We start from the raw sequence: 178,191 nt of genomic DNA, 5'->3' as shown, positions 1-178,191 counted from the left end.
ACGACGGCCGGCTGAAGGAGGCGACGGCATGAGCGATCTCCTCGTCGGCAGCGGCGCGATCAACCTCGTCGTCGCGGTCCTTCTCGCCGCGTGGCACCGCGCGCGCGTCGCGCCCCTCCCGGCCCCCGCCGCCGCGGCCGCTCCACCTCCGGGCCGTCCGCGCGGGAGCGCCCCGCGGGGGATGAGCGCGGAGGAGATCGAGACGCAGCGCCTCGAGCGCGAGCTGTCCGAGTCGTTCTCGCGCTTCTCGGACCCGGCAGGATCTTCCGCACGCGGCAGGGATTTCCGCGACGGCGCGCGCCGCGCGGCCGCCTCGTCCATGAGACCCTCCGTGGCACGCCCCTCGCAGCCCGCGTCTCACTTCGTCTCGCCGGGAGGGTCTCGATGAACAGCTCGATCTACACGCTCGCCTCCGCCCTCATCGCGCAGGAGGAGCGCGTCGCCGCGACGTCGCAGAACCTCGCGAACGTCACCACCGATGGATACAAGTCGGTCGCAAGGTCCATCGTCGAGGCGAGGGCGCCGGGCGCCGCCTCGGCGGCGGCGGATCCTCTTCTCGGCGCGATCAACGCCTCGGTGCGGCTCAAGCCGGCCGGGGTCGAGATGGAGCAGGGGCGCCTCGCCGACACGCACGAGCCCTTCGACGTCGCGATCGAGGGGCCGGGGCTCCTCGCGGTGCAGACCCCCGCGGGGGTCGCGTACACGCGCGCGGGGCACCTCGCCGAGCGCGAGGGGTTCCTCGTGACGCGCGACGAGGGGTACCAGGTCCTCGGCGCCGCCGGCCCGATCCGGCTCACCGCCGGTCCGCTGACGATCGCGACGGACGGGACGGTCGGCTCGAACGGGGAGACGGCCGGGAAGATCCGCATCGAGACCTTCGAGCCGACGGCTCTCTCGCCGCTGGGCGGCGCGCTCTTCACGGCGTCGGGGGCTGGGAAGGCCGCCGGATCCGCGACGCGCATGTACCAGGGGCGCGCCGAGGAGTCGACCGTGAGGCCGCTCCAGGAAGTCACGTCGCTCATCGAGACGCAGCGCGGGTTCGAGCTCTACGAGAAGGCGCTCAACCTCACGCTCAACGAAGTCAACCGCCAGGCCGTCACCGAGCTCGGCTCGGTCACCTGATCCGGGACGGCAGAGAGGGAAGGAGACATCCATGCAGCGGGCACTCTGGATCGCCGCGTCGGGGATGGAGTCGCAGCAGGTCAACGTCGACACCATCGCCAACAACCTGGCGAACGTGAACACCACCGCGTTCAAGAAGAGCCGGGCCGAGTTCCAGGATCTTCTCTACACCACGCTCGTCAGCCCGGGGGCGTCGTCGTCGACGTCGACCCGTTTCCCGACCGGAGCGCAGGTCGGCCACGGCTCGAAGGTCTCGGCGGTGAAGAAGGTCTTCTCGCAGGGGGACTTCCAGAGCACGGGGAACCCTCTGGACCTGATCATCCAGGGGCAGGGGTTCTTCAAGGTGCTCATGCCGGACGGGACCACGGCGTACTCGCGGGACGGCGCGCTCAGCCAGAACCAGGACGGGGTCCTCGTGAACTCCCAGGGGTTCGCGCTCGATCCTCCCGTGACGATCCCCCCCGACACGCTCCGCGTGACGGTCGGGGCCGACGGCACCGTCTCGGTGGATCAGCCGGGGCAGACCGCCCCGAACCAGGTCGGCACGATCGAGCTGGCGCGCTTCGCGAACGAGGCGGGGCTCAACGCGCTGGGCGGCAACCTCTTCAACCCCACGGCGGCGTCGGGGGAGCCGAACCTCGGCACCCCCGGGGCGCAGGGGTTCGGGACGATCGGCCAGGGGTTCATTGAAATGTCGAACGTGAGCGTCGTTCAGGAGCTCGTCTCCCTGATCGCGGCGCAGAGGGCGTACGAGCTGAACTCGCGCGCCGTGAGGACCTCCGATGAGATGCTCTCGAGCCTCAACACGCTGGCCCGCTGACGCCGCGGCGCTTCTCCTGGCGATCCTCCTCCCGGCGGCCGCGTCCGCCGCGGAAAGCGCTCCCGGCGCCGCGCCCCCGGAGGGGGGCATCGTGCGGCTCGGATGCGACTTCGTCCGCGAGCGGGCCCGGGAGCTTGGCCTCGGCGTGCGCGCCGTGTCGCTCGCGCTCCCGGCGGGGATCACTCCCCCGAACCCCGAGGGCTCCATCCGGTTCCGCCTGGGCCGCCCACCCGTCACCGGCGCGCTCGCGGTGACGGCGATCGTCGAGCAGGACGGGCGTCCCGTGCGCGCGCTCGTCCTCACGGGGACGCTGATCGTCGAAGCCGACGTGAGCGTCGCGGCGCGGGATCTCGCGCGCGGAACAACCCTCGAGGAGGGGGACGTGCGCGTGGAGACGCGGGCGCTTCCGGAAGGGCTCGATCCGAAGGACGCCCGCGCGAGGGTGGTCGGGCGCGAGACGCGATCGGCCGTCGCCGCGGGGACGCTCCTGGTCGAGCCGCTCCTCGCCTCACCGCGCGAGGTGCTCCGCGGCCAGTCCGTCACGCTCGTGGCCGAGGGGCGCGGCTTCACCGCGCGCGTCTCGGCGACCGCCGCGCGGGACGGAGTCCACGGCGAGAGGATCCCGGTCGTCAACTCGACGTCCGGCCAGACCGTCCTCGCGCGCGTGGTGGGGCGAGGCCTCGTGCGCCTCGAGGAGCCGGCGCTGGAGCTGGGGAGGCTCGACCGATGAGAGCTTCACACACTCTCCGGCGCGCGCTGGTCGCCGTGACCACGGCGGCGCTCCTCGCACCGGCCTGCTCCGCGCACCGGAAGCTCGACGCCGATCCGTACCTCATCGGGGGCGCGCTGAACCGGAAGCTCGCCGCGATGCAATCCCCCCCGGCCGCAACCCCCGGCTCCCTCTGGAGCGAGAGCAGCCCGCGCGGCGCCCTCGCGGCCGACAACCGCTCGTTCAAGCCCGGCGACATCGTCCGGGTGCTGATCACCGAGCAGACCGACGCGAAGCAGGGGGCCAGCACCGACACGAGCAAGAAGGGGGCGGGGGCGTACGGGATCCCGAGCCTCTTCGGCCTCGAGGCCCAGATGAACGGGCGCGTGAACTCGGGGTTCAACATGTCGAACCTCCTGAACTACTCGCGCGACAAGAGCTTCAAGGGGGAGGGAACGACCGCCCGCTCCAACGACGTGACCGCGGTCGTCTCCTCGCGCGTCTTCGCGGTGCTGCCGAACGGCGACCTCGTCATCGTCGGCTCGAAGGACGTGACCGTGAACCGCGAGACGCAGGTGCTGTGGCTGGCGGGGGTGGCGCGCCCGATCGATCTGTCGAGCGCGAACAGCGTGGCCTCGTCGAACCTCTCGGATCTCGAGTTCCACCTCGGCGGGCGCGGCGACATCGACTCCGCGCTCCGCGATGGCTGGCTGGCGAAGTTCTTCGACCGCGTGTGGCCGTTCTGATCCGGCCGGAGGCGCTCTTGAGAGACATGGCTCGACTCACCGGAACGTGGCTGGCGGCGCTCGCCCTCTTTGCGGCGCCTGCGCTCTTCGGGGAGCCTGCGTTCTTCGCTGAGCCTGCCTTTGCGGCGACGCGGATCAAGGACATCGCGCGCGTGGACGGGGTGCGCGATCAGCAGCTCATCGGCTACGGGATCGTCGTGGGCCTGGCGGGGACGGGGGACGGCACGCAGGCCCGGTTCACGACCGTCAGCATCGCGAACATGCTCAACAAGCTCGGGATCTCGATCGATCCGTCGCTCATCAGGGTGCGGAACGCCGCGGCCGTCATCGTCACCGCGAGCTACCCGCCCTTCGCGCGCCTCGGAAACCATCTCGACGTCACCGTCTCGAGCCTCGGGGACGCGATCAGCCTGCAGGGTGGAACGCTCCTCCAGGCCCCCCTGGCCGGAGGGAACGGCGTCGTCTACGCCGTGGCGCAGGGGTCCGTCTCTCTCGGCGGAGGAGGGGGTGCGGCGAAAGGGGGGACGGCGGTCGCGAAGAACCATCTCACCGCGGGGAGGATCCCGGGGGGGGCGCTCGTCGAGCGCGAGCTCGATCAGCCGCTCCCTCAGGAAGGGGTGGTCCGCGTCGTCCTCGATCAGCCCGACTTCACCACCGCCGCGCGGGCGGCGGGGGCGGTCAACGCCGCGCTGGGCGGCGCCGTGGCGAAGGCGGAGGACGGGACGACCGTGGCGATCATGATCCCGGAGGGATCGAAGGGGAACATCGTCCCCTTCCTCTCGAGGCTCGAGGAGATCGAGCTCGAGCCCGACATGCGCGCGCGCATCGTCTTCAACGAGCGGACCGGCACGGTCGTGCTCGGAGGGAACGTCGTCATCACGCCGGTCGCGGTGGCGCAGGGAAATCTGACCGTGGAGATCCACACCGAGCCGATCGTCAGCCAGCCCGGGCCGCTGTCGAAGGGGACCACGACCACGGTGGAGCACGACCAGGTGAGCGTCACCGAGTCGCCGGGCGGGTTCATCGAGATGAAGGGAGGGCCGTCGGTCGCCGAGCTGGTCACCGCGCTGAACGGCCTGGGCGTCACGGCGCGCGACATCATCGGGATATTGCAGGCGGTGAAGGACTCCGGGGCGCTGCGCGCCGAGCTGGTGATCCAGTGATCGGCCGCGCAGCCGAGTGGGGCGGCGCAGCGGGGGCGGCGGAGGCCACCGTCGAAGCCGGGGTCGCCGGGGCGCGCACCCCGCGCGAGGGGGGCGACGTCATGAAGGCGGCGCGCGCTTTCGAGGAGATCCTCGTTCAGTCACTGATTCAGTCGATGCGCCAGACCCTCCCCGGCGAGAACGGCGGGATCTTCGGCTCCGGGCCGGGGGCGGGGATCTACGAGGGGTTCTTCGATCAGGGGGTCTCTCAGGCGATCGCCCCGAAGCTCGGGCTGGGCCTGCGGGATGCGCTCGTGAGGCAATTGACGCCGAAGGCGAAGGCGGAGTCGGCTTCGTCGGGTTTGTCTCATCCCGCGTCGCACACTGAGGGTTCGAACCCCGCACAAATCACGCTCTCCCCTCAAGTTCCGCGCGTTTCCGCCGAGTCACGAGGCATCGGGGTGCCCACGGAACCACCCCGGAGGAGAGAGTGATGAAGATTCAGGGTCCGGGATACGGGAACGAGGCGCCGCGCGCGGAGCGAGGGAACAAGTCCGACGCCCCCGAGTCGTCCTCCCAGTCCGCCGCTGCGAAGCCGGCGGCGCCCGAAGCTCCGGCCGATGCCGTCGAGATCTCCGTCGCGGCGCTCGAGATCGACAGGCTCCTCGAGAGCGCGAAGGCCTCCCCCGACGTCCGGGCGACGGTCGTCGAGCGGCTCCGCGAGGCGGTCCGCTCCGGCAACTACCAGGTCAACGATCGATCGCTCGCCACGCGCATCGTCGAGGAGTACCTCGCGAGATGACGCAACGCTCCGCTCCGCCGGCCGGCGCGCTCACCGCCCTCCTCGACGAGGAGGCGCGCGTCGTCCTGCGGCTCGCGGAGGTCTGCGAGGGATGGCGCGCCGGCCTCGCGGCCGGGGCGCCGCGGCCCGACGGGGCCGCGGTCAACGCGATCGACACGCTCTGCATGAGGTTCTCGGCGCAGGAGGGGGAGGTCGCGCGCCTCCTCGAGGCGCACGGATGGAGCCGCGGCGATCTGAAGCCCGCCCTCGGGGCCTCGGGCGACGAGGCGGCCGCGCGCGCGCACGCGGGGCTGCTGGCCGCCGTCCGCGAGCTGAATCGCGTGAATTTGATCAATGCCTGTCTACTCGATCGGTGGGCGGAGCTGAACACGGGGCTCTTCCACGCCATCCTCGCCGCCGTGAGCCCGACGTACGTGCCGTCGGCGGCGCCGTCGCTCCCGAAGGGGGCGCAGCTTTCGTTGGAGGCCTGATTGGATCTTCTGGGAGCGTTGCAGCTCGGCCGCCGGAGCCTCGAGACGTTTCAGGTCGCCCTCGACGTGACCGGGCAGAACATCGCCAACGTCGCGACCGAGGGGTACACGCGGCGGCGGATCGCGCTCACGCCGGGGGTCTCCCTCCAGATCCCGCAGGGGTTCCTCGGCACCGGCGTGGACGTCGGGACCATCACCTCCGTCCGCGACGCCGTCATCGAGCGCCAGCTCCGCGACGAGACCTCGCGGCAGGGATACCTCGAGACGCGGCAGGAGGCGCTCGCGGGATCGCTCCAGGCGATCGACGAGTCGTCGGCGCCCGGGATCGGGGCCGCCCTCTCCGGCCTCTTCGACGCCTTCTCGTCGCTTTCGACGAACCCCGAGAACCTCGCGCTGAGGCAGAACGTCGTCCAGGCGGCGGACCGCGTCGCCCGGACGCTGAACACGGCATCCAGCCGCTTGCAGGCCCAGCGCGCGGATCTCGACGGACAGATCAAGACGAACGTCACGCAGATCAACGGGCTGACGACGCGCATCGCGTCGCTCAACAACCAGATCGCGCAGCTCGAGTCCGGCGGCCGCGAGGCCTCCGACCTCAGGGACGCGCGGCAGGCCGCGGTGACGGAGCTGGGGAAGCTCGTCGACGTGGGCGTGTACGAGGATCGCCGCGGAAATCTCCAGATTTCGCTCTCGGCGACGGGGGATTCCCTCGTCTCCGACAGCACCGCGTACCAGCTCACCGCGTCGCCGGATCCGGCCCGGGGCGGGCTCGCGGCCGTGACGCTTGCACGCGGGGGGGTTACGGTCGATCTCACCGACCGGGTTCGCGGCGGCCGGCTGGGCGCCACGCTCTCGGTGCGCGACGATTCGATCCAGGGGACGCAGTCCGCCCTCGACACGCTGACGACCGAGCTCGTGAACAAGGTCAACTCGGTTCATCGCGCCGGCTTCACGCAGGCGGGCGCCGCCGGCGGCGACTTCTTCGTCATCTCGCCGGCCGGCCAGGCCGCGGCGGCGGGGATCTCGGTGAACGCCGCGATCGTCGCCGACCCGACGCTCATCGCGGCCGCCGGGAGCCCCTCGCCCGGGGACAACGCGAACGCGATCGCCCTCTCGGAGATCCGCGCCACGCAGCTCGCGGGCCTCTCCGCGGCGACGCCGACGGAGTTCCTCGGCGCGCTCGTCGCGCGGCTCGGGACGGAGGTGGCGGGGAACGACGCCTCCCTCACCGCGCAGCAGGACATCGTCTCCGAGCTCCAGTCGCGCCGCGACGCGGTCTCGGGGGTCTCGCTCGACGAGGAGGCGGTCCGCCTCTCGCAGTTCCAGACGGGGTACGCGGCCGCGGCGAAGTTCATCAACACCATCGACGAGCTGACCAAGGTGGCCCTGTCGCTCGGGGCCGCGCCCTGATGCGCATCTCCTTCGGCGGCAGCCAGCGCGCCCTCCTCGATCGCCTCTCGCGGATCGGGAAGGCGCTCGCCCGATCGACGACTCACGTCGCGTCCGGGAAGCGCGTGACGACGGCCTCCGAGGATCCGGGCGCCGAGTCCCGCATCGCCTCCGCGCGCGAGACGCTCGCGCGCCTCGCCTCCCGCCGCGCCACCATCTCGACGGTGCGCGGCCAGGTCGAGGCCGCCGACGCGGCTCTCGCGACGGCCGGCGACGTGATCATCTCGGCCACGGGATCCGCGATCCAGGGGTACTCGGAGACGAACGCCGGCGCGCGAAGCCTCATCGCCGACCAGGTCGACGGCCTCAGACAGCAGCTCCTGAAGGCCGCGAACACGCAGTTCGCGGGCCGGTACGTCTTCGGCGGGACCGAGACGCTCGCTCCTCCCTTCGACGCCGCGGGGAGCTATCTCGGCAACTCCGGGACGGTGTCGGCCCGGATCGAGGACCAGGTCACGATCCAGGTGAACGTCGCGGGCGACGCCGTCTTCAAGACGCCGGTCGACATCCCGAAGGCGCTCGCGGATCTGTCCGCGGCCCTCCGCGCCGGCAACACCGCCGCCATCGGCGCCCTCGAGCCGAAGCTTCAGGCCGCCGGCGCGCAGATCTCGGCTGTCCGGCCGCCGCTCGGCTTCCGGCTCCAGGCGCTCGACGCGTCGGACCTGAGCCTGGCGACGCGCGCGCTCGAGGTCACGAAGTCGGTTGCAGGGATCGAGGACACAGACCTGGCCGCGGAGGTGACGAACGCGGCGCGGCTGCAGACGGGGTCGCAGGCGACGATCACGGTGATCGCCAGGACCCGGAACCAGAGCCTGTTCGACTACATCGCCTGAGGGCCCGCGCATGAAGCGCATCGACATCGGGACCATACTCGGCCTCATCGTGGGGTTCGCCGGCATCCTCGTCGGCAACGCGCTCGAGGGCGGCCACATCGGCACGATCATCCAGCCGACGGCCGCGCTCATCGTCTTCGGGGGCACGCTCGGCGCGACGCTCATCTCGTTCCCCTTCGGCACCTGCGTGAAGGCGGCGAAGTCCTTCATGAACATGTTCCTGAACCCGCCGAACGATCCGGCGGCGCTCATCGAGGAGATCGTCGGCTACGCCCAGAAGGCGAGGAAGGACGGCATCATCGCCCTCGAGAAGGACGCGTCGACCGCGTCGAACCCCTTCCTCGGGCGGGCCCTGCTCCTCGCCGTCGACGGCACCGACGCGCACACGATGCGCGAGCACCTCGAGCTCGAGCTCGGGCAGACCGAGGAGCGCGGCGAGGTGGAGGCGAAGGTCTTCGAGTCGGCGGGGGCCTACGCCCCCACGATCGGCATCATCGGAGCCGTCCTCGGCCTCATCCACGTCATGGCGAACCTCTCCGACGTGAGCAAGGTCGGCGCGGGGATCGCGGTGGCGTTCGTCGCGACGATCTACGGCGTCGGCTCGGCCAACCTGTGCTTCCTCCCGGCGGGCGGCAAGCTGAAGCTCAAGCATCGGAGCGCGATCGTGCTCCACGAGCTGATCATCGAGGGGGCGCTCGGCATCCAGGAGGGGCTCAACCCGAACGTGCTGCGCGCCAAGCTCCAGGGGTTCCTGGCGCACGAGGCGAAGAAGGCCGGCGTGCCCGTCGAGGCCAAGCCGGCCAAGGCCGCCTGATCGGGGGGACCGCGTGGCGAGGAAGAAGAGACATCCGGAGCACGAGAACCACGAGCGGTGGCTCGTCTCCTACGCCGACTTCATCACGCTCCTCTTCGCCTTCTTCGTCGTCATGTTCGCGACGTCGCAGGTCGACTCGCAGAAGCTCGGGCGCTTCGTCGAGTCGGTCAACAACGCGCTGGAGCTGAAGGGCCCCTTCTCGGCGAGCGGCCCCGATCCCATCGGCGGGGAGGGGGCAACCTCCGTCGAGCCCCCGAGCGTCGCCAGCCTGACCACGAGCCTCTCCGAGGTGAAGGGGGAGCGCCGCGCGAAGCGGAGCGACAATCTGCAGCTCCAGACCCTTCGCAGCGCGCTCACGCGGTACCTCTCGCGCCCGGAGATCCGCGGGCGCGTCCGCGCGATCCGCGATCGCCGCGGCCTCACGCTCAGCCTCGCCGAGACGGGGCTCTTCGCCCCCGGCGGGGACGTTCTCGCGGACGAGGCGCTGCCGAGGCTCGCGCGCCTCTCGGAGCTGCTGTACGGGCTCAACGTCCAGATCCTGGTCGAGGGGCACACCGACGATCAGCAGGTGAGCTCCCCGAGGTTCCCGACCAACTGGGACCTCTCGGCGGCGCGATCGGTCGCGGTGATCCGGTATCTCGTCGAGACCGGCCATCTGCCCGCCTACCGCTTCGCGGCCGTGGGGTACGGCCCCTACCGCCCGATCACCCCCAACGACACGCCGGAGGGGCGCGCGCGCAACCGGCGGGTCGATCTCGTGCTCGTGGGCGTCGACCCCGTCGTCATGAAGCCGGGGGTCCTGGCGCCGTCGACGGGGGAGGACGAGGGGGACGGATCCCCGGAGCCTCCCATCTCGAACGCCGAGCCCACCGAGGCTCCCGCCCCCGCGTGACGGCGGTTTCGCCGTCCCACCCCCTCAAGTTCACCGGCGCCCGTCCGACTCGGAACGTGAGCACGAGCCGTTGGAGGACGCGTCGATGGACATCACCGTCGGGAAGGTCACGGAGCCGCAGGGCGGAGCGGGAGCCGCCGCGCCGTCGGGGGCCGTCACGGGCCTCGTCGTCGCGGTGCGTTCGCCCCGGCGCAGCGCCCCGGCCGCCCCGCCCGTCTCGGGCGAGAGGCGCCGCGAGAAGGGGCGCCCCGATCCGGCCCGCTCGATCGTGCTGACCATCCTGCTCGACGACGCCGCGGCGCTCCCGTTCAGGATCATCGCAGGGACGACGCGGATGATCCTGCGGCAGCAGCCGAGGAGCCGCTGATGCCGAAACCGAGGCTGCTCCGGACGATCGAGTCCGAGTTCTACGAGCCGAGCCCGCTGCTGCGCGAGCTCCAGGTCCTCTCCATCCTCGCGAACAATCCCGAGGCCTCGCAGAAGGAGATCGCCCTCGAGGTCGGCCTCGCCCCCTCGATGATCCACAACTACATCCACGCGCTGGCCGAGGCCGGCCTCGTCGAGTTCCACGGGCCGACGCGCCGCCGCCTCCGGTACGTCGTGACCGATTCGGGGCGCGCCCGGATCGACAGCCTCGCCGCGCGGCATCTCACGGCCGCCGGCAGCATCCTCGAGCGCGTCACCGTGCTCGTGCGGCGCGAGATCGAGCGCGTCGTGCGGGACGGCGTGAAGAGCCTCGGCGTGATCGCCGCCCCCGATCTCGCAGGGACGCTCTCCCGCATGGCCGCCGAGTCGGGGCTCACGACGCGCGCGCTGGGCCACTCCCAGACCCTCGCGGGGCTCGACGCGGTCTTCATCGCGGTCGATCCGACCAGCGGCGAGGGGGCCGCCGCGGTGCGCCGCTGCCGCGAGCAGGGGCTGCCGGTCTACTGCGTCGCCTGACGCGCCGCCGCCCCAAGCGCGCCGATTGAAGTCCCTTTCAGCCGGTTCCTCTTTACACAATCGCCCCTTCCCGGTATCCTGATTGCGCGAGTCGCGGCTGCCCCCTGCGCCGACAAGGAGGCCTTCGCGCGCTCGAACCAGGAGGGCCGTTCTTGATCCCGCAGGATGGCTCCAAGGATCCATCGCCCCGTGCTCCCTCGCCTCCCGCCGATGCGGACCCGGACCGCGGCGCGGTCCTCGTCGTCGAGGACGACGCCGAAATCCGTGACATCGAGCGCGAGATCCTGGTCCGCGGAGGGTTCCGCGCCGAGTGCGTCGGCGCCGCCGACGAGGCGCTCGTCCTCGCCGCCCACCGAGACTACGAGGCCGTGCTCCTCGATCTCCACCTTCCCGGCGCGATGGAGGGGCTCCAGCTCCTCGAGGCGCTCCAGGAGAGAGGCCACGGCGCCCCCATCGTGGTCGTCACGGGCGACTCCGACCTCCGCACCGCCATCGAGTGCATCCGGCGCGGCGCCTACGATTTCCTGACCAAGCCCCTCGACCCCGAGCTCCTCTTCGTCACGGTCGAGAAGGCGGCGGAGCATGGCGCGATGGCCGTCCGGCTCGCCGCGCTGGAGCACGCGCTCGGCGAGCCCGCCGGCCTCGGCGCCCTCCTCGGCCGGAGCCCGGCCATGAAGAAGGTCTTCATGCTCATCCGGCGCGCCGCCCCGCACGACAGCCCGGTGCTGATCCTCGGCGAGTCCGGATGCGGGAAGGAGGTCGCCGCGCGCGAGATCCATCGCCTGAGCTCGCGGAGCCGCGGACCGCTCGTGCCGGTCTCGTGCGCCAACATCAGCCGCGACATCCAGGAGTCGGAGTTCTTCGGCCACGAGCGCGGCGCCTTCACCGGCGCCGATCGCAAGCGGATCGGCCTCTTCGAGACGGCGGCCGGCGGGACGATTTTCCTCGACGAGATCGCCGAGTGCGCGCCGGCCACTCAGGCGGCGCTGCTGCGCGTCCTCCAGGAGGGGGAGATCCGGCCGGCGGGGTCGAGCGTGCCGCTCAAGGTGGACGTGCGCGTCATCGCCGCGACGAACGTCGATCTCGAGAAGGCGGCGGCCGCGGGGACGTTCCGCAGCGATCTGTACTACCGGCTCAGCCGCCTCGTCGTCGAGATGCCCCCCCTGAGGGAGCGCCCGGAGGACATCGTGGTTCTCGCCGAGCGGATCCTGGCGGAGACGTGCGAGAGGCTCAAGCGCCCCGCGCGGCAGTACTCCCCCCGCGCGCTCGAGATGCTCCTCTCCTACCCGTGGCCCGGCAACGTCCGCGAGCTCCAGAACCTGTCGGAGAAGGTGGCCCTCTTCACCCCGAGGCCGATCGTGCGCCCGGCCGACCTCCAGGATCTCGACGGCTGGGACTGGTCGCAGGCGGCAACGGTTGCGACGCTCGACGAGATGGAGCGGCGGCACATTCAGGACGTGCTGGCGAAGACGGAGGGGAACTACAAGCAGGCGGCGATCCTGCTGGCGATCCCGCGGTCGACGCTCTACCGGAAGGTCCGGAGGTTTCAGCTCGGCGCCGCCGCGGAGACGCCCTCCTACTGAACCAGGAACTCCGTGATGTAGACCTCCTGGATCTTTCCCTTCTTCAGGAGCGGGTTCACCCGGGCCTGCACCTCGCGCTTGAGAAGATCCTTCCCCTGCGAGGTCATCAGCGATTCGGCGGTCCGGCTCGACAGGAGCGCGAGGATCCGATCGCGGATTTTCGGGATCCCGACCTCGTCCGCCTGCATCGCCTCCAGCGCGGGCCTGTCCGACACCTCGAGCTTGAACGTGCACTTGACGTAGCGGCCGCCGCCCGGATCGGCGAGGTTGACGACGAAGGGCTCGAGGTTGAGGAGCGAGCCGGGCTTGCCGGCGCTCTCGCCCCCTCCTTCGCCGGCCCCGGCCTTTTCCACGGTTCCGCCTTCGGCGCCCCCTTCCGCCTCCTTCTTGCCGCAGGCCAGGAATGGGAGAGCGATCAGCGCGGCCGCGAGCGGCCACGCGAGGAGTCCATTCAGCTTCGAGCGTCTCGTCTTCACGTTCGGCATCTCCGTTGAATTGGCGGCCCGCAGGCCGGCGTCAGATCTCCCGGGTGACGGCGGGGAGCGCCTCCTCCAGATCGACGAGGAGCGAGGCGATGGTCAGGTCGTTCAGGCCGAGGATGTGGGCCGAGGGCTCGGCGAGGAGCGACGCCTCGGGGGTCGGGTCCTGGGCGTAACCGAGCTTGCCGCACGCGAGATCGGCGAACTGGAGGATCGCGGGGGCGACCCCCGACGACGCGGTGAGCTCGCGATGATGATGGAGGACCATCTCGCAGAGCTCGGCGGGGATCTTCCAGCGTCTCAGCAGCTCCGAGCCGACGGTCGCGTGCGTCTCGCGGATGAACTCCATCGCGACGGCCCGCGGCCACTGGATGTCGCCCCGCGACTTCAGGTGCGCGAGGCTCGCGAGCGACGCCACCTTGCCGATGTCGTGGACCAGCCCGACCATGAACGCCTGCTCCGGCTCGGGATACCGGACGAGCCTCGCCACGCGTCGCGACGTCTCGCCGCACGCGACCGCGTGCCGCCAGAGCGTCATGAAGAGCTCGCTGTCCTCGGGATCCTGGAACCGGTAGAGCGATCGGCTCAGCTCGGCCATCATCGCCGCCATGACCATCTTGATCCCGAGGCGGGCGACGGCCGTGTGCAGATCGGTGACGGGCCTCAGCCCCCGGTACATCGCCGAGTTCGCGTACCTCAGGAGCGAGGCCGCGAGGATCGGATCCTGGCCGACCGCGCCTCCCAGCTCGCGCGCGCCCGCCTGATCGCTGCCGGCCATCTGTCGGATGCGGGCGGCCGCCGCGGGGACCGAGGGGATGCCGGGGCCCCCCTCGCGGACGTGCTTGAGGACGCTCTCGAGCACCGACGTCTCGGCGGTCACGGCATTCACGAGGCTCTCTCCATGAGCTGGCGCGCGGGCCGGATGTGGGCGCGCGGGGTGCGGTGGATCACTTCCGACAGCGTGGTCAGGCCCTGGAGCGCCTTGATCACCGCGTCCTCGGTCAACGTGAGGTATCCGGGAACGTCGAGGCAGAGGCGCTCGATCTCCCGGAGCGGCGCGCGCTCGAGGATCGCGTCGCGGAGGGCGTCGCCGACCACGACCAGCTCGAAGACGCCCATCCGCCCGCGGTAGCCGGTCATGTGGCACCCGGGGCATCCGCGTCCCTGCCGCAGCGGGTAGGCGGCCGCGTCGCGCGGGGAGATTCCCAGGAGGCGCAGCTCCGAGGCGGGCGGGGACGCCTCCTCCGCGCACTCGGGGCAGATGCGCCGCACCAGCCTCTGCGCGAGCACGGCGCGGGCGGTCGAGCCGACGAGGAACGGCTCCATCCCCATGTCGAGGAGGCGCACGACGGCCCCCGCGGCGCTCTCCGTCCGGAAGGTGGCGAACACGCGGTGGCCGCGGAGCGCCGCTTCGACGGCGAGCGCCGCCGTCTCCGCGTCGAGGATCTCGCCGATGACGACCACGTCCGGATCCTGGTTGAGGCTGGCGCGGATCGATTCGGCGACCGTGGGGCCGCCGGCCGGGCGGCGGGACCACTGGATCATTCCCTGGAGGGAGAACTCGGCCGGATCCTCGGCGGAGATGATCTTGAGCGAGACGTCGTTGCAGTAGTCGATGGCGTTGAAGAGCGTCGTCGTGCGCCCGCTCCCCCTCGGCCCGGTCACGAGGAAGAGCCCCTCGGGGCTCGACAGCCCCTGGTCGACGAGCTCGCGGAGCATGATCGGCGAGAGGCCGAGCCGCTCGAGCCCGACCAGCCCCACCTTCCGGGCCAGGATCCGGAGGACGAGATCCTCTCCGTGCCCCGAGACGAAGGTCGAGACGGTGACGTCGACGCTCTCGTTGTCGACGCCCACGGAGAAGCGGCCGCACTGGTGGCGCGTGCGATCGGTGAAATCGCACCCGGCGAGGATCTTGAGCCGCTCCGTCACGGCGCGTCCCTGCTCGGCGCCGAGCTCGGCGATCGGCACGAGCCGCCCGTCGATCCGGAGCCTCACGCGGGACTTCGTCTCGCCGGGCTCGATGTGGATGTCGCTCGCGCGCTCGCGCCGCGCCGTGCGGATGAGGCGATCGACGATCTCGGCGGTGCTGCCGTCGCGCGGCGCCTCGACGGCAGGGGGGGCGCCCGCCGGCGGCCGGGGCGGCGTCTCGAGCGCCTTGAGCGTCGCGCTCATCGCCGTCGCGCTGCAGAGCCTCGTGACCGGATTCCTTCCCACGGCGTCGCGGATCTCGAGGATGGCGTCGGCGTCGACCCGGGGCATCGCGAGGCCGCAGCTTCCGCTCGGGAGCGCGATCGGGAGGACCTGGAGCCGGCGCCACGTGGAGGCCGGAACCCGGCGGTAAGGGCCCAGGTCGATCATCTCCGGCTCGAGCGCGATCACCTCGAGGCCGTGCTTGGCGGCGCGCGCCTCGAGCAGCGACTCCTCGGTCGTCGCCCCGGAGGCGACGAGCTCAGACTCGACGGGAGCGCCGGCGCGGTGCGCGGCCGCGTCCGCGCGGGCGAGGGCCTCGGGGGTGAGGCGCCCCATCTCGACGAGGATCTCCGCGGGGGAGAGCGACTCCCGGATCGCCGACTGCGCCGCCTCGAGCTGCTCGCGGGTGACGAGGCCCAGGGCCACGAGATGCGCGCCGAACGGCCCCTTCTGCTCCAGTCGATCCCAGACGCGGCGGGCCCGCTGCAGCTCCTCGGCGGTGACGAGGCCCTTCTCCTCCAGCACCTTCTGTAACGTGGCACCGGCGGCCCGGCCGACCGAAACGCTCACGCCGCTCATGATCTCGCTCCCAGGCGGGGCGGTTTCCCAAGGCGCGTGCCGTGCCGTCGAGCGCACGGCGGGCGGGGCTCCGTCCTTCCGTCTTTGAGTGAATCGGCCGATTTCCGCCCCGCTTGAGGGCTGGGGGTGGTGGTCGACATTGGGGCGTGGGGGTCGGCCTCCGCGCGGGAAGTAATCGCGCTCGGCCTCGGGTTCGCTCGCCCACCCACGCGGGCGGCGCCGTCTTGTTTGATGACGGGTGGCGCCGACGCCCGCGCGGGTACCCGGGCTCGTCCCACACGCCCCCACGCCCCAATGTCGACCACCACACGGGCGCGGCGCGCGTTGACGCTTCCGGCGGGGGGTTCCTATAATCGCCGCCGTCCCATCCCACCCCCGTGCCGGAGGCCCCCATCGCGTCACCCACGCTTCGCGTCGCCATCCTCTGGCACTTTCACCAACCTCTTTATGTGAACCCCATCCGCGCGACCGCGTCCCTCCCGTGGGTCCGGCTCCACGCGCTCAAGGACTACCACGACATGGCGGCGCTGGCCGTGGCGCACCCGGGGCTCGAGCTGACATTCAATCTCGTCCCCTCCCTCGTCGATCAGCTCGACGATCTCGCGAACGGCCGGACGGCTGACCCGGCGCTCGAGCTCGCCTCGCGGGACGCCGGCGCGCTGACGGAGGAGGAGCATCTCGCGATCCTGGGCCTCTTCTTCTCGGTCCCCTACAGGACCCTCATCGCCCCCTTCCCCCGTTACGTGAACCTCTTCCACAAGCGGGGCGGGCGGGGGTCCGACGGCACGTACCGGGACGCCGCGCGCCGGTTCAAGCCGCACGACTTCCGCGACCTGATCGTCTGGTTCCACCTCGCGTGGTCGGGGGAGACGCTGAAGCGTCACGAGGTCGTGCGCGGGCTCCTCGCCAAGGGGGAGGGGTTCACCGAGGACGACAAGGCGGCGCTCCTCGCGACGCAGCACGAGTTCCTGGGGGGAGTTCTCCCCGCGCTCCGGGAGATCGCGCGCGGGGGCGCCCTCGAGTTCAGCACCTCCCCCTACTATCACCCGATCCTCCCCCTGCTGTGCGATTCCGAGAGCGCCCTCGAGGCGGCGCCGGCGCTCTTCGTGCCGAGGCCGCCGTTCCGGCGCCCGGCGGACGCCGCCGAGCAGATCCGATCCGCGGTGAGCCGCCACGAGGCGGTCTTCGGCGTGCGCCCGAGGGGGGTCTGGCCCTCGGAGGGATCGCTGAGCGAGGAGACGATCGACATCCTCGGCGCGAACGGCGTCTCCTGGGCGGCGAGCGACGAGGGGATCCTCGCGGCGGCTCTCGCCCTCTCCGGCGGCGGATGGCGCCCCCGTCCGACGACGTCGGATCTCTCCGCGGCGTGGAGGCTCAGGGACTCCCCGCCGGCGCTCTTCTTCCGGGATCGCGAGATCTCCGATCTCGTCGGGTTCACGTACTCGTCGTGGCGGGGGGAGGACGCGGCCGCGGACCTCGTCGGGCGCCTGCAGCGGATTCGCGACCACCTCGGATCGGGAGCGGAGGACGCGGTCGTTCCCATCATCCTCGACGGTGAGAACGCCTGGGAGCACTACGCGGAGAACGGCGTTCCCTTCCTCTCGGCGCTGTATCGTGCGCTCACGAGCACTGCGGGGCTGGCGACGACGTCGTTCTCGCGCTACCTCGAGGCCTCACCGGCGCCGCGGCGACTCGAGCGGCTGCGCGCCGGCTCGTGGATCCGCTCGGACTTCACGACGTGGATCGGCCACCCCGAGAAGAACCGTGGGTGGGATCTCCTGCGCGACGCGCGCGACGCCTTCGAGCGGAGAGCGCCCTCGATCGACGGCGCCGATCGCGACATGGCGTGGAAGTGCCTGCAGGCGGCCGAGGGAAGCGACTGGTTCTGGTGGTATGGCGACGAGCATTCCTCGGAGGAGGACTCGATCTTCGACGCGACGTTCCGGAGCCTGCTCGCGGAGACGTGGCGCCTTCTCGGAGAGGCTTCCCCTCCGGCGCTCGGCGAGCCGATCATGGGGCGGAGGCGCGCCCCCTTCGAGCCGCCGAGCGGCGCGGTGAGGGTCACCCTCGACGGGCGGCGAAGCGATTACTTCGAGTGGCTCCTCGCGGGGGTGTGCGACCGCGCCTCGGGGCTCGGCTCGATGAGCCCGGGCGCCGTGAGAATCGAGCGCGTGGCCTTCGGCTGGAGCCCGGGGCATCTCTTCATCCGCGTGGATCCGTCCGGTCCCACCGCGGCGGCGCTGCTCGACGACGCGGCGATCGTCGTGGCGATCACGAGCCCCGCGAGCCTGAGGGTCGCGATCCGGCGGGGTGCGGGGGGCGAGCCTTCGGCCGACGTCGCGGGCGTGGCCTGCGCGCTCGACACGATCGTCGAGATCGACGTCCCGCTCGCAGCCGTTCCGGCCCGGGACGGGGATCGCGTCGCCTTCTCCGTCTCGCTCCTGGCCGCGGCGGGCCCCGGTGAGAGGCTCCCCCGCGAAGGGGAGATCTCCTTCGACGCGGCGCCTTCATTCGACTGGAGCGTCTGATGCAGCCCGAGGGGACGGTCCGCTTCATCTTCGGGATCCACAATCATCAGCCGGTCGGCAATTTTCCGGAGGTGATCGCGAAGGCCGCGGAGCGGGCGTACGATCCGCTGTTGGCCGCGTTCGAGAGGCACCCGAAGGTCCGGGCGGTGGCTCACTACTCGGGGTGCCTCCTCGAGTGGCTCGAGGCCGAGCGCCCCGCTCATCTCGACGCGCTCCGGCGCCTCGCCGCGCGCGGCCAGATCGAGATCCTCTCCGGAGGATTCTACGAGCCGATCCTGACGCTGATCCCGCCGGCGGATCGCGAGGGGCAGATCCGCTGCCTCACCCGCTGGATCGACGAGAAGCTCGGCGCGAAGGCGCGGGGCATGTGGCTCGCCGAGCGCGTCTGGGAGCCGGGCCTCGCGGCCGATCTCAAGCGCGCCGGGGTCGAGTACACGCTCCTCGACGACTACCACTTCCTGGGATCGGTCGACGAGGATCCCGTGGGCGGCTACTACACCACCGAGCAGGACGGGGAGTCGATCGGCCTCTTCCCGATCAGCGAGGAGCTGCGCTACCTGATCCCGTTCCGCGAGCCCGAGGAGACGGTGAGGGCCCTCTTCGAGCGCCGGGGGCGCGGCGACGTCGTCGTGATGATGGACGACGGCGAGAAGTACGGCCTGTGGCCCGACACCTGGGAGTGGGTGCACGGCGGCGGCTGGCTCGATCGCTTCCTCTCCGCGCTCGAGAAGGCGCAGGAGGAAGGCTGGCTGCTGACGACGACCTTCGCCGAGGCGCGCGACGCGCTGCCGTCGCGAGGCCGGATCTACCTCCCCGAGAGCTCCTACTTCGAGATGGGGGAGTGGTCGCTTCCTCCCGGGAAGCGGCGCCGGTTCGAGGAGATGGCCCACCGCCTCCGGGACAAGGGGGAGTGGGAGCCGATGCGGTCGTTCGTGAAGGGGGGCTTCTTCCGCTCGTACCTGGCGCGCTACCCCGAGTCGCGCCGCAGCGTCGCGCGCGGTCGCGCCCTCAGCCGCCGCCTCGACGCTCTCGACGGCGAGGCGGCGCGCCGCGGCGTCCCCTCGCCCGCGAGGCGGCACCTGTGGCGATCGCAGTGCAACTGCGGCTACTGGCACGGCCTCTTCGGCGGCCTCTACCTGCCTCACATCCGGCGCGCCATCCAGGACGAGCTCGCCCGCGCGGCCGCCGCCGCGTGGGACGCGGCCCCCGACGCGACGGGGGTGCGGGTGGAGCTCGCCAGCGTGGATGACGCGGACGCCCCCGAGATCTCGATCGAGACGTCGCGGATGGGCCTCCTCATCGAGCCGGCCGGCGGCGGCGCGGTGTCGGTCCTCGATTTCACGCGGCGGCCGCTCACGCTCGGCTGCACGCTCACGCGCCGGACCGAGGCGTACCACGAGGAGGCCCGGGAGGCGTCGCGCGCCTCCGCGGCCGCGGGGCACGCGGCCGCCGCGCCCGAATTCGGGCGCATCAACATCCACGAGCGGCGCCCCGAGGCGCCGCCGGATCTTCCCGAGCACCTCGTGGCCGATTCCGCGGAGCGGCGCAGCTTCCTCGAGAGGTTCCTCCCGGCCGACGCGACGCCCGCGCAGCTCATGACGGTCGCGATCGCGGACCTCGGGCGCGCCGACGGGGCTCCGACGGTGGAGATCTCCCGTGGGGATCGGGCGGTGAGCGTCACGCTGCGCCGGCGCGTCGCCCTGAGAATCCCCTCCTCGCCCGCGGTCGAGACATCGATCGAGGTGATCAAGAGGTTCGACATCTTCGCCGACAGGGAGGCGGTGCGGGCGTCCTTCTCCCTCGCGTCTCCGGAGGCCGCCGGCGCCGCGCGGGGCGTTCTCTTCGGCGTGGAGCTGAACCTGTCGCTCGTGGAGTCGATGACGCGCGTCGCCGCCGGAGCGGGCGCCCCCCGCGATCTCGCCGGTCCCTGGGCGGAATCCTCCGTTACGGTCGCGAGGATCGAGGAGACCTACCGGCGCTTCCGGGCGACGCTGCGCCTCTCTCCCGCGGCCGCGCTCTGGCACCATCCGGTGAGATCAGTCTCGCGCTGCGAGTCCGGCTTCGAGCTGATCTACCAGGGATCCGCCTTCCTCGCGCTCTGGCCTCTGGCGTCGCTCGCGCGGGGGGAAACGACGCTCGAAATCGCGATCGAGGACCTCGTTCCCGGCCCGGCGGGGAGTAGCCGACCGGACGGAAAAGCACTAGCTTAGGGCGCTCCGAACCGCGCATCGCCGCGGCGGCCATGCCGCCGCACTCCACACCCAACGAGAGGCTTCCGAGATGACCGAGCTGAGACACGACCCGATCCAGCGGCGATGGGTGATCATCGCCACGGATCGGAGCAAGCGTCCCACCGACTTCCTCCAGGAGACGGCCGAGATGGGCGGCGGGGGCTTCTGCCCCTTCTGCACCGGGCACGAGGACAAGACGCCTCCCGAGATCTTCGCCCTTCGCCGGAACGGCGGGGCCGCGAACGGTCCCGGCTGGGACGTGCGCGTCATCCCCAACAAGTTTCCCGCCCTCATGATCGAGGGGGGGCTCGAGAAGAAGGCGATCGGCATCTACGACCGGATGCGCGGGGTCGGCGCCCACGAGGTCATCGTCGAGACGCCGGACCACGCGATGGATCTCGCCGAGATGCCCGTCGAGCAGCTCGCGACCGTCGTGGGCATCTACCGCGATCGGCTGGGCGACCTCCTGAAGGATCGTCGCTTCAAGTACATCCTCATCTTCCGGAACCACGGCGCCATCGCGGGGGCCTCCCTCGCGCACCCGCACACGCAGATCATCGCGACGCCGGTGACGCCGCTCCAGGTCGCGGTCGAGCTGGATTCGGCGAAGCAGCATCATCAGATCAAGGAGCGCTGCCTCTTCTGCGACATCATCGCGCAGGAGATCGACGAGGGGAAGCGCATCGTCTACCTCGACGATCAGTTCATCGCTTTCGCGCCCTACGCCTCCCGGTTCCCGTTCGAGATCCAGCTCGCGCCGAGGCAGCACCTCCACAACTTCGCGGACGCGAGCGACGCCGACGTCGTCGGCCTTGCGCGCGCCATGCGCGACGTTCTGGGGCGGCTCCGCAAGGCGCTCAAGGATCCGCCGTACAACTTCGTCTTCCACACCTCCCCCAACACCGAGACGACGCACAAGCGGGCCCACTACTGGCAGAGCCTGCAGTTCGACTTCCACTGGCACGTGGAGATCCTGCCGCGCCTCACCCGGGTGGCGGGATTCGAGTGGGGGACCGGCTTCTACATCAACCCGACGGCGCCCGAGGACGCCGCGAAGTTCCTGAAGGAGGTCCAGCCCTGAAGATCGCCTGCATCGCAGCCGAGATGGCCCCGATCGCGAAGGTCGGCGGCCTCGGAGACGTGACACAGAGCCTCGCGGACGAGCTGCGGCGGCGGGGGCACGACGTCCGCGTCTTCCTCCCGCGCTATGCCGCAATCAAGGCCGATCGGCACCCCGCGTACCCCGTGGCGGGGGCCTCGTCGATCGACGTGCCGGTCTCAGGGAGGATCGTGAGGGCGGCGCTCTCGGCCTCCGAGCCGGCCGGGATCCCCTCAATCTACTACATCGAGAACGACGCCTACTTCGGGCGGAAGGGGATCTACGACGACCCGGACACGCGCGAGGGGTATCCCGACAGCGCGGAGCGGTTCATCTTCTTCCAGCGGGCCGCGCTCGAGGCGCTGCGCACGGTGGGCTTCCGCCCGGACGTCATCCACTGCCACGATCAGCACACGGCGCTCGTCCCCGCCTACCTCAAGCGCACCCTCGCGCAGGATCCGTTCTTCGCGGGGGTGGGGACGGTCTTCACGATCCACAACCTCGGGTACCAGGGGATCTACCCCCCGGGGACGATGGCGCTCGCTGGGTTCCCCATGGAAGCTTTCTACCCGATGAGCCCGTTCGAGTTCTTCGACAGGATGAACTTCATGAAGACGGGGATCACCCTCGCCGACGTCGTGACCACCGTGTCGCCGACGTACGCCCGGGAGATCTGCACCGCCGAGCGCGGGGAGGGGCTCGACGGCGTGCTGCGCGAGAAGGGAGCCGACCTCGTCGGCATCCTCAACGGCATCGATCCCGACGTCTGGAACCCCGCGAAGGACCCCGCGCTTCCGGTCCATTACACCGCGGCCAGCCCCGCGGGCAAGTCGACGTGCCGCGAGGAGCTGCTGAAGCGGATGTCGCTCGCGCCGATCGGGGGGGCGATGCTGATCGGGATCGTGACGAGGCTCGCCGAGCAGAAGGGGCTCGACCTCATCGAGGCCGCCATGGAGCGGCTGATGGGCCTCCACGTCCAGCTCGCGGTGCTCGGGACGGGCCAGGAGAGGTTTCACAGGATGCTCACCGAGGCCGCGGCCCGGTGGCCCGCGAAGGTCACCGTGAAGTTCGGGTTCAGCGAGGATCTCGCGCACCTGATCGAGGCGGGGGCCGACTCGTTCCTCATGCCCTCGAGGTACGAGCCGTGCGGCCTGAACCAGATGTACTCGCTCCGCTACGGCACCGTGCCGGTCGTGCGGGCGACGGGGGGCCTCGCCGACAGCGTGGTGGACGCGGACGCGAAGGGCGCGGCGGGGGACGGCTTCTCGTTCACCGACTACACGCCTGAGGCGATGCTCGACGCCGTGACGCGCTCGGTCAGGGCGTTCAAGGATCGATCGCGCTGGGCCGCGATCGTGAAGCGGGGCATGGAGCGTGATTTCACCTGGGCGCGATCGGCTTCGGCTTACGAGCAGGTCTACCAGCGCGCCGTGGCCCGGGCGGCGACGAGGGCGCTGGTCTAGCGGGTAGCGGGACCTCCGGACGGCGGGCGTGAGCGTGAGCGAGGCGAGTCGGGCTTCCGAGGTCGAGGCGATCGGCGAGAGTCTCGCCGCCGCCGGCATCGCGCTGTTCGTCGCCGGCCGGCGCGGCGAGCTGCAGTTCGTCAACGCGGCGCTCGCCGAGGCGCTCCACGCGATCCCGGCCCGCACCCTCGACGACATCTTCGCCGGAGGGTGGGGGACCCGCGGCGCGCCGGGACGTCCGGGGTGGCCGCGGCCCGGGGTCGAGAGGCTCGTCCGGCTCAACGGCGAGCCGCCAAGGTTCTTCAGCCTCGTCACGGCCCCCTGGCCGGGGGACCGCCGACTCGGCATCCTCGTCGAGTGCACGGAGCGCGTCAGGAAGGACGCGGCGCGCCTCGAGCGCGACCTGTACCTGACCCGCGCCGCGGAGGACTCCGCCGACGCGTTCGTGAGCCTCGACAACGACGGGACGATAAGGCAGTGGAACGACGGCGCACGGCTGATGTTCGGGTACCTCGCCGCCGAGGCCCTGGGAAAGCCGTACGACGCGCTGCTCGTCCCCCAGGACGTCCGCGAGCGCGGGGACATCGCGCGCATCGATCACCTGATGGCGCGCGACGGATTCGTGCGCGGGTACGAGACGGTCCGGATGGCGAAGGGAGGCAAGCCGATCCCCGTGGAGCTGACCGTCACCCCGCTGGCCGACGAGTCGGGGCGGGCCGCCGGCCGCTCCGTCATCTACCGGGACATCTCGGAGCGGATGCGCCTCGAGGCCGCGCTGCGCAAGACGGTGGACGAGCTCAAGGAGGCCAACGGAAACATCCGCCGGAACCAGGAGCGGCTCATCGCGCTCGAGAAGCTCTCGGCGATCGGCGAGATGTCGGCGCGCGTGGCGCACGAGATCCGCACGCCTCTCGTCACGATCGGCGGCTTCGCCAACACGCTGATGCGCGAGACGCCGCCCGAGTCGCCCCAGCGGCAGTACCTCGAGATCATCCGCGAGGAGGTCCGGCGGCTCGAGGCGATCGTCTCGGAGATCCTCGAGTACGTCCGGCCGCCGCGCACCGACTACGAGCCGTGCGACCTGAACGACGTCGTGCGCCAGAGCCTTCGCCCCTTCGAGGGGGGCCTCGGGGAGAAGCATGTCGCGCTGGTCCTGAGGCTCATGGACGACCTCCCCGCGATCAAGGCGAGCCGCTACCAGATCCACCAGGTCTTCACGAACCTGATCCAGAACGCCGTGCAGGCGATGCCCGAAGGGGGGACGCTCACGCTGACGACCACCGGGGGCACGAACCACGTGAGCGTTCGGGTGTCGGACACCGGATGCGGCATCCCGGCGTCGGACCACCGGCGGATCTTCAAACCGTTCTACACCACGAAACCCTCCGGCTCGGGGCTGGGGCTCGCGATCACCTCGCAGATCGTCGTCCAGCACAACGGGACGATCGGGTTCGAGAGCGCCGAGGGGAAGGGGACCACGTTCGATGTCAGACTGCCGCTGGACCGGGAGACCGCCGAGTGACACCCACGATTCTTGTCGTCGATGACGAGCGGAACATCAGGCTGCTTTACGAGAAGGAGCTGCGCGAGGAGGGGTGGAGCGTCGTGCTGGCCGCGGACGCGCGCGAGGCGCTGAAGATCCTGGAGCAGAGCCGCCCCGATCTCGTCGTGCTCGACATCAAGATGCCGGGCATGGACGGCATCGAGGCCCTCTCGCGCATCCTGGCCCGCGACAACGGGATCCCCGTCGTGCTCAACTCGGCGTACTCGTCGTACCAGGAATCGTTCCTCTCGTGGTCGGCGGACGCGTACGTCATCAAGTCGTCCGATCTCACCGAGCTGAAGACGAAGATCCGCGCCATCCTCGAGGAGCGGCTGAAGCGTCCATGACGGTCCGCACGCGCGATCTGCCGGCGGCGCGGGTGAAGCGCTGGGCGTATCATGGGGTCGTCGCGCTCGTCACGGCCGGCAGCGTCTGGAGCGCGCTGTCGTGGCGCGCGCTCGCGGCAGGATCCGACCAGCGTGCCGGGGAGTCGCGGGCCCGCGTCGAGGCCGACCGCGTCGCCGCGGACGGGGTCGCCGCCGAGTGCGGGCTCCGGCCTTTCAGCGACGAAGTGGCGCTCCGGAAGTTTCCGATGGAGCGGCCGGCGTTTCCGACGAAGCGGGAGTCCTCATGCCTGCAGAAGGTGACCCAGACGCGCGGGGATCTCATCAACGATCGGATCGACCTCGACAGGGCGCTGCCCGTCGCCGCGGAGAACGCGGGCATCGCGCGCCGGCGCACGATGACGGCGGCGGCGCTCGTCGTCGTCCTCGCGGCGGGGCTCTTCCTCGCCGAGGTGCGGCCGGCGCTGCCTCGGACGCCGGGGCGGCGGCCCTCGTGATGCGGAGACACCCGTGCCGTTGACGCGCCAGTTCCTCCACGACACGCTCGTGATGATCCTCGCGGGAGGGCAGGGGGAGCGCCTCTACCCTCTGACGAAGGAGCGGAGCAAGCCGGCGGTTCCGTTCGGCGGGATCTACCGCATCATCGACTTCACGCTCTCGAACTGCATCAACTCGGACCTCCGCCGGATCTTCGTCCTCACGCAGTACAAGTCCCACTCGCTCGACCGTCACCTGAAGATGGGCTGGGACAAGTTCGACGCGGAGTTCGGCGACTACCTCTACACCGTGCCGCCGCAGCTCCGGATGGGGGACCGCTGGTATCTCGGCACGGCCGACGCCATCTACCAGAACCTCAACCTCCTCGAGGACGAGCGCCCCGCGCGCGTGCTCATCCTCTCGGGGGACCACCTCTACAAGATGGACTACGCGGAGATGATCGCCGCGCACATCGAGAACGCGGCCGCGCTCACCGTGGCCGCGGTCGAGACGGACTTGGCGCAGGCGTCGTCGTTCGGGGTCCTGCAGGTCGACGGGTCGGATCGCATCGTCGGGTTCGCCGAAAAGCCGGAGCACCCCGTTCCGGTGCCCGGCCGGAGCGACATCGCTCTCATCAACATGGGCGTGTACGTCTTCGACACCGGGGCGCTGGTGCGGGCCATCGTGGACGACGCGAAGCGGAGCGACACGCATCACGACTTCGGCAGGAACATCATCCCCTCGATGGTGCCCCAGGGGAAGGTCCACGCCTTCCGCTTCGCCGACGAGAACCGGAAGAGCATCAAGTACTGGCGCGACATCGGGACGGTGGACTCCTACTACGAGGCCAGCATGGATCTCGTGGCGGTCGAGCCCGTCTTCAACCTCTACGATCGCTCGTGGCCCATCCGCACGTACATGGGCTCCCATCCCCCGGCCAAGATGGTCTTCGCCCAGTCGGCGGAGGAGGGCGGGCGGCGGGGAGAGGCGCTCGACTCCCTCGTCTCCCCGGGGGTCATCATCAGCGGCGGGCTGGTGAGGCGATCGATCCTCAGCCCCAGGGTCCGCATCAACTCGTTCGCGCAGGTCGAGGACTCGATCCTGATGGACGGGGTCGAGGTCGGGCGCAGCGCGCGGATCCGGCGCGCCATCATCGACAAGAACGTGGTCGTGCCCGCCGGATACACCGTGGGGCACGACGCTGTCGAGGACGCCCGCCGCTTCGTCACGTCGCCCCAGGGCGTCGTCGTGATCCCGAAGGGCGCGCGCCTCGAGGAAGACTGAGAGCGGGCCGCAGTGCGCGTCCTGCTCGCCCCCGACAAGTTCAAGGGGACCCTCACCGCGGCCGAGGTGTGCCGCCACCTCCGCGCGGGGATCCTGGCCGCGCACCCCGGCGCCGAGGTGATCTCCCATCCGCTGGCCGACGGCGGGGAGGGGACGCTCGACGTGCTGCTCTCGGCCCTGGGAGGCGAGAGGCTCGCCCTTGCCGCCACGGGGCCGCTCGGGGAGACGCGGCACCCCGAGGTCCTGAGGCTTCCGGACGGGACAATCGTGATCGAGTCGGCCCGGATCTGCGGGCTCGATCTCGTCCCGCCTCGGGCCCGAAACCCGATGCGGGCGACCACGTATGGTCTCGGCACCGTGGTCGCGGCGGTCGCCGCGATGGAGCCGAGCGCGATCGCGGTGGGGCTCGGGGGATCGGCCACCGTCGATGGCGGGTTGGGCGCCGCGAGGGCCCTTGGCTGCAGGTTGATCGGGGAGGAAGGGGGGACCCTCGAAGGGTGCGGCGAAGATCTCGCGAAGCTCAGATCGATCGAGCCGCCCGCGTCCCGCGGGAGAAGCGCGGCGGCGCCGCGTCTGACGGTGCTCTGCGACGTCGACAATCCCCTGGTCGGCCCCGCCGGGGCTGCCGAGGTCTTCGCGGCCCAGAAGGGGGCTTCGCCGCTCGAGGTCGCCGCCCTTTCGCTCGGTCTCCGAAATATCGCTTCGATCATCGAGCGGGATCTGGGCGCCAGGGTCGCGGATCTACCGGGAGGCGGCGCGGCAGGCGGGCTCGGCGCCATGCTTCACGCATTGTGCGGCGGTCGGCTGGTGCCGGGACCGGGGGCTCTGGCGGATTGGACCGGACTTGACCGGAGTCTGTCGGGGGCGGATCTCGTCGTCACAGGCGAGGGTGCCTTCGACTCGACGGCGGACCGGGGGAAGGTGGTCCGCGAGGTCATTCGGCGGGCGGGTCGACGACGGATTCCGGTTGTGGTGGTCTGCGGGCGATGGGACGGAGCCGAGGTCCCCGGCTCGGTGCGAGTCGTCGTTGGCGGGAATCGGGTGAATGAAGAAATTTTGCACGCCATCGGAAGAACCGTCCTGTAGGCGACGCTTCACCCCGGGAATCCCGGCCCGTGTCGCCGCACTCGCCGCGCCGACCGCGTCGAGCCGGTGATGTAGCTGAAAACGCTTGGTTTATGCTCTGGCGAAAAAACGTTGAGAGAGTTGCTTGACAGGGTTGAGACCCGGAGTATGATTTCCACAACTGTCGGTGTATCCGGGGCTCGTCCGGTTCTTTCATCCGTCGGCTTGATCCTGGGGCACCCGCGCGACGCACTCATCCCCCTTCGCGCGTGTCGAGGAAATCGAAGACGAATGTCGCCGCACTATCCCGAGGACCGATGGGGGGGGTGAGCCCGCACCGAACCATCCGGCAATGAGCCGGACCGCATCATACGCACTCGCTCGGCGTCGGCCACAGGCGCGACGCCACGGCAGCCGCGCGCAGCATCAGCGACACTGGAGCTTCGAGAAGCCGGGTCTGGGCGGCACGGAATGCGCGCGGGGTCCGCGCGGGTCGAAGGACGGAAGGCGATAATCCTTCCTGCGGCATGGGCAGGGGCCGGCGGGAGAAGGCAGACGTAGTTCAGGAGGCGATCGGATGAAGTCGGTGAAGCCGGTTGTGGCGGGTCAGAGGAGAAAGCCCGCCGCGGGAGATGCCCCGATTTCGGGCTCGTGGCAGGCGGCCTGGCCCGAGGCGGACAAGATCCCCGGAGTCCCCGCCTCGTCGAAGGGCACCGGGGCAGAGGCCGACTTCGATGACGCCGGGTCTTTCGAGGCCGTGTTCGTCGATCGCGAGACCACCGAGGGGGCGGCCGCTCCCGAGCCCGCGCCCCAGGCCGTGGCCGAGGAGAAGGAAGAGCACGTCGAGAAGCCCGACGACGATCGTCAGGCGGGCCTGCTGTCCATCTATTTCCGGGACATGAGCGAGACGCAGCTCCTCACCAAGGAGCGCGAGGTGGAGCTCGCGAAGCGGATGGAGCAGGGGAAGCTCGGCCTCAACGCCGTCATCCGCCGCTGCGCTTCGCTGTGGAAGGCGCACGTCCCCGCGGACGTCAACAAGGATTTCACGAAGGGGGAGATCCCGCGACAGTACCTCGATCTGTTCGTCGAGAAGCTCGTGCGCGGCGCCCGCAAGACCCAGGATCTGAACGACCGCATCCGCATCCTCAAGCAGCGGGCCGGCTCCATCCATGACGGTCCCGCGGCGGGAGGCCGCCCGAAGCGCGTCGGAAAGAAGCTCCGCGTCGGCCCCGCGGTGCAGGGATCCCGCCTCGAGAAGATCCGCTCGGAGATCAAGGGCTACCGGGCGGGGATTCGCACCGCCGCGAAGGAGGTCTTTCTCACTCCCGAGGTGCTTCTCGAGCAGGCGGATCGGGCCCTGAAGTCGCGCGACATCCTCGATCGGGCGCGCGAGGAGATGATCCGCGCCAACCTCCGCCTCGTCGTCTTCATCGCGAAGCGTTACGTCAACCAGGGGCTCTCGCTCATGGATCTGATCCAGGAGGGGAACCTGGGTCTGATGAAGGCGGTCGAGAAGTTCGAGTACCGCCGCGGCTACAAGTTCTCGACGTACGCCTTCTGGTGGATCAAGCAGGCGATGGACCGGGCGATCGCGGACAAGTCGCGCATCATCCGCATTCCGGTCCACATGAACGAGAAGTACAAGAAGGTGTCCGACGCGGTCCGGGAGCTGACCAAGGCCATGGGGCGCGAGCCCTCGCCGAAGGAAATCGCGCGCAAGATGCACATGCCCATCCCGAAGATCAAGGAGATCCTCGAGCTGGTCAAGGACCCGATCTTCTTCGAGAGGAACGGCGACGACGACGAGGGGGGCGGACTGCTCCGCTTCATCTCCGACGACAAGGCGATCTCGCCCTTCGAGCAGGCCGTCACCCGCGACCGCAGCGAGAAGATCGAGGAGGCGCTCCAGACCCTCTCCGAGAAGGAGGGGAACGTCATCCGGATGCGCTTCGGGATCGGCGTCCATCGGAACTACACCCTGGAAGAGGTGGGCCGCGAGATGGGATTGACCCGCGAGCGGATCCGCCAGATCGAGTCGAAAGCCCTCAAGAAGCTGCTCAAGTCCAAGAAACTCCGAGAACTCCTCACCTGAGCACGAACTCCCCGCGCAGGTCGGGAGCAGCGCCCGAACTATGAACGGAAGGCGCGGCAGACCCCACAAGCTCCACGGGAACTTCCGGCCGGACCACCAGTTCCGCAATCAACAGCGCGGGGGTGGACCGGGCGGGCAGGGTGCGCCCACGCAGCGGTTCGACCGGCTCCCCGACGCGGTGGCCACCGCCCCGAGGCCGGCGACGGCGCCCGCCGGGCCCTCCCACTCGCTCCAGCAGCTCAAGGAAGCGCCCGTCCCGGAGCTGGTCCGAATCGCGCGCGAGCTGGACGTTCCGAACGCGACGGCCGCGAAGAAGCACGATATCATCTTCCAGATCCTCAAGCACCAGACCGAGCAGAGCGGGTACATCTTCCTCGAGGGGGTTCTCGAGGTCCTTCCCGACGGGTTCGGCTTCCTCCGGGCCAGGGAGCACAACTACCTCTCGGGACCCGAGGACGTCTACGTCTCCCCGTCGCAGGTTCAGACCTTCGATCTGAACACGGGGGACACCGTGAGCGGCCAGGTCCGCCCGCCCAGGGAGGGGGAGAGGTACTTCGCCCTCATCAAGGTCGAGGCGATCAACTCCGAGCCGCCGGAGCGCTCCAAGGAGCGGATTTTCTTCGACAACCTGACGCCCCTCTACCCGAACACGCGGATCCGGCTCGAGACGACCCCCGACAACGCGTCGGGGCGCGTGATGGACCTTCTCATCCCGATCGGGAAGGGGCAGCGCGGGCTGATCGTCGCGCCGCCCCGCACCGGCAAGACGATGCTCCTCCAGTCGATCGCGAACTCGATCTCGACGAACCATCCCGAGGTCTACCTAATCGTGCTTCTCATCGACGAGCGCCCCGAGGAGGTCACCGACATGGAGCGCACGGTCAAGGGGGAGGTCGTCTCGTCGACGTTCGACGAGCCGGCCGGCGAGCACGTGCAGGTGGCCGAGATGGTCATCGAGAAGGCGAAGCGCCTCGTCGAGTACGGCAGGGACGTCGTCATCCTGCTCGACTCGATCACGCGGCTCGGCCGCGCCTACAACACCGTGGCGCCGTCCTCCGGAAAGGTGCTGTCGGGAGGGATCGACTCCAACGCCCTCCAGAAGCCGAAGCGGTTCTTCGGGGCCGCGCGCAACATCGAGGAGGGGGGCAGCCTCACGATCATGGCGACGGCCCTCGTCGACACCGGCTCCCGCATGGACGACGTGATCTTCGAGGAGTTCAAGGGGACGGGCAACATGGAGCTCCACCTCGACCGGACGCTTGTCGATCGCCGCGTCTTCCCGGCCATCGACATCACGCGCAGCGGCACGCGCAAGGAGGAGCTCCTGCTCCCCAAGGAGGACCTGAACAAGCTGTGGGTGCTCAGGAAGGTGCTGAACCAGCTCTCGGTGGTGGAGTCGGTCGAGCTGCTCCTCGACAAGCTCGGCAAGACGAAAGCGAACGCCGATTTCCTGAAGATGATGGTCGACTCCTCCCGCGGCGGGTGACGCCCCGGGGCGCCGCGGCCGTCACGCGGTGTCCATCCCCTCCAGCATCAGGCGCCGCACCGCACGCGGCGGGATTGTCCCGAACGAGAGCAGCGTCTCGTTGAACCGCCTGAGCGAGAACGCGGCGCCCTCGCGCGCGCGGCAATCCCGCAGGAGATCCCCCAGCTCCACGAGCCCCACGAAGTAGGTCGAGAGCTGCGCCGCCGTGATCTTCGCGCGGCGGAGCTTGCCGACGGCCTCCGCTTCCTCCTGGAAACCGTACTCCCGCATGAAATCGAGCGCCCACCGATCCGCCTCGACGTCGGTCATCCGCTCCGTGTGCAGGCGGGCGTCGAGGATGGCGTTGATGGGGCTGCGCAGATTGATCTTCTTGTGGATCAGCAGGCACTCCGGCTCGTCCGCCGCGTACCCGGCCGCGAACATCTGCTCCTCGACGAGGACGGCCCATCCTTCCGCGAAGGTGTTGTTCGCGTAGATCTTCTTGTAGATCGAGGCGTACGGCGAATTCATCGCGTACCAGAACTGCACGTAATGGCCGGGCAGCGCCTCGTGAATCGTCAGGCTCTGCAGGCCGTAGTCGTTGTACTCCCGAAGGAACGACTCCGCGCGGGCGCGATCCCCCTCGGGATTCCCCGTCGCGGGGATCGACGAGATCCAGTACGACTTCTTCAGATGCGGCTCGAACGCGGGCGGAGGCTGAAAGAACGCCACGGCGAGGCCGTCGAGGAACCCAGGGGTCCGCTCGACGACGAAGTTGTCGGACTCCGGAGGGAGCGTGAGGAGATCGACCTTCCGGATGAAGTCGCGCGCCCGCGGGACCCACCTCTCCTTCACGTCGGGGAAGAGGCGATCCGGGGTCGAGTGCCGGAGGCTGATCCGATCGATCACTTCGCGCACGATCACGTTGACACGGGCCTCCCCCGTCTCGCCGTGCGCGTGTTCCGGGAACATGGAGGCGTGCAGCGGCTCGGCGAGCCCCAGCATCGCCGCGCGCTCCGAGCGCAGGCGCTCCCACGCCCGACTCTGGATCTCCTCGGGCCCGAGGTCGCTCTGCAGCGACAGGCGAAGCTTCCGGGCCCACCTCTCCGGCCCCAGCCGCCAGTCGCCGTTCGAGCGCGGGAGGAGGTCGTCCCGCAGGAACGACTCGTACGACTCGAGCGCGCGGAGCGTTGGCCCCCTCGCGGCGTCGAGCCGCTCCGCGAGCGCCGGAGCGTGGCGGTACAGCCCGGGAAGCGTCTCCTCGAAGAAGGCGATGTTCGCCCGGTGCTGCTGCAGGATGAACTCCGTGACGACGCGCGGCGGGTCGGCGAGATTGGCCTTCGCCTGATCGAGGAATCGCGGGATCGCGTCCATTCTCGAGAGGAGCGACTCCAGGCGGTCCGGCCACGCCGGGTCCCCCTCCTCGAGGATGGTGAGGAAGAGCGTTCCGTACCCGAGCAGCTCGTTGTAGTGCCCCGGGTCGTGGATGTGGGGTTTCAGCTCCTCGAGGGAGAACAGGCTCGCCTCGATGTCGCCGGTCACGAGGTCCAGATCGATCAGCGCGCCCGTCGACATCCTGCCGCGCGCCAGCCCCGCGAAGAGAGCCCTCGCCTCCCGGTAGAAGCGAACCCGCTCCTGGATGCCCCCGGGGCTGTGGTCCTCGAGCCGGCCGTCGAAGGCGTGGTAGCCGTAGTAGGTCGCCGACACCGGGTTCAACTGAAGCGACGATCTCAGATACGCCTCGGCGGACTCGTAGAACGCGCGCTCCTCCTCGCCGGAGGTCGCGGGGCGCGGGATCGGCGGCGCGCTCGGGGTCATCGACAGGAGGGTGCTAGAATCCGGAGGCCATGGACGACTCGACGCTCGACATCGCCTGTCCGTGCTGCGCCGCGGTCATCACCGTCGATCGCACGACGGGCGCGATCATCACCCACGTCTCGCCCAAGAAGGGCACCCAGTTCACGTTCGAGGAGGCCGCCGGCGAGGTGCAGGCCGCGAAGAAACGGGCGGCATCGCAGTTCGACAGGGCGCTTGGGGAGCGGGCTCATCAGAGCGAGATCCTCGAGAAGAAATTCCGCAAAGCGCTCGAAAAGGCCGCCGACGACGAAACCCCTCCCGAGAAACCATTCGATCTCGACTGACGGTGCGGCTGGCGGAGAGGGTGGGATTCGAACCCACGTGCCGGTTTCCCGACAACCCGCTTTCGAGGCGGGCCCGTTGCGACCACTTCGGTACCTCTCCGCGGCACGCGTTTCGGAAGCCGCACAGTATAACCACAACTCCCGCGGACTGACACCCCTCGGCTCCCGGCGCTCCGGGGCGCGCGGCCGTCCGTCCCCGGGGCCGGTGCGCCCGTCGCGGCGACGGCCCGGAATGCCGTGTCAACAGCGGGGTATTGCCGTTACGACATTTTTCCCAGGATCTTGTGGCGCGGCGGCGCGGCTGTGCGTATATCAAGGTCGTCCTCGAGGGCCCGCGCGGAGGGGAACGCATCAGGGCCACGGGCGGCGTCGGTCCGAGCCGCCGGGAGGAGGAGGTCGCCGGCGATCGTGGCCGGCGATTCATGTGGCCGGGCCGGCGCCACGCCGCCATGGGGGTCGAGGCGCCGGCCTTGCGCGTGTCAGGCCCCGGTTCTTCCCCGCCGCCTCGCGGCGAAGAATTCCTTCAGCAGCTGCGACGCCTCGCGCCCGAGCAACCCTCGCGAAAGCTCGAAGCGGTGGTTCAGTCTTCGTCGCCACGCCGCGTCGTCGAGGAGGCCGACGGCCCCCGCCTTCGGATCGTCCGCGGCGTAGACCAGGCGCTGGATCCGGGCCTGGACCATGGCTCCGAGGCACATGAGGCACGGCTCGAGCGTGACGTAGAGAGTGGCGCCGACCAGGCGGTGATTGCCGGCGCGCCGGGCGGCGCGCCTGAGGGCCACGATCTCCGCGTGCGCGGAGGGGTCTTTCGCCCCCACGGTGCGGTTCCCGCCGCTCGCGACACGCTTCCCGCCGAGGACGACCAGGGCGCCGACCGGCACCTCTCCCCGGGCGGCGGCGCGCGACGCGGCGGCCAGCGCCGCGCGCATCCATCGCTCGTCGTCCGGCGGTCGCGCGCTCGGAACGGAGCGGGTTCTCGCCAAGGATGACGGGTCCGTAGTCCCTCGAGGCGGCGCGGGCGGCGTCGACCGATCGCGCCGGGCGGCGTCCGCCGCGTCCGGCTGGTAGGCCCAGGAGGGTTCGAACCTCCGACCTTCGGATTCGTAGTCCGACGCTCTATCCAGCTGAGCTATGGGCCCGACCTGTGAGGAGGCCCAAACCTATCACAGCCCCGTCGGCGCGTTCAACGGAGCCGAAGACGCGGCCTCGTGCCCTGGCTCGGATGCGTGTGAGACAGGGGGGGCCCCAGGCGGGTAACATGCCGGGGCACGGGCCGTTCGTGCCGCCGTCCACGCCGTCACGAGGAGACGATGTCCCCAGAGGAACCGACCGATCTCATCATCGTGGGAGGCGGCCCGACCGGCCTCTTCGCGGCGTACTACGCGGGGTTCCGCGGGCTGCGATCGCGCATCATCGACTCGCTTCCCGAGCTCGGCGGGCAGGTGGCCGCGATGTACCCCGAGAAGCCGATCTACGACGTCGCCGGATTCCCGAAGGTCACGGGACGCGAGCTGGTGGATCGGTTGGTCGAGCAGGCCGGCCGGTACTCGCCGGACGTCCGCCTGGAGGAGCCGGTGCGCCTCATCCGGCGCGACGGCGACGCCTCGTTCACCCTCACCAGCGATCGCGGAGAGCACCGCGGCCGCGCCGTCCTCGTCACCGCGGGGATCGGCATGTTCCAGCCGAAGCGCCTGGCGTCGTTCGCGGCGTACGAAGGGAAGGGGTTGGTCTACTTCGTGCGCTCCATGGAGGTGTACCGCGGGAAGCGCGTGCTGATCGTGGGGGGAGGCGATTCAGCCGTCGACTGGACGCTCAACCTCGCGCCCATCGCCTCGGAGGTCACGCTGATTCACAGGCGCGACGTCTTTCGAGCCCACGAGGACTCCCTGCGCCAGCTGAGGGCGTCGCGGGCCGTCGTGAAGACGCCGTACGAGCTGGGAGCCGTCCGGGGCGACGGCCGGGTCGAGTCGGCGATGATCTACCACAACACCACGCGCGCGCAGGAGACGCTTGCCGTCGACGCCGTCGTCGCGGCGGTTGGATTCGTCGCCGACATCGGCCCGCTCTCGGCGTGGGGCCTCGAGCTCGACAGCCACTCGATCGTCGTGAACAGCCGCATGGAGACGAGTGAGGCGGGAATCTACGCCGCCGGTGACATCGTGTCGTATCCCGGGAAGGTCCGTCTCATCGCGACCGACTTCGGCGAGGCCGCCACTGCGATCAACAACGCCGCTCATTTCCTGAATCCGGCTTCGACGGTTTTCCCGGGCTATTCCACCCACAAAGGCTGACGGGAGCCCCCGGGGCGCCCCTACGGGAAGAGCTGCTCCCCGCCGTCGTCGTACAGCGCGATCGCCTCCGTGGGACACGACTCGGCGGCCTCGAACAGCGTCGCGTCGTCGTGCCCTTCCGCCTTGACGACGACCGCCTTCTTCTGGCCGTCGAGAGTGAACGTCTTCGGGGCCATCCCGACGCAGTTGGCCGCCCCGATGCACTTGCCTCGATCCACCACGATCTTCACCGCTGACCTCCTCCTCTTCACCCGGGGGGGGATGCCCGGCAGGTCACGATATCACGCAGGCGCCGGATCGTCCGGCGTCGAGCCTCCTTCACGCAGGGGCCTGATTCCGCAGGACCGATCCCGTCCGGGGGACGAATCGCCCTGCCTGCGGGCCCGCGGACCCCCGGGCCGAGCGCTTTGCGATGGCCGCAACAGGACTACGGGCTGGTTTGAACAATCCTGAACCTGGCCGGCTCCAAGACGAATACTCGCAAAGTGACGATTTGACTTAGTGTTACGAGGAAATAGATTTGAGAATTCAAGAATTCAAGTATACGGAGTAAAAGGACTAAATACTTTGTTTTCAAGAATCCAGGGAGCGCTCCAGAGCGGGGCCTCCGATCCAGAGGGGGACGACAGCCCATGAACGACAGACTTCTTACGACATCCGAGGTCGCTCAGTACTGCCAGGTGACGAACGACGGCGTCGTCAAGTGGATCAAGGCCAAGAAGCTCAAGGCCTACTCCACGCCGGGTGGGCACTACCGGATCCGGAAGAGCGACTTCAAGGACTTCCTCGGCCGGTACGGCATGCCCGTCGATCCGAACTTCTTCGTCGAGGAGAAGAAGCGCATCCTCGTCGTCGACGACGAGAGCTCGATCGTCGAGGTCATCAGCCAGGCGCTCAGCGACGCGCAGTCGTTCCAGGTGAACACGGCGCACGACGGCTACGAGGCCGGGCTGAAGATCGGGACGTTCCGTCCCGACCTGATCATCCTCGACATCATGATGCCCCACATGGACGGCATCGAGGTGTGCAAGCGCATCAAGGGCGATCCCGACACCGAGACGATCAAGGTCGTCGCGATCACGGGACATCCCGAGCAGGGAAACATCGATCGCGCCTACCGATCGGGAGCGGATCTCTGCCTCATGAAGCCCCTGCAGATCGAGCATCTCCGCCGCGAGGTGGCGCGGCTGCTCGAACAGGCCGCCTGACGATCCGGGAAGACTCTGACGGGCGGGAGGGGCCGGATGCCTGAATCGGCGTCGATGGAGCAGACCGTGCGCGCGGCGCTCGAAGGTCTGGGCGCGGGCGCCGGGGCCTGCCTGCTTCGGCGATCCGGGTCCGAGCTCGTCCCCGACGCCTTCTTCGGCCGCGATCCCTCCCCGGGCAGCGCGGCGATTCGTCTCTCCGCCGTCACCCACGCCTCCCGCATCGGGTCGGCCGCGCCGCCCTCGCTCGCAGCCGACGGCGATCTCGAGGCCTTCCGCCCGATCGTCGGTCCCCTCGCCTCTTGGGCCGTGTTCAGCTCGCTCTCGACTCCGTCCCCCCGGGGCGGCCATGACCGCTACGCGCTCGTGTGGGGAGAGGGCCCGCCGCCGGGCGCGCCGCTGACGGACTTCCTCCGGTCGGCGCTCGAGGAGATGGCGGGGGCCCGGCCCGACGGGACGCGGGACGATTCGGGAGAGCTTCCCGCCGATCCGGCCGCCCGGGCGTTCGACGCGAGCAGTCACGGGTTGATCCTCGCGACCCGCGACGGTCTCATCCGGAGAATCAATCGAGCCGCCGCGCGGGCCGCCGGCCCGGAGGTGCGCCTCGCGCCGGGAGACCGGCTGGCCGAGCGGCTTCCGGCTCCGGCCTGCGAGCGTCTCGCGGCCCTCATGGAGTCGGCGCAGGCGGGCGCCGCGGCGACCGAGGAGATCGATCTCGCCGCGGACGGCGACGCGCCGAGACCCATCCACGTCGGCGTCGACCTCCTGGATCTCCCCCACGAGCCCGTCTTCCTCCTGTCGCTCCGGGAGCTGACGGAGCGCGACCGCCTCGTCGAGCACCTCCGCCGGGAGAAGGATTTCACGCGCAGCCTCCTCGAGGCGGCGAACGCCTGCGTGCTCGGCCTCGATCTCCAGGGGCGCACGATTCTCTTCAACAAGGTCTTCCAGGATCTGACGGGATGCCGGCTCGCCGACGTCCTCGGCCGGGAGGCTATCGAGCTGCTCGTGCCCGAGCCGAGCCGCCCGTCCTGGCGCGAGGCGCACCTTCTCGCCCTCTCGGGAGGCAAGGTCGAGGACTGGGACTTCGCCGTGGTCACGCGCGGAGGCGCGCCGCGCGTGCTGAGCCTGAGCGCCGGCCGCATCCACGACTCGGCGGGTGCGTGCCGCGGCGTCCTCTGGACGGGGCGCGACGTCACCGACGAGAGACGCCGGGCCCTGGATCTGCGGACGCGGGAGGAGACGACCAGCCGTTCCCTGAGCCAGCTGAAGGAGTTCAGCCGGATCAGCAGCATGATCCTCCAGGAGAAGGATCTCGACAGCGTGTGCAAGATGTTCGTCGACGCCGTCAGCACCGTGAGCACGTTCCACCGCGCCATCCTGACCCTGTGCGACGACGACTTCCGCGGCTACGAGTGGTACTTCGCCGGCCTGGCCCAGGAGGACATCGACACGTTCCACCGGAACAAGATGACGAACCGGGAGCGGATCACGATCTTCCAGGAGAAGTACCGCCTGGGGAACTCGTACTACATCCCCCACAGCGAGGGGTGGCACTACGAGGGAGTGCGGAGCAGCGGCGGTCCGGCCGAGATGGTCGACTGGCATCCCGACGACTTCCTCTTCATTCCACTGTACGGAACGAACCACAAAATCGTCGGCATCGTGTCGGTCGACGACCCGGAGGACGGCCGGCGCCCGAGCGCCGAGTCGATCTCGCCGCTGGAGCTGTTCGCGAACCAGGTCGCGCACTCCATCGAGGAGAAGAAGCTCGATCAGGAGGTGCGCCAGACGACCGAGCGGTACCGCGCGCTGGTCGAGACGATGTACGACGGCGTCCTCACGGTCGATCTCCGCGAGCGGATCGTCTTCGCCAACCCGGCCTTCGGGCAGCTCGTCGGACAGCCGGAGATGCTGATCAGCGGGCGATCCCTCGGATCGCTGCTCGAGCCCGAGGACCTCGCGACGTTCCGCGCCCAGGCGGCCCTCCAGGAGGGCGGGCGCGCGGCGCGGTTCGAGATTCGCATCCGCGCGGGCGACGGGGAGCTGATCCCGGTTCACGTCTCCGCGAGCCCGTTCCGCGAGGAGAGCGCGCTCCTCGGCTGCTTCGCGATCGTGCGCGACCTGCGCGAGCAGAAGAAGGCCGAGTCGGATCGCAAGGCGATGCAGCAGCAGCTCATGCAGGCGGAGAAGCTCTCCGCGCTCGGCGAGCTCATCTCCGGCATCGCCCACGAGCTGAACAACCCGCTCACCGGCGTGATGGGGTACTCGCAGATGCTCCTCGGCTCCAGCGTCTCGGCGGAGGCGAAGGGAAACCTCGAGAAGATCCACCGCGAGGCGGTGCGGTGCCAGAAGATCGTCCAGAACCTCCTGACCTTCGCCCGCCGGCGCGCGCCGGAGCGGAAGATGCTCGACGTCAACGCGCTCGTGGAGGCGACGCTCGAGCTGCGCGAGTATCAGCTCAAGGTGGACGGCGTCGAGATCGTGAAGGAGCTCGCGGAGGGGCTTCCGAAGACGCTCGGCGACTTCCACCAGCTCCAGCAGGTCTTCGTCAACATCATCAACAACGCGCATCACGCGATGCAGGACGCGGGGCGTCCGGGCCGGCTCACGATGCGGACCGAGAGGGTCGGGGAAGCGATCCGCGTCTCGATCAAGGACAACGGCCCGGGCATTGCCGACGGTCATCTGTCCAAGATCTTCGATCCCTTCTCCACGACCAAGGAGATCGGGAAGGGAACCGGGCTGGGGCTGAGCCTCTCGTACGGGATCGTCCGCGAGCACGAGGGTCGCATCGACGTGAAGAGCCTCCCGGGCGACGGGGCCGAATTCCAGGTGGAGCTGCCGGTGAAAAACGGGACGTCGATCGTGGAGGAAGAAGCGGCGCAGGAGGCCGTTCCTCAGGCGGTCGGAAGCAGGCACATCCTCGTGGTCGACGACGAGGAGACGATCCTGGATCTCCTCGAATCCGTCCTCGAGATGTCCGGGCACCACGTGGAGCGCGCCCAGAACGGGCGCCAGGCCCTCGAGAAGGTCAGTGTCACCGACTTCGACATCATCATCTCGGACGTGAAGATGCCCGACATGGGAGGACAGAAGCTCTACGAGTGCATCGCGGAGCGCAAGCCGCACCTCAAGAAGCGGGTCATCTTCTCGACGGGGGACACGGTCAACCCCGTCACGCAGGAGCTCTTCCAGCGCACCGGCAACCACTATCTCGCGAAGCCGTTTCGCCTCGAGGAGGTCGACGCGCTCATCGCCCTGGTCGTCGACGAGACCCGGAACGACGCGGGGCCTTCCACTTCCTGACCGCCCGCTAGGACTCGCCGCGCGCGGCGCTCTGGATCCCCGCGGCCGCTTCCCGCGCCTTCTCCTGGGCGCGCTTCGCCCAGTCCGCGACCTTCTCCCTCGTCTCGGCGCCGGACTGCGGGGCGACCAGCAGCGCCACCCCCGCGCCGACGAGCGCGCCCGCCAGGAAGACGAGCGCCAGCGTCAGCTCCGAGTGCCCGCGATCGTCACTCATGCTGCGTCCCTCCCTCGCCGGCGGCGGGGGCCGGGCGGCCGCCGGTCATGAGGCTCCACGCCTGCGAGAACCCCGCGACCACGCTCGCGAGGGCCGCGAGGATCCCCGAGGAGCTTCCCTCCTTCCGGCCCGGCGGCTTCAGGAACGACAGGAAGTCCCCCATGCCGCCGATGGCTCCGCTCAGCCCGCGCGTGCCGTCCTCCATCCCGCGCATCACGCGATCCAGCCGGCCGAGGACCGAGTCCAGATTCGACGTCGCGCTCTCGATGCGGGGAGTCATGCCCTTCAGGAACTCCTCGGCCGCCCGCGCGGTCTTCCGGATCTGGATGAGCGTCGGGACGGTGTACCCGACGAGGATTCCGAGGAGGACGACGACGAACAATCCGATGATGAAAGACGGTGCCACGGGTAAACCTCCTGTTCGCTCGAAGATTCAGAACTTCACCTTCGGGACCTCCTGAGCCCCGGCAGCCGCCTCGAAGTAGTCGCGCTCCTTGAAGCCGAACGCGCCGGCGATGACGTTCACGGGAAACCGTTTCAGCGCCACATTGTAGTTCCGCACGATCTCGTTGAAGTCGCGCCGCTCGGTGGCGATGCGGTTCTCCGTCCCCGCCAGCTCGTCCTGGAGCCGGATGAAGTTGGCGTTCGCCTTCAGATCCGGGTAGGCCTCGGCAATGGCGAGGAGGCGCGAGAGAGCCGACGACATCGCGGCGTTCGCCGTGGCGGCGTCGGCGGGGGTCGTGGCTCCGGCGAGGCGGGAGCGGGCCGCGGCGACCTGCTCGAAGATCTCCTTCTCGTGGGCGGCGTACCCCTTCACGGTCTCGACGAGGTTCGGGATCAGGTCGGCGCGTCGCTGGAGGACGTTCTGGACCTGGGCCCATCCCTTATCGCTCTCCTCGTTGAGGGTCACGAGGCCGTTGTATTTCGAGACGACCCAGCCGGCCAGCACGAGCGCGATGAGGCCGAGAGCGGCGAGAATGGCGCAACCTTTTTTCAGCATCCGGTGGTTCTCCATGTATCGCCCGGGCGGAGCCGCGCCGGGCGGATCCTGATGAACGCTCAGCCCGGGCCGGGCTCCGTCCTGAGCGCGTCGAGAGCGCGCCCGAGGCGCTCCACTCCCTCGAAGTATCGGAGAAAGACGAGCCTCAACCGCTCGGAATCCCGCTTCGGTCCCGCCCCCTTCACCGCGACGGCCGCGGCGAACGGGGCCGCGTCGAGGTCGAACCGGCGCGCCAGCGCCAGGAGGACGTCCGAGGTCCGGGACGGCACCGGCTCGCCGGCGAGGCGCAGCGATCCCCGCACCAGGGCCATGACCGGACCGAGGCTCGAGGTTACGAGATCGTGGAGGGCGCGGGAGTCGCCGCTCGCCTCGAGCCACGCCGCGCGAAGCTTGAGAAGGATGGAGCGCGCCTCGCGCTCGCATTGGAGCCGCAGGTTCGCCCGGGAGACCGCGACGCCGGCGAGGGGGTCCGCCCCCGAGAGGATCTTCCGGTGATCCAGCATGTCCAGGAACTCCATCGGGAAGACGTCGGTCGAGTCGTGGATCCAGCGCGGCGTCACGAAGAGGAGCGGCGGGTTCCCGTCCTTCGTCCAGCGCTTCTGGGGGCCCGCGGCCGCGAGGAGGCGCTCCGGCGCGTCGTCCGTCACCACCACCAGCAAGTTCAGGTTCGACGCCTCGCCGGCGTGCTCGTCGCGCGCCGCCGAGCCGTAGAGGACCACCGACACGAGATCGCCGTGCAGCGCGGCGCGAAGGTTCGCGATGAGCGCGTCGAGCTTCGATTCCAGAGCTGTCGCCATGTCCGCCATCCTATGGGCCCGCCCGGCCGTTGGCCAGCGGGCCCGCCCGCATCACCAGCCGCGGGACGCCCCGCCGCCCCCGAACGATCCGCCTCCGAACCCACCGAAGCCGCCCCCCCCGAAGCCGCCGGAGCTGAACCCCCCCGAGCCGAAGCCCCCGCCGCGCCGGTAGCCCCGAGACGATCGCGCCGCGAGCAGGAGGAGGAGGCCCGTCATCAGGTTGCCGCGGCCCAGGGCGAGCGCGCGGAAGAAGAAGACCAGCGCGAAGAGCGCTGCCACAATCAGCCCGAGCGTCGGGGAGCCGGAGCGTCGACCCGCCCGCGACGCCGGCCTGAGGCCGGTGATCTGGAATCCGAACTCGCGCGCGGAGAGAGCCGCGATCCGCTCGGCGCCCGCGCGCAGGCCACCGGAGACGTCCCCGGCGCGAAACCTCGGCAGCACCTCCTCGTCGATGATCTCGCCGCAGGTTCCGTCGGTCAGGTACCCCTCGACGCCGTACCCCGCCTCGATCCGCAGCCTGCGATCGCCGATGGCGGCGAGCAGCAGCACGCCCCGGTTCTCCTTCCCGCCGATCCCCCATTCCCTGGAGATTGTGCGAGTGACCTCCTCGAGAGGGGAGCCGCCGAGGTCTTTGAGAGTAGCGACGACGAGCGCGACCTTCCCCTTCTCCCAGAGCTCACGGCTCAGCGTCTCGAGCGCGGCGGCGTCCGGCGCGCTCACGACGCGCGCGCCGTCGTAGACGCTCCCGGCTGGGCGCGGCGGGACGGCGACGGCGGCGAGCGTCGGGAGCCCCGCGAGCGCGGCGCCGATCGAGAGGGCGACCGCGCCGTACCTCAGGGTCCCGGCGGGAGGACGGTGGTTTCGGCGTCTCACGAGGACCCCACTGTGTCCCCGGCCGGGTTCGAGGTCAAGAATCCGGTTGCGGGCTCGCGCGCGTTCGTCCATTCTCTCCTGCCATGCGGGCCAAGACCACTTCCGGAACGCCCGGGCCGCCGCGCCTGCGGCTGATCGCGGCGTTCGCGGCCATCTACCTCATCTGGGGATCGACCTACCTCGCGATCCGCGTGGCGATCGAGACCATTCCGCCGCTGCTCATGGCGGGCTGCCGGCTCCTCAGCGCCGGGGCGATTCTGTGCGCGTGGGCCCGGATCACCGGCGCCGCGCGCCCGTCCTTCCGGCACTGGCGCGCCGCGACGGTCATCGGGGCGCTTCTCTTCCTCGCCGGCAACGGGGGGGTGACGTGGTCGGAGCAGCACGTCCCGTCGGGGCTCGTCGCCCTCATCATCGCGACCATCCCCATCTGGATGGCCCTCCTCGACTGGCTCGTGCACGGCGGCCGGCGCCCGGGGCGCGCGATGATCCTGGGGCTCGTCCTCGGCCTCGGCGGCATCTCCCTCCTCGTTGACCTCGGCGGGAGCCGTGCGGCGGGGGGCGTCGATCCCTTCAGCGTCGCGCTGCTGATGCTCACCTCGTCGTGCTGGGCGGCCGGCTCGCTGTACTCGCGGTCGGCGCCGCTGCCCGCCTCGCCGCTCCTCGCCGTCGGGATGGAGTGCCTCGCCGGCGGCGCCTTGCTGATCCTCGGCGGCGGGGCTCTCGGGGAGTGGGGGAGATTCACCCTGGCCTCCGTGTCGCTCCGCTCCGCGATCAGCGTCGCCTACCTCAGCCTTCTCGGCTCGGTCGTCACCTTCACGGCCTACGTGTGGCTGCTCAGGGTGACGACGGCGGCCCGGGTTTCGACGTACGCGTACGTGAACCCCGTCGTCGCCCTCGCGCTCGGCCGGGTCTTCGCGGGGGAGCCGGTCTCGCCGCGCACGCTCGCCGCGGGGGCGATCATCGTCCTCGCGGTCGTCGTGATCACCGCCACGGGCGGCGGGAGGAGCCGCGAGCCCGCCGTGACGCCGGCGCCGGCCGAGGGGGGCCGGGGCGTCGAGCCCGGGATGGCGGCGCCGCTCGACGCCTGAGCGGGCGGGTCACTCGTACCGCAGCGCGTCGATGGGATCGAGCGCCGCCGCCTTGCTCGCGGGGTAGTAGCCGAAGAAGACGCCGACGGCCGCCGAGAAGACGACCGACACGAGAATCGACGACTTCGAGATCAGCGTCGGCCACCCGAGCCCGCCCGCCATCGAGAACGAGACGAGGATCCCCAGGGTGATCCCGATCAGGCCGCCCAGCGTGCTGAGGACCAGCGCCTCCGACAGGAACTGGAGACGCACGTGGCGCGAGCGCGCGCCGACCGCCATGCGGATGCCGATCTCGCGGGTTCTCTCGGCGACGCTCACCAGCATGATGTTCATGATGCCGATGCCCCCCACGATGAGCGAGACCCCGGCGATGCTCCCGAGCAGGAGCCCCATCGTCTTCTGCGTCGCCTCGGCGGCCTCGGCCATCTCCGAGAGGTTGCGCACGTTGAAGTCGTCCTCGCGCCCCGGGGCGATCCGGTGGCGCTGACGGAGAAGCTCCGCGATCTCCTGCTCCGCGGTGTAGCCGGCGCGCGACGAGACGGCCGAGACCATGATCTGGCTCACCCACAGCGAGCTCGACGAGAGCTTTTTCTGGACCGTGGTGTAGGGGACGAGGATCGTGTCGTCCTGGTCCCGCCCCCACTGGTTCTGTCCCTTCCTCGACAGCACGCCGAGCACCCGGAACGGCAGGTTCCGGACGCGGATCGTCTGCCCCTCGGGGTCGATTCCCTGGAAGAGGTGATCGGCGACGGTGTGGCCCAGAACCGCGACGCGCGCCGCGGTCCTCACGTCGGTGTCGGTGAAGAAGGCCCCGGACTCGACCTGCCAGTTCCGGATGTCCGGGAACTGCTCGTTCGCGCCGTCGGCCCGCGTGGACCAGTTCTGGTTTCCGTAGACGACCAGCACGTTGGACCCGACCATCGGGGAGACCCACCTCACCGCCGGGCACTCCTTCTGGATCGCGTCGGCGTCCTCGGCGTTGAGCGTCTGGACGCTCCCGGCGCCCATGCGCATGCCCATGTTCTTCATGCTTCCGGGCCAGACGTACAGGATGTTCGCGCCCATCGACGAGATCTCGTTCGCGACCTGCGCCTGCGCCCCGGCGCCGAGGGAGACCATCGCGATGACCGCCGCGACGCCGATGATCACGCCGAGCATCGTCAGGACCGATCGGACGCGATTGCGGCCGAGCGCCCGGAGCGCGAGCTTGAGGATCGTCCCCGGCCCCATCAGGCCCTTCCCTCCGCCGGGCGGGGGGCGCGCGGCACGGGCGCGGCGGAGGTCACGGCGGGAGCTTCGGCCGCCGCATCGTCCTCCTCGACGGGCAGCAGCTTGAGCTGCGCGCGGGCGTCGATCCGGTCGGTCACGGCGGCGTCGGATCGGATGTGGCCGTCGCGGAACGAGACGACGCGCTTCGCGCACCGCGCGATGTCGTTCTCGTGGGTCACCAGGATGACGGTGACGCCGAGATCCGCGTTGAGCTCCTGGAAGAGGCCGAGCACGTCGAACGAGTTTCGGGTGTCGAGCGCTCCCGTCGGCTCGTCCGCGAGGATCAGCGCGGGGCGGTTCACGAGCGCGCGGGCGATCGCGACGCGCTGCTGCTGGCCTCCGCTGAGCTGGTTGGGCATGAACGCCGCGCGCCCCTCGAGGCCGACGCGGGCCAGCGACTCCTCGGCGCGGCGCCGGCGCGCAGCCGACGGGACGCCGGCGTACAGGAGCGGCAGCTCGATGTTCTCGAGAGCCGAGGTGCGGGAGAGGAGGTTGAACGTCTGGAAGACGAAGCCGAGGCGGCGGTTGCGGATGTCGGCCAGATCGTCGCGTCCGAGATCGGTGACGTCGTGCCCTTCCAGCTCGTATCGGCCGCGCGTCGGCCGGTCGAGGCATCCGACGATGTTCATCGTCGTCGATTTCCCGGAGCCCGACGCGCCGACGACGGCGACGAACTCCCCCGCGCCGATCGCGAGATGGATGCCGCGGAGCGCGTGGACCTCGAGATCGCCCGTCCGGTAGATCTTGTGCACGTCCCTGAGGAGAACCAGCGGCTCGGCGGCCATGGGCGCCCTACCGGCCCGGTCTTCCGCCGCGCGGGCCCATGGGGCCCATCGCCGATCCGAACGGCGACCTTCCCTGCGCCTGCGCGGACTCGGGGCCGACGTTCCGGCCGATGACGACGGGCTCGCCCGCCTTGAGCTGGCCGTCGACCACCTCCGTGAAGCTTCCGTCGGAGATGCCGACCCTCACGACGCGGGGCTCCGCCTTGCCGGGGGCCGCCAGCACCCACACGATGCGCGACCGCGGGATCGACTTCCGGCCGGCGGGGAAGCGGATGACGCCACCCTGGATGTCCGCCGGCGTCGTCGCCGGGGGGCCGCGCCGGAACGCGCCGCGTTTCCCGTCCCACGTGCCGCCGCCCCCTGCGCCCTCCGCGGCGCCGGCGGCCGGGACCGCGGCCGGGGGCGCGGGCTCGCCGGCGGCCTTCGCGAGCATCTCGCGCTCCTTCTCGCGCGGCACGTCGTCGGGCCAGAACCGCAGCGAGGAGTTCGGGATCCGGAGCGCGTCGGCGCGCTCGGCGATGGTGAAGGTGGTGTTCGCCGTCATCCCGGGGCGAAGCTTCAGCTCGGGGTTGGGGAAGTCGATGATGACGCTGTACGTGACGACGTTCTGCTGCGTCTGGGGATTGAGCCGGATCTGGTTGAGCGCCCCGCTGAACATCTCCCCCGGGAAGGCGTCGACGGTGAAGCCGACGCGCGAGTCGCCGGTGATCGACCCGATGTCCGCCTCGTCCACGTTGGCGACGACCTGCATCTTCGTGAGGTCGTTCGCGATCGAGAAGAGCACGGGGGCGGACAGGCTGGCCGCGACGGTCTGCCCCACGTCGACGCTGCGGGAGATGACCACGCCGTCGACGGGCGAGGTGATGACGGTGTAGACGCGGTTCACCTCGGCGAGCCTCACCGAGGCCCGCGACTGCTCGACGCGGGCCTTCGACTGCTCGAGCGCCGCGAGCGACGCCTGCACCTGGGCCTGCGCCTGCTCGACGCGCGCCGTGGCCTGATCGAACGTCGCCTGCGCGATCTCGAGATCGCGCGTGGAGACGATGCCGTCGGACTTCAGCTCGTTGGCCCGCGTGAGCGCCGCCCCGGCGTCGCGGGCGGCGACCTTCGCCGCCGCGAGGTCGGCCTGCTGCGTCGAGACCTGCGCCTGGGCGGTGCCGACGCCGGCGCGCGTGTTGTTGAGGTCGGCGCGGACCTGCTCGAGCTGCGCGTCGAAATTCGCAGGGTCGATCGTCGCGAGGACCTGCCCCTTCCTCACGACGGAGTTGAAGTCGGCGCTCAGGGTCGCGATGCGCCCGCTGACCTGGCTCCCGACCTGGACGGTGAGGACCGCCTGGATGGTGCCGGTCGCGGCCACCGAGTTCCGGATGACGCCGCGGTCCGACGTGGCCGTGAGGTAGTTGTCCGTCTCCGCGCCGTTTCCGGAGCCGAACCAGAGCCACCCCGCGCCGATCAGCGCGAGCGCGCTCAGGAAGTACCAGCGACGGGAACCGCGAAACGTGGCGGACAGGGCGGATTTCAGGCTCAAGACGCGCTCTCCGATCGAGGCGGGGGGTGGCCGTGTGCGGATCATACCCCACGAATTCAGGGCGAGCCACCGCCTCCGGTCAGTTGTCGAACGCCGGAACCAGGAGGACGGCGTTCAGGAGCATGCGGTTGAGGCCGTCCCACCCTCCCCGGTAGTCCGGGTCGTCGGCGAAGAGCACGGCCGTACCGCGCCCGCGTCTCTCGGCGATCACGAAGGGCTTGCCCGCGAGGAGATCGATCGACTCCTTCCACATGAAGCCGCCGAGCCTCAGCCTCTCCTTCGCCGCGAAGACCCCGACGTTGACGCCGTCCCGCGCGAGGGAGAAGACGAGGCTCGAGCTGATCATCGCGGGGACCTCGGCGTCGTAGCCGAAGGCGAGCGGGTGCGACGGCTCCAGGACGACTCTGAGAATCGCGCCGGGGACGAAAGCAGGACTCTCCTCGTCGCCCGCGTCGGCGTCCGGGCCGTTGGGGTCGGCCTCCGCGTGAGCGGCGGGGGCCGGGGAGGGAGCCGGGGCCGGCTCGGGGGCGCCGGCCGGGACGATCGGCGCGGAGCGAGGCTGGCGGACCTGTTTCGAGGAGACCCACGCGGTCCCCTTCGAGACGGCGAAGGCCGAGGCCCCCTTGAAGGTGATCATCGTGCCGCCCGCCTCCATCCAGTTGCGCAGCAGCGCCACGCCGTCCTTCCCGAACGCCTCGCGATACCCTGCGGCGCTCCCGTCGGGCAGGATGATGACGTCGTACCGCCGCAGGTCCGCCTGGGTGACGAGCGTCCGCGCGCGGATCGGCGCGATCTTCAGACCGTACTGCTCGCGGAGGACGAACTGAACCCATCCGGCCGAGGTGGGCGACGCCGGCTCGCCGTAGATCGTCGCGATGCGCGGCATCTTCACGCGGACGACGGACGCGCTGCCGAGATCGACTCCCGCGTCGACCAGCCCCGACGACGTCGTCCCGAAGGGCGCCCCGAACGTCCGCGTCGCCTCCGCGATGATCGTGCCCAGGTTCGGCGGGTTGCGGCGGACCTTGAGCACCGACGTTCCGGGAGGATACGAGCGGCCGCCGACCGTGAACGATTTGGCCGCCACCTCCACCACGAGGTCGTCGCGCGCGACGAGCGACGCGAAGGCCGCGAGAGTCCCATTGCCGGCCGGGGGGAGAAGGTACGCGAACCCCGCCTCGGCGGGAGCCGCCGCCGCTCCGCCCGCGTCGATCGTCCGGGCGATCGGCGGCGGCCACGGGTCGAGCCCGGCGGGGGGCACCCCGTGTCCGGGGAGCCCCCGGGAGGGGGCGGGCGTGAGCGAGGACCGGGAGACACGCGGCGTTTCGGTCGCCTCGTAGGACTTAAGGTTCATCGCCAGGGGAAGGGACCAGGCCGTCGAGTCGTAGAACGGAGGATCTCCGTGAAGACGCCGCCTCTCGACGGCGTCCTTGAGGACCGACTCCTCGATGGCGACGTCGCGCTCGAAGAGGGCGCTCGCCAGACGCCGGCCGGGCTGCGCCAGGGGGACGAGGAGGCTTCCCGCCGGGAACGACTTCACGTCGGCCGCATCCCCCTCGCCGCGCGTGACGCGCGTCGAGAAGGGCTCCTTCGCCAGCCCCACGTCGATCCCCTGGGAGGCGAGGAGATTCGCGAGCCGCGCCGCCCCCGCGGGGTCGGGCTCGGCGGAGACGACGAACGACTTCACGGGGCCCGAGTCTTCGATGGCGGCGCGCCGCGTGGCCGCGTAGTCGCGCAGCAGCTCCTCGCGCCGCGCGGCCGCCATCTCGACGGTGGCCAGGCTCGACGCGATGTGGCGGCGCATCGCGTCCCTGAGCGTGAGGATGGATCCGTCCTTCCTCTCGATCGCGAGCCCCTGCGCGCCGCCGACCTCGTACGTCATGCCGATGGCCCCGCTGAGCGTCGGCCACGAGTCGCCGTAGCCGGGGTAGAAGAGATCGAAGACCTCGCGCGTGAAGTAGTCGAACCCGAGCGCGTCGAAGGTGCGCGCGTTCACCTCGCCGATCAGCCGGAACCACTTCGACGCGCTCTCGGCGACGTTGGGGTTGAACGGGCGCGCCGGGGGCGGGAAGTAATAGGACTGGTCCGTTCCCATCTCGTGGAAGTCCACGTAGATGAGCGGGCGCCACGCGAGGAACGCGGCAATCCTGCCGCGCACCTCGGGCTGCGTCTCGAAGAACCAGTCGCGGTTCATGTCGAAGAGATCGTGGTTGAAGCGGCCCGAAGGCCAGGGCTCGTCGTGCTCCGCGGCGGCCGGGTCGGTGACGGGCGCAACGCCCGCGGCCTCGCGGTACGAGCGGATGAAGCGATCGCGGCCGTCGGGATTCTGTATCGGATCGATGAACACGATCGCGCCGTCGAGGAGGACCCGCGTGCGCTCGTCGTCGGCCGACGCGAGGTGGTACGCGACGGAAAGGGCCGCCTCGGTGGACGAGTGCTCGTTCCCGTGGACGGCGTAGGCGAGCCAGACGAAGGCTGGCGTGCGCCGGATGATCTCTGCGGCCTCCGCGGCATCGAGCCCGCGGGGATCGGCGAGGCGCCCCATCGCCGTGCGGTATTCCTCGAGCCGCGCGAGGTTGGCCGCCGAGGAGACGACCGCGTACCTCAGGATTCTCCCCTCGTGCGATCGCGCATAGCCGAACAGGCGGACGCGATCCGACGAGGCGGCGAGCGCGTCGAAGTAACGGAGCGTGTCGGCGTGATCGACGAGGCGGGTGCCCGGCTCGTAGCCGAGGACCGAGGCGGGGCGGGCCACCGAGTCGAGGCGCTTCCCCTCCCACGGATACAGCGACGGTGTGTCGGCGGAGGATGCGGCCGAGACCAGCGCCACGACGAAGACTGCGGCGACCCATGGGACGAGCTTCGAGCGAAACGATGGGCTCATCGGTTTCCGGCGTCCGAAAAGAAAAAGGAGCGGTCTCCCGCTCCTTGGAATCCAGGGATCTCGCGGGGTCACCCGCAGCGCGCGGCGCCGCGGGGCCCGGTTCAGGTCTTCTCTAAATCGTGGCGCAGTTCCTTGCCCGGCGTGAAGCGGGCCACGGTGCGCGCAGGTATGTTGATCGGGGCTCCCGTCTGCGGGTTCCGGCCGACGCGCGCGCGGCGCTTGGAGGCCGCGAACGTCCCGAATCCCGAGATGGTGACCCGCTCGCCTCTCTTCAAAGCCGCCGTGATACCGCTGATGACCGAATCCAGCGCCCGACCCGCCTGAGCCTTGGAGACCTTTGGCCCCTGCTCGGCGAAAATCCTCTCCACCAGGTCCGCCTTGTTCATCTCATCACCTCACCGGGAAGAATGCAGCCAACCCCCCGCGTACGGCGCCACATCAGCGTTACGGCACGGAGTGCCGGGCCCGGGGCAGAGGGCACGCATCTCCTCGTTACGCCGGAAGTTACGATAAAGGATGCCCGTCGAGTGTGTCAAGAGGCCCTGCGGCGCGCCATGCCGGCTCGGCGGTCAGATGGCGTAGAGGATGCGCTTGCACTGCTCGCAGAACCGCACCTTCTCGAGATCCGACGCGGAGAGCTGCGTGGGCTGCTTGATGAAACATGCGAGGCACACGCCGCTGCGCACCGGAGCGACCGCGCGAGGGTATCGCTTCATCAGGCGATCGTACGTGTTCAGCAGATCGCGATCGATCTTCGTGGCGATTTCGGCGCGCGTCTCGCGGAGCGTCGCCACCTCGTCGAGCTCGAATCCGATCTTGCGGAGCTGGGAGGTCGTGGCGTGATCGCTCATCTCGCGGATCATGAGGTCGAGGTCCTGGAGGATGATGATCTGCTCGAGTCGTGAGGTCATGAGGCCGTCCGGGCTCCTTCGAGGACCCCCATGAGCTCTTCGTGCGTTTCGACCTTGAGGAGCTTCTTGCGCACGCCGGCGTCCCGCGCGAACTCGACGATCTTGCCGAGCAGGGGGAGGTAGTGGTTGTCCTTCTCCTGGTGCGGCGCCAGGATGAGGAAGATGAAGTGCACCGGCTTGTGGTCGATCGACTCCCAGGAGATTCCCGCCACCGACCGGGCGTAGGCGACGGTGAGTTTTCCCGTCACCGTCGTGCGCCCGTGAGGGATCGCGAGAGACTTGCCGATGCCGGTGCTGCCGAGGCTCTCCCGTTTCTTGAGCGCCTCGACGACGACCGTTCCGCTCCGGATCTGGCGCCTCTCCACGAGGTGCGCCACGACTTCCTCGATCGCACTGTCCTTGCTCGTGGCCTCGAGATCGGCAATGAAGAGTTCGGGATGGAAGTAGGAGATGAACTCCTTGTGGGTCATAGACGGGTAGTTTCCTGCCTCGGGTCCCGAGGAGTGAGTTCTCCGCGCGGCGCGCTCGACGAGCACGCGGGCGATTGTATCACAGCCCGGGAGGAAGCCCACACTCCCGGGTTTCCCGATTCGCTTGACCGTCCGGATTCGCCTTGCCATTCGGGCGTTCCGGCGTATAATTCGGGGACTGTCTGGTCCGCGACAACCTTCCCTCGCACCGGCTGGTCGCCTGCCTCGGTGTGCCGGACCCATTGGAGAAGAACAAGATGAAGCTCAGGAACTCCGTTCTTGCCGTTGCGTGCGCGCTTTCGCTGATGGCGCTGACCAGTTCGCAGACTCCCGCCACCGACACACCCCCGGGGAACACTCCCGTAGGCAACGGCCTCGTTCTCCAGTTCCCCGACGCAAACATCAAGCTGGTGTTCGGGAACGTCATCGTCGGCGGTAACACGACGATCACCAGAACGGATCTCCCGCCCGGTGTCCGCCTGTCCCCCTGCGGGACGCCGATCCCGTCGCGGTTCAATGTACCGGCCGGGGACAACCACTTCGCGGTCATTCGCATCGAGACGACGGCGGTCTTCACCGACACCGTCGACACGAACAGCCAGAGCTCGGACCCGAACGCTCACATCTTCCGCGCGGTCTGCCCGCCGCCGAAGGACGCCGGTTGGGAGGATGTTACGATTATCCCGGTTCCGGGAGACCCGCGCAGCCGCATTCCTGGGTTCTCCGAGTTCCTCATCGCCGACGACTCCCTCTCGAACAACACGATCATCAAGAACAAGATCAACGCGCTCATCGGGCTGCTGGGCCCGGGGTCGGACGCCGAGAAGTACATCGACGCGACGACGCTGTCGACACTCCGAAACATGGTCTTCAGCGTGAACGCCGCGATCAACGCCGGGGACAAGCCGGCCGCGATCCTCGGCCTGAAGAACTTCATCAATTTCGTCCTGGCGGGGAGCGGCACGACGATCCCCAACAACTCGAACGTGCCCGGCGGCAACATCGCCGGCAAGCTCGAGGCGAAGGCCTCGACGCTGATCTTCACTCTCACCCTGCTGTAAGAGACGAAGCGTCGCTCGGATTTCGGGGGCGCCGTTCGCCGGGATGCCGGCGGGCGGCGCCCTTCGTGTTTCAGGGAGGGCGCGTCGGGGGGCCTACGGCTTGAGGAGGGATTCGATCCGGTCGGCGTCGGCCGCGCGCCCCTGCTTCCGCAGATGCTGCGCGAACTGGCGGCACCCGTCGGCGTCCATGCCGTGCTTGAGGAATCCTGCAACCTCGTCGGGCGGCAGGTCCTTGCGGGTCGCGTCGAGCGCCGCGGCCAGGGCCGCACCGATACCCGGCGGGATATCCGCTCTCGCTCCCGACGCGAGGATGTGACCCACGGCCGGAGCTCCCCGCAGGACGGCGTCACCCGCTCCGGCTGCGGCCGCGCGATCGAGGGCCGTGATCCCCGCTGCCGCCGCCGCGGCCGGGTCCGCGGTCAAGGCCTGGGCTCGCAGGCGCAGCAGCGTTGCGTCCAGCGTGTCGATCGGTCGGCCGGTCTCCGTGGCGCGCTGGAGAGCGTCGGCCGAGAGCGATGCAGCGAGCGCCTTATTGCGCGCCGCGATTGCGGAGGCGCCGCGCGACATGGCGCAGGCGAATGAGAGCCTCGCGAGGCGCCCCGTCTCGGCGCGCGCGCAGACGGACTGCGTGAGGGGCTCCGCCGCGGCCGGGTTCCCCGACGCCAGCGCCGTTTCGGCACGCGCCGCCTCGGCGTCCGCGCGCAGGATCGGGTTGCCGACGGTGCGCGCGGAGGCGAGCGCGGCGTCCAGCGAGACGGCTGCGCGCTCGGGGTCACCCGCGCGGAGCGAGATTACCCCGATCGCGAGCTGGATGCGTGCGACGTTGAGCCGATCTCCCGCTTTCTCGTAATCGGCGAGGGCCTGGCTCGCGAGCTTGCGCGCGGTGCCGTAAAGACCGCGCCTCAGCGCGACGAGGGCGAGGCGGTACTGGGTCTCGGAGACGCCCTCTTCCGACTCGAGCGAGCGCCACTGCGACATCGCGCGGCCGAGGAGATCGTCGGCCCTCGCGATCTCGGCGCGCGCGAGGGCGAGCATCCCCTGGTCCGAGACGACCTGAGCGGTCCCCTCGGCGATGCCGAGGCGAGCGTAGATGGCCGCCGCACCGTCGAGATCCTTCTCCGCCTGCGCGAGGTCGCCCACTTGGATGCGGAGCGAGCCCAGGGCTTGAAGAATCTCCCCTTCGTCCGCCTGGCGCCCGACCTGCCTCGAGAGTCCAAGGGCCTCTTCCCGCGCTTTGAGGGCGTCGGGGAGAGCCCCACGGTCCTCGAGGATGCTGCCCAGGGTCGTGAGGACCAGCGCGGTCCCCGCGGTGTCGCCGATCTCGCGGCTGATGTCGAGCGCCCTCTGCTGCGTCCTCAGGGCCTCGTCGAGGCGCCCCGAGACCTGGTGGATGTACGCCGTGCTCGCGAGGCTGACGGCGAGGCCGCGCTTGTCGCCGATGGTTTCCTTGATCGATGCGGACTTGTTGCAGTAGGTGAGCGCCTCCTCCCACCGACGCAGGCCGAGGTTCGCCTCGCAGATGGCCTGGTACCCGGACGCTTCCCCCTCCTTGCTCCCGACCTTGCGGTACACCTCGATCGCCTTCCGGAATTCGGAGAAGCTCTCATCCGGGTGCCCGGTGCGAATCTTGATGCGGCCGACGGCCATCAGCGCAGGGGTGTACTTCGGATCGATCTCGAGGGCTTTCCGGTAGTGGACCTCCGCCTTGTCGTAGGTGCCGATCACCTCGTGGGCCTGGCCGAGGCTGAACGCCGCCGTGGCATCGAACGGATCGGCCTTCGCCATCTCCTCGTACGCCTCGATCGCCTCCTGGCCGTTGTGCGCGGCCGCGGCGTGGGCCGCGCGGATGAACGCCCGGTCGGCGGGGGTCACGCGATCGATCGCCTTGAGCACCTTCGAGAGGGCCGCCTCGCCGGCGGTCCTGGCCTTGTCGTCGTAGCCGAGCGCCCGGTAGGCCTGCGAGAGCCTCGCGTACGCGAGCGCGAAATCGGCGTCCTTCCCGGTGGCCTGCTCGAGCGGCTTGATCGCCTCGAGATTGCGCCCCTGGTCGATCAGGTCGACGCCCTGCTGGTACAGGCTCGCCGCCTCGACCGACGACGTTCGGGCCGAGGCGATGGTCGTGTCGACGTCGGTCGCGATCTTCTCCTGCGAGAAATTGAGGAGCTCCTTGGTCTTGAGCGTGAGCTGGTCGATCATCGCGAGGACCTCGCCCTCGGTCCCCGTCACCACCGAGCTGCCGATCCCCTCGCCGGACTTCGGGTCCTGGACGCGCAGGTTGATGCGCAGCGCGTCGCCGCCCCCGCGCACGAACGACCCCGTGACCACCGCCTGGACGCCGCCGTAGTCCGCGACGCGGGCGAGCGTCTCGCCGTCGATCGGCCCCGTCAGCTCCTTGCCGAAGTCCTTGAGGATCTGCCCGAGGCGCTCGCGCGTGAGGATGCGGAAGTACTTCGACTGCGCCATGTCGGTGGAGAGGTTCTCGGCGATGCCGGTCCGCAGCCAGTCGAGATCGGTCCGCCCGGTCTGGTTCTCGAACGGGAGGACGGCGATCGACGTGCGCCCCCCGGGGCCGACCACGATCCCGCGCGGCCTCACCAGCAGCGTCACGCCGGCCGCCGCGAGGACCAGGGCGACGGCCCCGATGGTGAGGCCCACGGTCCGCTTCTTCGGGGCGTACGCCCTCACGCCGCGCGTCGCCTTCTGCCGATCGAGGTCCCTCACGATTTCCTCGATCGACTGGTACCTCAGCCCCGGGTCCTTCTCCATGCACTTGATGACGAGCGTCTCGATCCACGACGGGGTCTCGGCCCTCAGCTTCTTGAGCGGGCGCGGCCGATCCTGGATCTGCTTCCGGATCACCTCCCACTGCGTGGTCCCCGAGAAGGGGACGATGCCGGTGAGCGCCTCGTAGATGGTGATCCCGAGCGAGTAGATGTCGGCCCTGTGATCGACCTTCTTCCCCTCGGCCTGCTCCGGGGACATGTACTCCGGCGTCCCGATGATGGCGCCGGTGCGCGTGAGGCCGCGCGTCTCCTGCGCGAGCGCGATTCCGAAGTCCATGAGGTGCACGTCGCCGTGCGCGTCGATCATCACGTTGTGCGGCTTGAGATCGCGGTGGACGACCCCCATCGAGTGGGCCTCCGCGAGGGCGGCGCAGCACTGCCTCAGGATGGAGACGACCTTCTCGATGGCGAGAGGGGCCTCGTGCTCGATGATGTGCGCGAGGTCCTGCCCCTCGATGAACTCCATCGAGATGTACTTGAGGCCCGAGGACTCGCCGAGGTCGTAGATGCGCGCGACGTTCTTGTGCGTGACCTTCCGCGCGATCGTGATTTCCTTCTTGAACCGCTCGAGGATCTTGTCGTCGCTCGCGTACTCGGGGCGGATGACCTTCAGCGCGACGGGGACCTCGAGCTGGAGATCGACGGCCTTGTAGACCATCCCCATGCCGCCGGAGCCGATCGTGGTGATGATGCGGTAGCGATCGTTGAGGATCGTCCCCGGCATCAGCGCGTGCGTGACGACGCCGATCCCGGTGGGGGGGAGGAATCCCTTGGTGACACCGCTCCCCGTCGCCGAGTCGTCGTCGGCGTGGAGGATCTCGCCGCACGTCGCGCAGAAGCGGCTGGTGTCGGGATTCGGCGTGGAACACTTGAGGCAGAGCATCGATTCCCCAGCGGGTGCGTCGCGGCGACACCTCCGCCGCGTCACAGAGGACGGGAATATAACAGAGGTTTCCGGATCCGTCCCGCCCCCGCGCGGGCGCCGGACGGATGGTGTAGTCTCCTCCCCCTCGACGGCGCGCGCGGGAGAGTCCGCCGCCGCGAGCCGCGCCGGGGAGGGGGCCCCCGAACGGAGAATTCGTGACACCTCGCAACGTCATCGCCGGCCTGCTCGCGCTCACGGCTGCTCTCGTGGGCACCATCTCCTCCGCCCGCGCCGCGCTGCCGCGGTCGAGCGAGCGCGTGGTCTCGTACCGCATCGAGGCGTCGCTCGATCACCCGAGCCGGACGGTCCACGGCCGCGAGTCGGTCACGTGGCGCAACCTCTCCGCGGAGAGCGTGGGCGATCTCCGTCTTCACCTCTACCTGAACGCCTTCAAGAACGAGCGCAGCACGTTCATGAAGGAGTCGAAGGGGCGCCACCGCGGCTTCCGCGCGCGCGACGGCGGCTGGGGCTTCATCGATCTGACGTCGCTGAAGCTCGCGTCGGGCGCCGATCTCCTCGCCGGCGCGGCTTTCATCCACCCCGACGACGAGAACGCCGAGGATGAGACGGTCCTCATCGTGCCGCTTCCCGCGCCGGTGCCGCCGGGGGGCGAGGTGACGTTCGAGGCGGCGTTCGACTCGCGCCTTCCGCGCGTCTTCGCCCGCACCGGGTACAAGGGCGACTTCTATCTCGTGGGGCAGTGGTTCCCGAAGCTGGGGGTTTACGAGCCGGCGGGGTTCCGGGGGCGCGTCGCCTCCGGATGGAACTGCCACCAGTTCCACGCCTCGGGCGAGTTCTACGCGGATTTCGGCTCGTTCGACGTGACGCTGACGGTCCCGTCGCCGTTCGTCGTCGGTGCGACAGGCAAAGAGACGGAGAGCCCGCGGGTGGCGGGGGACACGACGACGTACCATTTCGCGGAGACGGACATCCACGACTTCGCGTGGACAGCTGAGCCGCGGTACCTGAAGGTGACGCGCACGTTCCGGTACGCCGCCGAGCGCGACCCCGGGGAGGAGAGGCGGATGGCCCGCATTCTCGGCCTCGACGCGCGCGCGATTCCCCCGGCGGGGGCGTCGGATCTCTCCGGCGTCCCGGAGGATCTGCGGCTCAGCGACGTCGAGGTGACGCTCCTCGCGCAGCCCGAGCACGCCGCGCTCGTCGATCGGCACTTCAAGGCCGCCTTCGCCGGGATCAAGTACTTCGGGTACTGGTACGGGCGCTACCCGTACCGGACGCTCACCGTCGTCGACCCCGCGTACGGGGCCCGCGGCGCCGGGGGAATGGAGTACCCGACCTTCATCACCGCCGGCGCGAGCTACCTCGCGCCCACGGGGCGCCAGTCCCCCGAGGGGGTGACGGTCCACGAGTTCGGCCACCAGTTCTGGTACGCGATGGTCGCCAACAACGAGTTCGAGGAGGCGTGGCTCGACGAGGGGTTCAACACCTACTCCACCGGCAAGGTGATGGAGAAGGTCTTCGGCCCGAACCACGAGATCGTCGAGGTCGCGGGAGTCCCGCTGGTGAGGATGGCGCTGCTCGATCTGCCGAAGGACCCGGATCCCTCCTCGCGGAACCCCGGTCCGGAAGGGGATCCGGTGACCCGGTTCCTGGGCCTTCGCTTCACGGGAGCCTCGAACGATTCCCTGCTGAACGCCTTCCGCGATCTGCCGCTCGTCCACTCCCCCGGCGACGTCGCCGTGCGCGATCCGCTCGAGCGGCGCATGCGGTATCTCAAGGGAGGGCCGACGAAGGACGAGCTCGTGCGCAACGCATGGGAGTTCCTCGACGAGGAATCGTACGCCAACAACTCCTACTCGAAGACGGCCCTCACGCTCAGGACTCTCGAGGCGATCCTCGGCCCCGACACCGTCGCCCGCGTCATGAGGATCTACCACGAGCGCTTCCGGTTCAGGCACCCGTCGACCGCCGACTTCCTGAGGACGGCGAGCGAGGTGTCGGGAACCGATCTCTCGGCGTACTTCGACCAGACCGTGCACGGCAGCGGCGTGCTCGACTACGCGGTGGCGTCGGTCTCGAGCGAGCGGCCGAAAGCCGGGGCCGGAGTCTTCGGTCCGCCCGCGTCGAGGAAAACCGTCTCGATCGGCGAGGCGCGGTCCGCCGCGCCGTCCGCCGATGGGTTCCGGAACGAGTTCGTCCTGAGGCGTCTCGGGGACGTGCGCGTTCCCGTCCGGTACCAGCTCACCTTCGCCTCGGGGAAGACCGAGACGCGCGTGTGGGATGGCTCCTACCGCTGGCTGAAGGTCTCCGAGGCGGGTCCCGAGGCCCTCGTCTCCGTGCGGATCGATCCCGACGCCGCCGTCGCGCTCGACGCCGACTTCAACAACAACGCGCGAACCGTGAAGGGCGACCCCTGGCCGGCCCTCAAGTGGTGGACGCGGCTCGTCTCGTGGGGCCAGTCGGTCCTCTACTTCTACTCCGGGATGGCGTGACGCATGAGTGACGTGACGACCCCGGGCGCCCCGTCGCTCCCGATCCTCAAGTCGCCGCCGCCTGCCACGCCCGGGGCCGCCCGTCCGCCGGCGGCCCCGACGGATGAGGGGCTGACCGCCGTCGCGGCCCTCCGCGGCGGCCTGCGCGCGGGATGGGCGGTGCGCCGCAACATCCTCCTCATCGCGATCGCCAACCTCGCGCTCGCCGCGCTGATTCTCTTCCCCCTCTACGGGGCGATCGACGCCTCGCTCAGCCATCAGCCCGATGCCTCCCGCATCGGGCGCGAGTTCGATTACCGGTGGTGGACGGATCTCGGCGTCTCCGAGTCGGCCCTCTTCGGAGCGAGCGCGGGGATGCTGAGCGCGGCGGGGATCCTCATGGCCGTGACGTCGGCGTTCTTCGCGGGCGGCCTCCTCGAGGCGCTGAAGATCGGGCCCCACCCGGCGCTCTCCTTCGAGCCGCTCCCGGATCCCTTCTACCGCGGCGCCACCCCCGAATGGCGCTCGGCCTCCCCGGGACCGCTCTCCGTGCAGAGCTTCCTGCGCGAGTCGGCCCGGCACTTCGCTCGGTTCGTTCTCCTCCTCTCCCTCTCGCTGCCCCTGTACTGGCTGATCCACCAGCTGCTCAACGTCCTCGCGGTGTCGCTCCTCGACACCCTGCTCGAGGGGGTCGCCGACGAGCGGCTCGGCGTCGCGCTCACGATCGCGCGGGCTCTTGCCTTCGCCGGCTGCTTCCAGATGGTCTCGGTGGTCTTCGAGTACGCGCGGGCCCACGCGGTGCTGCGCCCCGGGGCGTCCCTGCGCGAGCTGCTCGGCCTTCCCGTGGCGCTCGCGCGGGCACGGCCGGGGGCCTTCTTCGGGATCGAGCTGGGATGCCTCGTTCTTCAAATCGGCGCCGTGCTCGCCTTCATCCCGATCGATCGCGCGCTCGCGTACTGGTCGCCCGTCGCGGCGATCGCGGGGATGATCGCGTTCCAGGGTTTTCTGTTCACGCGGGTGCTGATCCGCACCGGAGGCCAGGCCGCCCAGCTGCGGCTCGCCCGGAGCTGGCTCGACCGGGCTCGATGAGCGAAGAGGTCGGTGACGCGCGTCAAGGAGGGCAGGCGGCGCCCGAGAGAGACCGCGGGCTGCCGTTCGTTCCCCACCCCGAGTTCGTCTCCTCCCCCGATGCGTTGACCCCGATCACGACGTAGTAGAACGCGTGCCCGGGCGCGGGTGCGGCGGAGTCGCCGCCGGCCCAGCTGAACTCCGTGCCCGCGTGGACGCACTCGAACGGTCCTGAAGGCGCGCTCGCCCGGTACACGCGGTACTCCGAGATCGGCTGCGACGACATCGCGGTCACGTTCTCCCAGGACCAACCGGACGCGCTCACGGAGAGCTGTTTGGCGCCGACCCCGGAGACCTCGATCTCCGGGAGTGCCGGGACGATCTTGTAGATCGTCCCGATGTTGCCGTTCCCGAGGCCGCCGTCGACGACGTAGATCTCTCCGCGGGCGTCTGTGCCGAACGACGTGATCCACGCGATGGGAGCGCCCCCGTTGGGGACGAGCTCCGCCGTCCGATCGCGGAGGTTCACCGCCGTCCCTCCCGAGATCTGAAACGTGCGGACGAAGGCGGAGCAGAGGTCCCCGTAGAAGAATGTGCCGGCGAGATCCGGCATGCGGCATCCGCGGTAGACGTACCCCGCGACGACGGCACAGCCGTTCGTGTGATCGTAGTCGAGCACCGGGGGCTCGTACGACGGCACGGAGCAGCTGGCGCTCCCGCAGGATGGGTTCGGGCACACCGATCCCTCGTAGCTGTTCCAGCCGTAGTTCTCACCTCCGGGGCTCCCGGCCGGCCGGAAATCGATCTCCTCGCGGGAGGCCTGTCCGACGTCGCCGAGGTAGAGGTCGAAGGTCAGCGGGTCGAAGGAGAACCGCCACGGGTTCCGAAGCCCCAGGGCCCAGATCTCGTCGTTCACGCCGTCGGGGCCGACGAAGGGGTTCGACGGAGGGATCGTCGCGGGGACGTGGCGCGCGTCCACCCTCAGGATCTTCCCCATGTCGGTGGCGCCGTTCTGCGCGTTGCCGACCCGATCGCAGTAATCCCCGCCGTCGCCGACGCCGACGTAGAGCAATCCGTCGGCGGGCCCGAAGGCCAGCATGCCGGCGTTGTGAAAGCCGCCCGGGTGGGTGATCGAGAGCACCTCGACGCCGCTGTTCGGGTCCGCGATGTCCGGGTCGAGGGCCGATCGCGTGTAGCGGGCCACGATGTTGCGCCCGCCCGAGATGGGCGTGTAGTACACGTAGAACCAGCCGTTGGTCGCGTAGGCCGGATCGAAGGCGAGCCCGAGCAGGCCCTGCTCTCCAAAGCCTCCGTTGTCCGGAGAGGCCGTGATCGACGTGATGTCGAGAAACGGTGTGGGGAGGAGCGACGCCCCCCGCAGGACGCGGATCCGCCCTCCCTGCTCGAGGACGAAAATCCGCGAGTTGTCGCCCGGGATGGACGTCACGAAGAGCGGGCGGGGGAGCCCCGTCGCGATCACGACGGCGTCCAGCTGCGCCGAGGACGCCGGCGAGATCCCGGTGCACGACGCGCCGAAGCCGACCTCCGGATGGAGGAGCGCCAGCCCCGTCAGGAGGACGGGAATCCAGTCCCGAAGGCGAGACGGGGGCGCGCTGGAACCTGGGTTTTCTCTCAAGGGCGCTTCCGTGAGCGGGGAGTTCGATCGCCGTCGGGGCACAACTCCCCCCCACGGCACGGCGAAAACTACCGCGAGAAGGGTGTCAGGACAACACCGATCGTCCGGACTTACCGGACTACGGCTGTTTCGCGGGGGGCTGGAGGGAGAAGGCGTACGCGGCGATGTCGGCCACCTGGTCGTCCGACAGGACGTCGCCCTGGAAGAGAGGCATCCGTCCCTGCCCCGTTCGAACGACGTCGGCGATCTCCCGCGGCGTCTTCGACGACGCCGCGAGGCTCCCGCCGCCGTTCGGGCCGGTCGCCTCGTGGCAGACGGCGCAGGCCCGCCGGAAGAGATCCTTCCCCCTGGCGGCGTCCCCGGAGTTGACCGGCGTCCGGCCCGGCGGCACGCGCAGCACCGTGATGGGGCTCGAGACGGGGGTCGAGTGGTCCTTCATGAGCATGACGAGGCTGGTCCGCGATCGGCTGTCGATCTCCTCGCCTCCCTGGAAGCGGTGGTGGCAGACCTCGGCCGCCTCTCCGGAGTCGGTCGTCACGTGGCCGTTCCACCACGAGCCGCGCGCGAAGGCGTCGAAGAGGGAGTGGCCGGCGCGGACGAGGTCGTCCATCGCCCCCTTCGCGGGGTCTTCGATCGTGTGGCAGTCCGCGCAGGCAACCTTCCCGGGGCCGACGGTCCGGTTGTAGAAGTACCTCTCGCCGGCGCCCGAGGTGGGGGGCTCGCCCTGGTCGGCGCGGGCGGCGCCGGCGGCGAGACCCGCGATCGCGAGGATGCCGACGGCGCGGAATATCCCGAATGTCGCAACATCTCGCCTCATCGTCGCTCCTCGTCGCACGGGCTCAAGGTATGGCGGACCGAAACCTCAGGCAAGCACCTTGAGGTACGCCTCCTCGCTGAAGCCGATGAGCATCGTCCTCCCGATCCTCACGCACGGCGCGCGGAGGTTGCCCGTGGGGCCGATGACCAGCGCCTTCAACGTGGCCGCGTCCGGCCGATCCTTCTTCACGTCGATGTGCACGAGCTTGGATCCCTTCGCGACGTAGATCTCGTCCATCTCGAGCACGAGCTTCAGCGCCTCGCTCCCGCCGATGGTCTGCTTCTTCGCGTCCCGAAGCTCCCTCGACTCGATCTTCCTCTTCGCAAGAAACTCCTGCGTCCTGCCGCAGCTCACTCACCCGTTCCGGTGATACCGCCAGTCGATGGTGGGCATCCTCGTCAACCTCCCGTCAGTCGATTCCGAAGAAGAGCCGAAGCCAGGACTCGAGGTCTTCGAGATCGACGGCCTTCCCGGTGGAGACCAGGTACGAGCGCATGTTCGACGAGAAGCCGTCCCCCGAGAAGACGACCAGTCCGGGGATGGGCCATGCGCCGATGTCGGCGATCGTCGAGGGGATCTTCTCCTCCGCGGAGCCGCCGACCGCCTGGAACTTGCACTCGAGCCCGAGGCTGCGGCGGCTCTCCCTCTGCGTCACGACGACATCGATCTTCCGCTCGCTGCCCCAGAGCCGCCGCCCGACACGCACCTCCTCGCGGACGTCGAGCTCCAGCCGGCGCGCGAGCTCGACGACGGCCGACTGCAGCTCCGCGGCGTGCTTGAGCGCCGTCCTCGTCCCCGCCATCCCGAACTCCTACGCCGGGCGCCCGGTGGCCGCCGATCGACGCGCGCGGCTGAGCGGCCTTTGTTCCATCACCTGGGTGTCGTAGCCGAGGATCACCAGCTCCCGGACCGAGCCCCGCCTGTCCGCCCTCGAGTTGATGTTGCGCCGCGCCGTGATCGGGACGGTGCGCCACCGCGATCCGGAGCCGTAGATTTTCCTGATGCGCGGCGTGTCGCTGTTGCTCAGCATCACCCGGCACCCGCGCGCGGCCAGGGTCGCGCCGACGCTCGCCAGCTCCTCCTGATCGGCGATCGAGAAGTGACTCCGCTGGCCGTTGACGGCGTAGGCCGTGAAGTACGCCGTGGCGGAGACCGGGTCGTAGGGTGGATCGAAGTAGATGAAATCCCCCTTCTTCGCGTAGGTCACGGTCTCTCGAAAATGGGCGACCTTCAGGGTGACCCCGGAGAGCGCTCGGGCCACGGCGCGCAGGTTGGGCTCGTCGAGAATCGGCGGATCGGTGTAGCGGCCCATCGGCACGTTGAACTCTCCCCGGCTGTTCACGCGGTAGAGTCCGTTGAAGCACGTCTTGTTGAGATAGATGAGGCGGGCCGCCCGGGCCACGGTGCCGAGCGCCGAGGGGGACTGCTCCCGCACTTCGTAGTAGTGATCCTCGCCGTGATCCCGCTTGTGCTTCGCGAGCGCCCGGATCAGCCGCTCGACGTCCCGCTGGATCACCTCGTAGGCGTTGATGAGCTCCTCGTTCCCATCCGCGAGAACGATGCTGCCGGGGCGGAGCGTCCGGGCGACGTGAAAGAAGACCGCCCCGCTCCCGACGAACGGCTCGACGTACCGCGAGATCGGGCCGCGCGGGTAGAGGGGCTCGAACCGGTCGAGAAGCTGGGTCTTGCCCCCGGCCCATTTCAGGAAAGGGCGCGGGAGGACGACGTTGCGCGGCATGGCTCACCGTGTGAGAAGTTGAAGCGCCACAGGGCGCGTCATTATACTCCCCGGACCCCATGCGAAAACCCTTCCGCGACACCCTCACCGACACCCTCGTCGTCTTCGACGGCGCGATGGGCACCGAGCTCTACGCGCGCGGCATCTTCATCAACCGGTGCTTCGACGAGCTCAACCTCAGCAATCCCGATCTCGTGAGGGACGTCCACCGCGCGTACCGGAAGGCCGGCGCCGACGTTCTCGAGACGAACACCTTCGGCGCCAACCCCATCAAGCTGAACGCGCACGGCTTCGCGGAGAAGTCGCGCGAGATCAACCGGGCCGGCGCCCACGTCGCCCGCGACGTCGCCGGCGAGGACGGCTACGTGGCCGGCTCCATCGGGCCGCTCGGGATCAAGATCGAGCCCTGGGGGCCGACCTCGGTCGACGAGGCGCGCGCCGCCTTCCTCGAGCAGGCGCGCGGCCTCATCGACGGCGGCGTCGACCTTTTCAGCATCGAGACGATGTCGGACCTGAACGAGATGCACCAGGCGATCCTCGCGATCCGATCGCTGTGCGATCTGCCGATCGTCGCGCAGATGACGCTGGAGGAGGACGGCACGTCGCTGTACGGCACCGAGCCGGAGGTCTTCGCCTCGAGGCTCGACGCGTGGGGGGCCGACGTCGTCGGCGTGAACTGCTCGGTCGGGCCGCACGCGATGCTCGCGGCCGTCGAGCGCATCGCCCGGGCGACGGAAAAGCCGCTCGTCGCGCAGCCGAACGCCGGCACGCCGCGCAACGTGGACGGGCGCAACCTGTACCTCTGCTCACCCGAGTACATGGGGACGTACGCGAAGCGCTTCATCGTCGCCGGCGCGAAGATCGTCGGGGGCTGCTGCGGGACGACCCCCGACCACATCCGCTCCATCGTGAAGTCGGTGCGGATGCTGAGGCCCTCCCAGCGTCACGTCCAGATCTTCGTGCCGAGCGAGCAGCGCCTCGACGTCGAGCCGATCGCGCGGCGCGAGAAGTCGCTCGTGGCCCGGAAGATCGCCGACGGCGCCTTCGTCACGCTGGTGGAGCTGAACCCGCCCAGAGGGATCTCGGCCGCGAAGGTCCTCGACAGCGGGAGGCTCCTCAGGGAGAAGAAGGTCGACGCCGTCAACGTCCCCGACGGCGCGCGCGCCGCGGCCCGCATGGGCGCGATGTTCCTGGCCATCATGATGGAGCAGCAGGCGGGGATCGAGTCGATCCTGCACTACTGCTGCCGCGATCGAAACCTCATCGGCATGCAGGGGGATCTCCTCGGCATGTACGCCGTGGGGCTGCGCAACATATTGATCATCACCGGCGATCCCCCCAAGCTCGGCGACTACCCCGACGCCACCGCCGTCTTCGACGTCGACGCCATCGGCCTGACGAACATGGTCACCCGCCTGAACCACGGCCTCGACCTCGGCGGGAGCCCCATCGGCAAGCCCACCGGGTACCACGTCGGCGTCGGCGCGAACCCCGGGGCGGTCGACATGGACTTCGAGCTGAAGCGGTTCAAGTACAAGGTCGAGGCGGGGGCCGAGTTCGCGATCACCCAGCCGGTCTTCGACACCGCGCAGCTCACGAAGTTCCTCGCGGCGGTGAAGGACCACGAGATCCCGATCATCGCGGGGATCTGGCCGCTCGCCTCCCTGCGGAACGCCGAGTTCATGCGCAACGAGGTCCCCGGCGTCGTCGTCCCCGACGCGGTCATGGAGCGGATGCAGCGCGCCGAGGCCGAGGGGAAGGCGAAGGAGGAGGGGACCGCCATCGCCCGCGAGACGCTCGAGGAGGTGCGCGGCCTCGTGCAGGGGGTGCAGGTCTCCGCCCCGTTCGGCAAGGTGCAGGGAGCGCTCGACGTCCTGTCGGTGGTGGGAGTCGGGTAACTGAGCCTCCGCGGGATCCTGGTCCTCGGGCTCGCCGCGATCTCCGCCGCCGTCGCGGCCCCCCCGTCGGTCGAGCATCTCTCGATGCACGTGGCGATCGATCCCGTGGCGGGCACGTTGATCGCGACCGCATCGCTCGATCTCGCTCCTGCCGCGGCGCTCTCTTTCTTCCTGAACCGCGACTTCGAGATCGACGGCGTCGAGGTGGACGGCGCGCCGGTCCCTTTCACGAGGGGCGACCCCGACGACCACCTCGCGTTTTCACCGGCGAGCCGGAGGTTCAGCATCCCGTCGCCCCCCGCCCCGGGCGAGACGATGCGTCTCGTCGTGCGCTATCACGGCTCGCTTCCCGGCGGCCCCCGATCGATCAGCCGCATCACTCCGGACCTCACCGAGCTGAACCTCTACGCGGCGTGGTTTCCCATCCTCGAGGGACCGCAGGGGTTCGACTACGTGATTGAGGTCGAGGCGCCGCAGGTCCAACGCTTGGTGACGACGGGAGCGCCCGCGACGACCCGGATCGCGCGCGGCCGTTCCTCGGGTGACGATGTCCCGCTCATCCTCTCTTCCGCGATGCGCGAGATCTCCGTGACCGCGGGCGCCTCCTGCCGGCTCGAGATCGTCTCGGCCGATCTCCCGGGCTCCGTCGCGACGTGGCTCCCGGGGGATCTGGCGCGCGGCTGCGAGGCGATCGCCTCGAGGATGCGGCCGCCGCGATCGGCCGCCCCCCCGGCGACGGTGACGATCGCGATCGTCCCCCGCGAAGGGGACGGCTACGCGCGGCCACCTCTGGTCGTCATCCCGACGGGCTGGCTCACCGAGCCGGGGCTGGAGGGGCCTCTCACCCGCGAGGAGAAGGACGAAACGCTGAGGCGCATCCTCCACGAGATCGGGCACGCCTTCGCGCCCCTCGCCGACACGCACACGTACGACGACTGGATCAACGAGGGGCTCGCGGAGGACTTCGCGCGCCGCGCGCTGGACTCGATGGGGGAGAAGACGGTCGTCGATCGCTGGCGCCGCGCCGATCTCCTTGAGCTCGCGAGCCGGAAGAGCGCGCCTGGTGAGACCATCGCTCTCCTTCCGCCGATCTCCGCGACGCGGCGCGTCGATCCCGACGCGCGCCTCCTCTACTACACCAAGGGGGCGATGATCTTCAGGATGATCGCGTCCGTCGCGTCGCCCGAGGCGCTCGACGAGGCGCTCCAGGCCCTGGCCGGCGAATATCCTCCGGGCTCGAGCCGCCGCCTGACGACCGACGGCCTCGTGACGGCGCTTCAGAAGGCCTCCGGGCTCCCCTTCGGATGGCTGCGGGACGAGTGGGTCCACCTCTCGGGGCTCCCCGAGATCGAGTCGGAACTGCGGGTCGGGTCCGGATCGGTCGAGGGGCTCGTCACCGGGGAGGTGCGGCAGACCGGGGCGCGCACCTTCCGGCTCCTGATCCCCGTGGAAGCGCGAGGCGGCGGCCGCCGCGAGTCGCGCCCGGTGAGGCTCGGGGGGCGCGTCAGCCGCGTCGAGGTCCCGTTTCCCTTCCGCGTCACCGAGGCGCTGGTCGATCCCGATCTGACGATCCCGAGGATCGACCCGACGGTCCGCGAGGCGCTCGCCCTCCTCGACGTCGCGTCGCGCTCCGCCGCCCTCGCCCGCGAGGGGCTGGCCGCAGAGCGCGCCGGGCGCTTCGAGGAGGCGATGAGGAAGTACCGCGCGGCGCAGGAGGCCGACCCCCGGGCGGTGCTCCCGCGCTACCGCGAGGGGCGCGTCGACGTCGCCCTCAAGGAGTACGCCGCCGCCCTGATGGCCCACGAGGAGACGGCGCGCATCGCCGAGCGCCGGGCGCGCGAGGACGAGCGGCTTCGCCGCGGCGTCGCCGAGGACGCGGGCGCGGCCGAGTTTCCGCCGCCGCTCTGGCTCCCCGCGGATCCGGATCTACGGTCGTGGAACCAGGTTCGCATCGGCCAGATCCACGATCTGGCGGGGAGACGCTCGGCGGCCCTCCGCGCGTACCGGAGGGCTCTCGACCTTCCGGATCTTCGCGGCGCGCACGAGGAGGCGTCGAAGCTCCTCGCCGAGCCGTACCGCGCGTCGGATCTTCCGGCGGCGCCGTGAGATCGGATCGCGCTCACCTCTCCGCCAGCGTCACCTTCATCGTGAGCTTCTGCTCCCCGCACTTCACGACGACCTCGACGATGTCGCCCGGGGCGTGCGCCTTCAGGAGATCTGAGTAGCCCTTCAGCCCCGCGATCTCCGCGCCGCCGAAGGAGAGGAGGATGTCGCCGGCCATGAGGCCGGCCTTCGCCGCGGGCGAGTCGGCGACGACGTCCTGCACGCGCACGCCGGGGCCGGCGAAGGCGAAGTCGGGGACACACCCCATCCCCGCGCGCCGCGCGGGAGGCGCCGGCGAGGCAGCTCCCGGCGCCGCCGCGGCCCCCGCCGCGGCGAGCTTCACGGTGAGAGGCTCAGCGCGTGAGGCGAGATACGCCACCGCCTCGTGCGCCGCCTCGGCGACGCGGGCCATCCCGTCGGCGTCGATCTTCTCGGGAGTGTCCGACGGGCGGTGGTAGTCGGCGTTCGGACCCGTGAAGAGCTGGACCGCGGGGACACCGCTCTCGAGGCAGGCGGTCTGATCGGAGCTGTCGAGGGGCTCGGGGACGATCGTGATCGGCATGCCGGTCGTCGCCTGGATCCCCATGAAGATGAAGCGCCACTCGCGCGCCGAGTCGGTGTTGAGGGCGTAGAGCTTCCCGTCGCGGAGCCGCCCCACCGTGTCGAGGTTGACGCAGGCGAAGGGGAGGCGCTCCGGCGCGCGCGTCGAGATGAAGTGGCGTGAGCCCAGGAGGCCGATCTCCTCGCCCGAGACGACGGCGAAGAGGACGGGCCTCACGCCGCGCGGCTCGGCCGCCATCGATCGCGCCAGCTCGAGGAGGACGGCGACCCCCGACGCGTTGTCGTCGGCGCCCGGGTGCATCTTCCCGTCGTTTCCGGCGCGGGCGAGCGCGCCTCCCGAGCCTAGATGATCGAGATGGGCGAGGACGACGACGGGATGATCCGCGAGCGCGGCGTCGGAGCCGGGGAGGGCGCCGAGAAGGTTCGTCCCTTCCTTGAAACTCTGGCGATACCCCGCGTCCCCCGCGGGCGTCAGCTTCATGTCGGTGAACGCGCGCTCGACGAGCGCCAGCGCCCGATCGAGGCCCGCGCTTCCCGCGCCGCGGCCGGCCATCTCCGGTGACGCCAGCGACTCCACGGTGCGTTGCATCGCCGCGCCGTCGAAGACCGCGGGGAGATCGGCGAGAGGCTTTCGCGCGGGCAGGCGGAGCGGAGGGGCGCCCCCGGGCGCGAGATCCCGGACGAGCGGCGAGCCGTGCGGCGCCCAGGCTCCCTTGCCGGTGTTCTCCGGCTCGTCCCCCTTGAAGAGGAGCCACGAGTAGCGCGAGTAGTGCGGGAGCTTGCGGGCGAGGCCGGGGATCGCCGCGATCGGATCGGCCGCGATCCAGCCGACAGCCTTTCGCGCGTCGGCGCGCCGCCGTGCGACGAGGACGGCGGAGCGCCCTGTACGGGAGGTGACCGTCCCATCGATCGTGACGCCGTCCGCGCGCGCCGTCACCGCGGGGTCGGCCAGCTCTTCCGCGAAGTCGCGCACGAGCGCGTTGTCCCAGCCGAGGAGCCAGACCGTTCCTTCGGGGAGCTTCGCCGTCTCGGCGTCGGTGACGACGCGCGGCGCGTGGCCGTGCGTCCACGCGGCGGCGAGATCGCGCCACGCCTTCGCCTCGACCGCCCGGGCGCGCGACGGGATCACGAAGAGCGGATCTTCGTCGCCGAGGAGCGACGAGAGGGCCGGTGGGACCTCGAGAGGGTCCACGCGTCGCATGAGGTCAAAGGAGGGATCGACCGTGACGCGCAGCGGCCGCGAGGGCAAATCGATCGACGCGGCCGCCACGCGTTCCGTGGACGGGATGTCCTTCAGGATCGGCTCCTCGCGGCCGGCGACGGTGATCGCGACGGGGACCACGAGAGGGAATGGATCTTCGGCCTGCGTCTGGCGGATCTCCAGGTCGAGCGTGAAAGCGCCCGGCGAGGCGGTGGCCGGTCGGACCGTGGCCTTCGAGAGCTCGAGCGCCGGCGCGCCGGTCCGCGTCGTCCACGTCTCGAAGAAGGCGGGCCAGTCGGTCTCACCCGCTCCCGCGAACGCCTCGGCGACGTCCCTGAACGACGCGCGCGCGTAGCGGTGCGCGTCGGCGAAGCGGGAGAGGCGCTCGAGGAAGACGGCGTCGCCGACGGTTCGCCTCACCATGTGGAAGAGCATCATCGCCTTCCCGTATCCGACCGCCTCCGAGGCGGCCGAGCGGCGCGAGGTGAAGGCGGCGAGAGGGAAGTCGTTGTTGCCGCGCACGAAGTCGGCGTACTTCTGGAGCGTCGTGCGCCGGTACGTCTCGGCCTCCCCCGACTGCTCGGCGAAGAGATGGTCGGCCATGTAGGCGGTCAGCCCCTCGCTCCAGTTGCCCCCCTGAGGCGCGACGTACACCGAGTTTCCCCACCAGTTGTGGAGCAGCTCGTGCGGGTACGACGACGTCAGGATCCACGGCATGCGGATGATCTTCGGCCCGAGAAGCGTGAACCCCGGCATCCCGTATCCGGTCTCCCAGAAGTTCTCGACGAGGGAGAACGACGGCCACGGGAATCGCGGGAGGATCCCCTCGTACATCCTGAGATAGCGCTTCCCCGCGTCGAGGTAGCGCGCGGCGAGCGCGGGGTCGTCCTCCCTCAGGAAGGCCGCGAAGGGGACGGCGCCGGCGCGATCGTCGCGCTCGATCCACGGGCCGGCGACGAGGTGGATCTCCTCGACGGGGTGCGTCGATCGCCACGCGGTCGTGCGCTCCCCCGCCGCCGTCTCGTGACGCGTGCGCTCCCCGGCGCTCACGACGTCCCAGAGGGGCGCGAGGCCGTCCACCTCGAGATCGAACGTCACCAGGGCTTCGCCGAAGGTCGGAACCCAGTGTGTCGCGCCGGCGAGGTAGACGCCGCGCTCCTCGATCGTCCCGGGGGTCTCCGAGAAGCCGCGCTGGTACTCCTCCTCGCCGACGGCGACGGGGTGATCGATCGCCCCTCCATACTCGATCGCGACATCGGCGCCGCCGCTCGCGGGAGGGATCAGGCGCCAGGCTTCGAGCGGCACGTCTCCCGGCTCCGCCTCGCGGAAATCCTTCGTGAGGCGCCACCCCGCCGTGGCGACCCTCGGCGCGAGGCCGGCGTGCAGGGTGAAACGGTAGCCGCCGTCGGCTCCTGCCGGCGCTCCGGAAAGGTCCAGCTCATCCGAGACCCGGATCGCGTGGTGCGCGGGATCGAGTCGGACCGTGAGGGCGTGATGCGCCGGTGGGCTCGCGGGGAGCTCGGCCGCCGTCGCCGCGAGACCGGCGGCCGCAATCGCGAGGAGGGGAGCGAGGAGTCGCCGCACGCGCGTCATGTTACCGCGTCCCCCCGCGTCAGAGATCGCGGCGGGCGAAGCGCACGAAGGCGATGGCGGTGGCGACCCCGCAGACCGCGAGAAGAACGGCGCAGCCCCCGAGCGGCGGCTCCCCGTTCACGGCGGCGGCGACGGGACGAAAGTAGTGGAAGAGGGAGAGGGCGCCGAGCGTCCTCAGCTCCGGCCGGATCCCCGCGAGGAAATCGAGGAAGAAGCAGGCGAGGAGAATCGCCACCGATCGGGCCATCGCCGGACCTCGGCGCGCGGCGCCCGCCGAGATGGCGAGCGAGAGGCCGCCTCCGGCGAGGAGAAGGGCGCTCAGCTCGAGGGCGCCGGGGATGTAGGCCGTCCAGGGGAGCGCGGTGGGAGAGGCGGCGACGGCGATCCCGATCGCCGCTCCGATCAGCAGCGCGATGGGAGCGGCCACGGCGGCGCGCGCGACGCCCAGGAGCGTCGCCGCGAGGTACGTCGTCCGGGAGACGGGGCGCGCCACGACGAGATCCAGGAATCCCGACTCGTGCTCGGCTGCCGGAGTCGTCGCCGCCGCGAGGACGAGCGCGAAGGAGATGGCGAGGGCGACGGGGTGCGTGAAACCGAACGCCACCGCGCCGGGGAAGGAGACGAAGCTCGCCTCGGCCGGCATGAGGCTCTGGATCGACGGAGGCATGAGCTGCATGAGCGCGCGAAGCCCGACATTCCGGTCGATCTGAGAGGCGGCCCAGCAGAGGAGCGTCTCGAACGCGACGAGGCCGGCGAGCCCGGCGAGGAGGAGCCGCCTCTGGTGTTTCAGGTTGCGCGCGACGAGCGTTCCGATCATGGCCGCGCCTCCGGTCCGCGGTAATGCTGCGCGAAGGCCTCGTCGAGATCCCTCTCGGGGAAGACGACGTCGGTGACGGAGTGCGCGGCGAGGAACCCGAGGAGGGGGTGGAGATCCCCCGAGATGTTGAGGACGAGGCGGCTTCCCTCGCGTTCGACGACCTCGACGCCGGGAAGGGAGATTGCGCCGGGGGCCTTCCCATCCTCGAACCGGACCACCATCCGTCGCACCGAGCTCCGCCGCATCGCCTCGATCGTGTCCAGAGCGACCAGCCGCCCTTCGCGGAGAATTCCCACGCGCGTGCACGTGCGATCGACTTCGGAGAGGACGTGCGACGAGTGGAAGATCGTGCGCCCCGCGCGCGCCGCCTCGCGCATCAGGTCGAAGACCGCCTCGCGGACGAGGGGGTCGAGCCCGGCGGTCGGCTCGTCGAGGATCAGGAGATCCGGATCCCCCTGGAAGGCGGCCGCGAGGCCGACCTTCTGCTTCGTGCCCCGCGAATCGCTCCGCACGACGCGATCGAGATCGCGGGTGGGGAGGCCGAGCCGGGAGCAGATCTCGGCGACGCGCTCCGGCCGGGCGGGAGGGGAGCCCTTCGGGCGGAGCGCGTCGAAGAAGGCCAGCGTCTCACGACCGGTGAGGCGATCGTCGAGGCCGAGGAGGTCGGGAAGGTACCCGACGCGCGCGCGCGACGCGGGGTCGCGCGGCGGGAGACCGAAGATCCGGATCTCGCCGCGCGTGGGGCGGATGAGATCGAGCAGGAGCCGGATCGTCGTCGTCTTCCCGGCGCCGTTAGGGCCGAGGAAGCCGAAAATCTCGCCGGGCTCGAGCGAGAGCGTCAGGCCGTCGAGCGCGACCGTGCGGCCGTAGCTCTTCGCCAGATCGCGGATCTCGAGGACCGCTGAGCCCATGCCCCATTATGCTCTCCGCCGCGATCCGATTGACCCTCTTGGAGCGCTTTCTGCTACGCTGGCCGCGTTCCTTCGGAGAATCTTCAGCGATGAACAAAGGTCAGGTCTCCTTCGCGTTTGCCGGGCTCCTCTTCGGTTTTCTGATGGGATTCGTCGTCGCCCACGAGATCTGGGCCGGTCGCGGCGGCGGCTTCGCCCACCCGCCGATCCCCCCGGGGATGGAGGGGAAGGTCGGACCGGTCGCCGGCGCGGATCGCCCCGCGGGCGGGACGATGCCCCCGGCGGGGGGCGCCGACGCGGCCGCGGGGGGCGCCGACGGCGCGCCCAACATGGCGATGATGGAGCAGGTCCAGAAGGAGATCGGCTCCCTCAAGGCCCTCATCGAGAAGGATCCGAAGAACTACGACGCCCTGCGCCGCCTCGGCGACATGTACTTCGACTCCGGCAAGTTCGACGGCGCGAAGGAGTACTACCAGAGGGCGCTCGCCGTGAAGCCGGGGGACGTCGACATCGCGACCGATCTCGGCACCGCGCTCCGGAACACCGGCCAGCCTGCCGAGGCGATGAAGCTCTTCGAGAGCGCCGTGGCCACCGACCCGAAGCACTGGAAGGGGTGGTTCAACATCGGCATCGTCGCGATGTACGACCTGGGCGATTTCGACCGCGCGCAGAAGGCCTTCAACAAGGTCGCCGAGATCAATCCCGGCGCCATCAACCTCGACGCGCTGAAGGAGGAGATGGCGAAGGAGAGGACGAAGCGGGCCTCGGGGGGCGGGGCTTCTTGAGAAGCGAGCACCAGCTCCGCAAGGACATCTGCGAGGTCGGCCGCCGCCTCTATCAGAAGGGGATGATCGCGGCCGCCGACGGGAACATCTCCGTCCGGATGGACAACGGCCGCCTGCTCGTCACCCCCTCCGGCCGGAACAAGGGGCGGCTCGACGAGGAGGATCTCGTCGTCACCGACGCGGACGGGCGGAAACTCTACGGGAAGCTCGAGCCCTCGAGCGAGATCGTCATGCACCTGGTGGCGTACCGCGAGCGTCCCGACGTCGGCGCGGTCGTGCATGCGCATCCGCCGCACGCGACGGGATTCGCGGTGGCCGGCGTTCCCCTCGATCAGCCGCTCATCTCGGAGGTGGTGCTGACGCTCGGCACGATCCCGCTCGCCGAGTACGGCACGCCGACGACGCCGGAGCTCGCGGCGGCCATCGAGCCCTACGTGAGGGACCACGACGCCATCCTGCTCGCCAACCACGGGGCGATGGCCTCGGGAAGCGACGTCTTCAGCGCGTACGACCGCATGGAGACGCTCGAGCACTTCGCGCACATCTGGATGGTCGCGCGCATCCTCGGCGAGGAGCGGCCGCTCTCCCCGGAGAACGTCGCCAAGCTCGAGGCGATTCGCCGCCGCGCGCACTTCGAGCCCAGGGCGCACGCCTGCTTCACGTGCCCGGTGCTCGAGGAGAAGATCGGCGGGAAGGACCCGGAGAAGATTCACGTCACGCGCGACCAGCTCGTCGAGCTGGTCTCGGACGTCGTCAAAGGACTGACCTAGCCGAGGCTGAGAATGAAGGAGAAGGAGGACGCCGGTATGGGTGAAGCCCTGGGTATGATCGAGACCCGCGGGCTGGTGGCGATGATCGAGGCGGCCGACGCCATGGTGAAGGCGGCGAAGGTGACCCTGGTCGGCTACGAGAAGATCGGCTCGGGTCTCGTCACCGCGATCGTCCGCGGGGACGTGGCCGCGGTGAAGGCGGCGACCGACGCCGGCTCCGCCGCCGCGCGCAAGGTGGGCGAGCTCGTCTCCGTCCACGTCATCCCGAGGCCGCACCAGAGCCTCGAGGACAGGCTTCCGATCGGCAAGAGCCGGGGCTGATTCGAATCACGACCTGAGGGCGCGGCATGTACCTCGCGAGAATCGTCGGCACCGTCGTCGCCACGCGCAAAGACGACCGGCTCGAGGGTTTCAAGCTCCTGGTCGTCCAGCCTCTCGACGAGCGCGGGGCGCCGGCGGGCGCGTGCAGCGTCGCCGTGGACACGGTCCAGGCGGGGAGCGGCGAGACGGTCCTGGTGGTGACGGGCTCCTCGGCCCGCATGACGTCCCGCACCAAGGACGCTCCGGTCGACGCCGCCATCGTCGGCATCATCGACACGGTCGCTCTGGACGGCGCGCGCCCGTGGGGCCCCGGCGTCGGCGAAAGGTCGCCGTGAACCTCGGCAGGATCGTCGGCCGCGTCGTCGCGACGCCCAAGGACCAGGGGCTCACGGGATCGAAGCTCCTCCTCGTGCAACCTCTCGACGCCTCCCTGAAGCCGCGGGGCGCGCTCCTCGTCGCCGCGGACGCGGCGGGCGCCGGCGCAGGCGAGATCGTCCTCTACGTGCGCGGCCGCGAGGCGGCGCACGCCTTCCTTCCGGCCGCCGTGCCGACGGACGCGGGCGTCACCGGCGTCGTCGATCACGTCCACGTCGTGCCCTCCGATCGAGGGAGCAAGTGATCCTCGCGCGCGTCGTCGGAAACGTCGTCGCGACGCAGAAACATCCTGCGTACCACGGATTCAAGATGATGATCGTGCAGCCCATTCACCCCACGGGAGCCCATGCGGGGGCGGAGTTCCTCGCCGCCGACGCGGTCGGATCCGGGGAGGGGGAGCGGGTCCTCGTCGTCGCCGAGGGAAAATCGGCGGGCGACGCCGTCCGCGTCCCGGGAGCCCCTCTCGACGCGGCCATCGTCGCCATCGTCGACATCCTCGACGTCGACGACGCCCCGGACACGGCGTAGGCCGCGCGCGCGCGATGGCGAGAATGCCGCTCCGCGCGCTCCATCCCGGAGACGTCATCCCCCCCGAATGGGTCGGGCTCGCGACCCCTCCCCGCGCCGTCTCTTCCGTGATAGCCTCACGCGCCGACGCGTCGCTGCAGTTCGTCACGTCGGCGCCGGCGTGGGGCGAGCGCGGCGCGTGCGTCGTGGAGCCGGGGAAACCGTGCACGTCGAGCGGCCGCTGCCGCCGACTGGGTCATTGACGAGCCGGGAGTCGCATGGACGACAAGCGAATCAAGGAACTCCTCGAGACCGCCGGGAAGGAGTACAACCTCGGGAAGTACGCCGAGGCGATCGCGCACTGGCACGAGGTGCTCGCGCTCGATCCGGGCCAGCAGAAGGCGAAGGAAGGGATCCGGATGGCGCAGCTCCTCGTCGTCAACTGGGAGGCGACGGAGACCGATGCCGACGACAGCGCGGCGCTCCTCCCCGCCGGCGCCACGGACGCGGAGACGCAGGAGAAGATCGACATCGGCATCGCGCGCGTGCGCGAGCTGATGTCCACGGGCCGGTACCAGGAGGCGCTCGAGGGGTGCCAGCTTCTCGCCGAGATCGCCCCGCACATGGACTCCGTCCGCCAGCTCCACGAGGAGGTGAGCCAGGCGCACGAGGCGCAGCCCTTCGTCAAGGAGAGGCTCGAGCGCGCGAAGCGATTCCTCCAGCAGGGCAAGACGCGCGAGGCCGCCGAGGAGGCGCGCAACGTGCTGTCGGTCGACGACGCGAACCAGCAGGCGCGCGCCATCCTCGAGAAGGTGACCGGACGCCCGGGAGACAAGGCGAAGGTGCCGTCCGCGTTCCAGGTCGAGAAGGGCGGAAAGAAGGATCTCCCGCCCTCTCCCTTCAAGGGAAGGGCCGGCGAGAAGACCGACGCGCTCCTCGCGCAGTTCGAGTTCGAGCCCGACGCGCCCGCCGGCGCCGGGGCGGCCTCCCCCCTCGACCTCGAGGCGACGGCTCCGGGGGCCCAAGGGGCGCCTCCCGACGCCGAAGCGCGTGTCGCGGCGCTGATCGCAGAGGGGGAGAAGCTCCTCGGGCAGAAGAAGCCCCAGGCCGCCATCGACGTCCTGTCCCGCATCTACGCGATCAGCGAGAGTCACGTCCAGGCCGGCGTCCTGATCGATCGGGCCAAGGCCGTCCTCGAGGACATCGCGCGGCGGGCGGACGAGTCGTACTTCCGGGCCGTCGACGCCCTGGAGTCCGGCCGGCTTCCCGAGGCGAAGAAGGCGTTCCTGGAGGTGATCGCTCTCCAGCCCGAACATCCCGACGCCCGAGGCTATCTCGATCAGATCGCGGAGCGCGAGGCCGCCGCGCCGGCCCACCCGGAGGCCCCGGCCCCCGCGCCGTCCGCTCCCGCCGCGAAGCCCGCCGCCTCGAAGTCCCCGATCGGATCGAAGGCCCCCCGGCCCTCCGATGCGGAGATGCTCAGCTCGGAGTCGGTCCCGCTGGCCGTGCCGCACGACGAGCACCCGAGCCGCGGATCGTCCGGACACGCGAGCGCGCCGTCGGTCTCGGCAGGGGTGATGAAGCGCAAGCCGATTGTCCCGGTCGTGAAACGGAACCCCCTGACGATGGTGCTCGGCGGCGCCCTCGCCGCCGTGCTGCTCCTCGCCGCCGGCGTAGGGTACTTCGTCCTCCGAGGCGAGCCGGCGCGGCCGGAGCCGGAATCGGCGTCCGCGCGCCCCGCGGTCCCGCCGGCCCCGACCCCCGCGGGGGTCGAGGGGCCGGGTGACCCGGCGACGGGCGCGCCGCCCCGCAAGGCCGGCTCGCTGGAGATCCTCCCCGGCGCGCAGGGCCCGCAGCCCCCGAAGGCGACCGCGCCCGACCCCGCGGCGGTTCGCAGGAAGATCGACGCGCTGATGAAGGAGGGGCGCGCGCTGGCGCGCGACGAGAAGTACCCCGAGGCGGTGGATCGGTTCGACCAGATCCTCGCCCTCGACCCGGCGAACTTCGAGGCGGCCGATGCCCGGTCGAAGGCCGCGGCGCTCCAGCAGAAGTGGGCGAAGTTCTACAAGGAGCTCGACGCGGCGAAGGGCGCGTTCAAGGATTCGGACTGGGCCGGCGCGCTCTACAAGCTGTACCGCCTGCGGGAGGAGCGGAAGGACATGGCGATCCTGCCGCGGTACATCGAGAACGCGAACTACAACTGGGGCCTCGAGACGCTTTCGGGATTCGAGATCGAGAACGCCGTCGATCACTTCAAGGACGCGCTCGAGATGGATCCGGGCGACGCGTCGATCCAGAAGCACATCGAGTTCGCGAGCCACTACAAGCGGCACGGCCGCGATGCCGCGTTCGACGTCTACGTGAAGTCGCTCAAGCGGAGGGATCTCGAGGAGAGGTGAGCCGCCCGGCCGGTCAGTGCCTGAAGTGCCGCCGGCCGGTGAAGAGCATCGCGATGCCGTGCTCGTCGGCCGCGGCGATGACCTCCTCGTCCCGGACCGATCCCCCCGGCTGGATGATCGCGGCCACCCCGGCCTTCGCCGCCTCGTCGACGCCGTCGCGGAAGGGGAAGAAGGCGTCCGACGCCAGGACGGTGCCCGAGAGATCCTCGCGCGCCTTGTCCCTTCCGATCTTCGCCGAATCGACGCGGCTCATCTGCCCGGCGCCGATGCCCACGGTCCGCGTTCCGCGCACGTAGACGATCGCGTTGGACTTCACGTGGCGGGCGACGCGCCACGCGAAGAGGAGCGAGCGCATCTCGCCCGGCGCCGGCCCGCGCTTCGTCACGGTGCGGAAAGTCGCCGGCGCCTCGCCGACGCGATCGCGATCCTGGACGAGAAGGCCTCCGGCGACGCGCTTGAGATCCCATCCTCCCTGGCCTGCGGCCGGCCCGGCCGCCTCCATCAGGCGGAGGTTCTTCTTCCCCTTCAAGGCGTCGAGGGCCCCGTTCTGGAACGACGGGGCGATGACCGCCTCGAGAAAGAGGGGCGCGATCTCCGCGGCCGTCACGGCGTCGAGCGGCCGGTTGACGGCGACGATGCCGCCGAAGGCGGAGACGGGATCGCCGTCGCGCGCGAGACGGTACGCCTCGACGAGCGTGTCCGCGCACGCGGCTCCCGACGGGGTGGTGTGCTTCACGATCACGCAGCCGGTCGCCTCGAGATCGGCCACCGCGGCCCACGCGGCGTCGAGGTCGAGGATGTTGTTGAACGAGAGCTCCTTCCCCTGGAGCTGCCTCGCGCTCACCGGCCCGGCGGGGGCGGCGCCTCCGGGCGGCGTCTCCGCGGGATCCGCGTAGAGGGCGGCGCTCTGGTGCGGGTTCTCGCCGTACCTGAGGTCGGCGACCTTGACGAGCCCGAAGGTGAGGACGTCGGGGAAGCCGGCCGGCCGCGGCGCGAGGCGGGGCGCGTTCCCGGCGTCGAGGGCCACGTGGGCGAAGTAGTCGGCGATGCGCGAATCGTAATACGCCGTGTGCGCGAAGGCCTTCGCCGCCAGGCGGCGCCGCGTCGCGGCCGACACCGATCCCTCCGCCTCGATCTCCGCCAGCACCGCGGGGTAATCGGCCGGATCGGTCACGACGGCGACGTCGCGCCAGTTCTTCGCGGCGGAGCGGATCATCGAGGGGCCTCCGATGTCAATCATCTCGATGACCTCTTCGACCCTCTCCGACTTTGCCGCGACCGTGCGCTCGAAGGGGTAGAGGTTCACCGCCACCAGATCGATCGGGGCGATGCCCTGGTCGACGAGCTGCTTCATGTGGGACGGCTCGGCGCGCCGCGCGAGAATCCCGCCGTGGACCTTCGGGTGCAGCGTCTTGACGCGCCCCTCCAGGATCTCCGGCGACCCGGTGTGTTCCGAGACCTGCTTCACCGGAACGCCGGCCTCGACGAGGGCGGTCGCGGTGCCGCCGGTCGAGAGAATCTCGATCCCCCGCGCGGCCAGCCCGCGGCAGAAAAGGATGAGACCTTCCTTGTCGAAGACGCTGACAATCGCTCGTGCCGTGCGCGACATGCCGGGACTCCTCAACCGTTCGGATCTCCGGGGGTGTTCGGGTCTTTGGCCGTGCCGGGATTCGCGGTCCCGCCGGCGGGAGCGCCTTTCGCGGAGCGCGCCGCCTCCTCTCTCAGCCGCCGCCGGCTCTTTCCGATGATGACCTTCGTGGGCGTCTCCTCCTCGCCGCCTGCGGCCTGAAGCGCGCCCGCGTCGGGCGCGCCCGCGCCGGCCTCCGGGGGGGGCGCGGGGGCCCGCGGTGCGGGGCGGGCGACGCGCGGGATCGGGGCCATCGCCTTCGGCGGCGGCGCCGCCGAGGCGAGGTGGGGAGTTCCGCCGGTGTCCCCGTGGGCCCCGCGCCAGACGTGCAGCCAGGCGCGCGCGATCCCCGTCACCGCGCGCGAGTAGCACAGCGACGCGATGCCGAACGGAATCGATCGGACGTCGAACCCCTCGCTCGATCCGCCGCTCTCGGCGTAGGCCCGCGCCAGGTGTCCGTAGTACTCGCGCGAGAGGTGCGCCGAGTCGAGCGCCACCGCGGAGAGGGTGCCGGGCTCCTCTGGGTAGCCGTAGAAGACCGCGGGAAACCGGTCGAGATTTCGCTCGACGTAGCGGGGGAAGTCGGGGGCGAAGGGGGCGGTCGCTCCTTCGGGGGCGGTCAGGAGCGGATCGCTCACGTCCGCCGCGAGGTGGGCGAGGACGCCGAGGTAGAAGACGACGTCCGAGATCGGCCTGTGCCCGTCCATCGCGGCGATCGCCTTCCCCGCCACCGTGTCCATCGCGGCCGCGGCGCCGGAGGCGGGGTCCGCGCCGTCGAGCCTGTGCTGCGAGGTCCCCTCGCTCCGGGTGGCCTCCTCGAGGCCGGCCCTGAGCGAGTCCTCGTGCCGCGTGATGAGCCCGGCGAGGACGGGAGGGGCGACCTTGAGCGCGTCGGCGACCATCCGCGCGCGCGCCCGGGCGCCCCACGCGCTGCCCGCGCCGTCGGCCGCGGCGGCGCCGGATCCGGCGAGCGCCGCGAGCGCGACGGCGAGCGGCCAGACCCTCGAGGTCACTCGGGCATCGGTTCGAGGGGCAGGGCCAGGGAGCCCCCCTGTTCGAGGTACTTCCGCAGGCGGATCGCGAGGATCTTCGTGTTGTTGATCACCTGGGGGTTGACCGCCGGGTCGAGGAGGTCGGGCTTGAGCGAGACGGCCTTCAGGTACATGTCGACGGCCCTGTCGTAGTCCCCCTGCTCGTCGAAGATGGTGCCGATGCCGTACCAGGCGAGCGCGTAACGCGGATCGATCCTGGTGGCGCGCTCGAAGGCGCTCTTCGAGGCGGAGAGTTTCCCGAGCTTGTGATAGGCCGTGCCGAGATTGTTCCACGCCGTCGCGGACTCGCCGTCGATGTCGATCGCTTTGCGGTACTCGTCGATCGCCTCGTCCATCCAGTTGCGCTGGACGTAGAGGTTCCCGAGGTTGTTGTGCAGGGCGGGGTTGTTAGGCTCGGTCTCGAGGCGCAACCGGTACGCGACGATCGGGTCCTTCGCGGTGTTGGGATCCCAGAGGGTCGCGGCGTCCACGCGGATCGGCGCCCGGTCGTGGGAGACGGTGGGCGCCGCGCCGCCGCCGTGCGCGCAGCCGGCGCAGACCGCCGCGAGGGCGGCGGCGGTCACGGCCGCCGCGCGCGTCGGACCGTTCATCGTCATTTTCCCTTCTCCTTCACGGGGGCGGCCTTGAGCGTCACCGTGCCCTCCTTCACGACGATTTTGTACGCGACCGAGTCGCACCCCGACTTCGACTTGATGGCCTCGGTCTTCTTCGCGATCTGCTGCAGGAAAGTCGAGTACGAGACCTCGCTCGCGCCGTTGTCGAGAGCGCGCCGCGCCTCGACGTACCTATCATAGAAGGTCTTGAAGTTGTCGTCCTCCGACGTCGGATCCCTGAACCTCGATCGGTAGACGACGGACTCGGCGGGCGGCCGCGCCGCCTGCGACGGCGGGGGCGCCGCCCTCCCGCCGGGGCGCAGCCCCTCCTCCTTCATCCGGACGTTCTTCGCCCAGAGCTCGCAGTAGGTCTGGTACTTGCCGGCGAGGGAGTTGTACCGGTAGCGATCCGAGAAGCGCTGCATCGGCGTGTTGCCGAGCCGCTTGATGAGCAGATCGACCTCTTTTTTCGTCTCGAAGGGCTGCCGCGGGGCCGCGCCGGCGAAGAAGATGTCGTACTGCTGCTTGACCTGCCTGATGGCCACCTCGAGCCGGTTGAGATCCTCCTCGATGGGGGACAGGGGCTCCTGCATGCCGCGGGCACTCTCCGGGGAACTTCAAGAGGGGTCGCGCCCGTCTCACGGGCGGATCGACCTATAATATAGCGGCCTGTCGGAAGGCAGATCAAACGGAGACGCGCAGGTGGGGCGAGACGAGTTGGGATCGGGACCGGCACTCAGGCGCATTCCGTCCGTCAACGTGCTGCTCGATCAGCCCGAGGTTCTCGAGCTCGCGGGGCGATTCTCGCGCGAGTTCATCACCGGCCTCGTGCGCGAGGCCGTCGACGAGCTGCGGCGCGCCGTCGTCGCGGGAGAGATCGACGCGGCGAGCGTCGACGCCTTCGAGGCGACCCTCCCCGGCAGGCTCGGCGCCCTCCTCGCCCGCCGCTTCTCGCGCCGGACGTCACCCGTCCTCAACGCCACGGGCGTCATCGTCCACACCAATCTCGGGCGATCGCCCCTGTCCGCCGAGGCGGTCGCGCGCGCCTCGGCGGTGGCCGCGGGCTACTGCGACGTGGAGTTCGATCTCGACTCAGGGGCTCGCGGCTCGCGCCAGGCGCACATCGAGGATCTCCTCGCGCGCCTCTTCCCCGGCGCGCGCGGCCTGGCCGTCAACAACAACGCGGGCGCGGTGATGCTGGCCCTGAACACCCTCGCCGACGGCCGGGAGGTCCTCATCTCCCGCGGCGAGCTCGTGGAGATCGGCGGCTCGTTCCGCATCCCCGACGTGATGGCGAAGAGCGGCGCGATCCTCCGAGAGGTCGGAACGACCAACCGGACGCGCGTCGCGGATTTCCGCGCCGCCCTCGGGGATCGCGCGGGCGCGCTCCTCAAGGTCCACACGAGCAACTACCGGATCGTCGGCTTCACGGAGGAGGCGCCCGTCGCCGAGATGGCGGCCCTCGCCAGGTCGAGCGGCCTGCCGCTGATGGTGGATCAGGGGAGCGGCAATCTCCTCGATCTCTCGCCGTTCGGCCTGGGCGACGAGCCGCCGGTCCCGTGGATCCTCGAGCAGGGCGCGGACATCGTGACGTTTTCCGGAGACAAGCTCCTGGGCGGCCCGCAGTCCGGGCTCATCGTCGGGCGCGCCGATCTCGTCGCGGCGATGAGATCGAACCCCTTCTACCGCGCCCTCCGCCCGGACAAGGTGACCGTCGCCGCGCTCGAGGCGACGCTGGAGTCGTTCGTCGCCGGCCGGCCGCTCGAGGAGATCCCGACGCTGCGGATGCTCTCGACCCCCGCGGCGGAGATCGGCCGCCGGGCCGAGGCGCTCGCCGCCCGCCTCGTCGTGGCTGCGGGGGCGAGGCTCGAGGCCCGCGTCGAGGACGGGGCGTCACGGGTCGGCGGCGGCGCCGCCCCCGCGTGCGAGGTCCCGACTCGAATCCTCGCCCTCCGCCCGCGCTTCGCGAGCGCCGAGAGCTACGAGATCGCGCTCCGGGGCGGGCGCCCCGCGGTGGTCGCGCGGGTGCGCGACGGATGGCTCCTCGTCGATCTGCGCACCGTCCCCCCGGACGACGAGACGTCCCTTCAATCGGCGCTGCTCCACGCGGCGTCGTGAGGAACGCGATCGTCGAAGGGGGGATCTACTTCCTTCTCCTCTTCACCCCCCTCGCTTTCGGCGGCGTCGAAGGGTGGGCGCTGGGCGTCCTCGAGATCGTCGCGGCGGTGATCCTGCTCGCCTGGGCCTGGGATCGCGGCGAACGTGACGCTTCCGCGCCCCCGGCGGATGCGGAGATCTCCCGCCGCCTCCGCATCCTCTGGACGGCGATCGCGCTCTTCGTCGCGCTGGTGGTGCTGCAGATTCTCCCGCTCCCCCCCGCGGTGATCCGGGCCCTCTCCCCGCGCACGCACGCCCTCTACGCGATGACGATTCCGGGGTACGACGGGAGCGAGGGCGCGCGGCGCGCCGATCTCCCCGCGTGGCTCGTGGCCAGGAGGCCCTCCCGCGTCGCGGCGGCCGACGCGAACTCGGTGGCGGGGGCGCAAGAGCCCCCGGCCGGCCCCGCGCCGGCCGGCGATGACCTTCCGGGGTGGAGGACGCTCTCGATCTACCCCTTCGCGACGCGGCAGAAGCTCGGGCTCGTCCTCTCGCTCGTCGCCGTGTTCGCGGTGGTCCTCGGCCACTTCCGAACGATAGAGCGCGTGTTCAGGCTCCTGGGAGTGGCGGTCTTCTGCGGCTTCGCGGTGTCGCTTCTCGGCATCCTCCAGAAGTTCAACTGGAACGGCAGGCTCTACTGGATCCGCGAGGGGGAGTTCTCGAACCCCTTCGGCCCGTTCGTCGATCGGAACACGTACGCGGCCTTCGCCGGGACCACGCTTCCGATCGCGATCGGCCTGACCTTCGCGGCCCGCCGCCGGCTGGCGCACGGCACCGTGGACGCCCTCCCCCAGTTCCTCCTCAGCGGCTTCGCGGCGATCACCACGATGGCCGGGATCCTCTACTCCCTGTCGCGGGGCGGGATGATCTCGACCAGCCTCTCGATGCTCCTCATCGCCGGGCTGCTCGCGACGTACGGCCGCCACAAGCGCGAGATCGCGATCCTCGCTCTCATCCTCGCCCTCGCCGGGGGATTCCTGCTCTGGATCGGCCCGGAGCACGTCCTCGAGCGCGTGGGGACGCTGAAGCGAGGCCAGTCCGACCCGTCCATCGGCGGAAGGATGGAGGCCTGGACTCACGCGATGCGTCTGATCGCCGATCACCCCGTCGTCGGAACGGGTCTGGGCACCTTCGCGTTCTCCTTCCTGCGTTACGCTCCCCCCGGCGGCTCGTGGTGGGACGTCGCGCACAACGAGTACATCGAGCTGGTGTGCGACACCGGCGTTCCGGGAGCCGTGCTCGCCCTGCTGGGAGGCGGCGCCTGGCTCTTCATCGTCTGGCGGCCGGGCCTCTTCAGGGACAGTCCTTCGCGGTACGCCCACGCGGGGATCCTCGCTGGCATCGCGGCGCTGCTCGTCCACTCGTGCATCACGTCGAACCTCCAGGTACCGGCGAACTTTCTGCTGCTCGTCGTGCTGGGCGCCGCGCTGATCCGGCTGGTGCGCCTGGCGGCGCAGCACGAGGCCGAGCGCGAGGTCGCCGGCGAGCCCGGCTCCCGGATCCGGCGAGGCTCAAGGGCGTGATCCGGCGGGCGTTGCGCCGCGCCGGACTCCTGGTGCTGCTCTCTCTGAGCGTCTGGGACGCCTCCTCTCGGATCGCCTGGTTCACCCACCGCCACCGCGGCGAGCGGGCCCTCGCGGCCGGCGACGTCGCCACCGCGTTCGACGAGTTCGTGAAGGCGCGCTCGTGGGAGCCAGGCGACGGGCCGGGGCAGGTGCTGGTGGCCCGGGCGGTCGAGATCTCCGAGGCCAACGGCGTGACGATCCCCGCGCTGGCGGCGCGCGGCGCGGAGGAGCGCTTCGGCGTCGGTGTCGCGGCCGTCACGGCCGCCGTTGCCGCCAATCCCGCCGACGCCTGGGCCTGGTTCAACCTTGCCGAGGTCTATCGCTCGCACGTCGCGGGGGGCGAGCGTCTCGCGCGTCTGCGCGCGGTCGTTGCGGCCGCAAAGGCGGGAGTCTCGCACCCGGAGAAGGCGGCTCCGAACGTGCGGCGCGCCCCCGGATATGAAGAGCGCGTGATGGCGGCCGCGTGTCTCACGGCGTCGGATCTCGACCCGGAGTTCTTCTTCTACCGGGACGCGCTCGCGGTCCTGTACTGGCGCTCCGGGCTGACGAAGGAGGCGTCGGAGCTGGTCCGCCGCAGCTTCGAGCTCACGCCGAACGCGGAAGTCCACACGCTCCTCGATGACGCGGCCTTCGCGAAGGACGTGGCCGACGCCATCCTCGCCGGGATCGACTCGGGACCATCGGTGGATCGCGAGACGAGGAATGCGAGGCTCTCCGCGCGGGCGACGATTCTCGAGCGGGTCGGCCGGCGGAAGGAGGCCATCGAAGCCTACCGGAATTTCGCGACGTCCGGGGAGCCGGAGCTCACGACCTTCGGCAGGCTGAAGATCGGCCAGATTCTTCAGGACGAAGGGAAGTTCGAGGAGAGCCTGTCACCGCTCGGGGATGTCATCGCGTCCGACGCCGACGGAGACAGCGGGACGTCGGCGCTCTACCTCATGGGCATCGCCTACGGCCGCATGCAGGATCACGCGCGCGCGGCGGAGTTCCTGAAACGATACCTCGCCCGGAGGGCGGGTGGCCTCGAGATCATTCTCGATCTCGCGGACGAGCTGGCCGCGCTCGGGAAGGCGCCAGACGCCGAACGCACGTACGTGGGGGCGTTGAAAGCTTATCCGGACGAGCCAGAGGCGTGCGCGAGATTCGCGTCGTTCCTGCTTCACCAGCGACGGCGGGACGAGGCCACGCCCTACATCGAGAAGCTCAGGGCTCTCGCGCCGGACGATTCGCGAATCGAGCTGCTCCGGAGCGAGGCCCGAAAAGAATAACCCCCGCCGGGTCTCTCTCCACGGCGGGGGCGGATTCTCTTGAACCGACTTGCAGCTGACTAGGGCTCGGTCGGCGAGCCTCCATCCTTGATGGCATGGCACATCGCCTTGCACTCGTCCAGCGTCGGATCGCAGGTCGTCGTCTTGCAGTTCACGATGCACGGGTTCGTGCAAGTCGAGACGTTGTTGCACAGCGCCTTGCAGTCGGTATTGCACTGCGCGTTGCAGGTGTTGTGCGACGTGTTACACGACTGGACGCAGCGCTGGAAGTCCCTGCCCGCCTGACTGCTGATCGCCAGGCCCGTGACCGCCAGGAACATCATGGCCACACCCAGCATCAGCGCGTGCTTCCGGATATTTCGCATGCCTCAACCCCTCCTCACCCGGGAATACTGCCCTCATGAAGGCCGAATTAGGCCAGCAATGTACCGCGAAATCCAAGCCTGTCAAGGGTGAAATTGCTGCGCCAGGGATCGGAAAAGTGGTCAGGTAGGAGCGCGAACGATGCGTCAAGATGCCATCGGAACAATCAGATCCCTACCCTGCCTCCTGTATCGAGTTTATGCAAAATTCTGGAACGCGTCGGATTTTGCGACCGTCGGACGGTGACTCCGCGTCGAACTCCCAACGATTCTCTTGACTCGGCCTAGGATGGCGGTATAACTATCCGAACTCTCACGAAGATCCGCAGTCACTTCTCTGGTTCCCGGCGGGGTGGGCAGACCGCGTCGGCGATCGCTACGACCTGGGGGACATGAGCGCTCCGGCTCCAGAGGCCATGATTCCATTCGCAAGAGCAACCGCGTGGGATGCCGAGTCCCTGCGACGGGGAGTTCTCCCTGCGCTCGGGGCGGCGTTTCTCGCCGTCGTGCTGGTCGCCTCACCCGCCGGCGCCGCGACGATCTACGTCGACGACAACACCTGTCCCGCGACCGGGTCCGGGTCGCTCGCCAGCCCCTACTGCCACATCCAGGACGCGATCTGCGTCGGCGTCTCGGGAGACGTCGTCAGCGTTCTCCCCGGGACCTACCCCGAAGCCATCCGCATGAGGCCGAACGTCAGCGTGATATCGTCGGGCGGAGCCGCGGTGACGACGATCAACTCCGCCGGGAAGCCGTGCACCGACTCTGCCTTCTGCACCAAGCGGACCGGGACTCAGTGCTCGGTCGTCACGTTTGGCTCCGGCCACACCCCGACCACGGTCCTCGACGGGTTCACGATTACCGGGGGAGGCGGACAGGCGGTTCCGTCCCCGAATACGGTGGTCGGCGGAGGGGGAATCTACGTTTTCAGCTCCCCGACGATTCGCAACAACATCATCGAGAACAACGTGATCCTGAACGTATCTCCGTCGCGCCGCGAGTTCGACGGCGCGGGGATCTACGTCTCGTTCGGCGCGCCGGTCATCACGAACAACGTCATCACGGGAAACAGGGCCGTTCCGGCTCCTGGGATCTCAACGGCGGTCACGTACGGCTACGGCGGAGGCGTCTACTCGGGCTTCTTCTCGAACCCGCAGATCATCGCCAACACGATTCAGAGCAACTGGGGGGGCGATCCGAACATCGCCTTCTCCGTCGGCGGTGGCGGCGGCGTCATGATCTTTCCCCCCGACGCGAACAACCCGGGCACGCCCCTCGTCGACAGAAACCTGATCGCGGACAACATCGGGGATACGTACGGCGGCGGAGTCGGTGTGGGCAGCATCCTGAACACGGTGCAGCAGGCGGTGGTCAGCAACAACGTCATCGTGGGGAACACGACGTACCGGGGCGCCGGTGTCTACAACTACCTGAACAAGTCGAAGATCGTCAACAACACGATCACGGGGAACACGGGACAGCAGGGGGCCGGTCTCTTCACCGGCCTCAGCGACGTCACGCTTCCCACGATTATCTCGAACAACCTCATCACCGGCAACCACCTCATGATCGCCGGCGAGGGCGGTGGCATCTACAAACAGGACAACGGAACCACCCCGAGCACCACCCTCGAGGCGAACGACGTCTTCGGCAACCAGAAGAACCAGGTGGCCGGCGATATCACCGATGCCACCTTCTTCACGACCAACGGCAACTTCACGCTCGATCCCAACTACGTCAACGAGCCAGCGCGCGACTACCACGTGAACCCGAACTCGCCGGTCATCGACCGGGCGTTCGCCTCGAGGGCGCCGGCCGTCGACAAGGACAACACGGCGCGCGGGTTCGACGGCAACGGCATCCCCAACAACCCGCAGGCCGGCGACAACGACGTGGGCGCCTACGAGTGGCGCCCACCCTGCGTGCCGCAGACCGAGGTCTGCAACGGCGTCGACGACAACTGCAACGGGCTGATCGACGAGGGATTCCCGAACACGGACGGCGACGCCCTGGCGAACTGCGTGGACCCCGACGACGACAACGACGGCGTCCTCGACGGCTCCGATTGCGCGCCCCTCGACGTGACCGCGTTCGGAAATCCGGCAGAGATCACGAACGTCCTGGCTTCGGGAAGCTCCCCGACGACCATCACGTACGACGTCCAGAACATCGGGAGCGGGACGCACTACGAGATCGTCTCCGGACTTCTGACGCGCATCCAGGCGCGCGGAGGATTCCAGGAGGATTTCTGCGTCGCCCAGTCGACGGCCGGCGGAACCTGGCAGGACAGTCGCCCGACGCCTCCGTTGGGGAACGGCTGGTACTACTTCATCCGGGATGCGAACAACTGCGGCACGGGAACCTACGGGTCCGCGCTCCGCGACTCGGCGCGATCCGTCAGCGTCTGCCCCACGAACATCCGGGATCTCGACTTCGACGGCTCGCCGTCCGATCTCGACTGCAACGACGTCGACCCGAACGTCTCCCCGTTCCGCGCCGAGGTCTGCGACGGCCTCGACAACAACTGCAGCGGAACGGTGGATGAAGGAAATCCCGGCGGCGGCGTCCTCTGCGGCGTGTCGAACGTGGGCGACTGCCGGCTGGGCTCAACGCAGTGCCTCAGCGCCAGCGTGCAGTGCGTCGGCTCGGTCCTCCCGGCGGCCGAGATCTGCGACGGTCACGACAACAACTGCAACAACCAGGTCGACGAGGGGTTCCCGGACACCGACTCGGACGGCGCCAAGGACTGCATCGACCCCGACGACGACAACGACGGCACGCTCGACGCCTCCGATTGCGCGCCGCTCGACGCGACGGCCTTCGGCGTCCCTGTCGAGATCCAGGACGTCTCGGCGTTCGACGGGGCGCCGCAGCAGATGACGTGGACGGCGCAGGCGATCGGCTCCGGGACGCGGTACCAGGTGGCGACCGGCCAGATCACCTCGGGGGGCAGCCTGAGCTTCCCGGCGGGAACCTGTCAGCCGAGCGTGACGACGGGCCAGGCGCCCATGAACGGGACGCCGGCGCTCGGAGTCGTCTTCTACTACATGGTGACGCCGGGCAACGCCTGCGGAACCGCCACCTACGGCTCGGCGGCGCGCAACACGCATCCAGCCTGCCCGTAGACCGGGCGCGCGCGCCCGCCGGGGACGGTCCCCCGATCAGTTGGCGAAGCGGAAGTGGACGATGTCCCCGTCCAGGACGACGTACTCCTTCCCCTCCAGCCGGAACCAGCCCCTGTCGCGCGCGACGGGAAACGAGCCGGCCTCCAGGAACCGATCGTACGCGGTTACCTCGGCCCGGATGAACCCCTTCTCGATGTCGGTGTGGATGGCGCCGGCCGCCTTCACGGCGGGGCTGCCTCGCCGGAGCGGCCAGGCGCGGCACTCGTCCTCCCCGACGGTGTAGAACGAGACGAGCCCCAGAAGGTCGAAGGCGCCCCGGAGCACCCGGGCGAGCGCCGACTCCGCGATCCCCAGGTCGGCGCGGAAGGCGGCGGCGTCCTTCTCGGGGAGCTGCGACATCTCCATCTCGATCCGGAGCGACACCGCGAGCGCCGCCACCTGCGGCTTCCCCTCGAGCCCGGTGAGGCCCCGTGCCATCTTCGCGAGGTTCTGCTTCAGGCGATCCACGCGCTTCGTGACCGTGTCGAGATCGGCGAAGATCAGCTCCATGTCCATGTTCTCGACATCGCGCGCGGCGTCGATCGATCCCTCGGAGTGCGCCAGGGCCGCGTCCTCGAATCCGCGGACGACGTGCGCGAGCGCGTCCACCGGCTTGAGGACGGCGAGGTTGAGAGACGAGGCGGCCTCACCCCGGTGGAGGCCGACGATGTCCACGCACTCGAAGGTCGCGGCGGTCGTCTTCCTGGGATGGAACATGCCGGAGAGGCGATCGAGCCGCGGGTCGGGGACGCGCGCGACCCCGACGTTCGGATCGGCGCGCCGCGCGGCGGCGACCGTTCCGGTCAGGAGATTGAAGAGCGAGGTCTTGCCCACCTGCGGGAAGCCGAAGATTCCGAGTTTCAACGAGGATCTCCCTGGGATGTGGAAGCGGGGCCGATGTCCTCGTGATTAGCGCGGGGGCGGCGCGGCGTGTCAAGCCCGCGTCGCCGGACGCCGTTGCCTCGTCCAGCTCAGCGCTTGCGGCGCTCCGGCTTGGGATCGCCGAGGGACGCGGCGAGCGGCCCGTGCTCCGTCCGGTTGCCGCTGAGATCCACGTCGACGAGCTTGTAGTAGTAGAGCCTCTTCCGGCTCACGGCGCGGTCCTCGAACGAGTAGCTCGCTCCGGAGACGTCGCTCCCGCGAGCCGGAATCATGAACGGCGTCGCCTGCGCGAAGGGGCCGTTCGGCGAGCTCGATCGCATCACGAGGAAGCCCGCGTTGTCGGGCTCGCTCCCGGTGGCCCAGGTGAGGGACACGCCCCTCCGGCCCGGGCGCGCATCGAACGACGCCAGCGTGACGGAGAGCGGGCCGCAGTCTCCGTCCGCGGCGTCGATCTTCCCGTCCCCGTCGTTGTCGATGCCGTCGTTGCAGATCTCGACGATGCCCGGCGGGAACGAGGGGGACTGCCCCGGAAGGAACGCGAAGAGATAGGCCGAGACGGAGGCTCCCTGCCCGGGCGCCAGCGTGATCGCGTTTCCGGCCGACTCCCCCCAGAAGTAGTTCGCGCCGCTGTCGTCATAGGAGGTGACGCACGTCGCCGCGTCGACCGGAGCGGGGCTGTAGAAGAAGGCGTCCTGCGCCGCGAAGAAGGCGGACTTGCCGGGAAGTCCGGAGACGAGAGGCCACGCGACGAACTGGAGAAGGGTCGGCGCCGTGGGCAGGAACCGCGACGGGCCTCGCACCGAGCCGCCGACGGTGAAGAACGGGAACGGAGTGTTGAACGCCCCGAACTGGCAGATGGGGTCGTTGGGGTCGTTGTTGTCCTGCACCTCGAAGGTGAGCGCCGGTGGCACGGGCAGGTTCTGCTCGAGGACCTGGACGGGTCCGTTCGGGCCCTTCAACTGGAAAGCCGGACCGTCCTCGCCCCCGCCGATCTCGAAATCCAGGAAGTAGCGGACGCCGATCTGCGTGGTGTGGTTCCCGACGTTGAAGACCTGGGTGGTCAGCTCGACCGCCGAATCGTTGAAGTTGGTTCCCACAGCGCGCACCGTCTGGAAGACGTCGAGGCTGTCGTCGGGGCCGTTGCCGCTTCCCTGGTTGACGATCATGTAGTGCGTCTGGAAGCCGGTCGTCCCCACCGGAGTCGCCGCCTGCCCGGGGACCACGAAGTCCTCGAGGATGAAGGGCGTCGGCGAGGAGCCGACGATCGACTGCCCCTTGCGCTGCGTGTAGGTGGTGTCCGAAGTGAACGAGTGGATGGTCGACCAGGAGCTCGAGGGGGCGTTCCCGCCGAACAGGACATTCTGCGGGCCGTAGGCGAGGGTCACGGGGTGGAGGACATCGGTGGTCGCCGTGTACACCCCGACGCCGACGCCGGAGTTCGCGTCGACGACGTTGACGACGTAGGTCCCGTTTCCGGCCGTCGCGCCGTAAGGCAGGGTCGAAAACCCCACCAGAAGGGCGACGGTGATCAAGAGTCGGCGGTCGTTCGGCTTCATCGCGCGCGGACCCAACCTCTCGCGGGGAATCCTGAGCCGGCTCGCCGGGGCCAACCGGAGCCGCGAACCCCCGCATCCCAAGGGACAGATCTCAAGCGGGCAGGGAAAGAGTTGAGTTTGTATACCGTGGAGTGACGCGGGCGTCAAGGGGAAAAGGTAGTAAGATGCTGGCGTGTCGAGGCTAACGGGGACTCTGCGGGCGGCGATTCTGCTGATCCTCGTGTCCCTCCCGGCGCTGGCTGCTCCGGGAGGCAAGCCTCCGCTCGACTTCAAGGTTCTCAAGGCGGGGGAGACGCTGACCGGGGTCTGGCGCCTCGCCAGCCCCGTGGACGGAGCCCCGCTGGACGTCGAGGTGAAGCCCTCGGGCCAGCCCGGAGGCCTGTCCGGGACGCTCATGGGCTCCGGCAAGGCCGTCTTCGCGCTCACCGCCAAGTCGGAGGGAATCGGCTACAGCGGTGAGATGCTCGGCCTTCTGAGCGGATGCGGCATGGACAGGGTCCCGATCAGCGATTTCCTCCTGGTGGGGGACCGGATCCTCGTCCAGCTCGACGCGCGCCCCGCCCCCATCCCGTGCCCGTTCCTGGAGAGCGTCGAGACGGCCCGGTACTACGTGGCCGCGGCCGTGAATCCGATCCGGCTGAGGGGTGTCGGCGAGATCACTTCGGAGCGAACGCGCGAGCAAATCGGGCTCGCGGGGCAGAGGGACGGCGAATCCACCCCCATCCTCAGCGGGGCCGTGATGGTCGAGGGAGGGACGGAGCTGAAGTACCGCGGCCGGGTGCGGAGCCTCGACGGCGCGACGTGGATCGAGGTCGAGGGAATCGTGGCGAAGGCGGTCGGCTTCGAGCCGCCTCGAGGCTACGTGCCGTCTCAGAGCCTTCGCGTCGCGGCCACGATCACGCTCTCCCGGCCCGCGGCGCCGGCGGCCCCCGCCTCGTCGCCTCAATGACGATTGTTGACAAGCCGAGCCGCCGTTCGTAGCGTGCGGCTTTCAGCGGAGGAACGACACGATGGATCCGGAGAATGTTGCCAATTTCGTTCAATTCCTGCTCAGGTGGCTCCATTTCCTCTTCGGGATCACCTGGATCGGCCTTCTCTACTACTTCAACCTCGTGAACGTGAACTTCATGAAGGCGCTCGACGGCCCGACGAAGAACAAGGTCGTCCCCGAGCTGATGCCCCGCGTCCTCTACTTCTTCCGTTGGGGGGCCGTGGGGACCTGGCTCACCGGATTCATCTACTTCGCGTGGATCATCGGTGCGGAGAAGGGGCGCCACGGGGCCCTCGGGATGTGGCTGGTCATCTGGCTCGTGACGTGGGGAATCATCCGAGGACTCCTGAATCCCGTCTCCGGAGCGCTGAACAACGGCATGGTGATTGGCGTCATCGTGGCGGTGCTGGTCGCGGTGATGGGCTTCGCGCTCGTGAAGGTGGCCGGCGCGGGCTTCCCGACGAACCGGACGATGTCGATTGGTCTGGGCGGAGGGCTCGGCACGCTGATGCTCCTGAACGTCTGGGGGATCATCTGGCCGCACCAGAAGAGGATCATCGCGTGGACGACGGAGGCCCGCGACAAGGGGACGGCGATGCCCCCCGAGGCCGCCAAGCTCGCCCGCCGCGCCTTCCTCGCGTCGCGGATGAACACGTGGCTCAGCCTGCCGATGCTCTGGTTCATGGGGATGGCGAGCCACCTGCAGTTGTTCAACTCGGCGCAGTAGTCGGGGTCCGAATCCGGAGAGGAGCGCTGCGATGACGACGACCACGGCCCTTCGCGCGGCGCTCCTCCTCGTGCTCTTCGGGACGACGATTCACGGCTGCTCTGTGCCGGGCCCGCCCCCGCCCCCTCCCGGCGCCATCCCCTCGGGACAATCGATCGGATCGGCGGAGATCTCCGGGCGCGCGCACTTCCAGGGCGCCATCCCGCCGCGTGAGGAGATCGACATGGCCTCCGACGCGGTCTGCCATGCGAAGGGCGGGGGGGCAATCCGCGAGGACGTCGTCGTCGGTGCCGATGGGGCGCTCAAGAACGTCTTCGTGCACGTCGTCTCCGGCCTCGGCTCGCGCGTCTTCGCGCCCCCGGCCTCGTCCGTCGTGCTCGATCAGCGAGGCTGCTCCTACCATCCGCACGTCCTCGGCATCCAGGTGAACCAGATGCTCGAAATCGTCAACAGCGATCCGACGCTCCACAACATCCACTCGGTCCCGGCGACGAACAAGCCCTTCAACGTCGGGATGCCCGCCGAGGGGATGCGCATCCGGCGTTTCTTCGCGGAGCCCGAGTCGATGGTGAAGTTGAAGTGCGATCTCCACAACTGGATGATCGCGTGGGTGGGCGTGACGCCCCACCCGTTCTTCGCCGTGTCGGGGGACGACGGCTCGTTCACGATCCGCGGCCTGCCGGCTGGCGCGTACGAGATCGAAGCATGGCACGAGGTCTTCGGCGTGCGGAGCGTGAAGGTCACGCTGGGCGACGGGGAGAAGAGGAGCCTTCCGGTCGAGTTCGGGAGCTGACGCCCTTCAGCTCCCGGTGATCTTGAAGCGCATCATCCGCACGAGATCGCGGGTGCGCCTCTCGGACCCGAGCGGCATCGTCAGCCACTTGGTGTGAGAGTAGCGGCGGAGCGAGACGAGATCGCGTTTCGTCGTCGGCGACAGGTGATTCGGCCCCATCGCCCATTCCTCGAGCGTCCGCGTCACCGTGATCGTCGCCTCGAACTTCTCCGGAAGCATGTGCACCGTGCAGAGCGTGGCGTCGCCGCGACGGTAACGGAGCGCCCATCCCCAGGAGGAGCCGTAGAAGTTCATCTCGCCATGCACGCCGGGGATCCGCTTGAGCGAGCGGGAGAGCTTCCGGTAGTTCGCACGCTGCGAGGCGCGCAGCAGGGCGATCATGTCGAGGATCTTCGGCTTGGGGACTCGATGCGCGTAGGGGTTGGCGCGGCTCCTAGCCTTCGCCATCGTCCGAGGCTCCCTCTGCTTGAATTCAGGATGTGAACGGGAAGTGGAATACTACCGCAAAACGCCGCCGCCCGATCATGGAATCTTCAAACAGAAGAGGAGGGGGCGCCCGGACGCGTCAGCTGCCCAGTCCTTCGAGTCGCAGCTTGTTCCGCGCGTTGCGCCCGAGCTTCGACTTGCCTTCCTTCTGGGAGACCATTTTCAGCAGCTCGGCGCCGAGCGACTTCTCGTCTCCCGCCCCCTCGGCCAGATGGAACCCCAGCCAGTAGAGATCCTCGGAATCGAGGTGAATTCTTTCCTTGCGGAGGCGCTGCAGGAGCGGGAAGGTGGCGTCGCGCGCGAGCTGACGGAAGAGGTCGAGCGGGGAGTCGGGCGTTCGCGGGGAGACACCCTCCCGGTGGGCCGATGCCTTCAGGCTCGTGAGCGCGAGCTCGAACCTCGCCTCCGGGTCGAACTGCTCGGTCCGCAGCAACGGCTTCAGCACGGCCTCGGCCTCGTCGTACTTCCGCTGCCGCTTCAGCCGATCCGCTTCCAAAAGGAGAGCGTTGTGGAACAGCTTCGGGTCGGCGTGCCGGACGATGTGCAGGAACGGCTCCCACACGCGCTCGTCCTTGAGGATGAGATCAATCCCCTTGCGCGTCAGCTCCTTGATGCCGCCCCTGGGAATTTTGGTCGCGTGGTTCTTCAGGATGTGCGCGAGCGCCCATGCCTTGTGGACGTCGCTCTGCCTCGAGAGCTCGTCGAGCAGGAGCCCCGCCGCCTCGGGGAGGCGGGAGAGCGAGTCTGCGGAGGCGTCCCTCAGCGAAGAGTCGGGGTCCGAGAGGAGCGCGATGAGGCGGCGGGAGGCCTTCACGCCCCCCACGCTCCCGAGCTTCCGCGCCGCGAAGCGCCGGACCGCCGGGTCGCGCGCCTCGAGGAGTCCCATGAGCGACTCGCCGGCGACCGCCGGGAACTCCATGCGGTAGAGCACCTCGAGCGCCGCGGCGGTCAGCGCCTGGGAGGCGCGATCCGTCAGCAGGCTGAAGATGCCGGCCAGGATTTTCGTGGAGAGGGTCGTGCCGCGGAGCGCGGCGCCCAGCGCCAGGAGCGCCTCCCGACGGACCGCCTCGGGGTATCCCGAGCCGGCCAGCCTCAGGATGAGAGGAGCGCTGCTGGCGTCACCGAATGTCCCCAGGAGGGTGAGGCTCGCGGAAAGGGTCGCGGGCTGAACCTTTTTCGGGGAGCCCTTCAGGATCTTCTCGACGCGGGCGCGGATCGCCGCGCGCTCCGGCTTCGGGATCGCCGCGGCCACCGCCGAGAGCGCCTGGGCCGATTCGCGCGAGGCCTCGGGGTGGGCCTGCTGCACGACGGTGAGGAGCGCCTCCATCGCCTCGCGGCCGCGGATGCGTGAGAGGACGGTGATCAGGGCGCGGCGCACCGGCGGCGGCGCGTCGACGAGCCGTTTCGCGACCGCGGGAACCGCCTTCGGCCCGAACGACGCAAGGGCCTCCAGCGTTCTTGCGCGGACGTCCCCGTCCTCGATTTCGAGCAGGGGCATCAGGAAGTGCAGCCCGGCGGGAAGCGCGATCTTGCCCAGCGCTTCGATGCAGACCAGCCGCACCGGACGCGAGCTTCCCTGGAGGGCCTGACCCAGGAGACGGACCGCCTCACCGTCCTTCGGCCGGAGCTCGCCGAGGACGATGGCCGCGGCCATCTGCTGCTCGGGCTTCCCGGCCTTGAGGAGGCCGACGATTTTCTTGATCTGCGCGTTCATCGGCAAAGAGTCCTTCCGGCGGGCCCGGCCCACCGGATCCGGAGAGCGATCATTTCGATTCTGCGGTGAAGAGCGGATTCAGGCCGGTGCACGAGACCGCACCCGGGGCGTCGAAAGCGGGCGGGAGGATAGCAGACAAGCGTTCGCGGGTGAAGAAGAGAATTCCGCGGCGGTTCGAACTCGCCCGAGCATCCGGAGGGAGGATGGTATAGTCCGCGATTCCCGCCGGGAGGCTTCCTCTGGATACCCCAACAATTCGTGTGATCGGCGCCCGACAGCACAACCTGAAGGGGTTTGATCTCGAGATCCCGAGGAACTCTCTCGTGGTCATCACCGGCGTGAGCGGCTCCGGGAAGTCCTCGCTCGCCTTCGACACCCTCTACGCCGAAGGGCAGCGGCGCTACGTCGAGTCCTTCTCCACGTACGCGCGCCAGTTCCTCGAGAGGATGGACCGCCCCCTCGTGACCCGGGTCGAGGGGATCCCGCCGGCGATCGCGATCGACCAGACCGACCCGATTCGGACCTCCCGGTCGACGGTCGGCACGATGACCGAGATCAACGACTACATGAAGCTCCTCTTCTCGCGGGTCGCCCGCCTCCATTGCCGGAGGTGCGGGCTGCGGGTGAGCCGGGAGTCTCCGGCGGCCGCGCGGGACCGGCTCCTCGCCGTCGCCCGGGGGAGGAGCGCCCTGGTGGCCTTCGAGCATCACTTCCCGCCGCGCCACACCGTCGCGAAACTCCGCGATGAGCTCCTGCGCCAGGGGTACCACCGGGTTCTCACCGCCGCGGGACCCGTGCGCACGGAGGATCTCGCGTCCGCGCCGCGCGGCGGGGTCGTCACGGTCCTCCTCGACCGGCTGACGATCGAGACGGGCGGCGCGTCACGGCTCGCCGAGTCCATCGAGCAGGCCTATCGGGCGGGGGCCGGGCGCTGCCGCGTCATCCTGGAGGACGGAAGCGACATCCCCTTCAGCGCGACACTCCATTGCGCCGCCTGCGATCTCTCGTACCGCGATCCGTCGCCGGCCCTCTTCTCGTTCAACTCACCGATCGGCGCGTGCGCGAAGTGCAAGGGGTTCGGCCGCACGATCGAGATCGATCTCGCGAAGGTCATCCCCGATCCGGGCTTGAGCCTGGCCGCGGGGGCGATCAAGCCGTGGCAGACGGAATCCTTCAGCGACGGGAAGAAGGATCTCCTCGCCTTCTGCCGCCGCAGGGGGATCCCGACGCACGTCCCGTTCCGCCTCCTCGAGGAGGCGCGGCGGCGGGAGGTCCTCGACGGAGACGAGAGATTCTACGGGGTCCGGGGCTTCTTCCGCTGGCTCGAGGGGCGGACGTACCGCATGCACATCCGGGTCCTGCTGTCGCGCTACCGGGCCTACACCGTCTGCCCGGAATGCCGGGGGACGCGGCTCAAGGGCGACGCCCTCCTCCACCGCCTCGCCTCGCGCCACACGATCTCCGAGATCTACGCGATGCCGATCGCGGAGGCGTCGCGCTTCTTCCGCGAGCTGCGCCTCGAGCCCTTCGAGGAGGGGGCCGCGGGGCTTCTCCTCGAGGAGATCCGCGCGCGCCTCGGGTATCTCGTGGAGGTGGGGCTCGAGTACCTCACGCTCGACCGGCAGTCGCGCACCCTCTCCGGCGGCGAGGTGCAGCGCGTCAACCTCACCACGGCGCTCGGGTCGACGCTCGTCAACACCCTGTACGTCCTCGACGAGCCGAGCATCGGCCTGCACCCGAGGGACAACCGGCGGCTGATCCGAATCCTCGAGGGGATCCGCGATCTCGGAAACAGCGTCCTGGTCGTCGAGCACGAGCCCGACGTCATGCGGAGCGCGGACCAGATCCTCGATCTGGGCCCGGGCGCGGGCGAGCGCGGCGGGCGGGTCGTCTTCCAGGGGAGCTACGAGGCGATGCTCACGTCGCGCGAGTCGCTGACCGGCAGGTACCTGTCCGGTCGCGCGACGACGTCGGCCCGCGTCACCCGCCGCCGGGCCGACCCCGCGCGCCGGATCGAGATCCTCGGCGCCCGATGCCACAACCTCGCGGGGATCGACGTGTCGATCCCTCTCGGCCTCTTCACGTGCGTCACGGGGGTCAGCGGATCGGGGAAGAGCTCGCTCGTGCAGGACATCCTCCACGAGGCGCTGGCTGCGGCCGGCCCGCTCACGCGGCGGGCGCGGATGTCGCGCGGCGACGGGGCGTCGTCGTGGACGCTGCGGGCCGGGGAGCTCGATCCCTCGTGGGCCTCGCGTCCGGCGGCGCGCGGGACGAAGGGTGAGGCCGGCGCCGCAGGCACACCGGAAGGGGGCGTCGCCGGGGAGCCCGAGGACGGCTTCCAGAAGATCGAGATGCAGTTCCTGTCGGACGTCTTCGTCACGTGCCCGGAGTGCGCCGGCCGCCGCTACCGCGCCGAGATCCTGGGCGTCACGATGGACGGACGATCGATAGCGGACGTGCTCGGCATGACGCTCGAGGAGGCCCCCGCCTTCTTCCCCGCCTCGGGCGAAGTCGGGCGCGCTCTCGCGCCGGCGATCGAGGTGGGCCTCGGCTACCTGCGGCTCGGCCAGCCGGTGAACACCCTCTCGGGAGGCGAGAGCCAGCGGCTGAAGCTCGCGCGGCACCTCGCGCGCGGCGCCTCGGGAGGAACCCTCTTCCTCTTCGACGAGCCGACCACCGGCCTTCATTTCGACGACGTCCGCAAGCTGCTGACCGCGCTCGACCGCCTCGTCCAGCTCGGGAACACGGTCGTCGTCATCGAGCACAACCTCGAGGTCATCCGCGCCGCGGACCATGTGATCGATCTCGGGCCGGAGGGGGGCGCCGCGGGCGGTCGCGTGGTCGCGATCGGCACCCCGGAGGAGATCGCGGCCTGCCCCGAGTCGATCACCGGAAGGTTCCTCGGCGGCGAGGATCGCGCCGGGGCGAGCTTTCCGCGGCGTCCTGCGCCCGCGACGCCGGCCGCGGAGGGCGACGGGGCCGCCCCGGGCATCCGTGTGCGCGGCGCGAGGGAGCACAACCTCCGCGCCCTCGACGTGACGATCCCGCGGGATCGGCTGACGGTCGTGACGGGAGTCTCCGGATCGGGGAAGTCGACGCTGGCCTTCGACATCGTCTTCGCCGAGGGGCAGCGGCGCTACGTCGACTCGCTGTCGGCCTACGCGCGGCAGTACATCAAGCAGATGTCGCGTCCGGACGTCGACCTCGTGGCCGGCGTCCCGCCCACGATCGCCATCGAGCAGCGCGTGTCGCGCGGCGGGCACAAATCCACGGTGGCGACGGTGACCGAGAACCACCACTTCCTGCGCCTCCTGTACTCGCGACTCGGCGCCGCGCACTGTCCCGACTGCGGCGTGGCGATCGCGTCCCAGACCTCCGCGGCGATCGCGGACGAGATCCTGGAGAGGTTCGCGGGAGAGCGCGTCCGGCTCCTCGCGCCCGTCGTCTCCGGGCGCAAGGGAACCCACACGAAGATCCTCGCCGGGCTCGCCGCCCGGGGCGTCCGCTCGGTGCGGGTGGACGGGCGGTTCGTCGACCTCTCGCGCCTCGGGCCTCTCGATCGGTTCAAGGTCCACGACATCGAGAGCGTCGTCGCAGTGGTCGAAGTGTCCGGGAAACAGCGGGGGGCCGTCGCCGCCGCGATCGGCGCCGCCCTCGCCGCCGGCCACGGCGCCTTCCGGATCGTGGCGGCCTCCGCGGAGACGCGCCTCTACGCCACCGCGCGCGTCTGCCCGCGATGCCGGCTGTCCCTTCCCGATCTCGAGCCCGGCGCCTTCTCCTTCAATTCCCGCCGCGGCTGGTGCCCGACCTGCACGGGAGTGGGGACCGTCGAGGCCGGCAGGAAGCGCCGTCGCCGGACGAAGGCCGCCCCGGAGCCGAGCCTCTCCGTGGCCGAGGAGCTCGGGGCGGAGGTCTCGGGCGCCGAGGGATCGCCCGGCGAGGAGAGCGCGGACCGGGAGACGTGCCCGGAATGCCTCGGCGGGAGGCTTCGTCGCGAGTCGGCGGCGGTGACCGTCGGCGGCCTGACGCTTCCGGCGCTGTGCGCGATGCCGGCGGCGCTCGCGCTTCGAACGGTCGCCGGCTTGAGGTTCGAGGCACAGGAGGCGCCGATCGCCTCGGGAATCATGAGCGAGATCCTCCCCAGGCTCGAGTTCCTCGGCGAGGTCGGGCTCGACTACATCCAGCTCGCTCGCGACGTCACGACCCTCTCGGGCGGCGAGGCGCAGCGGATCCGGCTCGCCGCACAGCTCGGCTCCAACCTTCGCGGCGTGGCGTACGTCCTCGACGAGCCGACGATCGGCCTCCATCCCCGCGACAACGCGCGGCTCCTCGGAACGCTGCGCGGGCTGCAGCGCCGCGGGAACACGGTGGTGGTCGTGGAGCACGACGAGGAGACGATCCGCGCCGCCGATCACGTGATCGATCTCGGGCCGGGGGCGGGGCGCGACGGAGGGCGCGTCGTTGCCGAGGGCGCCGTTCGGGACATCGTCGCCGCTCTCGACTCCATCACCGGCAGGCATCTCGCGCGCGGCTCGACCGCGTCCCGCCGTCCCCGCCGATCCGGCGACGGCAGGATCGAGATCCTCGGGGCGCACGAGCACAACCTCAGGGGCCTCGACGTGACGATCCGGCTCGGCGCGATGACCGCCGTCACCGGAGTGTCGGGATCGGGAAAGAGCACGCTCGTCCGCGACGTCGTCTACCGGGGGCTGCGTCGCCTCGTCCACGGCGACACCGCGCGTTCGGGAGCGCACCGCGCGATCCGGGGCGCGGTGCGGATCGATCGCGTCGTCGAGGTCGACCAGTCGCCCATCGGCAGGACGCCGCGGTCGATCCCCGCGTCGTACGTCGGCGTCTACGACGAGATCCGGAAGCTCTTCGCGATGGTTCCCGAGGCCCGGGCTCGCGGGTACGGCGCGGGACGCTTCTCGTTCAACGTCCGCGGCGGACGCTGCGAGCGCTGCGCCGGCCAGGGGAGGGTCCGGATCGAGATGTCGTTCCTTCCCGACGTCTGGGTCGTCTGCGACGACTGCGCCGGCCGGCGGTTCGGTCCCGAGACGCTCGAGGTGCGCTACAAGGGGCGCTCGATCGCCGAGATCCTCGAGATGACCGTCGCCGAGGCCGTGGGATTCTTCGAGCCCGTGCCGGCCATCCACCGGTTCCTGACGCTGATGGCCGATCTCGAGCTGGGTTACGTCGCGCTCGGGCAGGCCTCGAACACCCTCTCAGGCGGCGAGGCGCAGCGCATCAAGCTGTGCGAGGAGCTCGGCAAGCCGTCGCGCGGGAAATCCTTTTACGTTCTCGACGAGCCGACGACGGGCCTCCACATGTCGGACGTCGAGCACCTGATGGCCGCCCTTCACCGACTCGTTGATCAGGGGCACACCGTGCTCCTGATCGAGCACAACCTCGCGGTCATCGAGGAGTGCGACCAGGTGATCGATCTCGGCCCCGAAGGGGGAGAGGCGGGCGGCGCGATCGTGGCGGTCGGGACTCCCGAGGAGGTGGCCGCGGCGGAGGGGTCGCACACCGGGGCGTTTCTCAGGGCGAGAAGGGCCGGAGTCTCCGCGCCGGCGTGAGGAGCTACTCCTTCGGCGTGGTCGCCTGCGAGTCGCCGGCGGCCGGCACGCTCTCCGTGCTCGTCTGGGCTGCCTGCGCGGCCGGTGGAGCCGGCGTCGCCTGAGGTGGCTTCACGGCCGGCGGCGGCTTGACGGAGGGAGGTGGCCTGACGGCCGGCGCCGGCTTGACCGCGGGCGGAGGTTTCACGGCGGGAGCCGGCTTCGGTCCGGCCGCGGCCGCGGGGGGTGGTGCCGCAGGCTTCGGCGCCGCCGCGGGTGCGGGCTTGTCCCCGGCGGCGGCCGGCCGTGGCGGAGCTGGCTTCGCCGGTGCCGCGGGCGAGGGCTTCGGGGGCGCGCCCTCGACGGGGGCGGGGCGGGCCGGCGCCGGCTTCGCGGGCACCTTGAGATCGGGAGGAGGCGGAGCCGGCTTGAACGCGTCCTCGGGGATGGCCGCCTCTCCCGTCATCGCGCTCGCGGCGGACTTCGATTGGGAGCCGGCCATGACGTTTTCGGCCAGGCGGAGCGCCCACGCGCCGGCGAAGACCGCGAGGACGAGCGCGATCGGAAGCCCCAGCGAAGCGCCAACGATGATCAGGATGTTCAACACGGGCCTCTCCGGTGGACGCGGTCGGACGGAAGATCCCGAGAGCGCGCGAGTATACGGGGCGCCCGCCGCGTGAATCAAGACCCGCGCGGCGTCCTATCCGGCGGCGGCCTTCTCGAGGAGGGAGATGACGCGCTCGGACCCCGGGAATCTGCCGGATCGGGTCCGCGCCATCTCGAGGAGCGTCGCGAGATCGGCTCCTCCTCCCGCCACGTACGCGGCGATCTCCCAGGCCGCGCGCCTCTCCGCGAACGTCTCCGCCAGCGCGAAGAGGACGAAGACCGCGATGATCGTCCCGAAGACGAAGGCCATGATGATTCTGATGAAGTGCGGGAAGATCGGATGGAGCTCGACCACTCCCGCAAAGCCCAGCGCGACGGCGGCGAGGAGACCCGCGATTCCGGTGAAGCAGCCGACGCGCGCCACCCGGGCGCGATCGTAGCGGGCGAGGCTCTCCCCGAGCGTCTTGAGGAAATCGGCGGGTGTCGGCATGGGCGCGCTATCCAACACGAATCACGGCCGTCTGTCAACCTGCGATCCCTTGCTCTCGTGTGGGCGTCACCCTATGTTGCGAGGGATGCAACCCGCCGTCTTCATCCGGGGACGCAAGGTCACCCTGGGTCCCGTCGATCCCGCAGACGCCGAGCAGTACTCCGTCTGGGTCAACGATCCGCGCGTTCGCGTCTACCTCAACCGGCCGTACCCCCAGACGGTCGAGGAGGAGCGGCGGCGCGTCGAAGGCTTGATCGGCGCCACCGACGCCATCGGCTTCTCGATCCGGCTTCGCGAGGACGGCCGCCTCATCGGCAGGTCGGCGATCCGCGGCATCCACTCCGTGAACCGCAGCGGAGTCTTCACGATATTCCTGGGAGATCCGGCCACCTGGTCCGGAGGCCTCGGGACGGAGGCGACCGCGTTGACGATGGCCTACGCCCTCGACGTCCTGAACCTCAACCGGCTGGAGCTCGAGGTCTTCGCGTTCAACGAGCGCGCCGTGCGAGCGTACGAACGGCTCGGTTTCGTGCGCGAGGGGGTGCGCCGGGAGGCGAAGTTCCACGACGGCGGGTTTCACGACGCCATCGTGATGGCAATCGTCTCAGGCGACTGGCGCGCCGGGCTCCGCGATCGCGTGCGCGCCTACGCGGACACCCCCGCGGAAGGGTGGGCGGAGGCCTCCTCCCCGAAGTAACCTAGGGGGGCCGCGGCGCGCGCCGCGGAGGAGGATTCAAGATGATACGCCCCCCGTTCATCGTCCGGCTGGAGCAATCCGACCCCGAGTTCCTCGAGCAGGTCCGCGGTCTCAGCAATTTCGCGATGACCGACGGCGCGCTCCCGGCGAAGACCAAGATCCTGATGACCGTGCTCGGCGAGGCGCTGCTCCGGCGCGAGGAGGGGGTGAAGATCGCCTCCGAGATCGCCCGGAACATCGGGGCGACCGACGCCGAGATCCGTGAGACGGTTCGGCTCGCGTTCGTCCTCGGCGGCCTGCCCGCCCTCTCGGCGGCGACCCTGGGGTATTCCGGCAAGGGGGAGTGACGCATGCCCGAGGCGCCCGCTCGCTGGTGGCGGGCCGAGGGGGACAAGGCCCTGTGCTGGCTGTGCCCCAGGTACTGCCGGATCGGCGAGGGGCAGTCCGGCTTCTGCTTCATCCGCGCGAACCACGGCGGCCGGCTCGTCTCGCTCGGGTACGGCCGGCCGGCCGCCCTCCAAGTCGACCCCATCGAGAAGAAGCCGCTGAACCACTTCCTGCCGGGAACGAGCGTCCTCTCCCTCGGAACCGCCGGCTGCAACATGGGGTGCAAGTTCTGCCAGAACTGGGACATCTCGAAGTCGAGGCAGGATCAGGTGCGCTCGATCCCGCTCTCCCCCGACGCCGTCGTCGAGAGGGCGGTGGATCTCGGCTGTCCGTCGATCGCGTTCACGTACAACGAGCCGACCATCTTGGCGGAGTACGCGATCGACATCTCGCGCGTCGCCCGGGAGCGGGGGGTGAAGACGGTGATGGTGACGAACGGCTACGTCACGCTCGAGGCGCTTCCCGAGGTCTACGAGTTCATCGACGCGGCCAATGTCGACCTGAAGGCCTTCACGGAGGAGTTCTACCGGAAGGTGACGCTCACGCACATCGGGCCCGTCCTCGACGCGCTCGTCGAGCTGAAGCGGCGCGGCGTCTGGATCGAGATCACGAACCTCGTCATTCCCACGCTCAACGACGCGGTCGCGGAGACGCGGGCGCTCGCCGGCTGGATCCTGAGGCATCTGGGCGACGAGGTGCCGCTGCACTTCACCGCCTTCCACCCCGACTTCAAGCTCGAGGACCTGCCCCGCACGCCGCAGGCGACGATCGAGGCGGCCCGTCTCGAGGCGCTCTCGCTGGGGCTCAAGCACGTCTACGTGGGCAACGTCCACTCCGACGAGGGGAGCACGACGGTGTGTCCCGGGTGCGGCGACGCCGTCATCCGGCGCTCGTGGCACCGCGTCACGGCAATCCGACTCCGCGACGGATCGTGCCGCTGCGGCCGCAGCATCCCGGGCGTCTTTTCCCCGCTTCCGTCATCGCCGGTGATGCGGTAGTCTCTGCGGCCGGACTCGCGATCTTCGGGAGGAGATGCGTCGATGGGGACCTGCTTCGAGTGCGAGACGAACTTCGAGATGGACGAGGGGGTCGAGATCGGCGACATCGTCTCCTGCCCCCGGTGCCACATGCGCTACGAGGTCATGAACAACTTCCCCGTCACGCTCGACTACGCGACCGAAGAGGAGGACGACACCTGAATCGTCCGGTTGCCGAACAGCGTCAAGCGCCCTAGATTCCCCCGGCCCGGCGTCTTCCGGCCCTCGAGAGCAGGAGTCGTGATGATCGGACCCCAGTGCCCCGCCTGCGGCGCGAAAGTGAAGCTCCCGAAGAACGCGCCGCTGCCTCCGCCCCACGCCAAGGTGAGGTGCCCTTCGTGCGGGAGCGTCGGCGAGCTCGAGGCCTTCCTGACCGCCGCCGCGTCCGCCGGCGAGCCATCCGACGAGATCATCGAGGACGCCGAGCCCGCGTCCGAGATCACCGCGAAGAAGGCTCCGCCGCCGCGGCCCGCCGACCTCGCGGGCGGCACGCGCGTCTCCGGATCGGCGTCGGCGCTGAACCTTCCCGCGGGCCTGAGGTGCGCGCTGACCGTCATCTCGGGCCCGGATCGCGGGAAGAAGATGGAGATCCACAAGCCCCGCATCGTCGTCGGGCGGAACAACGGGGACTTCCCACTGTCCGACGAGGAGATCTCGACGGAGCATTGCGCCTTCGAGATCACCGGCGTGACGTGCACCGTGAAGGATCTCGACAGCCGGAACGGCACGTACGTCGACGGCGAGAGGGTCCAGCGCCACCAGCTCTCGACGGTGGGGGAGGTCGTCGTCGGCGGCACGACGATCCTCTTCACCATGACGCTGGAGGACGCGATCCCGGCGGGCTGATCCGGGGCCGCCGCTCGCCGCCCCTTCCCGGCCCTTCAGCTCCGCTTCGCGGGCGAAGGCTTCGCGCCGGCGAGGAAGGTCGCCGAGAGGACGACGCGCGTCGCGGGGAGGCGGTAGTACTGGGCGTCCCCCATCTCGCTCTCAGAGACGGGGGGCCTCTGGTTCGTCAGGTTCCAGCCGTCGAGCCGGAGCTCCCACGACCTGATCCTGTAGCCGATCCCCGCCGCCACCGTCGCGTAGGGTGAGACGAGGGCCGTGTTGCGCTTGTTGAGGTATCGGTTCCCGACGACCCCGACCTGCGCGAAGCCGACCCAGCCCGTCGGGCGCGCGTAGACGAGCCCCGTCGATCCCATCGTGCGCGGCGACATCTCGAGCCGGTTTCCCGAGAGCTGCGTCGGCACCCCGCCGAAATCCTGCACGAAGTCCCTGAAGCGCGCGTTGTGGAAGCTCCATCCCGTGCGCCAGAGAAGATTCGGCGTGACCGACCAGCCGATCGACGTCTCGACTCCCTGGAAGCGCTCCCGGCCGGCGTTGACGAGGACGGGGAGGCCTCCCGAGATCTGGTCCACGACGAGATTCCGGAAGTCCATCCGGAAGACGCTGATCTCGGGCTGGAGCTTTCCCCCGAGGAGCCTCGCCTTCGACCCCACCTCGTAGCTCTGCGCGGTCTCGGGCTCGAGGATCTCGGGCTCGCTGTCGATGCCGAAGTCGATGGCGGCCGGCTTGTAGGTATCGCGGTAGTCGGCGTAGATGTGCACCGCGTCCGCCTTCCGCTGCCACGCGGTGTAGGTCGCGCCCGCGGCGCCGCTGCCGCGCATCACCTCGCTCCGGTCGGCTCCCTTCGTGACGCCGACGCCGAACTGGTCGGCGTTGACGCTGCGGCTCTCGACGGTGCGGTTGAGGCGCGCCCCCAGCTCGAGGCGCCACCGGTCCACCGGCGTCCACTCGACGAAGCCGTACGCGCCCGAGAACTCCCTTCGATCGCGGATCTTCACGTCGGCCGCGGAGGGGAGGCTGGACGGCGAGGGGGCGTTGTCGCCGTCGAGCGGGATGAAGTAGTCGAAATCGCCGCCCCGCCCCGTCCCGAGGCCGTGCAGGTGATCGACGCCGGCCACGATCCTCACCGTGCGCGTGACGTGGAAGTCGCCATGCGCGTCGAAGTAGAGGTCTGCCGTCGAGACCGCCTCCCGGAATCCGTTCGCGTTGGGGCTCACGTTCGACACGTCGGTGAGGAAGCCGCGGAAGATCCCCTGGTCCGAGCGCGTGAATGAGAGCGCCGTCGCGAAAGTCCCCGACGTTCCGGGGAGCGGGTGATCGTAGCCGGCCACGAAGAAGAGGCGGCGCTCGTCGAGGTGTGCGTCGTCGGGGTTGTGGTTCGAGTCGAGGGGGACGAGGCTCGTGATCACGCGACCCACGCGGGGCTGAGGGCTCGCGGGGTCCTGCCCGATCCAGATCGCGTCCGCGTCGAGGCGAAGCCGGCCGCTCCCGAGAGGCGTCCCGCCGCGCCAGAGGATGTGGCCGCGATCCACGCCCGTTCGATCGTCCCTGAAGTTCACGCTCTCGACGTCGGCTGCGAGCGTCGATGCGAGGGTCCCGAGCATCGGAAGGGGCGTCGAGGCGCCCACGCCTCCGCCGCCGAAGCTCCCCGTTTTCGCGGTGGCCGTCGTCTCCCCCTCACCGGCGGCGCGCCGCAGGATCTGGATGACCCCCACGAACGACGTCGCCCCGTACATCACCGGCGCCGCCCCGCGCAGCACCTCGATGCGCTCGACGTCGGCGAGATCGATCGTGGAGAGGGAGGGGTTGAAGGCCCCTCCCCACGGCACGCCGTCCACGACGAGGAGGAAGGCGTCGAACTCGCGAAGCCCCCAGAACTCCGGCACCGACGAGGCCGGGCCGGCGTCGCCGCCGGGGGAAATCTCGACCCCCGCAGCGAAGAGGAGGGCGGTGCGGAGGTCGGTCGCGCCGCGATCCCGGAGCTCCTGCCGCGTGATGACCGTCACCGAGGCGGGGACGATCTCGACCTCCTCCGGAATGCGCGAGGTCGTCACCTCGACGTACTCGGATGCCTTGTTGGGGTCGGGTGCGGTCTGGGCGGCAGCTTGCGCAGGCGCGAGAAGCAGCGCCGCCGCGATGGAGAGAGCTCGACGGGGATTCATCCGGGACTCCTGCGTAAGGGTGCGCATTCTACCGGCATCGCGCGCCGGGATTCCATCGGCGGCGGCGCGGGACGGGAATCGGCGCACCCCGTGGTAGATTCCTCCCGTGGACAACGATCTCCCCTCGCACGAAGCGATGATCGGAAGGCTCCTCGGGGCGCGGGAGCGCCTTCGCGGCGTCGCCCACGTCACCCCCGCGGCCACCTCCCGCACCCTCGACGCCATGACGGGGGCGCGCGTCTTCCTCAAATGCGAGAACCTCCAGCGGATGGGGGCCTTCAAGTTCCGCGGGGCCTTCAACGCCATCTCGCAGCTCGACGAGGGGGTGCGCGCGCGGGGCGTCGTCGCGTACTCCTCGGGGAACCACGCGCAGGCGGTGGCGCTCGTATCGAAGATCCTCGGCACCCGCGCGACGATCGTGATGCCCAGCACCGCCCCGGCCGCGAAGCTCGAGGCGACGCGCGGCTACGGCGCCGAGGTGGTCCACTACGATCTCGCCGGTGAAGACCGCGCCGAGATGGCGGCGCGGATCGCGCGCGAGCGGGGGATGACCGTCATCCCGCCGTTCGATCATCCGGACATCGTCGCCGGTGCGGGGACCGCCGCGTGCGAGCTGATCGAGTCGGCGGGGCCGCTCGACGCTCTCCTCGTGCCGCTCGGAGGGGGAGGGCTCCTCTCGGGCTCGTCGCTCGCGGCGCGCCACCTCGCCCCCTCGTGCCGCGTCATCGGCGTCGAGCCGGAGGCGGGGGACGACGGCGCTCGCTCGTTCCGGAGCGGCCGCCTCGAGCGGGCCGATCATCCCGACACGATCGCCGACGGCGCGCGCACCCCGTCCCTCAGCGACCTCACGCTCGGACTCGTCCGCCGCTACGTCCACGACGTCGTCACCGTGCCGGACGAAGCGCTCGTCGAGACGATGCGTTTCCTCTGGGAGCGGATGAAGCTCGTCGTCGAGCCGACCGGGGCCCTCGGCCTCGCCGCCCTCTACACCGGCCGGCTGCGGCTTCCAGGAAAGCGAGTCGGGGCGATCCTCTCCGGCGGCAATGTCGACCTTGCCTTCGCGCTGGATCTCATGAGGCGCCCCACCTCCCGCGGGTCGAGGGAGCTCAGGGGAGCTTCGGGGGCGTGACGACGGGGGCCTCTCCGTCGAGCGCCTTGAGGTAGGCGAGCAGGTCGAGCTTCTCGTTGTCGGTGAGGTTCAGCGGCTTCATCTTCGGATCGAGGTTGGGGTTCCTGATCCCCCCCTTGTCGTAGAACTCGATCACCCCCTGGAGCGTCGCCTCGCTCCCGTCGTGAAGGTAGGGAGCCGTCTTCGTCAGATCCCGGAGCGTCGGCGTCTTGAAAGCGCCCTTGTCCTTGGGGTCCTTCGTTACCGCGGACCGGCCGAGGTCGGGATTCGCGGCGTTCACGCCGACGCCGAGGTTGTGGAAGAGCGAGTCGGACTGCGTGAACCCGACGTGGCAGTTCGTGCACTGCGCCTTCCCCTTGAAGATCTCGAAGCCGCGCACCGCCGCCGCGGGCATCGCCATCTTGTCGCCCGCCTGAAAGCGATCGAAGGGGGAGTTCCCCGAGACGATCGTCCGCTCGAAAGCCGCGATCGACTTCGCGATCGCCTGGGGCGTCGCGTCGGTGCCGTACACCTTCTGGAACTGCGATCGGTAGCCGGCGATCCCGTTGAGCTTCTTCACGACGTTGTCGAGCTTCTCTCCCATTTCGATGGGGTTCTGGATGGGGCCCAGCGCCTGCTCCTCGAGGCTCTTCGCGCGGCCGTCCCAGAACTGCGCGTACGCGTAACCCGAGTTGATGACGGTGGGGGCCGATCTCCCTCCCTTCTGCCCTTTGATTCCCTTCGAGACCGGAAGGTTGTCGGTCCACCCCTTCGACGGGTCGTGGCACGTCGCGCACGAGACGGAGCTGTCGACCGAGAGGCGCGTGTCGAAGTAGAGCTGCCTGCCCAGATCGATCTTCTCGACGGTCATCGGGTTGTCGTCGGGGACCGGCATCTCGTCGAGTCCCTTCGGGATCGTCATCTTGTACGGCGTCCCTGCAGGGGCGGGCGCCGCGCTCAGCGAGAAGGCGGCGAGCGCGAGGGCGCCGGCGATCGCCGGGGCGAGGAGCCTGGTCGGGAGTCGGGACATGGTCGTTACCTCACGAGGATGTGCGGGCCTGGGCCGTGCGCGACCGCGCGACACCTGGAGTATGTCGCGCCGCCGCCCGGCCGATCAAGGCTGCCGGATCGTCTCCGGCGGTGCTAGGTTGGAGCCTCTTCGAATCGGATCACGGGGACGCGGGAGAGAACGAGGCATGGCGGGGAAGAAGGCGGTCGTCGTCGAGCCGGCCGGAGTCGGGGAGACGGACAAGGGAAGCTTCGGGTTCAAGTACCGCGGATGGGCGGGGATCGTCTTCCTCGCGCCGCTGGTCGTGGTGACGATGCTCGCCCAGCCGATGCTGCCGACGGGCTCGTGGGTCGGCCTCGCGTTCAACTCGGTCGCCTGGATTTTCTTTGCGGCCGGGGCCGCCTTCCGGTTCTGGGCGACGCTCTATCTCGGCGGGAGAAAGCGGCGCGTCGTCGTCGAGGAGGGCCCGTACTCGATCTGCCGCAACCCGCTCTATGTCGGATCCCTCCTCCTCGGCGTGTCGGGCGCCCTCTTCGCGCAGAGCGCCACCCTCGCCGCGGGGATCCTGCTCACGACGCTCGTCTACATGATCGGCACCGTCCCCGCCGAGGAGCGGTACCTCCTGAAGAGGCTCGGTGCCGAGTATCAGGCCTATTTGAACTCGGTGCCGCGCTGGTGGCCGGCGCCGAAGCTCTTCAAGAGCTCCGAGGTGATCGAGGTCAACCTCATCGGCCTCAAGATCGAGGGATCGCGCGCGATGAAGTGGGTGTGGCTTCCGATCCTGGGGTTCGTGATCGCCCAGCTCCGCGTGCAGGCCTGGTGGCCGCACGTCCTTCGCCTCCCCTGAAGAGGAGCGTGGGTGCCGGCATGGAGTGGCGGGAAGAGGACATCCGGAGATTCGGCCGCGATGTCGCCGATCTCATCGCCGCCTATTACACCTCGCTCGAGACGATTCCCATCTCGCCGCGGGACCAGGGGCGGCTCGCGACGCTCTTCGACGCGCCCCTCCCGGAGGAGGGCTCCGACCCCTTCTCGCTCCTCGCGGAGGTGCGCGAGCGCGTGCTCCCGGGCTCGTTCCACCTCGCGTCGCCCCGGTACTTCGGGCTCTTCAATCCCACGCCGACGGTGATCGGCGTCTTCTCGGAGGCGATCGCCGCCACCATCAACCAGAACATGGCGGCGTGGAGCCACGGCCCGGCGGGCTCGCAGATCGAGAGGACGGTGATGCGCTGGCTCTGCGATCTCGCGGGGCTCGGAGAGCGTGCCTTCGGCACGATGACGAACGGCGGCAGCCTCGCGAACTACACGGGGCTCAAGACGGCGCTCAACGAGGCGATCCCCGACGTGCGGCAGGGGGGCGTCCGCGCGGCGCGTGGGGCGCCCGTCTTCTACGTGTCGGCGCAGGCCCACTACTCCCTCGACAAGACCGCCGACATGCTCGGGATCGGGCGCGACGGGCGACGGGTCGTCCCGACGGACGCCGGCTTCCGAATCGTCGTTCCCGAGCTCGCGCGGCTCATCGCCGCCGATCGGGCCGCCGGGAAGATCCCATTCTGCGTCGTCGGGATCGCGGGGACGACGACGAGCGGCGCGATCGATCCCCTCGAAGAGCTCGCCGACGTCTGCGAGCGCGAGAGGCTCTGGTTCCACGTCGACGCGGCCTGGGGCGGGGCGGCCCGCCTGTCGACGCGGCGCCGCGCCCTCCTCGACGGGATCGAGAGGGCCGACTCGGTGACGCTCGATCCGCACAAGTGGTTCTCCGTCCCGTACTCGGCGGGGGCGATCATCGCCCGGGACGGCGCGGCGCTGAGGCGGACGTTCGAGGTGACGCCGCACTACGTTTCGGATCGGATCTTCGCGGAGCACGAGGACCTGAACCTCTTCCAGTTCGGCGTCGCGGGGTCACGACGGCTCGACGCGCTCAAGGTCTGGCTGTCGCTGAGGCAGCACGGGCGGCGGGGCTACGAGGAGGCCCTCGACCGCCAGATCGCCCTCGCCGAGTACCTGGCCGGGCGGGTCTCGGCGTCGCAGGGGATGGAGGCGGTGACGGAGCCCAGCCTCGGCGTCTTCTGCTTCCGCGTCGTCCCGCCCGAGCTCGCGGGAAGGCCCGCGGATCTCGACGCCCTTCAGATGAAGATCCAGACGGAGGTCGAGCGGGCGGGGCGCGCTTGGATCTCGACGTCGGTTCTCGACGGGCGCCGCGTGATCCGGTTCTGCGCCACCTCTTACCTGTCGCGCGAGCGCCATGTCGACCTGCTCCTCGAGGAGATCCGCCGCGCCGCCGCCCTCTAGCGCCGCGGCGCCCGGGGTCATGGCGGTGACGTCCGACGCCCGGCGGTCTCTGCTGTGGGGGGCGGCCGCGGGGACCGTCCTGCTGATCGCCGTGGTGACGCACGTCGTCCTCGTCTACGAGCCGTACACCTTCTTGATTGGCGACTGCCCGTACTACGCCGAGACGGCGATCTCCCTCGCCGTCGATCGCGATCTCGATCTGCGGAACCAGCTCGGCGGCGGCGTTGCGACGCACGAGAGGCAGATCTCCCTCGGCGCGCGCGGCGAGTGGTACCCGAAGCACCCGATCCTGATGCCGGTCCTGACCGTCCCGCTCCTTCCCCTCTTCGGGATGAAGTCGTTCCTCGTCTTCAACGTGGCGGTCCTCGCGCTCCTCACCCTGGTGCTGTACGCCCTCTCGCTCGAGTCGTCGTCGCCGCCGGCGGCCGCGGCCGGGACGCTCGCGACCCTCTTCGGAAGCTTTCTCGTCTTCTACGACTACAACTACTCTCCCGATCTCTTCGCCTGTCTCTTCCTGGCGCTCGCCGTGCTCGCGCTCTTCCGCGATCGCCCCGCCCTCGCCGGAGGCGCCGCCGGGTTCGCCGTCCTCGCCCGCACGTCGAACCTCTTCCTGCTGCCGCTCCTTCTCGCCTTCGCCGGGTGGCGGCGCCGGACGCGCGGCGCGATGGCGTTCGCCCTCGCGTGCGCGGTGCCGCTTCTCGCCCAGGCGGCGCTGAACGCGGCGATGTTCGGCTCACCCCTCACGAGCCCCTACTCGAGGATCATCACGCTCGAGGCCGGGCGCGTCGTCCTCCACTCGCACATGTCGGACTTCACGAACCCGCTCTGGGACGGTATCCGGGGCCAGCTCCTCGATCGCGACAGGGGGCTGGTCTTCACGGCGCCGGTCGTCCTCCTGGCGATTCCGGGTTTCCTCCTCTGGTTCCGCCGCCGCCGCGACCAGGCGCTCCTCGCCTTCGGAATCGCGGAGTTCCTCTTCCTTCTCTTCAGCCGGTACCTGTTCTGGCCGACGAGCCACCTCGGCAACCGCTTTCTCATCCCGCTCGTGGCCCTGTCCGCCCCCGCCGTCGCCTGTCTCGCCGACGCCCTGATCTCGAGGATGAGACCGCGTGGCGACCGCCGCGCAGCGGCGATATGGTGACGGCGCGCTCCCGGGGAGCGCGGGAGCGCCCCTCTTGAACCCATTCGCGAAGCTCGCGTGCGCCGCGGCCATCGTCCTCTCGTCGCTCGCGCCGGCCTCGCCGGAGACGACCGCAGTGACCGACACGAAAAAACCGGCTCCCCCCACGGCCCGCAAGGCGAACCGCCTCGCGCGCGAGAAATCGCCGTACCTCCTCCAGCACGCCTTCAACCCCGTCGACTGGTATCCGTGGGGAGAGGAGGCCTTCCGGACCGCCCGCGAGAAGGGCCGGCCGATCTTTCTCTCCATCGGCTACTCGACGTGCCACTGGTGCCACGTGATGGAGCGCGAGTCGTTCGAGAACGAGGAGGTGGCCGCGTACCTCAACGAGAACTTCGTCGCCATCAAGGTCGATCGCGAGGAGCGTCCCGACGTCGACGCGATCTACATGAGCGCGGTCCAGGCGATGACGGGGAGCGGCGGGTGGCCACTGTCGGTCTTCCTCGCGCACGACCTGAAGCCCTTCTACGGCGGGACGTACTTCCCGCCGGACGATCGCTTCGGCCGCCCCGGCTTTCTGTCGCTCCTCCATCGCCTGCGGGGAGTGTGGGACACCCAGGCCGACAAGATCGGCGCGTCGGGAGCGCAGATCCTCGCCGCGCTCGAGCGCGAGCCGAGGAAAGGGGCCGCCCCCGAGCTCGGCCGGGACACGCTCGCCCGCGGGCGCGATCTCCTCGCCGGCGGATTCGATCCGCAGCACGGCGGCTTCTCCGGCCCGCCGAAGTTCCCGCGCGCCCACGAGATCAGCTTTCTCCTGAGGCAGCTCCGGCGCGCTCCGGACGACACGACGCTCGGCATGATCACGACGACGCTCGACGCGATGGCGGACGGCGGCATCCACGATCAGCTCGGCGGCGGATTCCATCGCTACTCGACCGACGCGCTGTGGCTCGTGCCGCACTTCGAGAAGATGCTCTACGACCAGGCCCTTCTCTCTCGCGCCTACCTCGAGGCCCACCTCGTGACCGGACGCGCCGCCTACGCGGGGGTGGCCCGGGACATCTTCACGTACGTCCTGCGCGATCTCAGGGACGCGCGCGGGGGGTTTCACTCGGCGGAGGACGCCGACAGCGAGGGGGAGGAGGGGCTCTTCTACGTCTTCAAGCCGGCGGAGATCCGGGCGCTCCTCGGCGCCGACGCCGCGAAGGCGTTCGGCGCCTACTACGGCGTGACCGACCGCGGGAACTTCGAGGGAGGGGCCAGCATCCTCCACGTCGATCGCACGGTGGCTCAGGCCGGCTCGGCGATTGGCGCCGACCCGGCGGCCGTCGAGAGGATTCTCGCCGACGGGAGGCGGAAGCTCCTCGCGGCCCGCGGCAAGCGCGTGCGGCCCCACCTCGACGACAAGGTTCTCACGGACTGGAACGGCATGATGATCTCCTCGCTCGCCTACGGATCCACGGTGCTCGACGACCCGGCCTACGCGCGCGCGGCGGCCGAGGCGGCCGATTTCGTGCTCGCGTCGCTCCAGCGCGACGGGCGCCTCCTGCACCGTTACCGCGACGGCTCGTCGGACATCCCCGCCTTCCTCGACGACTACGCCTGCTTCGGGCAGGGGCTTCTCGACCTCTACGAGGCGACGCTCGATCCGCGCTGGCTCGCCGAGTCGCAGCGGCTGGCGCGCGACATGATCCGCCTCTTCAGGGACGACGCCGACGGGGCGCTCACGCTCGTGGGGCGCGACGGCGAAAAGCTCATCGTGGCGACGAAGGAGATCTACGACGGCGCGCAGCCCTCCGGGAACTCGGTGGCGGCGCTGTGGCTCCTGAAGCTCGCCGATCTCACGGCCGACTCCGACCTCGAGGCCCGTGCGCGGGAGATCGTCCGCGCCTTCGCGGCCGACGTGACCCGCTACCCGGCGGGGTACCCCTACTTCCTGATGGCCCTCGATTTCGCGGTCGGTCCGACGCGCGAGATCGTGATCGCGGGGGAGAGGGGCGCGCCGGAGACGAAGGCGATGCTCGCCGCGATCCGGAAGCGCTTCCTGCCGGACGCGGTGGTCGCGCTGCACGAGCCGGGGGCGGCCGGCGCGGCGCTCGAGGCGCTGGTCCCGTTCGTGAAGGCGCAGGCCCCCCTCGGCGGGAAGAGCGCGGCCTACGTCTGCCGCGACCACGCGTGCGAGCGGCCGACGGCCGACCTCTCGAAGCTCGAGGCGCTTCTCGACGCGCCCGCGCCGGGAGGCGACGCGCCTGCGCAGAAAGGCCAGAAGAAACGCTGACCGGACCGCGGATCTCACGTATAATGCGGCGCGCTCTGACGAGGGGGTGACCCGTGACCCGGACCCTCGACGAAATCCTTCCCCGACTCCTCATCCGCGACCTGCCGCTCGCCGAACCCATCGTCGTTCGAGTCGGAACGCCGGTGCGCGAGGTGATCGCGGCGATGCAGCGGGCGTCGCGGCCGTGCGCGCTGATCTGCGAGGGTTCGCGCGTCGCCGGGATCTTCACCGAGCGGGACATCGTGAACCGCCTGAATCTCGCCGCGGTCGACGGGGCGGCCCGCATCGAGACGGTCATGACGCCCCGGCCGAGAACGCTCACGCCGGACGATCGCGTCCTCGACGCGATCCGCCTCATGACCCGCGAGGGGTATCGGCACATCCCGCTGGTCCATTCCGACGGAGGCGACCCGGGGCTCCTGTCGGCCCGGGACGTCGTGGTCTACATCGCCGAGCACTTCCCGACCGAGGTGCTGAACCTCCCGCCGCGCCTCCACCAGACGCTTCACCGGATGGACGGAGGCTGAGATGGCCGTGATCTGTCCCGGGTGCGAGTTCGAGAACGTCGCAGGCGACGAGCTCTGCGCCGGTTGCGGCCAGGACCTCCTCGACGCCGGCGTGCCCAGCCCGCGCGGCGGGATGCAGGGCCGCATCCTCTCGGACCCCCTCAGCGCCCTGCGCCCGGTGGCGCCGATCGTCGTGGCGCCCGACGCCTCCGCCGCCGAGGCCCTGCGCCTGATGAAGGAGCGGCGCCACGGAAGCGTCCTCGTCGTCGAGGGTGGGGTGCTCGCCGGGATCTTCACCGAGCGCGACGTGCTCCTGAAGCTGGCGGGCCGGGATCTCGATCCGGCCACGGTCAAGGTCGGTGCGCTCATGACGGCGGCGCCCGCGGCGCTGCACGAGGACGACCCGCTCGCGTACGCGATCCATCTCATGGCCGTGCGCGGCGTCCGCCACGTTCCGATCGTTCGCGAAGGCCGCCCGGTGGGTCTCGTGTCGATTCGCGGCGTGCTGGCCTACCTCACGGAGTCGGCTGAGGCCCCGGCTCGGGAGCCAGCTCGATCCTGAGCCGCTTGTTCACGCGCCCCTTGCTCTCGTGCCCCACCAGCGTGACGGCTCCGATCTCGCTCGTCACGGCCACGTGCGTCCCACCGTCCGCCTGAAGGTCGAGCCCGACGATCTCGACCACGCGGATCTTCGTGATCCCCTCGGGGAGGAGGTTCACCTTCGTGCGGATGAGATCCGGAATCGCGAGCGCCTCCTCGCGCGGCAGGATCGCGACCCGGACGGGGCGGGCGGCGGCCACCTCGGCGTTGATCCGGCGCTCGATCTCGTTCGCGATGTCGAGCGTCAGCCCCTCGAACTCGAAGTCGAGCCGGCCCGCGAGCGGCTTCATGTCGCCGCCCGTGACCTGCTTCTTGAAATCGCGGAAGACGACGGCGCTCATCACGTGGAGCGCGGTGTGCGTGCGCATCAGCGCGTGCCGGCGCTGCCAGTCGAGATGGCCGAGGACGCGCGCGCCGATGGGAAGCGGAATCCCGAGGATGGTGTGCCACGTGACCCCCTCCGCGCGGCGCACCTCGGTGACCGCGTGGACCTGCCCGCTGTGGATGAGCGCCCCCCGGTCGCACGGCTGGCCGCCGCCTCCGGGATAGAACGCCGTTCGATCCAGGGCGATGTTCTGCCCCTCCTGGGCCACGACCCGCGCGCCGAACTCGCGAAGGTAGGCGTCGGTGTCGTACAGGATCTCGGTCTCGTCGGCCATCCGCGCATTCTCCCACATCGCGGCGGCCGGTGCGGATTGACTCTCCGCGCCACCGGGCCGAAGATCGGGCGACCGACTCCATCGGCCCCCCGGCTCGCGGGCGGGCCCCTCCTGGGAGCGCGACGACATGGGGAAGAACTCGGCCGCTGGCCAGACGCTGCTCGAGAAGATCACGGAGGGCTACGCGGCCGGGTGGCCCGCCGATCGCCGGGTGAGAGCGAACGACTTCGTCACGATCCGCCCGAAGCACGTCATGACGCACGACAACACCGGGGCGGTCATCCCGAAGTTCGTGTCGATGTTCGACGGCCGGCCCCCGAAGGTCTTCGATCCGTCGCAGCCGGTCCTCGCGATCGATCACGACATCCAGAACACGACTCCCGAAAACCTCGGCAAGTACGCGAAGATCGAGGCGTTCGCGAGGGCGAACGGCCTCGCCTTCTTCCCGCCGGGGACGGGGATCGCGCACCAGATCATGGCGGAGGAGTGCTTCGCCCTCCCGGGCACCTTCGTCGTCGGCTCCGATTCGCATTCCAACCTGTACGGCGCTCTCGCGTGCGCGGGCACCCCCGTGGTCCGCACCGACGCCGCGGCGATCTGGGCGACGGGGAGGACGTGGTGGCAGGTCCCGGAGTCGGTGCGGGTGACGCTCACGGGCGCGCTCCAGCCCGGAGTCGTCGGCAAGGACGTCATCATCGCGCTGTGCGGCCTCTTCAAGGACGACGACGTCCTCAACGCCTCGGTGGAGTTCGCCGGCCCGGGCGTCGCCGGCCTGTCGATGGACCAGCGCATGACGATCGCGAACATGACGACCGAGTGGGGGGCTCTCCTCGGCATCTTCCCGTACGACGCCGTCACGCGGCGGTACCTGCTGTCGCGCGCGAGGCGCTTCGCCGAGCGCGGGGACGCCGCCCCGCGGATGACCCCCGCTCTCCTCGAGAGGATGGAGCCGGGATTCCCGGCCGCGGACGAGGATGCCTTCTACGCGCGCGAGGCGACGCTCGATCTCGGAAGCGTCGTCCCGCACGTCGCCGGCCCGAATGAGGTGAAGGTGATCACCCCCCTCCCGGAGATCGAGAGGCGGAAGGTCGCCGTGCAGAAGGCGTACCTCCTCTCGTGCGTGAACAGCCGCCTCGAGGACATCGCGGCGGCCGCGCGGGTCGTGAAGGGACGGAAGATCGCGCCGACCGTGAAGATGTACCTCGCCGCCGCGTCGGCGGACGTCGAGCGGCAGGCGCGAGCCCAGGGGTTCTGGGACGATCTCGTGACGGCCGGGGCCATCCCGCTGCCTTCGGGGTGCGGACCCTGCATCGGCCTCGGCACCGGCGTCCTCGAGCCCGGCGAAGTCGCCATCTCGGCGACGAACAGGAACTTCAAGGGGCGCATGGGCGCGCGCGACTCGCAGGCGTACCTCGCCAGCCCCGAGGTGGTCGCGGCCTCGGCGCTCGCGGGTTACATCGCCTCGCCGTCGCCGTACGCGAGCACGAAGCTCGTCGGGGAAATTCGCAGCGTGCCCGCGCCCGCGGCGGCGCCCGGCGCCGTCGAGATCCTTCCCGGATTTCCGCGCGAGATCCGCGGCGAGCTCCTCTTCTGCGACAAGGACAACCTCAACACCGACGGCATCTTCGGCAAGGACTTCACGTACGTGGACAACATGCCTCCGGCCGTCATGGGGACGAAGGCGATGCTCAACTACGACCCTAAGTTCCAGGAGATCGCGCGCGACGGCGACATCCTCGTGGCGGGGTGGAACTTCGGCTCGGGCTCTTCCCGCGAGCAGGCGGCGACGGCGCTCAAGTACCGGGGGCTTCGCATGATCGTCGCCGGGAGCTACTCGCAGACGTACAAGCGCAACGCCTTCAACAACGGGTACGTCGTGATCGAGTGCCCCCCGCTTGTCACCCTCCTCCGCGCGCGCTTCGCCGCGCTGAAGCAGCCCACCGTCCGCACCTCGCTCGCGGCGCGCGTGGACTTCTCGGCCTCCCGCATCGAGGCGGACGGGAAGACTTTTCCCTTCTCGCCGCTCGGCGACGTGGCGCAGCGCCTCGTCGTCGCCGGCGGTTTCGAATCGCTCCTTAGACAGGAGATTCGGGAGAGGACCTGACGGATGCGGCGGGTGTCGGGATCTTCCGCCTGACGGAAACCCTTGACCCACGCGGCTTTCGGCGTAACGTTACGGGTCCGGGGGGGAGGGCGAGATGGCAGACCGGAACACGACGCTTGCCGAGTACATCGAGGACGTCGCCATTCGCACGGGAGCCCGGGGAGATTTCATCGAGAAGATTGGCTTCATCTTCTCGTCGAGAGGGATCTCCCTCAGCGAGCCTGCCGGCGCCTACGCCTCGATCGTCGAGGAGACGTTCCTCCTGGATGAGACGCGACGCATGAGCGACGAGGGCTCGTTCGATCTCCTCGACCTCTTCTCGCTCGACAAGGATCTCGCGCGCGGCTACCTCCACCAGCAGGTGGAGCGGCTGCTCGGGCCGCAGGAGACGATGGACCACCTCTTCAGGCGCGGGGCGTCGGACGCGCCCGCCTGCGAGACGATCGTGAGCGCCGCGCACAACGGCAACGTCTACATCTTTCCGGGGTCACGCCAGTCGCACTGATCCGCGCGGCGCCGGCTTACGCATCATCCGCCGCATGATGGGGCGCGCCTCGCTCCGGCGCGCGACCTCGGTGAATCCGGCCTTCCGGAAGGCGGCCGCGAGGCCGATGAAGGCGAAGACGTCCGGCATCGCCCCCTTCCGGGGCTCGACCGGATATCCTTCGACGATCCTCGCGCCCCCCTTCTTTGCGTGCGCCGCCGCGGCCTCGATGAGCTTCACGGTGAGCCCCTTCCGGCGGAAGGGCTTCGCGACGAAGAAACAGGTGATCGACCAGACCGGCTGCTCATCCACCGGCTTCAGGATGCGCGATCGCTCGAGCGCGGAGAGCGCCGCCCGGGGCGCCACGGCGCACCAGCCGACGGCCCGGTCCCCCGAGTAGGCGAGGACGCCGGGGGCCTCGCCGCCCCTCACGATCTTCCGCATCGCGCGGCGGTTTCCCTCCCCCTGCCCCTTCACCCACGCGGGCCGGGTGAGCCGCCAGAACATGCACCAGCATCCCGCGCACGCCCCCCTCGGCCCGAACAGATCCTCGAAATCTCCGAGGCGATCGGGTGTCAACGGGTGAAACGCGAACGCGGCCATCGCCGTCGCCTCCTAGAGGCCCTTCGGCCCCTGCATCTGCACGAGGAACTCCGAAGCGTAGTGTCCCCGCGCGTCCGCGATCCACAGATCGCCGGGCCCCGGGAGCATCTCGGTGACGTGGAGGGTCGGGGCGGGCCGCTCCGGGATCCTCGCGCTCGATCGTCTCAGCAGGTCGACGAAGAGCGGCGCGTCGAGATCGAGGTAGCGGGGCTTCGGCTCGTCGGTGGTGTGAGCGAAGACGTGGCGCGGCAGAGAGTGGCGGCGCTTCCAGCGCGCGACCTCGAGGAAGTACTCGTCGTCCCGGACCACCGCCCCCTCGCGCGTTCCCCCGGGCCACTCGCCGGGGCGGAAGACCCACTTCTCCCGGAAGAGGACGACGCGCCCGCACGTCAGGCGCGGCCAGCGCGTGATCCCCGGCGCATCGAAGCCGGGGAAGTGGCCGACGGGCTGGATCCCCTGGTAGCCGATGTCGACCATGAACGAGGTGATGCCCACGGGGTTCACGCCGCTGCTGATCACCGGGATGATCTCCGAGTCGAGCGCGATGGACCTCAGGACGAACCGCCGCACCGAGGTGCTGAAGCGGACCACGAGATCGTTGAGCGGGATCGCGATCGAGCCCGGCGAGGCCCTCTCGCCCGGCATCTCGATCTCGTGGCGGAAGAGCGGCAGGCGCAGCCCCGCGTTCGCCGTGCGCGCGTGGTGGTTGTACGTCACCTCGGCGACGATCGCCCCGTCGCGGGCGACGCACGACCACGCCTCGCGGAGCTCGCGGACGATCGGGTTCTCGTCGATCGGGACCCCGCCGCCGTGCAGCCACGCGAAGCGCGCCTGGGCGAGGCCGGCGCCGTTGAGAACCGCGCTGAGGGCGATGCGGTGGCGCCCCTCGTCGATCGCCGCCGCGTCGGCCGCGGCGATCTGGAAGAGCACCCCGGCCGACCACCGGGGCTCGGGAACTCCCGCGAGCAGCGCCTCGAGCCGCGCAGGGTCGAGGGCCAGCTCCTCCCCCGGAGCTTCGGCGGCGCGCGCCGTCATCAGGTCCCGGAGCGCGCGCATCAGGCGTGAGGCCCGCGCGACGTCGCTCCCGGCAGGGGCCGTCTCGGCCGGATCGGGGAAGGCGGCGGGACGATCCCCTTCCTTCGGCTCCACGAAGCCACGGTACAGCTCGAGAAAGGGGACGTCGGCGTCGGGCGGGTGCTTCCTGAGGAAGTCCCGCTCGAAGGCCCCCTCATAGTTGCGCGCCGGGTAAAGGGTGGCGAAGATCCGGGCGTACAGGCGCATGGGCGCGTCGAGATCTTCGAGGAGCCCCCGCGGCAGCCTCAGGCTCAGCCCCGAGACGGCATCGACCCGGAAGACCTCGTCGCGCGAGAGGGGGCGGTTGTGGGGCAACCCCTCGAGCGACTCGACGAGGGCGTCCATCGTCGCGGCGCGCTCCGCCGGCCGGCGGAGCGGAAGAGAGTCGACGGCGTCCTCGATCCGGAGAAGCTCGGGGAGCCACGGAGGAGCGCCCCCCCGCGCGGCAACCGCGGCGGCCAGCTCGCGGAGCGGCCTGCGCTCGTTGTACGGGATCTCGATCTCGGCGACGAGGATCCCGCGATCGACGAGCCCCTGGAGGAATCTCTCGAGATCGGCGGCGGGGATCCCCTCGCGGGCGCGGACCACCTCGACGAGATCGGGAAGGCTCCGCGTCCCCTCGCGCGCCTCCTCGAGGAAGAGCCGCATCACGGGATGGTCCTTCACCCGGCAGAGAACCTCGTCCTCGGTCGGGTTCCGCGACGAGGCGAACTTCCAGAACGTCCATGCCTCTCCGTCGCGCCGAAGGGTGCCGTTCGGGCGGGGGACGATGGCGCTCCGGATCCCGGGGTCGACGGCGAGACACGCCGTGATCTTGCCGGCCTCGAAGACGTTGAGGATGACGTCGAGGCGCGCGACCTCGGGGCGCCCCAGGATCTCGATCGGCCCCGGGGCGAACCGCGCCGGCGACGTCGCGCAGAAGAGGGCGTTGGGGCTCGTCTTGGTCGCGAAGCGCGCGACGTAGGCGATGGTCTTGGCGGCGGCGTGGCGCTCGTCGTGGCCCCACGCGCGGGCGTCGCGCCGCGCGAGCGCGCGCACGCGATCGACGAGCGATCGGCTCACGAGGCGGAGCCCTTCGTCGACCAGCGGATCCGCGGCGAGGCTCGCCAGGTGGCCGCGCGCGCGATGAAGCCCCTCCGTGTACGCCGCGCGGAAGGCGTCGAGGAGCTCCGCGAGGCGGCCGGTCGCCTCCGCCCGGGCGCGCACGCGCGCGGCGAGGGGCTCGGGGAGCGATGCGCCGGCGCTCGCGATGTCCGCATCGCGAATCGGCCGCCCGTTGTGGACGGCGCGCCGCAGCGCGATGAGGGCGTGGCGCTCTTTGGCCTTCCCCGGGCCGGCGTCGTCCTGCTTCACGCCGGCGGCCGAGCCGAGGGCCTCCGCGATCCCGGCCGCCTCCGTCGCGAGCGCCCCCTCGAGCGCCACGACACCGGCCGCGGCCTCGCGGGCGCCTGCCGCGCCGAACGGGGCCAGCGTCTCGAACGGGAGCGTGCAGACCCGGAGAAGGGCGGTCTCGGTCAAGCGCCTCCCTCCTCGCCCGGGAGGATGCGGTACATGAAGTACCTCAGGATCGCCTCGGAGGTGTTGACGATGCCGAGCCGGTTGCTGTGCGCCTGCGCCCAGAGCCACGCGAGGTTGACGGGATCCTGCGCGATCCGCCCGGCGGCGCATCCGTCGACCGCGGCGCGGGCCGCCGCGGCGACGCCGGCGCGCCACGCCGCCGCGATCCTCGCGGCGCCGGGGTCGCCCCATCGCTCCTCCTCCCCTCGGTCGGTGGACAGAAGCTCCCGCAGCGAGGGGCGCAGCGACTCGAACTTCTGGTCGAGGATCTCGCGATCCCCGGGCTTGAAGAGCCCCATGCTGAAGGCCCAGCGCCATCCGCGCTCGTAGAAGGCCCGGCGCTCCGCGAGATCGAGCTCGAACGCGTCGGCGAGGGAGTCCACGAGAAGAAGGCTGATCTCGCGCCGCGATCGTCTCAGCTCACCGCGGAACTCGGCCTCCATGAAATCGAGGCAGGCGAGCGAGTCGTGATGATCGAAGGCGCGCGCGAGCGCCTCCCCCTCCGCGCCGCCCAGGGCGCCGGCGTCCGGCTCGTCGCCTCCGTGCGCGAACACCGGCGCGCGCCCGACCAGCCCCTCGAGAGGGGAGAGCGCGGCCGCCACGACGGGCGCCGCGCGCGACGAGAGCCACGCCTCGCGGCCGGAGATCGAGATCTCGATCCGCCACGTCGGCTTGTTGAAGCGGCCCCAGGTGAACGCCGCAAGCGAGGGATCCCCCCGCAGCGCGCGCGCGGCGGGGGTGACGCCCTCACGGACGATCTCCTCCCACCGCTCCATGGGAGACTCGATCACCACGGAGAGCCGGGGTTCACCTGCCATGGGTGGGATTGGGAACGACTCGAGGGCTCGCGGAAGTAAGGGGGGAGGGGCCTTCAGGCCCCTCCCGCATCAATCGATTTCGGAGCTGGTTCCTAGACCTGCGAGTTCGTGGTGATGAAGCAGGCGCAGGTGCAGCGGCGGCTGGTCGACGACGACGTGCAACTGCCGGCGACTCTCTCGCGGCTCTCGATCTCCTCGACTTCCAGGTCCAGCGATGAAACAGGCTTCTCGTTCACGTCGGCCTCCTTCGCTTCTGCCCGATCGGATTCCGTCCGAGCACCGTGCCCGGCGCGGCTCGGGACGCGATCGAATACCACGAGCTCGCGCGGTGTGTCAATGAAAATCGGTTGCAGCTACGCCTCGGGCGTTCCCGTGAAAATGCAGCGGCACGTGCAGCGACGGCTCGTGGAGGACGACGTGCACGATCCGGCCGCGCGCTCGCGGCTCTCGATCTCCTCGATCTCGAGGTCGAGGGAAACAGGGATCTTCTCCTTCATGGATGCCTCCATTCGGGGCTTCCGCCGCGGGCCTCGCCAGCTCGAGCCGGCGCCGGGCCGGGGCGGTTGGGGATCGAATACCACCATGCGGCGCCGGCGTCAATGGAAAGTTCAGCGGACGACGAAGAGAACCTGGCCGTGGCGCACCTCCGAGGCGTCGGCGCCGCGGATCTCGACGACCTCCGCCTCCTCCGGGAGGCCCGCCCCGCCGTAGCCGATCGCGCTGAAGCACTTCATCGCCTCGATCAGCGCGAGGGTCTGGCCCGCGTGGACGCGGTCCCCGACCTCAACGTAGGCGGGATCCGAAGGGCGCGGGCGCCTGTAGAAGACGCCATCGGCCGGCGCCGGGATCGCGTGGCACCCGGGCGGGAGCGATTCAAGGGCGGCGGACCCGCGCGACGCGACGGCTCCACTCGTTGCGGGCGAGGCGCCCGGCTTTCCCGCGTCGATCGGCGCGAGCGTCAGGAGGGGCTGCCCGTACTCGACCGGGACCGCGTCCGCCCCGAATCCGTCCACCGCGAGGTGCGAGACGACCCCCGAGAGACCTTCCGGCACCCTCAGCTCCCGAGAGACTCCGAGGATCGTCACTCGCGCGAACGTCTCTCCCGGCGCGAGCATCCGTCCTGGTGGTGGGATTCCACGGAGGATGCCGACGGCGGGGGCGAGGAGGAGCGCATCGCCCCCCTCGACGCGGGCCGCGTCGACGAGCGCTGTGAGGGGATCGCGGCGGCTCATGACCCGGCCAGCACCGCGAGATCGTGCAGCGACCAGATCCTCGGGTTCTTGACGCGCCGGTGCCCGTAAGCCTGGTACGACATCTCCACGGCCGCGGCGAGGTAGTCGCGGATCTCCGGCATCGTCACGATCTCGTCGGTGTCCATCTGGCGCGCCGAGAGAACCGGGTCCATGTCCTGCGCGATGCGCGCCTCGACATCCTCCATCCCCTGGACGACGGCCGCGCGCTCCGCCGGGTCCTGCGTGACGATGTTGAAGCTCTCGTCGAGCTTCGTCCGGTAGGCCCCGATCGCGAGCGTGCGCCCCTCCATGACCGCGAGGCGCGTGAGGGGTGTCGAGATCTGGAGGACGGGGTCGTACGGCATCCCCGCCATGGCGTAGTAGCCCGCCCCCGACGCCTTCCGGAGGAGGACCGAGATCATCGGCGTCGAGTTCGTGGAGTTCGTGTAGATGAGGCTCGACCCGTAGCCGAGGAGGCCGAGGCGCTCCGCCTCCTCGCCGATGTCGAACCCCGAGATGTCGTGCATCCAGACGATCGGGATCCCGTCGTCGTTGCAGGCGCGCGAGAAGGCGGCGATCTTCGCGATCCCCTCGCGGTAGAGGATGCCGCCGGGGCGGCGCACCCCCTCGCGCTCCGGGTGCTCCTCGAGGGCGAGGTTGTTCGCGATGATCCCGGCGTAGAGGCCGCCGATCCTCCCGACGCCGCAGATCATCTCCAGGCCCACGTTCTTCAGGGTCTCCATGAAGAGCCCCGAATCGAGGAGGCGCGCCAGGACCTGCCGCATGTCGTACCCCATGCGGTGATCGGCCGGGAAGATCGCGTCGAGCTCCGCAGGGTCGAAGCGGGGGGGCTGCGCCTCCGCGTCGCGCCTGTAATAAGGAGCGGCCGTGCCGGGAAGCTTGAGGACCTCGGCGCGGATGCGGGCGAGGCATGTCGGATCGTCGGGGACGCGGTGATCCGCGCACGCCGAGATGTGGACGTGCACGTCGGGGCCGCCGATGTCGAGGCTCGTGACCTTCTGGGACTTCCCTCCCTTGATGAGGGCGGCGCCGGCGATGACCATGTACGCCTGCTCGGTCATGAAGACGACGTCGCTGATGATCGGCATGTAGCCGCCGCCGGCGATGCAGTCGCCGAAGACTCCCGCGATCTGGGGGACGCCGCCGGCCGAGAGCTTCGAGTTCATCTTGAAGATCGCGCCCGCGCCGGTCTTCCCCGGGAAGGTGCGCGCCTGCTCGGGAAGGTAGAGGCCCGAGCAGTCCACGAGGTAGACGACGGGCACGCGAAGCCGCAGGGCCATCTCCTGCGCCCGCTCGATCTTCTCGGGGGTGCGCGGCCACCACGAGCCCGACGCCACGGTGTTGTCGTTGGCGATGACGATCGTCCATCGTCCCTCGACTCTCACGAAGGCCGTGACGACCCCGGCGCCCGGCGATGGGCGCGCCGATTTCCCCTCCCCGAACTTGAGCCCGTAGTTCACCAGCGTGCCGACGGGAAGGACCGCCGTGCCCGCGTCCTTCAGCGCGTCGATCCGCTCCCACGTCGTGAGCTTCCCCTTCTCGTGGACGCGCGCCGCGTACTCGGCTCCCCATCCCGCCCGCACCTCGTCGCGCATCGACTGGAGCTTCGCGCGGAGCGCCTGCATGTTCGAGGCGTTCGCCTCGCGCGTGCGGGGGTCGAGGAAACGATCGAGCGGGTCGCCGATCGGCCGGAGGATCACCTTCGCCATGATTCCCCCTGCGGGGCGGCGAGGAGCCGCTCGACGAGCGTCACGTCGTACTCCCCGCGGATGAAGGCCGCGTCGCCGAGAACCTGGATGTGGAAGGGGACGGTGGTCGGCACCCCTTCGATGCGGGCGGCGGCGAGAGCGCGCGCCATCGCGCTCCGCGCGGCGTCGCGGCCGTCGCCCCAGGTGATCACCTTCCCGATCATGGAATCGTAAAAGGGAGGGATGGCGTATCCCGCCTCCGCGTGCGTCTCGATCCGGAGGCGCGTTCCCGCCGCGGCGGGGGAGGCGAGCTGGAAGACCTCGAGACGCCCCGGCGCGGGACGGAAGCCGGCGGCCGGATCTTCGGCGTTGATCCGGCATTCGATCGCGTGTCCCCGGACCTTCACGTCCTTCTGCGCAAACCCCAGCCGCTCGCCGGCGGCGATCCGGATCTGCTCCTTCACGATGTCGATCCCCGTGACCTCCTCGGTGACGGGGTGCTCCACCTGCACGCGCGCGTTCATCTCCATGAAGTGGAGACGGCCGTCGCGATCGCGCAGGAACTCGAGCGTGCCGGCGCCGGTGTACCCGGCGCTCTCGACGGCGCGGGCGGCGCGATCGCCGAGGCGCGCCCGCTCGCCGGCGTCGAGGGCGGGGCTCGGCGCCTCCTCGAGCAGCTTCTGGTGGTTGCGCTGGACGGAGCACTCGCGCTCGCCGAGATGAATCGCCTTCCCGTACGCATCCGCGAGGATCTGGATCTCGATGTGCCGGCCCCTCTCGATGAACTTCTCGAGGTAGAGGGCCGGATTGCCGAAGGCGGCCTCGGCCTCGCTCGAGGCCTCGGCGAAGAGCCGCCGGAGAGAGGCCTCGTCGTCGCAGCGCCGCATCCCGCGGCCGCCTCCGCCGGCGACAGCCTTGATCATGACCGGGTACCCCGCGCCGCGCGCGGCGGAGGCGGCCTCGTCGGCCGACGCGAGCGCCCCGGCAGACCCCGGGATGACCGGGACCCCCGCGGCGTCCATCGTGCGGCGCGCCTCGACCTTGTCGCCCATCCGCCGCATCGCCGCCGCCGTCGGGCCGATGAAGGTGATCCGGTGCGAGGCGCACCTCTCGGCGAAGAGGGCGTTCTCGGAGAGAAAGCCGTACCCGGGGTGGATCGCCTGGCAGCCGGTCTGCTCGGCCGCCTGGAGGACGGCGTCGGCGTTCAGGTACGACTCGGCGGCGCGCGGGCCGCCGATGCAGATGGCGCGATCGGCGGACTTCAAGTGGGGAGAGTCGGCGTCGGCCGTCGAGTGCACGGCGACCGTGCGGATCCCCATCTCGCGGCAGGCGCGGATCACGCGCGCGGCGATCTCCCCCCGGTTGGCGATGAGGATGCGGCCGAACATGCGCCGCATTCTAGTTCAGGGATAGATCTGGAGGCGCTGATCCGTCGTCGCGCTCAGGACGAAGACGGAGTCCGCCGCGAACGAGGACTCCTTCGTCGACTCCGCCAGCACCATCCGGTCCCTTCCGGCCCAGCCGACGAACCTCACGTTCTCGCCGAGATCGCGCGCGCCCCGCGCGTCGAGGACGTGATCGGTCGCCGCCACGTCGCGCATCCGGCGCGTCCTCACGAGGACGCTCTCGGCCGAAGGGGAGGCCTTGAGGAAGACGACCTCTCCGTCGGACGATCCGATCACGCGATCGGCGCCGCCCGCCCTCTCCCGGACGTGCACCGTCCCCCGGCGATCGCTTCCGAGAGATCCCGAGCACGTCGCGTAGGCGACGCGCTTTCCGTCGTCGGTCACGTCGGGCAGAGCGTGGCATCCGTTCTCGGTGAGAATTTCGACGCGGCCGGTCGCCGTGTCGATCAGCGCGAGCCGTCGCGCCTCCGAGCCGCGCCCGCCCGGAAGAATCACGACGGGGATGGTCTGCATCGCGCCGGAGCGTTCCGCGGCCAGGAGGGAGTACGTCGGCGCCTCCCCGTCGTAGACGACCCGCCACTTCTCCGTGTCGGTCCGCACCGCCTCGAAGGACGCCGTCGCGTCGTCGCTCCGGTACGCGATGAACAGGATCTCCTCGCTGGACGCCCAGCCCAGGAGGTAGACCTGGCTGGGGCGCGCTCCGGACAGGGGGATGCGCCGGATGTCGCGCGCGCGGTCGGTGCGGGCCACCTCGACCGCGCCGCCGGCGACGAAGGCGATCTGCGCGCCGTCGGGGGAGAATGCGAGGGCCGGGATCCCGAAGTTGGCCCACGGGCGAGGGATCGGCAGCTCCGACGCCACGAGCTCGTCCTCACGGCCGTCGACGGAGGCGATCCTGAGATCGACGGCATCCGAGCGAAGGCCGAGCGCCGAGCGGCTCGACAGATACGCGATCGACCGCCCGTCGGGAGAGAAGACGGGGGCGAAGGTCAGCCGTCCCGTCAGCCGCGTCATGCCGGCGGCGTCCGGGTGCAGGAGCCAGATCTCGGGGGAGGAGGGCATCGCCGGATCCTCCTTCGGCGTCGCCGTGGCCACGATCGCGTCCCCCTTCGGGCTCATCGAGATCGCAATCAGCGACGCCCCGGACGGGAGGAGCCGCATCCGGGCGTACGCAATCGGGATCGTGGCGATGCCCGCGGCGAAGAGGGCGAAGAGCGCCGCCGCGGCCGCGGATCGCGCGGTGAATCGCCCCCGGAGCGTCTCGCTCCGGGAGAAGACGAAGAGCGAGGCGACGAGGACCGCGCCGCTGATGGCGAGGAGCTCCGTCGCGAACCACTGGGGCTCGAGGCGGGGGAGGAGATCGAGCCTCGACCAGACGGCCACGACGACGGTGATGACGGCGGCCGAGGCCCCGAGGCCGGCCGCCGCCGCGGTCATCGCCCGGGGGAGGAAGGTGGAGAAGAAGACGGCGAAGGAGAAGAGCAGGAGGACCGCCGCGCCGTAGCCGAGCGCCACCGAGGCACTCCCCTGGAGCGCGCGCGTCATCCCCTCGAACCCTCCGAGGAGCAGCGCCAGGATCCATCCCGTCGCGACGACGAGCGTCGCCGAGAGGGCCGCGACGAGGACCTTGATCGCCCAGACGGTCGTGCGCGCGACCGGACGGGAGAGGAGGAACTCGAGCGTGCGATCCCCGATCTCGTTCGCGATCGTCGAGGCCCCCGCCGCGACGGCGAGGAGCGGCCAGAGGATCAGCGCGTTCGTGAAGAGGAGATCCCCGCCGAGCGTCGCGAGACTGCGTCCCCCGCGGGCCGAGGCGCTCCAGACGGCGATGAAGATCGGCCAGAGCGCCGCGAGGACGAGGCCGGCGACGACGAGCGGGCGCTGCTCGCGCCATTCCTTCCAGAAGAGCGCCTTAAGCATGTGCCGTCCCTCCCTTCACCGTCTCGACGAAGATCTCCTCGAGCGACAGATCGATCACCTCGACGCTCTCGGCTCCCGCGCCGAGGAGCTTCTCCCCGTGCCCCTCCCGGTATCCGCTGACCGTGATCAGCGCCTGGTGATGGTTGCGCTCCACGCGGACGATCCCGTCGAGGGGGAAGCTCTCCGGGATGCGCTCCGGGTAGACGGCGCGGAGCTTCTTGGTGCCGGCCTTCAGGTCGTCGAGGGAGGCCCGCGCGCGCAGCCTTCCCTCGTGGAGGATCGCGACCTCGTCGGCGACGCGCTCCATCTCGTGGAGCAGGTGGGTCGAGAAGAGGACCGTCCCCCCCTCGGCCTGCGTGTTCGCGATCACCGCCTCGAGGAACTCGCGGCGCACCACCGGATCGAGCCCGGAGGTCGGATCGTCGAGGATCAGGAGCTCGGGCCGCGGGGCGAGCGCGAGGACGAGGCCGACCTTCGCCTGCATTCCGCGCGAGAGGGCCCGCACGCGGCGATCTCCGGGGAGGCCGAGCTGCTTCAGGAGCTGCGACGCGAGATCGCGATCCCACGTCGGGTAGAAGGCGGCGTTGAAGCGCACCGCCTCCTCCACCGTCATCCAGCCGTAGCAGGCCGGATCCTCGGGGAGGTAGCCGACGCGGCGGCGCACCTCGAGGGAGCCGGCCACCGAGTCGAGGCCGAGGAGCGTGAGGCGTCCCGAGGTCGGCTGGAGGAGGTTCAGCAGCGTGCGGATCGTCGTCGTCTTGCCGGCCCCGTTCTGGCCGAGGAGGCCGAAGATCGATCCCCGGGGGACCTCGAGCGAGAGGTCCCGGACGGCGTCGTTCGATCCGAAGCTCTTGCTGAACTTCTCGATGACGATCGCGGGCGCTTCCATGCTCATCTCTCCTGTCCGCCGCGCGGGGCGCGCCGGGTGAACGAGCGGATCCGTTTCTCGACCATCGGCGGGACTTCCTCGAGCGGGACGTCGACGTGATGCGCCTCGACGAGGGCCCGGTCCACGGCGTGCTCCACGCGCCGGTACCGCTCCTCGCGCGACCAGCGCGGGGAGCCGCTCGCGACGAAGCTCCCCTGGCCGGCCCGCGTCTCGACGACGCCGTCGGCCTCGAGCACCTGGTAGGCCTTGGCCGCCGTGTTCCGGTTGACGCGGAGCGTGACGGCGAGATCGCGGACCGAGGGAAGGAGGTCGCCCGGCCGCAGCGCGCGCGAGGCGACGAGCGATCTCACCTGCTCGACGATCTGCGCGTAGATCGGCGTCGCGCTCGCCGGGTCGATCCTCAGGTTCATCGTCGCGTCTCCGGGTCCAACTGTCCTACTGACATAGGACACTATACGCCGGGGCGGAGGCGTGTCAAGGAGAATCTCCCCCGCCCCGCTATAATGGCCGGCCTATGGCGCGGGACACGGTGAGGATCGGCAACGGCCAGGGGTTCTGGGGAGATTCCGTGGACGCGCCCGTGAGGCTCGTCCGCGAGGGCCCTCTCGACTACCTGACGCTCGACTACCTGGCCGAGGTCACGATGTCGATCATGCAGAAGCTCAAGCGGCGCAACCCCGAGGCGGGGTACGCGAGCGACTTCGTCGAGCTGATCCGGCGCATCCTCCCCGAGATCCGCGAGAAGGGGATCCGCGTCGTCGCGAACGCCGGCGGCGTGAACCCGGCGGCGTGCCTCAAGGCGCTCTCGAAGGTGGCGCGCGAGGCCGGCGTCACGGGGATGAAGGTGGGGAGCGTGGCGGGTGACGACATCCTGCCACGCCTCGACGAGATCCTCGCCTCCGGGGTGCCGCTCGCCAACATGGACGACGGCCGGCCGCTCTCGGCGATCCGGCCGCGCGTGGAGGCGGCGAACGTCTACCTCTCGTCGTTCCCGATTGCCGAGGCCCTCGGCGGCGGCGCGCGCGTCGTCGTCACGGGGCGCTCGACCGATCCGGGGCTGACGCTCGGTCCCCTCATCCACGAGTTCGGGTGGAAGGCGGGGGACTGGGACCGCCTCGCGGCGGGGACCGTCGCCGGCCACATCCTCGAGTGCGGCGCGCAGTGCACCGGAGGCAACTACACGCGCTGGTGGGAGGTGAAGGGATGGGATCACCTCGGCTACCCCATCGCCGAGATGAAGGCCGACGGCACCTTCACGATCACGAAGCACGCGCGGACGGGGGGGCTCGTCACCGTCGACACCGTCTCCGAGCAGCTCGTGTACGAGATGGGAGACCCCGCCCGCTACATCACCCCCGACGTCGTCGCCGAGTTCTCGTCGATCCGGCTGAAGCCGGCGGGCCGCCATCGCGTGGCGGTGAGCGGCATCCGAGGCGCCGCCGCGACCGACACCTACAAGGTCTCGATCTCCTACCTCGACGGTTTCGCGGCCAACGGGCAGCTCACGATCAGCGGTCCGCGCGCGGCGGAGAAGGCGCGCGTCGCCGCCGACGCGCTGTGGGGCCGGCTCAAGCGGGCGGGGCTGAAGTTCGAGGAGAAGCTCACCGAGATCGTCGGCACGGGGGTTTGCCACGGCGCGGCCGCTCCCGACCCGGGCGATCACCCCGAGGTCGTGCTGCGCGTCGGCGTGAAGGATCACGACGAGAGGAAGGTCGATCGGTTCGGCAAGGAGCTCGCGCCCCTGGTGACCTCTGGTCCTCCGGGCGTCACGGGGTTCGCCGGAGGGCGTCCGAAGCCGCGCGAGGTCGTGGCCTTCTGGCCGGCGCTGATCCCGAAGGAACTGGTCAAGGCCGAAGTGCGGGTGGAGAGTCTCTGATGGCGGCGCGGATGAAGACGATGCGGCTTCACGCGATGGCGCACGCTCGATCGGGGGACAAGGGTGACGGGAGCAACGTCGGCCTCATCGCGTACGACGACGCCGGCTACGAGATCATCCGCCGCCAGGTCACCGCCGCGCGCGTCCGGGCCCACTTCGGCGGCGTCGTGAAGGGGAGGGTCGATCGCTACGAGGTGCCGAACCTCCGCGCCCTCAACTTCATCCTCCACGACTCGCTGGGCGGAGGCGGGAGCGGGAGTCTGAAGACCGACGCCCAGGGGAAGACGCACGGCATGGGGTTGCTGTCGATGGAGGTCACCGTCCCGGCGTCGTACGCGCCGGGGGGGGCGGGAGCCTCGGGGAACGAGCCTCCCGCGCGCGGGCCTTCCCGGCGGAAGGCCCGCCGATGACGTCGATCGCGGGGCTCCGGCACGTCTCCTTCGAGCTGCGAGAGGGAGGCATCGGCCTCCTCACGATCGATCGCCCCCCGGTGAACGCCCTCGGGCGCGAGCTGGTCGAGGATCTCAACACGGCCTGCGCCGCCCTCGAGAGTGGGTCCGACGTCCGCGCACTCGTCATCGCCGCGCGCGGGAAGGCCTTCTGCGCCGGCGCCGATCTCAAGGAGCGCCAGACGATGTCCGAGGACGACGTCCGCGCCTGGGTGCCGTACCTCTCCGGCACCTTCACGCGCCTGTCGATGCTGCCGATGCCCGCGGTCGCGGCGGTGCACGGCGTCGTCGCCGGGGGGGGCCTCGAGCTCGCGCTCGCGTGCGATCTGCGAGTCGCCGACGAGGGGGCGACTCTCGGCCTTCGCGAGGTGAGCCTCGGGATCATCCCGGGGGCCGGCGGGACGCAGCGGCTGCCGCGCGCCATCGGCGTCGCGCGCGCGAAGAAATGGATCTTCACCGCGCGCATGTTCTCCGCGGCCGAGGCGCTCGCCGACGGCGTCGTCGATCAGCTCGCCGCCCCCGGCGCGTCTCTCGAGGCGGCGCTGGCGCTCGCGATGGAGATCGCCGCGAACGGGCCCCTGGCGCTCCGCGCCGCCAAGCGGGCCGTCGATCGCGGGTGCGAGATGCCGATCGAGGAGGGGCTACGCGAGGAGACGGCCGCCTACGAATCGATCATCCCCACCCAGGATCGGGTCGAGGCGCTTCGAGCCTTCGTCGAGAAGAGGAAGCCGCAGTTCAAGGGGCGCTGACCCGAAGCGGCGACGCGATCGGGGTCAGAAGCGGACCGCGATCCCGACGCGCGCCTCGGCTCCCGTGTACCCCACGTCGTACGGGGCGAACCTCCCCGAGAGGGTCTCCTTCGGGTTCTTGAAGTTCATCCGGTTCCACCCGTACGTCGCCGCGATCTCCCAGTGCGGGAAGAGCCTCCATTCCCAGCGCACGCCCGCGCCCAGCGGCCAGGCCCCGTCCCTCAGCGGGATCTCGATGGGGCCCGTCGCGTTGATCTCCATCCTGGAGGGGGCGAGGGAGCCTCCCATCGCCGAGTACCCGACGTGCGCGGCGGCGGAGATTCGCTGGTTGCGCAGGTAGTCGAAGCCGTACCCCGCGCTCAGGTAGAACCCCAGCGATCGCAGCGTCACGTCGACCGGCACGTTCGTGAACGTCAGGGGCTTCGAAGGCGGGAGACGGAGGAGGCCTCGATTGAAGGTCCCGTCTCCCGACGAGCGCATCTCGGTGCCCGACAGGCCGATGGCCAGACGCACGCCCGGGTAGCTCCAGGGAGTGTAGGCGCGCTCGACGAGGAGGCGCCGCGCGCGATCCTGCTCCGGCAGCCCCATTCCCTTGAGGATTCGGTTGATCCCGGAGCTGGACGCGTCGATCGAGCCCGCGTCGATCTCGACCGAGCGTTCCCCTCCCACGTCGGCGCGCATCCACCGGAGCGGAGTCTCCGGATGGGATGCGCGAACCTTCCCCGGCGCGAGGTGGTGCCCGAGCTCCTCGACGAGATCGCGAACGAGCGTGCGGCGCCCCGATGCGACGGCGCGGGCCGCGCGGGCGCGTCCCGCGACCTCGCCGCTCGCACAATCGCGAATCTCGAGCTCGCCGCGGAGGCGCGTCTTCAGCGCGTAGCGCCGGCGCGTCATGCCGTCCTGGTCGGCTCCGCACTCGAAGGTCACCGTCGTCAGCGCCACGACGGCGTTCGGATCGCCCGCGCACACGTCGGTGACGGGGCCGGGGAGCGTGGTGCGGATGCCGCGACGCTCGAGCTGCTTCGCGACGGCCATCGCGCAGGCCGCGGCGTTCAGATCGGGGGTGTCCGGGTCGAGGCCGCATCCGGACTGGATCATGCGGCACTCGGGGACGACGACGAGCGGCCCGCGCGGAACGTCCGCCGCCCCGGCGAGTGTCGGGAGGCCGGCGAGAAGGCACGCCCACAGCGCGGCGACCGTCTCGACTCTTTTCGGCATGGGCACCCCAACGGTTGGCGAAAAAGGCGGGCGAGTCTAGCACAGCACCCCGGCGCTCCCGTCGCGCGCCGTGCCGTTCGGGTTCATCCTTGTTCGGCGCCGACAATCCCGACAACGCCGCCTCGAGAAAGTCGGGAATCCGCGCTGGCCGGGCGTCTGCGCTCGCCCTAACTTTGTGATCTTTCGTGTATATTCAAGCGCACACGGCGCGCTGGCCCGGGCCGGGGAGGACTCGACCTTGATCGGAACCAGGGGGGTTCTGTGCCCCCTCAGGAGTGGTGCGGGCCGGCTGCTCGTCGCCGCCCTGATCTCGCTCAGCATCGGCTCGACCGCGCAGGCGGCCGCGAAGCTCGCCTTCGTCGGCGCCGTAATCGACGACTCCGCCGGAAACAACGACGGCCTGCTCCAGCCCGGGGAGCTGGTCACGCTTCGACTGAAGCTCTTCAACGACGGCGACGTCGCCGCGACAGGCGTCGGCGCGACGCTCGTCTACACCGGGACGCCCTCGGACGTGATCGTCGTCACCCCCTCGGGCTCCTGGCCGAATCTGCCCGCCCGCGGCGCGCCGGCGCTCTCGACCGCGCCGCACTTCCAGATCCAGCTCAGCGGCGGAGCGCCGTGCGGCGCCGTGCTTCCCTTCCGGCTCGACGTCAACGCGAGCTCGGGAGGGCCGGTCTCGCTGACCTTCGCGCTCAAGGCGGAGGGTTCCATCAGCCATGACGCCAGGCGCGACGCGCTCCGGCGTGCGGACGCTCCCGAATCGACCTTCACCGGGGCCGCCGCCTTCGACGATCTCGGGAGCGCCGTCGCCACCGCGGACGTGGACGGAGACGGCTTCGCCGACATCATCCTCGGTGCGCCGCTCAGCGACTCGCTCGGCGGGACCCGGACCGACGCAGGCGCCGTGTACCTCGTGTACGGGCGCAGGGCGCAGTGGAGCGACACCGATCTTGCGGCCCCTCCCACGGACGTCGTGCGGATCTGGGGAGCCCGCGCCGGCGACGGCCTCGGCGCCGCGGTCGCCTCAGGCGACCTGAACGGCGACGGCTACGACGATCTGATCCTCGGGGCCCCGTCGTCCGATTCGGTCGCCGACTCCCGGCCGGGCGCGGGCACCGTCTACGTGATCTACGGCGGGGCGACGAGGCTCGCGGACATCGATCTCGCGGCGCCCCCCGCCGGCGTGGCGCGCTTCTTCGGCGCCGACCCGGTCGACGCTCTCGGCTCGGCGCTCGGCGCCGCCGACATCAACCTCGACGGCCGCGACGATCTCATCATCGGCGCTCCGTACGGCGACGGGCTCGACAACCTTCGAGCGGACGCCGGCGAGGCGTTCATCGTCTACGGGCAGGCGGCCCACTTCGGCGACGTCGATCTCGCGTCACCCCCCTCGGGAACCGTCCGCGTGGCCGGAGCCGATGCCGGAGACCTGCTGGGATCCGCCGTCGCCACGGGCGACTTCGGCGGCGGCGGGCGGCCGGATGTCGCGCTCGGGGCCCCCTCGGCGGCCTCCGCGGGCAACGCGCGCTCCCGCGCGGGCGAGGTGGCCGTGATCTACGGAGACTCCGCTCCGAGCGGCGACATCGATCTGGCGACGCCTCCTTCCGGCGTCATCCGCTTCTTCGGCCCCGTGGCCGGTGGCGCCCTCGGCACGGCCCTCGCCATGGGCGACCTCAACGGGGACGGTCTCGCCGATCTCGTCATGGGCGCTCCGGGCTCCCCTTCGCGCGGCGGCGCGCGGCCGGGGGCGGGCGACGTCTGGCTCGCCTACGGCCAATCGGCGCTCTGGACCAGCACCGATCTCGACGCCGCGCCGGCCGGCACCGCACGCATCGAGGCCACCTCGCCGTTCCAATCCCTCGGCGGCGCGGTGGCCGCGGGCGACGTCAACGGCGACGGCTACGACGATCTCGTCCTCGCGGCAGCGGCGTCGAGCTCGCGCGGAGCGGGACGCCCGGGGGCGGGAGAGGTGGACGTCCTCTACGGCTCGGCCCAGCCCTTCACCGACATCGATCTGTCGAGCCAGCCTTCGAGCCTGGCGCGCTTCTGGGGCGGGGAGAAGGGCGACGCCTTCGGCTCCTCGGTCGCTCTCGGCGACGTGGACGGTGACGGCATCCGCGACGTGGTCGCCGGCGCGAAATCGAGCGGGCTCCCCGCGAGCGGCCGGAACGACTCGGGATCGGTCGCCCTGTGGTACGGGAAGTCGAACGACACCTACGTCGCGAGGGGTGACGCCTTCGCCTTCATCGACGCGTCGGTCGGGTCGCTGCTCCCGCTCGCCTGCGACGACTGCTCGATCCCTATCCCGATCGGCTTCACCTTCCCATTCTACGGCGAGCGCTTCTCGACCCTCTACGTCGGCAGCAACGGGCTGGTGTCGTTCGCGCCAATCGACAACCTCGCGTCGGCCGTTCCCCTTTGCATGCCCGCCGTTTCCGCCAATCGGCTTCTCATCGCCCCGTACTGGGACGACCTCAACCCCGGGGCCGGGGCTCCGGGGAGCGGCGTCTTCGCGATGATGCAGGGGACGGCGCCCAACCGGCGGCTCACCATCGAGTGGAAGGACGTTCCTCACAAGCCGGCGGTCGGCGCGGCGACGTTCGAGGCGACGCTCTTCGAGGCGTCGGGGCAGATCCTCTTCCAGTACCAGGACGCCGACTTCGGTTCGGCAGGCTTCGATCATGGCGCTTCGGCCGTCACCGGCGTGATGAACCGCACCGGCGCGCACGGCGTCGCCGCGTCGTGCTTCTCCGCGGGGTCGGTTCCGGACGTGTCGGCCGCGAGGCTCGTCCCCTCCACGCCCATCGTCGAGAATCGCGCGGAGCACGGCGCGGGACTCTGGAGCGGTTCGGGCCTCTGGCACCTGTCGACCTCGGCCTGCGAGCCGAACCAGCGCACCGGATCGACGGGCTGGTACTACGGCATCGACTCGACGTGCACGTACGCCGATCCCAACTTCCCCACCAACGCCGGCTCGCTGAATCTGCCGGAGGTCGCGGCGGTTCCCGCAGACGCCCGCCTCTCCTTCTGGTACCGCCGCGCGACGGACGGCCAGTCGGGGCGGGATCTCTCGACACTCCAGGTCTCGACGGCGGGAGCCGCGGGCCCGTACGCCGACGTCGCCCCCGTCACCGACTCGAGCGGTGCATGGCGATATTCAGGCATCACGAGCCTCGCCCCGTATGCCGGCGCCACGGCGGACCTCAGGTTCCGGTTCGATACCGTCGACGCCTCCGACAACGCGCACCTCGGCTTCATGATCGACGACGTGCAGGTCACGGGATGCGGCGCCGCGACCGGCGGAGCGGGAACTGCGCGGGCGGCGGCCTACGCGTCCCCGACGGTCCTCTGCGCCGGGACGGGCGGGAGCGTCGACGCGACGGGCTCGTACTGCGCCGGCGGCGATTCCCCGGCTTCGTTCCAGTGGAAGGAGAACGGGGGCGACATCCCCGGCGCGACCGCGTCGTCGTACGCGATTCCCTCGAGCCAGCCTCTCGGCACCTACGGCTACTCGGTCGCGGTGACCTGCGCGGGGGGGGCGTCGGACGTCTCGCCGGCCGCAAGCGTGAGCGTCGTCTCCGGCGCGCCCGGCGCCGTCGGGGCGACGCTGGCGGCGGAGCACGTGAACAGCTTCACGGGAATCCGCCTCACCTGGTCCGACATCCCGTTGGCCGCCGATTACGTCGTCTTCGAGAGCGCGACGAAGAACGGGGCGTTCGGGACGGTGAGCGGCACGAGCACGAGCGGAGCCACCGGCCTCACCCTCGGCGTCCCGCCCGGCGTCATCACGTACTACCTCGTCGCCGGCCGCGGCGGCTGCGGGACGGGCCCGAAGCACTAGCGGCGCCTCGCGGGCGGTTCTTCGCGTAGAATCCGGGGTCGAGGCGGGGCAGCTCAGCGTGATCGCCATTGCGTTCGTCGCGGTGGGGATGAGGTTCGGGGCGGAGCCGTGGCACCGGTCGAGGGTGACCGTCCCCGCCTCCGCCCTGATCGCTCTCGTCGGCCTCTACTGGACCGTGAAGCGCGTCCTGCTCTGAGCCGCGCCCGCCGGCCTCAGCCCAGCATCTTCCAGAGGTACGCGTACTCGAGCGCCTCCGTGTAGGCGCGCTGCTGGTTCACCGTCCCGCCGCCGTGGCCTCCCTCGATCTGCTCGAAGTAGTACACGGGATGCCCCTGGTCCATCATCTTCGCCGCCATCTTGCGCGCGTGGGCCGGGTGGACGCGGTCGTCGCGCGTCGTCGTCCAGAAGTACGCCTTCGGGTAGACCACGTCCTTCTTCAGGTTCTGGTACGGGGACCACTTCTGGATGTACGCCCACTCCTCCGGGACGTCGGGGTTGCCGTACTCCGCCATCCAGCTCGCGCCGGCGAGGAGCTTGTTGAACCGCTTCATGTCGGCGAGCGGGACCTCGCAGACGACGGCCCCGAAGAGATCTGGCCGGTAGACCATCGAGCCGGAGACGAGAAGTCCTCCCTGCGAGCCGCCGATGATCCCGAGCTTCTTCGGCGAGGTGATCTTGCGCGTGATCAGGTCTTCGGCCACCGCCGTGAAATCCTCGAAGTTCCGGTAGTGGTTCTCCTTCTGCGCCGCCCGGTGCCACGCGGGGCCGAACTCGCCCCCGCCGCGGATGTTCGCGACCGCGTAGACGCCGCCCCGCTCGAGCCAGGCCGACCCGTTCACGCCGTCGTAGCGCGGGACCTCGGGGATCTCGAAGCCGCCGTACCCGCCGAGGAGCGTCGGCGCGTTCCCGTCGGCCTTGAAACCCTTCGGCGTGACGAGGAAGTACGGGATCTTCGTCCCGTCCTTCGACGTCGCCTCGAACTGCTCCACCTTCATCCCGTCGGCGTTGAAGAACTGGGGGGCCGACTTCACCTTCTCGGCCACGCCGTTCGCCACCAGGAAGAGGGACGAGGGGTTGAGGAAGTCGGTGTAGTTGTAGAAGAACGACGACTGCCATTCGTCCGCCGACATGACGCCGACGGTGCCGAGCCCGGGGAGTGGGATCTCCTCGCGCTTCCAGCCGGCGGGGCCGGGGGTGAGCGAGGTCAGCTTCCCTCGCACGTTGTCGAGCGTGTTGACGAGGAGCGCGTCCCGCGTCTGGGTGACCCCTTGAAGCGAGATCCTCGCCGTCGGCTCGAAGAGGACGTCGAAATCGCGCCGGCCGCGGAGGAAGGGATCGAGCCCGATCGCGAGGAGGCTTCCCTGCTTGTAGGTCTTCCCGCCGACGCTCCAGTCGCTGCGAAGCGAGACGACCATCCGGTCCTTGAACATCCCCTCGGGATTCGCGTCGTCGGGAATGTCGACGCGGAGCAGGCGATCGCCGAGGACGAGGTACATCTCCTGCCTGAAGAAGGCCGGGGTTCGGACGACGAAGTCGTAGCGCCCTTCCGGCGTGAACTGGCTGTATCCGGTGGAGGCGACGTCCCCGGCCTCACCCTCGAAGACCGTCTTCGCCTCCGAGACGGGAGTCCCGCGCTTCCAGAGCTTCACCAGCCTCGGGTATCCGGACGTGGTCGTCGTGCCCGGGCCGAAGTCGGTGCCAACCCACAGGGTGTTCTCGTCGCGCCACGAGACGTTCGACTTCGCCTCCGGGAGCGAGAAGCCTCCCTCGATGAATTTCTTCGTGCTGACGTCGAACTCGCGGTAGACGGCGGCGTCGCTGCCGCCGCGGGACATCGACACGATGCAGAGCCGGCGCTCGGGGGCCAGGCAGTTGGCTCCCTTCCACGCCCACGGGATCCCGTCCGCCTTCATCATCGCGTCGAGGTCGATCACCGTCTCCCACGCGGGGGCCGGCGTCCTGTACGACGCGAGCGTCGCCCGGCGCCAGATGCCGCGTGGGTGATCCTTGTCCTGCCAGAAGTTGTAGACCGTGTCGCCGCGGAGGTTCCCGTAGGGGATCCGCTCCTGCGAGTCGAGGATCTGCATCGTCCGATCGTAGATGGGCTTGAACTGCTTGACCTTCTCGAACTCGGCCGTCGTCTTCTGGTTCTGGTCCTTGGCCCAGGCGAGGGCCTTCGTCCCCTCCACCTCTTCGAGCCACAGGAACGGATCGGTCTCCTCGGCGGCGATGACCGCGAGGGTCGAGACGATGGCGAGCAGAGCGATGGCGGAAAGCGCTTTCTTCACGGCTGTCCTCCTCCACGGCGGGACCGGGCCCACCCCCGGCGGCGGCCAGTATACGACGCCGGGGGGCCGGGACCGCGGACGAGGCCTACTTCACGCGCGTGTAGTGGAAGGAGGCCGGGGTCTCCTTGCCTCCCTCCAAGTAGCTCCAGTCGGCGTTGAAGTGGTCCTTGTCGATGTAGGAGATCGTGAGCCCCGCCATGTGGCCGTCGGTCGGCTTCGCGAGGTTGGTCACATCCATCAACGAGAACTTGACGCTCTCCGGATCCCCCTTCATCGCGTCGGTCCGCATCCGCGGCTGGTTCTGCGACTCGCAGTAGTGGGTCATCATCAGGCGATCACCGTCGCGGTGATAGACCGTCACCATGCTGCCGTGGCTCATCTCTTCCACGACCGCGGAGCCTCCCGAGACGACCCGGTAGCTCACGGTCACTCCACCCTCGGAGCTCTTCCACTCGCCGGCGAGCGACTTCAGCTTCTCGAAGGCCGGAAGCGGGGGAGCCGCCGCGTGCATCGCACCGTCCGCGAACGCCGCGGAGCAGGCGCCGAGCACCGCGGCCGCCATCAGGAACGAACTCAGGATCGTCGCAGGTCGCTTCATGACAGATCTCCCATTCTGAGGTTGTATGGTGCGCATTCTACCTTCTCTTAACCGCCTGCTCCGGTTTCTTTAGGCCCCGTCACGGCGCGGCCGCGGCGATCTTCGCCCGGATCTCGGCGAGCTCCGGGAGACCGGCGTCGGCGCCGCTCCACAGGCGGCGGGCCTCCGCGAGCTCGCGGCCTTCCGCCGCGGCGTCGCCCCGGTGGCCCGCGACGAGCCCGGCGGCGAGGTGCGACCCGGCGTACGCCGGATCGTGCTCCATCATCTGCTTCGCGGTGAAGTCGGCGAGCTCCCAGTCGCCGGCGTCGCGCGCCGCGCGGGCGATCGACTCGAGGCGGAAGAGGGCCTGGCTCCAGGCGTCGGGGCCGGGGATGGCGCGCGTCCGCCTCACCACCTCGACGAAGATCGGTCGCGCCTCGTCCGCCTTGCCGGTGGCGAGGAGGATGCGCGCCTTCAGCTCTTCGACGATCGGCTGCGCGGCGCCCCGAGGGAGGGTGATTCCGGGGGCGACCTCCGGGACCTCGAGCAGAGCCTTCTGCGCGGCGTCGAGCGATCCTCGCGCGGCCTCGATCCGTCCGGCCGCGAGGTGGATCTCCCCCTCGAGCGCGTGCCCCGCGGCCCGCGAGACCGCCCATTTCCCGTGCGTCAACGACTTCACGGCCGCGAGCGCCTCGTCGAGCCGGCCGCGCGACATGAGAAAGGCCGGCCACTCCTTCCGGTTGAACTCGAGGTAGTCGTTCACCGAGTCGCCGTCGGCCGCCTGCTTCATCAGCTCCTCGGCCGTTCCCATCCGCCCCATGTACTCGTACGACGTCGCGAGGAGATCGAGATTGTGCTTGTGGTGCCAGTCGAGCCCCGCGGGGATCTTCTCCGCGGCGTAGTAGGCCTGTTCCAGCTCGTCGGCGCGGCGGAACCTGGCGATCGCCTCCTCGATCCGCCCGACGCGGCGCAGGTCGTGGCCGTACATGTGATGGGCATGCGGGATCATGGGCGCGAGCTTCACGTACGCCTCGCCGTGCCTGAGCGCGTCGTCCACCTTTCCCATCGTCTCGTACGAGTGCACGAGATAGTGGTGCGCTGCGAAGTTGTCGGGATCCATCGCGAGGACGTGCAGGTAGTAGAGGGTGGAACCGAGGCCGCCGCGCTGCCCGCGTCCCGCCGCGGAGGGCTCCTGCGCGTTGCCGCCGACGAGCCAGAGCTCGGCGTCCCCGTCGTCCGCCGCCAGGGCCTCGTCGATCGCCTTCCGGTAGTCGAGGAGCTTCTGCGGGTCGATCGGTTCGGCCATCGCCTCGAGCTGCCGGCCTCGCAGCTCGATCCGGCGGCGCTCGCGCGCGCTCACGCGCCCCGCGAGCGTCCTCGCCTTCGCGAGGGACGCCTCCGCCGCCCCCGGGTCGTCGAGCCCCGAGTAGGCGCGGCTGAGGCCGACCCAGGCCATCGCGAGATCGGGATCGGCCTTCAGCGCCTGATGGAACGATCGCGCCGCCTCGATCCAGACGTACGAGTGGAGGTACGCGACCCCCTGGTCGTAGAGCGCCTGCGCCTCGGGGGAGGAGGTCGTCGCTGGATCGTGGATCTTCCCGACCCCTTCACGGAGCCCGACGGGGCGCTCGAGGACTTCTCCCGGGACGTAGCCGACCGGCCCGGCGCAGGCGTGATCCTGCCGCGCGACGGCCGCCCGCGGGAGCGAGAGGAAGAGCGCGAGAGCCAGCGTGAGGTGGATCCGCATCGAAGGTGTGCGCATCCGCCCATCCTAACCCCGGCGGCGGCGCGGGCGCTATCCTGTCCCCCCGATGGCCGCCTCTCTCTCCACTCGCGAGAGCCTCCTCCGCGTCTTCACCAGCCGCCGAACCGCCTGCGTCGCGCTTCAGTCGTTCTACTCCGGAATACCGCTCGGCCTCATCTGGGTGGCGATTCCCGCGTGGATGGCGCGCGTCGGCGTGGACATCAAGACGATCGGCCTCCTGACGCTCGCGCAGACCCCGTGGACCTTCAAGTTCCTCTGGTCGCCGCTCATGGACCGGTACCGGCCGCCGTTCCTCGGGCGAAAGCGCGGCTGGGCGGTGGTCGCGCAGATCGGCCTCGTCGTCACGACGATGGGGCTCGCCGGAGCCGCACTCAACCCGGTGGACAGCCATCAGCTCCTCGGGGTGCCGATCGACTGGGTCGTCGTCATCGGCGTCCTCTCGCTGTCGATCGCCTTCGCCTCGACGGTGCAGGACATCGCCATCGACGCCTACGCCGTCGAGGTGCTGCACCCATCGGAGCACGGCGTCGCGGTCGGAGCCCGCACCGCGCTTTACCGGATCGGCTTCTACCTCGCGGGGGCGGTCGCGATCTCGATCGCGGCCGAGATCTCGTGGGCGGTCACGCTCGGGATCGAGGCGGTGCTCTACCTCGGCGCCGTCGTCATCGTCTTCCTCTCGCCGGAGCCGGAGACGATCGAGGCCTCCCCGAAGACGCTGAAGGCCGCGGTGTGGGAGCCGCTGGTCGGCCTCTTCTCCCAGCACCGGGCCGTCGAGATCGCCGCCTTCCTCTTCCTCTACAAGTTCGGGGAGAACCTCGCGCAGGCGCTCCTCCGCCCGTTCCTCGTGCAGATCGGCTACAGCGACATCGACATCGGCCTCTGGACCGGGATGATCTCGCTGATCGTGAACGCGGCCGGCGCGATCGCCGGCGGCGTCCTCGCCACGCGCATCGGCCTCGGGACGGCGCTCTGGGCGTTCGGGCTCTTCCAGGCCTTCGGGAACCTGGGGTACTTCTTCCTCGCGGGGATGCCTAAGAGCCGCATCGCGATGTTCGCCGCGATCGGAACGGAGACCTTCGCGCAGGCGCTCGGCACGGCGGCCTTCGGGATCCTGCTCCTGAGGCTGACCTCGAAGCGCTTCTCGGCGACGCAGTACGCGCTCCTGTCCAGCGTCTTCGCCCTCGGCCGGGTCGTCACCGGGCCCATCGCCGGGTTCCTCGTGGACGCGATCGGGTGGCGCCTCTTCTTCATCGTGTCGATCGTGATGGCGGGGCCGGGGTTCGTCTTCCTCCAGCGCTTCGTCCCCTTCGGGACGCGCGAGCCCGTCTTCGAGATCGAGCCGCCGACAGGTAAGGCGCCGGTCACGCGCGGCGCGCTCGTCGCCCGGGGCCTCGCCGTCGGCGTCGCCGGCCTCGCTTTCGCCGCGCTCGCGGCGGGGACTCTCGATGCGCTGCGCGCCTACCGATCTCTCCCCGCGGCGGGGTTTCCACTCCTCGATGCGATCGCCGCGCTCGCGCGGCCGTCGGGGGTGGGGGCCTGGTCCGAGTCGCTCGGCGTCGCGCTCGTCGGCCTCTTCGCCGGCCTCGGCGCCGCGGCGCTCACCGCGGCGCGGCGGGGGGTGGTGCGGCGGGACTGAGCCTCTCGAGGAAGTCCCGCGGAAGTTCGTACCCCGACCGGCGCGCCGCCTCCGCGTGCTTCCTGGCGGCGTCGAGATCTCCGCGATTCAGCGAGTCGACGGCCACGGCGTAGTGCGCCCCTGCGAGATCGGCGGTGAGCGCCGGGAAGTCGCCCAGCTTTCTCTCCTCCTCGAGAAGCGCCAGCGCCTCGCCGGGCCGATCGAGCTGCACCAGACAACGGGCGAGGCTGATGCGGGCGCCGGTGAGCTTCGGCGCGATCTCGAGCGCGCGGCGGTACTCGGCGGCCGCCTCCACGATCCGTCCCTGCGCCTGGAGCGTGTAGCCGTGGTTGCTGTGCGCCTTGGTGCTTCGTGGGGACGCGAGAGCGGCGGACTCGAAGAGCGCGTCGTCGGAGGACCAGTCGGCGGTGCGAGCGATGAAACGCGCGCCGAGAAGGGTCACGAGCACGACGGCGAGGATTGCCCCCGGGATGCGCGGCGCACGGCCGTTCGCCAGCGCCACGAGGAGCGCGAACCCAACGAGCGGCATGTACAGCAGGCGCTCGCCGAAGATCGTCCCGGTGGGGAAGAGGATGTTCGAGGCGGGCAGGTAGGTCGCGGCGATCCACGCGAGCGCGAAGGCGGCGACCGGGGCCCGACGCATGAAGAAGACGATCGCTCCGGCGAAGGCGAGCGCGAGGCAGAGATCCGCGACATCGACGAGCGTCAAGGAGCCGGAGAAGACCGGGATCTGATCGAAGGAGTAGTCCGCCGAAAGATGAAAGGGGAAGACGAGCAGCCCTGCGGCCCCGAGGATGACGCGGAGCGCCGTCATGACGCGAACGCCCACGGTCGCGAACTGCACAGGGTTGTTCACGAAGGCGAGATAGGCGTCGCGCGGATCCGCGGGCGCGCTGGACTGGAAGAAGTAGCCGAGGACGCCCACGCGCAGCGCGAGAGCCGCCGCGAGGGCGACGCACTGGGCGACGAGGATCGTCCCGCCGCGAGGAGTCCTCCTGGTGAGAAGCGCCGCGCATGTGACCACCGGGACCACGAAGGCGCTCTCCTTCGACAGCGCCCCGAGGAGCGCCATCAGCGCCGCGCCGACCACGAAGGCGACGCGCCGCCACCCTGACGCGCGCGCCCCGGACACCGCGAGGAGAGTCGAGGCGAGGACGAAGAAAGTCGCCAGAAGATCCGATCGCCCCGAAATCGGGACGACCGCCTCCGTGGCGATCGGGTGGACGGCGAAGACGAGCGCGGCGAACAGCGAGATCGGCGGAGCCAGGTCGAGCGCTCGAAAGAGTGAGAAGGCGAGCGCCGCGTTCGACGCGTGGAGGGCTGAATTGACGGCGTGCCTCGCGCCCGCGGCCAGCGAGAGGATCGTCGCGGGGCGGTAAAGCTCGTTCGCCGCCGCCTCGTGGGCGCTCCCCCAGTAGCGCCGCGTGAGCGCGGCCGAGAGCGGGACGTCACCCCGGATCAGGTCGGCGTTGCCGTCGATGAGGAGGTGATCGTCGAAGACGAGACCGTGATGGAGGGCGGGCGCGCTGACCGCGAGGGCCGCGGCGACGACGAGGAGGATCGGGATCGCCGGGGAGGAGAGCGCGGCGCGCACCATGGCGCAGTATAGCCGCCCGTCCGGCGCCTACTGGATGTAGCCGAGGCTCCGGAGACGCTCGATCTCCTCCGGGGTCATCGCCTTCGAGGAGTCGGCGTCGGGCTTGAGCTTCTCGGCCTCGACCTTCGCCTTCCACGCGGCGAGGGTCTTCGAGAGCCTCTCGACGATCTCGGGATGCGCGTCGGCGACGTCGGCGAGGTTGAGCGGGTCGCGCTTCTCGTCGAAGAGCTCGAACTCGGGCTTGCCGGCGGGGCGCTGGATGTTGTGGATCATCTTCCAGCCCGCCAGGGTGATCGCGAGGGACGACTCGTCCATCGGGGGCGGCGCGCCGCCGATCTCCGTTGTGGCGGCCCGCTCCGTGATCGCGGGACGATCCGACCAGCCGCCGTCGACTGCGTCCGCCGCGAGAGCGACGCCGGCGGCCGCCGGTTTCCGCGCGGTCCCCTTGAGCAGGGGAAGGAAGCTCGTCCCCTGGACCTCCTTCGGCGGCTCGAGTCCGCTGAGGGCGAGGATCGTCGGCATGATGTCCACCGTCTCGACGGTGTCCGGGATGGAGGTTCCAGCGGGGATGACGCCCGGCTCCCACATCGCGAGCGAGACGTTCGACAGCTCGCCGTACGTCGTCTGTCCGTGAAACGTGCGGCCGTGCTCGAGGAACTCCTCGCCGTGGTCGCCCGTGAAGACGACGAGCGTGTCGCGATCGAGCCCGAGCGCGCGCAGGCGCTCCATGAGGCGGCCGATCTCGGCGTCCATCCCGCGGATCGATCCGTCGTACCAGTCGCGATCCTCTGCGACGTACGCGTCGGGGTCGAGGCCGGCCTTCGCCAGCTCGGTGCGCGAGGGCATGCCGAAGTTCTTCATGAGGGGGTCGGCGATGAACTTGCGGGCGGTCTCCTGCGCCTTCTCGTGCGCCTCGCGCTTCGACGGGTCGGCCCACGTCGCGTCGTACGGCGGGTACGGCCGGTACGGGTCGTGGGGATCCGAGACGTGGAGGAAGACGAACGACGGGACGTCGCGGTGCGCCTCGAGCCACGGCAGCAGGCGATCGACGTAGACGCGCGACGTCTTGCTCGACTCGCGATCGGGGAGCGAGCCGTCCTCGTGGAGCTCCTCGAACCCCTGGTGCAGGTTCGTGAACTTCCCCGTGAAGAGGATCGACGAGAACGAGAGCGTCGCGTACCCCGCGTCGCGGTAGACCTCGGCGATCGTCGTCGCCGACGCCGGGATGCGGTCGTAGAAATCGTGGACGCCGTGGGTCGTGGGGTAGAGCCCCGTGAGGAGCGAGGGGGTCGCGACCTTCGTCCACGTCGCCTGGCCGATGCAGTCCTTGAAGAGCGCTCCCTCGGCGGCGAGCTGACGGATGTGAGGGGCCGTCGCGCGCGCGTACCCGTACATGTCGAGGTGATCGCGGCGCAGCGTGTCGGCCCAGACGAGGATGACGTGGCGCGGGGGAGCGGAGCCGGCCAGCGACGCCGTCACCATCGGACGCGCCCCCCGGCTTCTGACGACGGGGGATCCCCAGAAGCCGATCGCCCCGTCGGCCGCCCCGCTCAGCTCGAAGGTGAGGCGCACCTTCTCGCCGGCGCGCGCCGCGAGGTCGATCGGCGCGGTCTCCCAGCGGTACGGCGTGGAGACGGTGCGCTCGAGAACGGTCGTTCCCGGCCCGGCCGACCCCGACGGGGCGAGTGACAGGCGGAAGGTGACGGGCCCGCTCTCGACGGTTCCGAGCGAGAGGTCGAGCCACGGCTGCGCCGGGAGAGTGACGTCGAGGGAGACCTTCTCGGGAAGGCGCGAGACGATCGTCTCGTGGTAGATCTCCGAGAGCCCCTGCCAGCTCACCCCGGACGGAATCCCCTCGAGGTACTCCTTGCGGAAGATGAGCCGCAACGACTCGATCTCGAAGGCGACGCCGCTCGCGTCCACGGGCCTGATCAGGATGTGCCGGATGTCCGATGAGTCGGGGGAGAACGGATTGCGCAACACGATCGTCCGGACCTCGTCCCCCGCCGCCACGCTCGCGCTCATCCGCCAGCGGCGACCTTTCTCCTTCTCGATCTCCTTCGCCACGTCGATCTTCTCGTCGCGAAGGAACGCCATGGTGAGCTTCCCCGGCCGCGAGACCTTGAGCCGGACCTCGACCGCGTGGAGGAGATCGTGATCCTGAAGTCCCGAGGTGCGCTCGACGTGGATGACGGGGAAATCGGTGGTGGTCGTGCCCGCAAGGCGGCCGCCCCGGACGGCGAACTCCTTCACGCCCGCCTCGGCCTTGAACCCGCGCGTGGCGGCCGCGGCGGAATCCGGCCCCTTCGGGGCGTCGCCGTCGAACCGCCACTCGGTTCTCGCGATCTTCGACGCGGGGACCACGGCCTTCCCCTGGACCGCGGAAGGGTCGACGAGATCGACGAGCCGGATCGACGGGCTCTCGGATCGGTTCGAGGGCGCGGAGCAGGCGAGAAGAGAGAGCGTCAGCAGGGCACAGGCCGACAGCCCCCCCCGGCGCGAGTCGAGGAGGATCATTGCGCGACAATGTACCGTGAACGGCCCCCGTTGGCCATCCCCGTACTAGATTGGCGCCATGGAGAAGCTCGAGACCCTGCCCGCCGCGGAGCCGCGGCCGAAGCGGCGGGCGCACCGCGTGGTGCTCCAGGTGGCGTTCAACCTCCTCGTCACCGGATCGGCGGTCTGGTTCCTCTGGTCGATCCTCGCGGACATCGGTCTCAAGGCGGTCGGGCGTAGGCTTCTCCACGCCGACGCCTTCCTCGTCGCGCTCCTCCTCGTGGCGAACGTGGTCCGCTTCCTCCTCCTCGCGCTGCGGTGGGAGATTCTCGTGCGGCGCGAGGCGCCGGTCGGCTTCCGGGCGACGCTCGAGATCCTGATGGCCGGGAACTTCCTCGGCGTCGTCGCGCCGGGGCTGCGCGTCGCGGGGCCGGTCCTCCGCGCCTTCTACCTCTCGAAGGAGACGGGGAAGCCGCGCGCCCGCTTCTACGGCACCATCGTCGCCGACCAGACGACCAACTTCTCCGCCTTCACCGCCGTCATGATCGCGAGCGGCATGCTCACGATGTCGCGAGGCGAGGCGGGCCTCTCGATCTCGTCGGGGCTCGCGCTCCTCTTCGCGCTCGTCGGCGGCCTCTACGTCGGCTGGCGCCACCTGCAGCGGATCCGCAGCGGCGAGACGTCGTACATCGTCCGCGCGCTCCGCGCCGCGTCGGCCTCGCGCGCCGCCCACGCGCTGGGGGGCCGGTGGGATCTCGGCGGGCGCTTCATCCGGTGGTGGGAGCACCTCCTCGAGGCGCTCGCCGAGGCCTTCGTCGGGAGCCGCACCTTCTGGCCGTCGATGGGCGTCTCGTTCGTCCTCCTCGTCGTCATCGCGGCGAGCCTCGAGCTGTCGATGCGCGCCGTCGGCGTCCCGATCGGCCTCGCGAAGTCGGCCTTCGCCGTCTCGGCGGCCGCCTTCATCCAGATGATGGCGGCGGCGCCGGGAGGACCCGGCGTCACCGAGGCGTCGCTCGTGATCATCCTCCTCGCGCTCGGCGTCGACGTCGAGTCGGCCGCGGCCGGCACCTTCCTCTCGCGCATCTTCAACTACGGCGTGATCCTGCCGTGGGGCGGCTGGTGCTTCTACCACCTCCAGAAGGAGTACGGCCCGGCGCCGGCGGAGGAGGACGAGGTGGAGGGAGCGGGCGAGGCGTAATCCAGGGACACGCGCGGGCGGCGCGCGGCCGATCGGCTTGACAAGTCTGCCGTCATTTATCATGATAAATGACGACAGAGGTGACGATGCCCCGAGCCGACGACCCGCCCGCAATCGCCCGTTCGGCGGATCTCCCCGCGTGGCTCGGGAAGAAATCCCTCTTCCTCTTCGGACCGCGCCAGACGGGCAAGACGTTTCTCATCCGGCAGACGCTCCCGAAAGTGCGGGTGTACGATCTCCTCGACAGCGCCGTGTATCTCTCGCTCAGCCATCGCCCGGCCCGGATCGAGGAGGATCTCTCCCGCGAGGACGAGATCGTCGCGATCGACGAGGTGCAGCGCCTCCCCGAGCTCCTCAACGAAGTGCACCGCCTGATCGAGAAGCGGCGCGTGCGCTTTCTCCTCACGGGGTCGAGCGCCCGGAAGCTCCGCCGCGGAGGCGTCAACCTCCTCGGCGGTCGGGCGCGGACACGGCACCTTCACCCGCTCACGTATCGCGAGCTGGGCCGCCACTTCGATCTCGGGCGCGCGATCGAGCGCGGAACGATTCCCTCGATCTACTTCTCCGACGAGCCGGCCGCCGATCTCGACGCGTACACGGGGACTTACCTTCAGCAGGAGATCGTCGCGGAAGGAGCGAGCCGCAACGTGCCGGCCTTCAGTCGCTTCCTCCGCGTCGCCGCGCACTGCAACGGGGCCCTCGTCAACTTCACGAGCGTCGGGAACGACGCGCAGGTCCCGCGCACGACGGTCTACGAGTACTTCGAGATTCTCACGGACACACTGCTGCTCGAGGAAGTGCAGGCCTGGGATCGATCAAAGAAGCGCAAGCCCATCGTTTCCTCGAAGTACTACTTCTTCGACGTCGGCGTCGCCTCCGCGCTCCAGGGGCGGCTCGTTCGGCGAAGAACTCCGGAGTTCGGGATCGCCTTCGAGACGTGGCTGCTGCACGAGCTCGCCTCCTACCGGGACTACGTGAGCGGCGAGACGGTGAACTACTGGCGATCGACATCCGGCTTCGAGGTGGACTTCATCCTCGGGAATCACACCGCGATCGAGGTCAAGGCGAAGGAGGCCGTCTCGACCCAGGACCTCAGGTCGCTGCGCGCCCTCGCCGACGAGAAGAAGATGAAGCGGCTGTTGTGCGTGAGCCTCGAGACGCGGCGCCGGCGGGTCGGGGGAATCGAGGTGCTGCCTTACGGTGATTTCCTCGCGGCGCTCTGGGACGGGGAGTATTCGGGGTGACGTCCGCCCTCTAGTTCAGCGCCCCCGCGAGGTAGTCGATGAGGTCGATGTTGGTGAGGACCGCCGTGATCTTCCCGGCGTCCTGCACGAGGGCGACGTGGCCGGCGGTGAAGATCGTCGCGAGCTTGCCGACGGGGGTGTCGGGGGCGACGACGGTGTAATTGTGGGAGACCATGTCGCCGACGGCGCGATCGGTCGTCGCCGGGTCGCGCAGCATCCCCTTCAACAGCGTCACCTCGGCGATCATCCCGAGGAGCTTCCCGCCGTCGAGGACGGGGATCTGCGAGATCCCCTTGGACTTCATCTGGCCGATCACCGCCGTGACGCTGTCGCCGGGCCTCGCCGCGACGAGAGGCTGCCCGCGCCTCGCGATGAGATCGGCGACGGTGCCGTGGCGCGCCCCCTCGTCGAGGAAGGAGTTCTCGCGCATCCAATCGTCGTCGAAGACCTTGCTCAGATACCGCGAGCCCGAGTCGGGGAGGATGATGAGGATCGTCTTCGCCTCGGGATGGGCCTTCGCGTACTTGATGGCCCCTGCGACCGCGCCTCCTCCCGACCCGCCGGTGAAGAGCCCCTCGGTGCGCGTCAGCTCGCGCGTGGCGACGAAGCACTCGCGATCGTCGACCTGAATGACTTCGTCGACGCACTTCCAGTCCATCGTGCTCGGCATGAAGTCCTCGCCGAACCCCTCGACCTTGTAGGACTTGGTGGTGGTGATCATCTTCCCGGTGCGCCAGAGGTCGAAGTAGATCGACCCGAGAGGATCGACGCACACCATCTTGATGGAGGGCTTCTTCGCCTTGACGACCTTCGCGATCCCCGAGAGCGTGCCGCCCGTGCCGGAGGCGATGACGATGGCGTCGAGCTCGGGCCCCATCTGCTCCCAGATCTCGGGGCCGGTCGTCCTCTCGTGCGCGAGGGGGTTCGACATGTTGTGGTACTGGTTCGCGAAGAAGGCGCCCGGCGTCTCCTCCGAGATGCGCCGCGCGACGGAGTAATAGGATCGCGGATCCTCGGGCTGCACCGCCGTCGGCGTCGTCACGACGCGGGCGCCGAAGGCCCGGAGCGCCTTGATCTTCTCTTCGCTGACCTTGTCGGGCATGACGAGCACCGCCTTGTAGCCGCGCGCGGCGCCGACCATGGCGAGCCCCATGCCGGTGTTACCCGACGTGCACTCGACGATGGTTCCCCCCGGCTTCAGGGCGCCGCTCGACTCTGCGTCCGCGATCATCTGGACGGCGATGCGGTCCTTGATGGAGGCGCCGGGGTTCAAATACTCGAGCTTGGCGTAGAAGGTCGCACCCGTCTCGCGCCCCATCTTCTTCAGGCGCACGATCGGCGTGTTTCCGATGAGGTCGATGACGCTGTCGTGGACGTTCTTCATGGCGACGGCATTCTACCGCGCGGCGCGCGCCGAAAGTAAGGCCCGTCGCGGGTGATATTCTGCGCGCTCGATGAGCTCGAAGGGCCAGAGAGCCGGCCTCGCCGGCGCGTTCCTCCTCCTCACCGCGGCGCTCTGCTTCACGCCGATCTCGAACAACGACATCTGGCTCCATCTCAGGACCGGCTCCCTGATCCTCGAGCGCGGCGCCGTCCCGCGCGTCGAGGAGTACACCTACACGCGCGCCGGCGAGGCGATTGTCGATCACGAGTGGCTGAGCCAGATCGTCTTCGCCTCGGCGCACGCGATCGCGGGGCTCGACGGGTTGACGCTCCTGAAGGCGCTGCTTTTCGCGGCGACGCTGGCGATCGTCTACAGGGCGTCGATCGAGTCGGCCGGGGCCGGGGCCGGGGCCGCCGCGGCCGCGGCGCTGGCGACGCTCGGGGCCGCCCTTCTCGTCGCCTCGCACCTCTTCATCCGGCCGCACCTCTTCACGCTCCTCTTCGCCGCGGTCTTCGCGTGGATCCTCCCGCGGCTGGCGGCGGCGCCCACGGATCTCGAGCGGTGGCTTTGGATCGCCTCCCTCGCCGCGCTCCAGCTCCTGTGGGCCAACCTCCACGGCGGATTCGTCGTCGGGATCCTTCTCGCCGGAACGTTTGCGGCCGGCGACATGGTCGCGTCGCGGCGCGCGCGCGCTCCGTGGCTCGCGCTGCCGCCGCTCCTGGCCGCCGCCTCCCTCGTCAACCCGTACGGCGCGCGCATCTACGCGCTCGCCGCGAGCTTCGGCGATCCGATCTTCCGCGAGCTGATCCTCGAGTGGAAGAGCCCGTTCGCCGACCCCTTCGTCCTGACGCCTCTCTTCTGGATCTACGCCCTCTGGCTGGCGGCGACGCTCGCCGCCGCGGTGTGGGCCCTGAGGCGGCGCGATTTCGCCTGCGCGCTGACGGCGGTGGCCTTCGCCGCCCTCTCGATCACCTCGCGCCGGCACGTGAGCCTCCTCGGCGTCGTGACGGCCCCCCTACTCGCGCGCGCGGGGGCGGCGCTGGCGGCGCGGATCGGCGGCCGCGTGCTCCCCGCGTGGCGCGCCTGGATCGCCGTCGCGCTCGTCGCCGCCACCGCTCTGTTCACCGCGACCGTCGGCGTGCCGTGGGAGCGTGCGGAGTGGCGGCGGCCGGGGCGGGGGATCGGCGAGAACATCCCCGTCGAGGCGCTCCGCTTCGCGCGCGACGCGGGGCTCACGGGGCGCGTGATGACGTCGCTCTCCTTCGGCACCTACGTGACGTGGGCGGCGTGGCCCTCTCTCGCGACCTCGATCGACTCGCGACTCGAGGTCTTCGGGGGCCCGTTCCTGCGGGCGTACCGGGCGGGGTTCGAGACGGCGGAGGCCTTCCGCGATCTCGAGGGGCGGTACCCCGCGGATCTCGCCCTCCTCGCGTGGCAGAGCGAGTCGGTCTCGGGGGCCGTCGGCTTCCTCTCGGCCGATCCCGCCTGGGCGCTCGTCTACTTCGACGACGTCGCGGTGCTCTACGTGAAGCGCGCGCCGGCGACCGAGGGGCTCGTCGGGCGCGCCGCGTACCGCGTCATCGATCCCGCCCGATTTCTCTCGACCGCGGGGACGGCGGCGCTCGGGACTCCGCCCGAGATCGAGGCGGAGGCGCGCCGCGCCGTCGGCGCCCCGGAGTCTCTTCCGGGCCGCCCCGCCATGAACTCGGTCGCCCGGACGATCCTCGGCTCGGCGCTCCGGAATCAGCGGCGCTTCGCCGAGGCGGCGGCCGAGCTGCGCCTCGCCGTCGCCGCCCGCCCGAGGAACTCGGTCGCCTGGGGGCTCCTCGGCCTCTCGCTCGCCGAGTCCGGGGATCGCGCCGGCGCGCGCGAGGCGTTTCTCGAGCTGCGCCGCCTCGTCCCCGGATCGACCTTCGCGCAGCGGATGATCGACGAGCTGGGGGCGCAGGGGAGGTGAGGGGGCGAGCGGCGCGATCCGTGCGCAGGTGGCTGGCGGCTTCGGCCGTCGCGATGATCGAGACTGCCCAGAAGGATGGTAGGCTTGCCAGCGTCGGTTCAGGACTCATCCGAATCCTGAATTGGTCGAATTCGTTTTCGTGGATGGCCCTTGCTCGAATGCAACCGTGTCGTTGGGTCGACGGTCGGCGCATGGATCGGATTCGTTTGTTGCCACACGTTCGACGGCCGGCGCTTTCGAGATGCTGACGAACTCATTGAGGAAGCGGCATGAGAAACACGGCGACAGACCTTCGAACACCGGCGCGCATTGAGTATCTGAGAGTGAAGAACTTTCGAGCTCTGCACGAGGTCGAGTTCAGGGACTTGACCCCCCTCACGGTGCTTCTCGGGCCCAACGGGAGCGGCAAGTCCACGGTTTTCGACGTGTTTGCGTTTCTCGCGGAATGTTTCGAGCTCGGTTTGCGTCGAGCGTGGGACAAGAGGGGTAGGGCGAAGGAGATCAAGTCTCGAGGTGGCGACGGAGCCCTGTCGATCGAGATCAAGTACAAGGAGCCAGATTATCCGCTGATCACGTACCACCTGGCTGTCGAAGAAACTGGTGGTGGTCCCGTCGTCGTGGAGGAATGGCTGCAATGGCGCCGTGGCCAGCACGGCAAGCCGTTTCGCTTTCTGGACTACCGCCACGGACAAGGCCGGGCAGTCAGTGGCGAACTTCCGGACGAAGAAGCTCGGCGGGTGGAAGTCCCCCTGAAGTCCGCCGATTTGCTGGCAGTCAATGCGCTCGGCCAGTTCGCTGAGCATCCGCGTGTCGCGGCGCTCCGGGATTTCATCACCGGCTGGTACGTCTCCTATCTCTCGGCCGACAGCGCGCGCGGGCAACCTGAGGCTGGGCCACAGGAGAGGTTGAGCAAGAGCGGCGACAACCTGGCCAACGTCATTCAGTACTTGAGCGAGCAGCACCCGAAGCAGCTCGATCGCATCTTTGAGGTTCTCCGCCGACGCGTACCTCGCATCGAACGCGTACTCGCAGAGGCGATGCCCGACGGCCGGCTGCTGCTTCAGATCAAGGACGCTCCATTCGCTCATCCGGTTCTGGCTCGGTTCGCATCCGACGGTACGCTCAAGATGTTGGCCTATCTCGTTCTGCTCCACGATCCCATGCCACCGCCCTTTATCGGTATCGAAGAGCCCGAGAACTTTCTGCATCCCCGGCTGTTGCCGGATCTCGCCGAGGAATGCCGCGCCGCGAGTGAGCGCACGCAACTCCTGGTGACGACGCATTCGCCTTTTTTTCTGAATGGACTGCACCCCAGCGAGGTGCGCGTTCTTTGGCGCGATGAGCAGGGCTACTCCCAAACCCAGCGCGCGGCAGACCTGCAGGGCGTAGCTGAGTTCGTAGAGAACGGCGCCTTGCTCGGGCACTTGTGGATGGAGGGGCAGCTCGGGGTCGGTGATCCGCTCGTGAACCAGGGGGCGCCGACACGTCCGCAAGGAGGTCGCAAGAGGTGACTGCGATTCACCTGGTACTGCTGGTCGAGGAGCCCTCGATGGAGGCATTCCTCCGAGCCTTGTTGCCACGCCTCTTGCCGGCTGGCCGCACGTTTGAAGTACATCCCTTCCAGGGCAAGTCCGATCTCCTGGGGAAATTGCAGAAACGCCTCCGCGGCTATGCCAGCTGGTTGCCCCACGACTGGCGCATCTTTGTGGTGGTCGACCGTGATGGTGACACCTGCTCTGAGCTCAGGAACCGACTCGAAGCAATGGCCACAAGAGCAAGGCTACGCACGCCAACGACGGCAGGCGCGCGGTCGTGGCAACTCGTGAATCGCATTGCGATCGAGGAGTTGGAGGCATGGTACTTCGGCGACTGGGAGGCTGTGTGCAACGCATACCCGCGGGTGTCTCCACGGATTCCGACGCGCAAGGGCTTTCGCAACCCAGACGCAATTGCCGGCGGCACGTGGGAGGCATTCGAGCGCATCCTGCAACGGCACGGATATTTTCGGACCGGGCTACGCAAGGTGGAAGCGGCGGCGACCCTTGGTGCCCAGCTCGTTCCGAGCCGTAGCCGTTCGACGAGCTTTCTGAGATTCAATCAAGCCCTTTCCGAGGCCACCGCATGACCGAGTGCCCGAGTGTTCAGGCGGGGCTGATGAAGTGGGATGCCAGGGTGGGGACCTCACGGAAGTTCGCCAGATACCTCCCGATTTGGGCCTAGTCTTGTTTAAGCCAGGTGGGGGACGCAAGGGTGGGATGACCATAAGTCCTTTGAACGCAGACGGTTGGTTATTTAAGCCTTTCCTCGGCTAGGGGCCCACGAAGCGCAGGCGCATGAGGGAGAAGCCCCACCGTAGATTCTGCGACCATGACACGCGAGGTAGTTAATGGCCCAGTCCTCCATCGAGTGGACCGAATCGACCTGGAACCCGTTGACCGGCTGCGACAAGATCAGCCCGGGGTGCAAGTTCTGCTATGCCGAGCGAATGGCGAAACGGCTCCAGGCCATGGGCCAGCCGCGATACGCGAAAGGATTCGAGCTGACGCTGCACGAGGATTCGCTCGAAGCTCCCTTGACCTGGAAGAAGCCCCAGAAGATTTTCGTCAACTCCATGAGCGACATGTTTCATGAAGCCGTTCCGGTCGCGTTCATTCAGCGGACGTTCGACGTCATGCGACGCGCGTCCTGGCACCATTTCCAGGTGTTGACGAAGCGCTCGGACCGCCTGCTCGAGCTCGCGCCGACTCTGGCGTGGCCTCCGAATGTCTGGATGGGTGTCAGCGTGGAGAGGCAGGACTACGTGTCGCGCATCGATGATCTGCGCGGTACGCGGGCAGCAGTCAAGTTCCTGTCGCTCGAGCCGCTCCTGGGACCCCTGCGTGACTTGAATCTGGACGGGATCGACTGGGTCATCGCCGGCGGCGAGTCAGGGCCTCGAGCGAGACCCATGGAAGAGGGTTGGGTTCTCGACATCAAGTCTCAGAGCCGCTCAGCGGGAGTGGCGTTCTTCTTCAAGCAGTGGGGCGGGTTCAACAAGAAGAAGTCGGGCCGTATGCTCGAAGGGCGAACGTGGGACGAGTTGCCTGCGAGCGTCCCCTCCGTCACGTGAGGCTGTGATGCGAACCCAATCGGAGAAAGCGAAGGCCTTCCAGGCGCTTCACGCGCGGGCGGGCGCGTTCATCATCCCGAACCCGTACGACGCGGGGACGGCGCGGATCCTGGCCCATCTCGGCTTCGAGGCGCTGGCGACGACGAGCGCGGGGTACGCCTTCTCGATCGGTCGGCGGGACAACACGGTGGGGCGCGATCGGATGCTGGCGCACGTGGCGGAGATCGTCGCGGCGACCGACCTCCCGGTCAGCGCGGACCTCGAGAACGGCTTCGGCGACGATCCGGGGACGGTCGCCGAGACGATCCGCCGCGCCGCCGCGGCGGGGCTCGCCGGCGGATCGATCGAGGACTCAACCGGCCGCCCGGCGGATCCGATCTACGATCTCCCGCTCGCCGTTGCGCGCATCCGCGCGGCGGCGGGCGTCGTGCGCTCGCTTCCGGTTCCATTCACCCTGACCGCGCGCGCCGAGAACTTCCTCGTAGGGCGTCCCGACTTCGGCGACACGATCCGGCGCCTCCGGGCCTACCAGGAGGCGGGGGCCGATGTCCTCTACGCGCCGGGGCTCCTGAGCCGCGACGACATCGCCGCCGTGGTCCGCGCCGTCGATCGCCCCGTGAACGTCCTGATGGGGCTCCAGGGGGCGGAGCTGAGCCTCGCGGAGCTCTCGGCGATCGGCGTGAAGCGCGTGAGCGTCGGGAGCGCCCTGTCGCGCGCCGCGCTGGGCGCCTTCATGAGAGCCGCGCGCGAGATGCTCGAGAGCGGCACCTTCACCTTCGCGCGCGAGGCGGCGAGCTTTCGGGAGATCAGCTCCCTCTTCGAACCGTAGGGCGCGGCCGCTGGAACAGCGGCTCCCTCGACCAGAACTGTTGACCCCGGCAGTGCTTGGAGGCCGGCGCTGATCTAGACTGTGGGCACCGTCCGACAGTCCCGAGGAGGAGATGACGCATGGACCATTCCCGCGCCCGGCTGATCCTTGCGGTGGGGGCCGCGCTTCTCCTGCCGTCGGCACTCCCGGCCGCGACGGTGAACGTCGCCGTCGTCAACAACCTCTTCAACCCGGCCCACCCGACGATCAACCAGGGGGACACGGTCGTCTGGACCTGGATGAACACCGGGACCACCCCCCACAGCGTGACGAGCGGGACCTGCTCGAGCGGCTTCTGCACCGCGGACTCGAAGTTCGGCTCCGCCATCCAGTCGTCGGGGACCTTTCAGAACACGTTCAACACCGCGGGGACGTTTCCCTACTTCTGCGTCGTCCACGGGCAGTCGATGACGGCGTCGGTCATCGTCACTCCGGCCCCCGCGCTGACGTGCAGCATCATGCCGGACGTCTCGGTCGGCCCGCCGCCTCTCGACGTGCACTTCACGGCCAACGTCTCGGGCGGCGTCGGCCCCTACACCTTCGCGTGGGATTTCAAGGACACGGGGACGAGCACGAGCCAGAACCCGCCGCACACGTTCGCCGATCTCGGGGAGTACGACGTGATCCTCAAGGTCACCGACGCCACCCACACGATGTCGCAGTGCGTGAGCCCCATCATCGTGACCGATCTCGTCTGCTCGGGGGTCGCCGATCCGAACTCCGGGGACGCCCCGCTGAGCGTCACCTTCACAGGCTCGGCGTCCGGCGGCGATCCGAACAGCTACGACTTCATGTGGGACTTCGGCGACGGCTCGCCGCACGCCGCGGGGCAGGTCGTGATGCACGACTACGTGACCTCGGGGGTGAAGCACGCGATGGTGATGGGCACCGACGCGCAGCTCGTCCCCTGCTCGGGGTCGATCACCGTGACCGTGACCGATCCGAACTGCCCGGCCGGCGACAACGACAACGACGGCGTCTGCGACAGCTCGGACAACTGCCCGGCGGCCTACAACCCGACGCAGGCCGATTCGGATGGCGACGGCGCGGGCGACGCGTGCGACAACTGCGCGAACCTCTACAACCCGACGCAGGCCGACTTCGACGCCGACGGTCAGGGGGACGACTGCGACATCACGATCATCACCCCCCCCGAGGGGATGCCCTTCTTCTGCACGACCATTCCCATCGTCCCGCCGACGGTGCAGTGGCTCCCGGGCGGGTACTCCAAGTTCCGGGTGACGATCGCGTGGGATCCGGCCTTCGGGAAGGGCGCGTCCGTCAACAGCGGCAGCACCCTGCTGAAGACGACCGCGTACACTCCTCCCGTGAAGAAATGGAAGAAGGCGTGCGCGAACGGCGCCGCCGGCCCGCAGGCCCTCTTCATCCAGATCTTCGGGAAGCGGAAGACGCCTCCGGTCGGCGGCGTGAGCGACGTCGTCTCGATCGACGTCTTTCCGTGAGCGCCTGACCGCGTGGTGAAGGTCCTGCTCGTCGGCGCCGGCGGGTTCCTGGGCTCGATCGCCCGGTATTGGGTGGGCGGACTCGTGCAGGACCGGACTCCAGGGCTCTTCCCCTTCGGCACCCTCGCGGTCAACGTCCTCGGCTGCTTCCTGATCGGCGCCCTCTCGGAGCTCGCAGACGCCCGGTCGCTCCTCTCGGCGGAGGCGAGGACGTTCGCCATGGTCGGCGTCCTCGGCGGCTTCACGACCTTCTCGGCGTTCGGCAACGAGACGATGAACCTCCTGCGCGAGCGCGACGGATGGCTCGCCGCCGGCAACGTCCTCCTGCACGTCGTCCTCGCGATCGGCGCCGTCTGGGTCGGCCGTGCGGTCGTGCAGCTCATCTGGAGGTGACGGGATCGTGCTGCCCCAGGAAGGATGCCTCCTCCGAATCTTCATCGGCGAGAGCGATCGCCACGAAGGGAAACCGCTCCACGAGTGGATCGTCCTGACGGCGCGCGAGCAGGGGCTCGCCGGGGCGACCGTTCTCCGGGGGATGATGGGGTACGGCGCCCACAGCCGGATGCACACCTCGAAGATCGAGCGCCTGTCTCTCGATCTCCCGATCGTCGTCGAGATCGTGGACGTGCGCGAGAAGGTCGAGGCCTTCCTCGCCCTCATCGACCCCGCCATCTCCGAGGGGCTGGCCACGCTGGAGCGCGCCGAGGTGCGCTTCTACCGGAGCGGGAAGCACTCCTGACCCGCGAGGTGATCTCCGTCATAGACGGGCGCGGACAGCCCCGATAGATTCGCCTCCGAGCCGCCATGCCGGCGCGCTCTCACGGAGGCCCGCATGCGAACCCGACTCCCGCTAAGAGCCGTTTCCGCCGTCATGATCTCCCTCGGCCTCGCCGGAATCGCCGGCGCCCGGGCCGACGAGGCGAGGAAGGACGTCACCTGGACGCTCAACGGGGAGGCGCGGTTCCGCCCCGAGTGGCGGAACAACCTCGATCTGAACCGCGCGGTCGACGACGACGTGCGCGATCAGTTCATGCGGCTCCGGCTCGGCTTCACCGTGAACATCAAGGACGACTACCGCGTCTTCGTCCAGGCCCAGGACTCGCGCGAGGCGGGGGAGGAGTCCGCCGTCCCCGCGACGGCGACGACCACGAGCGAGCGCAACCTCGATCTGCATCAGGGGTATCTCGAGATCCGGAAGGCCGGGGCGCCCGGCCTCGGCCTCACGATCGGGCGGCAGGAGTGGGCCTACGGCGAGCACCGGATGATCGGCAACTACTCCTGGAACAACGTCGGCCGCTCCTTCGACGGCGCGAAGATCCATTACGCGAAGGAGGGGTGGTTCGTCGACGGCCTCGTCGCGCGGATCTCCAATACCACCGTCGGCGCGGCCACGCACGGGAGCGACCTGTACGGCGTCGAGTACCAGGCCGCACCCCGGAAATCGGGCGAGTACGGCGGCTACTGGCTCGAGTTCGCCGACAACGTCGCCGCGGCGGGCGAGACCGGCGCCCTCGGGACGTCGCGCGTCGACGCCTTCGGCGCGCGGATGAAGGATCGCTTCGGTCCCTTCGATCTGAACGTCGAGGCGGCGATCGAGAGGGGGAGCCTCAAGGGGGACGACCTCTCGGCCTCCGCGGCGGCGGCGCAGGGCGGCGTCAACTGGGGGAGCCAGCATCACCTCAGGGTCTTCGGCGGGTACGATCTCGCCACCGGCGACAGGAACAACGCCGACGGGAAGCGCGAGGAGTTCTTCAACTTCTTCCCCACGAACCACATTCATTACGGCTACGCGGACCTCGAGGGGTGGAGGAACATCCGGAGCCCCTATGCCGGCGCGTCGTGGTCGAAGGGAAGGCACTTCGCGCAGGCGAAGGTGCACGCCTTCAGCCTCGAGAACGCCGCCGGGCCGTGGAAGGACGCCGGGGGAAACGTCCTCGGCTTCGACGCGACGGGATCGTCGGGCACGGCCGTCGGCTCGGAGACCGATCTGACGTACCGCTTCGCGCTGAAGGAGAAGGCGACGATCGAGGCGGGATACAGCCGCTTCCTCCCGGCGCATTTCGCGAAGAGCTCGCGCGGCGACGACCCGCAGGACTGGGGCTACGTTATGCTCACCGTCGGATTCTGAACCCCCCTCTCACACTCATCGACGAGAATCCACGATGTCTCGACCCCCGGCACGCTTCGCCCTCGGCCTCGCACTCGCCGCCGTCGCCCTCGCGACCCCCGCGAGAGGCGCGCAGACGGCCCCGGCGGGAGAAGCTCAGCTCGGCGAGGAGAGCCGCAAGTGCGTCGCCTGCCACGAGCAGAGGACTCCCGCCATCGCGGCGCAGTGGCGGGCGAGCCGCCACGCCAAGGAGGGGGTCGGCTGCTACGAGTGCCACATGGCGGAGGAGGGGGACAGGGACGCCTTCATGCACGAGGGCCAGCGCATCGCGACCGTCGTCTCCCCGAAGGACTGCTCGCCGTGCCACGCGAAGGAGACGGACGAGTTCGATCGCTCGCACCACTCGAAGGCGACGCAGTTCATCGGCTCCCTCGACAACGTGCTGGGCGAGGTGATCGAGGGTCCCCTCGCGGCGGCGAACGGTTGCCGCCAGTGCCACGGATCCGAGGTCGCGATAACGAAGAAGGACGCCGCAGGAAAGCCGATCCTCGACCCGATGACCTGGCCGAACACCGGCATCGGGCGCGTGAACCTCGACGGCTCTCGAGGCTCGTGCACCGCCTGCCACTCGCGCCACACGTTCAGCCGCGCGATGGCGCGCCAGCCCGAGGTCTGCGGCAAGTGCCACATGGGCCCCGACCATCCGCAGATCGAGATCTACGAGGAGAGCAAGCACGGCATCGCCTACAACACCCAGAAGGATCAGATGAACCTGGGGTCCGAGAAATGGGTCGTGGGCGAGGATTACACCGCCGCACCGACGTGCGCGACGTGCCACATGTCGGCGACGCGGACGCAGGCGGTCACGCACGACGTGGGGGCGCGCATCTCCTGGACGCTTCGCCCCGTCATCAGCAAGAAGCTCGAGAACGCCGACGCGCGGCGGGCGGCGATGAAGGACACGTGCTCGGCCTGCCACGGCCCCGACTTCGTGAACGCCTTCTACTCTTCGTACGACGGCGCCGTCGAGATCTGGAACCGGAAGTTCGGGACGCCGGCCCAGGACGTGATGAGCGCGCTCCGCGCCGCCGGGAAGCTGACGCCGACCCCCTTCGACGAGGAGGTGGAGTGGAGCTTCTACCGCCTCTGGCACCACGAGGGGAGGCGGGCGCGGATGGGGGCGTCGATGCAGGGCCCCGACTACACGCAGTGGCACGGCTTCTTCGAGGTTGCCGAGCGCTTCTACTTCGACTTCCTGCCGAAGGCCGAGGCGGCGTCGAAGGGGGACCCCGCCGTCGCCAGGGTCATCAAGGCGATCCTCGACTCACCGGAGCACGCGTGGAAGAAGGGGATGTCCCCCGAGGATCGCGCGAAGATCGACGCCTTCTACAAGGAGCGGTACGGCCTGCCGACGAGCCAGTAGGGAGCTACCGGATTCTGAATTCAGCGCCCGAGTGCGATACGATGGATACGGATCGCCTCGGAAGGGGCAGGAATGATCGTTGCGGACGCGGAGATCGGAGATGGCGAAAACGAATCTCCTGAACACGCACACTCAGAGTTTCCTAGACCTCGTGGGAAACGGCCGCGTGTACCGGGTCCCCCCCTATCAACGTGACTACGCCTGGCAGGAAGAGCAGTGGGAAGACCTCTGGAACGACATCTTGGAACTCAGGCGCGACCCGGACGGGCGGCACTACATGGGTGCCATGGTCGTCGAAGCCCAGAGCGATCGACAGTTCCAGATCATTGACGGTCAGCAGCGCCTTGCGACGCTGACGGTTCTTGCGCTGGTTGTAATCCAGAAGTTGGAATCCCTTGCCACCGCGAATCACGAGCCTTCGAAGAATCGCGACCGAGCTCAGGCGCTCCGGCACCGTTTCGTAGGTGAGAAGGATCCCGCGTCTCTCCTTGAGAGCAGCAAGCTGTCGCTAAATGCTGCGGATGATCCATTCTTTCAGGACTACATCGTTCAGCTTAGGCCGCCACGCAATCCTCGCACACTGCCCAAGTCAAGCAGACTGCTCTCCGAGTGTTTCCAGTACTTCAGCGCGCGGCTCGACGACGTCGCGGAGATCAAGACGGATGGCCTAAAGCTCGCCGAACTACTGTCAGAAGTTGTGGCCCGCCAGCTCATTTTCATCCTGATTACCGTGGACGACGAGTTGAACGCGTATACCGTGTTCGAGACCCTGAATGCCCGGGGGATAGAGCTCTCGTCGACCGATCTCCTCAAGAACTACATATTCTCTCTAGTACGCGTTGAATCAGATCGCAGCGCGCTTCAAAGACGCTGGCAGTCGATGATCGGCACGGTCGGCCAAGAGCGATTTCCGGAGTTTCTTCGATATCACCTTCAGTGCACGCACGCGCGCGTCCGGTCGCGTACAGTATTCAAGCTGATTCGTCGTGAAGTCGCAGACGACCGAGGCGTGTTTGAGCTCATCGGGAAACTCGAGGCCCGAGCCGAACTGTTTTCAGCGCTGACCGAACCAACTCATTCGTTGTGGATTGAACACCCCGACGCGAGGGCACCGATCGTTGAGCTGAACTTGTTTCGAGTCGGACAGGCCACGCCCCTGCTGTTCGCAGCATGGGAGAAACTGGACCGGCAATCGTTCGTGAAAGTTCTCGAGTTGGTGAGCGGGCTTTCCTTTCGCTACAAGGTCAGCGGCCTAAACCCGAACGCGCTCGAGCCCGTGTACCACAAGGCCGCGAAGGAGTTGCTCGAGGGTCGGGAGAGTGAACCGGCGCGCGTATTCCAACTCGTGCGGTCGGCTTATGTCGCGGACCAGAAGTTTGAGCAGGACTTTGCCCGGTTCGAGATCGACACAGACGGCCAGAGTAAGAAACTTGCAAAGTACATCTTGTCCCGCATCGAGAGTGATCGTGCAGGACACGCAATCGATCCAAGCACGGACCCCGCCACGATTGAGCACATCCTTCCCGAGAATCCCTCCGACGAGTGGGCGGGCGCATTTCCTGCAGAGCACTGGGCTGGGGCGGTATATCGCTTGGGAAACCTAACGCTCCTTGAAGCGGCGGCGAACCGGCAGGTAGGAAACGCTGCCTACGCTGAAAAGGTTTCGGAGTTCGCGCGCAGTCGGTACGTAATGACTCGAGACATTTCCTTGATGGCACCGGAGGAGTGGACGTTGGCACTCCTGGACCGACGTCAGGCAGATTTTGCCCGCCGCGCGGTCCACCTCTGGAGATCGAGGTACGTGTGATCTGTAAACTTCGGGGGCGTTGGGGGAGATCAGGCGGGAGTGCCCGGTACCCCCGACGCCCGCTCGGATGGTCACAAGACTGGCTGGATCTGCTCCACCACACGCGCCTTGATCTACGACACGTGTTGTTCTGCAAACAGATCACTAAGTCTTGAGATCTCGATTTTCCGGTCGGATGCCCCCTCCAGTCGACTGGAGTGCCTGAACGCTGGTTCACCAATTCTCGTGCACACTTGATCGACTTCCTCACTCAAGCGACTAATCCATTCGGGTTGAAGGAGTACCTGATGGCGGTACCCCATGTTACGGATCTGACTTTCATACCTAGTCCAGAGAAGCGAGCAGGCATAGTGGAGTATTCGCCCGAGTGCCGTGAGCGGCCCGTCGGAAAGGGAACCGCGACGGAAATCACCTGCGATGTCGATCGACTTTCCCGCAAACAAGTCCGCGAACTGCGGCAGCCGCAGCGCTCGATGGCAGGTCTCGTCGTCTAGGTCGCCGAACACCCTTTGAAGCACGCGCATGCTTTCATACATAAGTACAAGGCAGGCAGACTTGGCAACCTGTTCAACCCAGTAACAACTTCCGGGGTTGTTTAGAATTCTATCCCAGTCTTCCGTCGGGACATCGTCCCAACTCTTCCCTTTGAGCCATCGCTTGAACTGCGGATTGCGCTCAGCCTCCTCCTCGTACGCCATCACAAGTTGGCGTGATTCGGGAAACGTGTACTCCTTCCAATAAGCCCAACAGACATATGCCAGAAGCCATGCATGGCCGGACGTCTGGCCGGCCTCGAAGATCTCACCGAAACGAGGGCCCTCCCACTCAGCAGGTCGCCGCGAGAGTTCCTCCCACTTCCCCGGTTTCACCCGCGATCCGAACGTCGTCTGAAAGTGCGATTTCGCGAACAGCTTGGACGGCCTAGCGTCAAAACCAAACCCCCAGAATGCCAAGAGCGACACCCCGAGGTCGGTGTTGTCGACTCTGCGGTACCGTTTGCCGTCCACATGGAAATCCTTGATGGTATGGCCGCCGGTCTTCGATTGAAGAAGTGATTTGTGTGGCGAGACCGCCTCCCATTCCTTGTCCTTCGTAACTGCGAACCATGCGGGCGAAAGCGCGGCCAGCTTCATCCGGAGATTGCGCGACTCGATATGAGCCGAGTGCATCGTGCGATCGGACAACTTGTTCTGTGTATTGCTCGCGATCGCAATCTGGTCAGCTTGGGTTGATGCACCTCCAGAGACGCAGACAATGCGAGCGCTCAGTCGAAGGTCGGACTTCAAGTCATCGAGTAGACGCCGTTGCTCAGGCGACTTCTGCTCCAGCGGGATCCCTTCCAAGTCGTCAATCACCGTAGCGATGCTGTGGAGTGTCTGTCCGCCATTTACTACTTGGGGTGCGGACAGACGAATCGTGTCTTCGCGCACTCGACAGGCGTTGCACGTTAGAACGATTCCGTTGTTGCGCTCGTGGAATCGCTTTACCGAGCCTGGATGCTTCAGGGCGTTCTCCAGGATTCGGTTCACATCGGTGGCACCGAGTGCGTACCGGAGATTCGCGTCGAGCAGTCCCGCCCCCCATCGACGGTATGCCGCGACAAGTTCGAACCCGGAGACGAAGCAGAGGAAGGGACCGCGTTCTGCATGATTTTGGGCGACCTTTCCGCCGAATGTGTGGAGATCCAGGTGCTCGGGACTCTGGTCAGTAGGCCGACGTCGCTGGTAGTCAACGAATAGGTCGAAGACATCCTTGACGTCATGGACCGTCCATTTCTCGTATTCGCCGGACCAGCCATCGCGGGCCTCGGCGGCCAATTCGACCAGTTCGCGCCGAGCGTCCGGATGTGCCTCTTTGAGGGAGAGCGGCTGGATCTCGATGCGGACGCGGATTGGTGGAGGGTTTGCGTCTAGACCCGATTCTCGCGCCTCTTGAACTTGTCTAAGGACAAGCTCGGCAGTCGCGTTCAGATCTCGAAGGCGCTTGCGTTCGCCCGTGATCTCGTAACGGACTCTGCGAACATCGTCGGCGAATTTCTCCCGCGACTTGACGAGACGCCCCTCGACGATGCTCGGGAGCTGGGGTCGGCACACTTGGAAAATCGTCACCGTGAACGAACTCTCGTCCGAAGCGATGGAGGCGATGTCTATGCCGCCGTCCCCAGTACCGTCCACGAAAAACAGCGACTGGGGATCATCGTCAATGTAGTGGAGGGCGAGCCAGACGAGGACGCCCTTGTTTACCTCGTCGGTATGGGGCGCTGCGATGTCGTTCTGGCGGCACTCCTCTATACCCTGTGCGACGTGGCGGCTGAGCCATTCCGAAACTTCCGTTCGTGATGGAGGCTGCTTGTCGTGCTTAGAATCCTTTCGAGGACCGTGGTCAAGGAATCCTAGCGTGCTAGATCAAGATCGTGAAGGCGCGCCACCGGGAGATCGTTCCAGTAGCGTCGTAGTTGCGGATCCGAGATTCCCGCATGTTTCCGCTAGGTTGTCAGTCCTCAACGAGAGCGCGCCTGTTCAAAGCGGTGTCAGTGAATCATTGTCCTGAACCGTCGCGGCGAGAGCGTACCGGGGAGTGGGCTAGGGATCAACTCGGGAGAGGAACGGCCGAGCGCCGGCACGACGGCTGAAGCACGCCCCGCACTAACCGCGTAACGGTTGGACTCTGGAGGCAGCGACAAACAGGTCGCACCCACGGGCGTCGGTGCGTTTGATCGTGTCTCGCTCGTTCTGGGATCCGACTTCCCTCACCGCCTCCCGATCCGCGTCACCACCTCCGGCGCGGGCACGTATCCCGCCGGCTTGTAGGCGCACCAGGGATCGCTCGCGAGGTGGTTGCCGACGAGGGCGAGGGCGCGCGACCGTGATCCGCCGCAGATCCGGTTGAACTCGCAGACGCCGCAGACCCCGAGGAACTTCGAGGGCTCGCGCAGCTCGCGGAAGACGGACGAGTCGCGGTAGAGCCACGCGAGGCTCTTCTCCCTCAAACTCCCCGCCGAGATCGGCAGGAAGCCGCTCGGGAAGACCTCGCCGGTGTGCGACACGAAGAGAAAGCCGTTCCCCGAGTTCACTCCCTGCGCGGCGAGGCCGATCGTGTGCCCCGGCCCCTCGGTGCGGATGAGCTGTTTCGGCAGCTCGTTCACGGGGCCGTGAGTGGTCGGCGGACCGCCGTTGCCGCGCGATCCTGCTTCCGTCTCCTCGCGCTCTCTCTGCGAGACGTAGCGGCGGTAGTGCGGAGCCTCGGTGATCTTCACGAGGAAGGTCGACTTCTTCTGCACCTGGTAGAGGATCTCGAAGATCTTCTCGCACTGATCGGCCGTGAGACCGCCGAGGTTCGTGCCGCGCCCCATCGGGACGAGGAAGAAGACCTCCCAGAAGACGATGCCTGCCTTCTGGACCAGCGCCGCCATCTCCTCGAGGTACGGCGCCGACTCGGCGGTGAGGGTCGTGTTGATCTGCAGCGGGAGCTTCTGCGCGTGCGCCCACTCGATCGCCTTCATCGTCTTCGCGAAGGCGCCCGGGACGCCGCGGAATCTGTCGTGCAGCTCCTCGCGCGGGTAATCGAGGCTCAGGGCCATCTGGCTGAGGCCCGCCTCCTTGAGCTTCCGGACGACCTCCTCGGTGAGAAGGGGGGTCGCCGCCGGGATCGTCGCCATCCGCAATCCGAGATCGGCGCCGAAGCGGACGAGGTGGCAGAGGTCGTGGCGCTTGAGGGGGTCGCCGCCGCTCAGGATGAAGATCGGCGTGCCGAGCTCCGAGGTCTGCTTCAGCAGATCCTCCGCCTCGGCGGTCGTCAGCTCTCCCGGGTGGTGCTCCGGCTGAGCCGAGGCCCGGCAGTGGTGGCAGGCGAGGTCACAGGCCTGGGTCGTCTCCCAGATAATAAGGAAGGGGCTCTTCGCGTAGTCGAGCTGCGGCATTTTCCTCATCGCGGGCTCCATGAGGCGGGGATTGGCGCTCCCCGTTGCGCCGGCGCCGCGAAGCCGTTGATTCGGCGTGGGTCATTGGGCTTTCGGCACCGCCGCCCCTGAGAACTGCAACGGATATGCCGCTCACGTCACGGAATCGTCCGCCACGCGTTCGTCGTCACGTTGTACATGATGACGCTCTGCTTCGCGTCGTCGGGATTGATGAACCGGATCATCACCTCGGTGCCGGCCGGGAAGAGGGCGCGAAGGGCCGATCCTCCCCTCAGCGTGAGCTTCGTCGTGCCGCGCTGCACGACCCCCGGGAACGGCGAGCCGTGGATCTCGACCTGCAGACCGGGATGGAAGTTACTCCCGATGACGACGATCCGGAAGGGGCCCGAGAGCTTCCGGATGGACGTCACGTTCGGCGGCAGCCCTTCGATCCGGATCGCGCCGCTCCGGGCGCAGGTGAGGCCGGCGACCGAGACGGAAAGAGCCCAGTCGAAGATCCCGGACGTCGCGTAGACGTGGCTCATCGAGGCTGCGGCGCCGGTCGATCCGTCGCCGAAGGTCCACGCGAACGCCGCCGAACCGGCGCACCCCGACGGGGCGGCGAAGGCCTGGAAGGGGACGGGCGTCCCCTCGTGCGCGATCGTCGGGACCGAGGCGGAGCAGTCGAGCGCGCAGTTGTTCGTCGAGACGGCGATCGAGGCGGAGCCGAGGTTCCCGTCCGTCTGGCCGTCCCACGCGGCGAAGGTGAAGGCGTCGGCGCCGCTGAACCCCGCCTCCGACACGTACGAGGCGGTGGCGCCGGCGAGGGCGACGGTGCCGTGGGCCGGCTGGCTGACGACGCGAAGCGTCAGGGGGTCGCCGTCCGCGTCGGTCGCGTGGAGCGGGATCGGGACGGCCACCCGGGAGATCGTGGAGGCGGCGGCGTTCTGGACCCGCGGCGGGTGGTTGGGGTTCCGGCTGTCGCTCTTCGGCCCTCGATGGCAGGCGTAGCAGCCGACCTCGAACCCGCGCCAGAAGCTCTTCGTGGATCCGAAGGCGGTCACGGTGCGATCGGCGCGCGCGTACGAGAGGACGGTTCCCCTGAAGTCGAGGCCGTGGCAGGCCTGGCAGCCGGCGGTGCCCGACTGCTCGACGACGTCCGAGTGCTTCGCGAACCAGCTCTGGCCGACCGGGTGCATGCCGTGCGGCCCGCCCGTGACGGTCGCGGGGGTCGTCGCGTGGCAGGCGCCGCACTCCGCGAGAGGCCCTATCGCCCCCTGAATGCGGGCGCTCTGGACGTTGTCGTTGGCGTGCGAGGAGGGGAACTCCGCGTGCGTCGATCCGTGGCACGCCTCGCACGCGAGGCCGCCGTGGCCCGTGGAGAATCTGAACAGAGAAAGGCCGGGGGCCGGGGCGTCGGGGGTCGTCGCGAAGGTGCGGTCGATGGCGGCGCGCGGCCGGCCGCTCGACTCGAAGGCCGACGTGTAGCGGATCTGCCCGTTGTTGTGCGTCTCCGTCCCGGTGTGGCAGCTCTGGCAGTCGGGCTCGTCGAGCCACCCCTGCCGCGCGGGGTCGCCGACCGCAGCCATCGAGCCGTGGCAGCTCTGGCACTGCATCTTCATCGTCCCGTCGGCCGCGACCGCGCTCCCCATCGCTCCGCGGAGGCAGCGCGTCGTCGAGCCGGGATGGCACCGGTAGCAGGCGCCCCGGTTCGCGCTCGCGTCGAGCGTGAGGCCGGTGGCGGGATCGACGACCGGCGCGTGGAGGGCGTGCATCGAGTTGGTCAACGCCGGAATTCCGGCGAGGCCGGTTCCCGGCAGGGCGTTCGAGGCGTGGCAGCGCGCGCAGAGGATCGGCTTGCCGCCCGAGGTGGCGGTCGCGTAGAGCCCCGTCTCGTCGTAGCCGGCGTCGATCAGCGCCTGCCGGTAGGCGGCGCCGGCCCCCTTCCCCTGATCGTGCCTGAGGAGGATGTTCAGCCTGAAGTCGATCGTCGGATCGGGGTCGTTGATCCACCCCGTCAGCGGCGCGGCGGCGGCGTTCGACCCCGAGGCGTGGCAGGCGGTGCAGGTCATCTCGTCGGAGACGGGGAGGACGATGTCGGTCGTGGCGAGGACGGCCCCCGCCGAGTCCCGCGCCGTGAGGCGCATCATCGGGTACGGGTTGTGCGCGCCCGCGTCGTCGCGCGGCGTGATCGGGATCCCCTCGGCGATGAACCACCCGAACGCGGGATCGAAGGCCATCGGCCTGGGCGTGTTGGCCGGGCCGGGCATCGCGCGCCCCGCGAGCCCCATGTCCGGGGCCGGGGAGGCGCCGAAGAGGTCGAGAACGTGCGTCCAGAAGTTGGTCTTCCCGACGGAGGTCGTGTTGATCGACCCCGACGTGTCGGCGACCGCCTCGTACTGGACGGTCACGCCGGCGGCCGGCGTCAGGAGCACTCCCTGCGGATCGACGAGCTGCGCGTGGATCGTGTTGTACGGAGGGAGGAGCGAGAAGACGGAGTAGTCCGCGTCCATGCAGTGCATGCCGAGGTTGTTCCACCCCACGAGGGTGTAGCCGCCCGGCGCGGCTGCGGCCGCCGGCGTCGTCGTGAGCAGGAGAAGCACGAAGGTGGCGGTGCTGAAAAGGAGGAGCTTTTTCATGATCGCCTCGCGAGCACTGGGTGGGCGCGCGATGGCGCGGGTCGTCGCGAGCGAGGGTGTGCGAAACCTCGACGGATACAGCGCTGCAAGAGGGACGCCACCCGCGCGGGGGGGCGGACTCCGTGGCGGATCGCAACGGCTGCGCGCTCTGGCCCGGAGACCTCGCGCGGCCGCCGGACGGCGCGCCGCGCCGCTACTTCTCCGCTTCGACGAAGCGCGCCGCGACGTCCAGGTAGACGGCGGCCGGATCGGCGTCGCGGGCGGGACCCCACTTCCGCGTGGCCGGGGCGAAGAGCATCTTCCTCGCCGTCTCGACGGCCGCGGCATCGAGGGCGTCGTCGCCCGACCCCGACTGGAGCGCCGCCTCGGTCACCGCGCCGCTCTCGTCGATCGTGAGGCGGAGCTTCGCCGCCTTCCCCGGCGCCTTCTTCCCGGCCCGGAGATCGACGCGCACCGACGGGACGGGCGCGCTCGTCGCCGAAGCGATCTCCATCGGCGAGCCGGGGCCGGTGGGGGGCCCCATCTCGGTGCCGTCGCTCTCGATCTCGAAGCGGACCTTCTGCCGCTTGCCGTCGTACCCCGCGGGGGTGAACTTCCACTTGAGGACGCTCCTGCGGATATCCGCGGCGTGGGGCGTGTCGAGGGCGACGAACCTCACGTCGAGGACGCTCCCGTCGATGTCGACGACGACGTCGAGGCGCGGGCGCGCCTCCTCAACGTAGTCGAAGGTCAGGTCGGTCTGATCGGATCGCACGGTCGGCGCCTTCCAGAGGACGTTCTTCGGATCGTAGGGCTTCGGCTTGGTCGGGCCGGTGACCGTCTCTCCCGAGGCGGCCGCCTCGAGCGAGACGAGCCTCGCCGGCGCCTCGCGCGTCTCGAGGCGCACCGTGACCTGGATCGCCTCGAGCGGGTTGTCGCGCAGATCGCGGGGCGCTTCGGCGATCCGCCGCGCGACTTCCAGCCCCGAGATCACCTCGCCGAAGATCGTGTAGCGGCCGTCGAGCCGGGGGATGTTCTCGAGGGCGATGAAGAACTGGCACGATCCCGAGTCGGGATCGGCGTCGCGCGCCATGCCGACGGTGCCGGGGCGGTAGTGCAGCGTCTGGCTGAACTCGGCCTTGAGGCGACGGTCCCCCTCCCCCTCGCCGTCGTCCAGGCGATCGTCGTTCTTCGAGTTGGGATCCCCTCCCTGCACGACGAAGTGGGGGATGACGCGGTGAAAGGTCGTCCCGTCGTAGAAGCCGCGGCGGATCAGCTCCTTCACGTACGCGGTGTGGCCCGGGGCGTCCTTCTCGAAGAAGCGCCAGACGATCTCGCCGAAGGAAGTCTTCACGACGGCGACCTCCTCGGTCGCGGCGCCGGCGAGGGTCGGGGCGACGAGCGCGAGAAACGCAACGAGGAGGGCGCGGCGGATCATCGCGCCACCGCCAGGTGCTTCTCGAGGAACTCGCCGGTCGCGCGCAGCGCCGTGATCCGGTTCGCGAGCTTCGTCCAGCCGTGTCCCTCATCGGGGAAGAGGATGTAGTCGACGGTTCCATTGCGGGCCTTGATCGCCGCGACGATCTGCTCCGCCTCCGCCTGCGGGACGCGGGGGTCGTTCGCCCCCTGGAGGACGAGGAGCGGAGCGCGGATCCGATCCACTTTCCGGATCGGCGAGATCGAGTCGAGGAACTCCGCGTCCTTCACCGGGTCGCCGTACTCCGAGGCCCTCAGGCTCACGCGGTACGAGGCGGTCTTCCCGAAAAAGGTCCGGAAGTCCGCGATGCCGAACGAGTCCACGGCGGCCGCCCAGAGTTCGGGGTAGAGCGTGATCGCCGCGAGCGTCATGTACCCGCCGTACGACCCCCCGAGGACGGCGAGCCTCTTCGGGTCGATCGACCCCGAGGCCTTCAGCCAGTCGACGCCCGCCGCGAGATCCTTCACCGAGTCCTCGCGCTTCCTCACGTCGTCGAGATGCGTGAAGGTCTTGCCGTACCCCGTGGAGCCGCGGACGTTGGGCGCCCAGACGGCGAAGCCGCGGCTCAGGTAGAACTGGATCGTGGGGGAGAAGTCGGCGGTCGTCTGCCCCTCGGGCCCGCCGTGCGGCGCGACGATGCAGGGGACCGCGCCGGCCGCGCCGCCGGGCAGGTAGAGCCACGAGGGGATCTCGAGGCCGTCGAAGCTCTTGTACCGGACCAGCTTTGGCTCGACGAACGACGCGCGCGGGATGCCGGCGGTCGAAGAGCGCGTGACCTGCGAGACCGACCCGCCCGCGAGATCCACGAGCCACACGTCGCCGTTGCGCGCCGGGCCGCTCGAGGTGAGGGCGAGGAGGTGGCCGTCGCCAGAGAAGCGCATCGCGCCGATCTGCCCTTCAGGGATTCTCGGCGCGGTCTTGTCCCTTCCCGTCGCCGTGTCGAGAAGGCTCAGCGAGTCGCGGCCGTCCTCGTTCGTGACGAGGGCGAGCGTCTTCCCGTCGAGGGAGAGGAGCGCGCCGTTCACGTCCCACTTCGGCTCGCGGACCCAGGTGATCTTCTTCGTCGCGAGATCGAGGCGGCCGAGGGCGGTGAACTCGCGCCCCGCGTCCGAGAGGATCCAGACGCCCTGGTCGTCGGCCGTGAAGCCGAGCGGACGGAAGGAGGCGACCCCGTCGTGCGGCGTCAGAAGGGGCGCGTCCTTCGCGGGTCCCGGCGCGGCGAGATCGACGAGGAGCAGATCGTTGTCGAGGCTTCCGTTCTGCCGCGACACGATCATCTTCCGGCCGTCGGTCGAGAAGGGCCCCGCCTGCACGTAGGCGTTCTGCTCGGTCACGCGCCGCGCCTTCCACGTGCCGCTCTCCATGACGTAGACGTCGAAGAATTTCCTGTCGCGCTCGTTCGACGCGTACGACAGGAGCCGGCCGTCGCGCGACCAGCCACCGTAGTCGTGCCGGACCGCGGGGTTCGACGTGAGAGCGAGGCGCTGGGACCCGTCGGGCGTGACGATCTGGATCTGGTAGTTCTCGTCCCCCCCGGTGTCCTTCGAGAAGGCGATGAAGTCCCCCTTCGGCGACCAGGCGACCGAGGCGACGCGATCGGAGAAAAAGGTGATCTGCTCGGGCCACCCTCCGGATGCGGGAACCGTCCAGACCTGGTTCGAGCCCGTGACGTTGGTCAGGAAGGCGACCGTCTTTCCGTCGGGGGAGAGGCCGGCGGCCGAGGCCCCCCGGATGTTCAGGTACGCCTCGACGTCGTACGTCGCGGCGGCGACGGGGACCGCGGCGACGAGGGCGATGACGATCGGGAGGATGGAAAGCAGGGAGCGACCTCGCGTCATGAACGTGTCCCCCATGGGTCGGTTCGGAAGGCGACAGTCTGTCCGGAACCGCCCCGCGGCGTCAACGGCCTCACTCGAGAAAGATCGCGGCCCCGGGCCACCTCGTCGTGAGCGCGTCGCGGACGGCGTTGCGTCTCGCCTCGGGAAGCGCGAAGTAGGCGAGCCACGCGAGGCCCGCGAGCATGATGACGACGCCGGCGGCGTGCGTCAGCGACGAGATGCGCGCGACCGACGTCTCCGAGAGCAGGCCGAAGCGGTAGAAGAGCTCGTTCCAGTCGTGGTGGCCGCCGCCGACGAGCGGGAGCTCGAGGTCGCGCGCGTCGGCCATGTAGCGCGCGATGTAGATGAAGTTCTCGCCGAACCACCAGAGGCAGAACGCCGCGCCGGGGAGGCGGCGATCGCGGAAGAAGAAGTTCACCCCGAGGAGCGCGGGAACGATCAGCTCGAGGAGCGTCCCCCCGAGGATGTGGAGCGTCGAGCCGAAGGGGGAGAAGAAGATGTGCCCCGCCTCGTGGAAGGGGAGGTTCACGTAGTCGATGAACGACCAGTCGGCGAGGTGCAAGGCGCGCGTGACCGTCGTCCAGCCGAGAGCCGCGAGGA

General features: G+C 69.6%; 150 protein-coding genes, 2 tRNA genes and 1 pseudogene. 86 read left to right on the top strand and 67 right to left on the bottom strand.

All coding sequences use genetic code 11. From position 1 onward, the window contains the following. The first annotated feature begins 28 nt into the window (after positions 1–28). The 16 genes from HY049_07745 (at position 29) to HY049_07670 (ending at position 12,324) form a co-directional block, all read left to right on the top strand. Positions 29–388 (top strand): hypothetical protein, encoded by a 360-nt coding sequence (locus HY049_07745; GenBank protein MBI3448791.1) that lies wholly within the window; start codon positions 29–31, stop codon positions 386–388. Continuing rightward, complete coding sequence (locus HY049_07740) at positions 385–1,122, top strand: flagellar hook-basal body complex protein (GenBank protein ID MBI3448790.1); 738 nt, start codon at positions 385–387, stop codon at positions 1,120–1,122. The genes HY049_07745 and HY049_07740 overlap by 4 nt, the downstream gene beginning before the upstream one ends. 31 nt (positions 1,123–1,153) lie before the next feature. After that, entirely contained in the window at positions 1,154–1,942 is a 789-nt protein-coding gene (flgG, locus tag HY049_07735) for a flagellar basal-body rod protein FlgG (protein ID MBI3448789.1), read from the top strand. Further along, positions 1,905–2,672 (top strand): flagellar basal body P-ring formation protein FlgA, encoded by a 768-nt coding sequence (flgA, locus tag HY049_07730; GenBank protein MBI3448788.1) that lies wholly within the window; start codon positions 1,905–1,907, stop codon positions 2,670–2,672. The genes flgG and flgA overlap by 38 nt, the downstream gene beginning before the upstream one ends. Further along, complete coding sequence (locus tag HY049_07725; protein MBI3448787.1) at positions 2,669–3,397, top strand: flagellar basal body L-ring protein FlgH; 729 nt, start codon at positions 2,669–2,671, stop codon at positions 3,395–3,397. The genes flgA and HY049_07725 overlap by 4 nt, the downstream gene beginning before the upstream one ends. Before the next feature lie 26 nt (positions 3,398–3,423). Then, positions 3,424–4,560 (top strand): flagellar basal body P-ring protein FlgI, encoded by a 1,137-nt coding sequence (locus HY049_07720; protein ID MBI3448786.1) that lies wholly within the window; start codon positions 3,424–3,426, stop codon positions 4,558–4,560. Further along, positions 4,557–5,033: a rod-binding protein gene (locus tag HY049_07715; protein ID MBI3448785.1), complete on the top strand. Its 477-nt coding sequence runs from the start codon at positions 4,557–4,559 to the stop codon at positions 5,031–5,033. The genes HY049_07720 and HY049_07715 overlap by 4 nt, the downstream gene beginning before the upstream one ends. Continuing rightward, complete coding sequence (flgM, locus tag HY049_07710) at positions 5,033–5,341, top strand: flagellar biosynthesis anti-sigma factor FlgM (protein MBI3448784.1); 309 nt, start codon at positions 5,033–5,035, stop codon at positions 5,339–5,341. Before HY049_07715 ends, flgM begins: the two co-directional genes overlap by 1 nt. Further along, positions 5,338–5,811, top strand: coding sequence for a hypothetical protein (locus tag HY049_07705; protein MBI3448783.1), 474 nt, complete (start codon positions 5,338–5,340; stop codon positions 5,809–5,811). The genes flgM and HY049_07705 overlap by 4 nt, the downstream gene beginning before the upstream one ends. After that, positions 5,812–7,221 (top strand): flagellar hook-associated protein FlgK, encoded by a 1,410-nt coding sequence (gene flgK / locus HY049_07700; GenBank protein ID MBI3448782.1) that lies wholly within the window; start codon positions 5,812–5,814, stop codon positions 7,219–7,221. Beyond that, entirely contained in the window at positions 7,221–8,093 is an 873-nt protein-coding gene (locus tag HY049_07695) for a hypothetical protein (protein ID MBI3448781.1), read from the top strand. Before flgK ends, HY049_07695 begins: the two co-directional genes overlap by 1 nt. 19 nt (positions 8,094–8,112) lie before the next feature. Further along, positions 8,113–8,907, top strand: coding sequence for a flagellar motor protein (locus tag HY049_07690; protein MBI3448780.1), 795 nt, complete (start codon positions 8,113–8,115; stop codon positions 8,905–8,907). A gap of 13 nt (positions 8,908–8,920) precedes the next feature. Beyond that, positions 8,921–9,799, top strand: a complete 879-nt coding sequence (locus HY049_07685) for an OmpA family protein (protein ID MBI3448779.1) — start codon at positions 8,921–8,923, stop codon at positions 9,797–9,799. Between the two features lie 85 nt (positions 9,800–9,884). Continuing rightward, positions 9,885–10,166 (top strand): hypothetical protein, encoded by a 282-nt coding sequence (locus HY049_07680; protein ID MBI3448778.1) that lies wholly within the window; start codon positions 9,885–9,887, stop codon positions 10,164–10,166. Continuing rightward, positions 10,166–10,741 carry a winged helix-turn-helix transcriptional regulator gene (locus HY049_07675; protein ID MBI3448777.1) on the top strand — a complete coding sequence of 192 codons (576 nt, stop codon included), beginning with the start codon at positions 10,166–10,168 and terminating at the stop codon, positions 10,739–10,741. The genes HY049_07680 and HY049_07675 overlap by 1 nt, the downstream gene beginning before the upstream one ends. A 152-nt stretch (positions 10,742–10,893) precedes the next feature. Further along, the gene (locus tag HY049_07670; GenBank protein ID MBI3448776.1) at positions 10,894–12,324 is read left to right on the top strand and encodes a sigma-54-dependent Fis family transcriptional regulator; all 1,431 of its coding nucleotides are present in this window, start codon (positions 10,894–10,896) and stop codon (positions 12,322–12,324) included. On the opposite strand, the gene HY049_07665 is transcribed toward HY049_07670, so the two are convergent. From HY049_07665 to HY049_07655, 3 genes are read right to left on the bottom strand one after another with little or no spacing between them, the layout of a single operon-like run. After that, positions 12,318–12,800: a flagellar basal body-associated FliL family protein gene (locus HY049_07665; protein MBI3448775.1), complete on the bottom strand. Its 483-nt coding sequence runs from the start codon at positions 12,798–12,800 to the stop codon at positions 12,318–12,320. The two genes, HY049_07670 and HY049_07665, sit on opposite strands and share 7 nt — an antisense overlap. A 40-nt stretch (positions 12,801–12,840) precedes the next feature. Further along, on the bottom strand, positions 12,841–13,692 hold the full coding sequence (locus HY049_07660; GenBank protein MBI3448774.1) for an HDOD domain-containing protein: 852 nt from the start codon (positions 13,690–13,692) through the stop codon (positions 12,841–12,843). Next, entirely contained in the window at positions 13,689–15,572 is a 1,884-nt protein-coding gene (locus HY049_07655; GenBank protein ID MBI3448773.1) for a type II/IV secretion system protein, read from the bottom strand. The genes HY049_07660 and HY049_07655 overlap by 4 nt, the downstream gene beginning before the upstream one ends. A gap of 377 nt (positions 15,573–15,949) precedes the next feature. Here HY049_07655 and HY049_07650 point away from each other — a divergent pair, with 377 nt between their 5' ends. The 11 genes from HY049_07650 to rho all read left to right on the top strand — a co-directional run bounded on the left by HY049_07650 (position 15,950) and on the right by rho (position 31,184). After that, on the top strand, positions 15,950–18,100 hold the full coding sequence (locus tag HY049_07650; GenBank protein ID MBI3448772.1) for a glycoside hydrolase: 2,151 nt from the start codon (positions 15,950–15,952) through the stop codon (positions 18,098–18,100). Further along, the gene (locus HY049_07645; protein ID MBI3448771.1) at positions 18,100–20,310 is read left to right on the top strand and encodes a DUF1926 domain-containing protein; all 2,211 of its coding nucleotides are present in this window, start codon (positions 18,100–18,102) and stop codon (positions 20,308–20,310) included. The genes HY049_07650 and HY049_07645 overlap by 1 nt, the downstream gene beginning before the upstream one ends. Positions 20,311–20,380: 70 nt before the next feature. After that, entirely contained in the window at positions 20,381–21,412 is a 1,032-nt protein-coding gene (galT, locus tag HY049_07640; GenBank protein MBI3448770.1) for a galactose-1-phosphate uridylyltransferase, read from the top strand. 23 nt (positions 21,413–21,435) lie between these two features. After that, positions 21,436–22,893 carry a glycogen synthase GlgA gene (glgA, locus tag HY049_07635; protein ID MBI3448769.1) on the top strand — a complete coding sequence of 486 codons (1,458 nt, stop codon included), beginning with the start codon at positions 21,436–21,438 and terminating at the stop codon, positions 22,891–22,893. 34 nt (positions 22,894–22,927) lie between these two features. Further along, a complete protein-coding gene (locus HY049_07630; protein ID MBI3448768.1) occupies positions 22,928–24,415 on the top strand; it encodes a PAS domain S-box protein in 1,488 nt (495 codons plus the stop codon). Further along, positions 24,412–24,783, top strand: a complete 372-nt coding sequence (locus HY049_07625; GenBank protein ID MBI3448767.1) for a response regulator — start codon at positions 24,412–24,414, stop codon at positions 24,781–24,783. The genes HY049_07630 and HY049_07625 overlap by 4 nt, the downstream gene beginning before the upstream one ends. After that, positions 24,780–25,277, top strand: coding sequence for a hypothetical protein (locus HY049_07620; protein MBI3448766.1), 498 nt, complete (start codon positions 24,780–24,782; stop codon positions 25,275–25,277). Before HY049_07625 ends, HY049_07620 begins: the two co-directional genes overlap by 4 nt. Before the next feature lie 52 nt (positions 25,278–25,329). Next, the gene (gene glgC, locus HY049_07615) at positions 25,330–26,541 is read left to right on the top strand and encodes a glucose-1-phosphate adenylyltransferase (protein MBI3448765.1); all 1,212 of its coding nucleotides are present in this window, start codon (positions 25,330–25,332) and stop codon (positions 26,539–26,541) included. A 12-nt stretch (positions 26,542–26,553) separates the two neighbouring features. Further along, positions 26,554–27,627: a glycerate kinase gene (locus tag HY049_07610; protein MBI3448764.1), complete on the top strand. Its 1,074-nt coding sequence runs from the start codon at positions 26,554–26,556 to the stop codon at positions 27,625–27,627. Positions 27,628–28,183: 556 nt separating this feature from the next. Continuing rightward, positions 28,184–29,698, top strand: a complete 1,515-nt coding sequence (locus HY049_07605) for a sigma-70 family RNA polymerase sigma factor (protein ID MBI3448763.1) — start codon at positions 28,184–28,186, stop codon at positions 29,696–29,698. 40 nt (positions 29,699–29,738) lie between these two features. Continuing rightward, positions 29,739–31,184, top strand: coding sequence for a transcription termination factor Rho (rho, locus tag HY049_07600; protein MBI3448762.1), 1,446 nt, complete (start codon positions 29,739–29,741; stop codon positions 31,182–31,184). 21 nt (positions 31,185–31,205) lie between these two features. Here the strand turns inward: rho and HY049_07595 are convergent, their stop codons facing one another. Beyond that, entirely contained in the window at positions 31,206–32,981 is a 1,776-nt protein-coding gene (locus HY049_07595; protein ID MBI3448761.1) for a DUF885 domain-containing protein, read from the bottom strand. 29 nt (positions 32,982–33,010) lie between these two features. Between HY049_07595 and HY049_07590 the strand changes: the two genes are divergently transcribed. Continuing rightward, the gene (locus tag HY049_07590; GenBank protein ID MBI3448760.1) at positions 33,011–33,304 is read left to right on the top strand and encodes a hypothetical protein; all 294 of its coding nucleotides are present in this window, start codon (positions 33,011–33,013) and stop codon (positions 33,302–33,304) included. Positions 33,305–33,313: 9 nt separating this feature from the next. On the opposite strand, the gene HY049_07585 is transcribed toward HY049_07590, so the two are convergent. The 3 genes from HY049_07585 to HY049_07575 all read right to left on the bottom strand — a co-directional run bounded on the left by HY049_07585 (position 33,314) and on the right by HY049_07575 (position 34,440). After that, positions 33,314–33,404: transfer RNA gene (locus HY049_07585), tRNA-Ser, on the bottom strand. A 379-nt stretch (positions 33,405–33,783) separates the two neighbouring features. Further along, complete coding sequence (locus HY049_07580; protein ID MBI3448759.1) at positions 33,784–34,230, bottom strand: nucleoside deaminase; 447 nt, start codon at positions 34,228–34,230, stop codon at positions 33,784–33,786. A gap of 133 nt (positions 34,231–34,363) precedes the next feature. Continuing rightward, positions 34,364–34,440, bottom strand: a tRNA-Arg gene (locus HY049_07575). A 171-nt stretch (positions 34,441–34,611) separates the two neighbouring features. On the opposite strand from HY049_07575, the gene HY049_07570 reads away from it, so the two are divergent. Then, complete coding sequence (locus HY049_07570) at positions 34,612–35,592, top strand: NAD(P)/FAD-dependent oxidoreductase (GenBank protein MBI3448758.1); 981 nt, start codon at positions 34,612–34,614, stop codon at positions 35,590–35,592. 20 nt (positions 35,593–35,612) lie between these two features. Here the strand turns inward: HY049_07570 and HY049_07565 are convergent, their stop codons facing one another. Beyond that, positions 35,613–35,822 carry a ferredoxin gene (locus HY049_07565; protein ID MBI3448757.1) on the bottom strand — a complete coding sequence of 70 codons (210 nt, stop codon included), beginning with the start codon at positions 35,820–35,822 and terminating at the stop codon, positions 35,613–35,615. 402 nt (positions 35,823–36,224) lie between these two features. On the opposite strand from HY049_07565, the gene HY049_07560 reads away from it, so the two are divergent. After that, complete coding sequence (locus HY049_07560) at positions 36,225–36,800, top strand: response regulator (protein ID MBI3448756.1); 576 nt, start codon at positions 36,225–36,227, stop codon at positions 36,798–36,800. A 36-nt stretch (positions 36,801–36,836) separates the two neighbouring features. Continuing rightward, entirely contained in the window at positions 36,837–40,103 is a 3,267-nt protein-coding gene (locus tag HY049_07555; GenBank protein MBI3448755.1) for a PAS domain S-box protein, read from the top strand. A 7-nt stretch (positions 40,104–40,110) separates the two neighbouring features. Here the strand turns inward: HY049_07555 and HY049_07550 are convergent, their stop codons facing one another. From HY049_07550 to HY049_07530, 5 genes are read right to left on the bottom strand one after another with little or no spacing between them, the layout of a single operon-like run. Continuing rightward, complete coding sequence (locus HY049_07550; GenBank protein MBI3448754.1) at positions 40,111–40,317, bottom strand: YtxH domain-containing protein; 207 nt, start codon at positions 40,315–40,317, stop codon at positions 40,111–40,113. Next, the gene (locus HY049_07545) at positions 40,310–40,723 is read right to left on the bottom strand and encodes a hypothetical protein (GenBank protein MBI3448753.1); all 414 of its coding nucleotides are present in this window, start codon (positions 40,721–40,723) and stop codon (positions 40,310–40,312) included. Before HY049_07545 ends, HY049_07550 begins: the two co-directional genes overlap by 8 nt. Before the next feature lie 27 nt (positions 40,724–40,750). Further along, complete coding sequence (locus HY049_07540) at positions 40,751–41,332, bottom strand: LemA family protein (GenBank protein MBI3448752.1); 582 nt, start codon at positions 41,330–41,332, stop codon at positions 40,751–40,753. 44 nt (positions 41,333–41,376) lie between these two features. Then, on the bottom strand, positions 41,377–42,114 hold the full coding sequence (locus tag HY049_07535; protein MBI3448751.1) for a nucleotidyltransferase domain-containing protein: 738 nt from the start codon (positions 42,112–42,114) through the stop codon (positions 41,377–41,379). Positions 42,115–42,165: 51 nt separating this feature from the next. Beyond that, a complete protein-coding gene (locus HY049_07530) occupies positions 42,166–42,987 on the bottom strand; it encodes a TPM domain-containing protein (GenBank protein ID MBI3448750.1) in 822 nt (273 codons plus the stop codon). A gap of 83 nt (positions 42,988–43,070) precedes the next feature. Between HY049_07530 and HY049_07525 the strand changes: the two genes are divergently transcribed. Continuing rightward, positions 43,071–44,075, top strand: a complete 1,005-nt coding sequence (locus tag HY049_07525; protein MBI3448749.1) for an EamA family transporter — start codon at positions 43,071–43,073, stop codon at positions 44,073–44,075. A gap of 9 nt (positions 44,076–44,084) precedes the next feature. On the opposite strand, the gene HY049_07520 is transcribed toward HY049_07525, so the two are convergent. The 7 genes from HY049_07520 to HY049_07490 all read right to left on the bottom strand — a co-directional run bounded on the left by HY049_07520 (position 44,085) and on the right by HY049_07490 (position 51,922). After that, complete coding sequence (locus HY049_07520) at positions 44,085–45,305, bottom strand: ABC transporter permease (GenBank protein MBI3448748.1); 1,221 nt, start codon at positions 45,303–45,305, stop codon at positions 44,085–44,087. Further along, positions 45,305–46,114: an ABC transporter ATP-binding protein gene (locus HY049_07515; protein MBI3448747.1), complete on the bottom strand. Its 810-nt coding sequence runs from the start codon at positions 46,112–46,114 to the stop codon at positions 45,305–45,307. The genes HY049_07520 and HY049_07515 overlap by 1 nt, the downstream gene beginning before the upstream one ends. A 22-nt stretch (positions 46,115–46,136) precedes the next feature. After that, positions 46,137–47,657: an efflux RND transporter periplasmic adaptor subunit gene (locus HY049_07510; GenBank protein ID MBI3448746.1), complete on the bottom strand. Its 1,521-nt coding sequence runs from the start codon at positions 47,655–47,657 to the stop codon at positions 46,137–46,139. A 79-nt stretch (positions 47,658–47,736) separates the two neighbouring features. Further along, positions 47,737–50,541 carry a hypothetical protein gene (locus tag HY049_07505; protein ID MBI3448745.1) on the bottom strand — a complete coding sequence of 935 codons (2,805 nt, stop codon included), beginning with the start codon at positions 50,539–50,541 and terminating at the stop codon, positions 47,737–47,739. 101 nt (positions 50,542–50,642) lie between these two features. Continuing rightward, positions 50,643–50,927, bottom strand: a complete 285-nt coding sequence (locus HY049_07500; GenBank protein ID MBI3448744.1) for an HU family DNA-binding protein — start codon at positions 50,925–50,927, stop codon at positions 50,643–50,645. A gap of 183 nt (positions 50,928–51,110) precedes the next feature. Further along, entirely contained in the window at positions 51,111–51,452 is a 342-nt protein-coding gene (locus HY049_07495) for a hypothetical protein (GenBank protein ID MBI3448743.1), read from the bottom strand. Continuing rightward, positions 51,449–51,922, bottom strand: coding sequence for a PTS sugar transporter subunit IIA (locus HY049_07490; protein ID MBI3448742.1), 474 nt, complete (start codon positions 51,920–51,922; stop codon positions 51,449–51,451). The genes HY049_07495 and HY049_07490 overlap by 4 nt, the downstream gene beginning before the upstream one ends. 257 nt (positions 51,923–52,179) lie before the next feature. Here HY049_07490 and HY049_07485 point away from each other — a divergent pair, with 257 nt between their 5' ends. Next, complete coding sequence (locus HY049_07485) at positions 52,180–52,983, top strand: hypothetical protein (GenBank protein ID MBI3448741.1); 804 nt, start codon at positions 52,180–52,182, stop codon at positions 52,981–52,983. Between the two features lie 93 nt (positions 52,984–53,076). Here HY049_07485 and HY049_07480 read toward each other — a convergent pair whose 3' ends face one another. Further along, positions 53,077–56,649 (bottom strand): protein kinase, encoded by a 3,573-nt coding sequence (locus tag HY049_07480; GenBank protein ID MBI3448740.1) that lies wholly within the window; start codon positions 56,647–56,649, stop codon positions 53,077–53,079. A 455-nt stretch (positions 56,650–57,104) separates the two neighbouring features. Between HY049_07480 and HY049_07475 the strand changes: the two genes are divergently transcribed. Both HY049_07475 and HY049_07470 read left to right on the top strand, forming a co-directional pair. After that, a complete protein-coding gene (locus tag HY049_07475) occupies positions 57,105–59,144 on the top strand; it encodes a M1 family metallopeptidase (GenBank protein ID MBI3448739.1) in 2,040 nt (679 codons plus the stop codon). A gap of 3 nt (positions 59,145–59,147) precedes the next feature. After that, positions 59,148–60,212 (top strand): hypothetical protein, encoded by a 1,065-nt coding sequence (locus HY049_07470; protein MBI3448738.1) that lies wholly within the window; start codon positions 59,148–59,150, stop codon positions 60,210–60,212. Between the two features lie 22 nt (positions 60,213–60,234). Here HY049_07470 and HY049_07465 read toward each other — a convergent pair whose 3' ends face one another. The 5 genes from HY049_07465 to HY049_07445 all read right to left on the bottom strand — a co-directional run bounded on the left by HY049_07465 (position 60,235) and on the right by HY049_07445 (position 64,382). Then, the gene (locus HY049_07465; GenBank protein MBI3448737.1) at positions 60,235–61,827 is read right to left on the bottom strand and encodes a PQQ-dependent sugar dehydrogenase; all 1,593 of its coding nucleotides are present in this window, start codon (positions 61,825–61,827) and stop codon (positions 60,235–60,237) included. 118 nt (positions 61,828–61,945) lie between these two features. Further along, complete coding sequence (locus HY049_07460) at positions 61,946–62,644, bottom strand: c-type cytochrome (protein ID MBI3448736.1); 699 nt, start codon at positions 62,642–62,644, stop codon at positions 61,946–61,948. A 45-nt stretch (positions 62,645–62,689) separates the two neighbouring features. Further along, on the bottom strand, positions 62,690–62,998 hold the full coding sequence (locus HY049_07455) for a hypothetical protein (protein ID MBI3448735.1): 309 nt from the start codon (positions 62,996–62,998) through the stop codon (positions 62,690–62,692). Positions 62,999–63,053: 55 nt separating this feature from the next. After that, the gene (locus HY049_07450) at positions 63,054–63,446 is read right to left on the bottom strand and encodes a hypothetical protein (GenBank protein ID MBI3448734.1); all 393 of its coding nucleotides are present in this window, start codon (positions 63,444–63,446) and stop codon (positions 63,054–63,056) included. Between the two features lie 9 nt (positions 63,447–63,455). Beyond that, complete coding sequence (locus HY049_07445; GenBank protein MBI3448733.1) at positions 63,456–64,382, bottom strand: DNA adenine methylase; 927 nt, start codon at positions 64,380–64,382, stop codon at positions 63,456–63,458. A 59-nt stretch (positions 64,383–64,441) separates the two neighbouring features. Between HY049_07445 and HY049_07440 the strand changes: the two genes are divergently transcribed. Both HY049_07440 and HY049_07435 read left to right on the top strand, forming a co-directional pair. Beyond that, entirely contained in the window at positions 64,442–66,280 is a 1,839-nt protein-coding gene (locus HY049_07440; protein MBI3448732.1) for a bifunctional homocysteine S-methyltransferase/methylenetetrahydrofolate reductase, read from the top strand. Positions 66,281–66,364: 84 nt separating this feature from the next. Continuing rightward, positions 66,365–68,386, top strand: a complete 2,022-nt coding sequence (locus HY049_07435; protein ID MBI3448731.1) for a hypothetical protein — start codon at positions 66,365–66,367, stop codon at positions 68,384–68,386. A gap of 13 nt (positions 68,387–68,399) precedes the next feature. Here HY049_07435 and HY049_07430 read toward each other — a convergent pair whose 3' ends face one another. Genes HY049_07430 through HY049_07420 form a run of 3 tightly spaced genes read right to left on the bottom strand, consistent with a single transcriptional unit; the run spans position 68,400 to position 73,466 of the window. After that, entirely contained in the window at positions 68,400–71,738 is a 3,339-nt protein-coding gene (locus tag HY049_07430) for a M28 family peptidase (protein MBI3448730.1), read from the bottom strand. A 19-nt stretch (positions 71,739–71,757) separates the two neighbouring features. Then, positions 71,758–72,555, bottom strand: coding sequence for an ABC transporter permease subunit (locus HY049_07425; protein ID MBI3448729.1), 798 nt, complete (start codon positions 72,553–72,555; stop codon positions 71,758–71,760). Further along, positions 72,552–73,466, bottom strand: a complete 915-nt coding sequence (locus HY049_07420; GenBank protein ID MBI3448728.1) for an ABC transporter ATP-binding protein — start codon at positions 73,464–73,466, stop codon at positions 72,552–72,554. The genes HY049_07425 and HY049_07420 overlap by 4 nt, the downstream gene beginning before the upstream one ends. 89 nt (positions 73,467–73,555) lie before the next feature. On the opposite strand from HY049_07420, the gene HY049_07415 reads away from it, so the two are divergent. From HY049_07415 to HY049_07380, 8 genes are all read left to right on the top strand, one after another. Then, positions 73,556–74,251: a tetratricopeptide repeat protein gene (locus tag HY049_07415; protein ID MBI3448727.1), complete on the top strand. Its 696-nt coding sequence runs from the start codon at positions 73,556–73,558 to the stop codon at positions 74,249–74,251. A 62-nt stretch (positions 74,252–74,313) separates the two neighbouring features. After that, positions 74,314–75,021, top strand: a complete 708-nt coding sequence (locus HY049_07410) for a class II aldolase/adducin family protein (protein ID MBI3448726.1) — start codon at positions 74,314–74,316, stop codon at positions 75,019–75,021. A gap of 36 nt (positions 75,022–75,057) precedes the next feature. Beyond that, positions 75,058–75,342, top strand: coding sequence for an ethanolamine utilization microcompartment protein EutM (gene eutM, locus HY049_07405; GenBank protein ID MBI3448725.1), 285 nt, complete (start codon positions 75,058–75,060; stop codon positions 75,340–75,342). Positions 75,343–75,368: 26 nt separating this feature from the next. Then, positions 75,369–75,677, top strand: coding sequence for a EutN/CcmL family microcompartment protein (locus tag HY049_07400; GenBank protein ID MBI3448724.1), 309 nt, complete (start codon positions 75,369–75,371; stop codon positions 75,675–75,677). Continuing rightward, entirely contained in the window at positions 75,674–75,961 is a 288-nt protein-coding gene (locus HY049_07395) for an ethanolamine utilization protein EutN (GenBank protein ID MBI3448723.1), read from the top strand. The genes HY049_07400 and HY049_07395 overlap by 4 nt, the downstream gene beginning before the upstream one ends. After that, positions 75,958–76,245, top strand: coding sequence for a EutN/CcmL family microcompartment protein (locus HY049_07390; GenBank protein ID MBI3448722.1), 288 nt, complete (start codon positions 75,958–75,960; stop codon positions 76,243–76,245). The genes HY049_07395 and HY049_07390 overlap by 4 nt, the downstream gene beginning before the upstream one ends. Before the next feature lie 23 nt (positions 76,246–76,268). Then, positions 76,269–76,487, top strand: a complete 219-nt coding sequence (locus HY049_07385; GenBank protein MBI3448721.1) for a hypothetical protein — start codon at positions 76,269–76,271, stop codon at positions 76,485–76,487. A 15-nt stretch (positions 76,488–76,502) separates the two neighbouring features. Then, positions 76,503–78,623: a hypothetical protein gene (locus HY049_07380; GenBank protein MBI3448720.1), complete on the top strand. Its 2,121-nt coding sequence runs from the start codon at positions 76,503–76,505 to the stop codon at positions 78,621–78,623. A gap of 13 nt (positions 78,624–78,636) precedes the next feature. On the opposite strand, the gene purH is transcribed toward HY049_07380, so the two are convergent. The 4 genes from purH to HY049_07360 are packed head-to-tail and all read right to left on the bottom strand — an operon-like array spanning position 78,637 to position 82,488. Next, entirely contained in the window at positions 78,637–80,232 is a 1,596-nt protein-coding gene (gene purH / locus HY049_07375; protein MBI3448719.1) for a bifunctional phosphoribosylaminoimidazolecarboxamide formyltransferase/IMP cyclohydrolase, read from the bottom strand. 11 nt (positions 80,233–80,243) lie between these two features. Beyond that, positions 80,244–81,263: a hypothetical protein gene (locus tag HY049_07370; protein MBI3448718.1), complete on the bottom strand. Its 1,020-nt coding sequence runs from the start codon at positions 81,261–81,263 to the stop codon at positions 80,244–80,246. Continuing rightward, positions 81,260–81,898, bottom strand: coding sequence for a tetratricopeptide repeat protein (locus HY049_07365; GenBank protein ID MBI3448717.1), 639 nt, complete (start codon positions 81,896–81,898; stop codon positions 81,260–81,262). Before HY049_07365 ends, HY049_07370 begins: the two co-directional genes overlap by 4 nt. Next, positions 81,895–82,488 (bottom strand): hypothetical protein, encoded by a 594-nt coding sequence (locus tag HY049_07360; GenBank protein MBI3448716.1) that lies wholly within the window; start codon positions 82,486–82,488, stop codon positions 81,895–81,897. Before HY049_07360 ends, HY049_07365 begins: the two co-directional genes overlap by 4 nt. A 109-nt stretch (positions 82,489–82,597) precedes the next feature. On the opposite strand from HY049_07360, the gene HY049_07355 reads away from it, so the two are divergent. From HY049_07355 to HY049_07345, 3 genes are read left to right on the top strand one after another with little or no spacing between them, the layout of a single operon-like run. Further along, entirely contained in the window at positions 82,598–84,013 is a 1,416-nt protein-coding gene (locus HY049_07355) for an L-seryl-tRNA(Sec) selenium transferase (GenBank protein ID MBI3448715.1), read from the top strand. Continuing rightward, entirely contained in the window at positions 84,010–85,575 is a 1,566-nt protein-coding gene (locus tag HY049_07350; GenBank protein MBI3448714.1) for an O-antigen ligase family protein, read from the top strand. Before HY049_07355 ends, HY049_07350 begins: the two co-directional genes overlap by 4 nt. Further along, positions 85,572–86,885 (top strand): hypothetical protein, encoded by a 1,314-nt coding sequence (locus tag HY049_07345; GenBank protein ID MBI3448713.1) that lies wholly within the window; start codon positions 85,572–85,574, stop codon positions 86,883–86,885. Before HY049_07350 ends, HY049_07345 begins: the two co-directional genes overlap by 4 nt. Positions 86,886–86,944: 59 nt before the next feature. On the opposite strand, the gene HY049_07340 is transcribed toward HY049_07345, so the two are convergent. Beyond that, positions 86,945–87,250, bottom strand: a complete 306-nt coding sequence (locus HY049_07340) for a hypothetical protein (protein ID MBI3448712.1) — start codon at positions 87,248–87,250, stop codon at positions 86,945–86,947. A 413-nt stretch (positions 87,251–87,663) separates the two neighbouring features. Here HY049_07340 and HY049_07335 point away from each other — a divergent pair, with 413 nt between their 5' ends. Continuing rightward, positions 87,664–90,372: a hypothetical protein gene (locus HY049_07335; protein MBI3448711.1), complete on the top strand. Its 2,709-nt coding sequence runs from the start codon at positions 87,664–87,666 to the stop codon at positions 90,370–90,372. 36 nt (positions 90,373–90,408) lie between these two features. Here the strand turns inward: HY049_07335 and HY049_07330 are convergent, their stop codons facing one another. Both HY049_07330 and HY049_07325 read right to left on the bottom strand, forming a co-directional pair. Then, positions 90,409–91,275 carry a YchF family ATPase gene (locus tag HY049_07330; GenBank protein MBI3448710.1) on the bottom strand — a complete coding sequence of 289 codons (867 nt, stop codon included), beginning with the start codon at positions 91,273–91,275 and terminating at the stop codon, positions 90,409–90,411. A 107-nt stretch (positions 91,276–91,382) separates the two neighbouring features. Then, a complete protein-coding gene (locus tag HY049_07325; protein ID MBI3448709.1) occupies positions 91,383–92,849 on the bottom strand; it encodes a hypothetical protein in 1,467 nt (488 codons plus the stop codon). A 172-nt stretch (positions 92,850–93,021) separates the two neighbouring features. On the opposite strand from HY049_07325, the gene HY049_07320 reads away from it, so the two are divergent. The 3 genes from HY049_07320 (at position 93,022) to HY049_07310 (ending at position 95,360) form a co-directional block, all read left to right on the top strand. Next, positions 93,022–93,798, top strand: coding sequence for a hypothetical protein (locus HY049_07320; protein ID MBI3448708.1), 777 nt, complete (start codon positions 93,022–93,024; stop codon positions 93,796–93,798). A gap of 61 nt (positions 93,799–93,859) precedes the next feature. Then, positions 93,860–94,567 carry a urate hydroxylase PuuD gene (locus tag HY049_07315; protein MBI3448707.1) on the top strand — a complete coding sequence of 236 codons (708 nt, stop codon included), beginning with the start codon at positions 93,860–93,862 and terminating at the stop codon, positions 94,565–94,567. A 31-nt stretch (positions 94,568–94,598) separates the two neighbouring features. Then, positions 94,599–95,360: a hypothetical protein gene (locus tag HY049_07310; GenBank protein ID MBI3448706.1), complete on the top strand. Its 762-nt coding sequence runs from the start codon at positions 94,599–94,601 to the stop codon at positions 95,358–95,360. A gap of 6 nt (positions 95,361–95,366) precedes the next feature. Here the strand turns inward: HY049_07310 and HY049_07305 are convergent, their stop codons facing one another. Then, on the bottom strand, positions 95,367–95,807 hold the full coding sequence (locus tag HY049_07305; GenBank protein MBI3448705.1) for a DUF3788 family protein: 441 nt from the start codon (positions 95,805–95,807) through the stop codon (positions 95,367–95,369). A 118-nt stretch (positions 95,808–95,925) separates the two neighbouring features. Further along, positions 95,926–97,560 carry a HEAT repeat domain-containing protein gene (locus HY049_07300; protein MBI3448704.1) on the bottom strand — a complete coding sequence of 545 codons (1,635 nt, stop codon included), beginning with the start codon at positions 97,558–97,560 and terminating at the stop codon, positions 95,926–95,928. Between the two features lie 239 nt (positions 97,561–97,799). On the opposite strand from HY049_07300, the gene uvrA reads away from it, so the two are divergent. Then, positions 97,800–103,139: an excinuclease ABC subunit UvrA gene (gene uvrA, locus HY049_07295; GenBank protein MBI3448703.1), complete on the top strand. Its 5,340-nt coding sequence runs from the start codon at positions 97,800–97,802 to the stop codon at positions 103,137–103,139. Between the two features lie 4 nt (positions 103,140–103,143). Here the strand turns inward: uvrA and HY049_07290 are convergent, their stop codons facing one another. Both HY049_07290 and HY049_07285 read right to left on the bottom strand, forming a co-directional pair. Then, positions 103,144–103,722 (bottom strand): hypothetical protein, encoded by a 579-nt coding sequence (locus tag HY049_07290; protein MBI3448702.1) that lies wholly within the window; start codon positions 103,720–103,722, stop codon positions 103,144–103,146. 96 nt (positions 103,723–103,818) lie between these two features. Next, complete coding sequence (locus HY049_07285; GenBank protein ID MBI3448701.1) at positions 103,819–104,214, bottom strand: hypothetical protein; 396 nt, start codon at positions 104,212–104,214, stop codon at positions 103,819–103,821. 85 nt (positions 104,215–104,299) lie between these two features. Between HY049_07285 and HY049_07280 the strand changes: the two genes are divergently transcribed. From HY049_07280 to HY049_07260, 5 genes are all read left to right on the top strand, one after another. After that, complete coding sequence (locus HY049_07280) at positions 104,300–104,911, top strand: GNAT family N-acetyltransferase (GenBank protein MBI3448700.1); 612 nt, start codon at positions 104,300–104,302, stop codon at positions 104,909–104,911. Positions 104,912–104,952: 41 nt separating this feature from the next. Continuing rightward, on the top strand, positions 104,953–105,258 hold the full coding sequence (locus HY049_07275) for a carboxymuconolactone decarboxylase family protein (GenBank protein ID MBI3448699.1): 306 nt from the start codon (positions 104,953–104,955) through the stop codon (positions 105,256–105,258). Between the two features lie 3 nt (positions 105,259–105,261). Then, positions 105,262–106,296 (top strand): AmmeMemoRadiSam system radical SAM enzyme, encoded by a 1,035-nt coding sequence (gene amrS / locus HY049_07270; protein MBI3448698.1) that lies wholly within the window; start codon positions 105,262–105,264, stop codon positions 106,294–106,296. Positions 106,297–106,338: 42 nt separating this feature from the next. Beyond that, complete coding sequence (locus HY049_07265; GenBank protein ID MBI3448697.1) at positions 106,339–106,497, top strand: lysine biosynthesis protein LysW; 159 nt, start codon at positions 106,339–106,341, stop codon at positions 106,495–106,497. A gap of 81 nt (positions 106,498–106,578) precedes the next feature. Beyond that, on the top strand, positions 106,579–107,181 hold the full coding sequence (locus HY049_07260) for an FHA domain-containing protein (GenBank protein ID MBI3448696.1): 603 nt from the start codon (positions 106,579–106,581) through the stop codon (positions 107,179–107,181). A 35-nt stretch (positions 107,182–107,216) separates the two neighbouring features. Here the strand turns inward: HY049_07260 and HY049_07255 are convergent, their stop codons facing one another. Next, complete coding sequence (locus tag HY049_07255; protein ID MBI3448695.1) at positions 107,217–109,340, bottom strand: TonB-dependent receptor; 2,124 nt, start codon at positions 109,338–109,340, stop codon at positions 107,217–107,219. A 136-nt stretch (positions 109,341–109,476) separates the two neighbouring features. Between HY049_07255 and HY049_07250 the strand changes: the two genes are divergently transcribed. Beyond that, the gene (locus tag HY049_07250) at positions 109,477–110,469 is read left to right on the top strand and encodes a threo-3-hydroxy-L-aspartate ammonia-lyase (GenBank protein ID MBI3448694.1); all 993 of its coding nucleotides are present in this window, start codon (positions 109,477–109,479) and stop codon (positions 110,467–110,469) included. On the opposite strand, the gene HY049_07245 is transcribed toward HY049_07250, so the two are convergent. Then, entirely contained in the window at positions 110,447–111,478 is a 1,032-nt protein-coding gene (locus tag HY049_07245; GenBank protein MBI3448693.1) for a c-type cytochrome, read from the bottom strand. The genes HY049_07250 and HY049_07245 overlap by 23 nt on opposite strands. A 166-nt stretch (positions 111,479–111,644) precedes the next feature. On the opposite strand from HY049_07245, the gene HY049_07240 reads away from it, so the two are divergent. The 6 genes from HY049_07240 to HY049_07215 all read left to right on the top strand — a co-directional run bounded on the left by HY049_07240 (position 111,645) and on the right by HY049_07215 (position 118,215). After that, positions 111,645–112,304 (top strand): isoprenylcysteine carboxylmethyltransferase family protein, encoded by a 660-nt coding sequence (locus HY049_07240; protein ID MBI3448692.1) that lies wholly within the window; start codon positions 111,645–111,647, stop codon positions 112,302–112,304. A gap of 20 nt (positions 112,305–112,324) precedes the next feature. After that, positions 112,325–113,749 (top strand): hypothetical protein, encoded by a 1,425-nt coding sequence (locus HY049_07235; protein MBI3448691.1) that lies wholly within the window; start codon positions 112,325–112,327, stop codon positions 113,747–113,749. A gap of 19 nt (positions 113,750–113,768) precedes the next feature. Beyond that, positions 113,769–114,890 carry a DUF2029 domain-containing protein gene (locus HY049_07230; GenBank protein ID MBI3448690.1) on the top strand — a complete coding sequence of 374 codons (1,122 nt, stop codon included), beginning with the start codon at positions 113,769–113,771 and terminating at the stop codon, positions 114,888–114,890. A gap of 115 nt (positions 114,891–115,005) precedes the next feature. Further along, positions 115,006–117,147, top strand: coding sequence for a thioredoxin domain-containing protein (locus HY049_07225; protein MBI3448689.1), 2,142 nt, complete (start codon positions 115,006–115,008; stop codon positions 117,145–117,147). Positions 117,148–117,200: 53 nt separating this feature from the next. Next, on the top strand, positions 117,201–117,674 hold the full coding sequence (locus HY049_07220) for a CBS domain-containing protein (protein MBI3448688.1): 474 nt from the start codon (positions 117,201–117,203) through the stop codon (positions 117,672–117,674). 1 nt (position 117,675) lies between these two features. Further along, the gene (locus tag HY049_07215; protein ID MBI3448687.1) at positions 117,676–118,215 is read left to right on the top strand and encodes a CBS domain-containing protein; all 540 of its coding nucleotides are present in this window, start codon (positions 117,676–117,678) and stop codon (positions 118,213–118,215) included. Here HY049_07215 and HY049_07210 read toward each other — a convergent pair. Further along, complete coding sequence (locus HY049_07210; GenBank protein ID MBI3448686.1) at positions 118,169–118,912, bottom strand: alanyl-tRNA editing protein; 744 nt, start codon at positions 118,910–118,912, stop codon at positions 118,169–118,171. The genes HY049_07215 and HY049_07210 overlap by 47 nt on opposite strands. Before the next feature lie 127 nt (positions 118,913–119,039). Here HY049_07210 and lysF point away from each other — a divergent pair, with 127 nt between their 5' ends. Further along, a complete protein-coding gene (gene lysF / locus HY049_07205) occupies positions 119,040–121,016 on the top strand; it encodes a homoaconitase (GenBank protein ID MBI3448685.1) in 1,977 nt (658 codons plus the stop codon). A 94-nt stretch (positions 121,017–121,110) separates the two neighbouring features. After that, positions 121,111–121,521: a hypothetical protein gene (locus tag HY049_07200; protein MBI3448684.1), complete on the top strand. Its 411-nt coding sequence runs from the start codon at positions 121,111–121,113 to the stop codon at positions 121,519–121,521. Here the strand turns inward: HY049_07200 and HY049_07195 are convergent. The 11 genes from HY049_07195 to HY049_07145 all read right to left on the bottom strand — a co-directional run bounded on the left by HY049_07195 (position 121,504) and on the right by HY049_07145 (position 133,118). Next, a complete protein-coding gene (locus tag HY049_07195) occupies positions 121,504–122,103 on the bottom strand; it encodes a GNAT family N-acetyltransferase (protein MBI3448683.1) in 600 nt (199 codons plus the stop codon). The genes HY049_07200 and HY049_07195 overlap by 18 nt on opposite strands. 12 nt (positions 122,104–122,115) lie before the next feature. Further along, positions 122,116–124,695, bottom strand: a complete 2,580-nt coding sequence (locus HY049_07190) for a lantibiotic dehydratase (protein MBI3448682.1) — start codon at positions 124,693–124,695, stop codon at positions 122,116–122,118. After that, on the bottom strand, positions 124,692–125,552 hold the full coding sequence (locus HY049_07185) for a hypothetical protein (GenBank protein ID MBI3448681.1): 861 nt from the start codon (positions 125,550–125,552) through the stop codon (positions 124,692–124,694). Before HY049_07185 ends, HY049_07190 begins: the two co-directional genes overlap by 4 nt. 92 nt (positions 125,553–125,644) lie before the next feature. Then, positions 125,645–125,788, bottom strand: a complete 144-nt coding sequence (locus HY049_07180) for a hypothetical protein (protein ID MBI3448680.1) — start codon at positions 125,786–125,788, stop codon at positions 125,645–125,647. A gap of 117 nt (positions 125,789–125,905) precedes the next feature. Continuing rightward, complete coding sequence (locus HY049_07175) at positions 125,906–126,049, bottom strand: hypothetical protein (GenBank protein MBI3448679.1); 144 nt, start codon at positions 126,047–126,049, stop codon at positions 125,906–125,908. A 111-nt stretch (positions 126,050–126,160) separates the two neighbouring features. Then, positions 126,161–126,784, bottom strand: a complete 624-nt coding sequence (locus HY049_07170) for a hypothetical protein (GenBank protein ID MBI3448678.1) — start codon at positions 126,782–126,784, stop codon at positions 126,161–126,163. Next, entirely contained in the window at positions 126,781–128,514 is a 1,734-nt protein-coding gene (locus HY049_07165; protein ID MBI3448677.1) for a propionyl-CoA carboxylase, read from the bottom strand. Before HY049_07165 ends, HY049_07170 begins: the two co-directional genes overlap by 4 nt. Further along, on the bottom strand, positions 128,502–129,881 hold the full coding sequence (gene accC / locus HY049_07160; GenBank protein MBI3448676.1) for an acetyl-CoA carboxylase biotin carboxylase subunit: 1,380 nt from the start codon (positions 129,879–129,881) through the stop codon (positions 128,502–128,504). The genes HY049_07165 and accC overlap by 13 nt, the downstream gene beginning before the upstream one ends. A 15-nt stretch (positions 129,882–129,896) precedes the next feature. After that, positions 129,897–131,819, bottom strand: coding sequence for a PD40 domain-containing protein (locus HY049_07155; GenBank protein ID MBI3448675.1), 1,923 nt, complete (start codon positions 131,817–131,819; stop codon positions 129,897–129,899). Beyond that, positions 131,812–132,708, bottom strand: a complete 897-nt coding sequence (locus HY049_07150) for an ABC transporter ATP-binding protein (protein MBI3448674.1) — start codon at positions 132,706–132,708, stop codon at positions 131,812–131,814. Before HY049_07150 ends, HY049_07155 begins: the two co-directional genes overlap by 8 nt. Before the next feature lie 2 nt (positions 132,709–132,710). After that, positions 132,711–133,118, bottom strand: coding sequence for a GntR family transcriptional regulator (locus HY049_07145; GenBank protein ID MBI3448673.1), 408 nt, complete (start codon positions 133,116–133,118; stop codon positions 132,711–132,713). A 104-nt stretch (positions 133,119–133,222) separates the two neighbouring features. Between HY049_07145 and HY049_07140 the strand changes: the two genes are divergently transcribed. The 3 genes and pseudogenes from HY049_07140 (at position 133,223) to HY049_07130 (ending at position 135,782) form a co-directional block, all read left to right on the top strand. Continuing rightward, a complete protein-coding gene (locus HY049_07140; protein MBI3448672.1) occupies positions 133,223–134,584 on the top strand; it encodes a DUF1446 domain-containing protein in 1,362 nt (453 codons plus the stop codon). Positions 134,585–134,595: 11 nt separating this feature from the next. Then, positions 134,596–134,910 (top strand): annotated as a pseudogene (locus HY049_07135) (hypothetical protein). A gap of 80 nt (positions 134,911–134,990) precedes the next feature. Next, positions 134,991–135,782: an enoyl-CoA hydratase/isomerase family protein gene (locus HY049_07130; GenBank protein ID MBI3448671.1), complete on the top strand. Its 792-nt coding sequence runs from the start codon at positions 134,991–134,993 to the stop codon at positions 135,780–135,782. Between the two features lie 24 nt (positions 135,783–135,806). On the opposite strand, the gene HY049_07125 is transcribed toward HY049_07130, so the two are convergent. Next, positions 135,807–137,000 carry a hypothetical protein gene (locus HY049_07125; GenBank protein ID MBI3448670.1) on the bottom strand — a complete coding sequence of 398 codons (1,194 nt, stop codon included), beginning with the start codon at positions 136,998–137,000 and terminating at the stop codon, positions 135,807–135,809. A gap of 238 nt (positions 137,001–137,238) precedes the next feature. Here HY049_07125 and HY049_07120 point away from each other — a divergent pair, with 238 nt between their 5' ends. Further along, the gene (locus HY049_07120; protein MBI3448669.1) at positions 137,239–140,841 is read left to right on the top strand and encodes an FG-GAP repeat protein; all 3,603 of its coding nucleotides are present in this window, start codon (positions 137,239–137,241) and stop codon (positions 140,839–140,841) included. A 58-nt stretch (positions 140,842–140,899) separates the two neighbouring features. Then, positions 140,900–141,037: a hypothetical protein gene (locus tag HY049_07115; protein ID MBI3448668.1), complete on the top strand. Its 138-nt coding sequence runs from the start codon at positions 140,900–140,902 to the stop codon at positions 141,035–141,037. Between the two features lie 16 nt (positions 141,038–141,053). Here HY049_07115 and HY049_07110 read toward each other — a convergent pair whose 3' ends face one another. From HY049_07110 to HY049_07100, 3 genes are all read right to left on the bottom strand, one after another. Next, positions 141,054–143,072, bottom strand: a complete 2,019-nt coding sequence (locus tag HY049_07110) for a S9 family peptidase (protein MBI3448667.1) — start codon at positions 143,070–143,072, stop codon at positions 141,054–141,056. Between the two features lie 142 nt (positions 143,073–143,214). Further along, on the bottom strand, positions 143,215–143,727 hold the full coding sequence (locus tag HY049_07105) for a hypothetical protein (protein ID MBI3448666.1): 513 nt from the start codon (positions 143,725–143,727) through the stop codon (positions 143,215–143,217). A gap of 79 nt (positions 143,728–143,806) precedes the next feature. Further along, positions 143,807–145,468, bottom strand: coding sequence for a tetratricopeptide repeat protein (locus HY049_07100; GenBank protein MBI3448665.1), 1,662 nt, complete (start codon positions 145,466–145,468; stop codon positions 143,807–143,809). Between the two features lie 49 nt (positions 145,469–145,517). On the opposite strand from HY049_07100, the gene HY049_07095 reads away from it, so the two are divergent. Then, positions 145,518–147,107 carry an MFS transporter gene (locus tag HY049_07095; GenBank protein MBI3448664.1) on the top strand — a complete coding sequence of 530 codons (1,590 nt, stop codon included), beginning with the start codon at positions 145,518–145,520 and terminating at the stop codon, positions 147,105–147,107. On the opposite strand, the gene HY049_07090 is transcribed toward HY049_07095, so the two are convergent. Together HY049_07090 and HY049_07085 are read right to left on the bottom strand one after the other, a co-directional pair. Next, complete coding sequence (locus HY049_07090) at positions 147,070–148,704, bottom strand: tetratricopeptide repeat protein (protein MBI3448663.1); 1,635 nt, start codon at positions 148,702–148,704, stop codon at positions 147,070–147,072. The two genes, HY049_07095 and HY049_07090, sit on opposite strands and share 38 nt — an antisense overlap. Before the next feature lie 27 nt (positions 148,705–148,731). Further along, positions 148,732–151,221: a sulfatase gene (locus HY049_07085; protein ID MBI3448662.1), complete on the bottom strand. Its 2,490-nt coding sequence runs from the start codon at positions 151,219–151,221 to the stop codon at positions 148,732–148,734. Positions 151,222–151,279: 58 nt separating this feature from the next. On the opposite strand from HY049_07085, the gene HY049_07080 reads away from it, so the two are divergent. Together HY049_07080 and HY049_07075 are read left to right on the top strand one after the other, a co-directional pair. Continuing rightward, positions 151,280–152,398: a flippase-like domain-containing protein gene (locus HY049_07080; GenBank protein MBI3448661.1), complete on the top strand. Its 1,119-nt coding sequence runs from the start codon at positions 151,280–151,282 to the stop codon at positions 152,396–152,398. 86 nt (positions 152,399–152,484) lie between these two features. Then, entirely contained in the window at positions 152,485–153,642 is a 1,158-nt protein-coding gene (locus tag HY049_07075) for an ATP-binding protein (GenBank protein ID MBI3448660.1), read from the top strand. A 10-nt stretch (positions 153,643–153,652) separates the two neighbouring features. Here the strand turns inward: HY049_07075 and HY049_07070 are convergent, their stop codons facing one another. Next, positions 153,653–155,026: a pyridoxal-phosphate dependent enzyme gene (locus HY049_07070; protein MBI3448659.1), complete on the bottom strand. Its 1,374-nt coding sequence runs from the start codon at positions 155,024–155,026 to the stop codon at positions 153,653–153,655. Positions 155,027–155,096: 70 nt separating this feature from the next. Between HY049_07070 and HY049_07065 the strand changes: the two genes are divergently transcribed. The 11 genes from HY049_07065 to HY049_07015 all read left to right on the top strand — a co-directional run bounded on the left by HY049_07065 (position 155,097) and on the right by HY049_07015 (position 167,760). Continuing rightward, positions 155,097–156,983, top strand: a complete 1,887-nt coding sequence (locus HY049_07065) for a hypothetical protein (protein MBI3448658.1) — start codon at positions 155,097–155,099, stop codon at positions 156,981–156,983. Between the two features lie 269 nt (positions 156,984–157,252). Continuing rightward, positions 157,253–158,494: an AAA family ATPase gene (locus HY049_07060; protein ID MBI3448657.1), complete on the top strand. Its 1,242-nt coding sequence runs from the start codon at positions 157,253–157,255 to the stop codon at positions 158,492–158,494. Beyond that, positions 158,491–159,108 (top strand): DUF4276 family protein, encoded by a 618-nt coding sequence (locus tag HY049_07055; GenBank protein ID MBI3448656.1) that lies wholly within the window; start codon positions 158,491–158,493, stop codon positions 159,106–159,108. The genes HY049_07060 and HY049_07055 overlap by 4 nt, the downstream gene beginning before the upstream one ends. 261 nt (positions 159,109–159,369) lie before the next feature. Further along, a complete protein-coding gene (locus tag HY049_07050) occupies positions 159,370–160,092 on the top strand; it encodes a phage Gp37/Gp68 family protein (GenBank protein MBI3448655.1) in 723 nt (240 codons plus the stop codon). Between the two features lie 7 nt (positions 160,093–160,099). After that, positions 160,100–160,921: an isocitrate lyase/phosphoenolpyruvate mutase family protein gene (locus tag HY049_07045; GenBank protein MBI3448654.1), complete on the top strand. Its 822-nt coding sequence runs from the start codon at positions 160,100–160,102 to the stop codon at positions 160,919–160,921. Between the two features lie 119 nt (positions 160,922–161,040). Continuing rightward, positions 161,041–162,423 carry a PKD domain-containing protein gene (locus HY049_07040; protein MBI3448653.1) on the top strand — a complete coding sequence of 461 codons (1,383 nt, stop codon included), beginning with the start codon at positions 161,041–161,043 and terminating at the stop codon, positions 162,421–162,423. Between the two features lie 12 nt (positions 162,424–162,435). Continuing rightward, a complete protein-coding gene (gene crcB / locus HY049_07035; GenBank protein ID MBI3448652.1) occupies positions 162,436–162,816 on the top strand; it encodes a fluoride efflux transporter CrcB in 381 nt (126 codons plus the stop codon). 4 nt (positions 162,817–162,820) lie between these two features. Continuing rightward, the gene (locus HY049_07030) at positions 162,821–163,162 is read left to right on the top strand and encodes a DUF190 domain-containing protein (GenBank protein ID MBI3448651.1); all 342 of its coding nucleotides are present in this window, start codon (positions 162,821–162,823) and stop codon (positions 163,160–163,162) included. A gap of 93 nt (positions 163,163–163,255) precedes the next feature. Further along, positions 163,256–164,551, top strand: a complete 1,296-nt coding sequence (locus HY049_07025) for an alginate export family protein (protein ID MBI3448650.1) — start codon at positions 163,256–163,258, stop codon at positions 164,549–164,551. Positions 164,552–164,585: 34 nt separating this feature from the next. Then, positions 164,586–165,953: a cytochrome c3 family protein gene (locus HY049_07020; protein ID MBI3448649.1), complete on the top strand. Its 1,368-nt coding sequence runs from the start codon at positions 164,586–164,588 to the stop codon at positions 165,951–165,953. A gap of 100 nt (positions 165,954–166,053) precedes the next feature. Next, a complete protein-coding gene (locus HY049_07015) occupies positions 166,054–167,760 on the top strand; it encodes a DUF262 domain-containing protein (protein ID MBI3448648.1) in 1,707 nt (568 codons plus the stop codon). Between the two features lie 113 nt (positions 167,761–167,873). Here HY049_07015 and HY049_07010 read toward each other — a convergent pair whose 3' ends face one another. The 6 genes from HY049_07010 to HY049_06985 form a co-directional block, all read right to left on the bottom strand. Then, positions 167,874–169,868 (bottom strand): AIPR family protein, encoded by a 1,995-nt coding sequence (locus HY049_07010; GenBank protein ID MBI3448647.1) that lies wholly within the window; start codon positions 169,866–169,868, stop codon positions 167,874–167,876. A 641-nt stretch (positions 169,869–170,509) separates the two neighbouring features. After that, positions 170,510–171,688 (bottom strand): TIGR04053 family radical SAM/SPASM domain-containing protein, encoded by a 1,179-nt coding sequence (locus HY049_07005; GenBank protein MBI3448646.1) that lies wholly within the window; start codon positions 171,686–171,688, stop codon positions 170,510–170,512. A gap of 128 nt (positions 171,689–171,816) precedes the next feature. After that, positions 171,817–174,297, bottom strand: coding sequence for a PKD domain-containing protein (locus HY049_07000; GenBank protein MBI3448645.1), 2,481 nt, complete (start codon positions 174,295–174,297; stop codon positions 171,817–171,819). Positions 174,298–174,490: 193 nt separating this feature from the next. Then, the gene (locus HY049_06995) at positions 174,491–175,714 is read right to left on the bottom strand and encodes a TonB family protein (GenBank protein MBI3448644.1); all 1,224 of its coding nucleotides are present in this window, start codon (positions 175,712–175,714) and stop codon (positions 174,491–174,493) included. After that, a complete protein-coding gene (locus HY049_06990; GenBank protein ID MBI3448643.1) occupies positions 175,711–177,591 on the bottom strand; it encodes a S9 family peptidase in 1,881 nt (626 codons plus the stop codon). Before HY049_06990 ends, HY049_06995 begins: the two co-directional genes overlap by 4 nt. A gap of 70 nt (positions 177,592–177,661) precedes the next feature. Next, on the bottom strand, positions 177,662–178,191 hold a 530-nt coding region (locus HY049_06985; GenBank protein ID MBI3448642.1), incomplete at its 5' end, for a hypothetical protein.

It is taken from the genome of Acidobacteriota bacterium (genome assembly GCA_016195325.1).
Taxonomy (GTDB): domain Bacteria; phylum Acidobacteriota; class Polarisedimenticolia; order JACPZX01; family JACPZX01; genus JACPZX01.
The sequence above is the reverse complement of the archived record's forward strand: the minus strand, read 5'-3'. Positions and strand labels throughout refer to the sequence as shown.

What these genes read in the sequence shown, in the direction of transcription:
- HY049_07265 (MBI3448697.1), top strand. Translation starts at nt 106,339, where the DNA reads ATGGGGACCTGCTTCGAGTGCGAGACGAACTTCGAGATGGACGAGGGG.
- HY049_07130 (MBI3448671.1), top strand. Translation starts at nt 134,991, where the DNA reads ATGACGTCGATCGCGGGGCTCCGGCACGTCTCCTTCGAGCTGCGAGAG.
- HY049_07745 (MBI3448791.1), top strand. Translation starts at nt 29, where the DNA reads ATGAGCGATCTCCTCGTCGGCAGCGGCGCGATCAACCTCGTCGTCGCG.
- HY049_07620 (MBI3448766.1), top strand. Translation starts at nt 24,780, where the DNA reads ATGACGGTCCGCACGCGCGATCTGCCGGCGGCGCGGGTGAAGCGCTGG.
- HY049_07705 (MBI3448783.1), top strand. Translation starts at nt 5,338, where the DNA reads ATGACGCAACGCTCCGCTCCGCCGGCCGGCGCGCTCACCGCCCTCCTC.
- HY049_07425 (MBI3448729.1), bottom strand. Translation starts at nt 72,555, where the DNA reads ATGATCGGAACGCTCGTCGCGCGCAACCTGAAACACCAGAGGCGGCTC.
- flgA (MBI3448788.1), top strand. Translation starts at nt 1,905, where the DNA reads ATGAGATGCTCTCGAGCCTCAACACGCTGGCCCGCTGACGCCGCGGCG.
- lysF (MBI3448685.1), top strand. Translation starts at nt 119,040, where the DNA reads ATGGGGAAGAACTCGGCCGCTGGCCAGACGCTGCTCGAGAAGATCACG.
- HY049_07020 (MBI3448649.1), top strand. Translation starts at nt 164,586, where the DNA reads ATGTCTCGACCCCCGGCACGCTTCGCCCTCGGCCTCGCACTCGCCGCC.
- HY049_07435 (MBI3448731.1), top strand. Translation starts at nt 66,365, where the DNA reads ATGCACGTGGCGATCGATCCCGTGGCGGGCACGTTGATCGCGACCGCA.
- HY049_07300 (MBI3448704.1), bottom strand. Translation starts at nt 97,560, where the DNA reads ATGAACGCGCAGATCAAGAAAATCGTCGGCCTCCTCAAGGCCGGGAAG.
- HY049_07275 (MBI3448699.1), top strand. Translation starts at nt 104,953, where the DNA reads ATGATACGCCCCCCGTTCATCGTCCGGCTGGAGCAATCCGACCCCGAG.
- HY049_07200 (MBI3448684.1), top strand. Translation starts at nt 121,111, where the DNA reads ATGGCAGACCGGAACACGACGCTTGCCGAGTACATCGAGGACGTCGCC.
- eutM (MBI3448725.1), top strand. Translation starts at nt 75,058, where the DNA reads ATGGGTGAAGCCCTGGGTATGATCGAGACCCGCGGGCTGGTGGCGATG.
- HY049_07595 (MBI3448761.1), bottom strand. Translation starts at nt 32,981, where the DNA reads ATGACCCCGAGCGCGCCGCCGATCCCGCGCCCCGCGACCTCCGGCGAG.
- glgA (MBI3448769.1), top strand. Translation starts at nt 21,436, where the DNA reads ATGGCCCCGATCGCGAAGGTCGGCGGCCTCGGAGACGTGACACAGAGC.
- HY049_07605 (MBI3448763.1), top strand. Translation starts at nt 28,184, where the DNA reads ATGAAGTCGGTGAAGCCGGTTGTGGCGGGTCAGAGGAGAAAGCCCGCC.
- HY049_07280 (MBI3448700.1), top strand. Translation starts at nt 104,300, where the DNA reads ATGCAACCCGCCGTCTTCATCCGGGGACGCAAGGTCACCCTGGGTCCC.
- HY049_07060 (MBI3448657.1), top strand. Translation starts at nt 157,253, where the DNA reads ATGAGAAACACGGCGACAGACCTTCGAACACCGGCGCGCATTGAGTAT.
- HY049_07165 (MBI3448677.1), bottom strand. Translation starts at nt 128,514, where the DNA reads ATGGCGAAGGTGATCCTCCGGCCGATCGGCGACCCGCTCGATCGTTTC.
- HY049_07210 (MBI3448686.1), bottom strand. Translation starts at nt 118,912, where the DNA reads ATGGCCGACGAGACCGAGATCCTGTACGACACCGACGCCTACCTTCGC.
- HY049_07560 (MBI3448756.1), top strand. Translation starts at nt 36,225, where the DNA reads ATGAACGACAGACTTCTTACGACATCCGAGGTCGCTCAGTACTGCCAG.
- HY049_07260 (MBI3448696.1), top strand. Translation starts at nt 106,579, where the DNA reads ATGATCGGACCCCAGTGCCCCGCCTGCGGCGCGAAAGTGAAGCTCCCG.
- HY049_07240 (MBI3448692.1), top strand. Translation starts at nt 111,645, where the DNA reads ATGGCGGGGAAGAAGGCGGTCGTCGTCGAGCCGGCCGGAGTCGGGGAG.
- rho (MBI3448762.1), top strand. Translation starts at nt 29,739, where the DNA reads ATGAACGGAAGGCGCGGCAGACCCCACAAGCTCCACGGGAACTTCCGG.
- HY049_07315 (MBI3448707.1), top strand. Translation starts at nt 93,860, where the DNA reads ATGGATCCGGAGAATGTTGCCAATTTCGTTCAATTCCTGCTCAGGTGG.
- HY049_06990 (MBI3448643.1), bottom strand. Translation starts at nt 177,591, where the DNA reads ATGACGCGAGGTCGCTCCCTGCTTTCCATCCTCCCGATCGTCATCGCC.
- HY049_07675 (MBI3448777.1), top strand. Translation starts at nt 10,166, where the DNA reads ATGCCGAAACCGAGGCTGCTCCGGACGATCGAGTCCGAGTTCTACGAG.
- HY049_07065 (MBI3448658.1), top strand. Translation starts at nt 155,097, where the DNA reads ATGAGCTCGAAGGGCCAGAGAGCCGGCCTCGCCGGCGCGTTCCTCCTC.
- HY049_07090 (MBI3448663.1), bottom strand. Translation starts at nt 148,704, where the DNA reads ATGGTGCGCGCCGCGCTCTCCTCCCCGGCGATCCCGATCCTCCTCGTC.
- HY049_07140 (MBI3448672.1), top strand. Translation starts at nt 133,223, where the DNA reads ATGGCGCGGGACACGGTGAGGATCGGCAACGGCCAGGGGTTCTGGGGA.
- HY049_07495 (MBI3448743.1), bottom strand. Translation starts at nt 51,452, where the DNA reads ATGACCTCACGACTCGAGCAGATCATCATCCTCCAGGACCTCGACCTC.
- HY049_07740 (MBI3448790.1), top strand. Translation starts at nt 385, where the DNA reads ATGAACAGCTCGATCTACACGCTCGCCTCCGCCCTCATCGCGCAGGAG.
- HY049_07720 (MBI3448786.1), top strand. Translation starts at nt 3,424, where the DNA reads ATGGCTCGACTCACCGGAACGTGGCTGGCGGCGCTCGCCCTCTTTGCG.
- HY049_07570 (MBI3448758.1), top strand. Translation starts at nt 34,612, where the DNA reads ATGTCCCCAGAGGAACCGACCGATCTCATCATCGTGGGAGGCGGCCCG.
- HY049_07100 (MBI3448665.1), bottom strand. Translation starts at nt 145,468, where the DNA reads ATGCGCACACCTTCGATGCGGATCCACCTCACGCTGGCTCTCGCGCTC.
- HY049_07385 (MBI3448721.1), top strand. Translation starts at nt 76,269, where the DNA reads ATGCCGCTCCGCGCGCTCCATCCCGGAGACGTCATCCCCCCCGAATGG.
- HY049_07335 (MBI3448711.1), top strand. Translation starts at nt 87,664, where the DNA reads ATGATTCCATTCGCAAGAGCAACCGCGTGGGATGCCGAGTCCCTGCGA.
- HY049_07155 (MBI3448675.1), bottom strand. Translation starts at nt 131,819, where the DNA reads ATGCTTAAGGCGCTCTTCTGGAAGGAATGGCGCGAGCAGCGCCCGCTC.
- HY049_07445 (MBI3448733.1), bottom strand. Translation starts at nt 64,382, where the DNA reads ATGCCGCGCAACGTCGTCCTCCCGCGCCCTTTCCTGAAATGGGCCGGG.
- HY049_07095 (MBI3448664.1), top strand. Translation starts at nt 145,518, where the DNA reads ATGGCCGCCTCTCTCTCCACTCGCGAGAGCCTCCTCCGCGTCTTCACC.
- HY049_07680 (MBI3448778.1), top strand. Translation starts at nt 9,885, where the DNA reads ATGGACATCACCGTCGGGAAGGTCACGGAGCCGCAGGGCGGAGCGGGA.
- HY049_07015 (MBI3448648.1), top strand. Translation starts at nt 166,054, where the DNA reads ATGGCGAAAACGAATCTCCTGAACACGCACACTCAGAGTTTCCTAGAC.
- HY049_07145 (MBI3448673.1), bottom strand. Translation starts at nt 133,118, where the DNA reads ATGAACCTGAGGATCGACCCGGCGAGCGCGACGCCGATCTACGCGCAG.
- HY049_07475 (MBI3448739.1), top strand. Translation starts at nt 57,105, where the DNA reads ATGAAGGAGTCGAAGGGGCGCCACCGCGGCTTCCGCGCGCGCGACGGC.
- HY049_07415 (MBI3448727.1), top strand. Translation starts at nt 73,556, where the DNA reads ATGAACAAAGGTCAGGTCTCCTTCGCGTTTGCCGGGCTCCTCTTCGGT.
- HY049_07325 (MBI3448709.1), bottom strand. Translation starts at nt 92,849, where the DNA reads ATGAAGCCGAACGACCGCCGACTCTTGATCACCGTCGCCCTTCTGGTG.
- HY049_07170 (MBI3448678.1), bottom strand. Translation starts at nt 126,784, where the DNA reads ATGAGCCGCCGCGATCCCCTCACAGCGCTCGTCGACGCGGCCCGCGTC.
- HY049_07505 (MBI3448745.1), bottom strand. Translation starts at nt 50,541, where the DNA reads ATGAGCCCATCGTTTCGCTCGAAGCTCGTCCCATGGGTCGCCGCAGTC.
- HY049_07485 (MBI3448741.1), top strand. Translation starts at nt 52,180, where the DNA reads ATGAAGCTCAGGAACTCCGTTCTTGCCGTTGCGTGCGCGCTTTCGCTG.
- HY049_07540 (MBI3448752.1), bottom strand. Translation starts at nt 41,332, where the DNA reads ATGGAGAACCACCGGATGCTGAAAAAAGGTTGCGCCATTCTCGCCGCT.
- HY049_07085 (MBI3448662.1), bottom strand. Translation starts at nt 151,221, where the DNA reads ATGATCCTCCTCGACTCGCGCCGGGGGGGGCTGTCGGCCTGTGCCCTG.
- HY049_07305 (MBI3448705.1), bottom strand. Translation starts at nt 95,807, where the DNA reads ATGGCGAAGGCTAGGAGCCGCGCCAACCCCTACGCGCATCGAGTCCCC.
- HY049_07075 (MBI3448660.1), top strand. Translation starts at nt 152,485, where the DNA reads ATGCCCCGAGCCGACGACCCGCCCGCAATCGCCCGTTCGGCGGATCTC.
- HY049_07480 (MBI3448740.1), bottom strand. Translation starts at nt 56,649, where the DNA reads ATGCTCTGCCTCAAGTGTTCCACGCCGAATCCCGACACCAGCCGCTTC.
- HY049_07105 (MBI3448666.1), bottom strand. Translation starts at nt 143,727, where the DNA reads ATGAAGCGACCTGCGACGATCCTGAGTTCGTTCCTGATGGCGGCCGCG.
- HY049_07185 (MBI3448681.1), bottom strand. Translation starts at nt 125,552, where the DNA reads ATGGCAGGTGAACCCCGGCTCTCCGTGGTGATCGAGTCTCCCATGGAG.
- galT (MBI3448770.1), top strand. Translation starts at nt 20,381, where the DNA reads ATGACCGAGCTGAGACACGACCCGATCCAGCGGCGATGGGTGATCATC.
- HY049_07580 (MBI3448759.1), bottom strand. Translation starts at nt 34,230, where the DNA reads ATGCGCGCGGCGCTGGCCGCCGCGTCGCGCGCCGCCGCCCGGGGAGAG.
- HY049_07285 (MBI3448701.1), bottom strand. Translation starts at nt 104,214, where the DNA reads ATGCCGACACCCGCCGATTTCCTCAAGACGCTCGGGGAGAGCCTCGCC.
- HY049_07380 (MBI3448720.1), top strand. Translation starts at nt 76,503, where the DNA reads ATGGACGACAAGCGAATCAAGGAACTCCTCGAGACCGCCGGGAAGGAG.
- HY049_07005 (MBI3448646.1), bottom strand. Translation starts at nt 171,688, where the DNA reads ATGAGGAAAATGCCGCAGCTCGACTACGCGAAGAGCCCCTTCCTTATT.
- HY049_07450 (MBI3448734.1), bottom strand. Translation starts at nt 63,446, where the DNA reads ATGGCGGGGACGAGGACGGCGCTCAAGCACGCCGCGGAGCTGCAGTCG.
- HY049_07695 (MBI3448781.1), top strand. Translation starts at nt 7,221, where the DNA reads ATGCGCATCTCCTTCGGCGGCAGCCAGCGCGCCCTCCTCGATCGCCTC.
- HY049_07245 (MBI3448693.1), bottom strand. Translation starts at nt 111,478, where the DNA reads ATGTCCCGACTCCCGACCAGGCTCCTCGCCCCGGCGATCGCCGGCGCC.
- HY049_07500 (MBI3448744.1), bottom strand. Translation starts at nt 50,927, where the DNA reads ATGAACAAGGCGGACCTGGTGGAGAGGATTTTCGCCGAGCAGGGGCCA.
- HY049_07235 (MBI3448691.1), top strand. Translation starts at nt 112,325, where the DNA reads ATGGAGTGGCGGGAAGAGGACATCCGGAGATTCGGCCGCGATGTCGCC.
- HY049_07080 (MBI3448661.1), top strand. Translation starts at nt 151,280, where the DNA reads ATGGAGAAGCTCGAGACCCTGCCCGCCGCGGAGCCGCGGCCGAAGCGG.
- glgC (MBI3448765.1), top strand. Translation starts at nt 25,330, where the DNA reads ATGATCCTCGCGGGAGGGCAGGGGGAGCGCCTCTACCCTCTGACGAAG.
- purH (MBI3448719.1), bottom strand. Translation starts at nt 80,232, where the DNA reads ATGTCGCGCACGGCACGAGCGATTGTCAGCGTCTTCGACAAGGAAGGT.
- HY049_07520 (MBI3448748.1), bottom strand. Translation starts at nt 45,305, where the DNA reads ATGGGGCCGGGGACGATCCTCAAGCTCGCGCTCCGGGCGCTCGGCCGC.
- HY049_07070 (MBI3448659.1), bottom strand. Translation starts at nt 155,026, where the DNA reads ATGAAGAACGTCCACGACAGCGTCATCGACCTCATCGGAAACACGCCG.
- HY049_07125 (MBI3448670.1), bottom strand. Translation starts at nt 137,000, where the DNA reads ATGCCGAAAAGAGTCGAGACGGTCGCCGCGCTGTGGGCGTGCCTTCTC.
- HY049_07310 (MBI3448706.1), top strand. Translation starts at nt 94,599, where the DNA reads ATGACGACGACCACGGCCCTTCGCGCGGCGCTCCTCCTCGTGCTCTTC.
- HY049_07150 (MBI3448674.1), bottom strand. Translation starts at nt 132,708, where the DNA reads ATGGAAGCGCCCGCGATCGTCATCGAGAAGTTCAGCAAGAGCTTCGGA.
- HY049_07590 (MBI3448760.1), top strand. Translation starts at nt 33,011, where the DNA reads ATGGACGACTCGACGCTCGACATCGCCTGTCCGTGCTGCGCCGCGGTC.
- HY049_07490 (MBI3448742.1), bottom strand. Translation starts at nt 51,922, where the DNA reads ATGACCCACAAGGAGTTCATCTCCTACTTCCATCCCGAACTCTTCATT.
- HY049_06995 (MBI3448644.1), bottom strand. Translation starts at nt 175,714, where the DNA reads ATGATCCGCCGCGCCCTCCTCGTTGCGTTTCTCGCGCTCGTCGCCCCG.
- amrS (MBI3448698.1), top strand. Translation starts at nt 105,262, where the DNA reads ATGCCCGAGGCGCCCGCTCGCTGGTGGCGGGCCGAGGGGGACAAGGCC.
- flgM (MBI3448784.1), top strand. Translation starts at nt 5,033, where the DNA reads ATGAAGATTCAGGGTCCGGGATACGGGAACGAGGCGCCGCGCGCGGAG.
- HY049_07250 (MBI3448694.1), top strand. Translation starts at nt 109,477, where the DNA reads ATGATCGGAAGGCTCCTCGGGGCGCGGGAGCGCCTTCGCGGCGTCGCC.
- HY049_07340 (MBI3448712.1), bottom strand. Translation starts at nt 87,250, where the DNA reads ATGCGAAATATCCGGAAGCACGCGCTGATGCTGGGTGTGGCCATGATG.
- HY049_07555 (MBI3448755.1), top strand. Translation starts at nt 36,837, where the DNA reads ATGCCTGAATCGGCGTCGATGGAGCAGACCGTGCGCGCGGCGCTCGAA.
- HY049_07215 (MBI3448687.1), top strand. Translation starts at nt 117,676, where the DNA reads ATGGCCGTGATCTGTCCCGGGTGCGAGTTCGAGAACGTCGCAGGCGAC.
- HY049_07230 (MBI3448690.1), top strand. Translation starts at nt 113,769, where the DNA reads ATGGCGGTGACGTCCGACGCCCGGCGGTCTCTGCTGTGGGGGGCGGCC.
- HY049_07025 (MBI3448650.1), top strand. Translation starts at nt 163,256, where the DNA reads ATGCGAACCCGACTCCCGCTAAGAGCCGTTTCCGCCGTCATGATCTCC.
- HY049_07525 (MBI3448749.1), top strand. Translation starts at nt 43,071, where the DNA reads ATGCGGGCCAAGACCACTTCCGGAACGCCCGGGCCGCCGCGCCTGCGG.
- HY049_07725 (MBI3448787.1), top strand. Translation starts at nt 2,669, where the DNA reads ATGAGAGCTTCACACACTCTCCGGCGCGCGCTGGTCGCCGTGACCACG.
- HY049_07460 (MBI3448736.1), bottom strand. Translation starts at nt 62,644, where the DNA reads ATGAGGCGAGATGTTGCGACATTCGGGATATTCCGCGCCGTCGGCATC.
- HY049_07045 (MBI3448654.1), top strand. Translation starts at nt 160,100, where the DNA reads ATGCGAACCCAATCGGAGAAAGCGAAGGCCTTCCAGGCGCTTCACGCG.
- HY049_07400 (MBI3448724.1), top strand. Translation starts at nt 75,369, where the DNA reads ATGTACCTCGCGAGAATCGTCGGCACCGTCGTCGCCACGCGCAAAGAC.
- HY049_07360 (MBI3448716.1), bottom strand. Translation starts at nt 82,488, where the DNA reads ATGCAGGAGCCCCTGTCCCCCATCGAGGAGGATCTCAACCGGCTCGAG.
- HY049_07470 (MBI3448738.1), top strand. Translation starts at nt 59,148, where the DNA reads ATGAGTGACGTGACGACCCCGGGCGCCCCGTCGCTCCCGATCCTCAAG.
- HY049_07550 (MBI3448754.1), bottom strand. Translation starts at nt 40,317, where the DNA reads ATGAGTGACGATCGCGGGCACTCGGAGCTGACGCTGGCGCTCGTCTTC.
- HY049_07420 (MBI3448728.1), bottom strand. Translation starts at nt 73,466, where the DNA reads ATGGGCTCAGCGGTCCTCGAGATCCGCGATCTGGCGAAGAGCTACGGC.
- HY049_07410 (MBI3448726.1), top strand. Translation starts at nt 74,314, where the DNA reads ATGATCGCGGCCGCCGACGGGAACATCTCCGTCCGGATGGACAACGGC.
- HY049_07365 (MBI3448717.1), bottom strand. Translation starts at nt 81,898, where the DNA reads ATGACGATGAACGGTCCGACGCGCGCGGCGGCCGTGACCGCCGCCGCC.
- HY049_07645 (MBI3448771.1), top strand. Translation starts at nt 18,100, where the DNA reads ATGCAGCCCGAGGGGACGGTCCGCTTCATCTTCGGGATCCACAATCAT.
- accC (MBI3448676.1), bottom strand. Translation starts at nt 129,881, where the DNA reads ATGTTCGGCCGCATCCTCATCGCCAACCGGGGGGAGATCGCCGCGCGC.
- HY049_07430 (MBI3448730.1), bottom strand. Translation starts at nt 71,738, where the DNA reads ATGACGCGCGTGCGGCGACTCCTCGCTCCCCTCCTCGCGATTGCGGCC.
- HY049_07175 (MBI3448679.1), bottom strand. Translation starts at nt 126,049, where the DNA reads ATGAAGGAGAAGATCCCTGTTTCCCTCGACCTCGAGATCGAGGAGATC.
- flgG (MBI3448789.1), top strand. Translation starts at nt 1,154, where the DNA reads ATGCAGCGGGCACTCTGGATCGCCGCGTCGGGGATGGAGTCGCAGCAG.
- HY049_07050 (MBI3448655.1), top strand. Translation starts at nt 159,370, where the DNA reads ATGGCCCAGTCCTCCATCGAGTGGACCGAATCGACCTGGAACCCGTTG.
- HY049_07440 (MBI3448732.1), top strand. Translation starts at nt 64,442, where the DNA reads ATGCGAAAACCCTTCCGCGACACCCTCACCGACACCCTCGTCGTCTTC.
- HY049_07195 (MBI3448683.1), bottom strand. Translation starts at nt 122,103, where the DNA reads ATGGCCGCGTTCGCGTTTCACCCGTTGACACCCGATCGCCTCGGAGAT.
- HY049_07255 (MBI3448695.1), bottom strand. Translation starts at nt 109,340, where the DNA reads ATGAATCCCCGTCGAGCTCTCTCCATCGCGGCGGCGCTGCTTCTCGCG.
- HY049_07040 (MBI3448653.1), top strand. Translation starts at nt 161,041, where the DNA reads ATGGACCATTCCCGCGCCCGGCTGATCCTTGCGGTGGGGGCCGCGCTT.
- HY049_07000 (MBI3448645.1), bottom strand. Translation starts at nt 174,297, where the DNA reads ATGAAAAAGCTCCTCCTTTTCAGCACCGCCACCTTCGTGCTTCTCCTG.
- HY049_07655 (MBI3448773.1), bottom strand. Translation starts at nt 15,572, where the DNA reads ATGAGCGGCGTGAGCGTTTCGGTCGGCCGGGCCGCCGGTGCCACGTTA.
- HY049_07535 (MBI3448751.1), bottom strand. Translation starts at nt 42,114, where the DNA reads ATGGCGACAGCTCTGGAATCGAAGCTCGACGCGCTCATCGCGAACCTT.